The 223712-nt window shown below is 63.6% G+C and carries 224 protein-coding genes, 7 tRNA genes, 3 rRNA genes, 1 other RNA gene and 8 pseudogenes (2 of these 243 cut by a window edge); 120 read left to right on the forward strand and 123 right to left on the reverse strand.

Features of this window, described 5'->3' with window-relative positions:
- The 3 genes and pseudogenes from MUK72_RS00315 to MUK72_RS20380 all read left to right on the forward strand — a co-directional run.
- Positions 1-1926, forward strand: the 3' portion of a protein-coding gene (locus MUK72_RS00315; RefSeq protein WP_244702557.1) for an MBL fold metallo-hydrolase. It extends 15 nt beyond the left edge of the window; only the last 1926 of its 1941 coding nucleotides appear in the window; the start codon falls outside the window, past its left edge; it ends in the stop codon at positions 1924-1926.
- A gap of 426 nt (positions 1927-2352) precedes the next feature.
- Positions 2353-3081, forward strand: a complete 729-nt coding sequence (gene nucS, locus MUK72_RS00320) for an endonuclease NucS (protein WP_244702560.1) — start codon at positions 2353-2355, stop codon at positions 3079-3081.
- Between the two features lie 282 nt (positions 3082-3363).
- A pseudogene (locus tag MUK72_RS20380) lies at positions 3364-3474 on the forward strand (IS1096 element passenger TnpR family protein); the annotation flags it as partial.
- A gap of 125 nt (positions 3475-3599) precedes the next feature.
- Here the strand turns inward: MUK72_RS20380 and MUK72_RS00325 are convergent.
- Together MUK72_RS00325 and MUK72_RS20305 are read right to left on the reverse strand one after the other, a co-directional pair.
- Positions 3600-6590 carry a DEAD/DEAH box helicase gene (locus MUK72_RS00325; RefSeq protein WP_244705353.1) on the reverse strand — a complete coding sequence of 997 codons (2991 nt, stop codon included), beginning with the start codon at positions 6588-6590 and terminating at the stop codon, positions 3600-3602.
- Between the two features lie 148 nt (positions 6591-6738).
- Positions 6739-7131: a methylated-DNA--[protein]-cysteine S-methyltransferase gene (locus MUK72_RS20305; RefSeq protein WP_004054189.1), complete on the reverse strand. Its 393-nt coding sequence runs from the start codon at positions 7129-7131 to the stop codon at positions 6739-6741.
- Positions 7132-7751: 620 nt separating this feature from the next.
- On the opposite strand from MUK72_RS20305, the gene MUK72_RS00335 reads away from it, so the two are divergent.
- From MUK72_RS00335 to MUK72_RS00345, 3 genes are all read left to right on the forward strand, one after another.
- Entirely contained in the window at positions 7752-9212 is a 1461-nt protein-coding gene (locus MUK72_RS00335; protein ID WP_244702562.1) for a DEAD/DEAH box helicase family protein, read from the forward strand.
- A gap of 46 nt (positions 9213-9258) precedes the next feature.
- Positions 9259-10611 (forward strand): DUF790 family protein, encoded by a 1353-nt coding sequence (locus MUK72_RS00340; RefSeq protein WP_004054196.1) that lies wholly within the window; start codon positions 9259-9261, stop codon positions 10609-10611.
- Positions 10612-10682: 71 nt separating this feature from the next.
- Positions 10683-11555 (forward strand): DUF8172 family protein, encoded by an 873-nt coding sequence (locus MUK72_RS00345; RefSeq protein ID WP_244702565.1) that lies wholly within the window; start codon positions 10683-10685, stop codon positions 11553-11555.
- A gap of 1 nt (position 11556) precedes the next feature.
- Here MUK72_RS00345 and MUK72_RS00350 read toward each other — a convergent pair.
- From MUK72_RS00350 to MUK72_RS00370, 6 genes and pseudogenes are all read right to left on the reverse strand, one after another.
- A pseudogene (locus MUK72_RS00350) lies at positions 11557-11733 on the reverse strand (IS1595 family transposase); the annotation flags it as partial.
- A gap of 134 nt (positions 11734-11867) precedes the next feature.
- A complete protein-coding gene (locus tag MUK72_RS00355; RefSeq protein ID WP_244702575.1) occupies positions 11868-12416 on the reverse strand; it encodes a transposase in 549 nt (182 codons plus the stop codon).
- A complete protein-coding gene (locus MUK72_RS00360) occupies positions 12349-13026 on the reverse strand; it encodes a transposase (RefSeq protein ID WP_244702578.1) in 678 nt (225 codons plus the stop codon). Before MUK72_RS00360 ends, MUK72_RS00355 begins: the two co-directional genes overlap by 68 nt.
- Positions 13027-13177: 151 nt before the next feature.
- Positions 13178-14023: pseudogene (locus MUK72_RS00365) on the reverse strand (IS1595 family transposase); the annotation flags it as partial.
- A 268-nt stretch (positions 14024-14291) separates the two neighbouring features.
- Positions 14292-14474 (reverse strand): annotated as a pseudogene (locus MUK72_RS20385) (PIN domain-containing protein); the annotation flags it as partial.
- A gap of 16 nt (positions 14475-14490) precedes the next feature.
- The gene (locus MUK72_RS00370) at positions 14491-15075 is read right to left on the reverse strand and encodes a DUF7437 domain-containing protein (protein ID WP_004054205.1); all 585 of its coding nucleotides are present in this window, start codon (positions 15073-15075) and stop codon (positions 14491-14493) included.
- A gap of 243 nt (positions 15076-15318) precedes the next feature.
- Between MUK72_RS00370 and MUK72_RS00375 the strand changes: the two genes are divergently transcribed.
- The gene (locus MUK72_RS00375) at positions 15319-16722 is read left to right on the forward strand and encodes an ATP-binding protein (RefSeq protein WP_244702581.1); all 1404 of its coding nucleotides are present in this window, start codon (positions 15319-15321) and stop codon (positions 16720-16722) included.
- A gap of 400 nt (positions 16723-17122) precedes the next feature.
- Here MUK72_RS00375 and MUK72_RS00380 read toward each other — a convergent pair whose 3' ends face one another.
- The 4 genes from MUK72_RS00380 to MUK72_RS00390 form a co-directional block, all read right to left on the reverse strand.
- Positions 17123-17596: an HVO_A0114 family putative DNA-binding protein gene (locus tag MUK72_RS00380; RefSeq protein WP_244702584.1), complete on the reverse strand. Its 474-nt coding sequence runs from the start codon at positions 17594-17596 to the stop codon at positions 17123-17125.
- Positions 17574-17927 (reverse strand): toxin-antitoxin system TumE family protein, encoded by a 354-nt coding sequence (locus MUK72_RS20390; RefSeq protein ID WP_343750025.1) that lies wholly within the window; start codon positions 17925-17927, stop codon positions 17574-17576. Before MUK72_RS20390 ends, MUK72_RS00380 begins: the two co-directional genes overlap by 23 nt.
- Before the next feature lie 143 nt (positions 17928-18070).
- Positions 18071-19495 (reverse strand): IS4 family transposase, encoded by a 1425-nt coding sequence (locus MUK72_RS00385; protein ID WP_244701885.1) that lies wholly within the window; start codon positions 19493-19495, stop codon positions 18071-18073.
- A 90-nt stretch (positions 19496-19585) separates the two neighbouring features.
- A complete protein-coding gene (locus tag MUK72_RS00390; protein ID WP_244702586.1) occupies positions 19586-20851 on the reverse strand; it encodes an RNA-guided endonuclease InsQ/TnpB family protein in 1266 nt (421 codons plus the stop codon).
- Between the two features lie 371 nt (positions 20852-21222).
- Here MUK72_RS00390 and MUK72_RS00395 point away from each other — a divergent pair.
- Positions 21223-21525 (forward strand): annotated as a pseudogene (locus MUK72_RS00395) (nucleotidyltransferase domain-containing protein); the annotation flags it as partial.
- On the opposite strand, the gene MUK72_RS00400 reads toward MUK72_RS00395, so the two are convergent.
- Together MUK72_RS00400 and MUK72_RS00405 are read right to left on the reverse strand one after the other, a co-directional pair.
- A complete protein-coding gene (locus tag MUK72_RS00400; RefSeq protein WP_244702589.1) occupies positions 21523-22083 on the reverse strand; it encodes a hypothetical protein in 561 nt (186 codons plus the stop codon). The pseudogene MUK72_RS00395 and the gene MUK72_RS00400 overlap by 3 nt on opposite strands.
- Before the next feature lie 2 nt (positions 22084-22085).
- Positions 22086-22487 (reverse strand): hypothetical protein, encoded by a 402-nt coding sequence (locus tag MUK72_RS00405; protein ID WP_244702592.1) that lies wholly within the window; start codon positions 22485-22487, stop codon positions 22086-22088.
- Positions 22488-22638: 151 nt separating this feature from the next.
- On the opposite strand from MUK72_RS00405, the gene MUK72_RS00410 reads away from it, so the two are divergent.
- The 4 genes from MUK72_RS00410 (at position 22639) to MUK72_RS00425 (ending at position 25922) form a co-directional block, all read left to right on the forward strand.
- Positions 22639-23160: a DUF7342 family protein gene (locus MUK72_RS00410; protein ID WP_244702595.1), complete on the forward strand. Its 522-nt coding sequence runs from the start codon at positions 22639-22641 to the stop codon at positions 23158-23160.
- 147 nt (positions 23161-23307) lie between these two features.
- Positions 23308-23607 carry a hypothetical protein gene (locus tag MUK72_RS00415; RefSeq protein ID WP_244702597.1) on the forward strand — a complete coding sequence of 100 codons (300 nt, stop codon included), beginning with the start codon at positions 23308-23310 and terminating at the stop codon, positions 23605-23607.
- A gap of 129 nt (positions 23608-23736) precedes the next feature.
- A complete protein-coding gene (locus MUK72_RS00420; protein ID WP_244702600.1) occupies positions 23737-24852 on the forward strand; it encodes a CNNM domain-containing protein in 1116 nt (371 codons plus the stop codon).
- Positions 24849-25922 (forward strand): CNNM domain-containing protein, encoded by a 1074-nt coding sequence (locus MUK72_RS00425; RefSeq protein WP_244702603.1) that lies wholly within the window; start codon positions 24849-24851, stop codon positions 25920-25922. Before MUK72_RS00420 ends, MUK72_RS00425 begins: the two co-directional genes overlap by 4 nt.
- A gap of 46 nt (positions 25923-25968) precedes the next feature.
- On the opposite strand, the gene MUK72_RS00430 is transcribed toward MUK72_RS00425, so the two are convergent.
- Positions 25969-26133, reverse strand: coding sequence for a hypothetical protein (locus tag MUK72_RS00430; protein WP_239640546.1), 165 nt, complete (start codon positions 26131-26133; stop codon positions 25969-25971).
- A 212-nt stretch (positions 26134-26345) separates the two neighbouring features.
- On the opposite strand from MUK72_RS00430, the gene MUK72_RS20155 reads away from it, so the two are divergent.
- The gene (locus tag MUK72_RS20155) at positions 26346-26477 is read left to right on the forward strand and encodes a hypothetical protein (RefSeq protein ID WP_275039128.1); all 132 of its coding nucleotides are present in this window, start codon (positions 26346-26348) and stop codon (positions 26475-26477) included.
- 22 nt (positions 26478-26499) lie between these two features.
- Here the strand turns inward: MUK72_RS20155 and MUK72_RS00435 are convergent, their stop codons facing one another.
- The 6 genes from MUK72_RS00435 to MUK72_RS00460 form a co-directional block, all read right to left on the reverse strand.
- Positions 26500-27639 (reverse strand): integrin, encoded by a 1140-nt coding sequence (locus MUK72_RS00435; protein WP_244702605.1) that lies wholly within the window; start codon positions 27637-27639, stop codon positions 26500-26502.
- Positions 27640-27832: 193 nt separating this feature from the next.
- Entirely contained in the window at positions 27833-28738 is a 906-nt protein-coding gene (locus tag MUK72_RS00440; protein ID WP_004053517.1) for an amino acid ABC transporter permease, read from the reverse strand.
- Positions 28735-29493: an amino acid ABC transporter ATP-binding protein gene (locus MUK72_RS00445; protein WP_244702608.1), complete on the reverse strand. Its 759-nt coding sequence runs from the start codon at positions 29491-29493 to the stop codon at positions 28735-28737. The genes MUK72_RS00440 and MUK72_RS00445 overlap by 4 nt, the downstream gene beginning before the upstream one ends.
- A 45-nt stretch (positions 29494-29538) precedes the next feature.
- Positions 29539-30330 carry an amino acid ABC transporter permease gene (locus tag MUK72_RS00450; protein WP_244702611.1) on the reverse strand — a complete coding sequence of 264 codons (792 nt, stop codon included), beginning with the start codon at positions 30328-30330 and terminating at the stop codon, positions 29539-29541.
- A gap of 1 nt (position 30331) precedes the next feature.
- Complete coding sequence (locus MUK72_RS00455; RefSeq protein ID WP_244702621.1) at positions 30332-31225, reverse strand: transporter substrate-binding domain-containing protein; 894 nt, start codon at positions 31223-31225, stop codon at positions 30332-30334.
- 104 nt (positions 31226-31329) lie between these two features.
- The gene (locus tag MUK72_RS00460; RefSeq protein ID WP_244702623.1) at positions 31330-32436 is read right to left on the reverse strand and encodes a DUF1616 domain-containing protein; all 1107 of its coding nucleotides are present in this window, start codon (positions 32434-32436) and stop codon (positions 31330-31332) included.
- Between the two features lie 241 nt (positions 32437-32677).
- On the opposite strand from MUK72_RS00460, the gene MUK72_RS00465 reads away from it, so the two are divergent.
- Together MUK72_RS00465 and MUK72_RS00470 are read left to right on the forward strand one after the other, a co-directional pair.
- Complete coding sequence (locus MUK72_RS00465) at positions 32678-33172, forward strand: hypothetical protein (protein WP_244702626.1); 495 nt, start codon at positions 32678-32680, stop codon at positions 33170-33172.
- Positions 33173-34128: 956 nt separating this feature from the next.
- The gene (locus MUK72_RS00470; RefSeq protein ID WP_244702087.1) at positions 34129-34989 is read left to right on the forward strand and encodes an IS5 family transposase; all 861 of its coding nucleotides are present in this window, start codon (positions 34129-34131) and stop codon (positions 34987-34989) included.
- A 90-nt stretch (positions 34990-35079) separates the two neighbouring features.
- On the opposite strand, the gene MUK72_RS00475 is transcribed toward MUK72_RS00470, so the two are convergent.
- Entirely contained in the window at positions 35080-35934 is an 855-nt protein-coding gene (locus MUK72_RS00475) for a hypothetical protein (RefSeq protein WP_244702628.1), read from the reverse strand.
- Positions 35935-36133: 199 nt separating this feature from the next.
- On the opposite strand from MUK72_RS00475, the pseudogene MUK72_RS00480 reads away from it, so the two are divergent.
- A pseudogene (locus MUK72_RS00480) lies at positions 36134-37209 on the forward strand (hypothetical protein).
- Between the two features lie 87 nt (positions 37210-37296).
- Here the strand turns inward: MUK72_RS00480 and MUK72_RS00490 are convergent.
- Positions 37297-37413 (reverse strand): annotated as a pseudogene (locus MUK72_RS00490) (PadR family transcriptional regulator); the annotation flags it as partial.
- Between the two features lie 148 nt (positions 37414-37561).
- Between MUK72_RS00490 and MUK72_RS00495 the strand changes: the two are divergent.
- From MUK72_RS00495 to MUK72_RS00510, 4 genes are all read left to right on the forward strand, one after another.
- Positions 37562-38986, forward strand: a complete 1425-nt coding sequence (locus tag MUK72_RS00495; RefSeq protein WP_244702634.1) for a DUF58 domain-containing protein — start codon at positions 37562-37564, stop codon at positions 38984-38986.
- A 95-nt stretch (positions 38987-39081) separates the two neighbouring features.
- Positions 39082-39357 (forward strand): DUF8044 family membrane protein, encoded by a 276-nt coding sequence (locus MUK72_RS00500; RefSeq protein ID WP_244702636.1) that lies wholly within the window; start codon positions 39082-39084, stop codon positions 39355-39357.
- Entirely contained in the window at positions 39358-40419 is a 1062-nt protein-coding gene (locus MUK72_RS00505; protein ID WP_244702638.1) for a DUF4350 domain-containing protein, read from the forward strand.
- Positions 40420-40425: 6 nt separating this feature from the next.
- Positions 40426-41427, forward strand: a complete 1002-nt coding sequence (locus MUK72_RS00510; RefSeq protein WP_244702640.1) for an AAA family ATPase — start codon at positions 40426-40428, stop codon at positions 41425-41427.
- Here MUK72_RS00510 and MUK72_RS00515 read toward each other — a convergent pair.
- Together MUK72_RS00515 and MUK72_RS00520 are read right to left on the reverse strand one after the other, a co-directional pair.
- The gene (locus tag MUK72_RS00515) at positions 41424-42338 is read right to left on the reverse strand and encodes a DUF7982 domain-containing protein (protein WP_244702642.1); all 915 of its coding nucleotides are present in this window, start codon (positions 42336-42338) and stop codon (positions 41424-41426) included. The genes MUK72_RS00510 and MUK72_RS00515 overlap by 4 nt on opposite strands.
- Positions 42335-42820, reverse strand: coding sequence for a DUF8163 family membrane protein (locus MUK72_RS00520; protein ID WP_244702643.1), 486 nt, complete (start codon positions 42818-42820; stop codon positions 42335-42337). The genes MUK72_RS00515 and MUK72_RS00520 overlap by 4 nt, the downstream gene beginning before the upstream one ends.
- Positions 42821-43064: 244 nt before the next feature.
- On the opposite strand from MUK72_RS00520, the gene MUK72_RS00525 reads away from it, so the two are divergent.
- Complete coding sequence (locus MUK72_RS00525; RefSeq protein WP_004051043.1) at positions 43065-43253, forward strand: DUF7472 family protein; 189 nt, start codon at positions 43065-43067, stop codon at positions 43251-43253.
- On the opposite strand, the gene priL is transcribed toward MUK72_RS00525, so the two are convergent.
- Positions 43254-44333 carry a DNA primase regulatory subunit PriL gene (priL, locus tag MUK72_RS00530; protein WP_244702645.1) on the reverse strand — a complete coding sequence of 360 codons (1080 nt, stop codon included), beginning with the start codon at positions 44331-44333 and terminating at the stop codon, positions 43254-43256.
- 87 nt (positions 44334-44420) lie between these two features.
- On the opposite strand from priL, the gene MUK72_RS00535 reads away from it, so the two are divergent.
- Positions 44421-45101, forward strand: coding sequence for a protein sorting system archaetidylserine decarboxylase (locus MUK72_RS00535; protein WP_244705357.1), 681 nt, complete (start codon positions 44421-44423; stop codon positions 45099-45101).
- A gap of 198 nt (positions 45102-45299) precedes the next feature.
- Here the strand turns inward: MUK72_RS00535 and MUK72_RS00540 are convergent, their stop codons facing one another.
- Positions 45300-45491: a hypothetical protein gene (locus MUK72_RS00540; RefSeq protein WP_004051046.1), complete on the reverse strand. Its 192-nt coding sequence runs from the start codon at positions 45489-45491 to the stop codon at positions 45300-45302.
- A 121-nt stretch (positions 45492-45612) separates the two neighbouring features.
- On the opposite strand from MUK72_RS00540, the gene MUK72_RS00545 reads away from it, so the two are divergent.
- Together MUK72_RS00545 and MUK72_RS00550 are read left to right on the forward strand one after the other, a co-directional pair.
- Positions 45613-45686: transfer RNA gene (locus MUK72_RS00545), tRNA-Met, on the forward strand.
- Positions 45687-45878: 192 nt separating this feature from the next.
- Positions 45879-47183 (forward strand): O-acetylhomoserine aminocarboxypropyltransferase/cysteine synthase family protein, encoded by a 1305-nt coding sequence (locus MUK72_RS00550; protein WP_244702647.1) that lies wholly within the window; start codon positions 45879-45881, stop codon positions 47181-47183.
- Positions 47184-47206: 23 nt separating this feature from the next.
- Here MUK72_RS00550 and MUK72_RS00555 read toward each other — a convergent pair whose 3' ends face one another.
- The gene (locus tag MUK72_RS00555) at positions 47207-47557 is read right to left on the reverse strand and encodes a hypothetical protein (RefSeq protein WP_004051048.1); all 351 of its coding nucleotides are present in this window, start codon (positions 47555-47557) and stop codon (positions 47207-47209) included.
- A gap of 216 nt (positions 47558-47773) precedes the next feature.
- Here MUK72_RS00555 and MUK72_RS00560 point away from each other — a divergent pair, with 216 nt between their 5' ends.
- Positions 47774-50884, forward strand: a complete 3111-nt coding sequence (locus MUK72_RS00560) for a PAS domain S-box protein (RefSeq protein WP_244702649.1) — start codon at positions 47774-47776, stop codon at positions 50882-50884.
- Between the two features lie 44 nt (positions 50885-50928).
- Here the strand turns inward: MUK72_RS00560 and MUK72_RS00565 are convergent, their stop codons facing one another.
- The 4 genes from MUK72_RS00565 to MUK72_RS00580 form a co-directional block, all read right to left on the reverse strand.
- Positions 50929-51648, reverse strand: coding sequence for an ABC transporter ATP-binding protein (locus tag MUK72_RS00565; protein ID WP_244702652.1), 720 nt, complete (start codon positions 51646-51648; stop codon positions 50929-50931).
- 202 nt (positions 51649-51850) lie between these two features.
- Positions 51851-53002, reverse strand: coding sequence for a site-2 protease family protein (locus MUK72_RS00570; protein WP_244702654.1), 1152 nt, complete (start codon positions 53000-53002; stop codon positions 51851-51853).
- 112 nt (positions 53003-53114) lie between these two features.
- Positions 53115-53360 (reverse strand): DUF7123 family protein, encoded by a 246-nt coding sequence (locus MUK72_RS00575; RefSeq protein ID WP_004050904.1) that lies wholly within the window; start codon positions 53358-53360, stop codon positions 53115-53117.
- A 259-nt stretch (positions 53361-53619) separates the two neighbouring features.
- The gene (locus MUK72_RS00580; RefSeq protein WP_244702656.1) at positions 53620-54441 is read right to left on the reverse strand and encodes a molybdopterin synthase; all 822 of its coding nucleotides are present in this window, start codon (positions 54439-54441) and stop codon (positions 53620-53622) included.
- 82 nt (positions 54442-54523) lie between these two features.
- Here MUK72_RS00580 and pyrH point away from each other — a divergent pair, with 82 nt between their 5' ends.
- The 3 genes from pyrH (at position 54524) to MUK72_RS00595 (ending at position 58151) form a co-directional block, all read left to right on the forward strand.
- The gene (pyrH, locus tag MUK72_RS00585; protein ID WP_004050908.1) at positions 54524-55240 is read left to right on the forward strand and encodes a UMP kinase; all 717 of its coding nucleotides are present in this window, start codon (positions 54524-54526) and stop codon (positions 55238-55240) included.
- A gap of 360 nt (positions 55241-55600) precedes the next feature.
- A complete protein-coding gene (gene lysS / locus MUK72_RS00590) occupies positions 55601-57316 on the forward strand; it encodes a lysine--tRNA ligase (RefSeq protein WP_425311073.1) in 1716 nt (571 codons plus the stop codon).
- Positions 57317-57389: 73 nt separating this feature from the next.
- Complete coding sequence (locus MUK72_RS00595; RefSeq protein WP_244702658.1) at positions 57390-58151, forward strand: hypothetical protein; 762 nt, start codon at positions 57390-57392, stop codon at positions 58149-58151.
- Between the two features lie 2 nt (positions 58152-58153).
- Here the strand turns inward: MUK72_RS00595 and MUK72_RS00600 are convergent, their stop codons facing one another.
- Positions 58154-59200, reverse strand: a complete 1047-nt coding sequence (locus MUK72_RS00600) for a ComEC/Rec2 family competence protein (protein WP_244702660.1) — start codon at positions 59198-59200, stop codon at positions 58154-58156.
- 165 nt (positions 59201-59365) lie between these two features.
- Here MUK72_RS00600 and MUK72_RS00605 point away from each other — a divergent pair, with 165 nt between their 5' ends.
- Complete coding sequence (locus MUK72_RS00605) at positions 59366-61129, forward strand: site-2 protease family protein (RefSeq protein WP_244702662.1); 1764 nt, start codon at positions 59366-59368, stop codon at positions 61127-61129.
- 42 nt (positions 61130-61171) lie between these two features.
- Positions 61172-61609 (forward strand): universal stress protein, encoded by a 438-nt coding sequence (locus MUK72_RS00610; protein WP_244702664.1) that lies wholly within the window; start codon positions 61172-61174, stop codon positions 61607-61609.
- Between the two features lie 22 nt (positions 61610-61631).
- Here MUK72_RS00610 and MUK72_RS00615 read toward each other — a convergent pair whose 3' ends face one another.
- The 7 genes from MUK72_RS00615 to MUK72_RS00645 form a co-directional block, all read right to left on the reverse strand.
- Complete coding sequence (locus tag MUK72_RS00615; protein ID WP_244702666.1) at positions 61632-62144, reverse strand: HPP family protein; 513 nt, start codon at positions 62142-62144, stop codon at positions 61632-61634.
- 46 nt (positions 62145-62190) lie between these two features.
- Positions 62191-62634: a universal stress protein gene (locus tag MUK72_RS00620; protein WP_004050919.1), complete on the reverse strand. Its 444-nt coding sequence runs from the start codon at positions 62632-62634 to the stop codon at positions 62191-62193.
- Positions 62635-62682: 48 nt separating this feature from the next.
- Positions 62683-64608 (reverse strand): chloride channel protein, encoded by a 1926-nt coding sequence (locus tag MUK72_RS00625; RefSeq protein ID WP_244702668.1) that lies wholly within the window; start codon positions 64606-64608, stop codon positions 62683-62685.
- Between the two features lie 81 nt (positions 64609-64689).
- Entirely contained in the window at positions 64690-65985 is a 1296-nt protein-coding gene (locus MUK72_RS00630) for a TIGR00341 family protein (protein ID WP_244702671.1), read from the reverse strand.
- 77 nt (positions 65986-66062) lie between these two features.
- Positions 66063-66932: a formate/nitrite transporter family protein gene (locus MUK72_RS00635; RefSeq protein WP_244702673.1), complete on the reverse strand. Its 870-nt coding sequence runs from the start codon at positions 66930-66932 to the stop codon at positions 66063-66065.
- 21 nt (positions 66933-66953) lie between these two features.
- The gene (locus tag MUK72_RS00640; RefSeq protein WP_244702675.1) at positions 66954-68033 is read right to left on the reverse strand and encodes a DUF7972 family membrane protein; all 1080 of its coding nucleotides are present in this window, start codon (positions 68031-68033) and stop codon (positions 66954-66956) included.
- Between the two features lie 49 nt (positions 68034-68082).
- Complete coding sequence (locus tag MUK72_RS00645; protein WP_244702677.1) at positions 68083-68478, reverse strand: hypothetical protein; 396 nt, start codon at positions 68476-68478, stop codon at positions 68083-68085.
- Positions 68479-68753: 275 nt separating this feature from the next.
- Here MUK72_RS00645 and MUK72_RS00650 point away from each other — a divergent pair, with 275 nt between their 5' ends.
- The 3 genes from MUK72_RS00650 to MUK72_RS00660 all read left to right on the forward strand — a co-directional run bounded on the left by MUK72_RS00650 (position 68754) and on the right by MUK72_RS00660 (position 71673).
- Positions 68754-70223, forward strand: a complete 1470-nt coding sequence (locus MUK72_RS00650) for a heme-binding protein (RefSeq protein WP_244702679.1) — start codon at positions 68754-68756, stop codon at positions 70221-70223.
- Between the two features lie 68 nt (positions 70224-70291).
- Positions 70292-71239, forward strand: a complete 948-nt coding sequence (locus MUK72_RS00655; protein ID WP_244702681.1) for a prepilin peptidase — start codon at positions 70292-70294, stop codon at positions 71237-71239.
- Between the two features lie 38 nt (positions 71240-71277).
- Positions 71278-71673, forward strand: a complete 396-nt coding sequence (locus tag MUK72_RS00660) for a sterol desaturase (RefSeq protein WP_244702683.1) — start codon at positions 71278-71280, stop codon at positions 71671-71673.
- Positions 71674-71678: 5 nt separating this feature from the next.
- Here MUK72_RS00660 and MUK72_RS00665 read toward each other — a convergent pair whose 3' ends face one another.
- Positions 71679-72287 carry a DUF8052 family protein gene (locus tag MUK72_RS00665; protein ID WP_244702686.1) on the reverse strand — a complete coding sequence of 203 codons (609 nt, stop codon included), beginning with the start codon at positions 72285-72287 and terminating at the stop codon, positions 71679-71681.
- A gap of 84 nt (positions 72288-72371) precedes the next feature.
- Here MUK72_RS00665 and MUK72_RS00670 point away from each other — a divergent pair, with 84 nt between their 5' ends.
- Together MUK72_RS00670 and MUK72_RS00675 are read left to right on the forward strand one after the other, a co-directional pair.
- Positions 72372-72599 carry a DUF8007 family protein gene (locus tag MUK72_RS00670; protein ID WP_004050944.1) on the forward strand — a complete coding sequence of 76 codons (228 nt, stop codon included), beginning with the start codon at positions 72372-72374 and terminating at the stop codon, positions 72597-72599.
- Positions 72600-72610: 11 nt separating this feature from the next.
- Positions 72611-73297, forward strand: coding sequence for a DUF5828 family protein (locus tag MUK72_RS00675; RefSeq protein ID WP_244702688.1), 687 nt, complete (start codon positions 72611-72613; stop codon positions 73295-73297).
- On the opposite strand, the gene MUK72_RS00680 is transcribed toward MUK72_RS00675, so the two are convergent.
- Positions 73284-74663, reverse strand: coding sequence for a hemolysin family protein (locus MUK72_RS00680; RefSeq protein WP_244702691.1), 1380 nt, complete (start codon positions 74661-74663; stop codon positions 73284-73286). The two genes, MUK72_RS00675 and MUK72_RS00680, sit on opposite strands and share 14 nt — an antisense overlap.
- Positions 74664-74943: 280 nt before the next feature.
- On the opposite strand from MUK72_RS00680, the gene MUK72_RS00685 reads away from it, so the two are divergent.
- From MUK72_RS00685 to MUK72_RS00695, 3 genes are read left to right on the forward strand one after another with little or no spacing between them, the layout of a single operon-like run.
- Positions 74944-75228 (forward strand): glutathione S-transferase N-terminal domain-containing protein, encoded by a 285-nt coding sequence (locus MUK72_RS00685; RefSeq protein WP_244702694.1) that lies wholly within the window; start codon positions 74944-74946, stop codon positions 75226-75228.
- Positions 75228-75734 carry a redoxin domain-containing protein gene (locus MUK72_RS00690; RefSeq protein WP_244702696.1) on the forward strand — a complete coding sequence of 169 codons (507 nt, stop codon included), beginning with the start codon at positions 75228-75230 and terminating at the stop codon, positions 75732-75734. Before MUK72_RS00685 ends, MUK72_RS00690 begins: the two co-directional genes overlap by 1 nt.
- Positions 75731-76306, forward strand: a complete 576-nt coding sequence (locus MUK72_RS00695) for an L-threonylcarbamoyladenylate synthase (RefSeq protein ID WP_244702706.1) — start codon at positions 75731-75733, stop codon at positions 76304-76306. The genes MUK72_RS00690 and MUK72_RS00695 overlap by 4 nt, the downstream gene beginning before the upstream one ends.
- Here MUK72_RS00695 and MUK72_RS00700 read toward each other — a convergent pair.
- Entirely contained in the window at positions 76303-76965 is a 663-nt protein-coding gene (locus MUK72_RS00700; RefSeq protein WP_244702707.1) for a CRISPR-associated protein Cas4, read from the reverse strand. The genes MUK72_RS00695 and MUK72_RS00700 overlap by 4 nt on opposite strands.
- 179 nt (positions 76966-77144) lie before the next feature.
- On the opposite strand from MUK72_RS00700, the gene MUK72_RS00705 reads away from it, so the two are divergent.
- A complete protein-coding gene (locus MUK72_RS00705; RefSeq protein ID WP_244702709.1) occupies positions 77145-78044 on the forward strand; it encodes an acyltransferase in 900 nt (299 codons plus the stop codon).
- A 79-nt stretch (positions 78045-78123) separates the two neighbouring features.
- On the opposite strand, the gene MUK72_RS00710 is transcribed toward MUK72_RS00705, so the two are convergent.
- Together MUK72_RS00710 and MUK72_RS00715 are read right to left on the reverse strand one after the other, a co-directional pair.
- Positions 78124-78477: a DUF7344 domain-containing protein gene (locus MUK72_RS00710; RefSeq protein ID WP_004052010.1), complete on the reverse strand. Its 354-nt coding sequence runs from the start codon at positions 78475-78477 to the stop codon at positions 78124-78126.
- Between the two features lie 133 nt (positions 78478-78610).
- Positions 78611-79804: an AI-2E family transporter gene (locus MUK72_RS00715; RefSeq protein ID WP_244702711.1), complete on the reverse strand. Its 1194-nt coding sequence runs from the start codon at positions 79802-79804 to the stop codon at positions 78611-78613.
- A gap of 407 nt (positions 79805-80211) precedes the next feature.
- Between MUK72_RS00715 and MUK72_RS00720 the strand changes: the two genes are divergently transcribed.
- Positions 80212-80284: transfer RNA gene (locus tag MUK72_RS00720), tRNA-Gly, on the forward strand.
- A 3-nt stretch (positions 80285-80287) separates the two neighbouring features.
- On the opposite strand, the gene MUK72_RS00725 is transcribed toward MUK72_RS00720, so the two are convergent.
- Together MUK72_RS00725 and MUK72_RS00730 are read right to left on the reverse strand one after the other, a co-directional pair.
- Positions 80288-82054 carry an ABC1 kinase family protein gene (locus MUK72_RS00725; RefSeq protein ID WP_244702713.1) on the reverse strand — a complete coding sequence of 589 codons (1767 nt, stop codon included), beginning with the start codon at positions 82052-82054 and terminating at the stop codon, positions 80288-80290.
- Positions 82055-82064: 10 nt separating this feature from the next.
- Complete coding sequence (locus tag MUK72_RS00730; protein ID WP_004052007.1) at positions 82065-82448, reverse strand: Hsp20/alpha crystallin family protein; 384 nt, start codon at positions 82446-82448, stop codon at positions 82065-82067.
- A gap of 156 nt (positions 82449-82604) precedes the next feature.
- Between MUK72_RS00730 and MUK72_RS00735 the strand changes: the two genes are divergently transcribed.
- The 3 genes from MUK72_RS00735 to MUK72_RS00745 are packed head-to-tail and all read left to right on the forward strand — an operon-like array spanning position 82605 to position 86047.
- Positions 82605-82928, forward strand: a complete 324-nt coding sequence (locus MUK72_RS00735; protein ID WP_244702715.1) for a hypothetical protein — start codon at positions 82605-82607, stop codon at positions 82926-82928.
- Positions 82929-82967: 39 nt separating this feature from the next.
- Positions 82968-84176, forward strand: a complete 1209-nt coding sequence (locus MUK72_RS00740) for a molybdopterin molybdotransferase MoeA (RefSeq protein ID WP_244702717.1) — start codon at positions 82968-82970, stop codon at positions 84174-84176.
- Entirely contained in the window at positions 84173-86047 is a 1875-nt protein-coding gene (locus tag MUK72_RS00745) for a molybdopterin biosynthesis protein (protein ID WP_244702719.1), read from the forward strand. The genes MUK72_RS00740 and MUK72_RS00745 overlap by 4 nt, the downstream gene beginning before the upstream one ends.
- A 293-nt stretch (positions 86048-86340) precedes the next feature.
- On the opposite strand, the gene MUK72_RS00750 is transcribed toward MUK72_RS00745, so the two are convergent.
- Positions 86341-87273: a branched-chain amino acid transaminase gene (locus MUK72_RS00750; RefSeq protein WP_244702721.1), complete on the reverse strand. Its 933-nt coding sequence runs from the start codon at positions 87271-87273 to the stop codon at positions 86341-86343.
- A gap of 132 nt (positions 87274-87405) precedes the next feature.
- Here MUK72_RS00750 and arcD point away from each other — a divergent pair, with 132 nt between their 5' ends.
- Entirely contained in the window at positions 87406-88845 is a 1440-nt protein-coding gene (gene arcD / locus MUK72_RS00755) for an arginine/ornithine antiporter ArcD (protein WP_244702723.1), read from the forward strand.
- Here the strand turns inward: arcD and ribB are convergent.
- Both ribB and MUK72_RS00765 read right to left on the reverse strand, forming a co-directional pair.
- Positions 88842-89525, reverse strand: a complete 684-nt coding sequence (ribB, locus tag MUK72_RS00760) for a 3,4-dihydroxy-2-butanone-4-phosphate synthase (RefSeq protein ID WP_244702725.1) — start codon at positions 89523-89525, stop codon at positions 88842-88844. The genes arcD and ribB overlap by 4 nt on opposite strands.
- Positions 89522-90226, reverse strand: a complete 705-nt coding sequence (locus MUK72_RS00765) for a CTP-dependent riboflavin kinase (protein WP_244702727.1) — start codon at positions 90224-90226, stop codon at positions 89522-89524. Before MUK72_RS00765 ends, ribB begins: the two co-directional genes overlap by 4 nt.
- Positions 90227-90434: 208 nt before the next feature.
- On the opposite strand from MUK72_RS00765, the gene argS reads away from it, so the two are divergent.
- Positions 90435-92183 (forward strand): arginine--tRNA ligase, encoded by a 1749-nt coding sequence (gene argS / locus MUK72_RS00770; protein ID WP_244702729.1) that lies wholly within the window; start codon positions 90435-90437, stop codon positions 92181-92183.
- 29 nt (positions 92184-92212) lie between these two features.
- On the opposite strand, the gene MUK72_RS00775 is transcribed toward argS, so the two are convergent.
- The 3 genes from MUK72_RS00775 to MUK72_RS00785 form a co-directional block, all read right to left on the reverse strand.
- Positions 92213-92824 (reverse strand): DsbA family oxidoreductase, encoded by a 612-nt coding sequence (locus tag MUK72_RS00775; protein ID WP_244702731.1) that lies wholly within the window; start codon positions 92822-92824, stop codon positions 92213-92215.
- A 66-nt stretch (positions 92825-92890) separates the two neighbouring features.
- Positions 92891-93736, reverse strand: coding sequence for a MinD/ParA family ATP-binding protein (locus MUK72_RS00780; protein WP_244702750.1), 846 nt, complete (start codon positions 93734-93736; stop codon positions 92891-92893).
- A 192-nt stretch (positions 93737-93928) separates the two neighbouring features.
- Positions 93929-94192: a DUF8108 domain-containing protein gene (locus MUK72_RS00785; RefSeq protein ID WP_244702753.1), complete on the reverse strand. Its 264-nt coding sequence runs from the start codon at positions 94190-94192 to the stop codon at positions 93929-93931.
- A 585-nt stretch (positions 94193-94777) separates the two neighbouring features.
- Between MUK72_RS00785 and prf1 the strand changes: the two genes are divergently transcribed.
- Positions 94778-96040 (forward strand): peptide chain release factor aRF-1, encoded by a 1263-nt coding sequence (gene prf1, locus MUK72_RS00790; protein WP_244702755.1) that lies wholly within the window; start codon positions 94778-94780, stop codon positions 96038-96040.
- 160 nt (positions 96041-96200) lie between these two features.
- Positions 96201-97181, forward strand: a complete 981-nt coding sequence (locus MUK72_RS00795; protein WP_244702757.1) for a TackOD1 domain-containing metal-binding protein — start codon at positions 96201-96203, stop codon at positions 97179-97181.
- Here MUK72_RS00795 and MUK72_RS00800 read toward each other — a convergent pair.
- Complete coding sequence (locus tag MUK72_RS00800) at positions 97178-97558, reverse strand: DUF6276 family protein (protein ID WP_244702759.1); 381 nt, start codon at positions 97556-97558, stop codon at positions 97178-97180. The two genes, MUK72_RS00795 and MUK72_RS00800, sit on opposite strands and share 4 nt — an antisense overlap.
- A gap of 311 nt (positions 97559-97869) precedes the next feature.
- Complete coding sequence (locus MUK72_RS00805; protein WP_244702761.1) at positions 97870-99843, reverse strand: aconitate hydratase; 1974 nt, start codon at positions 99841-99843, stop codon at positions 97870-97872.
- Positions 99844-100232: 389 nt separating this feature from the next.
- On the opposite strand from MUK72_RS00805, the gene MUK72_RS00810 reads away from it, so the two are divergent.
- The gene (locus tag MUK72_RS00810; RefSeq protein WP_244702763.1) at positions 100233-100700 is read left to right on the forward strand and encodes a deoxyuridine 5'-triphosphate nucleotidohydrolase; all 468 of its coding nucleotides are present in this window, start codon (positions 100233-100235) and stop codon (positions 100698-100700) included.
- Position 100701: 1 nt separating this feature from the next.
- Here the strand turns inward: MUK72_RS00810 and MUK72_RS00815 are convergent, their stop codons facing one another.
- Positions 100702-101574 carry a PspA/IM30 family protein gene (locus MUK72_RS00815; protein ID WP_244702765.1) on the reverse strand — a complete coding sequence of 291 codons (873 nt, stop codon included), beginning with the start codon at positions 101572-101574 and terminating at the stop codon, positions 100702-100704.
- Between the two features lie 54 nt (positions 101575-101628).
- Between MUK72_RS00815 and MUK72_RS00820 the strand changes: the two genes are divergently transcribed.
- On the forward strand, positions 101629-102228 hold the full coding sequence (locus MUK72_RS00820; protein WP_244702767.1) for an alpha/beta hydrolase: 600 nt from the start codon (positions 101629-101631) through the stop codon (positions 102226-102228).
- A 60-nt stretch (positions 102229-102288) separates the two neighbouring features.
- On the opposite strand, the gene MUK72_RS00825 is transcribed toward MUK72_RS00820, so the two are convergent.
- Positions 102289-102792 carry a toxin-antitoxin system TumE family protein gene (locus MUK72_RS00825; protein ID WP_244702769.1) on the reverse strand — a complete coding sequence of 168 codons (504 nt, stop codon included), beginning with the start codon at positions 102790-102792 and terminating at the stop codon, positions 102289-102291.
- Positions 102789-103307 carry a winged helix-turn-helix domain-containing protein gene (locus tag MUK72_RS00830; protein ID WP_244702771.1) on the reverse strand — a complete coding sequence of 173 codons (519 nt, stop codon included), beginning with the start codon at positions 103305-103307 and terminating at the stop codon, positions 102789-102791. Before MUK72_RS00830 ends, MUK72_RS00825 begins: the two co-directional genes overlap by 4 nt.
- A 281-nt stretch (positions 103308-103588) precedes the next feature.
- On the opposite strand from MUK72_RS00830, the gene MUK72_RS00835 reads away from it, so the two are divergent.
- From MUK72_RS00835 to MUK72_RS00845, 4 genes are read left to right on the forward strand one after another with little or no spacing between them, the layout of a single operon-like run.
- A complete protein-coding gene (locus MUK72_RS00835) occupies positions 103589-105223 on the forward strand; it encodes a CTP synthase (RefSeq protein ID WP_244702773.1) in 1635 nt (544 codons plus the stop codon).
- Positions 105223-106140, forward strand: coding sequence for a glutamine-hydrolyzing GMP synthase (gene guaA / locus MUK72_RS00840; protein ID WP_244702775.1), 918 nt, complete (start codon positions 105223-105225; stop codon positions 106138-106140). Before MUK72_RS00835 ends, guaA begins: the two co-directional genes overlap by 1 nt.
- Before the next feature lie 12 nt (positions 106141-106152).
- Positions 106153-106611, forward strand: coding sequence for an NUDIX domain-containing protein (locus tag MUK72_RS20395; protein ID WP_425311074.1), 459 nt, complete (start codon positions 106153-106155; stop codon positions 106609-106611).
- 60 nt (positions 106612-106671) lie between these two features.
- Positions 106672-107010: a DUF7126 family protein gene (locus tag MUK72_RS00845; protein WP_244702777.1), complete on the forward strand. Its 339-nt coding sequence runs from the start codon at positions 106672-106674 to the stop codon at positions 107008-107010.
- Here MUK72_RS00845 and MUK72_RS00850 read toward each other — a convergent pair.
- The 3 genes from MUK72_RS00850 to MUK72_RS00860 all read right to left on the reverse strand — a co-directional run bounded on the left by MUK72_RS00850 (position 106991) and on the right by MUK72_RS00860 (position 108916).
- The gene (locus tag MUK72_RS00850) at positions 106991-107320 is read right to left on the reverse strand and encodes a hypothetical protein (RefSeq protein ID WP_244702779.1); all 330 of its coding nucleotides are present in this window, start codon (positions 107318-107320) and stop codon (positions 106991-106993) included. The two genes, MUK72_RS00845 and MUK72_RS00850, sit on opposite strands and share 20 nt — an antisense overlap.
- Positions 107321-107353: 33 nt before the next feature.
- Positions 107354-108022, reverse strand: coding sequence for an MBL fold metallo-hydrolase (locus MUK72_RS00855; protein WP_244702781.1), 669 nt, complete (start codon positions 108020-108022; stop codon positions 107354-107356).
- 75 nt (positions 108023-108097) lie between these two features.
- The gene (locus MUK72_RS00860; RefSeq protein ID WP_244702783.1) at positions 108098-108916 is read right to left on the reverse strand and encodes an aldo/keto reductase; all 819 of its coding nucleotides are present in this window, start codon (positions 108914-108916) and stop codon (positions 108098-108100) included.
- 176 nt (positions 108917-109092) lie between these two features.
- Here MUK72_RS00860 and MUK72_RS00865 point away from each other — a divergent pair.
- A pseudogene (locus MUK72_RS00865) lies at positions 109093-109794 on the forward strand (LAGLIDADG family homing endonuclease); the annotation flags it as partial.
- 212 nt (positions 109795-110006) lie between these two features.
- On the opposite strand, the gene MUK72_RS00870 reads toward MUK72_RS00865, so the two are convergent.
- Positions 110007-110837, reverse strand: a complete 831-nt coding sequence (locus MUK72_RS00870; RefSeq protein WP_244699519.1) for an IS5 family transposase — start codon at positions 110835-110837, stop codon at positions 110007-110009.
- Positions 110838-110935: 98 nt separating this feature from the next.
- Here MUK72_RS00870 and MUK72_RS00875 point away from each other — a divergent pair, with 98 nt between their 5' ends.
- Together MUK72_RS00875 and MUK72_RS00880 are read left to right on the forward strand one after the other, a co-directional pair.
- Positions 110936-111466 (forward strand): type I restriction enzyme HsdR N-terminal domain-containing protein, encoded by a 531-nt coding sequence (locus MUK72_RS00875; RefSeq protein WP_244702818.1) that lies wholly within the window; start codon positions 110936-110938, stop codon positions 111464-111466.
- Positions 111467-111618: 152 nt separating this feature from the next.
- The gene (locus MUK72_RS00880; RefSeq protein ID WP_244702820.1) at positions 111619-111933 is read left to right on the forward strand and encodes a cupin domain-containing protein; all 315 of its coding nucleotides are present in this window, start codon (positions 111619-111621) and stop codon (positions 111931-111933) included.
- On the opposite strand, the gene MUK72_RS00885 is transcribed toward MUK72_RS00880, so the two are convergent.
- The gene (locus tag MUK72_RS00885) at positions 111934-112557 is read right to left on the reverse strand and encodes a MogA/MoaB family molybdenum cofactor biosynthesis protein (protein WP_244702822.1); all 624 of its coding nucleotides are present in this window, start codon (positions 112555-112557) and stop codon (positions 111934-111936) included.
- A gap of 105 nt (positions 112558-112662) precedes the next feature.
- On the opposite strand from MUK72_RS00885, the gene MUK72_RS00890 reads away from it, so the two are divergent.
- Positions 112663-112962: a DUF7977 family protein gene (locus tag MUK72_RS00890; protein WP_244702824.1), complete on the forward strand. Its 300-nt coding sequence runs from the start codon at positions 112663-112665 to the stop codon at positions 112960-112962.
- A gap of 246 nt (positions 112963-113208) precedes the next feature.
- Here MUK72_RS00890 and MUK72_RS00895 read toward each other — a convergent pair whose 3' ends face one another.
- Positions 113209-114789: an acetolactate synthase large subunit gene (locus tag MUK72_RS00895; RefSeq protein ID WP_244702826.1), complete on the reverse strand. Its 1581-nt coding sequence runs from the start codon at positions 114787-114789 to the stop codon at positions 113209-113211.
- A gap of 94 nt (positions 114790-114883) precedes the next feature.
- On the opposite strand from MUK72_RS00895, the gene MUK72_RS00900 reads away from it, so the two are divergent.
- The 3 genes from MUK72_RS00900 to MUK72_RS00910 all read left to right on the forward strand — a co-directional run bounded on the left by MUK72_RS00900 (position 114884) and on the right by MUK72_RS00910 (position 117543).
- Positions 114884-116236 carry an MmgE/PrpD family protein gene (locus MUK72_RS00900; RefSeq protein WP_244702828.1) on the forward strand — a complete coding sequence of 451 codons (1353 nt, stop codon included), beginning with the start codon at positions 114884-114886 and terminating at the stop codon, positions 116234-116236.
- A gap of 45 nt (positions 116237-116281) precedes the next feature.
- On the forward strand, positions 116282-117118 hold the full coding sequence (locus tag MUK72_RS00905) for a phosphosulfolactate synthase (RefSeq protein WP_244702830.1): 837 nt from the start codon (positions 116282-116284) through the stop codon (positions 117116-117118).
- Positions 117119-117204: 86 nt separating this feature from the next.
- The gene (locus tag MUK72_RS00910; protein WP_244702839.1) at positions 117205-117543 is read left to right on the forward strand and encodes a DsrE family protein; all 339 of its coding nucleotides are present in this window, start codon (positions 117205-117207) and stop codon (positions 117541-117543) included.
- Here the strand turns inward: MUK72_RS00910 and MUK72_RS00915 are convergent.
- The 4 genes from MUK72_RS00915 to MUK72_RS00930 all read right to left on the reverse strand — a co-directional run bounded on the left by MUK72_RS00915 (position 117540) and on the right by MUK72_RS00930 (position 121902).
- The gene (locus MUK72_RS00915) at positions 117540-118463 is read right to left on the reverse strand and encodes a sulfite exporter TauE/SafE family protein (protein WP_244702842.1); all 924 of its coding nucleotides are present in this window, start codon (positions 118461-118463) and stop codon (positions 117540-117542) included. The genes MUK72_RS00910 and MUK72_RS00915 overlap by 4 nt on opposite strands.
- A 257-nt stretch (positions 118464-118720) precedes the next feature.
- Positions 118721-119191: RNase P RNA component (gene rnpB / locus MUK72_RS00920), an RNA gene on the reverse strand.
- 41 nt (positions 119192-119232) lie between these two features.
- The gene (locus MUK72_RS00925; RefSeq protein WP_244702844.1) at positions 119233-120375 is read right to left on the reverse strand and encodes a nicotinate phosphoribosyltransferase; all 1143 of its coding nucleotides are present in this window, start codon (positions 120373-120375) and stop codon (positions 119233-119235) included.
- A 36-nt stretch (positions 120376-120411) separates the two neighbouring features.
- Positions 120412-121902: an Hvo_1808 family surface protein gene (locus tag MUK72_RS00930; RefSeq protein ID WP_244702847.1), complete on the reverse strand. Its 1491-nt coding sequence runs from the start codon at positions 121900-121902 to the stop codon at positions 120412-120414.
- Positions 121903-121983: 81 nt separating this feature from the next.
- Here MUK72_RS00930 and MUK72_RS00935 point away from each other — a divergent pair, with 81 nt between their 5' ends.
- Entirely contained in the window at positions 121984-122556 is a 573-nt protein-coding gene (locus tag MUK72_RS00935; protein WP_244702850.1) for a cysteine hydrolase family protein, read from the forward strand.
- Here MUK72_RS00935 and MUK72_RS00940 read toward each other — a convergent pair whose 3' ends face one another.
- Together MUK72_RS00940 and MUK72_RS00945 are read right to left on the reverse strand one after the other, a co-directional pair.
- On the reverse strand, positions 122557-123021 hold the full coding sequence (locus MUK72_RS00940) for a PaaI family thioesterase (protein WP_004051969.1): 465 nt from the start codon (positions 123019-123021) through the stop codon (positions 122557-122559).
- 42 nt (positions 123022-123063) lie between these two features.
- Positions 123064-123933, reverse strand: a complete 870-nt coding sequence (locus MUK72_RS00945) for a DUF8155 domain-containing protein (protein WP_244702853.1) — start codon at positions 123931-123933, stop codon at positions 123064-123066.
- Positions 123934-124026: 93 nt separating this feature from the next.
- On the opposite strand from MUK72_RS00945, the gene MUK72_RS00950 reads away from it, so the two are divergent.
- Entirely contained in the window at positions 124027-124701 is a 675-nt protein-coding gene (locus MUK72_RS00950; protein ID WP_244702856.1) for a lipoyl protein ligase domain-containing protein, read from the forward strand.
- A 24-nt stretch (positions 124702-124725) separates the two neighbouring features.
- Positions 124726-126051 carry a dihydroorotase gene (locus MUK72_RS00955; protein ID WP_244702858.1) on the forward strand — a complete coding sequence of 442 codons (1326 nt, stop codon included), beginning with the start codon at positions 124726-124728 and terminating at the stop codon, positions 126049-126051.
- On the opposite strand, the gene MUK72_RS00960 is transcribed toward MUK72_RS00955, so the two are convergent.
- The 5 genes from MUK72_RS00960 to MUK72_RS00980 are packed head-to-tail and all read right to left on the reverse strand — an operon-like array spanning position 126043 to position 132767.
- On the reverse strand, positions 126043-126399 hold the full coding sequence (locus MUK72_RS00960; RefSeq protein WP_244702861.1) for a DUF7268 family protein: 357 nt from the start codon (positions 126397-126399) through the stop codon (positions 126043-126045). The genes MUK72_RS00955 and MUK72_RS00960 overlap by 9 nt on opposite strands.
- A gap of 4 nt (positions 126400-126403) precedes the next feature.
- A complete protein-coding gene (locus MUK72_RS00965) occupies positions 126404-127336 on the reverse strand; it encodes an ABC transporter permease (protein ID WP_004051964.1) in 933 nt (310 codons plus the stop codon).
- A complete protein-coding gene (locus tag MUK72_RS00970; RefSeq protein ID WP_004051963.1) occupies positions 127336-128445 on the reverse strand; it encodes an ABC transporter permease in 1110 nt (369 codons plus the stop codon). Before MUK72_RS00970 ends, MUK72_RS00965 begins: the two co-directional genes overlap by 1 nt.
- 21 nt (positions 128446-128466) lie before the next feature.
- Complete coding sequence (locus tag MUK72_RS00975) at positions 128467-130233, reverse strand: ABC transporter substrate-binding protein (RefSeq protein ID WP_244702864.1); 1767 nt, start codon at positions 130231-130233, stop codon at positions 128467-128469.
- A gap of 56 nt (positions 130234-130289) precedes the next feature.
- Positions 130290-132767, reverse strand: a complete 2478-nt coding sequence (locus MUK72_RS00980) for a dipeptide ABC transporter ATP-binding protein (protein WP_244702867.1) — start codon at positions 132765-132767, stop codon at positions 130290-130292.
- An 81-nt stretch (positions 132768-132848) separates the two neighbouring features.
- On the opposite strand from MUK72_RS00980, the gene MUK72_RS00985 reads away from it, so the two are divergent.
- Complete coding sequence (locus tag MUK72_RS00985; RefSeq protein WP_244702879.1) at positions 132849-133295, forward strand: DUF7529 family protein; 447 nt, start codon at positions 132849-132851, stop codon at positions 133293-133295.
- Positions 133296-133328: 33 nt separating this feature from the next.
- Here MUK72_RS00985 and MUK72_RS00990 read toward each other — a convergent pair whose 3' ends face one another.
- On the reverse strand, positions 133329-133976 hold the full coding sequence (locus tag MUK72_RS00990; RefSeq protein WP_244702882.1) for a DUF5806 family protein: 648 nt from the start codon (positions 133974-133976) through the stop codon (positions 133329-133331).
- 87 nt (positions 133977-134063) lie between these two features.
- Here MUK72_RS00990 and MUK72_RS00995 point away from each other — a divergent pair, with 87 nt between their 5' ends.
- The 3 genes from MUK72_RS00995 (at position 134064) to MUK72_RS20160 (ending at position 135134) form a co-directional block, all read left to right on the forward strand.
- Complete coding sequence (locus MUK72_RS00995) at positions 134064-134420, forward strand: universal stress protein (protein WP_244702885.1); 357 nt, start codon at positions 134064-134066, stop codon at positions 134418-134420.
- Positions 134417-134935: a GNAT family N-acetyltransferase gene (locus MUK72_RS01000; RefSeq protein WP_004051957.1), complete on the forward strand. Its 519-nt coding sequence runs from the start codon at positions 134417-134419 to the stop codon at positions 134933-134935. The genes MUK72_RS00995 and MUK72_RS01000 overlap by 4 nt, the downstream gene beginning before the upstream one ends.
- Positions 134936-134999: 64 nt before the next feature.
- On the forward strand, positions 135000-135134 hold the full coding sequence (locus tag MUK72_RS20160; protein ID WP_280518311.1) for a hypothetical protein: 135 nt from the start codon (positions 135000-135002) through the stop codon (positions 135132-135134).
- A gap of 3 nt (positions 135135-135137) precedes the next feature.
- Here the strand turns inward: MUK72_RS20160 and MUK72_RS01005 are convergent, their stop codons facing one another.
- Complete coding sequence (locus MUK72_RS01005; protein ID WP_244702888.1) at positions 135138-135581, reverse strand: universal stress protein; 444 nt, start codon at positions 135579-135581, stop codon at positions 135138-135140.
- Positions 135582-135662: 81 nt separating this feature from the next.
- Here MUK72_RS01005 and MUK72_RS01010 point away from each other — a divergent pair, with 81 nt between their 5' ends.
- From MUK72_RS01010 to MUK72_RS01030, 5 genes are all read left to right on the forward strand, one after another.
- Positions 135663-136094, forward strand: a complete 432-nt coding sequence (locus MUK72_RS01010; protein WP_244702891.1) for a universal stress protein — start codon at positions 135663-135665, stop codon at positions 136092-136094.
- Positions 136095-136132: 38 nt separating this feature from the next.
- Entirely contained in the window at positions 136133-137218 is a 1086-nt protein-coding gene (locus MUK72_RS01015) for a DHH family phosphoesterase (protein ID WP_244702893.1), read from the forward strand.
- A 26-nt stretch (positions 137219-137244) separates the two neighbouring features.
- Complete coding sequence (locus MUK72_RS01020; protein ID WP_244702896.1) at positions 137245-138900, forward strand: DUF2254 family protein; 1656 nt, start codon at positions 137245-137247, stop codon at positions 138898-138900.
- Between the two features lie 156 nt (positions 138901-139056).
- Positions 139057-139425 (forward strand): helix-turn-helix domain-containing protein, encoded by a 369-nt coding sequence (locus MUK72_RS01025; RefSeq protein WP_244702899.1) that lies wholly within the window; start codon positions 139057-139059, stop codon positions 139423-139425.
- The gene (locus MUK72_RS01030) at positions 139422-139787 is read left to right on the forward strand and encodes a hypothetical protein (protein ID WP_244702902.1); all 366 of its coding nucleotides are present in this window, start codon (positions 139422-139424) and stop codon (positions 139785-139787) included. Before MUK72_RS01025 ends, MUK72_RS01030 begins: the two co-directional genes overlap by 4 nt.
- A gap of 29 nt (positions 139788-139816) precedes the next feature.
- Here MUK72_RS01030 and MUK72_RS01035 read toward each other — a convergent pair whose 3' ends face one another.
- The 4 genes from MUK72_RS01035 to MUK72_RS01050 all read right to left on the reverse strand — a co-directional run bounded on the left by MUK72_RS01035 (position 139817) and on the right by MUK72_RS01050 (position 142097).
- Positions 139817-140674: an NAD+ synthase gene (locus MUK72_RS01035; RefSeq protein WP_244702904.1), complete on the reverse strand. Its 858-nt coding sequence runs from the start codon at positions 140672-140674 to the stop codon at positions 139817-139819.
- A 51-nt stretch (positions 140675-140725) separates the two neighbouring features.
- Entirely contained in the window at positions 140726-141178 is a 453-nt protein-coding gene (locus tag MUK72_RS01040; protein ID WP_244702907.1) for a DUF5807 family protein, read from the reverse strand.
- A gap of 86 nt (positions 141179-141264) precedes the next feature.
- Entirely contained in the window at positions 141265-141696 is a 432-nt protein-coding gene (locus MUK72_RS01045) for a DUF7112 family protein (protein WP_244702908.1), read from the reverse strand.
- Positions 141693-142097, reverse strand: coding sequence for a 30S ribosomal protein S6e (locus MUK72_RS01050; RefSeq protein WP_004051950.1), 405 nt, complete (start codon positions 142095-142097; stop codon positions 141693-141695). The genes MUK72_RS01045 and MUK72_RS01050 overlap by 4 nt, the downstream gene beginning before the upstream one ends.
- A gap of 122 nt (positions 142098-142219) precedes the next feature.
- Between MUK72_RS01050 and MUK72_RS01055 the strand changes: the two genes are divergently transcribed.
- Positions 142220-143197 carry a DUF7537 family lipoprotein gene (locus MUK72_RS01055; protein ID WP_244702919.1) on the forward strand — a complete coding sequence of 326 codons (978 nt, stop codon included), beginning with the start codon at positions 142220-142222 and terminating at the stop codon, positions 143195-143197.
- A gap of 76 nt (positions 143198-143273) precedes the next feature.
- A complete protein-coding gene (locus MUK72_RS01060; protein ID WP_244702921.1) occupies positions 143274-144518 on the forward strand; it encodes an MBL fold metallo-hydrolase in 1245 nt (414 codons plus the stop codon).
- On the opposite strand, the gene MUK72_RS01065 is transcribed toward MUK72_RS01060, so the two are convergent.
- The gene (locus MUK72_RS01065) at positions 144519-145487 is read right to left on the reverse strand and encodes an oxidoreductase (RefSeq protein ID WP_244702924.1); all 969 of its coding nucleotides are present in this window, start codon (positions 145485-145487) and stop codon (positions 144519-144521) included.
- Between the two features lie 87 nt (positions 145488-145574).
- Here MUK72_RS01065 and MUK72_RS01070 point away from each other — a divergent pair, with 87 nt between their 5' ends.
- Positions 145575-145967, forward strand: coding sequence for a hypothetical protein (locus tag MUK72_RS01070; RefSeq protein ID WP_244702927.1), 393 nt, complete (start codon positions 145575-145577; stop codon positions 145965-145967).
- Between the two features lie 23 nt (positions 145968-145990).
- Here MUK72_RS01070 and MUK72_RS01075 read toward each other — a convergent pair whose 3' ends face one another.
- The 3 genes from MUK72_RS01075 to MUK72_RS01085 all read right to left on the reverse strand — a co-directional run bounded on the left by MUK72_RS01075 (position 145991) and on the right by MUK72_RS01085 (position 148476).
- Positions 145991-146275, reverse strand: coding sequence for a DUF6360 family protein (locus MUK72_RS01075; protein ID WP_244702930.1), 285 nt, complete (start codon positions 146273-146275; stop codon positions 145991-145993).
- A 6-nt stretch (positions 146276-146281) separates the two neighbouring features.
- Complete coding sequence (locus MUK72_RS01080; protein ID WP_244702933.1) at positions 146282-148054, reverse strand: nitrite/sulfite reductase; 1773 nt, start codon at positions 148052-148054, stop codon at positions 146282-146284.
- Between the two features lie 83 nt (positions 148055-148137).
- Complete coding sequence (locus MUK72_RS01085; protein ID WP_244702936.1) at positions 148138-148476, reverse strand: DUF8134 family protein; 339 nt, start codon at positions 148474-148476, stop codon at positions 148138-148140.
- A 461-nt stretch (positions 148477-148937) separates the two neighbouring features.
- Between MUK72_RS01085 and MUK72_RS01090 the strand changes: the two genes are divergently transcribed.
- Together MUK72_RS01090 and MUK72_RS01095 are read left to right on the forward strand one after the other, a co-directional pair.
- Entirely contained in the window at positions 148938-149627 is a 690-nt protein-coding gene (locus tag MUK72_RS01090) for a DUF7119 family protein (protein ID WP_244702938.1), read from the forward strand.
- Positions 149628-149656: 29 nt separating this feature from the next.
- Positions 149657-149730, forward strand: a tRNA-Lys gene (locus tag MUK72_RS01095).
- A 158-nt stretch (positions 149731-149888) separates the two neighbouring features.
- On the opposite strand, the gene MUK72_RS01100 is transcribed toward MUK72_RS01095, so the two are convergent.
- The gene (locus MUK72_RS01100) at positions 149889-150887 is read right to left on the reverse strand and encodes a hypothetical protein (RefSeq protein WP_244702940.1); all 999 of its coding nucleotides are present in this window, start codon (positions 150885-150887) and stop codon (positions 149889-149891) included.
- Positions 150888-150991: 104 nt separating this feature from the next.
- On the opposite strand from MUK72_RS01100, the gene MUK72_RS01105 reads away from it, so the two are divergent.
- On the forward strand, positions 150992-151369 hold the full coding sequence (locus MUK72_RS01105; RefSeq protein ID WP_004051938.1) for a Rid family detoxifying hydrolase: 378 nt from the start codon (positions 150992-150994) through the stop codon (positions 151367-151369).
- Positions 151370-151572: 203 nt separating this feature from the next.
- Here MUK72_RS01105 and MUK72_RS01110 read toward each other — a convergent pair.
- The 6 genes from MUK72_RS01110 to MUK72_RS01135 all read right to left on the reverse strand — a co-directional run bounded on the left by MUK72_RS01110 (position 151573) and on the right by MUK72_RS01135 (position 157978).
- Positions 151573-151648 (reverse strand) — tRNA-Cys (locus tag MUK72_RS01110).
- Positions 151649-151872: 224 nt separating this feature from the next.
- A 5S ribosomal RNA gene (gene rrf, locus MUK72_RS01115) occupies positions 151873-151991 on the reverse strand.
- Between the two features lie 132 nt (positions 151992-152123).
- Positions 152124-155059: ribosomal RNA gene (locus MUK72_RS01120) — 23S ribosomal RNA — on the reverse strand.
- Positions 155060-155265: 206 nt separating this feature from the next.
- Positions 155266-155337 (reverse strand) — tRNA-Ala (locus MUK72_RS01125).
- A gap of 148 nt (positions 155338-155485) precedes the next feature.
- Positions 155486-156959: ribosomal RNA gene (locus MUK72_RS01130) — 16S ribosomal RNA — on the reverse strand.
- Together the 16S, 23S and 5S rRNA genes with 2 tRNA genes alongside form the textbook arrangement of a ribosomal RNA operon.
- Before the next feature lie 707 nt (positions 156960-157666).
- Positions 157667-157978 carry a non-histone chromosomal MC1 family protein gene (locus MUK72_RS01135; RefSeq protein WP_004051937.1) on the reverse strand — a complete coding sequence of 104 codons (312 nt, stop codon included), beginning with the start codon at positions 157976-157978 and terminating at the stop codon, positions 157667-157669.
- 184 nt (positions 157979-158162) lie between these two features.
- Here MUK72_RS01135 and MUK72_RS01140 point away from each other — a divergent pair, with 184 nt between their 5' ends.
- Both MUK72_RS01140 and MUK72_RS01145 read left to right on the forward strand, forming a co-directional pair.
- Positions 158163-158360 (forward strand): hypothetical protein, encoded by a 198-nt coding sequence (locus tag MUK72_RS01140; protein WP_004051936.1) that lies wholly within the window; start codon positions 158163-158165, stop codon positions 158358-158360.
- 25 nt (positions 158361-158385) lie between these two features.
- Positions 158386-159435 (forward strand): quinone-dependent dihydroorotate dehydrogenase, encoded by a 1050-nt coding sequence (locus MUK72_RS01145; protein ID WP_244702944.1) that lies wholly within the window; start codon positions 158386-158388, stop codon positions 159433-159435.
- Here the strand turns inward: MUK72_RS01145 and pheT are convergent, their stop codons facing one another.
- Positions 159436-161148, reverse strand: coding sequence for a phenylalanine--tRNA ligase subunit beta (gene pheT, locus MUK72_RS01150; RefSeq protein WP_244702947.1), 1713 nt, complete (start codon positions 161146-161148; stop codon positions 159436-159438).
- Positions 161148-162722: a phenylalanine--tRNA ligase subunit alpha gene (pheS, locus tag MUK72_RS01155; RefSeq protein ID WP_244702951.1), complete on the reverse strand. Its 1575-nt coding sequence runs from the start codon at positions 162720-162722 to the stop codon at positions 161148-161150. Before pheS ends, pheT begins: the two co-directional genes overlap by 1 nt.
- A 93-nt stretch (positions 162723-162815) precedes the next feature.
- Between pheS and MUK72_RS01160 the strand changes: the two genes are divergently transcribed.
- Positions 162816-163880, forward strand: a complete 1065-nt coding sequence (locus MUK72_RS01160) for a ferredoxin--NADP reductase (protein WP_244702954.1) — start codon at positions 162816-162818, stop codon at positions 163878-163880.
- Positions 163881-164045: 165 nt separating this feature from the next.
- Positions 164046-164447: an RDD family protein gene (locus MUK72_RS01165; protein ID WP_244702957.1), complete on the forward strand. Its 402-nt coding sequence runs from the start codon at positions 164046-164048 to the stop codon at positions 164445-164447.
- A 61-nt stretch (positions 164448-164508) separates the two neighbouring features.
- Here MUK72_RS01165 and MUK72_RS01170 read toward each other — a convergent pair whose 3' ends face one another.
- The 6 genes from MUK72_RS01170 to MUK72_RS01195 all read right to left on the reverse strand — a co-directional run bounded on the left by MUK72_RS01170 (position 164509) and on the right by MUK72_RS01195 (position 171727).
- Positions 164509-166275 carry a tryptophan--tRNA ligase gene (locus MUK72_RS01170; RefSeq protein WP_244702960.1) on the reverse strand — a complete coding sequence of 589 codons (1767 nt, stop codon included), beginning with the start codon at positions 166273-166275 and terminating at the stop codon, positions 164509-164511.
- Entirely contained in the window at positions 166272-167297 is a 1026-nt protein-coding gene (gene endA, locus MUK72_RS01175) for a tRNA-intron lyase (protein ID WP_244702963.1), read from the reverse strand. Before endA ends, MUK72_RS01170 begins: the two co-directional genes overlap by 4 nt.
- Before the next feature lie 71 nt (positions 167298-167368).
- On the reverse strand, positions 167369-168097 hold the full coding sequence (locus tag MUK72_RS01180; protein ID WP_244702975.1) for a PDDEXK family nuclease: 729 nt from the start codon (positions 168095-168097) through the stop codon (positions 167369-167371).
- A 58-nt stretch (positions 168098-168155) separates the two neighbouring features.
- Positions 168156-170480, reverse strand: a complete 2325-nt coding sequence (locus MUK72_RS01185) for a DEAD/DEAH box helicase (protein ID WP_244702977.1) — start codon at positions 170478-170480, stop codon at positions 168156-168158.
- Between the two features lie 197 nt (positions 170481-170677).
- Positions 170678-171127, reverse strand: coding sequence for a hypothetical protein (locus tag MUK72_RS01190; RefSeq protein ID WP_244702979.1), 450 nt, complete (start codon positions 171125-171127; stop codon positions 170678-170680).
- A 168-nt stretch (positions 171128-171295) separates the two neighbouring features.
- Positions 171296-171727, reverse strand: a complete 432-nt coding sequence (locus MUK72_RS01195; protein WP_004051926.1) for a CBS domain-containing protein — start codon at positions 171725-171727, stop codon at positions 171296-171298.
- A 104-nt stretch (positions 171728-171831) separates the two neighbouring features.
- Here MUK72_RS01195 and lipA point away from each other — a divergent pair, with 104 nt between their 5' ends.
- Complete coding sequence (gene lipA / locus MUK72_RS01200; protein WP_244702981.1) at positions 171832-172770, forward strand: lipoyl synthase; 939 nt, start codon at positions 171832-171834, stop codon at positions 172768-172770.
- 29 nt (positions 172771-172799) lie between these two features.
- Here the strand turns inward: lipA and MUK72_RS01205 are convergent, their stop codons facing one another.
- On the reverse strand, positions 172800-173192 hold the full coding sequence (locus tag MUK72_RS01205) for a VOC family protein (protein ID WP_244702983.1): 393 nt from the start codon (positions 173190-173192) through the stop codon (positions 172800-172802).
- Between the two features lie 261 nt (positions 173193-173453).
- Between MUK72_RS01205 and pdhA the strand changes: the two genes are divergently transcribed.
- From pdhA to MUK72_RS01245, 8 genes are all read left to right on the forward strand, one after another.
- The gene (gene pdhA / locus MUK72_RS01210) at positions 173454-174557 is read left to right on the forward strand and encodes a pyruvate dehydrogenase (acetyl-transferring) E1 component subunit alpha (RefSeq protein WP_244702985.1); all 1104 of its coding nucleotides are present in this window, start codon (positions 173454-173456) and stop codon (positions 174555-174557) included.
- A complete protein-coding gene (locus MUK72_RS01215; protein ID WP_244702987.1) occupies positions 174554-175564 on the forward strand; it encodes an alpha-ketoacid dehydrogenase subunit beta in 1011 nt (336 codons plus the stop codon). Before pdhA ends, MUK72_RS01215 begins: the two co-directional genes overlap by 4 nt.
- Positions 175565-177145 carry a dihydrolipoamide acetyltransferase family protein gene (locus MUK72_RS01220; RefSeq protein ID WP_244702988.1) on the forward strand — a complete coding sequence of 527 codons (1581 nt, stop codon included), beginning with the start codon at positions 175565-175567 and terminating at the stop codon, positions 177143-177145.
- Between the two features lie 48 nt (positions 177146-177193).
- Positions 177194-178618: a dihydrolipoyl dehydrogenase gene (gene lpdA, locus MUK72_RS01225; RefSeq protein WP_244702989.1), complete on the forward strand. Its 1425-nt coding sequence runs from the start codon at positions 177194-177196 to the stop codon at positions 178616-178618.
- A 100-nt stretch (positions 178619-178718) separates the two neighbouring features.
- On the forward strand, positions 178719-179066 hold the full coding sequence (locus tag MUK72_RS01230) for a DNA-binding protein (RefSeq protein ID WP_004051919.1): 348 nt from the start codon (positions 178719-178721) through the stop codon (positions 179064-179066).
- 91 nt (positions 179067-179157) lie between these two features.
- Complete coding sequence (hisS, locus tag MUK72_RS01235; protein WP_244702992.1) at positions 179158-180444, forward strand: histidine--tRNA ligase; 1287 nt, start codon at positions 179158-179160, stop codon at positions 180442-180444.
- Positions 180445-180471: 27 nt separating this feature from the next.
- The gene (locus MUK72_RS01240) at positions 180472-180873 is read left to right on the forward strand and encodes a Fic family protein (RefSeq protein ID WP_244703004.1); all 402 of its coding nucleotides are present in this window, start codon (positions 180472-180474) and stop codon (positions 180871-180873) included.
- 2 nt (positions 180874-180875) lie between these two features.
- A complete protein-coding gene (locus tag MUK72_RS01245) occupies positions 180876-181019 on the forward strand; it encodes a hypothetical protein (protein ID WP_244703006.1) in 144 nt (47 codons plus the stop codon).
- Between the two features lie 117 nt (positions 181020-181136).
- Here MUK72_RS01245 and MUK72_RS01250 read toward each other — a convergent pair whose 3' ends face one another.
- Positions 181137-182420, reverse strand: coding sequence for an MFS transporter (locus MUK72_RS01250; protein ID WP_244703008.1), 1284 nt, complete (start codon positions 182418-182420; stop codon positions 181137-181139).
- Between the two features lie 218 nt (positions 182421-182638).
- Between MUK72_RS01250 and truA the strand changes: the two genes are divergently transcribed.
- Positions 182639-183439, forward strand: coding sequence for a tRNA pseudouridine(38-40) synthase TruA (gene truA / locus MUK72_RS01255; protein ID WP_244703015.1), 801 nt, complete (start codon positions 182639-182641; stop codon positions 183437-183439).
- Between the two features lie 6 nt (positions 183440-183445).
- Here truA and MUK72_RS01260 read toward each other — a convergent pair whose 3' ends face one another.
- On the reverse strand, positions 183446-183865 hold the full coding sequence (locus MUK72_RS01260) for a zinc ribbon domain-containing protein (RefSeq protein ID WP_244703017.1): 420 nt from the start codon (positions 183863-183865) through the stop codon (positions 183446-183448).
- A gap of 99 nt (positions 183866-183964) precedes the next feature.
- Between MUK72_RS01260 and pepF the strand changes: the two genes are divergently transcribed.
- From pepF to MUK72_RS01280, 4 genes are all read left to right on the forward strand, one after another.
- A complete protein-coding gene (pepF, locus tag MUK72_RS01265; protein ID WP_244703020.1) occupies positions 183965-185755 on the forward strand; it encodes an oligoendopeptidase F in 1791 nt (596 codons plus the stop codon).
- A gap of 53 nt (positions 185756-185808) precedes the next feature.
- A complete protein-coding gene (gene pan2, locus MUK72_RS01270) occupies positions 185809-187026 on the forward strand; it encodes a proteasome-activating nucleotidase Pan2 (RefSeq protein WP_244703022.1) in 1218 nt (405 codons plus the stop codon).
- 47 nt (positions 187027-187073) lie between these two features.
- Positions 187074-187544 (forward strand): pyruvoyl-dependent arginine decarboxylase, encoded by a 471-nt coding sequence (locus MUK72_RS01275; protein ID WP_244703024.1) that lies wholly within the window; start codon positions 187074-187076, stop codon positions 187542-187544.
- Between the two features lie 100 nt (positions 187545-187644).
- On the forward strand, positions 187645-187989 hold the full coding sequence (locus MUK72_RS01280) for a DUF5811 family protein (RefSeq protein WP_004051910.1): 345 nt from the start codon (positions 187645-187647) through the stop codon (positions 187987-187989).
- A gap of 1 nt (position 187990) precedes the next feature.
- Here MUK72_RS01280 and MUK72_RS01285 read toward each other — a convergent pair whose 3' ends face one another.
- The gene (locus MUK72_RS01285; RefSeq protein WP_004051909.1) at positions 187991-188233 is read right to left on the reverse strand and encodes a DUF8015 family protein; all 243 of its coding nucleotides are present in this window, start codon (positions 188231-188233) and stop codon (positions 187991-187993) included.
- A gap of 223 nt (positions 188234-188456) precedes the next feature.
- Between MUK72_RS01285 and MUK72_RS01290 the strand changes: the two genes are divergently transcribed.
- A complete protein-coding gene (locus tag MUK72_RS01290) occupies positions 188457-189659 on the forward strand; it encodes a hypothetical protein (protein ID WP_244703026.1) in 1203 nt (400 codons plus the stop codon).
- Between the two features lie 5 nt (positions 189660-189664).
- The gene (locus tag MUK72_RS01295; protein WP_244703028.1) at positions 189665-190573 is read left to right on the forward strand and encodes a hypothetical protein; all 909 of its coding nucleotides are present in this window, start codon (positions 189665-189667) and stop codon (positions 190571-190573) included.
- 115 nt (positions 190574-190688) lie between these two features.
- Here MUK72_RS01295 and infB read toward each other — a convergent pair whose 3' ends face one another.
- On the reverse strand, positions 190689-192506 hold the full coding sequence (infB, locus tag MUK72_RS01300; RefSeq protein WP_244705254.1) for a translation initiation factor IF-2: 1818 nt from the start codon (positions 192504-192506) through the stop codon (positions 190689-190691).
- 252 nt (positions 192507-192758) lie between these two features.
- On the opposite strand from infB, the gene MUK72_RS01305 reads away from it, so the two are divergent.
- Positions 192759-193001, forward strand: coding sequence for a PRC-barrel domain-containing protein (locus MUK72_RS01305; protein WP_004051906.1), 243 nt, complete (start codon positions 192759-192761; stop codon positions 192999-193001).
- Positions 193001-193459, forward strand: coding sequence for an NOB1 family endonuclease (locus tag MUK72_RS01310; protein ID WP_004051905.1), 459 nt, complete (start codon positions 193001-193003; stop codon positions 193457-193459). The genes MUK72_RS01305 and MUK72_RS01310 overlap by 1 nt, the downstream gene beginning before the upstream one ends.
- Here MUK72_RS01310 and MUK72_RS01315 read toward each other — a convergent pair whose 3' ends face one another.
- Both MUK72_RS01315 and MUK72_RS01320 read right to left on the reverse strand, forming a co-directional pair.
- A complete protein-coding gene (locus MUK72_RS01315; RefSeq protein ID WP_244703030.1) occupies positions 193460-194251 on the reverse strand; it encodes a CPBP family intramembrane glutamic endopeptidase in 792 nt (263 codons plus the stop codon).
- Between the two features lie 52 nt (positions 194252-194303).
- Positions 194304-195587, reverse strand: coding sequence for a glucose-6-phosphate isomerase (locus MUK72_RS01320; protein WP_244703032.1), 1284 nt, complete (start codon positions 195585-195587; stop codon positions 194304-194306).
- Positions 195588-195661: 74 nt separating this feature from the next.
- On the opposite strand from MUK72_RS01320, the gene MUK72_RS01325 reads away from it, so the two are divergent.
- From MUK72_RS01325 to MUK72_RS01385, 13 genes are all read left to right on the forward strand, one after another.
- A complete protein-coding gene (locus tag MUK72_RS01325; RefSeq protein WP_244703034.1) occupies positions 195662-196213 on the forward strand; it encodes a DUF8056 family protein in 552 nt (183 codons plus the stop codon).
- A gap of 50 nt (positions 196214-196263) precedes the next feature.
- Complete coding sequence (locus MUK72_RS01330) at positions 196264-196731, forward strand: DUF5812 family protein (protein WP_004051901.1); 468 nt, start codon at positions 196264-196266, stop codon at positions 196729-196731.
- 98 nt (positions 196732-196829) lie between these two features.
- Entirely contained in the window at positions 196830-198260 is a 1431-nt protein-coding gene (locus MUK72_RS01335) for a PGF-CTERM sorting domain-containing protein (RefSeq protein ID WP_244703036.1), read from the forward strand.
- Between the two features lie 51 nt (positions 198261-198311).
- Positions 198312-199190 carry a protein translocase subunit SecF gene (secF, locus tag MUK72_RS01340; RefSeq protein WP_244703038.1) on the forward strand — a complete coding sequence of 293 codons (879 nt, stop codon included), beginning with the start codon at positions 198312-198314 and terminating at the stop codon, positions 199188-199190.
- On the forward strand, positions 199187-200806 hold the full coding sequence (locus MUK72_RS01345; protein ID WP_244703040.1) for a preprotein translocase subunit SecD: 1620 nt from the start codon (positions 199187-199189) through the stop codon (positions 200804-200806). The genes secF and MUK72_RS01345 overlap by 4 nt, the downstream gene beginning before the upstream one ends.
- A 78-nt stretch (positions 200807-200884) precedes the next feature.
- Positions 200885-201949 (forward strand): anthranilate phosphoribosyltransferase, encoded by a 1065-nt coding sequence (locus tag MUK72_RS01350; protein WP_244703042.1) that lies wholly within the window; start codon positions 200885-200887, stop codon positions 201947-201949.
- 38 nt (positions 201950-201987) lie between these two features.
- Positions 201988-202488, forward strand: a complete 501-nt coding sequence (locus MUK72_RS01355; RefSeq protein ID WP_244703044.1) for a peptidylprolyl isomerase — start codon at positions 201988-201990, stop codon at positions 202486-202488.
- A gap of 116 nt (positions 202489-202604) precedes the next feature.
- Positions 202605-202898, forward strand: coding sequence for an AbrB/MazE/SpoVT family DNA-binding domain-containing protein (locus MUK72_RS01360; RefSeq protein ID WP_244703046.1), 294 nt, complete (start codon positions 202605-202607; stop codon positions 202896-202898).
- Complete coding sequence (locus MUK72_RS01365) at positions 202891-203331, forward strand: PIN domain-containing protein (protein WP_244703048.1); 441 nt, start codon at positions 202891-202893, stop codon at positions 203329-203331. The genes MUK72_RS01360 and MUK72_RS01365 overlap by 8 nt, the downstream gene beginning before the upstream one ends.
- 69 nt (positions 203332-203400) lie before the next feature.
- Positions 203401-203736: a ferredoxin gene (locus tag MUK72_RS01370; protein WP_244703050.1), complete on the forward strand. Its 336-nt coding sequence runs from the start codon at positions 203401-203403 to the stop codon at positions 203734-203736.
- Between the two features lie 40 nt (positions 203737-203776).
- A tRNA-Leu gene (locus MUK72_RS01375) sits at positions 203777-203861 on the forward strand.
- 76 nt (positions 203862-203937) lie between these two features.
- A complete protein-coding gene (locus tag MUK72_RS01380; protein ID WP_244703058.1) occupies positions 203938-204318 on the forward strand; it encodes a DUF7522 family protein in 381 nt (126 codons plus the stop codon).
- 36 nt (positions 204319-204354) lie between these two features.
- Positions 204355-204834 carry a DUF5813 family protein gene (locus MUK72_RS01385; RefSeq protein WP_244703060.1) on the forward strand — a complete coding sequence of 160 codons (480 nt, stop codon included), beginning with the start codon at positions 204355-204357 and terminating at the stop codon, positions 204832-204834.
- Here the strand turns inward: MUK72_RS01385 and MUK72_RS01390 are convergent.
- Complete coding sequence (locus tag MUK72_RS01390) at positions 204831-205499, reverse strand: potassium channel family protein (protein WP_004051890.1); 669 nt, start codon at positions 205497-205499, stop codon at positions 204831-204833. The two genes, MUK72_RS01385 and MUK72_RS01390, sit on opposite strands and share 4 nt — an antisense overlap.
- 125 nt (positions 205500-205624) lie before the next feature.
- On the opposite strand from MUK72_RS01390, the gene MUK72_RS01395 reads away from it, so the two are divergent.
- The gene (locus MUK72_RS01395; protein WP_244703061.1) at positions 205625-205951 is read left to right on the forward strand and encodes a DUF7991 family protein; all 327 of its coding nucleotides are present in this window, start codon (positions 205625-205627) and stop codon (positions 205949-205951) included.
- Here the strand turns inward: MUK72_RS01395 and tmk are convergent.
- On the reverse strand, positions 205948-206526 hold the full coding sequence (gene tmk / locus MUK72_RS01400) for a dTMP kinase (RefSeq protein ID WP_244703063.1): 579 nt from the start codon (positions 206524-206526) through the stop codon (positions 205948-205950). The genes MUK72_RS01395 and tmk overlap by 4 nt on opposite strands.
- A gap of 80 nt (positions 206527-206606) precedes the next feature.
- Here tmk and MUK72_RS01405 point away from each other — a divergent pair, with 80 nt between their 5' ends.
- From MUK72_RS01405 to cofG, 3 genes are all read left to right on the forward strand, one after another.
- Positions 206607-207488, forward strand: a complete 882-nt coding sequence (locus MUK72_RS01405) for a complex I NDUFA9 subunit family protein (protein ID WP_244703065.1) — start codon at positions 206607-206609, stop codon at positions 207486-207488.
- Between the two features lie 61 nt (positions 207489-207549).
- On the forward strand, positions 207550-208167 hold the full coding sequence (gene cofC, locus MUK72_RS01410) for a 2-phospho-L-lactate guanylyltransferase (protein WP_244703067.1): 618 nt from the start codon (positions 207550-207552) through the stop codon (positions 208165-208167).
- 151 nt (positions 208168-208318) lie between these two features.
- Positions 208319-209395, forward strand: a complete 1077-nt coding sequence (gene cofG / locus MUK72_RS01415) for a 7,8-didemethyl-8-hydroxy-5-deazariboflavin synthase subunit CofG (RefSeq protein ID WP_244703077.1) — start codon at positions 208319-208321, stop codon at positions 209393-209395.
- Between the two features lie 23 nt (positions 209396-209418).
- Here cofG and MUK72_RS01420 read toward each other — a convergent pair whose 3' ends face one another.
- From MUK72_RS01420 to MUK72_RS01430, 3 genes are all read right to left on the reverse strand, one after another.
- Positions 209419-210048, reverse strand: coding sequence for an MFS transporter (locus tag MUK72_RS01420; RefSeq protein ID WP_244703079.1), 630 nt, complete (start codon positions 210046-210048; stop codon positions 209419-209421).
- 185 nt (positions 210049-210233) lie between these two features.
- On the reverse strand, positions 210234-211595 hold the full coding sequence (gene cofH, locus MUK72_RS01425) for a 7,8-didemethyl-8-hydroxy-5-deazariboflavin synthase subunit CofH (RefSeq protein ID WP_244703081.1): 1362 nt from the start codon (positions 211593-211595) through the stop codon (positions 210234-210236).
- 47 nt (positions 211596-211642) lie between these two features.
- On the reverse strand, positions 211643-211900 hold the full coding sequence (locus tag MUK72_RS01430) for a hypothetical protein (RefSeq protein WP_244703083.1): 258 nt from the start codon (positions 211898-211900) through the stop codon (positions 211643-211645).
- Positions 211901-212154: 254 nt separating this feature from the next.
- Between MUK72_RS01430 and MUK72_RS01435 the strand changes: the two genes are divergently transcribed.
- The 3 genes from MUK72_RS01435 (at position 212155) to purQ (ending at position 214253) form a co-directional block, all read left to right on the forward strand.
- The gene (locus tag MUK72_RS01435; protein ID WP_244703085.1) at positions 212155-213177 is read left to right on the forward strand and encodes a phosphoribosylaminoimidazolesuccinocarboxamide synthase; all 1023 of its coding nucleotides are present in this window, start codon (positions 212155-212157) and stop codon (positions 213175-213177) included.
- A 150-nt stretch (positions 213178-213327) separates the two neighbouring features.
- Positions 213328-213579, forward strand: a complete 252-nt coding sequence (gene purS / locus MUK72_RS01440; protein WP_244705256.1) for a phosphoribosylformylglycinamidine synthase subunit PurS — start codon at positions 213328-213330, stop codon at positions 213577-213579.
- The gene (gene purQ / locus MUK72_RS01445) at positions 213576-214253 is read left to right on the forward strand and encodes a phosphoribosylformylglycinamidine synthase I (RefSeq protein ID WP_244703087.1); all 678 of its coding nucleotides are present in this window, start codon (positions 213576-213578) and stop codon (positions 214251-214253) included. Before purS ends, purQ begins: the two co-directional genes overlap by 4 nt.
- A 221-nt stretch (positions 214254-214474) precedes the next feature.
- Here purQ and MUK72_RS01450 read toward each other — a convergent pair whose 3' ends face one another.
- The 11 genes from MUK72_RS01450 to MUK72_RS01500 all read right to left on the reverse strand — a co-directional run.
- Positions 214475-215545 (reverse strand): archaeosine biosynthesis radical SAM protein RaSEA, encoded by a 1071-nt coding sequence (locus tag MUK72_RS01450; RefSeq protein ID WP_244703089.1) that lies wholly within the window; start codon positions 215543-215545, stop codon positions 214475-214477.
- A 78-nt stretch (positions 215546-215623) separates the two neighbouring features.
- Positions 215624-217366 carry an archaeosine synthase subunit alpha gene (gene arcS, locus MUK72_RS01455; protein WP_244703099.1) on the reverse strand — a complete coding sequence of 581 codons (1743 nt, stop codon included), beginning with the start codon at positions 217364-217366 and terminating at the stop codon, positions 215624-215626.
- Entirely contained in the window at positions 217363-218862 is a 1500-nt protein-coding gene (gene tgtA / locus MUK72_RS01460) for a tRNA guanosine(15) transglycosylase TgtA (protein WP_244703101.1), read from the reverse strand. Before tgtA ends, arcS begins: the two co-directional genes overlap by 4 nt.
- A gap of 23 nt (positions 218863-218885) precedes the next feature.
- A complete protein-coding gene (locus tag MUK72_RS01465) occupies positions 218886-219449 on the reverse strand; it encodes an NUDIX hydrolase (RefSeq protein ID WP_244703103.1) in 564 nt (187 codons plus the stop codon).
- The gene (locus tag MUK72_RS01470; protein WP_244703106.1) at positions 219446-220339 is read right to left on the reverse strand and encodes an alpha/beta fold hydrolase; all 894 of its coding nucleotides are present in this window, start codon (positions 220337-220339) and stop codon (positions 219446-219448) included. The genes MUK72_RS01465 and MUK72_RS01470 overlap by 4 nt, the downstream gene beginning before the upstream one ends.
- Before the next feature lie 67 nt (positions 220340-220406).
- Positions 220407-221465: a saccharopine dehydrogenase family protein gene (locus MUK72_RS01475; RefSeq protein ID WP_244703108.1), complete on the reverse strand. Its 1059-nt coding sequence runs from the start codon at positions 221463-221465 to the stop codon at positions 220407-220409.
- A gap of 48 nt (positions 221466-221513) precedes the next feature.
- Positions 221514-222020 (reverse strand): PIN domain-containing protein, encoded by a 507-nt coding sequence (locus MUK72_RS01480; RefSeq protein WP_244703110.1) that lies wholly within the window; start codon positions 222018-222020, stop codon positions 221514-221516.
- Positions 222021-222323, reverse strand: a complete 303-nt coding sequence (locus tag MUK72_RS01485; protein ID WP_244703112.1) for a hypothetical protein — start codon at positions 222321-222323, stop codon at positions 222021-222023.
- A gap of 127 nt (positions 222324-222450) precedes the next feature.
- Entirely contained in the window at positions 222451-223275 is an 825-nt protein-coding gene (locus tag MUK72_RS01490; RefSeq protein ID WP_244703114.1) for a helix-turn-helix domain-containing protein, read from the reverse strand.
- Between the two features lie 138 nt (positions 223276-223413).
- Positions 223414-223486 (reverse strand) — tRNA-Pro (locus MUK72_RS01495).
- A 41-nt stretch (positions 223487-223527) separates the two neighbouring features.
- Positions 223528-223712 carry the final stretch of an EamA family transporter gene (locus MUK72_RS01500; protein WP_244703116.1) on the reverse strand. Its footprint extends 232 nt past the window's final position, so the window shows 185 of its 417 coding nt (coding positions 233-417); the start codon falls outside the window, past its right edge; the stop codon is at positions 223528-223530.

Raw genomic sequence — 223712 nt, forward strand, 5'->3', positions numbered from 1 at the left:
CCAACCGGCGAGACGGCGTCCGAATCCAACACAGACACTGACGATGAAGAGCCAGCCACGACACCCCCACATGAACTCGTTGACGGCGATACTCCACTCGTCGTCCATCCGCGGGGCGGAGCTCGTGAGGTCGGCCGGAGCTGCTATCAGGTCGAAACCGCCGACGGGACCTATCTCGTCGACTGCGGGCTGAATCAGGGTAGTGGCGGGCAGTTCCCCGATTTCCGTGGCCTTGGCACCGAAGCGATCGATGCAGTGTTTCTCACGCATGCTCATATCGATCATATCGGTGCGCTGCCGGTTCTCGAACACCGCAACCTCCTCAGCCGTGACGCGACCGTCATCTGTACGCAAGCCACCGCCGCCATCGCCCACCTCCTCCTCCATGATTCCCTGAAAATTCACCTCGAAGAAACCAAAAAGCCCGGACGCGAACGGCAATTCGAGCGGACCGACGTTGAGGAGGTTCTCGCACGATTTGATCCGATCACTGGCTACGACACCGGATCGGTCACCGATCACGTCGCTACCGACGATACGCTGACGTACCGATTCGGGGATGCAGGCCACCTCCTTGGGAGCGCGTGGCTCAGCCTCGAAGTCGGCGGGCGACGAGTCGTGTTTTCGGGCGATCTCGGCGGACGGTCGGCCCACCTCCACGACATCGAGACCCCACCGAGCGCGGACACGCTGATTCTCGAATCCACATACGGCGATCGGGATACTCATCCCTCGTTTCAGGATGCCCGTACGGACCTGTACAACGAGTCGATCAACGCGATCCGGCAAGGGATTCCGGTCCTTATTCCCACCTTTGCCGTCGGACGGGCACAGGAGATCCTCCAGATCTTCCGTGAGCGCTGGCGGTCGCTTGATGAAGATACCCGTGCGGACTTCCAGCTCATCTACGATGGGTTGGCGACACAGGCAACTGACCGCTATCACGCCTTCGCCGGCCCGGAGTATATCAACGAATCGGTGATGAACTACATGCAAAACGCCGCCGACTTCGAACCGTTCGTTCCCGACGTTGCCCAACGGCCCGCAAACAGCGACGATCGTGAGCGGCTCCTGAACATGGAGACACCGCCGATCATCGTCGCACCGTCGGGAATGCTCACCGGCGGCCTCTCGCCTGCATATCTCCACGACCTCCTCACTCACTACGACGAGATGCGGCTCATTTTCACCGGCTATCAGGCCGACGGAACGCTCGGACGGGAGATTCAGGGAGCGGACGAGACCGCCCACATTAGCATCGAGACACGACCAATCAGACCGCCAGCGAGAGATGACGATACAGAGCCAGACCAGCAACCCAGCGAGCGCGGCGGGTTCTCGGTCTTCGAGCACACACTGCCAACGAACTGGGTGCATTCGATCAGCGGGATGAGCGGCCATGCGGCACGGAACGATCTGCTCCAGTTCGCCCGACACGTCGACCCGACGCATGTCGCGTTCGTCCACGGCGAACCCTCAGTCCAGCGTGAAATGCTCTCACATTTCGAATCAAATCTCGATGCTGATGTGATCACGCGTGCTGCTCTCAGAACGTCGATGCCAGTCTATCCACCGGAGAGCGACCTTGTCGCGCATCAAATCGACTCCGAGGCGGCCTCCTCGACTGTCACCGTTCGAGAGAAAACGGAGCTCGACGAGTACGGTGACGATGGGTCCCCCACGCCGGTTCCATCCCAAGCCGCCGCTGTGGACGACTCCGGCCAAACGGTGACCGAGACCGAACCGACGAGCGACGACGCCGATTCGGATGCCATTGATCCGGCAACGCTCGACTATCTCACCGAACGACTGGCCGCGATCGATACCGAGTTGGCAGCGTTGAGAAATGATAAACAGCGGTCGGAAGCGGAACTACGAGCGCTCATCCGTGACGAGGTACGGGAAGTTCTGGAAACTGACGATTGAATTCGGTGGGGTAGGGGGGTGTCCGGCAAGTGGAGGTCTGTTCTGAGAAATGAGAGTTGAGAAAGGGGGAGAGGGGGGGGTGCGTCCGGCAAGTGAGATCCGTTCGATGAAGGGGGGTGCGTCCGACAAGTGGAATCCATTCCGTGGAGCAAAAGTTGAGAAGGGGTGCGTCCAACATGGGGGGTGCTGTCCAACATGGAGGGTGCTGTCCACCCCACGGGGGTGCGTCCGACAAGTGAGATGAGACGCCAGAGCAGAACGATTCATTCGATCGGATGGACTTACCGGACAGATCGAATCCGTCCTCACACAGTCCTTGTGAAGACTTCTGCGCCACCGCCGTGGCCATATGGTGAGATGACACAAGACCGTGACCGGCAGATACACCACCGAATCCACTACCTTGGTGTAGACGCAACAGCCGGTATGCCCGTCTCGTCGCTCATCGATCCGGCGCTCGAAGACGTTCGCGATCTTCTCGACACTGGGTTCGAGCACGGCGAAATGCTCACGCTCGTCGGTAAGTGTGCAATCGATTACGACGGACGCGCCTCGAGCCATCTCCCGCCCGGTGAACGATTGGTAATCTGCAAACCCGACGGCACACTGTTGGTCCACCGTGACGAGCAGCGCAAGCCCGTCAACTGGCAGCCGCCCGGTTCGACACACAGTGTTTGTCTCGACGACGACCGCCTCATCGTCGAGAGCGTCCGCAGTTCGCCGCACGAAGAGCTCGAAATCACGTTCCAAACGGTTGCACAGGCTTCACGTCTCGAGTTAGACGACATGTCGGAACTCGCACTCGAAGGCAGCGAAGAAGATCTCCGCCAGCGTATTCTCGCCGATCCCGACATCCTCGAAACCGGCTTCAACGCGATGGCAACCGAACGCGAAACGTCCGCTGGACCGATCGACATCTATGGCCAAGATGCTGATGGCACCCCTATCGCGGTCGAGCTCAAACGCCGCCGCGTCGGTCCCGATGCAGTCGGCCAACTCAACCGCTACGTGGAAGCGCTCGAACGAAATCGCCCGGACAAATCCGTTCGCGGCATCCTGGTCGCTCCTTCGGTGACCGAGCGCGCCAAAGAGCTGCTCGCCAGCGAAGGGTTGGAGTTCGTCTCGCTGACGCCGGAACAGGCAGACACGGCCTAGTCGAGGTGGCTTCCGCGAGCCGCTGCCGAATCCTCGATATCGCGGTCCCTGACAACGATGATCCAGGCGGAATCGAAACGTCGGCTCGACCCCGTGTCACACGACCGTTGCTCCCGTTCGATTCGGTACACAGCAGCGGAATCGTCGTTTCAAGTCTGATAATCGTCGCGACAGCGACGTCGTACCGATCAGGTACGAGTCCGAATAGCAGGCCTGACATTGTTGGACTTGGGACAGCGCATCGATGGTCTCAGGAGCATCCGTACAAGAATAGGGATAGCGATGACCGCCTACCGCTTCCGCGTCAAGTTCGACCCCGATCCGACATCGCTGTGGCGGGATGTTGTCGTTGGTGCGGACAGTACGATTGTCGAGTTCCAGTCGGTGATCAGTGGGTTTCATCTCTAGCGAAAGACTATGGATATTTGTGATAAGTCTTTTGTGCAATCATATCTCGGTAGTAAGGTTTCTCCACGCCTCCACGAGGAAGACAAACCATCACCGTGACAATTTGTTTATCATTCGTCAATGAATTCCTCCGCCGACGGTTGTATCTTGGAAGCGACCCACTCGGTAAGGTAGGGAACATTGTCAGTCAGATCGCCAGATGACGCCGCTGCAATCGCCTCGGGCGTATGATAGCCAGCCTGGAAGAGGTGGTGACCTCGAACTGGTCCGATGCCGGGGATATCGTAGATTGATGGACCGGCTACACCGTACAGCTCCAAGAGTGGTGGTTTCGCTGTTTCGGGCTCGATATCGTAGCCTTCCAACTTAGCAAGCGTTTCAGCGACTGTCTCGGTGTCGACATTGGTTTGTGAGTGAGTCGCGATTTGTTCGGCGACGACAGTTTTCTTGTCCGTCTCGGGTGTTTCCGGTGTCGTTGGACGCTGATCGATATCGTCTGTTCCGCCACTATTCTCGTTTGTTGCTATCGAATCGATGGCGGTATCGACTTTGACTTCGACTTCGGATCTGTTCTCGACGGGCTCCTGTTGTCTCGCATTATCGACTTCATCCATCTCGTGGTGGTTCGGTTCAATGGTCGCGTCACCGAGCAAGTAATCGAGCAGCGAGAGCGCGAGGCTCTTGTCGAGCGGATCATTCGCGTTGCCACAGTGCGGCGATTGGATACACGCCGGACATCCACTTTCACAGGGACAGTCGGCAAGGAGATCCCGCGTCTCTCGCAGGAGATCCTCGACGCGTTCGTAGCCCCCACGCGCAAGGCCGACACCACCGGGATACCCGTCGTAGATGAAGATCGTACTCTTGGCCGTCTGGGGGTGCAGCGGTGTCGAGAGCCCACCGATATCGCGCCGATCACACAGGAATTCGAGCGGGAATAGCGAGATCATCGCGTGCTCGACCGCGTGGATTGCGCCCTCGAATCCGTCGTCGACATCGCTCTCAGCTCTGAGGTTCTGCTTAATAGCCGGCGGAATGGTGAAATACAGCGCTCGCGTCCGGAGCTCGGTCGGCGGCAGTGGTTCAGGCAACGGGATAGGCTCACCATTGTCGTCATTGCCCTGGGTACACTGGAGATATTTTGTGACCTGCTCGCGGAATTCGATATCCGCAAACCCCACCGTGACGCCGGGATGGGTGGCGAGCGTCGTTTCATTGAGGACCTCGTTCACCGAGATTGCCTTGTCGGTGAGTGCTTGCGTGTAGTAGGACAGCTCTGTGGATTCGAGAAACGCGGTGTCACGCTCAAGATCGAGATCGACTACCTCGTATTTCTCTCCCTGATGGTGATAAATCGCGTTGGGGTGGACATCCCGGAGTGCGTCGTCATACGAGAGGCTGGCGAGATCTGTCTCATTGAGCCGATCACGGATCTGTATCTCGCGATCGTGGATAGCCCGAATGCTCATCTCGTGTTGGGGACTTCCGTCACCCGCGTAGGTCCACCGTACGCCCTTGTTCGTGTTCCGTCGTTCGAGAAGCCCCTCGCTTTCAAGTTGGGTAACGAATTCTGGGAACTTTTCACCGAAGTGCTGTTCGTCAGCGGGTGAGAGCCACGATTCTCGGGCAGCACTGAGCACGTGATCGGGCATGAGTTGATCGTTAGCGGGGTTGACCGCCGCTTCTTCAGGATCGCCCTCGAAGAACACGTCGGGGTGGCCCATCAGATACTGGTCGAGTTGGTCGCGACCGCCGACGAGCGTTACGAGACTCGCGTCACGCCCGCGGCCTGCCCGCCCAGCGCGCTGGTGGGTCTGCATTCGCGTGCCCGGATAGCCGTTGAGGATCACCACATCGAGACCACCCACGTCGACGCCGAGTTCGAGCGCGCTCGTCGACCAGACGCCCGGGATCGACCCATCGTGGAGGCCGTCTTCGATCTCCTCGCGACGATCCTGTTTGAGTGCGGCCTGATAGGCAGTGATCGCGTTGGCGGCCTGGTGTTCGCCGCGCTTGTGGAGTTCGGCTGCCGACCACTCGGCACATCGTTCGGCCCCTTGGCGCGTCCGTGTGAATACGAGCGTCTGATATCCTCGCGTCACGAGATCACAGAACAGCCGGACGGCTTCGGCGTGGTTCGATTTGCGCTCTCCACCGGATTCAGGCTCTACTGATGTCTCAGTCTCGCCTTCGCCGCCGTCATCGGCAGTTGGATCCGACTGTACGTCAGATGAGGTATCGATATCTGTCGAAGGAGGCGCTGGTGCTGGAAGCGCTTCGCCACCGTCCGACGTCATTGTCGGTGGCTGTGGCTCGGGTTCAAGCTCACTCGGTGCTGGGTGTTGCGTATCGGATTCTGCTTGGGAATTGTCTTTGACTGGTGGTGGATTCCAGAACAGCCAGTGAGTCGCGCCGGTGGTGCTGGTATCCTCGTCGATGACGGAAAACGAATCGGTGGATTGGCCGGTGACGTTTCCAGCGTGTTCGGCGGGATTGCCGATAGTGGCCGAACAGCAGATGAACTGTGGGTCGCTGTTGTAGCGCTCGCACATCCGCGTGAGCCGGCGCATGACCAGCGCGATCTGGCTGCCGAAAATGCCACGATACTCATGCACTTCGTCGATGACGATGGTGTCGAGCTGGCGAAAGAACCACTCCCAGAGGTGATCGTGCGGGAGAACACCATAATGCAGGAGGTCGGGCGTCATCAAGACGATATGCGGCTGGTCGCCCCGCACGGCGCGTTTTTCAGTCTGCGAGAGCTGGCCGGTGTATTGGCCCACGTCAACGGTGGCTCCAAGGCCGAGATCATCCGTAAGGTCGGTAAAGTTCGCTTCTTGGTCGTTGATGAGTGCACGCTGGGGCGCGATATACAGCGTCCGCCCGTCGTGATCAAGCGCGCGCTCGACTGCGGGGACAGTGTAGATGAGACTTTTCCCGCTGGCGGTTGGCGTGGCGATGACGGCATTCTCGCCGTCGCGGATCGCGTCGATCGCAGCCGTCTGATGCCGGTAAAACTGATCGATCCCTCGCCGCTCAAGCGCTCGTTCAAGCCGGGATTCGACACCTACATCGCCATAGCTCCCTGTCCGACCCTCCATCACCTGATGAATTTTGATCTGGTTGCGGTAGTATGGACGGTTGCGGAGCCAACCAACGATTTCGTCCACAGGCTGTGTACTCAGCCGTGAATGTTAACGATTTCGGGTATTTGTCCACAGAGATAGTGAACCGCCTCGGAAATGCACTTCAAACACCGTTCGATTCATGGTCAAGCAACCGTCGCTTGAGATCGACACCACCGGGAGCAGAATATCCGCCAAGTTCGCCACCACTTCGGAGCACTCGGTGGCAGGGAACGACCACCGTCACCAGATTTCGGCCACAAGCACCTCCGACTGCGACCGGTGCAGTATCGAGTGCTGCTGCGATTTCGCCATACGTTCTGGTTTCACCGTACGGAATCGTCAGTAATTGCTCCATTACGGCTCCGGTGAACGTCTCTGGTATCTCTATCGAGAGATCGAACGTTTGTCGTTCATCATGTTCGTATTCACGGAGCTGTCGACGGATCTCGGTGGGCGATTCCTCAACGTGTGATTCATCAATTTCGACTGTACCGCCCAAGATCTCGACGTGCATATGCTCTCCATCGGCCCTTGGAAATGTAGATTCTCCGGTTACACCGAACCCCTCTGCGAACCTGCAAAGCTGAGTTGTATACTCTAGTCACCGACCCCGGCCTACTCGCGCTGACGCGCTCGTTGAGGCCGGGGCTTGCGTGCGGACGTTGGAGGCTTTGTGGCGTCCTTCGCCCTTGTTTGCTGGTGCGGTCGGCCAGCAGCGGCAATTTAATTGGACGTGTCCTCGGACTCTATCCCCGAAACGGGGAACGGAGAGGCACGTGGCGTCACGTTCGTCGTCTATGGACCGTCCTTCACGGACCGGACGTGTCCGGTCCGCTGGGCATGGTGACTGATGCCCCTCACCGACGAGATAACCCGTCCTTGGCCGCCCGCAAGCGTGGCCGGGCACCCCTTTCGGGGCTGTCTGTTGCCCATCGATGAGTGTTCTACCATACGTTTTCGGTGGGTATTGCGGTTTCGGTCCGCACCACAACGCGCTTCCTCCCCGCCCTACTCGCGGCTCCGTTCCGACCGTTGTCGGAACTCCACCGCTCCTTGAGGACGGGGACTCCGCGCTACCAATGGTTGAAGAGTCTTAGTATCGCTTATTCGGCTCGCAACCATTGTGTCTCTCAGATGCGGATCGAGTTTGACGAGGGTACGCTCCTGCTGCAGGAAGTCAGTGGGGATGTTCCGTACGCGGAGTGGGATGATCGGGTTGAGGACTACCGCGTGCACGCGTATCGGTACCGCCCCCTGCTTGAATGGGCCGACGCATGGGACGGTGAGACCTCTAGCACCGCTGTAGAGGCGTCAAACCACCAAGGGACCATCCAGTCGGCGACTGCCACGGTCGAGGATATCGCCCGAGCCTATCCACAGCTTGCACTCGATCCCGCACTCCAGATCGAGCCACGCGAGTACCAGCAGGCAGCACTCGATGCATGGCGCAGTCATGACCGACGTGGCAGCGTTGTCCTTCCAACTGGGAGCGGCAAGACGTTTCTCGGTATTCAGGCCATCGCGGATGCTGGTGTCGGGACGCTCGTCGTCGCGCCGACGATCGATCTGATGAACCAGTGGCACGCCACCCTCACTAACGCCTTCGGTGATCAACTGCCACGTCAGAGTGGAGAAGGGCCCGAACAGACGATCGGCGTCCTCGGTGGTGGGACCCATGAGATCAGACCGATCACGGTGACGACCTATGACAGCGCATATCGGTATATCGACGAGTACGGCGACCGGTTTGGGCTCCTGATCGCGGACGAAATTCACCATCTACCGGCTCCAACCTATCGACAGATCCCCGAGATGACCATCGCGCCGTATCGTCTCGGGCTCACCGCCACCTACGAGCGCGCCGACGATGCGCACGAACTCCTCGAAGACACCGGTCTCATCGGGCCGGTCGTCTACGAAGAGGCGGTCGACGAACTCGCCGGCGAGTATCTCAGCGAGTACGAAACCATCCACATGCAGGTCGAACTGACTGACGACGAACGCTCCTGGTACGACGAGGAGTACGGCATCTATCGCGAATACGTCGACACACATGAGTTCGATCTCTGGAAGGCCGAGGGCTATCAGGAGTTCCTCGCGCACACTTCCTACGATTCTGACGGCCGTCGAGCGCTGATCGCCAAGCAGCGTGCCGAAGAACTCGCACGTACTGCGACGAAGAAACTCGACACGCTCGACACCCTGCTCAAACGCCATCACGACGATCGGACGATCATCTTCACTGCGAACAACGATTTCGCCTACGAGATTTCCCAGGAGTTCATCGTCCCGTGTATCACCCACCAGACCAAGACCGACGAGCGCACGGAGATCCTCGAACGGTTCCGCACCGGCGAATATTCGATGTTAGCGACGTCGCAGGTGCTCGACGAGGGGATCGATGTGCCGGCCGCAAACGTCGGGATCATCCTCTCTGGGAGCGCATCGAAACGCCAGTACGCCCAGCGGCTCGGTCGCATCCTGCGACCTACCGACGAGCGCCAGCCCGCGCGCCTCTATGAGATTATCGCAACGGATACGATGGAGAACTACGTCTCCCAGCGCCGCCGTGAAGGCGTTGAGGCAGGAGCGTGACGATGATCGTGATCACAATCGCGAGCACCACACTGAGACAGACGCCATGCTGACGGCCGACCTCGCGCGCTCACGAACCTCCGATGGTGAAGTGACACCGCTGTTCATCGATCCCGACGATGCGCGCTATCGAGAGACGGCGGGCGAGTTGATCGAACTGTTCGAGACGCACGTGGGCGAGCCGAAAGCCGACCTCGACACCGCGATCGACCAGCTGACGGTCGCAGATACCGACTACAAGATCATTCAGGGGCTGGCGAAACTGCTGCGTGATGAGTGCAACTTCGAGACGGTGGCGGCCGCCGAGCCGCACGAGATCCGCCAACGGCTGTTCGAGCGGGCGAATGACTCGTATCCGATCGTTCGCCAGCCGACGCTCGAAGCGGATACCCGCAAGCTCGATGTCTACACGGCAGTCGCTGATGAGCTGGGGATCTCGCTCGCGGAGTGTCATCAGGGGATGTACGCGGATCTCGATGCGAACAACCGTCTCGTGCGGTTCGGCGATCAGGTCGCCGAGTCGGTCGAACTGGACACTGATGGGACAACCAGCACGACCCAGTTGACTGGCCAAAGCGAGGAAGCGTACACAGGTACGCCGCTCACCGTCGAGTGGCTATTGAACCGGTACAACCTCGCACTTGCACAGGCAGTGCTTTACGACGCAAGCGAGTTGCAGATTCGAGTCTGGGATCAGTTCGCGACGGTGTTCAGCTACGTGAAACTGTTCGGGCTAATGCATCGAATCTATCCGATCGACGAACACGGCGAGCGGGTCTCGAGTACGGACCTCGCGGAGGGATACGAAGCAGTCTTGGACGGCCCGGCCTCGCTGTTTCGCCAGTCGCGCAAGTACGGCATTCGGATGGCGAATTTCCTGCCCGCATTGCCGCACTGCGAGCGCTGGGAGCTCATCGCGGAAGTTCTTGTTGACGAGTCAGCGAACGAAACGCGGGAGTTGACGCTTGATCAACAGACGGGACTCCGGACACACTACAGTGGTGGCAGCCGATTCGACAGCGATCTCGAACGCACGCTCGCCGACAAGTGGGAGCGATCGAACACGGAGTGGGAACTGGTTCGCGAAGACGACGTAATCGATCTGGGCGCAGAGGTGCTGCTGCCGGACTTCGCGCTGGAACATCCGGATGGCCGCCGGGCAATTTTGGAGATCATGGGCTTTTGGACGCCCGAGTACCTTGAGGAGAAACTCGACAAGATCCACCAGACCGATGTGGAGAATCTGGTGTTAGCAGTGTCCGAGGAGTTGGACTGCACGAGTGAGGATGTTGATCTCGCAGCGGACCGAGTGCTTTGGTTCAAGACCGGCATTCATGTCTACGATATGGTTGATCTCGCAGAAGAGTATGCAGTTCAGGCAGCCTCTGCTGGTCCCTGAGTAGCGATTGGCTCGTTGCAACCGGAGAATGCAGAGCCGATTTGTCCGTCCATCACGACGCACCAGTAGAGATGGGTCGCGTCGTCCACTACCACCATCCCGAGGCAGAGAACTTTTCGCTGAAATACAGCTCGGCCTCCTCAGCGGATTTGGTTTCTCGACGGAAAGAACTGGACGGCGCGACCAAACTTATCGGATATCCGTTTGACAGCCCAGTCTACGTGCTCTACGAGAGCGAGACAGAGACCGAAGCTGCCAGAGACATGGATTTCGATGAAGAGTGGCTTAGCGATCGAATTGTCGAACTCCCCCACGATGGACAAGTCGTTGCCTTTCGATTAGTGGAATTGCTCGAAGCCGCCGTCAACGTCCGGGAAGCGGATGAATTCCGACTTTACAAGGAATTCGAACCGCAGAAGATCGAGCAGGCGCTGGAGCACGTCTCCTGGGGAAGCCCACTCCCGGAGGTGGCAGGCGAGTTGATGTCGAACCTGATTCTCCGCCATTCCCTTCCGAACGCGAATCATCGAACGGGAATCGCCATGCTGCAGTTCTGTATCGAGAGCGTGGACCCAGACTTCGCAATGCCACGTACTCATCTCGACGATGAGACCTGGCAGGAGTGGGTCGATCCGTATATCGTCGACTCCAAGCGGCTCATCACAGTCCGTCGGAACAACGTTCGTTTCCAGCATCTCGAAGAACTCGATGTTGACCTCGTTGAGCGGAAAGACGGGATCCAGATCCGATTGGCCGAGTTCGATTTAGACATGCACTGGCGTGATGCCCATGCAACGTACGCTGAACGCCACGAAGAACACTGTACTGAGTTTGCTCGTGCAGTATTTGAGCGTGCAGCGAAAGAGGAATTCATCGACCACTCAGGCCCCTCAAAGCAAGGCTTCATCGAGTATCTGGAGACAGGACTCGTCGCTCTTGTGTAAATTAGCGGAATACGTTGACAGCGACGCAATCGACAAGGCTGTGGATGGGTGCTTGAACAAGATTCAGGGAGCGAAGAAGCCCGAAGGTGCGAGCGGCCTGCTCCAAGCCCTGCTTGGACAGGCCGCGGAATTTCGCCAGCCACGGTTGCACTAACGACCAGAGGCATTCGACCTGATTCGTGTCTCGGCTTGGCAAGATCGTTTGACTCAGCGAGCTGTAGCTAAAATACTCAGAGATACCGCATTTGTTTCTCTGTAGATGAACTTCCGAACTAATCTCCAATAGAAACCGCACCAATTCCTCAATGGAGTTTATACTTCGACAACCGCAACAAACGAATTCGCGAGAGAAGACCACGAGAACTCACGCACCAGTTCATGCAGTTGCTCCCGTCGCTCCGCTCGCGGGAGCGACGGAGCGACCTCTCCGGTGATTTCGAGTAGCGTCTCAACGAGATACGCTTGCTTGGCGTGATCGAGGCGGACGCTCAGTCCGCCTCGTTCTTCCCAAAACGCCACGTTCGCCCGTTCAGCGAACGTCACCAGCGTCCAGGCGAGAAACACCAGCTGGAGGTAGCGCTCGATCGCCTGTTTTCCCTCCAGCTGGTACTGCTTGAACCCGAACTTCGCGTTCGATTCCTCGTGAACCGTCTCGATGTTCCACCTGTGTTCGATGAGTTCGAGGATCTCGGCCGCTGACCGGCCGAGATCCGTACTCAGGTAGTGTCGGGTTGTGTCCTTGGTCTTGCTCGCGACGATCTTCACCGGACCCAGGCCTTCGATTTCGACGACCTCACTTGCGACGTCGTAGGTTTTCTCCTTCCCACGAACTGTGATCGTCGTCGATTCGTACTCCAGCATCGACGCGTTGGGTCCAGACGACGCCCTGTGGTGAGACGTGTTTGTCGGATTTCAGCCGACAGACGACATTATGGCCCTGATTTTGGATCGTAGCAACTCTCTCATCGCCGTAGTACGCGGAGTCGAAAACGACGGTGAGAGCCGCTCCAGCCGGCAGCTGGAGCGGCGTGACGATCTCCTCGACAGCGATCTCGGTCTTTTTCTTGAACGGCTCGTCGAAATCCGTCGCAAGGTCCTCTGGAACGTACATCCGCGCAAGGTAAGGAACATAGACTTCGCCGACCTGAAGGCAGGAAGTGACGAGCTTATTGCCCAGTTCTGTCTCGCCTTCGACTGGATTGTACAACCGGGCGACGCCACCATGGCGTCGCCCGGTTTTGCCGGCGAACGTATCGTCGATGTGGAGGAGCACGTCGTCACCGGCACCGACCTGGAGCTGGTCAAAGACGTACTCAGCGTGGACTTGGGCGAGATCGGTGGCCGACCAATCAGCTCCCTCGAAGAAGTAGTCGTAGGCTCTGCGGGATTTCGCGTTCCCGTCGGGACGCGAAATCCCTTGGGAGAGTCCACTAACAGTCCACTGCGTTTCGGCGAGAATCAGCGCGCTCACGAGGTGTTTGAGCGAATCAGCGTTGCGGCTGTCGGAGAAAGCTGGCTCAAACGCTGAGAGGGCTTGTTCGAACCACGGCGGGAGACGAGTAACGCCAAGCACAGGACGAAAACATCAGGATCGCACCCGGAACCGCCGTTCGATCTCATTACCGACTGCTCGCTGACCAGTCAGCGAGCGTAGGAAAGAATTGCCAAGCCGAGTTCGTGTGGATACCTTCCTCTGAAACGTACTCATCATCATGGACAACGGTTCGATGCTCGTGTTCCATTTGCTGATACGCGGGAAGCTCGTCGGTCCAGATCTCTCCCAGCGGCTGGGAGAGATCGCCTGCTTCCTCAATCACTGGCCCGAGGTTCTCGTCGTATTTCGACCCCTCTTCGGCTGAGATCACCTGGAGCACGTCGCGGCAGGCCGCGACGAGCGTCATCTCATCGCCCTGCTCTCCTGTCCATCGCACCCGTCCAGGTCCAGGGGACCCGCCGCGGGACAGTCCGTCCCGCGGTGGGTTCTGGCCTTTGAACCCCGAGCACACCCGCTGAGTTTCGTCCACCTGTGTCGGCCCAGCAATCGTGTGCTCGATGCGTTCCCAAACAGTCGGGAAACCGCGAGCGAACGCGGTTTCCACGTCGCTAATTGCCTCGAAGACGGTTTTGTAGGCGCGGTCAAGCAGCGGTGCGATTTGGTTGATGCTGAGGAGGGAATCAGCGTACAGGACGAAGGCGACGAGGAACTCGCCGGGGGCGAGTTCCGAGTCATAGAAGGGTGTGCCACGGGTGTAGGTGGTTTTCCAGTCACAGCGGCCACACCAGATACGGGCCGAACCATCGAGGGCGTGGAGGGCGTCGGCGTCACAGTTCGGGCAGGTACGGGTGGTCCAGATGGCTTTGAGTCGCCGCTCGACGATGGCGTCGAGCGGCTCCGGCCGAAACTCTATTGCTCCGAGGTCAACGAGTTGCTCAAGCATTCCGCCGAGAGCAGCGCGTTCATTGGTCATGTACGACTGCTGTCGGCGGGATGCCGTAATCTCCGTGACTCGGTTCCGCTACGCTACACAAGAGCGGGACTCGTTGAACGGGACTTCAGAGAACTGTTCTGATCAGTCGCGAAGCTCTGCGACCGACCGTCCGACCTCGCGGACGTGCTCACTTCGCTCAAGGTCGAGTTCCTCGGCAAGATAATCAACGGTCTCTTCGAGGCTCATATTGAAAAGGAGTCTTCCGAGCAGTATAAGCCTGCTGTTGAATCGTCTATCACATGGCGCTGTTTGGGAGAGAAGTCACTTCGTCGTAAACGCGGTGAGGGATGACGAATATTCTGTCGTGCTGTTGGGCAAAGCGAGCCAGTGCGGTGTACTTGTTGTTCTGTTGGCGTCCACATGCGATGAACAGACCCGTATCGGCAACCCACATCGAATTCTCGACGTTGGCTGTATCGAATTGCATCATCCGAGAGTGACTCCGGTTAGCCGTCCTCGCGGGGTGGGGTGTCGCGCGCATTCCAGAGTTGGTCGAAATACGGATCGTACGCTTCCATATCGAGAACAACCGCCTGGAGGGCATGCAAGACAGCAATTCCGAATGCGGGCTGGAGATTGAGTTCGCGAGCAGCAATGCGTTCGGTCATTTCACCGTCCGTATACGGAATGGCATAGGTGAGTGCCGCAGCGAGTTTGCCAACACCGTGTTTTTCGACGAGAAGACTGAGATCTTGATCACGGGGCAGCCGTCCGATGGCATCGATGAACGTTGGGGAAATGGTGTACTCGCCCTCGTCGAGAACCATCGTGAGCACGACGGGGTGGGCGGTGTAAGTGTGGGTTTTCTGTGTGTCATCGCGGGTAAGCACGCCCAGATCGACGAGCGACGCAGCGTCGGAGTAGGCCGTGGTTCGCGGGATGTCAGTCTCGGCGACGATGTCGTCGATAGTCAGGTCATCACCCCGGAGAACATGCGTATAAAGACGGGCAAGTCGCGGTTCATCGAGCAGATCCGCGACCGCGATGAACTCGTCGACGGCGCGTTCGGGATCGGTCTTGGCTGTCGACATACAGTTCATGATTTGTGTATTGAGTAATAACTGTTGGGGTGAGGGTGCTGAGAATGACAAAGTACAATTGAAATATCATAAAATAGTCAATCGTTGCCCCCCCCCCCCCCCACTAATCAGACGAAAGGACGAATTATACTGGACGGTTTTGGGGGAGGATATATACATAGCTATTAGCCACGGAAAAATACCCCCAACCACCGATCGGCTTAAGCCATTATCGCGATAATCATTATCCAACGAATGACTTTCTACGATCGAGATACGGAGCTCGAAGCACTCGGACGAGCCCACGACTCCCCCACGCACGAGCTGTACGTGGTGTATGGACGTCGACGAGTCGGAAAGACCGAACTACTCAAACGATTTTGTACTGACCGGTCCCATATCTATTTCCTTGCTTCCCAGGAGGCAGAACACCGACAGCGTGAGAAGTTCGTCGAGCAGATCGCCGGCTACGTCGGTGATCGTGTGCCACGGATCGAGAGCTGGGACGAGGCGTTTGACTATCTCGGAGAGAAACTCGCAGCGGAATCGCTCGTGGTCGTGATCGATGAGTTTCCGTATCTCGTCGCGGAAAACGACTCCCTGCCGTCGTATATACAGTCGTTCGTCGACGAGCAACTGCAAGACACCGACTCGATGCTCGTACTGTGTGGCTCAAGCGTGAGTACGATGGAATCGGAGGTGCTCGGACACGAAAGTCCACTGTACGGTCGCCGGACGGGCCAGATCGATCTCCAGCCGTTTTCCTTTCTGCAGGCACGGGAAGCGATCCCGTACGAATTCGAGGCAGCGATTCGATCGTACGCCGTCACCGGCGGGACGCCGATGTATCTCACGCTGTTCGATTACACGCAGTCGCTTCGTGAGAACATCCAGACACACGTCCTCTCGCCGACGGCCATGCTGTACAACGAACCGGAGTTCCTACTGCGTACTGAGCTTCGGAATCCAGCCCGATATATGAGTATTCTCGAAGCGGTCGCCACCGGGCGGACGACGCCAAACGAGATTTCGGGTGCGACGGACATCGATTCGGGACCGCTCTCGAAATATCTACAGACGCTCCGGCGGCTTCGCCTCATCGATCGAGAGGTCCCAGTGACCGCTTCACGGAAGCAATCGAAGCGATCGCGATATCACGTCGCGGACGAGTTCCTGCGGTTCTGGTTTCGATACGTCGAACCCAACCGCTCCAGCATCGAGCAAGCCCCGGAGATGGTGCTTGATGGAATGATCGAGCCTGACCTCCCGAATCACGTCGCGACGACGTTCGAGGATATTGCCCAAGAAGCCGTTTGGGCAGCAATCCGTCGCGGTAAGCTCGCTCCCTACGCGGAGCTTGGTCGATGGTGGTACGGGGAACACGAGATCGACCTCGTCGGCCTCGCTCCGGACGACGATCGAATCCTCCTCGCGGAGTGCAAGTGGACTACTGAACCGGTCGGGCACGCACTCGTGGATGCGCTCAGGGACGACGCCGAGCACGTTCAGTGGGGATCTAGCACGCGGGACGAACGCTTCGCCCTCGTCTCGAAAAGTGGGTTCGTCGACGGTCTCGAAGACGATCTCGATGAACACTGGTCGCTGTTCAGCGCAGCGGATCTCGAATCGTTGCTGGTCCCTGCGAACCGTAGCCGATAGGACGTTACCAGACTCACGACAGAGCTTACGCGCTCCTCTCCTCCCTACTCGCGGTGGTTCGGAAGAGCTTCGCTCTCTCGTCATCTCGGAAGACCGCAGGTCTTCCGATGACTCTTCGAAGTGCCTTCGGCACTTCGAGATCACGAAAGGCACGAAGCTCCTTTCGAACGACTCCGTTCCGACCTCCGTCGGAACTCCGCCGCTCCTTGAGGAAGGAGGCTCCGCGCTGTATGGTTGCTGAAATCATGCAACAAGGGAAAAGGGCCTGTGCTCGGATACAACCGGGCGACGATACGGACGTGTTCACTCAAAGGATCCCCGGGCGCTGACCACTCTCGACAGTGATGACGAACGCGCCACGACAGGCTGGTGGGCCGCGGTCACACCGCTCCGAACACGATCACCCTGACACGATCGCACGGTCGGTCCCGACATCTGTTCCAAGCATATCGATCTCGATTTTCACGCGCTCGTAGGGGATATACGGTGCGCGTGCCCGCCCTTCCTGCTCGAAGTAGACGATGTTGTAGTCGGCGAGCAGATGCACGTCGTCGTGCACATCGCTCGCCGCACGTCCGAGCCGGTCGGCGAGGTCACGGATACTCGTTGGTGGGGCGTCATTGATACTCCGCAGGACCTCCAAGCGCCGCTCGGTCAGCAGCTTGCGGAGGTCGGTCGGATTTTCGAAGTTGAGCAGGTGGGGCGTCTCCATGCCGTCCTCGAACTGGTCGGCAAGTTCGAGCTCACGTTCGAGTGCGACGTCCGAGGGATCTGCCGTGATCAACAGCAACTCGGGATAGTCGGCTGTTTCGGGGTGTGATGCGTGCTCGTGAGTCCGGTCGGAGTCGCGGTCAGTGCTGTCGTCGTTGGGCATGGATCTGGTCGACCTCCTGTCTGAATTTCCGAGTGTGAGATTTGTAGCCCTCATACCCGATCCCAGTGATGGTGCCGTCGGGTGCGTGGCGGTGGTGTCGTCCCACGTCTTTTTCGACGTAGTTGTCGTATCGGAGTAGGGTCGAACTGTTGGCAGTCATGTACTGAAAGCTATATCGCTCGCCTTCGGGGTAGTCAGCGCTTTGCGGAACTCGGTAAACGACCATCTCGTAACGGCTGCCGTCAGGTTTGACGCCTTCAGTCCGATGGCATCCTCCCCGCCGTGAAACGCTGTCTCTTACCCATAACTCAGCGTTCTCAAGATAAATCATCTAATTCTGGTTTGAAGATATGAAATTAGTCAATATACTCTCACGAGTAAGACAGACTCACGGTTTCGAACAGGAATCAGTCTGCAAAACGGGGAATTATCTGAGTTCACAGTGAGTTCAGCTGAATGAGCGGCCGCTGGCGCTCATTCAGCACCGAGTTCGTAGCCTTCAGCCCACATCCGGAGCTTCTGAAGCCCTTTCCACATCGTCTGCCATCCTGGTGGAGGATCAGAGCCACGGTCCAGATATCCGCCAAGCTTCGCTACACTTACAGCGTAGGCTTTGCCGTTTTGACCGCTCAGTTCTGGAAATTTCGTTTCCAGAACTGCGCGCTCGGCCTCGCTCAACAAGACTTCTGGAGCAACCGATGGTTCTCCACGAGCTAGTTCTCGTAACTCCAGTACCTTCCACGCGATCACTGAGTACACACTCAGTAACACCTCCATACGCTCCCACGTCTGAAGTTGACGTTCTTCGAACCCACAGCCAGTCTTCAACGCTTTATGCCAATCTTCGATTCGCCAGCGAGCACGGTAATACTCAATGATGGTTAGAGCATCGTCGAAGTCTTCGACCGATTCAGTGGTGAGTAACACCCACTGAATCGGGTCATCGCTCTCGCTGATCTCGTCGATTCTCACGACGTTCACCGTGACCGGATCTTTACCAGCAGAATCGTTCCGGGGTGGAAGAAGGTCACATGTTCCTGTTGCAATCGACAACTCTGCTTGCCGTGCCTGTCTTCCGCCACCTTGCTGGATCTCGATGGTCGTGCGACCTTCCTGAGGAAGGTCGCCACTCCAGTCGAAGAGTTTGTCTAACTCACCGTCGTCCGTGTGTATCCGTCGATTTTGATTGGCTCGGACAACAAAGCCAGTGTTGTCCATCGTTTTGTTGAGTTCAGTGTACAACGAGAATGCGTCTCCGCCTCGGTCGTGGACGAAAATCGGCCGCACGTCTTCGGGAAGCCACTCGGTGGCTTCCCTGTCACCACGAATCCATTTCTCCTGTTCATTCTCAAGGAGAATTGACTCATCTTTCCCATTCGTGTCGTACGTATTGCCTGATTGTTGGTCTTCGATCAGCACCTGCTGATCGATGATCCCAGTCATACGCTGTGTTTCCGGGAGAATTCCAACCGAGGTATGGACTTTGACGCCTTCAACATCGATGTCAGCAGAGCTAATGTCACCAAGGCCCTCTTTAGCTGGGTGGCGAGGAAAGGTGAGATAGGTGGTGTCGGAGACGACCAACAGCTCGTCTCCGTCACCCAACCGTGAGTGCTGTGTTTGCTTGTGAGCAGAGAGAACCTCGTTGGGTTCCACACTGTCATTATCGCAGAATCGGTATGTAGCCTTTGTGGAGGCCCAGTCTTCGCAGGCGGCTGGGATGGACTCGGCAGGTGAACTGCCGAGTTCATCACCGATCTGGACTAATCGATCCGTGAGACGCTTATCGCCGAGATCAGCCGCCCGAAACTCCGTACGAATCCAATCTGATACATCCATATCATACAGTTCGCCATTCTCATCCAGTTTCGGTCGCCACCCCCTCGAACGACGCTCCATCTTTCGGTCTCAGTTCGTCAGCTACCGCGATAGCATTTGTGGGTAAGAGACAGCCGTGAAACGGCGGGGTTTCCCTGCCGAGGTGGGATATTATGGTTCGCGGTTCTTCGTGACCTGTTCTCGGGGAGCGAAAACGCCCTCCCTGCGGTCGAACAGGCGAACCGCTGGCTGTGCCATCCAGCCGTTATCCCTATCCAGTGACGGATTCGGGAGTACCTTCTGCCTGATGTTTTCCGCGCCGTTCGTGTCGGCGTTCGCAACCAGCCCGCACTCCTCGCAGACGTACAGGCCACGCTCAACGCGCTGGCTGTCGTCGCACCGGCCACAGACTGAACACGACTTCGAGGTGTCCCGTTCGGAGACGAGTTCAACCTCGATTCCTTCGGCTTCGGCCTTGTAGTCGAGCATCGTCGTAAAACGGTCGAACGCCCATCCGTGCAAATCGAGGTTGCCGTGGTCGCCCCAATTCGTCGGATCTCCGGTCTCATCCTCGCGGATCCCGCCGAGGTCGCCCACGACGAGCGTCCCGACCCCTCGTTCGACACACTCCGAAACGATGTGTTTCGACAGCGCGTGGAAGAAATGCGTGCGGCGGTCGGTGCGCTTCGCGTCGAGACGGCGGGCCTCGCGGGAGAACGAATCGTCCGTCTCGGCGCGCTTCTTCCCGAAGTAGTATTCGTCCTCCTTGAGTGCGCCGCCGGGGTAGAGCAACGACTCGTCGCCGAACGACACGGCGGCAACGTTGCAGATTCCGAGGTCGATTCCGGCGGTTCCGTCGCCGGGAGGCTCAACCTCGATTTCGTGGCGGCAGACGATGTGCAAGCGCCACTCGCCGTGTTCGTACACGGCACGCACCTGCTGGACGTTCTCGATTTCAACGTCCGGGTCGACGTCGTAGGCACAGAGGATGAAATCGGACCAGTGGGCCTTCGTGTTCCGTCCCTTCGAGAGACGGATGTAGCCGTTCCGGGCGTCGTGCTTGAAGCCGTCTTCTTTGAACGTGACCGTCGAGCGCGGATGCTCGTCGCCGTTCTTGCGGTAGCCGGGCGGATTCGCTTTCGCGTTCCCGTTTCGTCGGTGTCCGTACCAGCCTTTGAACGCTTCATCCAACTCTTCGAGAGTTGCCTGACTGGACTGAGCGTTGAGGTCCGCGTAGCGTTCGTGGCTCTTGAGGTAGGATTTGAGAACCGAGTCGTCGGGAATCTGGCCGCAAGCATCCCAGACGCGCCCTGCCGTCCACCGGGCAACGTTCCAGAGCTTGCTGGCGGCGAACCCAAGCGTATCAAGACCGTCGCGCACCTGCCGCTGGTTCCGAATGGAAACGCGGTGGGTACGAACGACGGTCTTAATCGCCATGTATAGCCTATTGTGCTACGCCGACATAAACATACGGTATCCATAGTGGAAGTGAACGCGGAATATCCAGAACGGCTACTGTCGGGTGGACGGTGGTTGTGAACATCCACGGCGAAGCTTACGCGATTCACGCCCGCCCTTCGACCTTCGGTCTCAGGACGGGATTCTCTCGCTGAATTAAGATAGATCCGCGTCGCGGCCATTGCTTCGACCCATGTTCAGGTAGTTCCCTAACATCAATAAGCGTTAGGGTAGTAGCCTACTATCCGAATTCTTGCTTCGAAACAACAATTCCCAGTACACCGAATCGGGGTCACCTGAGGTGTGGAGTCGACAGCAGAACGCGATCGTCGACGACCAGCTCGACTCAGCTCGAAAAAGACGATCCAGTGCTCGCAGTCGAACAAGCGGCGTTTCACGATCCCATTCGAACGGTCGTCGATCGCATCCAAAGTACGATCGCACAAGCAGACGACATCGAACATCTCGTCGGTATCGTCGTCTTCGGGAGCGTCGCGCGCGGTGAGGCCGACCGACAGAGCGATATCGACCTATTTGTCGTTGTCAAAGGAGATCGGACGACGGCCCGTCGACAGGTAGCAGATATCGTGAGCGACCTTCGCGAGGAACGGTTTGATGGTGACCGATTCGACATCGAGCAGTACGTCGAATCAACCTCGCAGATACTTGTGGCGAAGCTGGTCAAGGTACTGTTCGTCCCACTGTTTCGAATCTGCGTAGTAGCTGAAGGCGGTGTCGACGTACTCGGACGGAAGAATCTCGTGGGACGCAAGCTCACAGAGCACGTGTGGCGTTGTGAACAGCGTATTGCGGTCATCGAGTGCCAGACTAACGAACAGATAGTTCGTCGAGTTGAACTCATCGGTGATGAACAACGACGCATCGAGTTCGTTTGCTAGCCAGATCCCATCTGATTCGCTCTGGTCAAGTCCGTAATCGAGTGGGTCGTCGATTCTGGCATCGACATCGGATGTCGTTAGATGGTGAGACGCGTTCAACACTAGATCAGCGGCCGCCGAGAGCAGATCACCACTTCCCGTCGCCGTACTCAGTTCACCAACGACGCTCGCAGGGACATGAACGTCATAGGAGACGAGCAATGCTTTGAGCGGGTCAGCACCGGTTGGAGCCGCTGGGCGTCCATCGACGACTGGTGTTGCAAGATTCAACAGGACATTCGTGTCGACGACACAGAGTGGTTTGTCGTCCACTGTTAGGCAGTTGATTCGGTATCGTCGTTGTCGACTGGTGTTTCAGAATCAGCCCGCCAGACGGGAACGTCGCCGTCGTAGAACTCGTCGTCGCTGGGGAGGGCCGCTTTCAGCTGGGGTTCGGGTGGATCCCGATCGATCGATGCTCGAAGAAGTTGCATGCGCATGGCTTCCTCCTGGCCGAGAACGGATTGTACGGTCTGAAAGTCGATTCGCTCATCATAGTAGGCGTCTCGGAGATGAGTACGGAACCCCTCATCATTGACGAGGTCGTCGAGTTCGTCTTGGAGGGCATCGATGAGGAGTTGAGTACGAGAGATGTCGAGCAACTCGGCGACAGTATCGGCCCGCTCGACGACCGAAGCGGGTGCATTGAAATCGACGCGGGTTTTCTCTTCGGCCATATTCATGTGTAGAGTCTACACATAGATAACTGTTCTCCCTCTGTTGTCGATAGGGGAGTAGTCTATCACTACGGGGAGTACGTGCGAGTTGAATTGGGTCGACTATTTCATCTCTGGATAGATTTATTGATGTCGAGTGCCGAGATGGGGTATGGCAGAAAACGACCCTGGTATCGAAGCGTGGAAAGAACACACGAGCGCGTTTGATCGGGTCCGGTCAGTCGCGGAGGCGGTCGCACAGCCCCAATCGGCAGCAGCCATCGCCGACGAGGCCCGCGTCGCAGAGAACACTGCTCGCAGCCATCTCGAACGACTCGTCGAGATGAACGTCCTCCTGAAAGCCGATCGAGAGGGCACAGCGCTGTACACACCCGATCCGCTCTACGTCCGGCTACGGACGCTTCGTGAGCTCCTCGACGAGTACGACCACGATGGCCTCATCGGGCTCAAAGAAGATCTCCAAGAGCGAATCGAGACGTGGCGGGCAGAATACGACGTCGACGCTCCGGAAACACTCCGCGAACGTGCCGGAGAGGCCGAACGGGTCGAACGGACCAGTGAAATTCGAACGACTGCAAGCGAATGGGAACTCACCAGATATCGCCTCACGATCGTCGAGGATGCCATCGAGAACTACGCGACATACAATCGTGACGACAGGGCCACAGCGTAGCCCATGCATGGTGACGATCACTCATATGATGCGGGGGCAGCCTCCCACAGGGCACTCCGTGGAATCCGACGGGAGCTCGAACGACATCCAGCGATTGCGACAGTACGAGGATTTCCACCGGATGTACACAATCACGTCGTCGCAGCGGTGATCGTCGAGCGACTTGGGAGGAACGGAGACGATGCGACATTGACGGTGCGCTGGTTCGCCGGCGAGACACCGGCAGCCCGTCCCGAGTTTTCGTTCCATTATCAGGATGAGACGGGGATCGATTTCGGGTGGCATCACGAACCCAATCCGCATGTCGAGGGATGGGGCCATTTTCAGGAGCGGCAGAATTCCAAAACAGAGTATACCTACGAACCGCAGACGTTCTCTTCGACGAATCCGACGCGGGTCGTCTGGGAGGTACTGTCGCTGCTTGCCGCCAAAATACAAGCCAAATGAAAACCACCTGCAGTCGGTCACGCGGCCCACATGTTGCTCACGCGAAATCAGCAGCAACCACTAAAGCACCGACGGACAGAAAACTGACCTTTTTTCCCGCTGAATCCCGTAGCGCCGCGGGTAGCACCGATGCAACCACCCGAAATACTCCTGCGACTAGCCGTCGGTGCAGTCCTCATACTGGTCAATGGCTTTTTCGTCGCCATCGAGTTCGCGCTAACGCGCGCTCGCCAGTATCCAAAATCGGAGTTCGTGGAACCCGGGGTCACCGGTCTCGAACGCGCCTGGGCGATGACCGAAGAGCTCGAGATCTATCTCACGGGCTGTCAGGTCGGGATCACCGCCGCCAGCATCTCGCTTGGGATCGTCGCCGAGCCAGCCCTCGCCGCGATCTTCGAGCCACTGTTCGGCGGAACCATTCTCGCCACGATCGGAGCGGGCACACTGCTTGCGTTCGTGATCGTCAACCTCGTCCACGTCGTCTACGGCGAGCAGACCCCGACCTATCTCGGGGTCGAACGCTCCAGACAGATCTGTCGGTACGGCGCGACACCGCTGTACTGGTTCACGCGCGTGATCCGACCGATCCTCGATCTCGGTGACGCGGTGGCAAAGTGGACGCTGCGGCTGTTCGGCGTCGAGATGACCGGTGCATGGCTCGACTCCGAAGCCGACGTGATCGAGGGGCGTGCGGATCTACATCGCCATCTCGGCTCGGTCCTCGATGCGGGCGATCTCCCGACCGAACGCTCCGCCGAAGTGATGAACGCACTCGCCGTCACCGAACTGCCGGTGCGCAACATCATGGTTCCCCGCGAGGAGATCGCTGCCCTCTCGACCGAGAACACGCCCGCCGAGAACCTCGCCATCATCGAGGCCAACCCGCATCTCCGCTTCCCGCTCGTTGGCGCGACCGATGGGGACGTGCGCGGTATCGTCTATCTCGCCGAACTCACGGCCGATTTCGCAGCCTTCGAAAGCGGGCGTCGCTCGATCGAGGCGATCGCCGCACCACCGATGACGCTGCCGGCCGACGAGGAGGTCAGCGACGCGATCGATCGCTTTCAGGACGAGGCCCAGGAGCTCGCACTCATCGAAGACGACGGGGCGATCGTCGGCTTGCTCACCGCGACCGACGCCTTCGAGGAGGTCATGGGCGAACTCGAAGATCCGATCGACATCGACGAGCGCTCACAGGGCCACAACAGCGCAGTCAACACCGACACGGCAGGTGAGTCGACGTGAATACGTCCGAGATCACCATCCGGCTGCTCGCGGGGCTCGTGTTGATCCTCGCGAACGGCTTTTTCGTCACCGTCGAGTTCGCACTGACGCGTGCCCAACAGTACACCGAAGCCGAGTTCGTCGGGCCCGGGCTCGAACGCGCCTGGGCGATGACCCAGAACCTCGAGATCTACCTCACGGGCTGTCAGATCGGTATCACCGCCTCCTCGATCGCGGTGGGGATCGTCGCCGAGCCGGCCCTCGCCGCGCTCTTCGAGCCACTGTTCGGTGGTACGGTGCTCGCGTCGGTCGGGGCGGGGGCGATCCTCGGCTTTCTCATCATCAACCTCCTGCATCTCACTCACGGCGAACAGGCACCGACCTATCTCGGCGTCGAACGTTCCAGGCAGGTCTGTCGGTACGGCGCGACGCCGCTGTACTGGTTCACGTGGCTCATCTGGCCGTTGCTCCGCATCGGCGATCTGTTCGCCAAAGGGACGCTCAAGCTGGTCGGCGTCGAGATGACCGGTGCGTGGCTCGACTCCGGCGACGAGGACGTCGACAGTCGGGCCGATCTGTACAAACGGCTCGAAACGGTGCTCGACGGCAGCGATATCGACGCCGAGCAACGCAGCGAAGTGATGGGCGCACTCGTCGCCGGCGACGTGCCGGTCCAGGGGATCATGGTGCCTCGTGAGGAGATCGCCACCCTCTCGACAGAGGATACGCCCGCCGAGAACCTCGCCACCATCGAGGCGACTGCGTACTCACGCTATCCGCTTGTCGGCGACACGCTCGACGAGTTCCGTGGGATGGTCTATCTCCCGGCCATCACGACACGGTTCAGTGAACTCAGGGACGGTGATCTCGCCATCGAAGAGCTCGCCGCGCCACCGATGACGCTGCCGGCCGACGAGGAAGTCAGCGACGCGATCGATCGGTTCCAAGACGAAAATCAGGAGCTCGCACTGGTCGAGGACGACGGGGAGATCGTCGGCTTGCTCACCGCGACCGACGCCTTCGAGGAAGTGATGGGCGAACTCGAAGATCCCACCGACGTGGCAGGTGCACAAGCCGCCGGGAGCGGGTGAACCGAACAGCGAGACGAGCGTCGCGATCCAACCGCTGACACTTGGGTCAGTCGTACATCGTCGACGGATCGTCCGGGAAGTCCAGCTGCTGGTTCTCCATCGATCGCATCTGCCAGTGTTGGACACGCGTCTGATACAGCTGCATCGCCATCTCGTCGACCGCGTCGCTTTCGTAGTCGCGGGCGATCTCCTGTGCGTCCTCGAGACTCATCTTCATCAGCTTCTTGTAAAAATCTCTCATGGGAATGTCGCTGCAGTAGTGGCTCTATCGATCGCACGTCCCCGACCGGTGAATACGTGTCGTTATCGCCGAGGAACGCGGTCGGATATCGATCCACGGCCACCACGTCGGGCTCCCGGCGGACGATTCCACTTTCACTCTCCATGGCACAGTTCTTTAGTGACAACGACGGAACGGCGTGTATGGACGAACTAGTCTTCCTCGCCGGTCTCGCAGCGGGCATCGCGATCGGCGTGCCTGCACTGGCGCGGCTGTGGCGAGTCGATCTCCGCGGTGCCTTCAAGCGGGTGTCGCGCTCGCAACGCTCGCGATAGCGAACGCGCCTCTACTGGTCGGTCACTCGTTCGATTGCTCGATCGTCTCCCCCGGTTCGACGGTCGCCCAGAGTTCGCCGTCCTGGTAGATCTTCAGCGTTGCCGAGCCGTCGTTGCTGACGCTCGAAAGGTCACCGTTTGTCGAATACGAATCGATGCCGCCATCGCCGACGAACCCGTACGCCCCCGACACGTAGCCCGTGTAATCGGGATTGTCAGCCGTGGTGCCGGGGTTGGCCTTGGTCTCGTAGTAGAACCGCTCCGTACCGGCAGCCCCCGCCGCGAGGGTGTACTCGGACTGCCCACCGCCGACCGCTTCGACTCTGATGAGATGCTCGCCCTCCGGCGGTGCGTCGGGGTCGATACGCTCGTCGCCCGTCCCCTCGCCCGGCTGGACGGTTTTGTACAGTTCACCATCGAGATACACCTTCAGCGTCACGTCGCCGTCGTTGACGAAGTCAAGTGATGGACTGCCCTCGACGGTCGGCCAGTACCGGTAGCTATCGACGCCACCATCGCCGACGAACCCTTCCGCGTAGTACGGATCGTCGAGAATCACGCGGTCTTCGTAGGCGACCGACGCTTCGGTGTCGGCTTCACTGCCCAGTTCGATACCGGGGCCACTGCCGGCGTACATCCGGTAGTAGGATTCGCCCGAACCGGCCGCGACGATCGTCACGTTACGCCAGTTCTCACCTGACGACTCCGACTCCGTCGGTGTCGGCGTCTCGGTTGGAGTCGCCGTGGGCGTCGGCGTTGGTGTCGCCGTTTCGGTCGGCGTTGGAGTTGCCGTTTCGGTCGGGGTCGGTGTCGCCGTTGGCGTTGCCGTCGGTGTTGGGGTAGCTGTTGCCGTCGGTGTCGGGGTAGCTGTTGGCGTCGGGGTTGAGGTTGCTGTCGGCGTCGGGGTTGAGGTGGCTGTCGGCGTCGGGGAGGCCGTCGCGGTCTCAGTCGCCGTTGCCGCTGCTGAGGCGGTCGGTGACGCCGTCCCGTTAGTGGTCGTCGCGGTCTCCGTAGCCGCCGTAGTCGCGTCCGCCGGTGTGACCGTGCCGTTCATCGTCGATACCGTGGTCGTGGATTCGCCCGGCCCTTGCGAGAGGAAACTACAGCCGGCGAACAGCATCGAGACGACCACCAGGCCGACGAGCAGGGAGCGGTAGTGCATGCGTAAATCGGGCTTCGATGTAGGGGGATGAATGCTTTGTCCCTCGATCGGTGTGATCGAGCAAGATTTGCGAACGGCTCGATCGATTCTCAAGGGAGCGAACGCGCACGGGATGGCATCGCCGACGCCGCGGCGAACGCCGTTCGACTCGACTCGATCGCTGCTCCGATACAGCGGATCGACGGTCGTCGCGCTACTGGCTCGTCGTGCTGCCGAGACCGGGGATCGCGACCCGCCGCTCGACGCCGGCCATCAGCTTCGACGCCGAGATCACGAGCCCGAGATACAGCACGGCGACCAGGGCGAAGATCCCGGTGTACGCGAAGTTGTCGGCGGCGATCGAGCGGGCGACGTTGAACAGTTCGGGGACGGTGATGAACGCCGCCAGCGAGGAGTATTTGATGAGATAGACCAGTTCGTTCGACCAGCCGGGGATGGCAAATCGCAGCGCCTGTGGCAAGACGACGTGGCGGATGCCCTGGCGCTGCGAGAGTCCGATCGCGCGGGCCGCGGTCAGCTGCTCGCGATCGACCGACAGCAGCGCCGACCGGATATACTCGGCCTGATAGGCGACGCTGTTGATCGTGAAACCGATGATCGCGACGTACACCACCGCCGAGGGGAGCACGCCTCCGTCGGGGAGACCGCGAAACAGCGTCGAGAGGTTCAACGCGTAGTAGAGCACGAACAGCTGGGCGAGCAGCGGCGTCCCTCGAATGAGCTCGGTGAACGCGAGCGAGACGGTGCTCGAATAGGTGCCGTAGACGCGCGCGACGCTGACCGGCACCGCGAGCACGAACCCGAGCGCGATGCTCACGACGGTCAACACCACGGTCAGCCACGCGGCGTCGGCGAGCTGCGGCAGATACTCCACCGCGAACGCGAGCGAATCGGAGATCGGGGCGACCGCTGCGGGATCGAGAAACGACTCGCCCGGCGGGACGCCGACGCCGGCCGGGAGGAGCCAGTTGTTCAGCCAGCGAGCGAGGAGCCAGCCCCAGAACAGCACGCCGCCGGCGATCGTGAGCCAGCGGCCGAGCGAGCCCGAGACGACCCTGCCGGTGTCGGCCGTCGTCCGCGTGGCTCCGGTCTCGCTCATGGCTCACCCGAGACCGTGCTGACGCGATCGAGGAACTCGGCGGTGCGTTCGTTTTCGGGGTTCTCGAACAGCTGTGCGGGCGGGCCGCGTTCGGCGATCGATCCCGCATCGAGAAAGAGGGCATCGGTCGCGGCCTCGCGGGCGAACCCCTTCTCGTGGGTGACGACGAGCATCGTCATCCCGCCGGCAGCGAGGTCAGCCATCACGGCCGTGACCTCGCCGACGAGTTCGGGATCGAGCGCGCTCGTTGGCTCGTCGAAGAGCAGGAGGTCGGGCTCCATCGCGAGCGCGCGGGCGATCCCGACGCGCTGTTTCTGTCCGCCAGAGAGCTCGCCCGGATAGGAGTCGAGCTGGTCGCCGAGTCCGACGCGTTCGAGCTGTTCGGTCGCCGCCTCGCGGGCATCGTCCTTCGAGAACCCGCGCACCTCCCGCAGTCCCAGCGTGACGTTTTTCAGCGCCGTGAGATGGGTGAAGAGGTTGATGTCCTGAAACACCATCCCGACGTCCCGCCGGAGCGCGTCGACGTCGATGCCGGGATCGGTCACTCGGTGATCGCCGAGCCTGATCTCACCGCTGTCGACGTCGGTGAGTCGGTTGACACACCGCAACAGCGTGGATTTCCCGCTGCCGCTCGGCCCCATCATCACCGTGACGTCGCCACGGTCCATCGTGAAGCTCACGTCGTTGAGGACTCGTTCGTCGCCGTAGCGTTTCGAGACCGATTCGACTGCCAACAGTGGTTCGTGGTCACTCATGGATGCTCTGATGAAGCGATCGCGACGATCGATCGGGCCGCACGGTCACGTCGACTCACCGGGGATCGCGTAGTAGTCGTTGAGATATTCGAGAGCGCGATTCGTTCCGAACGTCATGACGAAGTAGACGGCGCTGATGAGGAGGATGACCTCCGTCACCGCGGTCGTCCGCTGGACGAACAGATCCTGACTCCGGGTGAACAGTTCGGCGAGGCCGATCGCGATCGCGACGCTCGTGTCCTTCAGCACGATCGTGAACTCGTTTTGGAACCCGGGCACCGACCGCCGGAGCGCCTGGGGGACGATCACGTGGCGGATCGCACCGAGTTTCGAGAGTCCGACGGCGCGTGCGGCCTCCATCTGGCCCTCGTCGACGCTCTGGAGAGTGCCGCGAAACAGCTGTGACTGGTAGGCAGCGCTTCGCAGCCCGAGCCCGACGACCGCGGCGACGAACGCGCCGCCGACGGGCAGCAGCCGCTGGATCGGGAACCAGTCGGTGATCGGGACGACGAAATACGCGAAGATCAGGATCACCACGATCGGCGTGCCCCGAAACACCGTGCCGACGACCTCGACGGCGAGGGATGCATAGCGGCCGCCGTACACCTCGATCGCGCCCGCCGGAAACCCCGCCACCAGCCCGACCAGCAGGCTCGCGATCGTGAGGGCGATCGTCAACACCAGTCCGCCGGCGAGATAGCCCACGTTCTCACAGATGAACGCCACGTCCGGCGGGAGGCTCCCACAGGTGTCGCTACCGAGCTGTGCGATCGTCCATATCGAGAGTTCGAGACTGCCGACCGTGACAGCGCCGACGACACCGGTTCCGGGGAGCATCTCAGCTGGAGGACGTCGTGGATTCGTTGCTCGTGGCCCCAGCGCTCGCGTTGCCGCCAGTTCCGTTGCCGGCGCTCGCGTTGCCGCCAGTTCCGTTGCCGGCGAACCACTCGTCACGGATCTCCTCGTACTTGCCGCCGTTTCTGACCTGTTCGAGCCCGTCGTTCAGCGCCTTCGTGAGGTCGTCGGCGTCGGTCCGCACGCCGAAGCCGTATTTCTCGCCGGTTTCGTAGGTCGCCGCGATCGTCACCGCTCGCCGGTCGACGAACGTCCGGGCGACCGGGGTGTCGAGCACCACGGCGTCGAGGTTGCGGTTGACCAGATCCTCGACGGCGAGCACGTAGTTGCCGTAGGTGTTGAACTTCGATTGGGCGATCTTCCCCGGTTTGACGAGCTGTTTCTCGACGACGCTCGCGCCCGTCGTCCCCTCCTGCACGCCGACGGTCCGTCCCGCAAGCCCGGCGAAGTTCGACGGCGGCGAGCTGGCTCCCTGCCGAACGAGGACCGCCTGATCCGCGCTGTAGTAGGGGTTCGTGAAGTCGATCGACTCATCACGTTTCTCGTTGATCGTCATCGCGGCCGCGATCACGTCGATCTTGTCGTTTTTGAGGGCCGGGGTGAGCGAGCTGAACTCGAAGTCCTTCCAGCTTTCGAGCTCGTAGTCGGTGTTCGAGACCACCGCCGAGAGGAGATCGATATCGAAGCCGACGATCTCGCCGCCCTGTTTCGTCTCGAACGGTGGGAACCCGGGAGCCGTTCCCGGAATGATCGTCATGGAACCGGAGCCACCGCCACCGAGCCCGCCGACACAGCCAGCAGTACTGGCGACCGCAGTGACGGCACCGAGCCGCTTCAGATATGTTCGCCGTGAGGTCCGGCGACCGGTCTCGTGCATACCCCTCCTTACCAGAAAGCGCCTTGAGGGTTTCGTTGAATCGAGCTGTGGCTCGTTCGAGGTCCGATCGGATGGATGACGGACGTCTTTGAGGCGACGATACGCTACGAATCCGACCGCGACGAGACGTTCACCCACAGATGCGTCTCCCGGTAGGCGTTCCCGGTGGTTGGGGTTTCCGGCGGCGAGCCGCGATAGAGCAGATAGGTGAGCCGGAGGCGATCGCCGGTCAGCGTCGGCGTCACGTCGTGGGTCCAGTTGGCCGACCCGTTCGCGGGGATCGTCCGGCTGAACCGATCCAACTCCCGGCGCTCGCGAACGGTCGTCGAGTTGTTCTGCACGGAGACGCGCTGGAGCTGGGCGACGACCGAGTAGTCGACCTGCTCGTGTTCGTGGTTGCCGATCCCGACGGTGAGCGGCTGGCTCTGGCCGACGGTGAAGTTCTGTGGGTAGTCGTCGGCGACGAGCGCGCCGGATTCGTTCTCGGTGAGCAGGTAGAACTCGCTGAAGCTCTCGCCGGATTTGGGGACCAGCACGGCGTAGCCGACGCTGCTGATCGCGAGCAGCAGGCTCACGACCAACACGACGTTCAACACGGCATCGAGGCGTGTCTCGGGAGCGAACAGCTCCGCCCGCGCCGATCCTATCCAGGAACGGTACGGAACGCGGAATCGTTCGTTGGTGGGAAGTGCCTGGCGACGCAGCGCGGCAATCACAGTGGCAGCCAGCGTGAACCCGCCGATCGAGAGCACGATCGGGACGAGCCGGATGCCGAAGGGCGTGAAGTTCAACAGAAGCCCGATCAGCGGCGTGATCGCGATGCTGAGCCCAAAGGACAGCGCCACCCGCTCGATCCCGTCGATGCTGCCCGCACGGCGGGGATCGGCACGTTCGGTCAGCCCGGAACGGTCGTCGGCCTCCTGAACGGATTCGTCGAGGGTCGCCGCCGAGCGCTCGCTCTCCTCGCCGTCGGTCGCCGCTGTATCCTCGACACGGGGACCGCGTTCGGGGAACAGCGCGGCGATGAACGCGTAGCCGGGCGCGAACAGCGCGAACACCAGCCCGAGCACGACCCGGAGCGGCGTCTCGCTGACGACCGGCGCGAGCGTGGCGACCCCCGTCGCGAGCACGAGCAGAACGATCGCCGCGAGATCGGCGGGGAACCGACGGAGGGGGCGCGGCAGCAGCAACCGAAGCGTCCCGTCAGACATACGCCCGGATTTCACCAAGGCTACCTAAAGGACTTGCTTTCGTCGTCCGCTCGTCCGAACGGCGATCGCTGCGACGGCAAGCGACCGCGCGTAGTTCCTATCAGCTATCGTCAACAGGTCAAGGTGGGTTCTCGTATTTGGTCATCATCTCGGGCACCGCGCAGCAGGGCGACTGGGTGCATGGAGAGTGTAGAATTAAGAGCCTCGGTGGTTTGTAGTCCGCCAATGAGGCTGGTGGAACGTGTACGAACTATCTGACGTCCATCTTGACGACTACACCGACGAGAGCACCAATCAAAGGATCACCTGCACCGACCAAGAGATTCGCCACATCAACGCTGAGCATGAGGAGACATCAGTTGAGACGATCTCAATCGATGAAATCTCGGAAATCAGGAGGGACACTGATAAGTCTCAAACCGGATTCAAACGGATCGGCTACGCGTTCGCCGGATTTGGACTCGTGTTCGTGTTTATGTCCGTTCCATACCTGCTGGCAGGTGCATTCAACCCTATTGCTGGTGGAGCGTACCTCTCAGCCGTCCTCTGCTGGTTCGGGTTTTGGATGTTCTACCGAATGGAACGAGGGACTCTCGATGTCCTCGAAATCCGCGTCGATAACGAGTGGTATCGTTTCTTCACGAAGAAGGAGGGTACTGCTTTCGATGAGATCGTGTCTCGTCTCCCTCACAATGTCGTGACCAGATCAGCTGGTCCTGATCAGCCCTCTCCATAGACACTCTCCTTTCGACAAGACTGATTCACGTGTATCCTCCCAGCCCGGCTCGAAGGGACCATGAAGGGCTGCAGTGTAGCACAGTAGTCGTAGAGCAACCCAAGAGATTTGATTAAGAGGTGTATCGATCCAGCTGTGAACTACCAGCGTATCTATCTCCTTTCGCTATTGGGTGTTGGGCTTATTTTTGTAGTCGTATCGGCTTCAGCACTACGGGGAGGCTCGTCACTGCTGATGGTTTTGTTCGCAGTTGCTGGCATTGGAATGGTCCTTAGCTCAGCATACGATTTAACATTCGCAGATAATCCCGCTGGGCCGACTAGTCCCAACTGGCAATTTTTCAGTGCCGTCGGAGGGTTTATCCTCTCCCTTACTGGTCTAACTATCTCCCTACTGCTGTAATTTGGGACAGATCGACAATGTCAGCCCAGTCACAATCATTGTCCACCACAAGGAAACGGGACACGCAGGGGTGTCATAGAACGGTTGTCACACCATCGGAACCAAGAAAACTAACAGAGAACGGCACTCAGTTACCCTTCGGTCGCCTGGAGGAGCCCAAACGCGCACTCCAGACTGAATATGACGAGACCCACCGTAAGCGCCGAAATGATGGGGAAATTGGCATTCAATGACAACTCGACGATAAGAACCCCAATACCGGCTGACGTTCCTACGAAGGCCGCATACCGTCTACGAGAGAGGTCCCGCAGCCACTCATCAATACAGTTGTAGAGACGTTTCATACTATACCCATTTCAATCAGTCAATCCCTCTCGCAAAAATACATCTGGGCCCAGAGCTACCCATCATACGATTCGTTGGAAATTGATGTTGGAATGAAATCTGCAAGAATAGTTCTATGACACCATCGGACACGTCGGCCGTGTTTAATCGCTAGACAACGTCGGATCAGGTCGCCAGAGTGACGGAGTTGAAGCGGAAGACGGCGAAGTATGTCAACGCAAATCTTCCGCTTCACCGAACGTGTTGTCTTCGCCGTCAAAAGGGTTGCCGATGATTGGGACGAACCCGCCGCCCCGGAAGGTGGCGGCGGGTTCACCGATGCAGCGATGATATCCATCCACTGTCTCCGGATTTACCTCGATACGACCTACCGGATGACGATCGATGTGTTGACGGAAATGCCACGAATATCGCGGGAGATCGGCCTTGAACCGACCGATCTCCCGCATCCCTCGACGTTATGTCTCGCTTTCGATAGAATTGAGATGGCGGTCTGTCGGACACTTCTCCAGCAGTCTGCGCAGTTTCATAACACTGGGCCGATCGGAGCGATCGACGCTACGTTCTTCGAGCGCTCGCCTGCGAGCCGCTCGTACTGCAACAAGACAAAATACGAAGTACAGGACCTCAAAGCCACGAAACTCGTCGATACAGAAACAAACATCATCCTCGATTTGCACTGTACGACCACCAGAGAGGGAAGTGACGCCGACATCTGCAAGCAACTCGCCCGCCGGCAGGCGGACGAGTTGCAGATCCTCACTGCTGACAAAGGCTACGACTGCACGTGGCTGCGTGAGTACCTCCGTGAGGATCTTGACCTCCGACCGTTGATCAAGCACTGCATCAACAAGCCCTACGATCACGCCCACAACGCCCGAATTGACGACGATCTCTACCACCAGCGCTCCATGTCAGAAACCGTCTTCTCCTCGGTCAAGCGCTCGCTGGGCGTCGCCCTGCGAGCGCGGACATGGTATCGAGAATTTCGTGAGATCGCGTTGATGTGTGCGGTGTACAACATTAAGGAGGCCGCAAAACAGGAAATTCCACTTCCGTCATGCGATTAAACACGGCCGACACGTCCTATTGAGGAAAAGGATGTTATCGGGCGTGTCATCAGAGAAAAGCGTGCGTACACTCCGCTATTGACTCTCGTATCATCGATGGGCGTCGAATACGCTCTCAAGCGAGGCAACCACGGTATCCAAGTTCTCGATGTCGTCGCGATCGGATCGATATGCTGGTCGCCACCACGCGGTCGTTTGAAGAACAAGCGCATCGTCAGTCGCGGTATACCCTGTGAGTGCCGCCCACGGCTTGAATCGGTGCTGGAGTGGACGTCCGACAGCGAGTCCGGCGTCGGTTACTCGAAACGTTCGAGGATTCTCCACACCCGCAAAGAGTGACCAGAAGAAGATGAGCCAATAAAGCCAGCCCGCCCAATCGATGCCGAACGCGAATTCGGCAATGAGGCCGCTGATTCCAAGAATACCAGTAGCTACCATGCCAGCGATAGCGACGTACCGCCAGCGTTGAGGCAAACGTGCTTCCCATTGTGCAAGCTCGACTGTTTCACTCAGAACGGCCTTCGTGTATCGGCTCCGGCTCATTCCCAGCAAGATGATCCCGAGAAATGCACCTCCACCCGTGCCGATGACGGTAAGAGGGAACGCTACGTCCGGTAGTTCCCATCCGACAACGGATGCACCGAAGACACCGACAAACCATGCGAAGGGGACGATCGGGAGAAACCAAGCGAGGACCGTTCGACCGATGCTGACCGCAAGTCCGCAGGTGCGCGAGACGCCCCATCCAGCGATGGCTGCAATGCCCGCAATTGCCCCAAGCAAGCTGAGATAGAGAACGGCGACGCTCGATGTGATGCCTGAGAGACCCAGAACAACCATTGGTGCAACAACGACGGCAACGTAGAGACCAGCAGCCACCGCGTATGAACTGTCAGGGCAACCGACGCTCGATGGCCGGAGCGCAGTCTCGGTTCGTGTTGCCATATGTAGACATATGTTCCCAGAGGAACAAAAAGGCATCTCAGTTGCTACTGTCGAAAGACTAATACGTAATATACCCCGCAAGAGCGGGAGTTTCGGTCTTGTATCTCGACGGTGTACGGGACTTACAGTTGATATCATCTGTCCTTAGCTAAGCGAACAATCATGTGACAGCGGCGGCTTATCGAGATATAACCGAACCATGAAGGTGTACCCAAAGATCCCGCGCTACGACCATCCGGTTGTCTCGGCGGAGTTGTTCGACGCCAGCGACCTGACCCTCATCGAGAAGTTCGATGGAAGCGCGTTCCGATTCACGCTGTACGACCAGCGATACACGGAGCACTATCCCGAGCAAGTCGCTAATGCCGCAGATGGTGACGAGAATTTCGTCTTCGGGACTCGCAAGACTATCCGAGGCAATCACCGCGATTCGCTAGATGACATCGATGGTGCGTTGCACCGTGCCGTCCGTTGCCTCCGTGAGGGCGTCGATATCGCTGCCCTTCGCACAATTCATGACGAGTACGACGGCCCACTGATCGTGTACGCAGAGAATCTTGTCTACTCGACGCTCGATTACGGATACACCGACCGCGACCTGCCTGCGTTGGTTGGCTTCGATGTCCTCCCGTACGCGGCAATCGAGACGATGACGCCACCGGGCAACCCCTACGAGGAGACCTTCGAGGGCTTTCTCGGTATCGATACTGCCTGGGAGATATTCGAGCACATTCGAATCGATACTGCGCCGACCGCCTCGTCGTTCGTTCCGGCAACGGTTCTCGACCATCTCGATGATGGGTTCGCTCCGGAGGCATACACGTTTCCACCTTCGTCGCTGGCTGCGGATATACAGGTCGAAGGAGTTGTGGTGCGAAGCGATGCCTCGGCGCGTCGCGCGAAGCTGGTCCGCGAGGAGTTTCGGGAATTGAACCGCGAACAGTTCGGCCAACACCCGAAGATGCGGAATCGGGAGCCGAATACGTGGTGGCGACGTACTGTACGCCGGCACGGATCCGGAAACAGGTGCGGACGATGGTCGTCGAGGAGGGTCGTGAGTTCGGCCTGCATCTGAATGACGATCTCTACCTCCGCGTGGTTGAGGACATCTGGGCCGAAGACTGGCCGGAACTGATGGAACTCGACGTTTCGTTCACACCCGCCGACATCTATCCGTTGGTCGCCAAGCGCTGTATCACTGAACTCCGGAAGATGCAGACGAACGCCGACCTGAACGATACTGATCCGACCACGATCTGGCAACATCTCTCGTGATGGCTACAGATCTCGATACCGTTGCGTGGTTGAGGCAATAGAACCGAATGCAGGTGGTTTCCACAAGCAGGCCTGCGGCAGCTATCGTCAGTAAGGGTGCGGCGCGTTCTCGTACTTGATCGTCCTCTCGGGCTTGTCAGAGATTGTCTTATGAATACGCTGGAATTTCTCTTTGGCCTCCAGAAGGTTGTGTTCGTCGAAGAACTCGCATAACAGTCACAACATAGTTGGATAAAATTCCAGCCGTTCCACATCGCACGAAGTCACTCGGATTCCCGAACGCCTCCGACTCGTCGGAAGCTCACGATGGCGATGGGGTAGGTTCAACTACCTGGCCGATCGTCCTCGTGGCATGCAGGTCACGCGCCGCTACTGGGCGATCGCCGGGACGGGGCTGTTGCTCGCCGTCCTCGCGGTCGCGTTCGCTCGCCCGCCCCTGTTGGTCGGTGCGGCGAGCCTCGGCGCGTGGCTGCTCGGCCGCCAGTATCTGTTCGTCCGGGCGCTGTCGGAGACGGCCGACACGATGACCATCGAGCAGTTCCCCGCCCAGGAGCGAATGGTGGCGGGCACCGAGACGCCGGTCACGCTCGCGGCGTCGCTCGCCCGGCCCGCTCCCCTGAGAACTGAAATCGAGATCGGCCTGCCGGTCAGCGCGACGGGGACGGACGCCAGGGGACGCACGCTCGCCATCGCACCCGGCGACGAACGGGCTGACACGACGGTGACGGCTCACTGGGCGGTCGCCGGCTCCTACGACCTGCCCCAGCCGACGCTCACGCTCGAAGATGCCGACGGGCTGTTCGTCGAGCAGCTGTCGCGCGGGCCGACGCCGTCGATCGTCGTCGAGCCGGAAGGCCCGCGAAACGTCCACGTCGGCGAAGGTGGCGAACAGCTCATGGCGGCGTACGGGCGGCGCAAGAGCGGCCGTCAGGACACCGGACTCGATCCGGGCGAGCTCCGCGAGTATGTCCCGGGCGACACGGCCGACCGCATCGACTGGAACGCGACGGCACGGCTGAACGAGCCCCACGTCCGCGAGTACGAGGTCGAGACCAACCGAACGACGGCGTTTCTCGTCGATCACCGCGCGACGATGGGCGACGGACCGACCGGCGAGACGAAACTCGACTACGCGCGGGAGGTCGCGCTGACGTTCGTCGACAGCGTCGCCGGGTTCGACGAGCCGCTCGGCTACTACGCCGTCGGCGACGACGGCATCACCGATCGCCGCCCGCCGACGGCCGGCCGCTACGACGACGTCAAACGCCGACTCCGCGCGCTCGATCCGACCGCCGGGAGCGCCGACGACCGCGACGGGCCCACCACGCTGCGCCACACCGCCCGCGCGCTCACCGGTCGGAGCGACTTCGAGCAAACGCTCGCGCCGTATCTCGAATCGACGGCGACGTACGTCGAGCGCATCGCGGGCGACCCGCTGTTCGAGACCGCACGGACGAGCCGCTCCGAACTTTCCGGGACGATCTGGACGGTGATCTTCACCGACGACAGCAACCGTGCCGAGCTTCGCGAGACGGTCAAGCTCGCGCGGCGCGGTGACGGACACGTGCTCGTCTTCCTCACGCCGACGGCGCTATTCGAGCCGGGCGGGCTCGCCGATCTCGAGGACGCCTACGAGCGCTACCGACGGTTCGAGTCGTTCCGGCGCGATCTCGCCCGACTCAGGCGCGTCTCCGCGTTCGAAGTCGGCCCGCACGACCGACTGGATGCCGTGCTCGCGAGCGGGAGCCAGCGCAGCCGTCCGGCGAGCGCCCAGTAGGACTGTCGAAACGGGTGGCAGGCGGGCAAGCGAGATCGCCACAGCGACGCGGGGAGACCTGCGCGTTTTTAGTGGTGGGCACACATCGAGAGCGTATGGCGACCCGTCGACGGCAACGGTTCATCTACGCGCAGACGGCCTGGATGCTCGCGGCCGTCGTCGGGTTATCAGTTCTCGGAGCGCTCTCACTAGAACTATTTTTCGTCGTCTCGCTCATCGGCTTCCTGATCGTCGTCGAGCTCACCGCGCCGTTCTCGGTGACGCCCGAATGGCGCTCGCGGCTGCGCTGGATCGTCCTGGTTGGGTTGGCCGGCTTCGCCTACATCGTCGTCCGTCGGGTGCTCGCGATCCTGCCGGAGGGGGTGCTCTGAATGGGGCTGCGAGACCGTCTCGACGTCGGCTATCCACAGCTCGTGCTCGTGGCGCTGACGGTCGTCACGGTCGTCGGCCTCGTGCTCGCGGCGAGCACGTCGAGTGTGGCCTTCGGCTCGTACAACGATGCGTGGGACGGGGCCTCCGAGCTCCGCGAACAGGCACAGGCTGTGGGTGCCGACAGCGAGATCGTCCGAAATACGGACCGATACGCGAACAGTTCGCCCGAGGGAACGGTCGCGGTCGTCCTCTCGCCCGAGAGCGGGTACGGCCCGCGCGAGACCGATCGGCTCCGCTCGTTCGTCCGCAACGGCGGCACGCTGTTGGTGGCCGAGGATTTCGGTCAGCACACGAACCCCCTCCTGGAGGCGGTCGGCGCACAAGCGCGCGTGACCGGCCAGCTGCTGCGCGACGAGCAGTATAACCATCAGTCGACGGCGCTGCCGATCGCCCGTAACGTCTCGAACGCCACACTGATGACCGGCGTCGACGGGCTCACACTCAATCATGGCTCGCCCGTCAGCCCGAACGGCGCGACGGCGCTCGCGAGCACGTCGGACGTGGCGTACGTCGACGCCGACCGCGACGGCGAGCTCGGCGACGGTGAAGATATCGGGACGAAACCGGTCGCGACGAGCGAGGCGGTCGGCGACGGACGCGTGCTCGTCGTCGGCGATCCGAGCTTGTTCATCAACGCGATGGTCGAGCGCTCGGGCAATCAGGCGTTCGTCCGGTCGGTGTTCGGTGCTCACGAGCGGGTGCTGCTGGATTACTCGCATGCGGGCGGCCTGCCGCCGCTGTCGGTCGCGCTGTTGGTCGTCAGGGACGCCCCCCTGCTCCAGATCCTGCTCGGAGCGCTCGGGATCGGTGCCATCGCGCTGTTCATGCGCCGTCCCGGCATCGTCGGGCGGCTCACCGATCGCGTCGGCCGCGCCGAGGAGTCGTCGCTGACCGCACGACCCGAGGCGCTGGCGGCGTTCGTTCGCGAGCGCCACCCCGACTGGGACGACGAGCGGACCGAGCGCGTCATACAAGGGATTATGGCCCGTCGGGATGAGTAACGGACGATGACTGCCCCCGAAGAGCTCTACGAGACGCTGAGCGCGGAGATCGACGCGGTGCTCATCGGCAAGGAGGAGCTGGTCGAGGGGCTGACGATCGCGGCGCTGACTCGGGGGCACGTGCTGCTCGAAGGCGTTCCCGGAGTGGCGAAGACGACGCTCGCACGACTGTTCGCCCGCGCGAGCGGGCTCGAACACACCCGCGTGCAGATGACCCCCGACGTGCTGCCCGCGGACGTCACCGGCACGCACGTCTACCGCGAGCCGACCGGCGAGTTCGAGCTCCAGCGCGGGCCGGTGTTCGCGAACCTGGTGATCGCCGACGAGATCAACCGGGCGACGCCGAAAACCCAGAGCGCGCTGCTGGAGGCGATGCAGGAGCGACAGGTCACGATCGGCGGCGAGACGCTCTCGCTGCCGGAGCCGTTCATGCTCGTCGCGACCCAGAACCCAATCGAGATGGAAGGCACCTTCGAGCTGCCGGAGGCCCAGCGCGATCGCTTCCAGCTCAAGCTCACGGCCGACCTGCCCGACCGCGACGAAGGTCGGCGACTGCTCGATCGGTTCGACGACGATCCCGACCTCGATCCGGGATCGATCGAGCGGGTCGCCACCGCCGACGAGCTGCTCGACGCACGCGCGACCGTCACCGAGGTGTACGTCGACGATTCCGTGAAGGAGTACGTCCTCGACATCGTGGCGGCGACCCGCGAGAACCCGAACGTCGAGTACGGCGCGTCGCCGCGGGCCGCGCTCGCCTTCCTCGACGCGGCGAAAGCCCGTGCGGCCATCCACGGTCGCGACTACGTCATCCCTGACGACGTGAAGGCGCTGCTCGAACCGGTGCTCGTTCACCGCCTGGTGTTGAGCACCGACGCATCACTCGGCGACGTCTCGGCCGCGGACGTGCTGGCGGAGATCGAGAGCGGCGTCGAGCCGCCGGGTGGCGATCAGACCCCGGCGACGCAGACGGCGGTCCACGACGGTGGCTCGCCAGACGACCGTTAGGTGGGGTCGTCCCACGAACACGTCACGAGGAAGTCGGCACGGTCGCCGTCGGCCGCCGTCGTTTCGACGGCTACCGCTTGCTCCAACCCGGCTGCGAACCCGACGCCGAGAAACGAGGCCACAGGATGGTCGATCCGGTCGATCGCGCCGTAGGCGCTGCCGTCGATGGCGATCGTGACCTGCCCCGCTTCGTCGTAGTCGGGCGTTGCGCTTCGTGCCAGTTCGAACTGTTCGACGAGCCCGTCGGCGAGCTGTGCGGCGAGCGCGCCCGGTTCGTCGGCGAGCGAACCCGACAGCGTGCGCCGGAACTCGGCGAACAGCGGGCCACCGCTCGGATGGAGGGCAACGCCACGCTCGGCCTCGTCGTCGGCGACGACGAACACCGAATCGAGCGCCGACGGAGAAGGAAGATCGTACTCCGATTGCTGGGGGACGAACAGACGGATCGAGACGCCGTTCGGCGTGTCGGGTCCGGGGAGATAGAGCCGCTCATCCTGGAGCCCGAGCTCTGCCACGAGCGCCGCCTCGGTCGCCGCGAGCGAGCCGTAGATCCCCTCGCCGACCGACGCCGAGATGAACTGTTCTGGGGTGAGATAGCGGGTCAACGCGGCCGCGAACAGGCCGGTGCCGCCGAGCGCGAAGAGCACGGTTCGAGAGTCGGGCAGGGCCACGCCGCCGAGCGTCGCGAGCAGACCGACCGCGGCCAGCGCGAGCGCCGTCCGCCGGTACTGCGTCCGGCGCGCCCGGGCGTACTCCTCGCGGAGGCGCTGGTTTTCCTCGCGGAGCACGTCGACCTGCGCGGCGAGTTCGGCGCTCTCGGTCGATCCTTCCTCGTCCGGTTCGATCGATTCCGCGTCGGTCACCTCCTCGTCCGCGTCGGTGGCTCGATCCCGTGGTTCGCTCTCGCTCATGCGGTCTCCACCAACCCAAGCGTCACGCGTTCATAGCGGTGGATTCCGTAGGCGAGGAAGGCGGTAGCAACGACGAGCGCGCCCGCGGCGGGCCAGACCGCCTGGCTCGATCGGAGGGTGAGCCAGCCGATCGCCCCGACCGCGAGCCCGGCCAGCAGCGACGCGACGAGCAGCCGTCCCGGATCGTGATGATCGACGGCAGGGCTACAAAGCACACCGAGAAGGCCGATCTCGGCGATCACGAGTATCGCGAACGCACCGCCGGGCGGGACGAGCGCGACGAGGACGACCTGCCCGAGTGCGAAGGCCGCCGTCGTCGAGGCGAGCAAGAGGGCACCGCCGACGGCGACGATCATGAGGGCCGCCAGCGGGCCGACCGCCACGCCGACCGCGAGCGTCGCGACGAGCGCGCCGAGCACGGCAAGCGCTCTGGCGAGGCGGGAGGCGGGCGGGGCGGTCGGTTCGTCGGTGGGGACACTCATGATGAAATCGAGGATTGCATCGGGACTAGAAACCGCCGTTCATAGGAAGGAGTCGCCACAGGACGGTTTATCTTTTATCCTTCATCGCGCTGTCGAAACGGTCCATCCTCCGGTGTCGCTTCGTTTTCATCCGTTCGTATCGGAGATGCTCGCTCGAAGAGTCGTTGGAGGCGGTCGAAGGGAGTGATGCACACGGCCGTGCGGGCTTCGAAGCGCTTTTCTCGCGGCCGGCGAAGGAACTGGTATGGAACGGGAGACGTTCGTCGAAGCCGCGGTCTCCATCGCAGCCGTTGTGCTGTTTCTCGTCGCTATCGTGGCCGTGGGTCTCCTCTACCCGAATCTCTCCGGTGTGGGACCGCTCGCGCTCATCGGCTCGATCGTCTTCTTCGTCGTGGTGATGAGCGCGGCGGGCTACTGGCTCGCCGGCCAGTGATCAGGCGTCCGCTTCAGCTTCGTCGTCAGCATCGACTTCGTCGTCGCGCCAGTCAGAGAGTTCTTCGTCAGCGTCGTCGAGGGCCTGTTCGTAGTACGCCATCGGATGCGAGATCGTCTCGCAGCGATCGTCCATGTTGACGCAGTCGCCGTAGGACTGCATCGTCGCACACGACGGCGGCGAGTATTCCGTCGGGCTGGTCTCGCCGCGGATATGGTCGGTCTGGTATCTGGTGATGTCCTCGCCGAAGCCCGGGTTCACCATGTAGAGGTCGATGATCTCGTCGGTGCTCATCCCGATCGACGTGAGAAAGGAGGTGATGGCGAACCGGGAGTGATGAGGGAGATGCTCACCCTTCTGGACCGAATCGAGCAGCGCCTTCATGCAGGGCGGGAACCGGTCAGGTACGACGGTGTCGATCTCGCGCGTGAGATCGAGTTCGGCGAGGCGTTCCCGGATCTCCGCGACGGTCGATTCGAGCGCGTCGGCGATCCCGTCCGGAACGGAAAGCGGCAGCCCCTCGGCGACGCGCCGCTCGATCGCCTTCCGGAGGAGCTCGTCGAGATCGGTCGCCGAGATGGACACCGCCCCATCCGAGAGCGCACGGTTGACGAGTCGCCACTCCTCACCGCGCATGTCGGCCGCGAGCGGGAGGTAGGCCCCGACGGCGACCCGGTAGCCGTCACTGGTGGCGTGGACGTCCGTGGCGAGATCGAACTCCGCGAGGAGCTCCTCGCTCGTCAGCCGTTCAGTACGGGCGCTTTTCAGCTCGCGGCGGTTCTCGGCGTCGGCGAGGCGGTCGTGGGCCGTCGCGGCCTCGGCACGGGCGTATTTGCGCGTGAGGATGTGCTCGTCGACGAGCGAGACGAGCACGCGCGCGAGCGGGTAGGAGAGCAGTTCGACGCGCGTGGCTCGACTGGGTTCGCCGACGGTGCCGTCGTCGAGCGCGCGTTCGACCCGTTCGCTCGCGCGCTCGCGCACCCGCTCGTCGGCGGCGAGCGACTGGAGGTCGAACTCCGCGTTCCCGACGGCACGGCGCGCATCGTCGAGAAACGGGTAGCGAGCGTGACGGCGCTCCATTCGGCGTGCCTACTGGAGCCGGTCGAATAAACCCGATGGTCGGGGCATATCGGAAGACACACCTACGGGATGGGAATAGCGGTGAGCGTGCGACTCGCGCCCCATGCGTGGCGATACGCCACGCCCGCGTTCGCCCTCGCGCCGGTGGCGGCGCTGCTGTCGCCGGTCGCGGGTGCCGTGGCGGTCGTGGCGGGACTGCTCGCGCTCGTCTTCCATCGCGATCCCGAGCGCGAAACACCGGAGAGGGGGATCGTCGCGCCGGCCGACGGTCGCGTGTCGGTCGTGCGCCGCGAGGGCGAGCGCCTGCGCGTCGGGATCTACATGGGCGTCACGGACGTCCACGTCAATCGCGCGCCGCTGGCCGGCACCGTCGAGGCGGTGACGCACTCGCCGGGAGCGAACCGACCGGCCTTCTCGAAGGATTCAGATAGAAACGAGAAAGTCGAAATCGACTGCGGTGCGTTCTCGGTCATCCAGATTGCCGGCGCGTTCGCCCGGCGCATCCATCCGGCCGTCGAACCCGGCACACGGATCGAGCGCGGCGAGCGCATCGGCCACATCAGTTTCGGAAGCCGCGTGGACGTGCGCTTTCCACCCGAAATCGACCGTGCGGATCTCGCCGTCGAGCTGGGCGAAACCGTTCGTGCCGGCGAGACGGTGCTGGTCGGCGGTGCGGGGCGGACCTGGCGGATGAAGGGCGAACGAGCGGCGGGCGGCGCGAACGGAGTGACGCGCCGCCACGCGAACGGCGAACGCAGTGAGCCGTAAGCGAAGCGAGTGAGGGCTTCTGCGGTTCTGTGCGGGGCCGGGCACGGTGTGGTACGCTCGTCTCCGCGCGAGCGGACGTGAGATGTGATCGACGGGAAACCTCGACAGTGATCGGTGAACGTGGGCGGAAGCGAGCGTTCTGACTACTGGTGGAACGAGAGGAGGTAGTCACGCCAACGGAAGGTAGCGAGACGGGAATTATGCGACATCTTCGTCAGTGTTCGTCGGAACGAGCTCCGCTGCACCGCAGTCCGGACAGCGATCGTGGTGCACAGCGAACTGCGCGCCACACTCGCTACACCGGTAGTCCGCGTTCTCCGCCGCAGCGGTGTCCACGTCCTGCTTGAACTGCTCGACCCGCCGCCCGAGCTCCCGAAACATATCGCCCATATCATGTGTAAGGGGACAGAGCGTGATAACCGTTCGCCGATTGCGAGCGAGAGCCATCATTTTCGATCGGTGGGTGCATCGTGGTCGGAATCTTTACCCCGCCTCGAAGAGTGGATCAGGTAGCGGGATGGGATAGCCAGACATTCCGGCGGGTTCATATCCCGCAGATCGGTGGTTCAAATCCACCTCCCGCTATCTCGCTTTCTCACGGATTCCGAGCGGCGCTGCGCTTGTCGTCGGATTCAGTTCCGAGAGATCGCTATTGCTGTGCTCTTCGGTAGCTCTGCGCACTAGTCGTGTGGGGAGAGTCACGATATGCCGTCATCGCCATCGGCAACGTTGGCCTCCAAACACACCATCATGGCGGTTGTCTTGGTTGAGACGTGTATGAGCGATAATACAGACGACCGCTCCCTTGCGACGGACTCGGTCCATGCCGGTCAGGAACCCGACCCCGCAACTGGTTCCCGCGCACCACCGATCTACCAGACCAGCTCCTACGTCTTCGACGACGCCGAAGATGCCGCTGCACAGTTCTCGCTCGAAGAGCCGGGCTACATCTACTCCCGGTTGATGAATCCGACGCTCGAAACGCTGCAGGACCGCCTTGCGACGCTCGAAAACGGTGTCGGGGCCGCCGTTACCGCCTCCGGGATGGCCGCACTCGATCTCACCACCTTCCTGCTCGCGGCCGCGGGCGACAACATCGTCACCGCCTCGTCGCTGTACGGCGGTACGTACACCTACTTCACCCATTCGGTCGAACGGCGGGGGATAACCACCCGGTTCGTCGATCCACTCGATTACGAAGCATATGCCGACGCGATCGACGAGGATACCGCCTACGTCCATTTCGAGACGATCGGCAATCCCGCGCTCGATACGCCGGACATCCAGCGCGTGGCGGATATCGCCCACGATCACGGCGTCCCGCTGCTCGTGGACAACACGTTCGCGACGCCTGCGCTCTGTCGCCCGATCGAACACGGTGCCGATCTCGTGTGGAACTCGACGACGAAGTGGCTCCACGGCTCGGGGACGACCGTCGGCGGTGTCGTCGTCGACGGTGGGACGTTCCCGTGGGCCGAGCACGCCGAGAAATACCCCGAACTCGCGCAAGACAACCCTGCCTACCACGGCGTCAATTTCGTGGAGACGTTCGGTGAGGAGGCGTTCACCTACGCTGCGATCGCCCGTGGAATGCGCGATCTGGGCAATCAGCAGGCCCCGTTCGACGCGTGGCAGACGTTACAGGGGATCGAGACGCTGCCACTGCGGATGGAACGCCACAGCGAGAACGCACTGGCTGTCGCGGAGTGGCTACAGGATCACGACGACGTCTCGTGGGTCAACTACCCGGGACTTGCCGATCACCCGACGCATCAAACGGCGAGCGAGTATCTGGACGGTGGCTATGGCGGGATGATCACCTTCGGCGTGGCGGGTGGATACGAGGCTGCGCGAACGACCGTCGAATCGACGGAGCTCGCGAGTATGCTCGCCAACGTCGGCGACGCGAAGACGCTGATCCTCCATCCGGCCAGCACCACACACCAACAGCTCACTGATGCCGAACGGGACGCCTCCGGCGTCGCCGATGATCTCGTGCGTCTCTCGGTCGGTATCGAGGAGCCGGCCCGGATCATCGCGGATCTGGAGATGGCGATCGAGACCGCAACTACTGCAAACTGAGCGGCGGTGTCGACCGTCAGTCGCTACTGCTCCGGTGGCACGTCTTGATCATCGGGGTTGTTCGTGATGACATCCACTATCTGCTGACTTCTCGATGGGCCGGTGGCTTCTTCGGTCGGGCGTTGAGAGCTTCGAATGCCCTGCTCTACGGCATCGGCGATTATTTTGTATCCAAACCCGAGCAGACCGGCGTAGATCACCAACCCGCCGATGGCACCAACGATCGCGCCGATGATAGTGAGAAACAAACTGTCCGTGAGGAATAGCTCGACACCGATCTCGATGATGATGCCGCCGATCAGGAACAGTACGATGAAGTAGCCAAGCAAATAGGCACCATACCGGACGCCTTCGCGGAGGTTCACTGCAACCATGAGAGGTATTGTTAGCTAATTACACTTAATTGTGTGGGCAGTCCGTGCGGGACAGATCGCCATGTGTCTTTCTCGATCTTCGTCGCGATCAGCGAGGATGACGTGGAGCGAATGGCAGTTGCGAGATCGCTCTGATATCCAGTCGTTAAAAACACCGGCGCTAACGATGTAGTGTTGCGGAAAAGATTGATACATGTTGACATGGTTTCTGTAGCTATGAGCGATCAGGCGCACGGGCCCGTCGACTGGCGGGAGTTCGGGGCTGCGTCGATCGATGGGGTGGGTGTGCTCGACGGCGACGAGTACGTCTACACCAATCGTCCGTTCGCCGACGTGTACGGCTACGACGATCCCGACGAGCTCGTCGGAACGGCGTGGCAGGACCGCTCCGATCCCGACGAGTGCAAGCGCATCGCAAGCGAGGTGCTGCCGCAGGTCCACGAGGAGGGCCACTGGCGCGGCGAAACTGTCGGCCGACGACGTGACGGTGAAACGATCCCGCTGGAGCTGTCGCTACGAGCGACCGAGAACGAACTGGTCGTCTGGATCGTCCGTGACGCCGCGAAACCGGACCACCAAGAGCGCAGTCGCCGACGGAGCAACGACCGGGATCACCGGCTGTCCACAACCGATTCGGTGCCGATTTGGATCGTCACAACCGAACCGAAGATCGTCTACTGCAACCCGGCTGCTGCCACAGTCCTCGGCGTTGACGATCCCGATGCGGTACTCGGTCGGACGCCAGCAGCGTTCATCCACGAGGACGACCGTGCACAGGCCCACCGACGTTTCCAGCAGGTCATCGATGAGCGGGAAGCGACCGAACCGTTCGAAGGGCGACTGGTCGGTCTGGACGAGGACGAACGGACCGTGGAACTGAGGATGACCCCCGTGGCCTACGAGGGTGAACCGGCTGCACAGGTCGTCATCAACGACGTCAGCGCACACGAGCACACGAAGGGAATGCCCGAAGACGAGCAGCGATTCACGCGGACCGTCATCGACGCGCTGGAGGACGTGCTCTACGTCGTCGACGAGAACGACGACATGATACGGTGGAACGACCGGCTGAACGAGCGCCTCGGATACACCGACGAGGAGATCGCAGGGATGGATCTGTCCGATTTTCTCACCGAAGTGGATCGCAACAGCCCCCCGGAATCGGGAATCCAGATTGACGATCGTCCCAACCGGACGAGGGAGCTCGATTTGGAGACTGCCGAGGGTGAGGCGATCCCTCACGAGCTCCGGGAGGTGGCCGACATCGACGAGCCGTCCGGCGAGCGCTATCGGGTCGGCATCGCTCGGGATATCTCCGAGCGTCGGCGGCGACAGCACGAACGCGAGCGCTACGAGACCATCATTGAAACCGTCAAGGACGGGGTCTACATTCTCGACGACGATCTCCGGTTTTCGTTCGTCAACGACGCACTCTGCGAGACGTTCGGACGCTCACGCGAGGAGCTCCTCGGGACGTCCGCCATCGAGTTCTTCGTCCACGACGACGAGCGTGCCCTCGCCGACGAGATGCGCGAGCGCGTCGTGAACGGCGACACCGATATCGGTTCGATCGAGGGGGAAGTTGCGACGCCCGACGGGGAGATCGTCTATCTCGAAGCACGATACCGTCCCTATCCCGAACCCGACGGCGAATACCGGGGCAGCGTCGGCGTGATCCGTGATATCACCGAACGCAAGGAACGCGAACAGGAGCTCCGTGCCGCCCGGCAGTTCAACGAAGAGCTGGTCGAGAACGCCCCGTTCGGAATGTTCCGACTCGACGAGGAGCTCCGGATCGCGTACGAGAACCCGCGTGCGGAGGAGATCATCGGGCTCCCTGACGAGATGTCGTCGTCGGATGCGATCGGGGTGCCGTTCCACGAGCTCCCATCGGTCGTCGAGACCGGCCAGGCGGAGCGGTTCACGCGGCTGCAGGACGGCGAGACCGTCGAGTTCGAGTTCCCGTTCGAGTCGATCTACGACCAGGAGGCGTACTTCACCGGGCGAACCGTTCCGCTGTATCGGGACGACGAGTTCGACGGAGCGATCCTGATGGCCACCGATATCTCCGAGCGGCGACGACAGGAACGGGAGCTCGAACAGCAACGCGACGAACTCGAGACGCTCAACCGCATCAACGACCTCCTGCTAGAGATCACCCGGGAGCTGCTCGGGCGATCGACGCGCGAGCAGATCGAGCACACCGTCTGCGATCGACTGGCCGCCTCGGAGCTGTACCAGTTCGCGTGGATCGGCGAGCCCGAAGCCGATGGAGACCAGCTCGTTGCCCGGGCGAGCGCTGGCATCGACGATGGCTACGTCGAAGCGATCACCGTCACGGCTGACGGGACGGAAACGGGGCAGGGTCCCAGCGGTCGAGCGCTCCGGACGGGGGACGTGCAGGTCAGTCAGAACATCCGCACGGATCCCGCGTTCGAGCCGTGGCGCGAGGCCGCACTCGACCGCGATATCCAGTCGGCCGCCGCGATCCCGCTGCTTCACGGGGTGGCGACGTATGGGTGTCTAGCGGTGTACACCACGCGGCCATTGGGCTTCAGCCAGCGTGAACAGCGCGCGTTCGAACTGCTCGGCGAAGCCGTCGGGTTCGCGATCCATGCCATCGAAACCCGACGGCTGCTGTTCGCCGACGCGGTGCTCGAACTCGAGTTTCGGATCACCGACTCGGACCAGTTCCTGATTCGCCACTCCGAGCGCTTCGAGTGTGAGCTCTCGGTATCGGGGTACGTCGCCACCAAATCCGGCGGTTGGCTGCTCTATGTCGGCGTCCAGGGAGCGTCGCCCGAAGCGGTGTGCGAGGCGGCCACGGGGCTCGATGAGCTCGAACACGTCCGAGTCGTGCGTGACGGCGGCGATGAAGGGCTGTTGGAGTATCGGTTCGCCGAATCGACGTTGTTGGGAACTCTCACGGAGGCCGGCGTCAAACTCGGTTCCGCCGACGTGGACGCAGGGACCGGCCGACTTGTCGTCGAAGCACCGCAGGACGCGGCCGTCCGGAACCTGGTCGATCGCATCCGCGACGTCGCTCCGACCGCGACGTTGCTCGCTCAGCGTGAGCGGGATCGGTCGGCCGTGGAGTTCGACGTCCCCGGCGGGCCGATCGAGAAACTCACCGATCGCCAGCGCGAGGCACTCGAAACCGCCTACCATGCCGGCTACTTCGAGTGGCCACGCGAGAGCACCGCCACGGAGGTCGCCGAGAGCATGGGGATCGCCGCACCGACGCTCAACAGACACTTCCGGCGGGCACAACACAAGCTCCTGAGCACGCTCTTCGACTCCATGGAGGACACGGCACAGCGGCCCTGAGAACCGTCTCGTCGAGTCGAGTCGAAACACGCAGTAGAGTCGAACTACACCGTGTGATCCCGCCACCACGCCAGACTTGGGTTCGTGCGTATCGTATCACGGAGGGTAGCAGGGGTTACAACCATTAGCACTCGTCCATCCTTCATCAAACCGATTCGATCACAGAGCGCCTCGGCTTGGTCGAGACGGTGTGTGGTGAGAACCACCGTTGTGCCATGATTGAGCTCTTCACGGACGATATCGTGTGCCTCTTCGACACCGGTTGGTTCGAGCTCGCTGAACGGCTCATCGAGGACGAGCAGGTCGGGATCGCCGACGAGTGCCATCCCGAGCGCGAGACGCTGAGCCATTGCCGAGGAGTATTCACCGGCCGGTCGAGCAGCGTCTTCGGAGCCGATACCCACCCGATCGAGTATCGCATCCGGGGACTCGTCGGCGTCCTTCGAGGCGATGGCGAACTCGATATGTTCGATTCCGGACATTCCGGAGTGGTGAGTGTAGTCGTCCCCCAGAATGCCGATACGCTCGTGAAGTGTCTGTGCCTCGATCCGGGAATCATGACCGAGCACCGTCGCGGTACCGATGGATGGCTGCAGATGATCGAGCAGAATATCGACGACGGTCGACTTGCCGGCACCGTTCGGACCGAGTAGCCCGAATATCTCGTTTTCGGTGATCGTGAGATCGATGTCGCTGATGGCAATGGTCTCGCCGAACTGCTTGGTCAATCCCTCGGTTCGTATTACGGTATCGTTTGTCGCCATTGTAGCGTTGTTCGTATGCGTGCTGTCGTCGTTTCGTACGACCGGGCGGATCTCGTTGCCCCGGCCGTCGATGATCTACCGCTGCAGTATCACTCATAGCATCGTTCGACAAGTATCCCGACGCTAGTCCTGTAGTGTGCGGTACGTCGCGCCGTTCAACGAAGCGGTGATCCGGTTGCTACTGTTCGACAGAAAGGAGATTCTAAAGCGCAAGCTCGAACGGGACGGGCGTGAAACAGAGGATCCCCAGCCCGAAGGTGACGAACCCCAAGAGGACGCGTTTCGTATCGAGCGCGTCGTCGTAGATCGGCGTCGCGGGGCCGGCGTAGGCAAAGGCCATCGTGAACACGCCCCAGAACACCCAGAGGAAGACGGCGTTGAACGCGGCCTGTTGGACGTAGTAGAGGTAGGCCGCGAGCCCGAACAGCGCGGCGGGAACGAGCGCGCCGACGGTCGCTTGGCGCTCGCCGACCATCGCGCGGACGAGATGGCCGCCGTCGAGCTGGCCGACGGGGATCAGGTTGAGAAAGGTGACGAACATGCCGACCCAGCCGGCGAAGACGACCGGGTTGACCGACATGCCGGCGGGATAGTCGATCGGCTGGCCGGTGAGGTCGGCGAGCCATTGCACGAGCAGGGGGTAGTTGAACTCGATCGGGATGGCCGGTGTGGGGACCGGTGGAAGACCGAGGCCGACGAGCGTGACGATGCAGGCAACGACGAGCCCGGCCAACGGGCCGGCAACGCCGATATCGAAGAGGGTCTTGCGCGACGGCATCCGCCCGCGCATGCTGATGACCGCGCCCATCGTACCGATGACGTTGGGCAGCGGGATGAAGTAGGGCAGGCTCGCGTCGACGCCGTGATATCGGCTCAGGGCGTAGTGGCCGAGTTCGTGCACGCCGAGGATCGAGAGCACCGCGAGCGCGAACGGCCAGCCGGCGAGGACGGCCATTGGATCGAGGAAGGCGTCGCCGACGGTGTCGATGGTGCCGTACCAGCGCGCGCCGGCGACGAGCGTCGAGAGCACGGTGAGCAGCGCGAAGGCGACGTTCGTCCACGGGATCCCGTCGATGCCGGTCGAGTGCGGCGTGGCGACGAGGACGTGTCTCGTTCGATCGATTTCGATACCGGTGAACGGGTCTTTTTCCGAGTTGGATTCACTCGTCAATCTGACTTCGTAGCCCTGATCGCGAAACAGCGGCCAGAGACGTCGTTCGAGCCGGCGGCCGTCGACCAGCGGCTCGCCGTAATACCGGAGCTGGCCGCCGTCCACGTCCGTCTCGGTCACGCGAAAGAGTCCGGCGAACGCCTCGGCCGGCGGCCCGTTGGCCGGCGGGTCGCTGTCAGCCATCGACATGGATACGCGTCGAACGGGGATAAACGTACAGACCGTTTCGGACGAGAGCGCCAGCGGGGAGCGATTCGTCAGGGGCAGGGCGACGAGAGGCCAGCGAGCGCCGACGTCAGGCCGGCGCGACGCGCCAGGTCGTCGCGCTGGTGTACGACCACGGCTCGATCTCCAAATCGCCTGCCGAGTCGGCGAGTTTGTGCATCAGCGCACCGATCTCCTTCGGCGAGAGACCGACCTCGTCGGCGATGAACTTGCTCTTGAAGTAGAGCTCGCCGTCGGCCGCGTTGCGTTCGAGATATGCCTTCAGACGTTGCTCTTTGGTGGTCGCGTCGACACCGGCGGGCTGAGTCGTACTCATTGTGACCTCACTCGGTCATGCGATCCCCATGTATTATAGCCGACAGATGCTTCGGATGAATTCGGTGCACTTCACTCTCGATGGTGTCGTCGACGACGTTTCACGATGCTTCCAAAACCCTTTAGACGTTTTATCGGGCGTGCAGAGCCCATCGATCGACAAATAGGATCGCCTGTCGGCGGAGGAGAACGTTACGCACCGAATCGTAATTTCTACTTTTCTTGTATTGTAATTATCTCCCGATGCGGGGACGGATCGCTCACGCGCGGTCGTGGACCCAGAACTGCTCGTCGCTCGTGCGTTCCTTCTTGAATATCGGGACCTCGTCTTTGAGCCGGTCGATACCGTCCTCGACGGTCGCGAACGCCTCGCGGCGGTGGCCCGCGAGCACGACGACGAAGACGATGTCCTCGCCGGCCTCGATCCGCCCGACTCGATGGTGAGTGAGCACCTCGTGGACGCCGTCGCGTGCTTCGAGTTCGGTTTCGATGGCGTGCAGTCGCTCGTCGGCGACCTCGCGATAGGTCTCGAATTCGAGTGCCTCGGTCGGATCGTCGTCGGGAGCATTCTTCACGCGCACGCGCCCAGTGAAGGTGGCGATCGCACCCGCACGGTCGGCCTGCGGCGATTCCTTTAGTTCCTGGACGAGCGATTCAAGCGTCACGCGCGGTTCGCGGTCGTCGATCGCCGTACAGAGCGCATCGAGATCGATCTCGTCGGCGTCGGTGGCTGTCACGAACTCCGGGCCGGCGTGCTCGCGCTCGCCGAGAACGACGGCCGGCAGTCCGTGGCTCGAAAACCCCTCGACGAGTGCGTAGTCGTGATCGGGCACGAGATCGTCGAGGAGATCGGACAGCGAGCGCTCCTCGCCGGTGGCAAACCAGCTGTCGTCGCTCAGACCGTAGGTGACGCGCGCGCCGGCCGCACGGTGGCGGGCGGTGTCCTTGCCTTCGGTGTCGATGGTCGGTGCGTGATCGAGGTGTTTGATCGTGGCGACGCTGCCGTCCAGTCGGTCGGCCAGGCGTTCGATGAGCGTCGTCTTCCCGGTATCTGAGGGACCGACGACGGCGATGGCTTTCATACGAGTGGCAACGGCTGGCGCTCGTTTGTACCCTTCGCCGGTGTTGACAACGCTTAAGAGTGCGTCCGGGCAACCGCCGACAATGAAAATCATCGTTTCTCTCGGCGGGAGCGTGCTCGCGCCCAGAGACTCCGAACGCGTGGGCGCACACGCCACCGTCATCGAGGGACTCGCCGAGGAGGGCCATACCGTGGGGGCGGTCGTCGGCGGCGGCACAGTTGCACGAAAGTACATCCACACTGCCCGCGAGCTCGGTGCCAACGAGATCGAACTCGACCAGCTCGGCGTCGACACGACCCGTCTCAACGCACGGCTGCTCATCGCGGCGCTGTCCGAACGAGCGGCGACCCGCCCGGCGCGTGATTACGAGACCGCGGGAGCGGCGCTCCGTCGCGGCGAGATCGCCGTCATGGGCGGTGTCACGCCCGGACAGACGACCGACGCCGTGAGCGCGGCGCTCGCCGAATACGTCAACGCCGACCTCCTCGTGTATGCGACGAGCGTCCCCGGCGTCTTCGATGCCGACCCCGACGAAAACCCCGATGCACAGCGCTTCGATCGCCTCTCGGCCGGCGAGCTCGTCGACGTGATCGCCGACATCGAGATGACCGCCGGCTCCTCCGCACCGGTGGACCTGCTCGCGGCGAAGATCATCGAACGCTCGGGCGTTAGAACTGTGGTTCTCGACGGCACCGACCCCGATCGCATCGGGCACGTCGTCAACACCGGCGAGCACGACGGCACCGACATCGTGCCCGCCGAGAGCGACGAACCGACCTACTGGGCGATGAATGACTGAGAGTAAGCGGAAGTCCACGGCTTCAGCCGTAGGTCCGAGCGATAGACCGCATCGAGAACTGCCACAATCGCCAGAACCGCAAGAGTTAGCCCCTCCGGGGTCGTCCCTGAGTATAGACTCAAACGGGAAAATTGGAGTTGGGTTGGGGTCTCCATCAACAAAAAGCAACCTTGCCCGATTGGGCCTCGCTGCCATCGCAGGGCAGCGAACAAGGCCGATGGCACGGCCCGTGCGATGCGAGCGGGGGAACCCTGATGGGTTGGCGTCACCATTCGCTCATCGCCCCGAAGCAGAGCGCACGAACCCGGTACGGACATCGCGCAGCAGTGTCCGGAAGTTGCCTCTGTCGGGGTGGTCAGCGTGACCGACCCCGAGCGCGGGGAATCCCACGACTTCAGTCGTGTGGAGGATGTCAATGACGACCCGTATATTCTCGCCGGCTCGCAGTCACGTGATTTCTGGGCCGAATCCGTCGCCGACGCGATCGAAGAGCGCGACCCCGGCGACCCGATCGTCATCAAGGGCGGCATCTCGCCGTCGGGCGTGCCCCATCTCGGCAACATGAACGAGATCGCACGCGGCTACTTCGTCGCCGAGGCACTGCGCGAGCGCGGGCGGACGGTCCGACAGATCTTCACCGCCGACGACCGCGATCCGCTCCGGAAGGTGCCCCGAAAACTCGCCGATCTCGACGGCAACGTCGTCGGCCTCGGTGAGGTCGACGCCGGCGCGCTCGGCCGCAACCTCGGCAAGCCCTACACCGCGATCCCCGATCCCTTCGGCTGCTGTGACTCCTACGGCGCACATTTCTCGAACCTGATCGAGCGAAGTGCCGAATTGCTCGATGTCCCCGTCGAAACCGTCTCGAACACCGAGCGCTACGAAGCCGGTGCATTCGACGACGTGATTCGCCACCTGCTCGAACACCGCGAACAGGCACGGAACGTACTCGGACAGTATCAAGAGAAGGTCGACGACGACTACATCCCCTTCCGCCCGATCTGCGCCGAGTGTGGCCACGTCACCGAGACGGACGCCGTCCGGAGCGTGGATCTCGACGCCGGCACCGTCGACTACGTCTGTACCGACGTCGAGGCCGGCGAGCAAACGATCGAGGGCTGTGGCCACGAGGGCACCGCCACCTTCCGCGAGGGAAAGCTCCCGTGGCGCTTCGAGTGGCCCGCCCAGTGGCAGGTGCTCGACGTCGATTTCGAGCCGTTCGGCAAGGACCACGCCGAGGGCTCGTGGCCGAGCGGCGCGGACATCACCCGTACCGTCCTCGACGACAGCCCGCCGGTGCCGATGGCCTACGAGTGGTTCACGCTCGACGGCGAACCGTTCTCGTCGTCGGCCGGCCACGTCATCATGGTCCAAGACGTCTTGGAGTTCCTCGAACCCGAGGTGCTCCGCTACTTCTTCACGAAGGACCCGAGCCGGGCGCGGGATTTCTCCATCGAGCGCGCCGACCAGCTGGTCGACGAGTTCGATCGCTTCGAGCGGACGTACTTCGACGAGCACGCACGGGAGGACGAAACGATGGACGAAGCCGGGACGGCCTACCCGATGATCGTCGAATCGGCGAGCGATCGACCGATCCGCCTCCCCTACACCTTCGCCGCGGTGCTCGGCATGACCGACGACAGCGAGCTCCGCGAGAAGATGGCGCGTCGCCAGGAGCACATCCCCGAAGATGCCTCGGAGAGTGCGGTCGAGGCGGCCCTCGGACGCGTCGAATACGCCCGGACGTGGGCCGAACGCACAGACAACGCCTACAACTACCGCCTCGCGACCGATCTCCCCGACGTATCGTTCGGCGGCGATACGAGGCAAGCGCTCGACGAACTGGCTGACGTCGTCGAGGCGGGCCACGACGGCGAGGCGATCCAAAGCGAGATCTTCGAGACCGCCCGCGAGCACGACCTCGATCCCGGTGACCTCTTTACCGCCGGCTACCGGCTCTTTTTCGACACCGATCAGGGGCCGAAGCTCGGGCCGTTTCTCGCGGAGCTCGACCGTGAATTCGTCGTTGAGCGGTTACGGCGCAAAAATGGCAGAGATTCCAATCAGATGCCTTAGAGACTGAGCAGACAAGCAAAACCGTATGGTATACAACAGATATTAGGAATATGTCACACATACAAAAGCGACAATGGTAATCTCAAGAAGTTTTCGCGTTCTGAGCCTCTATGACATTCTTGCCAATCTACTACCGGGAACCCTAATCCCAACAGTAGTTATAATACTCTTTCCAGAGATTTCTGCAGGAGTTGATTTAACCAGCAGTATCTCGATCGGTGGTTTCGTTATAGTATCATATGTCTCTGGTTTGATACTACAGGCAGGAGGTAGCTGGAAAGATGATCCCACAACATTTGGAGAGACACTTAGTGCGATCCGCAGCTCTAACGAACAAGATTCGCCGATCACAATCACGCATGTGGAAAGATCATTTCTTCCCATGTGTCGGCGAAAATTTAAGCTGCCCGATAGCTTCGAAGATGATGGAAAGTTGATGAAGCTCGTTTTGAGTTATTTGGAGACAGCACCAACTAACCGAGCGCTCCGGTTTCAAGCGCTTCATTCACTTTATCGAAGTATTTGGATAGCAAGCTATCTCACACTTGGATTGGCCATGCTTAAGATTATGTTAACTTTGATCGGTTACGTACCACAGACAGCCTGTGTTGGGTCTATTTTGTCTACACAATCAGACTTGATTACCAAATATATGTCGTCACCCTTGTTCAGGGAATGTCTAGTCGATCGATTAGTGGCGGTTTTTGCTTGCATAGGTATCGGTATTTTCTCATCTCGAAAGAGCCACTTTGACAAAATTTTCGTTAAATATGTGTTCTTGGACATGTACAATAATCAAATTACTACAGCAAATAATAGTCAAAAAGCAGGATAGGATTATGCACCAGGCAAATCAAATATACCATCTGGTTCAGCCCGTGAAGGTATTACTGCCCCTCTATTTCCTATCGTAAACGAGATTGTTCCATATTGCCGGGTGGACCATATCTTCGTATCATCACTACAAGTGCGATAATAGTCTTGGTGAGCATCTGTCGTTGGTTTCGTGCCAACACTAACGATTACGTATTCTGGATCCATCGTAGAGACCGCTTCTTCGTGAAAACCAGATTTTCGTCCATGATGAGACGCTTTTAGGATACGAACATCCTCAAACATCTCATCGCCCCAATAATCAAGCAGTTCATCCCATGCTTCTTTTTCTACGTCACCTGGCAGTAGAATCGCTCCCGCCCGAGTGTTTGATTTCAAAACGTAGCTTCCGTCATTGTATTTTGGTTCGTCAACATCTGCGTATTCGTCATTCAGTTCGTTGATGAAAGGAGTAGATGGATGGAGGATCTCAATATTATCATTTTCCCAATATTGTTTTTGGCTGTTTCTATTCGGTTGGAGATACTGATGAGAGGTATTGCCGCTACGAATATCTGAGTATTGATCCCAGTCTACCTTATCATATTTTGGTGGCCAATATCCTCTATCGCTCAAGTCCTTGTTATGATTGATGTCCCAGAAGACGCTAATTGACTCCTTGGTACATAGACGATCCAATCCAGAGATATGGTCCATATCGGGATGGGTACATATGAACCTCCAAATATTCTGGTTCATCTCAGACACCTCGGATTGGAAATATTCAACCGGATTATCAAGATACTTTTCGGCGTACTCATCCTCACTAATCTGTCCCTTGGATGAAAAGCGATGTTGGCCGGATTGTTTTGCTTTCAGGTCAGACATGGATTCTTCCAAACCAGCGATTCCTTCAGCGTAATCTTCCGATTGCTTATCTTTCCAATCATTGATATCAACGAAACTTATTCTCCCCTTGCTTCTGTGCTCATCCCCCGGATGGCGTATTATCGAACAGTCTCCATGATCAACATTGAGAAAATGAATTTCAAGCCTATCGTTGGGGATCATGTATTTGCTATTTCCAATATCCCATGTGATATAAGCGTGGTCGTAGTATAGTGAAAGTGAAATCAGGGAGGATTCAGCTGGTTGGTGGCCATCTGGCCAATATAACGATTCTATACAGTACCAACAAACCAAACCCTCATGACTGCTCATCACGGAAAAGTGCCAATGGCGAGCACGTTGCTGTGGGTTCTCTCGGGAGTGCTTCTCTACAGCGTCGTGGCGACGGCGCTATCGGCGCGGGGATTTCTCCCCGACTGGGCCCGGGTTTCGGGACCAATCACGACACTGCATACGGAGCGTGGAAAGGCCGTCCTCGACTGGCTCGCACGCCCGAAACGGTTCTGGCGGGCGTGGGCGAACGTCGGCCTCGGCATCACGCTCGTCGTGATGGTCGGCTCGTTCGTCCTCGTCATCTTCAGCGCCGTCACGATCCTCAACCGGCCCTCCTCGACGATCATCACCGAGCCACAGGACGCGCTGGTCATCCCCGGGGTCAACCAGTTCCTCCCGCTCTCGGTCGCCCCGGAGATCGTTCTCGGACTGCTCGTCGGGCTGGTCGTCCACGAGGGCGGCCACGGTCTGCTCTGTCGGGTCGAAGACATCAGCATCTCCTCGATGGGGCTCGCGCTGATCACGCTGATCCCGATGGGCGCGTTCGTCGAACCCGACGAGGAGGAACAGCGCAACGCCGAGCGGGGTCCACAGACGCGGATGTTCGCCGCCGGCGTCACCAACAACTTCGCCATCACCGTCATCGCCTTCGCGCTCCTCTTTGGCCCGGTCGTCGGCTCGATCGGCGTCGTCCCGGGCGTCCACGTCGGCGGGGCGCTACCGGGCACGCCGGCCGCCGATGCAGGCATCGGCGAGGGAAGCGTCATCACGGGCGTCGCGGGCCAGAACGTGACGAACGCGAGCGATCTCGACCGTGCGCTCGTCGACGCGAACCGCACCGTCCCGGTCTCGCTATCGAACGGCACCACGACGACCGTCGAGCGCTCGCTGGTCGTCACCAGCGCCATCAAGGACGGACCGACGGGGCTCGGTACGGGTGCGACGATCACGGCGATCAACGGCTCGCCCACGCACACCGAGAGCGGATTCACCGCGGCGCTCGAAAACCGCTCCGTGGCGACGCTGCGGACCGAAAACGGCTCCACGACGACCGCGCCGATGGGTGCGTACGCGAGCCAGATCACGCCCGACGGCCCGCTGGCAAACGCGACCGGTGAGGGCGGCGAGCCGGTCGTCGTCACACGATTTGCCGGCGAACGCACCCCGAACACGTCCGCGCTGTCCGACATGCTCTCGCAAACGAACCCCGGTGAGACGGTGCGCGTCGAGGCGTTCGTCGGGGGCGAGCGCACGACCCAGCGCGTCACGCTCGGCGAGAACACACAGACCGGCAGCGGGCTGGTCGGCGTGACGGGGCTCCAGTCGGGGGCCACCGGGATCGCCGTCGACGACTTCGGCATCGACGCCTATCCGGCCGCCGGCTTTCTCGCGGCGCTCGGCGGCGAGGGTGGAGCCGGCGGGTCGGCGCTCACCAGCGTCATCGTCCTACTCACACTCCCGTTCGCGAGCGTCGCCGCACCCGGCGTGAGCTACAACTTCGCCGGCTTCGTCGGCGCGAACGTCGACTTCTACACCGCGACCGGCCCGCTCGGCTTCCTCGGCGGCGGCGTGTTCGTGCTGGCGAACGTACTGTTCTGGGTCGGCTGGATCAACCTCAACCTCGGCTTCTTCAACTGCGTCCCGACCTTCCCGCTCGACGGCGGACACATCCTCCGGACGAGCACCGAGGCGGTCGTCTCGCGGCTCCCCATCGGCAGTCGGCGATCGCTCACCGGCGCGGTGACGACCGCGGTGAGCCTGACGATGCTCGCGGCGCTCATGTTGATGATCTTCGGCCCGTCGCTGCTGTCGGGCTGATATCGCCGCCAACGTTTTCACCCCGGACTGACGAGCGCGATCATGTACGATCACGTACTGTTGCCGACCGACGGGAGCGAAGCGGCGATGGACGCCGAAAACGAGGCGTTCGAGATCACGACCACCAACGACGCGACGCTGCACGTGCTCTTCGTCGTCGACGAGACGGCCGGGCCGCTGAACGTCCGCGGTGGTGACGAGCGCTTCGAGGAGGCCGAAGCGGAGGGCGAGAAGACGGTAGCGGAGATCGGCGAACGGGCGACGCAGGCGGGCGTCGGGGACGTTACCGAGGTCGTTCGACAGGGCACGCCACACGAGGAGATCCTGGAGTACGCCGACGAGCACTGCGATCTCGTCGTCATGGGGACCCGCGGCCGCAGCGGGCTCGACCGACAGCTCCTCGGTAGCGTGACCGAGAAGGTCGTCCGGCGGTCGAATCCCTCGGTCCTGACGGTGCGCGTGGGCAGCGAGGGAACCTGAGCGTCGTGGATTCGATCGGCGCTTACTCGTCCTGCTGGTAAGGGAGATTCCAGATCGGCCCGCGTTTGCCGATGTGCTCGTGGAGACCGACCATGATCAACACCGCCAGCATGAACACGCCGACGCCCCGCGGGGAGGTGAGATAGCCGAGCGAAACGATGAGCGTCGTCGCGTACGCCGGCGGATGCTGGACGTCGGCGAGATACATGCCGAACGTCGAGAGGAGGGCGGCGACGAAACTCGACACCACCTGCCTGAACACTTCGAGCGAGAGCGCCGGGCTCGCCGCCGGATCGATGCCGCCGACGATCAGATGGAAGGCGACGAAACCGGCCACCGCGCCGATGAACTGGCCACCGATGATCCGGCGTGGATAGTTCATCTCGTCGTCGGGCAGCGTTCCGAGGAGGAACAGCGACGGCCCGAGGCTCGGGATCAGAAACGGCTGGCCGGTGACGAACGACAGGAGCCCAAGGACGAAGAGATGAAAACCGAGATAGGTGCCGACCCCGCCACCGAGCGGATACCGAGCCATGTCCGGCGTTGGATCTCATGACGGATAAGACGGCCGTTTACCGGTTCTATTCGTCGGTCACGTCTCGCGAAACGACGAGGACCGGCCGATCGCTCAGACGCACGACCCGTTCGGTGACGCTCCCGAAGACGAACCGGCTCACGCCCGACCGGCCGCGCGAACTCATCACGAGGAGATCGATCCCGTTGTCGTCGGCGTAGTCGAGGATCCCCTCGTGGGGAAGCCCCTCATTGACCGCGGTTTCGACGGTGAGTCCACGATCCTCGCCGCGCGTTGCGATGGTGTCGACCGCCTCCTCGCCCATCGTTCGCAGCTCCGAAACGGTGTCTTGGGCATCGACGCCCATCAGCCCGGCCCCGCCATAGGTGTCGTCGACGACGTACAGCGCGTGGACCGTCGCGTCGTACGTGGCGGCGAGATCGAACGCGTGCTCGATCGCCGTCTCGACCGCCTCGCTTCCGTCGGTCGGGACGAGGATCTCGTCGTACATGGCGCTTCCTACGGCACGGAGCCACGAAAAACAGGGGGTCGAAACGGGTTACAGTGGGCCACGACCGAAATCGAGCTTTCCCGTCTCGCGGACCTGCTCGTCTTCAAGCTGTCGCATCGCCGACGTCATCAGGTTTTGCGAGTCGACCAGCCCGAGGAGATCACCGCTGTCACGGTCGACGATCGGGAGCTGTTCGAGATCGTTCGAGGACATCCGGACGGCGGCCTCGAACAGCTGTTCGTCCGGGTGGCCGGCGACGAGATCGGTCGTGCCGGCCTCGGCGACGGTGATCTCCGCGCCGTCGTTGGCACTCGCCCGAAGCAGGTCGCCATAGGTGACGATCCCCACGAGACCCGCCTCGGGATCGACGATCGGGAGCCCCTCGTGAAGCGTCAGTTCGGTGGTCCGTTCGGGCGTCGTCCCCGACTCGCCCGGTTCGTCGAGAGCATCCGGCTGGTCACCGTCGGTCTCGGGGGTGAAACGGGCGACGGATGGCTCGTCGCTAGTGAGTTCGTTCACCAGCTCGGCAACGGTCACCTCGGGGCGGATCGTCACCGGTCGCTCGTCCATGATCTCGGCGACGGTGAAGCGCTTCAGCGGGTCGACCTCGTACTCCTGATAGATGTCGATCCCGCGCCGAGTGAGCTCCTCGGTCATCAGGGAGTTGCGGAGATAGATCGAGGCCACGCCGTCGGCGACGACGGCGACGAGAAACACCGGCAGAATGGCTGCGAACTGCTGGGTCACCTCCACGGTAAAGAGTACGAGCGCGAACGTCGCGCCGCCGGCGACGCCGAACAGGGTTCCCAGACCGGTGAGCGCGAACAGCCCGACCGGTAACGTCACGCCGGGGACGAGCGCGTTCACCACGATCGCGAACGCGCCGCCGATGCCGGCCCCGATGACGAACATCGGCGCGAGAAAGCCACCCGACGTGCGCGTCCCGAGCGTCACGGAGACGCCGATCGCCTTCCCGATCACGACCAACAGGAGCAGCCCGATGGGAAGCTCGTTCTGGAGGATCTCGCTCGTGACTTCGTAGCCGACGCCGAGCACGCGCGGGACGAACAGCCCCATCACCCCGAGGATGAGCCCGCCGATCGCCGGCAGGAGTACGTTTCCGACCGGGAATCGATGGAACAGGTCCTCGACCGCGAAATAGCCGCGCTTGAAGGCGACGGTCGCCAGTCCCAGGATGACGCCGAGCACCAGCAAAAACGGCAGGTTCGGGAGCAGCTGGTAGCTCAGGTCGCCGATCCGGAGGAGTGGCTCCGTGCCGAGGAGCTGGCGACGAACCGCAGTCGCGATGACGCTGGCGACGCTCAGCGGGACGAACGATCGCATCCGGAACTCGAACAGCAGCAGTTCGATGGCGATCAGCACGCCCGCGATCGGCGTGTTGAACGTCGCGGCCATCCCTGCCGCCGCGCCGCAGGCCAACAGCACCTTTCGCTCGGCCACCGTCGTGGGGATGTACTGCCCGATGACCGATCCCATCGTCCCACCGGTCTGGATGATGGGGCCCTCGACGCCGAACGGCGCGCCCGTCCCGATGGCGATGGCGGCCGAGATCGGCTTCAGCAGCATGACGCGGGGCTCGACCTCGCTGTCGTTGTCCCAGACCGCCTCCATCGCCTCGGGGATACCGTGACCGCGGATCCGTGGCGTCCCGTATTTCGCCAGCAGTCCGACGATCAGCCCACCGATCGCCGGGATCAGTACGATCCAGATCGGCAGTCCGTTGTTCGGCGGCGTGACGAACTCGAAGGCGATCCGTCGATAGAAGAAGAGGTTCGTCAGCAAGCCGATGAAGTGGTAGATGAGAAACGCGATGATGCCGGCCAGAAGCCCGATGATCGCGGCGAGCACGGCGATCGTCCCGAGTCGATAGTTGGAGTCGGGGTCGATCGGTGTGCGATCCTCGGTTCGCTCGTCGAACGAAACAGTTCCGGACGTCTCCGCGTTGTCTGCCATCGCTCGTCGCCTCGTCACCGACGACGACGCTTCACTCTTGGTATTCCATCACGAATTCCGGAACGAGCATTCGCACCGTCCCTACCCCGATCCAGCCCGCTGGTATTCGACGAACCGCACCTCGACGGAGACGTCTCTGTTCGTCTCGGCGGCGATATGCCGTCTGAGTCGTTCGGAGAGCCGGGGGTAGGGCTCGCCGGTGGTGCGTGCGGCGACGACGGTGACGGAGCCCTCCTCACCGAGCAGGCCCGCGGCACCGAACTCGGCCGAGGCGGACGCGAGTTCGAGGTTCGAGTAGTCGGGATCGTCGAGCACTTCGTCGACGTTCCGGTTGACCGCCTGATCGAACAGGAAATACTGGTAGGTGCCGAACAGCATTGCAACCACGAGGACGGCGAGGCCGATGGCCACCAGCACCGAAACGATCCGTCGTGGTGAGAACGAGAGCCACTCCCGAAGGCTGCTGACCTCGGATGGCCGGTAGCCGAAGCCGAGGAGGGCGACGAGCGCCGAGAGATTGATGAACACGACGTTGACCAGCAGCAACGCGAGCGCACCGAGCGCCAGCAGCGGCTCGGCCCAGACGACGCCGATCCCCACCGCAGCAGTGGCCGGCACGACCGCCGCGGCGACCGCGACGCCGGCGATCGTCACCGGGAGATCGGTCGAGAGCGCGAGCGCGCCCGCAGCCCCGGCGACGACCGCGATGGTGAGCGTCAGCAGCGTCGGCGTCGTGAACGATCCGACCTGTGTGATCCGACCGACGGCGAGCGTCGACGGCACGAGATGGCCCCATCGGAAGACGGCAGCCGCGACGGTGGCGCTGATGGTGGCGACGACGAGCCCGAGGAACTGTGATCGGAGGCTGTTGGCCGTCGACTGTCCGTCGTCGCTCACCAATCCGACGCTCGCCGACAGCGAGGAACCGGCGAACGGTGCGACCACCATCGCGCCGACGATGACGATGGCGGAGTTGAGCAGGAGTCCTGCAGTAGCGAGGATCGCACTCAGCGCGGCAAAAACGACGAACATCGTCGTCTCGGGCGTGAGCTCCTGTGCCTTCGTCCGGAGTTCGGCATGCGACAGCCCGATCTCGTCCTCGGGACCCTGCGTGTAGCGCCCTTCCAGCTCGTCGAAATGTGGCGTCGTGGCGGTCTCGACGTCGGTGACGATCGTGAACGCGTCGTCGGCGAGACCCGCCTCCGAGAGTCGGCCGAGCATCTCCTCGACCGCACCTGCAGGCGTCGGGAAGTAGACGATGGAGGCGTCGTTACCCGCCGCCTCGTCGGCGATGACGTAATCGGCGTCCGCGTCATCGAGCGTATCGAGCACGCTATCGCGTGACTCGTCCCTGACACGAACCTGTATGAGCCGCATCGAGCTATTCGATGGATCTCAAGCGCAGCCATATACGGATTCCGCAATCGTCGCGAGCCCTATTTGTCGCTATCCCGTCACGATTTGCCGAGGCTCTCGGGATCGACGTCGACGTCGCCGGGTTCGCCGGCCTTGATCGCCTGGCCGTAGTTGAGCAGCGCGACGAACACCGTCCCGCCGACGGCGTTGCCGACCGTGGTCCAGAGCAGGAAGTGAACGAACTGGGCGATCGAAATACCCTGCCCCCGGAACATCGCCGAGAGCAACTCCGTCGTGCCGAGAAGTGCGTGGTGGAACGGCCCGAACCCGATGACGCCGGTGATCATCCAGATCAGAACGACTTGACCGATGGTGTCGCGGCCAGCGGCAACGAGCCACGTCGCCAGCCCCATCAGCCAGCCTGCGATGACGCCACTCAGAAGGATCGCCCACCACGACAGCGGCAGCAACGCGTCGGCGAGCATCCCGGCCGCCGCGGGCGTGACGATCCCCAGCGGCGGCCCGGCAACGGCGATGAAGCCGGCGAACACCGCACAGCCGATGAGGTTGCCGACGAGAACCACACCCCACAGTTCGCCGAGTTCGGTGATCGAGGCGCGACGGTCGATGACGGGCAGCACGCCGAGGGTCGTGTGGGCGGTGAACAGCTCCGTCTGGCCGATGATGACGATGACGAACCCGACCGTCGAGACGTTCGCGAGGACGAACCGCGTCACGAACGACGACTCGAACCCGCCCGAGAACGTCAGCGCCATCCCCATCAGCAAGGCCCCGAAGCTCACGTTGAGCCCCGCCGCGATCGCCGAGACGAACAGGCCGCTCGCCGGACGACGGATCTGTTTGAGCGCGTTTTCGAGCTCGCGACCCAAGATCTGGCGGGCGGCGAGGGTCGGTTCGGGCGAGCTTTCCTCGTCGGTGGTGTCGTCCTCGGTCACGTCACCCGACACCCTCGTTCGGCCGTCGTCGGATCATTTGTCCCCCTCTTTGACCTCGGAGAGTTCGTCGTAGCGTGCCGATTCGAGCTGGTCGGTCTCCCGGAGCACAAACGGGCCGATCGCCAGCGTCCGTTTGATCACCGTGAGCACGCGCATGACGTAGGCGAGCACCACGGCGAACGGCGAGAGGGTGAACACGTACATCGCACTGGTGAACAGGAAGGCAGCGTCGATGCCGAACACGGTGGTGCCGAACAGTCGCGCGGCGTCGAAGGAGAGCATCATGTACGCGGCGATCGCCAGCGCCGGCATCGCGCCGTAGAGGACGCCCCGCGAGATGTTGATGATCTCCCACTGGACGTAGAGCGTCTTGAAGTGCTCGCGCGCCGGACCGAAAAATCGCAGCGCCTCGATGAGCTCGTCGAAGCTCTCGTCGGCCTCTTCGGAGAGCGAATCGGCGTATTTCGCCCGGAGGTTGCGCGCCGCGTGGATCTTCCAGGAGTAGTTGTAGTTGATCACGGGCAACAGGACGTCGAACGAGCCGAAATCGGTACCCTTCAGCTCGTCCGTCACGGATTGGCTGTGGTCAAGCAGCCCGTCGGCGTAGCTCGCGATCTCCTGGAGCTCGTCGTTGCCGTCGGTGACCGTCTCCCTGAGACGGCGTGCGCGCTGATCGGCCGATTCGATGAGGACCCGCAGGAACCGGGACGGTTCGGCCGGACTCGCCATGATTCCCGTCCGCTCCTCGACGTCGCTGCGGAACTCGGTCACGCTTCGCATCTGTTCGCGCTGTGTGCCGAGCGTGTCGATCTCCTCGGAGAGCACGAACTGCGAGATCGAGAGCACGAGGGTGATGCTCGTGATGAGCGCGATGATGACCGACGAGAACAGCGACGTCACGGCGCTCGTCGTGACGAGTTTGCGGACCGAACTCGGCCCGAACACGTGGAGGACGACGAGAGTCACGTACGCTAGCAGTAGGAAGACCACCGTGACGAACCAGCGGTTCGCCGTGATGAGAAACCAGATCTTCGCCCGGCTCTCGCCGACGCGTTCGCGCATCGTGTCGGCCGGTCGCGTGACGCTGTCGGCATCGGTCGTCGAATCACTCATCGGCGATTCCTCCACGCTCCAGGTGAAACCAACTGTGTCGAGCAGACGTTCATAGCAGTTCGTTTCCCCCGGTCGTCACGTTCAACTTCTCGATCGTAGTGCCGTTGACCGCATCGCTGGCGACGAGCATCGCGGTCTCGTTTGCGGGCAGTTCGAGTGAGACGCTCGTCTGGCCGGGATCGATCGGTGCCGTCGAAAAGCTCGTCCCGCTCGCCGAGACGACGGTGATCGTCGAGACGTTGCCCGCCGACGGCGAGGCGGTGAGGGTCGCTTTCGCTCGAACCCGCTGGCTCGACCACGATTCGCTCGGTGCGATCCGCTCGAAGACCGCCGAACCGTTCGTGTCGGCCGTGACGGTCGGATCGAGGGTGAGGCAGCCGCCGAACGCCAGGCTACAGACCACGATCGTCGCCACGAAACAGCGCTGCAGGGATCGCCCGTTCACGAGTCCCTCCGGGTCGGTACGATCGATTGGGTGGGGACGATCGCCGACGTGTCCGACTCACCCACTGGTATGTTCGATATGGGGCAGTTCATGGTTCAGAGATGCGGGAGGATCGACTCACGTGCGTATAGCGAGCACGGCATGTAATAGTGTCTGCTTTCGCATGCAGGGAGAGTCAACGACACGACCGCTTCTCGTGTCCGGCGTCGCCGTCGAAGCTACCGGGCTCGTGCCGAACGCGCAAGACCCTTGTTCAACTCGCCCAAATTCCGTGTATGAGCCGACGAGAGCCACCCCAAACCGAAGAGGGCTGGTACGTACTCCACGACTTCCGGACCGTCGACTGGGACGGCTGGCGGGCGGCCCCCGAACGCGAGCGCGAGCGCGCCATCGAGGAGGGCGTCGACTATCTCCGCGATCACGAGGCGCTCGCGGACGCCGACGCCGGCGGATCGGCCGTCTTCAGCGTTCTCGGCCACGAGGCCGATCTCATGGTCCTCCATCTCCGACCGTCGATCGCCGACCTCGACACCGCCGAACGGCGCTTCGAGCAGACGGCCTTCGCCGGGTTCACCGAGCAGACCGACTCCTATCTCTCCGTGACCGAAGTGTCGGGCTACATGTCACAGGAGTATTTCGAGGGCGAGGAGGTCGAGGACACGGGGATGGCCAACTACATCGAATCCCGGCTCGAACCCGACATTCCCGACAGCGAGTACGTCTCCTTCTATCCGATGGACAAGCGCCGCGGGCCCGAGAACAACTGGTACGACCTCCCCTTCGACGAGCGCGCCGACCTGATGAGCGGCCACGGCGACATCGGGCGCGACTACGCTGGCAAGGTCACGCAGATCATCACCGGCTCCGTCGGCCTCGACGACTACGAGTGGGGCGTGACGCTGTTCGCCGACGACCCCGCACAGATCAAGAAACTGCTCTACGAGATGCGCTTCGACCCGTCGAGCTCGCGCTTCGGCGAGTTCGGGCGGTTCCGGTTCGGTCGCCGGTTCCCGCCCGAAGACCTCGGCGCGGTGCTCGCCGGCGAACCGGTCCCGACCGGCGACGATCATCCCCATGCCGGTGCGGGCACGAGCCACGGCGAGGGGCGTCACCACGGCGATCACGGAGACGAAACGAGTGAGGGTGAAGACGAAAGCGAGACGGTCCGCGACGTGCTCGACGAGGAGGGAATCTACGCGGGCCAGCCCCACGGTGAGGACGTCCACGCGATGGTGCTCTACTCCGAGGCCGATCCCGACGAACTCGCCGACGACGTCTCCGGACTGCGTGGCAACTTCGAGCACTACGATACCCACGTGAAAACGGCCGTCTACGGTAACCCCGATGGCGGGGAGTCGGCGGTCGTCAGCATCTGGGACACCGCGAGCGCGGCCGAGACCGCCGGCGGCTTCCTCTCCGATCTCCCGGGCATCGTCGCGCGCGGTCGCGGCGACGGCGACGAGGGGTTCGGCACGATGGGGATGTTCTACACGACCAAACCCGACCAGCGGGAGGCGTTCGTCGAGCGCTTCGATACGGTCGGAGGGCTCCTCGCGGAGATGGACGGTCACGGCGAGACCGACCTGCTGGTCAACCGCGAGAACGAGAACGACATGTTCATCGCCAGCCGGTGGCGCTCGCGCGAGGACGCGATGGCCTTCTTCCGCAGCGACGAGTTCCGCGAGACGGTCTCCTTCGGCCGCGAAGTGCTCGCCGACCGGCCCCGACACGTGTTCCTCGCCTGATCGGACATCGCGGCCGTTCCGACCGAAACGGGCGAAGCGTTTTTGTCCCATCCCCGAGGCTCTGTGTCGTGAACGCGCTCCCGGATCTGCTGCGCCTGCTCTCGCTCCCGCTGTTCGGCTGGGCGGCCGTCCGCGACGTTCGGACGCGCCGCGTCCCCAATCGGACGTGGCTGCCGCTGCTCGTGCTCGGGGCGGCGCTGCTGGTGTGGGACGTTGCGAACGTTCTCCACGGTGCGGCGTCGGGCGATATCGGGATGGTCGTGCTCCGGCTCGTCATCAGTCTCGGCGTCGTCGCCCCGCTCGGCGTCCTCTTCTGGCGCGTCGGTGCGTTCGGCGGTGCCGACGCGAAGGCGCTCGCGACGCTCTGTCTGCTCTTTCCGTTCGTACCGATCTATCGACCGTTCGATTCGCTGGTGATGCCGCTCGCCGAAACCAGCGGCGTCTTCTCGCTGACGGTGCTGACGAACGCGGCACTCGTCGGGGGAGCGGTGCCGTTCGTCCTGTTCGCCCGCAATGCGCTCGCCGGACACGTGGGTCTAGTCGCGTTTCTCGGCCGCCCCGTCCGCTGGCGCGAGCTGCCGTCGACGCACGGACGACTCCTCGCGCGCGCGAACGGGCTCGAAGCGGGGCTTGATCTCGACGCACTGCGGATGTATCTCCGTTGGCGAGAGACGACGCTCGAAACGCTCCGGGCGAGCCCCGATCGCTCGCGCGACCCGGCGAGCCTCCCGGCGGAGCGACCCACGCCGGGCGACGGGGCCGTCGAACCGCTCACGGACGGCGGCGAGCGCGCCGACCCGTGGGGCGCGGCGGCGTTTCTCGATGCCGTCGAGGGCAGTGCGTACGGAACGACGCCGGCGCGCCTGCGCGCGGCACTCGACGCGCTCGTGCGCCGCGAGCGCCTCTGGGTGACGCCCGCCATCCCGTTTCTCGTCCCGCTGTTCGTCGGGCTCTGTCTCGCGCTCGTCTACGGCGACCTGCTGTACGCCGTGCTGGGCGTGTTCGGACTGTTCTGAGGGCAAACCCTATGCGTCAGCATATCGAAACGAGCGCCATGCAGCGGCGCTCGTGGGCCATCGGCGGCTGTATCGGTCTCGCGATCGGCTGTGCGACCTACGGCTGGCTCGTCGCCGACGCGGCGCTGGCGGCGACGCTCGCCGGGGTCTACGCCATCGCAACCGGACTCACGCTCGAACACCGCTCGGTCGTGCCGCTGGGGAGCGGACGGACGGCGGGCTACGACCCGTGGAGCGGCGCGTGGACGGTCGTCGTCTCGCTCGCGGCGCTGTGCGGCGTGGGGTTCTGGCTCCCGCTCGCGCCGGGATTGCGGCTCGCTCTCCAGTTGCTCGTTCTGGGCGTCGGGCTGGCCGCCCTCCAGTTCGGGATCGGGCTGGTTCGTTCGCTGCCCGCGGACGAACGACCCGAGAGCGAACGGGTAGGAGCGGACTGAGCCCGTCAGCCGAACAAACCGGCGAGCCGTGCAGCCAGGCCGTTCGAGTCGGGCTCGTCGGATTCCCAGAGTCGGAAGGCGGCAGCGACCTCGGCGTTCTCGCTGGCGACCAGTTCCTCGGTATCGGGCGCGACGACGAGCAGGTTGATCTCGTAGTGGCCGTGATAGCCGTATTTGAGCAGCGTCCGGTCGCTGAAGCCGGCAACGAACGCGCGTACCTCGTCGGGGATCCGCGGGGCGACGAGGGCGAAAGTGAACTCCGTGCTGAAGTGTTCCTCGTCGGCGTCGATCCCCGCGCCGAGATCGTGACCGAGCGCGACGAGCGCTTCGAGATCGGCCACGCTCACGCCGTCGTACCGACGGGCGTACAGCCGTTCGACGGATTCGTGGTGGCCGTACGAGAGCGCCGAGTGGAGGAACTGTTTGTGGCTTTCGAGCGTGAGCGCGCCGGAGAGCGCGAACGACTCGCCGTGAACCCGCCGGTCGGCGTCGAGATCGTAGTTGAACTGGAGGCGCTCGGCGACGCGGGTCAGATACTCGTCATCGAGGGCGGGCAGGTCGAGGTCCGCCTCGGCGCGGGCGGAGTCAGCATCGTCGCCACCGCGATGGCTCATAGCGGGGCGAGGGGCGAGGCGAACAAAAGCACACGGTCGCTGCCACGCGAACGCTTAAGCAGTCGCTCGACATAGGAGGCGAGCATGGGTGGAACGGACCGCGAGACGTGCGGTCGGTGTGCCATGACGTCCGTGACCGAGATCGCGGCGGAGGGAAAGAGCGACGCGGAGCGCGCGAACGACGACCCGTTCGCCGACGCGCGCATCGAGCTCTCTGAGGACGAACTCCGGCGTGTCTCGCCATCGGCGTGGTTCGCCGGGGCGAAGAACAGACTCGATGGGTTCGTACAGCGACTCACCTACGGACGATAACGAGGAACTCGATGGAAGAGAGTATCTCCGGATTCAAAGAGCACGGCGGATGGAACGAGATCGTCGAACACGGCGAACGGATCACGCGTGCGCTCGCCGAGTTCGATGCCGACGGCGAGGCGTTCGACGAGTGGGACGAATGGCGGCCGAAAAGCCACGAGCGCCTCGACGAGGACGTCAACGAGAAGACCGCCGAACAGGCATCGATCGAGGAAGGCGAGGGCGAACGCGCCGGCAAGCAGCCGAACGAGGACCTCAAAAGCGCCGGCGAGAAGCTCTCACAGTCCTACGAGAAACTCGACGACACCGACGAGGCGGTCGATTCCTGGAGTGAGTCGCTCGAATACGTCGCCCGCGCGGCCGACTCGGCGGGTCGGAAGGCGATCCGCACCGTCGAGGACACGGTGTACAGAAACGTGATGACGCAGGTCGCACCCTACTACTTCGATAACGATCTCATCAGTGCGAACCTTCAGCGAACCGGCAACGCCCGCGATGGCGACTACGACGGCTACGTTTTCGAGGTCAACGTCAACGATGACGATCTCAAAGAGCGAGTGAGCGAACGCCTCGCCGAGTACGACGACGAAATCGACCGCTGGCACGTCACGACGGAGAAACGGACCGAGGCGCTCGAAGCGGTCGAGGGCGGCGAGGTCGACGATCCCGGTCCGGACACCGACTTCACGACGAACTAGGCTCGTCGTCGACCGCGACGGTCTCGGGTTTGGTCTCCGGCAGCCGATGGACACGCGCGGTCGTGATACGCGTGTTTTCGACCGCCTCGACCGTGATCTCGACGCCGTCGTAATCGATGCTTTCACCCTCTTCGACGAGCCGGCCGGCCCGGTTGAAGATGAAGCCCGCGATCGTCTCGAACTCCTCACCTTCCGGCAGTTCGATGTCGAGCGCTTCGTTGACGTCCTCGATGTTGACCTCACCCTGGGCGAGTACCGTGTCCTCGTCGATCGTCTCGACGGGTTCGCGCTCGCCGCCTTCGAGGATCTCGCCGACGATCTCCTCGATCATGTCCTCGACCGAGACCAGCCCCTCGGTTGTGCCGAACTCGTCGACGACGATGGCGATGCGCATGCGATCGCTGCGCATCTCGGTGAGCAGTTCGTCGACGTTCTTCGATTCGGGGACGTGCAGCGTCGGCCGGATGAGGTCCTCGATGTCGAGATCGCCCGACTCGCCGTAGTTGAGATCGCGGACGAGATCGCGGATGTGCACGGTGCCAATCACGTTGTCGAGGCTGCCCTCACAGACCGGGACGCGCGCGTGACCGCTCTGGACGCAGGTCTCGATGGCTTCCTCGATGCTCGTGTCGGTAGTGACGGCGGTGACGTCGAGCCGTGGCGTCATCACCTCCTTGGCGATGGTGTTGTTGAACCGGAAGATACGCTGGAGCATCTCGCGTTCGTCCTCGGCGATGACGCCCTCGCGCTCGCCCGTCTCGATGATGTCCTGGATCTCGTCGCGGGTCACGTAGGAGGTCTCGATCGCCGACCCGCCGCCGGTGATGCGGTTGATCTGGCGAGTGAGATAGTCGAAGACAACGATGAGCGGGAGGAGTCCGTACTCGGCGAGTTTCAGCGGTCGGGCAATCGTCAGCGCCCACGATTCGGTGTTCTCGACGGCGTAGGACTTGGGCACGCTCTCGCCGAACAGCAGGACGAGCGCCGTGATGCCGAACGTCGAGATGGCGACGGCGACGCCCTGTGGGTAGTAGAGCGCGAGCAGCCCCGTCGTGATCGACGTCATGGCGATGTTGACGAGGTTGTTCCCGACCAGGATCGTCACGAGCAGTCGGTGCGGGTTCGATTTGAGCTCGGCCATCGTCGCCGCGCCGGGTGTCCCGTCCTCGACGAGCGCCTCGACACGGTGGGCGGCCAGCGAAAACATGGCGATCTCCGAGGAGGAGAAAAACGCCGAGAGGACGATGAGGACGACGACGACGGCGACGCCGATGGCGACGAACGTGCCCTCGTCGACCGAAATCCCGAGGACATCGACGGCGAGCGGCGTGGCGAGCGGGGCCAACACGAACGCGGGGAGATACATCGACGTAGCGCTCTTGCCCGCCGGCCGGATTAAACGTTCGCATGGTTTTGACATCCTCCCCGCCCTCAGTTGGGATAGTAGCGGATGTATCGAACAGCGGATGTGAAAGAGCGTGAGACAGCTAACGCGCCCCCCCCCCCTTCCCTACTCGCGTCTCCGTTCCGACCGATAATCGGGACTCCGGCGCTCGTTGAGGAAGAGGCATCCGCGCTGTATTTTGGGTGATCGAGCCTGGTGGGGGAGGCGAAGGTCTTAGGCCGATCTCGCCCCAACCGTCGCCGTGAGCACCACCCGATCGACAGCCACCGAAGCGAGCGAACCGCTCGTGCTCTACCGGCTCCAGGCCTGCCCGTTCTGTGAGCGCGTCGTCCGCCGGTTGCACGAACTCGACATCGATTACGAATCACGCTTCGTCGAGGCGCAACACTCCGAACGCGACGCCGTCAAACGCGCCTGTGGCAAGCGCACCGTGCCAGCCATCAGCGATCCGAACACCGGCGTGACGATGGCCGAGAGCGCCAATATCGTCGAGTATCTCGACGGCACCTACGGGGAGCGCGCCTGATGGTCGAGTTCGACGTGGTCGAGCTCGACGCCACCGATCATCCCGCGGCGGGCGAGCAGGCACCCGATTTCACCCGCCCGCTCGTCGACGGCGAGCTCTGGACGGACATGTCGCTCTCGACGCTACTGGAGGACGGCCCGCTCGTCCTGCTCTTCCATCCGATGGACGGGGCCTTCCCCGCAACCTACGCGTGGAACGAGATCCGCGAGCGCGGCTGGACCGACGAGATCGCCGTCGTCGGCCTGTCGATCTCGACACCGTACGCACACAAGCGGCTCATCCAGGAGCGTGAGGTCGACGCCCGACTCTTCTCGGACCCCGGAAACGGCGTCGCCGAGAAATACGACATCGTCAACGATCTCGACGGGATGGCCGGAGTGTCGGAGCCACGACCCGCAGCGTTCGTCGTCGACGCCGACGGAACGATCCAGTACGCGTGGGTCGCCGAGGAGTGGCCGTCCTTCCCCGACTACGACGCGATCGAGGCGGCCATCGACGAGCTATGACGGACGTTGCAGCCGCGGCCGAGACCGTCCGCGAGGGCGGACTCGTCGTCTATCCGACCGAGACGGTCTACGGACTCGCTGCCGACGCGCTCGACGCCGACGCCGTTGAACGAGTCTTCGCGGTCAAGGGCCGCTCGCACGAGAAGCCGATCTCGCTGGCCGTGCCAACCGTCGAGGCGGCGCTCGCACACACCGAGCCCACCGAGCGCGAGCAGCGGTTCATGGACGAGTTCCTGCCCGGTCCCGTCACCGTGCTCGTCGAGGCAGGGCCGGAAGTGCCGGACGTGCTGACCGCCGGGCGTTCCCGAGTCGGGGTGCGCGTGCCCGACCAGCCGGTGGCGCAGGAACTCCTCGAACAAAGCGGACCGGCAACCTCGACGAGCGCGAACGTGAGCGGGCAGCCGAGCGCGCGACGTGTCGCGGAGATCGGCGAATCGGTACGGACGGCCTGCGGGGCCGTGCTCGACGACGGCGAATGTCCGGGCACCGAGAGCAGCGTCGTCGACGTCGCCTCGGGCACGATCCACCGCCGCGGGGCACGGGTCGCGGATATCGAGGCGTGGCTCGACTAGCCGAGGCCGAGCAACGAGCGCAACGACCGCGTCTTCACGCCACATTCCTCGCGGTACTCGCAGGACTCACACTTCGAGCGGTCGTCGAGGCGCGGCGGCGGACCGTCGATCGATTCGAGCGTACGGATAGCCGTCCGGTAGGCCGCCTTCCGCCGAGTCGTCAGCGCCACTTCGCGAATCACGCCGTAGGTCGGATATTCGACAAATGCCCGCTCGACGGGCGTTTCGCGCTCGTAGGCGAGCGCCTTCGCGGCCGCGACGGCGTGGACGGTCTGGGGCTGCCAGACGCCGTTTTCAGGTGGGCTGCCGGCCGAAACGAGCGACGGGACGGGTGTATCGAGCTCTAAAATCTTGTGGGCGATGCCGCGACAGTCCTTTCCCGTGAGGAGCACATCGCGACCGGTAGGATCGCTGAGCTCGTCGAAGGCGTCGAAGCGAGCTTTCGCGCACGAAAGATTTGTCCTGAGCTGGGTCGGCGTGACCGCGATCGGTGCGTCGGCGAGGTCCGCCCCGTCGAGGAGCTCGTCGTATCTGAAGGCGAGTTCGCGGCGCTGTTCGACCTCCGGCGGTGGTCCGCGATCGTCGTCCTGCCGACGATAATAGCACTGCCGTGGGCAGTACGCGGCCGATCTGAGGTCGCTGAAAGCGTGTTTGCCCATGTGACGGCTGGCCGTGTCATCCGGTATAAATACTCGTACGCGTCTTGCGTCTTTGCCCCCCCCCCCCCCCTCTCCCGAACCTTCGACAGCACGGATGTCATGGCAACAAATACCATCAACCATGGCATATCGGTGCCGATGACGGAAGCCATATTGGCCCGGAATCACAATTCTCGGTGATGACGAAACGCCACGTGACGCTGCCGGCGGCCGCCGAAGCCGGCCTGGAGGAGTTCCTCACCGACGTCGACGAGCGGCTCTCGGGGCCCGAAGACACCTGTACGGTGGTCGCCGAGACGCTCGCCGGCCTCTACGGCGATGGCGACGCCTATCGACGATTCCAGGACGGCGAGGACGTTTCACCGGCCGAACGGGTACGATTGCAGGGCTACGACCCCTGCAACGCGACGCTCGAAAGCGAATACTACGCCGAGAAGGACGAGGAGCAGTTCGAGGAGTCGAAGCATCTCCAGTGGCTCTGGCGACAGTTCGACGCCACGCCGATGGCCGACAACGTGGAGTTCGCGCTGCGCTTTCGGGCGATGCTCGCCGACCACCTCTTCGCGGAGGCGGGGGAGAACCTCCGACTGTTCAAGGGTATCTCGATGACCTACGGCCACAACATCACGATGGGCGACAACACGGTGGTTCACGACGACGTCCATCTCGACGATCGGGGGGAGCTCGCCATCGGCGACCGGGTAAGTATTGCCGACGACGCCCACATCTACAGCCACGATCACGACCTCGTCGACCAGACCGATATCGATAATTTCCGAACGATCGTCGACGACGACGTCCGCCTCGGCTACGACTCGATGGTTCGGGCCGGCGTGCACGTCGGCGAGAACGCGATGCTCGGCGCGAAGGCCGTCCTCCAGCGCGACGTGCCGGCCCACCACGTCGCCGTCGGGACGCCCGCGACATCGATCCGCGTCAAACCCGGCTGGGAATCAGTCGCTGAACCGATCGAGGACGCGAACACCGACCGCCGCGAGCAGCGTCGTCTCGAAACCGAACTCCCGCCGGCGCTCGACGTCTTCGACGAGTTCGGCCGTGATCTGACGCCGCCGAACTGAGTAGGGTACACACGTTACGGGTGACGATAGCAGGGATAGCGACGGCAATCGGCAGACGAAAAACGCGTGGCGAGGCGCATCAGGGCACGTTCGACCACCGCGAGCGTTCCGGCGCGGCGGCCGAGTCCGACGCCGCGATCGCCATCCGGCTTTCGGGATCGTACTCGACGAGATCGCGGTCGACGAGTTCGGGGATGTGGACGTGATGGAGACGGATCGCGACACGCGTCCGCTCGTCGTCGCTCACCGATTCGAGTGCGGTCGTGCGCTCGCTCGCCACGACGTGAGTCGCGAGGGTGGCGAGCTCGACGGGGTAGAAAAAACGACCAAGACAGCCCATCAGATGTCGCTTTCTGGCGTCCCCAGTGCTCGGAACCGACGGATCGATCGCGTCGACGGCCGTCCGCTCGGCGGGCGAAGAGTTGTCGGACATTGGGACGGATCAACACACGAGCGTACCAGTGATAAAGAATTTGCATGATTGATCTGGGTAGCGTGTGCTTCCCTATCGACGTTCACGATCGTCGAATCGCCGAACGGATCGTGAGACGGTCGGTAACCGGCGTTCAGCCCGCATCGCTCGGACCATCGCCCGTCGTGGCCGTGTCGTCCGTTCCATCGGACGGCTCGTTCGTCCCGGCCGCATCGGCGGGCGCGGAACCGACGTCGGTGGCTGGACTCGTCTCCGGGCCGACCGAGCGCCCGTGAAGCAGCCCCGGCAGCACGACGTTGATGAACTGGACGACGAACACGACGACCAGCGGGCCGAAGAACAGGCCATACCAGCCGAACAGGACCGTCCCGAGGACGTAGGCGAACATCACGAGCCCGGTGTGGAGGCTCTGACCCGAGAGATACGGCCGGAGAAACATGACCGGCAGCATATCGAGGAGGACGAACGAGACGACGAAAAAGAGGGCCGGAAACCACAGAAGCGTGGGATCGGTCCGAAACGCCTGTGCAGCGAGATAGAGGCCGAGCGGGACGTAGACGAGTTTGCCGACGACGATGGGGACGAAGCTCGCGAGCCCGGTCGCCAGCGCGAGCGCCGTCGCCAGCGGGATCGAGAGCTGTGCCGGCGCGACGGCGTTCAGTCCGTTGTAGACGACGACGGCCACGACCGCGACGAGCAACACGGTGAGCACGTTGCCGAAATAGACCGAATGGAGATCGCGGTCGATCGCCGAGAGGAAGGCGTGCTGGGCCGTTTCCCGATCGCCGACCTCGGCACGAAACCACGCCGCGAGGTCGTGCTCGTCGCGCAGGAGATAGAAGGCGAACGCGAGCGAGAGGAAGGCGTGCAACAGGCCACCGGAGAGCGTCGAGAGCACGCCCAGCCCCTGGTTGAGCACCTGCTGGAGGACGCCGGACTGGCTCAACCGATTTCTGAGGACGGTGAGTGCGTCGACGGGCCCACCCTGGAGTTTCGAGACATCGAGATACGGCTGGAGGAACTTCGTGTACTCGCCGACGGGCGTCCCCTGGAGCGAGCTGAGCTGGCCGAGACCGATGACGACGAGATACGCGCCGAGCAACAGTGCCGGCAGCGCGACGACGACCATCGTCAGCGCGGCCGAGAGGCCGCTCGACAGATGGTCTTCGAGCCGGCGGTTCACCGGTCGGACGGCGTAGTAGACGAACAGGCCGAGCACGAACGTCCCGACGAACGAGTAGCCGACGAACAGCACCGTCGCCGCGACCACGAGGCCGAGCAGCCACCAGCCGAGCCGTGAGTGATCACCAAGCGAAACGCTATCCATATGCTCGAAAACACCGACCGGCGGAAAACGCTGCTGCCGGCACGGACGGAGCACGATCGGCGGCCACAACCACCACAAAGCTCATTACAGATGGTCCGAAAGCGATAGCTGGGACGACGGTGCTCCCGCTCGGAGGCAGGTTCGCATCGGCAAAAAGACCCCGTTGCGTGGCATCACCCTGTCTTCGGGGTTTTCCAGACTGGTCCGCTGCCAGCCTATCGGCTACGGGTTACGGTGGGTCAAAAACGTTCTGTTTCATATCAACGACAACGCGAACTGCGTTGCAACCGGTTGTGATCGACGGTTGGGGAAACGATCGGTGGCCGACGCTCGACGGTGACAGATCGATCGTCTCGGTGGATCGTGACCGTTATCGTTATGATGCCGGTCGCACAAGCGTGGAACGCGCGTCAGTGGTGTAGCCTGGTATCACCTCAGCTTCCCATGCTGATGACCCGCGTTCAAATCGCGGCTGACGCATTCCTAGTCGTTCTCGATGTCACCCTCGGGGTCGCCCGTCGGCGCACCGACTGATTCCGTGTCCTCACCCGCCTCGGCCATTGCCTCGATACCGCCGGTGCCCTCCGCCTCGGTCGGGCGCTGCTGGCTGAGCCCCTGCCGAGTGAACTCCGGGGTCGCCCGCGTTCCGGAGCGACCGCTGCGAAACGAGCGCACGAGAAAGAGCGCGACGCCGATCGAGAAGGCGGCGGCGACGACGGTCGCGCCCGTGGTCGCAAAGGAGTAGAGCATCGCCGTCGAGATGACGCCCGCGGTCAACAGCGCGCCGAAGATGAGACGGTTGGCGAGCGACTCGAACAGGCCGTCGGTGTCGTCGAGATCGGCATGCACCGAGAGCTCGCCCTGATTCAGTGAATCGAGCGTCTGCTCCAGTTTGGGTGGGGTTCGTACCGCCGCCTCCGCGAGGTCCTGGACCTCCTCGCCGCGGCTTTCGAGGAACTGCTTGATCCCCTCCTCGCGGTAGCCCTCCTCGACGAGGTAGTCGGTGGCGACCGAGATGAAGTCGAAGTTCGGTTCGAGCGTGACACAGACCCCCTCGACGACCGTCGCGACGCGGAGCACCAGCGCGAGATTGGCGGGCAGGCGCAGCGGGAACTCGTAGATCGTGTCCTCGACCTGGCCGACGACCTCCTGGATGCGGTACTGTTCGACCTCCTCGCCACGGACGTCCTGAATGGCGAGCTCCATCACGTTGCCCATCGTCTCGCGGTCGGCGTCGGGGCTCAGAGTGCCCATCTCGACGAGCGCGTCGAGGATGGCGTCGATGTCCTGATTGGCGATGCCGATGTAGAACTCGATGATCTTCTCCTGAATGTAGCCCTCGACGCGACCGCTCATCCCGAAGTCGTAGAAGACGAGCGTGCCGTCGGGCTTGACCGCGAGATTACCCGGATGAGGGTCGGCGTGGAAGACGCCGTCGTCGACGATCATCTGGAGATAGATGCGTTCGAGGCGCTCGGCCAATCCCGTGCGATCGATCCCCATCGAGTCGAGCTTGTCGGTATCGGTCACCTTCGTCCCGCTCACATACTCCATCGTGAGCACGCGCGGTGTCGAGTGGCTCTCGACGACGCTCGGGATGCGGATGTCGTCGTTGCCAGCGAAGTTCGCCTTGATCTCCTCCAACATCCGCGCCTCGCGCGCGTAGTCGATCTCTTGGTGGATCGTGGTGTCGAACTCGTCGGCGAGCGTTTCGAGCGAGAACGAGCGTGCCTCGCCGATGAAGCGGATGATGATCGGCAGGCTCCACTTGATGACTTTGAGGTCAGCTTCGACGAGCTCCTCGATGCCCGGCCGGCGGACCTTCACGGCGACCTGCTCGCCGTCAAGTTCGGCCCGATAGACCTGTCCGAGGCTCGCCCCGGAGATGGCGTCGGTGTCGAAACTGTCGAAGGCTTCCTCGGCGGGACCGAGCTCCTCACGAATGACCACCTCGGCCTCGCTCCAGTCGGCCGGCGGCACCTCGTCCTGGAGCTTCGAGAACTCGGCGACGTATTCGGGCGGGAGGACGTCCGGCCGCGTCGAGAGGATCTGCCCGAGTTTGATGAACGTCGGCCCCAAGGTCAACAGCGTATCGAGCAGCGTTCGCGCGCGCTCGCGACGCATGGCGCTCGTGACCTCGCGCTGCCCGCCGAAGAGGATGAAGCGCCGACGATCGCGGAGATAGGCGACGATCAGCGGGAAGAACTGGCGGACGACGACGAAGAATCGCCCGTACGCGCGGACGTTCACTACGGGACCCTCACGTCTCGGCGGCCGACCCCGGCCCCTCGCCGGTCGTTATCGGAATCGTCGTCTCGTCGGTGCTCTCGCGTTTCGGCAGGCGGAGCGTGAGCGTGCCGTGATCGAGCGAGCCGTCGGCCTCGCTCGCGACGACGGTCGGCGGCAGCGGGAGGTCGGTGTCGAGAAAGAGCGGGCGATCCTCGCGCAGGTAGCGAAAGTCCATCGGAAGGTTCTTCTCCCGACGCGCTTCGATGTGGAGGTGAGTTCCCTCCGTCCGGACGTCGAGCGTCTCGCTGCTCACGCCGGGCAGGTCGATGACGATGAGATACGCCGTCTCGGATTCGTACAGGTCGGCGAACACCGGGTCCGGGAGGTCACCCAGCGCGTTCGACAGCGCGGACATAGTGTGACGAAGCAGCGCCACGGCGAAAAACCCCCCGATAGCGGCCGTCGAAACGGTCGATCACGGCGGTGAACGGTCCGAAACGATCCGAAACAGTGGGAAACCGTCCACAACCATCGGGACCCTTCTTGTCTGACACGGCCATCCTGAACAGTAATGACGCAGGCCCCGCGCAACGGCATCGAGGCGAACGACGGACGGACCCCTCCTGCGGTCGTACTTCGGAACGAGGACGACGCCGCCCACGCGCTCGACGTACGTATCACCGGCGGTGACGGCGTGGTCAACACGGCCAGCCACACCGTCGCCGGCGACAGCCAGTACGCCATCGAGTCGGCCGGGATCGACAGCGGGACGCTGCGGGTCGAACTCCACGCCGACAACGGCGGGGCCGCGAGCCTCACCGTCGACACGCGGGAGTCGTCCGCTCCGGAGTTCGTCGTCCGCCAAGAGACGATCCTCGTTGCCGGCCTGCACTGACCCGCCAGACGTTTTTGTACTGCCGTCCGTAGAGCGTCCATGAGCGACGCCACCGCGGGGTTCAAGCGGTTGACGCGCCTCAATCGGGCGCGCGAGCGCCTCGAAGAGCGCCTCGTGCCGACCGACCGCACGACGACGCGCCGGCTCGAAGCGGCCGACGGGTGCGTTCTCGCGACGGCGATCGATGCCCGGCGGGACGTGCCCCACTACGAGCGCGCGGCGATGGACGGGTTCGCGGTGCGCGCACGCGACACCTTCGGTGCGAGCGAGCGTTCGCCCGCCGTTCTCGATCGCGCCGAGACGACGAACCCGAGAGCCGGAACGTGGGTCCACACCGGCAGCGAACTTCCTGCAGGAGCGGACGCGGTCGTGATGGTCGAACGGACAGAAGCGATCGGCGAGGAGATCGAGGTTCACGAACCGGTCGCCGAAGGGGCAAACGTCGCACCCGTCGGGGAGGACGTCGAAGCGGGAGCGCGTCTCTACGGGCCCGGTCATCGCCTTCGGCCGTCCGATCTCGGCCTGCTGAAATCGGTCGGCGTGCGGGAGATCGAGACGTACGACCCACCGACCGCCGGCGTGATCCCGACCGGCGAGGAGCTCGTTCAGCACGAGCCGGAAGCGGGCGAGACGATCGAGACCAACGGGCTCACCGTCTCGCGATACGTCGAGCGCTGGGGCGGCGAGGCGACCTACCGGGATGTCGTCACCGACGACCGGGCGGCGCTGCGGGCGGCCATCGAGCGCGACCTCACCAAGGACATCGTGGTGGCCACGGGCGGTTCGTCGGTCGGCGAGCGCGATCTCGTCCCATCCATCGTCGACGAACTCGGCGAGCTACTGGTCCACGGTATCGCGCTCGAACCCGGCCATCCGGTCGGGATCGGGATCGTCGAGGAGACACCGGTTCTTGCACTGCCAGGCTATCCGGTCGCGGCCATCGTCACCGCCGTACAGCTGCTCCGATCGGCGCTCAAGCGGATCGGTCGGCTCCCGCTCGATTCGCAGCCGACGACCGAGGCACGACTCGACGCGAAACTGCCGAGCGAGCCCGGAACACGGACGTTCGCACGCGTCGAGTTGGATGAGGAGAATGATGAGCCGGTGGCCGTGCCGGTGCGGACGGGCGGTGCGGGCGTGCTGTCGAGCGTCGCGCTCGCCGACGGCTGGGTCGTCGTCCCCGAGTCGAGCGAGGGGCTGCCGGCCGGCGAGACCGTCGCCGTCGAACACTGGGAGCGCCTGCCATGAGCGGACGGAAGGAGTTCCGCGATCTCGCATCCCCCGAAGAGGCCCACGAGACGATCGCCGGGCTCGACATCGGTGGCGGGAGCGAGACTGTGCCGCTCGCCGAGGCGAACGGACGGGTGCTCGCCGAGCGGGTCGATGCCGGCCTGGACGTGCCGGGGTTCGACCGCTCGGGGCTCGATGGCTACGCACTCCGCGCGCGGGACACCTTCGGCGCGAGCGAGGGCGATCCCGTCGCGCTCAGCGTCGTCGGAACCGTCGAAGCGGGCCAGCGCCCGGCCACCGATCCGGAAAGCGGAGAGGCCGTCGAGATCGCCACCGGGGCCGTGATGCCCGACGGGGCCGACGCGATGGTGCCCGTCGAGCGGACCAGCGAGGCTGACGGGACAGTTCGCGTGGACACCGCCGTGACGCCGGGCGAGAACGTGATGGCCGCGGGCGCTGACATCGCGGCCGGCGAGCGCGCGCTCGGCCCCGGAACGCGCCTTACCGCCCGCGAGATCGGACTGTTGTCGGCGCTCGGGATCGACGAGGTGCCCGTGCGCGCGAGCCCGCGGGTCGGCATCGTCTCGACGGGCGACGAACTCGTCCGACCGGGCGAGGAGCTCGACAGCGGGCGCGGGCAGATCTACGACGTGAACAGCTACACGACGGCCGCCGGGGTCAGGGAGGCCGGCGGCGAACCCGTTCTCTACCCGCACGCGGGCGACGACATGGACGCGATGGAGCGAGTGCTTCGAAAGGCCGCCGACGAGTGCGATCTCGTGCTGTCGTCGGGATCGACCTCCGCGAGCGCCGTCGACGTCGTCTATCGCGTCATCGACGAGCAGGGCGAGCTGCTCCTGCACGGGGTGGCGATCAAGCCGGGCAAGCCGATGCTCGTCGGCCGGCTGGACGAGGCGGCGTACGTCGGTTTGCCGGGCTATCCTGTCTCGGCGCTGTCGATCTTCCGGACGTTCGTCGCACCGGCCATCCGCCGGGCTGCGGGACTGCCCGAACCCGAGACGGCGACCGTCGAGGCGCAAATGAGTGGTCGGGAACGCTACGAGGGCGGTCGCCGCCGGCTCGTGCCGGTCGGATTGGTGACGAATGGTGATGGAAAACTGTTGGCCGCTCCCGTCGACAAGGGCAGCGGCGCGACCACGAGCCTCGTCGAGGCGGACGGGATCGTCGCGATGCCGGCCGATGTCAACTACCTCGACGAGGACGAGCGGGTGATGGTCGAGCTGTTCTCGCCGGACGTTCGCCCGCCGACGCTGTTCGGCGTCGGCGAGGACGATCCGCTTTTCTCGCGGCTGCTCGATCGGCTGGATCGACCGCGCTACCTGCGGCAAGGCAGTCGTGGCGGGCAGCGATATCTACGCGACGGCGTGACCGACATCGGCGTGAGTTCGATCGACACTGAGATCGGCACCGAGATCGGCGGCTGGACGCGCGAATGGGGGCTCGTCGTGCCTGACGGGAACCCGGAGGACGTGACGGGGCTCGGAGCGCTCGTGGACGAGGATCTACGCTTCGTCAACCGACCAACCGAATCGGGGCTCCGGACGAGTCTTGGGAACGCGCTCGCGGAGCTCGCCGACGAGCGTGGGGTGGAGCGCCACGAGCTCGTCGAAGCCATCGACGGGTTCGAGTTCACCGTCCAGGCCCACGAAAGCCCCGCGCGCCGGGTGCTCGCGGGCGATGCCGACGTCGGGCTCGGCCTGCGCGCGACGGCCACCAGCCTCAGCTGTGGGTTCGTCTCAGTCGGGAGCGAGCGGGTGCGTGTGCTCGCGAACCCCGAACGCACGGGCAAAGCCGGTGTCGAAGAGCTCGACCGTGAACTCGACGCGATCGACGATCTACTCGACGAACTGCCCGGCTACGGCCGCTGAAGCGCCGGGCGGCGGCCGGCGGTTGCGGTGCTGTGCGGTCCCTGGCGGATGAAGGGCGAGGCACGCGAGCGACCGTAGGGAGCGAGTAGCGAACGGAGTGAGCGCGTGCTGAGGGCTTTGGCGGTGCGGAGGGGTGCTGTGCGGGTAGTGAGACTTGTCCGCACGAGCGTAGCGAGTGCGGTTCACCGCGAGCGAACGAAGTGAGCGAGCGGGAGTTTTTAGTCCAGGTTTTTGCAAGCGGGGGTCAAGCGAGTGAAACGAGCGCGACCCCCCGCAGTAAAAAAGTGGTGGCTTCAGGCGTAGGTGAACCAGTCGTCGTACTCGTCGGTTCGGCGCTCGACGACCTCGAAGAACGTCGATTGGAGTTCCTCGGTGACGGGGCCGCGCTCGCCCGGGCCGATCGTGACGTCGTCGACCGAGCGGATGGGCGTGATCTCGGCGGCGCTGCCCGTGAAGAACAGTTCGTCGGCGGTGTAGAGCTCGCCACGGCTGATGGCCGCCTCGTCGTGGACCGTGTAGCCGAGATCGCGCGCGAGCGTGATGGCCGTCTGGCGAGTGATGCCGTCGAGGATGCTCTCGGCGAGACCGGGCGTGTAGATCTCGCCGTCGTTGACGAGGAAGATGTTCTCGCCGGGACCCTCGGCGACGTTGCCCTCCTTGTTGAGGACGATCGCCTCGACGTAGTCGTTGCGACGAGCCTCTTCGCCGGCGAGCATCGAGTTGACGTACAATCCTGTGGTCTTCGCGTTGGTCGGGACCTGGCTGGAGGCGTGTTTGCGCCACGACGAGACCATCACGTCGACGCCGTTTTCGAGCGCCTCCTCGCCGAGATAGGTGCCCCACGGCCAGCAGGCGATGGCGGTCTTGGTGGGACAGTCCTGCGGGCTCACGCCCAGGCTGTTGTAGCCGTAGTAGGCGAGCGGGCGGATGTAACACGACTGGAGATCCTGACGCTCGATGAGTTCGAGCGTCGCCTCGGTGAGCTCCTCGCGCGAGTGATCGATCTCCATGTCGTAGGGTTTCGCGGAGTTGTAGAACCGGTCGAGATGTTCGTCCCACCGGAAGATCGCCGGACCCTCGTCGGTGTCGTAGCAGCGGACGCCCTCGAAGATGCCCGAGCCGTAGTGCAGCCCGTGAGTGAGGACGTGGACCTGTGCCTCGTCCCAGTCGACGAACTCGCCGTCCATCCAGATCGTGTCGACGTCCATGTCATCGAAACCACTCATACCGGTCGAACGGCTGGCCACGTCTTAAATCCACGAGTGTCGGTTCGTGCAATAGTTGCCGGAAGACACATTGAATACGCCCTAGTAATTATTTCGTGGTTCTTAATTACCTTCGTGAATTAGTCGCTGTCGATGAGCGAGTTCGAACCGCTGTCCTACGAGGATCTCGCGCCGTCGCGGCGGCCGAGCCTCGCCGAGGCGCTCGTGCCGGTCGGTGCGGTCGTGGTCGCCCTCGGCGTCGGCTCGGGCTATCTCGGCCTCGCGCCGCACGGGCCGCTGCTGTGGGCGATCGTCTTCACCGGGCTGTTCGTCCACTACCGACTCGGCTACGATTGGGAGGGGATCTACGAGGCCGCCGCGAGCGGGCTACGGATGGGGCTTCAGGCGATCCTCATCCTGTTCGTCATCTACGGGCTGATCGCGACGTGGACGAGCGCGGGCACGATTCCGGGGCTGATGTACTACGGCCTCGGGCTGCTCTCGCCGGCGATCTTCCTCCCCGTGGCGGCGCTGCTCGCGGCGGTCGTCGCGGTCGCGGTCGGCTCCTCGTGGACGACGGTGGGGACGCTCGGCGTCGCTTTCCTGGGCATCGGCGAGGGGCTCGGCATCCCCGCGCCGATGACGGCTGGCGCGGTCGTCTCGGGTGCCTACGCGGGCGACAAACAGAGCCCCCTCTCGGACACGACGAACCTCGCGGCCGCCGTCACCGACAGTGATCTCTACGACCACATCAACGCGATGCGCGTGGGCACGCTCGTCGCGTTCGGCCTCTCGGTGCTCGCCTACGCAGCCCTCGGCGCGGTCGTCATCGACCCGACCGGCGCGAACGTCGCGGCCATCAGCGATCCGCTCGCGTCGTCGTACGCGCTCGGCCCGCTCGTTTTCCTTCCGCTGCTCGTGACGTTCGGCTTCGCACTCTACGGCATACCGGCGCTGCCGTCGCTCCTCGCGGGCGTCTTCTCGGGCGTGCTGACTACGATCGTCACGCAAGGCGTCTCGTTCACCCGTGCGTGGGACGTCTTTCTCAACGGTACTGCGCCGGAAACGGGGAGCGAGGTCGTCAACGAACTGCTCGCCGCGGGCGGCGTCACCGGCTCGGCGTGGACGATCGCGGTCGTCGTCGCCGCGCTCTCGCTGGGCGGGCTGCTCGAACGCACGGGAATTTTGGCGACGCTCGCCCACCATCTCACGGCGGCGATCGACTCGTCGGCCTCGCTCGTCGCCGGTACGGGCGTCGCCGCGATGGTGACCAACGCCGTCACCGCCCAGCAGTACATGAGCATCGTCGTTCCGGGACTCAGCCTGCGAAGCCTCTACGACGACTACGATCTGGAAACGACCGACCTCTCACGGGCGGTCGAGGCCGCCGGCACGCCCTCCGGCCCGCTCTTCCCGTGGCACGCCGGTGCGGTCTACATGGCCGGCGTGCTCGGCTTCGCTACCTCGTGGGCGTTCGTGCCCTACTACTTCTTCGGCTTTCTCTCGCCGGCGGTGCTGTTCGTGATGGCCTACACGGGTCGCGGCACCGGCCAGCGCACACCGACGGACGCGGCAACGGCCGCCGACGACTAACGGAAGGCGTCGAGGAGATCGCGCCCTTCGACGTACACCAGACCATGGCGCTCGGCGTAGGCCTGCGCGCCCGCCGGCGAGAGCGCTCCGCCAGCGTCGTCAAGCATCTCACAGACGACGACCGCCGGCGGTCGGTCGGCCGTGTCGGCCAGCGCGAGCGCGAGTTCGGTGTGGCCGCGACGATCGGCCACGCCATCGGCGGCCCCACGGAGCAGATGCACGTGTCCAGGAGCGCGGAACTCGTCGGCGAAATTGAACTCTTCGGGTGCGGCGGCCGCACGTCCGAGCGCGGTGATGGTTGTCGCCCGATCGTCGTCGGTGATACCGGTGTAGGTGTCGCGGTGGTTCACCGTCAGCGAGAACGACGACCGGTCGCCGTAGCTCAGTTTTCCCCCGTCGGCCGCGGGATGGTCGATCGCCTCACGGGCAAAGGGGAGGTCGAACGCACGGGCCACGGGATCGGAGAGCGCGACACAGACCAGCCCGCCGGCGTCGTTGCGCAGGCGCGCGAGCGCGTCGGGCGTGACCGCATCGGCGGGATAGATGAGATCGGTCTCGCCCTCGCGGTCGGCGGCGTCGTGAACGAGCACCGGTCCGCCCGCGGCCATCGCCTCGATCGCGCGCTCGACCGGCTCTGCATTCCCGTGATCGACCGCGTGGTCGCTCGTCCGCGAGGTCACGGTGCCACCTCGATGCGCACGGTGACGGGATCCTCGTCGGCGAGTCCGAGCTCCTCGCGGAGTTTCACCGGTGCGATGACTTCGAGCTTGTCCTCGTCGTGATGGGTCCGTTCGGGCGCGATGACGTGGGCGCGGTCGTACTCCGTCCCGTCGTACAAGACGGTCGCAGGATAGCAGAACGCCGGGCCGTAGGTGCGCTCGTCATCCTCCCAGCCGTCGATCTCGACCGGTTCGGCCGCATCGAGCGCCGTGCGCGTTCTGGTGCTCTCGGCGGCGAGCGAGACGTTGAGCGTGCCGGGGAACGGCTCGTAGCCCAGTCGGTCCTCGAACTGTGCCATGTAGCCCGACAGCGAGATGTAGTGGCGGCCCTCGCCCATCCCGCTCGTGACCGTCCCGTCGAGCGAGACGGTCGAGTGCTCCTCGAACAGGCGTCGGTAGTCGGCGTGCTCGGCCCGTAGCGCACGCTCGCCGGCCTCGGTCACGGCGACCCACTGGCCGTCGGCGACGGTCTCACGAGTGAGGAATCCGACGTCGTCGAGATGTTGGAGGCGTCTGGAGGCGGTCTGGGTCGAGGCGTCGAGGTCGGCCGCGAGGTTCGCACAGGATATCTTGACATCGCTGTCGAGCGCTCCGTCGAGCGCGAGCAGCTTGAGGGTGGCGAGTTCGTCGTTCCCGATCGCGCCCTCGGTTGCCATCGGCATGAGTAAACGAAACGGATCACCGCGCATAAGCGTACCGGACATGGTATGCGTACCAAAAACGTGATAGTGCGATGACGTGCGAACCGTAATCATCGAACGAACGGGTCGACGACCGAAAACCCCTCGGCTTTTGGAAGCGATCGATCGCACCGCACCCGTTCCGTTTGAACCCAACACGCATTTAGCGGGAGCCACGGAAGCGGGGGGTATGTTCCTCTCGTTTCGCGCCGACGTCGCGGCGGCGCTGTCGGACGCGCTCTCGGCGCTCGACGTCGAACCGACCGACCCCGGGATCGAGAATCCGCCCGAATCCGTCGATGCCGTGCTCGCCTCCAGCGTGGCCTTCCGGTTAGCTTCCGAGATCGGTGCACCGCCGCCACAGATCGCCGGCGAGCTCACCGCCGAGATCGACCCTACCGAGTACGACTACATCGAGTCGGTCTCGCAGTCCGGGCCGTACGTCAACTTCCATCCCTCGCAGACCTACTACGACGACACCCTGCAGGCGGCCGGCGACGAGGGGTTCGGCCGGCTCGACGAAAAGGACGAAACGGTCGTCGTCGAACACACGAGCGCGAACCCCACTGGTCCTGTTCACGTCGGCCGGGCGCGCAACCCCATCGTCGGCGATGCGATCGCGAACGTGCTCGACTTCGCCGGCTACGACGTCTCACGGCACTACTACGTCAACGACGCCGGCCGGCAGATGGCCGTGTTCACGTGGGCCTACGAGAGCTTCGACGAGAGCGACCTGCCCGAACCCGAACGCGAGCGCGGCGACTACGACCTCGTGCGCTACTACCGCAAGGGAAACGAGTATCTGGAAGACGCCAGCGAGGACGAGCGCGCGAACGCCGAGGACGAGATCAGTGCGATCCTGGAAGGGCTCGAAGCGGGCGACGAGGCGACCTACGAGCGGGTCGAAGCGGTCGTCGACGGCGTGCTCTCGGGAATGCGCGAGTCGCTCGCGCGCCTGCCCGTGGACTTCGACGAGTTCGTCAAGGAGACGCGGTTCATCCGCGACGGCTCGACGGAGGACCTCGTTTCGCGGCTCAAGGACACCGAATACGCCGTCTACGAGGAGGAAGCCTGGCAGCTCGAACTGCCGAGCTTCGAGAAGAACCTGGTCTTCCTCCGTTCGGACGGAACCAGTCTCTACACGACGCGCGATCTGGCCCACCACGAGTGGAAGTTCGACAACTTCGATCGCGCCGTCACCGTACTGGGCGAGGACCACAAACTCCAGGCCGAACAGCTCCGCGAGACGCTCTCGATTCTCGATAACGACACCGACAAACTGGACTCGGTCTACTACTCCTGGATCAACCTCCCGGAGGGCGGGATGAGCACCCGCGAGGGCACCGGCGTCGATCTCGACGATCTGCTCGACGAGTCGATCGAGCGCGCCCGCGAGGAGGTCGAATCCCGACTTGATTCGCGGATCCGCGACGACGAACTCGACGACGAGGACGTGGCGCGCATCGCTCGCCAGGTGGGGATCGGCGCGGTACGCTACGACATCGTGGCGAAACAGCCCGCAAAATCGATCACCTTCGAGTGGGAGCGCGCGCTCGATTTCGAGGCCCAGAGCGCGCCGTACGTCCAGTACGTCCATGCGCGGACCTGCGGGATTCTCAGCGAGGCCGAAGGAATCGACGACGTTCCCGCAACCGTCGATGCAAGCGAACTCACGACCGCGGAGGAACGCGAGCTCCTGGAAGTGATCGCCCGATTCCCGGCGGTCGTCAAGCGCGCAGCCGACGAGCTCGCTCCGCACGTCGTCGCCACCTACACACGCACGTTCGCCGAGGCGTTCAACGCCTTCTATCGGGAGTGTCCCGTGCTCTCGGCCGACGAAGAGGTCAGGGACGCACGCCTCGCGCTCGTGGCCGCCGCACGGCGAACGGTCGCGAACGCGCTCGGCCTGCTCGGCGTCGCCGCGCCCGAGTCGATGTAGCTCAGGGCTCCATCGAGAAGTCTGGAATATTATTCGTCGCGAACGAACGCGTCGAGTTCGTCAGCGGAAAGGAACCCCGTCTCGGTGCGGCCGTCAGCGACGAACGTCGGGACGTCCGTGACGCCGTTGTGACGCGCATCGGCGAAGCGTTCGGCGAGTCGCTCCCGATACTCGTCGTCGGCGAGGACGTCGCGAACGGCGTCGTCCACACCGACATTTGTCGCCACGTCGGCCAGCACGTCCTCGTCGCTGATGTCGCGGCCGTCCTCCCACAGCGCTGTGAACAGCGCCCCATTGAGAGCCATCCACCGGTCGGGGTGGTCGTTTTTGACGGATAGCGACACCAGCTGTGCGTCGCGCGAATCGACCTTCGGGACCGTGTCGGGAGTGAGCATCTCGTTTGCGTCGTGCTCCGCCTGCAACTGCTCGATGCGCTGTTCGACCTGCTCCGGATAGCTCATCTCGCCATCGATGTCGCCGTTCGCGTCGCGGCTGTCGCTCCGGAGATCGTAGGGTCGCCAATCGACGACCAGTGGTTCGTCCCGCGTTTGCCGATACTCGTCGAGGGAGCGATGGCTGAGATAACAGAACGGGCAGGCGTAGTCGGCGTACTCACGGATCGTCGTCGGGTGCTCGCTCATGGACGGAGTACGATCCCGACAGTATATGACTCCCCGGCCAAACCGGAGATCGTTGCCACACCGGCCTTAGTCGTTCTCGCTCCGATCGAACACGCCCGAGAGTCGCTCGACCACGGTCGTATCGTCCGTTTCGGGTTCCGTCGACCGACTCACGAGATCGCTATCGGCGAACTCTCCTGTACCGGGATCGCCGCGATCGGCGAGCGTCGCCGCGAGGCGCTCGTAGGCGTCGGCGGCATAGCTTTCGGGAGCCGTCTCGACGAGCGGTTCGTCGCCGGCGGCATCGGTCTCGGGGACGACCGCCAGCATCTCGACGCCGAGCTCGTCGGCGAGCGCCGAGACGTCGGTCTCCTCGCCAGCGTGGGTCACGACCGCGCCGACGATCGTTCCGCCGGCACGGGCGGCGAAGTCGATCGTCTTTCGCGCGTCGGCGACGGCCACGGGGTCGGGCGTCGTCACGACGACCACGCCGTCGGCGACGCCGAGCGGCACAGTATTGTCGTGGCTCAGCCCCGCACCGGTGTCACAGAGCACGAAATCGGCCGCGTCGGCGAGCGAGCGCAACACGCCACCCAATCCGTCGGGATCGGCAGCGGCGAACGCATCGAGCGAGCGCGATCCCGGAACGGCAACGAGATACGGTCCCTCGTCAGGTGGCGAGCGCGTCGGCGGTCCGTCTTCGGGCAGCCAGACGAGCGCCTCGTGGAGGGCGGCCTCGCTCGCGAGCACGTCGTGGAGCGTCGGCCCGGAGAGAACGTCGACCATCGCACCGAGATTCGCCATCGCGAGGTCGGCATCGACGACGATCGTGTCGTGGCCCGCCGCGCGCAGCGCCGCGCCGAGGTTGATCGCGGAGGTGGTCTTGCCGACGCCGCCCTTGCCGCCCGCCACCGCATAGACGTGGCCGCTCATGGCCGTGCTATCCACGAGCAGCCACATAAAACTGCCCGCGCAATCGGGGCTGTCAAAGGGTACTTATCAGCAAGGGCGGTAGTATACCTCAATGAGTACCTCGCAAACCGAACAGTCGGACCGGAAGAAATACGATTTTTCACGGTTCCAGTAATACAATGTATTACCCGCGTAGATGTTTCAGAACCGGAATTAAGCTGAGCTCTCTTCAACCTGTATCTTCACTTCGGCACCAGTAAAGTACTTATAAGCTGCATAGACAGCGTTTGCGATACCAACGGTCCACCAACCCAAAAAGACGAGCACGATGAGATGCATTCCTCCAGAACCCCAGTCTTTTTCTTTCATCATCGTACTGTTCTCTCCCTGTTCCTTGATGCGGTAACCTTGTGTCACAAAGTCATCAATGACTTTCTCCATTTCTCGCTGATCATCAACTCGCCTGATTCGAGCCATGAATCACGTGTCGACATCCTATGTATTAACAGTTTTGGGAAAGAGGCCGTTGTATGATGTTATGTAATATCACTAGACGTCAATGTTTTCGATGAATAGTACTAAGTAATAGGCAGCAATCCCGGCTAAAAGTATAACAGTCGCAGGAATTGGAATGATCGGAATGCCACTTTGTGATATGAATAGCATGAACAGGGCCAAGGGGAATAAAGCGGCTAACAATATTTTCCGTTGATCTTCAACTATGTCGATGATTTCTTCTGTATCTAGAGACGACATCTCAGTTCAATACTTGTGACGGAGCGGTTGCATATAACTCTATTCATCCGGGAGATAAACAGACATTCTCTACCAGACGGCAAATATTTGGTGTGGATTCAGACATTAGGCGCTCTGGTTTGAAAGATGGTGGTGAGAAAGATTAGTTCTCCTCTTTACGGGTACTGCTGACTTCGTGATTGGCTACCGTCAAATCATAGTACATCTTCTGTCCACCTCTGGAGTGTCCTCGGCGTGGTTGGCCACTCTTTGACGCGAGAGGCAGGAACCTTTACTGTCTTGGTCACTAATTTACGCGTAGTAACCATGTCAGACGCCTCCACAAAGAGTAATACGGAAGAACACTCGGACCGGAAGAAATACGAGTTCCGGCGGGTCATCGAGGACCTGAAGGAACACGAGGGGTCGGGCACTCAGCTGGTGAGTATCTATATCACGCCCGAAGAGCAGATATCGAGCGTCGTCGCCCACGTCAACGAGGAGTATTCCGAAGCCTCGAACATCAAATCGAAGCAGACCCGAACCAACGTCCAGGACGCGCTGAAATCGATCAAGGACCGGCTGCGTTACTACGACACCTTCCCGCCCGAGAACGGCATGGCGGTGTTCAGCGGCGCGATCGATACCGGCGGCGGTCGCACCGAGATGGTCACCAGAGTGCTCGAAGACCCGCCACAGCCGATCCAATCCTCGCTCTATCGCTGCTCGTCGGAGTTCGTCACCGAACCCCTCGAAGAGATGCTCGCCGATCAGGGGCTGTTCGGACTCGTGGTGCTCGATCGGCGAGAGGCGAACGTCGGCTGGCTCCGGGGCAAGCGCATCGAGCCCGTCAAATCCGCGAGTTCGCTGGTGCCCGGCAAGCAGCGAAAGGGTGGTCAGTCCGCCCAGCGGTTCGCCCGCCTCCGGCTGGAGGCCATCGACAACTTCTATCAGGAGGTCGCGGGGATGGCGGACGACCTGATGGTGCCTGAGCGCCACGAGATCGACGGCATTCTGGTCGGGGGTCCCTCACCGACCAAGGACGAGTTCCTCGACGGCGACTACCTCCATCACGAGCTGCAGGACAAGGTGATCGGGAAGTTCGACGTCGCCTACACGGACGAATCCGGACTGTCGGATCTCGTCGATTCCGCGAGCGACGCGCTCGCCGATCAGGAGGTGATGCAGGACAAGGCGGAGATGGAGGAGTTCTTCGCCGAACTCCACGGCGGCGATCTCGCCACCTACGGGTTCGGCCCCACTCGCGAGAACCTCGTCCTCGGCTCGGTCGATCGCCTGCTCATCTCCGAAGATCTCCGCGAGGACGTGGTGAGCTACGACTGTCCGGAGGGCCACACCGACCACGAACTGGTCGGTCAGCGGGCCGAGACGCCCGATCACACCTGCGAGCAGTGTGGGAGCGAGCCCGTCGAGGTCGAGCGCGAGGACGTCATCGACCATCTCATCTCGATCGCCGAACAGCGCGGCACCGAGACGCGGTTCATCTCCTCGGATTTCGAAAAGGGCGAGCAGCTGCTCGACGCCTTCGGTGGCATCGCCGGTATCCTGCGATACTCGACAGGTGTCTAACGATTTCTGACGGAAAGTGGGGTTGAACTCCGAAAACACCACTACGTCGATCGCATTTTGAATAGTAAGATATTGATCGTTCCTATTGGACAATATGAACGGCAGCGTCCAGCGTGGAAGGAACTATATACCGTCGGCGACGCAGTGATTGGTAGCGACAATGGTCTCGCCCGGTACACTCACGGCGCTCACGGCGCTCGCGGATGGCTCGCAGGCCGAGTACGAACCGACGATCGATACGGAGACGGGCGGGGTGAGCTATCCCGACGCCGAAATGCGCCTCGATGCGGGCGATCCGAACGCCTTCGAACTGCTCGAATCGCTCGCCAAACGCGGGGTTCTGGGCAAGACGTTCGAGGAGAAGGTGTATCTCTGCCCCGGCTGCGGGGCCGAAGGGATGGCCTACACCACCGCCTGTCCGAGCTGCGGCTCGGCCCACACCGTCGAGACCGAGCTGTTCGAGCACCTCTCGTGTGGTCACATTGCCGCCCGCGAGGCGTTCGAGGCCGGCCCCGACGAGTACGTCTGTCCCGACTGCGAGGCCCATCTCGACTCGCTCGACGAGATCGAGAGCGGTCATCGCCACGTCTGCCAGGACTGTGGCTCGTACGCCGAACAGCCCGAACACGGCCTGCGCTGTCGTGACTGCGGCGATATCTACACGCCGGGCGACGCGACCGAGCGCGTGCTCTGTCGGTACGCGCTGACCGACGAGGGGATCCGTTGGGTGGAGGCACAGCTCGCCGCTCGCGAGTCGATGGTCGAGACGCTCGAAGAGCGCGGGTTCGACGCACGCGCGAACACGACCGTGACCACCGATCGGGGCGATCAGCCCGTCCACGTCTACGGCGAGGACGAACTGCTCGACAGTCGCGTCGTGGCGGCGATCCACGAACGGCCCGGGCGGGAGGCCGCGTCCCAGCTGCGCGACGTCGCGGCCGCCGTCGACGCGCGGCCGTATCTCGTGACGACGCTCGGTTCCGTCGAGAAGGACGTCGTCTCGATCGCCGAAGGGGCCGACATGCGGATTCTCAGCGCCGACACCGAGGGGAGTCTCAGCAACGATTATCAGATCACCGAGGGGAAGCGCACGTCGCCGTCACTGGTACAGCGCATCGCCTCGGCGGTCAGACAGCCCTAGCCGCGCAACTGCGCCACCTGTCGGCGACGCGTCGCGAGATCGGTTTTCGGATCGAGCGTCGGATCGTTTGCCAGTCTATCGATGACGAGCAGCGGGTCCGTACCGGCCTGCTCGACCCGTTCGAGCAGCGTCTCGACGGTCTCGCGGTGGAGCACGAGCGAATCGAGCAGCCCGACCGCGAGCGCCATCGGCACCGCCGCCGCGCCGGTCGGGAACCCGTCGCTCACGGCCGTGAAATCGGGGTTCGGATCGCTCTTCTCGGCAGCGTGGAGCGCGAGACAGCGCGTACAGAGCGCGGCTGCGGATTCGTCGAGTGCATCGAGTTCGTCGGGAACCGCGAACGCGACCGTGGCGGCCCCGCAGTCGGGACAGTCCATGCTTGGCGCAGGCGATCCGTCGTGAAAAGCCTGCCCGGCGGTGGGTGCGGCCAGCGGTTGCGGCGGTTTGCGGTCGCGGCGCGGTCAGCAGTGCGACGGCGGTGCCTGGAGGATGAAGGGCGAAGGAGCGAAGCGACTGAGGGCTTCTGCGGTGCTGTGCAGTCGCTGTGCGGAAGGGATCAGCATCCGCGCGAGTGAAACGAGCGCGGTTCACCGCGAACGAGCCGCAGGCGAGTGAGCGGTTGTTTTTAGTCCAGGTTTTTACAAGCGGGGGTCGCCGCAGGCGACCCTCCGCAGTAAAAAAGTGGGTTTTAGTCGTCAGCCGGGGCCGCAGCGCCGGAGCCGCTCTGCTGTGCTTTGGTGTGGGGCAGCTTGCCACCGTCGGCGAGGATCTCGCGTTCGCGTTCGGAGGCGTCGAGCAGACCGGTGGTTTCCCAGTCGTCGTTCACGCGGACCGTGAACTCCTCCTGGCCGGAGCGGACGGCCTCTTCGACGTCGTCGACGATCTCGATGTCGTCGCCCTCTGCGATGTTCTCCTGTGCGTCGGCGTCGATCTCCAGGGGCAGGAGGCCGAAGTTGAAGAGGTTCGCCTTGTGGATGCGGGCGAAGCTCTGTGCGAGGACGCCCTCGACGCCGAGATACATCGGGCAGAGAGCGGCGTGCTCGCGCGAGGAGCCCTGACCGTAGTTCTCGCCGGCGACGAGGAAGCCGCCGTCGGCGTCGAGCGCGCGCTGTGCGAACTCGTCGTCGACGCGCGAGAGGGTGAACTCGCTCAGTTTGGGGATGTTCGACCGGTACATCAGGATGTCCTGCGTGGCAGGGATGATGTGGTCGGTCGTGATGTTGTCGCCCATCTTGAGTAGCGCCGAGCCCTCGAGGTGAGCGTCGAGCGGGTCCTTCAGGGGCACGTCGCTGATGTTCGGCCCTTTCACGAGCCCGTCGTCGACGGACTCGTCGGGGGCGATGAGGTCAGCCGTCGAGCCGTCGTAGGTGTCGGCCATCTCGAAGCCGGGATCCTCGAGGTCGCCGAGCTCCTCGGCGAGGTCGCGCGGGTCGACGATCTCGCCGGCGAGCGCCGACGCCGTGGCGACCTCCGGCGAGCAGAGGTAGACCGAGTCGTCCTCGATGCCCGAGCGGCCCTCGAAGTTGCGGTTGAACGTCCGGAGACTCACCGAGTCGGAGGCGGGCACGTGGCCGATGCCGATGCAGGCACCACAGGTCGCCTCGGAGAAGTTGACGCCGGCAGCCATCATCTCGGCACTCCACCCCTCGCGGGCGAGCAGTTCGGAGGCCTGTTTCGAGCCGGGCGCGACGATCATCTCGGTGCGCTTGTCGATCTCGCGGCCTTCGAGCATCTTCGCGCCGGGCAGGATGTCCTCGTAGGCACCGTTGGTACACGAGCCGATGATGACCTGATCGACGTCCTCGCCGGCGACCTCGTCGACTGGCACGACGTTGTCGGGCATCGACGGCGTGGCGATGAGCGGCTCGATCTCGCTCAGATCGACCTCGATCTGGTCGTCGTATTCGGCGTCGTCGTCCGGGCCGATCTCGATGTGTTCGTCCTCGCGGCCGAGTCGCGAGAGGAACTCGTGAGTTCGGTCGTCGGTCGGGAAGATCGAGGTCGTGGCACCCAGTTCGGTGCCCATGTTGGTGATCGTGGTCCGCTCGGGCACCGAGAGGTTCGCGACACCGGGGCCGGTGTATTCGAGCACCTTGCCGACGCCGCCCTTCACGGAGAGCTCGCCGAGCAGGTGGAGGATAACGTCCTTGGCGGTCGCCCACTCGGGGAGTTCACCCTCCAGGTGGACGTTGACGACCTCGGGCATCTCGATGTAGTAGGGGCCGCCGCCCATCGCGACGGCGACGTCCAGTCCACCGGAGCCGATGGCGAGCTCGCCCATCCCGCCCGGGGTCGGGGTGTGCGAGTCGCTGCCGAGCATCGTCTTGCCGGGGGCGGCGAACCGCTCCTTGTGGACCTGGTGGCAGATGCCGTTGCCGGGGCGCGAGAAGTGTGCGCCGAAGGTGCCGGCGGCCGAGCGGAGGAAGCGGTGGTCGTCGCTGTTCTTGAAGTCGAACTGGTAGGTCTGGTGGTCGCAGTACTGGGCGGCGAGTTCGGTCTGGACCTCGTCGAGGCCGAGCGCCTCGAACTGGAGCCAGACGAGCGTGCCAGTGGTGTCCTGCGTGAGCACCTGGTCGATGTCGATACCGATCTCCTCACCGGTTTCGAGCTCCCCCTCGACCAGATGATCGTCGAGGATCTTCTCCGTCAGCGTTGTTCCCATAGCGTCGGACACTCGGCCACCCATCGGTATAAACCCCGCGCGTTTGGCACGAAAGACCACCATACTTGGTGCAAATGTTGCCATTGCGGGTGGGCGAGAACGGCGAATCGGAGATTCGTCCAGAGTGGAGGGACGGTGGCGCGCGGGAGTGCGCGAAGCGCACGACTCGTGCGAGGGATGAGTGAGCGACCGTCGGGAGCGAGCGAATCGGTTGGGGAGGTATGTGGGCGGTGGCGGTGCGGTAGCGGGTTCTCATTTGTATCGGGATTCGCGGCGGTGGTGGAGTCGGCTCCTGAGACTCAATCCACGTATCACGTCCGTTCGTCCATTTCGAGAGATCGACACGAACTGCTTCGATATGCCTTTACTCGCGACCGAAAAGCGCAGGTATGTACGAGAGCGGGGCGTTCGTCGCCGCACAGCTCGCGCCCGTCACGGACGAACAGATCCAGCCCAACGGCGTCGATCTCACCCTCGATGCCGTGTTCGAACAACAGAACGCCGGGCGTATCGGCGTCGAGGGCAAGACGGTCGGCGAACGCCGGGAGCTCGACACGGACGACACGAACAGCTACTCGCTCGCACCGGGTGGCTACGTCGCTCGCTACGCCGAGACGATCCGGGTGCCCGACGACCACGTGGGGTTCATCTATCCGCGCTCGTCGCTGATGCGCAACTCGTGTATGCTCCATACGGCCGTCTGGGACGCGGGCTACGAGGGTCGTGGCGAAGGACTCCTCGAAGTCCACCACGAGATCGAGATCGAGCGCGGCGCACGGATCGCGCAGTTCGTGCTCGCCGACGCCGATCACGATGGAACCTACGACGGCGATTACCAGGGAGAAAACATCGCGTAGCTCAGCTGTCGGACTCGTTCTGTAGCTCTTCGAGTTCGGCCTCGACCGCCGGGTCCGTCCCGTTCTCGCCGGTGTCGGCCCCGCCGTCGGCGGCGCTCGCCTCGCTCGTCTCGGCGTCGGCGCTCTCGTCGGTTGTCTCGCTCGCGGTATCGCTCGCCGACTCGTCGCTGGCCGACCCCTCGCCCATCTCGGCCTGGAGGGTTTCGAGCTCGGCGTCGACCTCGCTATCGGTGCTGAGCGAGTCGAGTTCGCGGTCGATGCTGTCCTTGTCCGAGAGCGCGTCCTCGAAGGCCCCCGACTGTTCGAGTTCGTCCATCGCCTCGGCGCGCGCCTCCATGTCCTCGGTACGCTCGTTGGCGCGTTCGATCGAGCGGCCGACGTCCTCCATCTCGTCGCCCGCACCCGTCATCGCCTCCGAGACGCGGGTGCTCGCTTCGGCGGCCTCGTAGCGTGCCTTCATCGTCTCCTTCTGGGTGCGGAACTCCTCGATCCGGCTCTGCAGGGTGTTTTTCTTCTCGACGAGCTGGTCCTGCGTGTCCTGGAGATCGGCGATCTGGCCCTCCAGATCCTCCATCTGTGTCATCTTCTGCTTTTTCTTCTCCAGAGCCTGACGGGCGAGGTCATCACGGTCCTGTCGGACCGCCTCACGGGCCTGTTCGTTGTGTTTCTCGACGTTCTCTTCGAGTCGGCGCTTCTGGATTTCGAGGCGCTTCTTCTGGGTCGTGAGATCGGCGATGCCGCTTTTGACGTCCTGGAGCTGGTCACGGAGCTGCTCGTAGGAGTAGTCGAGCTGTTCGCTCGGGTCCTCGGCATTCCCGAGGATGGCGTTCAACCGCGACCGGATGACGTACGACGCGCGCGAGAGGATTCCCATGACGGCTCCTAGTGGGCCGCTATCTTAAAACACCTACCACCGCAACGGCGAGCGATGGACGTCGTACTACCCGGTGGCCGGGACGTCCGTGGCACGCTCGACGAACCGGACGAGCCACGCGAGCCGGAGACGATCGTCGTCGCCTGCCCGCCACATCCCCAGCAGGGCGGCACGCGTTCGGATCGGCGACTCACAGCCGTGAGCGACGCACTCGGCGAGCGGGGAATCGCCTGCGTTCGCTTCGACTACGGCGCGTGGGACGAAGGTCGGGCCGAACAGGAAGACGTGAAAAACGCCATCCGCTGGGCGCACGGGCGGTTCGCCCGGGTGGGACTGTTCGGGTTCAGTTTCGGCGCGACGATGGCGCTGTGTGCGGCCGCCGACAGCGAGGTGTGGGCGGTGTGTGCGCTCGCACCCGACAGCGGCGAGGCGATGGCCGCGGATGCAGACGCGGTGGCCGCACTCGACGAAATCGGGAGCCCTGCGAGAGTTCTCGCCGCCGAACGCGATTCGACTGCCGATTGGGAACCAGTCGTCGAGCGCGCCCGCGAGAACGGGATCGGGGTGATCGAACTACCAGCCGATCACTTCTTCGTCGGCCAGTCAGAGACGGTGGCCGAGCGGGTCGCGACGTTCTTCGACGGACAGTGGTGACGCACGGAATACTCGATGACTCGTCGGCAGTCTCGCGGCGACCAGACCCGTCCGCAGTGGTCACGTCGGGTTCGACGAGCTGTTGAGTCGCTCGTACTCGCCGCTCTCGTAGGCCGCACGCCACATCACGATGACTGCACGAGTCACGAGCGACACTTCCTCGACGCGGATGCAGGAGGGTTCGGCGGCAGCGGTCGGGGCCTTCAGTGGTGAGCCGAGTGAATCGAGGCGATCCTCGCCGGACTCCGAAGAGTCCGGCGGAGGGTGAAAGTGTGCTTCGGGGGAGTGGGTGTTGGGATGGCGATCGAACCGCCAGTTCACGCCGTCGCTGTCGACGTAATGGAACGAGTAGTTGTCGAGTTCGCTCCACTGGATATCGAACCTTGCGGTGTCGGCATCGTCGAAACCATCGGCGAGTTCGATGGAGAGTTCGGTGGGGTCGATCGGGTCGTCGTAGCCGGTGTCGGTCACCAGCGGTTCCAGCTCCACCCAGAGATTGCGGATCCGTCTGAGCGCCGGAAGGGAGATCGCGCCGAACTCGCCAGTCCGGTCCGACTCAGTCATGCGGTGAGCTGCTCGCTGGCCTCGTCGTAGGCGAGCGCCGCCTGGGCGACGGCGAGGTTCCGGCGGGTGGTCTTCCACGACGTGACGTCCGCCCAACCCTCGGTATCCGCGCCCGAGAGCTGGCGAGCGAGTTCCTCCGGAGAGATCGTGTCGTGGGCGTCCTCGTACTCGTGGATCGTCGTCTTCATCCGTTCGATCCCGTCGAGCAGCTCCTCGCGATCGGCCCGCTCGCGGAGATCGTGGATCCGACTCAGCAGCACCTGATCCTCGTCGCGCTTGTAGCGAGTCGTCCGGCCGTTCTGGTCAGTCGCTGCGAAGCCCGTGTTCACGAGCGCTTTGCAGTGACGCCGCGCAGTGGGTTCGCTCACGAGCGCGCGCTCGGCGATGGTCGCTGCCGACGCGCCCTCGCGGGTGGTCTCGACGACCTCGTACACCCGCTCGAACGGCGTCGTCTCGTCGGTCCACTGCTCGCGGACGTGCTCGTTGACGTCGTCCCACCCCTCTTGCTCGGTCATCGTGTACTCTACGACGCCGAGACACAAATGATTTTCTGAGAAAAACAGAGTTTCTCAAGTCGATCAGGCATTCTGTCAGAACAATGAATAACGAAATCCAGTTTCGTCCTGTATATTTTTTATACCCTCTTTGTGGCGGATGTTTTATATCTAACGGAATGATGAATCATAGCAATAGACAAAGAAGGCCGGACTAGGAGAAGACGAATGGAAACGATGAGATGATCGGTACGCGTTGGTAGCTCCGAAACGTCTTTCCCTACCGGTTGCTCACCGTTGCTATGCCGACCGATTCGGGTCCCGCCTCGGGACCGAAGTTCGTTTTCGTCACAGGTGGTGTAATGAGCGGCCTCGGAAAGGGGATCACGGCCGCGAGTACGGGTCGATTGCTCGAAAACGCCGGATTCGACGTGACGGCAGTAAAGATCGACCCCTATCTCAACGTCGATGCCGGGACGATGAACCCCTACCAGCACGGCGAGGTCTACGTGCTCAAGGACGGCGGCGAGGTCGACCTCGATCTCGGCAACTACGAACGGTTCCTCGACGCGGACATGACGTTCGATCAGAATATCACGACCGGCAAGCTCTACAAGAACGTCATCGAGAAGGAGCGCGCCGGCGACTATCTCGGGAAGACGGTCCAGATCATCCCGCACATCACCGACGACATCAAGCGCCGGATTCGGGACGCCGCGGCGGGCCACGACGTCTGTCTCATCGAGGTCGGCGGCACGGTCGGCGACATCGAGGGCGGCCCGTACTACGAGGCCATCCGGCAGTTCGCCCACGAAGAACGCGATGAGGACGTTCTGCTCACCCACGTCACCCTCGTTCCGTACTCGAAAAACGGCGAGCAGAAGACCAAACCCACCCAGCACAGCGTGAAGGAACTCCGTTCGATCGGACTCCAGCCGGACGTCCTCGTCGGGCGCTGTGAGGACGAACTCGACGCCGACACGAAGGAGAAGATCGCGCTGTTCTGCGACGTGCCGACCGACGCGGTGTTCTCGAATCCCGACGTCGAGGACATCTACCACGTGCCGCTGGTGGTCGAGGAGGAGGGGCTCGACGAGTACGTGATGGACAGGTTAGGGCTCGCCGACGACGCCCGGCCGAAAGCCGAACGCGCGAGCCAGTGGCGCGACATCGTGACCCGCGAGCAGTCCGGGACCGTCACCGTCGCACTCGTCGGCAAATACGCGCTTGAAGACGCCTACCTCTCGATCCACGAGGCGCTCAAACACGCGGGGCTCGAACACAGTACCGACGTCGAGGTGCTCTGGGTCGACGCCGAGGAGATGGCGAACACTCACGAACAGCGCCTTCGCGAGGCCGACGGCATCGTCGTGCCGGGCGGGTTCGGCACGCGCGGCACGACCGAGAAGATCGCCGCCGCGCGCTACGCCCGCGAGAACGACGTCCCCTTCCTCGGGCTCTGTCTCGGCTTTCAGATGGCCGTCATCGAGTACGCCAGAAACGTCTGCGGGCTCGACGACGCACATTCGACGGAGATGGAGGCCGAGACGCCCCACCCGGTCATCGGCCTGTTGCCCGAACAGTACGACGTCGAGGATCTCGGCGGGACGATGCGCCTCGGCGCGCACGAAACCGACATCCAGGACGGAACGCTCGCAGCCGATCTCTACGGCAAGCACTGTACCGAACGCCACCGCCACCGCTACGAGGTCAACCCCGAATACATCGAGGAGCTGGAGTCGGCCGGCCTCCGGTTCTCGGGCCGGGCGAACAACCGGATGGAGATCCTCGAACTGCCGGACCATCCGTTCTTCTTCGGCACGCAGTTCCATCCCGAGTTCCGCTCGCGACCCCAGCGAGCGAGCCCACCCTTCGTGGGCTTTCTCGACGCCGCGATCGACGAACGCGAGCGGCCGGTCAGCGAGGTGGAAGCCTGATGGTCGAAGTAGAGCAGTTCATCGACGAGGCGATCGCCGAGATCGACGAGCAGGTCGGCGATGCGGACGCCATCATCGCCCTCTCGGGTGGCGTCGACTCCTCGGTGGCGGCCGCGCTCGCCTACGAGGCGCTCGGCGATCAGCTGACCCCGGTCTACGTCGACACCGGACTGATGCGCAAGGGCGAGACCGAACAGGTCGAGGAGACCTTCTCCTACATGGAGGGGCTCCGGATCGTCGACGCCCACGAGCGGTTCCTCGACGAGCTCTCGGGAGTGACGGACCCCGAGGAGAAACGCGCGATCGTCGGCGAGCGGTTCATCCGCGAGTTCGAGCGCGAGGCGCGCGAGGCCGACGCGGAGTATCTCGTCCAGGGGACGATCTACCCCGATCGCATCGAGAGCGAGGGTGGAATCAAATCCCATCACAACGTCGGCGGACTGCCCGAGGTCGTCGACTTCTCGGGCATCGTCGAGCCCGTGCGCGAACTCTACAAGGACGAGGTCCGCGAGGTCGCCCGCGCGCTCGACCTCGACGCGCTGGTCGCCGAGCGGATGCCGTTCCCCGGTCCGGGGCTCGCGGTCAGAGTGCTCGGCGAAGTCACCGAGGAGAAGCTGCAGGTGGCACGCGAGGCGACGCACATCGTCGAGGAGGAGTTGGAGGAGTACGATCCGTGGCAGGCGCTCGCGGCGGTCATCGGCAAGGCCACGGGCGTGAAAGGTGACAACCGCGTCCACGGCTGGGTCGTTTCGGTCCGCGCGGTGGAGTCGCGCGACGGGATGACCGCCCGCGCCCAGGAACTTGACTGGGCGACGCTCCAGCGCCTCCAGAGCCGGATCACCGGCTCCCTGGAGAACGTCTCCCGGGTCGTCTACGACGTCACGCACAAACCGCCCGCGACGATCGAGTACGAGTAGCGTACCGTCCACATGACGATACGCACCGCTCGATTCTGTCCGGACTGTGGAACCCCACTCGACCCGCAACAGTTCGAAGGTCGACAGAGACGGTACTGTCCGGACTGTGGACAGCTGATCTTCCAGCAGCCGATACCTGCAGCCGGAATCGCAGTCGTCGACGAGGGAAGTGTCCTTCTCATTCGGCGAACGGGACCGCCCCATGCGGGTTCGTGGGCGATTCCTGGAGGCGTCATGGAGCACGACGAAAGAGCCGAAGAGACGGCGGTCCGGGAACTCGAAGAGGAGACGAATATCGTGGCATCGTCGTCCGATCTCGTGCTTTTCGATACGTGGCAACAGGAACTCCAGATGAAAACGTGTACTCCGTTACGGTCGGCTATGCCGTTTCACTGGCCGAGACGACCAGCGAGCCGAAAGCAGGATCGGACGCGGAAGCGGTACAGTTCTGGCAACTCGAAGGAGACATGAACGGGACGTTGCGACCTGGAGAGGTACGAAGAATGAAACGAGCAATCGAGGCGGTGTGAGATGAGTGAGATCAAGGCTGTTTTCGTCGGCCCCGACCCCGAAGGACTCGGCGATGCACTCAAATCGGAGGGGTTCGACGTGACACGCATCGACGGTATCGCCAACGGGTCAGCGCTCGAAGAGGCCGGTATCGACGCGGCCGAGCTGTACGTGCTCACCGATGTCGGCCAGGCGACCTCGATCCCGGTCGCCGTCGACCGCGCCGGCGAGCTCCACGTCGTCGTCTACACGCGCGAGTCGTTACCCGAGTTCGCCAAGGGTCAGGCCGACCTGCTGCTCGACCCCGCGCTGTTCGATCCCGAAACGGTCGCCGAGGAGCTCACCGGAACGACGCGATGACGTCCGCGGCGCTCTCGTTCCCGTCGACACAGCGCTCGTTGTAGGTCTCCATGAACTCGCGGGCGATGTCGATCGCGCTGTCGCGACCATCGATCCCCTCGCGAACCGGTTCGGTCATCTCGCGGTCCTCGTCGACGACGTTGAGCCGCCAGACGTCCTGGTCCGTGTCGGCGGTGTTCGTCGCCGGCTGGATGTGAACCTCGATTCCGTCACGCTCGTAGCGGATCGGCTGCTGTGGGTTGTACTGGCCGGCCTGTGCGTCGGTGTCGGGTTGCTCCCAGCCATCAGGGAGTTCGTCACCGTTGGTCATGCGAGACCTTAGCATCTGGATCGGTAAAATTCCTCAGTTGGCGGCGAGGTCGGCGAGGCGCTCGTCGCCACCTCGGCAGAAGGGCACGCCGTGGCCCATGCCGAGCGCATCGAATGCCGGCGCGCGCTCGACGAGCGATCGGATGCTCGTGGCGACTGCGATGGTATCGTAGCTCACGAGCCACGAAGAGGGCGCGAGCGCACCGCGATCCTCGAAGACGAGATCGCCGAGAAAGCCCGCTGAGCGCTCCTCGCTCACGAACGCGGTGTGGCCAGGCGTGTGTCCCGGCGTGTGATAGGCCGTGAACGAGCCCACCTGCTCGCCGTCGGCGATCGGTTCGATCGAACAGTCCGGCGTGCGCACGAACGGTCCCGAAACGCGCTGGAGCAACCCCTTGTGGTTCGAGAACGGTGGTTTCCGCTCGCCGGTGAGGACGGCAGCGTCGGCCGCGCCGGCACGGATCGTCGCATCGAGATCCGGAAGCCGCGCGAGCGCGCCGGCGTGGTCGAAATCGTAGTGCGTGAGCAGGACGCGCTCGACGTCCCCGACCGTGTGGCCGGCGTCCGCGATGCCGGCTTCGATGGCGTGGGCGTCGAACGGCGTGCCGGCATCGACGAGCGTGAGTACGTCGTCTTCGACGAGATAGGCGTTCACGCCGGTCAGTTCGAACCAGTGGATGCCCTCGGCGAGCTCGGTTGCCATGTGGGGACGAGGAGCGCGACGGAGGAAAGCATCAGGGGTGATCGGAAGAAAAGAGGGAGGGAGAGGGGAGGAAACTCAGAACGGCAGTCGTGCGCGGAGGAAACTCGACGCGGTGCGCGAGATGGATGGTCGCCGGATGGCGCGCAGCTCCTCGTCGGTGAGTTCGAAGTCGAACACCTGGAGGTTGGCTTCGAGATGCGCGGGACTCGTCGATTTCGGGATCGTCGAGACGTTGTCCTGTTGGACCAGCCAGCGGAGCGCGACCTGTGCGGGGGTCTTGTCGTAGCGCGTGCCGATCTCCGCGAGGAGGTCGTCGTTCACCGCGCCGCCGTGAGCCAGCGGGCTGTAAGCCGTCAGCATGAGATCGTTGATCTGGCAGTAATCGACCAGCGTCGACTGATCCCAGAAGGGGTGGTACTGCACCTGGTCGGTGAGGATCGACGCGTCAGCGTGCTCGCGGGCGGCGTGGAGGCGCGAGAGGCCGAAGTTCGAAACGCCGATATGGTCGACGAGTCCGTCATCGACGAGGTCGTCCATCGCGCCGATCGTCTCTTCGAGCGGTGTGCCGGTGTTCGGCTGGTGAATGAGCAGCAGGTCCACGTAGTCGGTTTCGAGCTTCCGGAGGCTCGCGCGCGTCGACTCTACGACGGAATCGTGATCGCGGTTCGACGAGCCGAGCTTCGTCGTCAGGAACAGTTCGTCACGATCGACGCCGGATTCGGCGATGGCCGCGCCGACCTGGCGCTCGTTGCCGTAGGCCTGGGCGGTGTCGACGTGGCGATAGCCCAGTTCGAGCGCCGTCGCCACGGCACGCCGGCAGGTCGGCCCCTCCATTCGCCACGTGCCGATCCCGAGCGCCGGGATTTCCGTGTCCTGAACGGTAACGTACTCCATACTGGGGTGGGGGACGGAAAGCGTAAAACACTCCCGCCTTGTGTCATTAGGTATCTTTAGCACCTTTTGATTGTCTATTTGTCATTTATCGACGGGCGAATTTATGATTCAAAAATTTGACCTCTTGTTTTGAAATGCTAGCAATCTATTTAGTGTAGAACCTCACCAACATGACTATGACCCGTGCAGAAAACGCTGGACTGATCGACGATTTCGGAGAGTTCTATCGCGACTACTACTCTGACGAGATCGATGAGCTCGCTCGGCAGTATCCCAACGAACAGCGATCACTCTTCATCGACTGGGACGATCTCTACCAGTTCGACCCGGATCTCGCTGATGACTACCGCTCGCAGCCGGCACAGCTACAGGAGTACGCCGAAGAGGCACTCCGGCTGTACGACCTGCCAGTTGACGTGGGACTCGGGCGCGCACACGTCCGAATTAGGGGCCTCCACGAGACCACCGAAATCCGGAAGATTCGCGCGCGTCACCGCGGTCAGCTTCTCTCGATTCAGGGGATAGTACAGAACGCGACCGAGGTTAGCCCGAAGATCACCGAAGCCGCCTTTGAGTGCCAGCGCTGCGGGACGCTGACTCGGATTCCACAGACAGACGGCGGTTTTCAGGAACCCCACAAGTGTCAAGGCTGCGAGCGCCAGGGCCCCTTCAACATCAATTTCGAGCAATCGGAGTTCGTCGACACCCAGACGATTCAGCTCTTCGACGATCCAGAGAGTCATTCCAATGGAAGGTTCCCGCAAGAAATTGAAGTCCATCTTGAGGACGACATCACAGGCGAGACCGTGGCTGGCGACAGGATTCGAGCAAATGGTGTCCTCTACCTCGACCAAGAGAAGGACGGCAATCGAGGCAGCGTGCTCTGTTGATCGACAGACAGCGAAGGGGTGGGGTAGCTGAATACAACTCTTAGCGGCTCTAACCAATGATTCGACGTGACACACGATGCAAAAACATAGATTTGCGGTTGGGTTAGAATTAACAGATTTGATAAAGATCGGCGGATGGATCGGCGTATCGCTGGTGATGCCTCTCAGACCATCTGACAGAGAAAGAGCGGGCGGCGGCGTTAGCCGACCGCCCGCGAGAGGTTATGGATTATGCACTTCCGAGTCAGCTCTCGAAATTGCCCGTGCCACGTCCTTGTGTGGAGATTTTCGCCATCATCTGCCTTCAGCATCGAAAAGACGGTTTCGCTCATTGACCGCTGATTGTAGAGGTCATCGTCGATCCGGGCGTTGTGAGCCTTCTGCAACGGGGATTGCTCACAGTGCTTGATGACCGGACGCGTGGCTTCTTTCCGACACTTCTCTCGAAGCTCTTTCCACGAGTACATCTTATCCGCGAGGAGTTCCCGCAGGTCTCCGGCGTTCCGCCGGAAGACCTGCAACCCGATATGCCCGTCGTAGGCCTTCTTCGTCGTGAAATGAACGTCCCTGATCACCAACGACTCCGTGTCAACCAGAACCGTGGTTTTCATCGCCTGAAACGAGTAATCCGCCCGCTTGCGGTAATGATGGCTTGCCTGACCACGCTGGAAGCCGCTGGCATCGATTGCTCCAGTTCCCGAGAAGCCAGCCTGCTCCGCCGTTCTGCGGAGCAGGCTGCGGAGCGTCCGCATCGAGATCTCCTTCTCCCAATTGCAGAACGACGTGTGATCCGGCGACTTCTCCAACCCGAACACGTCGAGAATCCCGGGCATCTCGTTGAGATAATCTTCGAGATGACGGAGCGGCTTTCCGATGTCTTCGCGCAGAAGCAGTAACGCGATTTTGTTCCACTCAGCGTGCTCGCCGTCGCCGTCGCCGTCTTCGTCGGCGACGGCAGGCGCGTCTGGATCCTCCACGTGTTCTTTGGCAAGTTTTCGATACTTCTTCGCGCGTTGTCGTAACCGCTCCATACCGCAAGAGGGCGTCCAATTCCCCTGAACTCAACGATAGAATCGCCAGACGGAACCGGCGATCAACAGAGCAAGGCAGCGCGGTCTTCGGGCACTATATGGGCGGAATTTCGGTTGAACCTCTCGAACGCAAACGGTCAGCTGAAAGTCAGAATCAGGCGGCGTCAATCGTAGATCTCGACACCTACATAGACCTCGCCGCTACCGCTATCAGCACTCTTCCCGGTGATGCTCGTGAGGAGGAAACAAAAGCCAAGTTGATCACACCGTTCGTTGAGGCGCTCGGGTGGAACAAATACGATGGAACAGAAGTCCGCCTCGAATACACGGACTCGATGACATCGCTCCGTCCAGACTATGCGCTTTTCGGGCCGGAGTCAGAGACCCCCGACGTGATCGTTGAGGCCAAACAACTCAGTACAGATCTCGACAAAGGGGAACAGCAATTGTGCAACTACTTGCGTGTTTTCGCCGCAAAGTGGGGCATCCTGACTAACGGTAAAGAGTTCTACGTGTACCGCCACGGCAGCGACAACGACCTTCCAGAGAAGCTCGTAGAGATGCAGGTGAAAGACCTTTCGCAGGCGAATATCGTGGATTCGCTACGACGAAGCGCCTTCTACGACTAATCGATACTCGACCCCATACGAGGCGATAGGATGGTCCATTCCATAGTACCTCCACGAACTCCGCGGCATCAATATGATTCACTGTTAGTCGTCCACTACTCCATTGGCTCACTGTCCGAAACAGCTACGGCGTTCGCCCCTGTCGTCGAGATATGCTCGACCAATATCCCGATCTCGACCCCGAGGCGGGCGAGGTGCTGACCGAGGAACTCCACGCGAGCGACGACGTGCTCGTGAAGGCGTTCGCGCTCGGTCCCGACGCGGAGATCGAACCGCACGAACACGAGGGGGCGACCAACGTCTTCCACGTCCTGAAGGGCAGCGTCGTCGTGACTCGTGACGACGAGGAAGCAACCGTCACCGCACCGGGCATCGTCGCGAACGAGCGCGGCGCGGTCCACGGCGCGCGCAACGAGGACGAAGAGCTGGCGGTGCTCACCGCGAGTCTCTGTCCGCTGCCGTCGTAGCTACTCGTCCACGTCGTCTTCGTCCGTTTCGTCCGCCGCATCGGCATCGCCGTCGGCCTCGTCGTTCGTCGTGCGTCCGGCGAGCCCGGCGAGGTGGGCCGCCTCCTCGGTGATGATCCCCGCGCCGAGACGGGCGGCGTTCTCGCTACCGGGCAGGCAGAAGACGGGGACGCCGTCGACGACGCCGCCGGTGGCACGAGTGGCGACGACGCGCGTGCCGATCTCGTCGCGCGAGCGCGCGCGGAACAGTTCGCCGAAGCCCGGGAGTTCCTTCGAGAACAACGGCTGGACCGCCTCGATCGTCACGTCGTCGGGCGTCACGCCCGTACCGCCGGTGGTGACGATACAGTCGACGTCCTCGCGGCCGGCAAGCGCGTCGACCGTCCCCTGGACCGTGTCGTACTCGTCGGGGACAAGCTCGCGCGTCGGCACCTTGTCGTCCTCCTCGACGGCCGCAGCGATGGCATCACCAGCCGGATCGTCGTCGAGCGTCCGCGAGGTCGAGATCGTGACGACGGCGATGCCGACCGGCCCGAACTCGTGTTCGTGGGCGTGGACCGCCTCGTCCCCGTGATCGTGATGGTCATGCCCATCCGAACCGTCCTCGTCGTGTGAATCAGCCATGTGGGAGGGCGGAGTGCCCGGGACAAAACTCCCCATGCTTTTGGTCGTGCCGACCCTCGAATCGGGCATGTACCACGGCACGCCGGGCCGACGGGGCGGGCCGCGATGAGCGACGACGGCTACGTCCACGACCCGGAGGCGTTCGACGACGACCGTCCGCGCAGCGAGTACGACGAGGCCCGCGCCCGCGCCGCCGACCAGGAGTTCGACTGGCGCGGCTGGGTGCTCGTCGGCATCATCGTCGTCGCCTTCCTGGTCGTCCCCGGGCTGATTCTCGCACTCCCGCACGCCGGCGGGCTGCTCGCCGCGGTCGGGCTGACGTGGCGCGACACCTTCCTCGTGCTCCCGCTCGCGCCCGCGGTCGCGCTCGGCATCGCCGCGATCTGGGCCACCGCACGCGCCTAACCGATCACACGAAACATCGAAGAACGACGTCGCTGTACGGTCGGCGCGCGGGAGCGCCCGGAGGGTGCGACTCGCGCGAGGGATGAGTGAGCGACCGGAGGGAGCGAGCGAATCGGCTGGGGAGGCGTGTGGCTTGCGGTCCTCATTTGTGTCAGGATAGAGGTGGTTGGAGAGCCAGCAACGACTATCGAGACATCCGCCGGGAGCAACAGCGAAAATCGACGCACTGGCGCGACGACCGGTTCGTCATTCCACCGGGACTTCGACGAGCGACATCTCGTCGCCCGGAACGACGGTTTCGAGCGTCTCGCCCAGCTCGTCCCAGCTCTCCGGACGGTACGCGTCGATGCCGAAGCTCTCCGCGAAGGTGACGAAATCGGGGTTCGTGAGAGCGGTCCCGGTATGCTCGCCGCGGTGATCCTCCTGCTTTGCCGAGATGAGACCGTAATCGTCGTCGGTGAACAGCAAGATTGTGAACCCACAGCCCAGTCGAGTGGCGGTCTCGATCTCGGCGGCGTTCATCAGGAAGCCACCGTCGCCGGTGGCGGCCACCACATTGGAATCGACGGCGAGGTCGGCGGCCACCGCGCCCGGGACGGCGATCCCCATTGTCGCCAAGCCATTGGAGATGATGCAGGTGTTCGGCTCGTCGGTCGGGAAGTTCTGGGCGATCGCCATCTTGTGGTTGCCCGTGTCCGAGACGAGGACGTCCTCGTCAGCCATCGCATCCCGAAGGAGGGGGAGCGTGCGGCGAATCGAGAAGTGTTCGTCGGGGTCGGGGCGGCGCGTCACGTCCGCGACGATCGACTCGCGGAGGTCGGCGTACCAGTCGGTATCGGTCTCGATCGTCGTGTCGGTTCGCTGGATCGCGCGCAGCCCCGCCGAAACGTCCGCGACGACCTCGACCTGTGGGTTGTAGTGGGCGTAGACCTCCGCCGGCTCGAAATCGAGATGGATGATGCGCTTTTCCTGGTGTGGGTTCCAGTTCTCGGGATCGTGCTCGGCGATGTCGTAGCCGACGGCAAGGACGACATCCGCTCGATCGATGGCGCTCGCGGCCTGACCGTCCGCACCGGAATCGAGCGTCAACAGTGAATGATCGTCGGCGTCCGAGACTGCGCCCTTGCCCATGTAGGTCGCCACGACGGGGATATCGGTCTCGGCGACGAACGAGCGCAGGCGTTCCGACGATCGAGTGCGGATGCCGCCGTTGCCCGCCAGCACGATCGGGCGGTCGGCGTCGGCGAGCAGCGCCGCGGCGCGCTCGATCGCCTTCCCGTCGGGGCTCGGTCGGCGCACCCGATTGCGCGACGGGAGCGGTCGGTGGTCGGTGTCGGTGGCTGCGACGTCCTCGGGGAATTCGAGATGGGTCGCACCGGGTTTCTCGTGTTCGGCGAGTTTGAACGCCTTGCGCACCGATTCGTTGACGATCTCCGGATCGGAGATCCGCGTGTTCCACTTCGTGATCGGCGCGAACAGGTTGACGACGTCGAGGTTCTGGTGGCTCTCCTTGTGGAGGCGTTCGAGTCCGCCCTGACCGGTGATGGCGACGACCGGGCTCTTGTCGAGGTGGGCGTCGGCGACACCGGTCAGGAGGTTCGTCGCACCTGGTCCCAGAGTGCTGAGACAGACGCCGGCATCGCCCGTGAGCCGGCCGTGGACGTCGGCCATGAAGGCCGCGCCCTGTTCGTGGCGGACGGGAACGAACTCGATCGTCGAATCGCGCAGCGAGAAGAGGATCTCCTCCAGCTCCTCGCCCGGCAGGCCGAAGACGTACTCGACGCCCTCGACTTCGAGACTCTCGACGAGCAGGTCGGCAGCGTTCATGCCGGCGGGACGCACCCGCCGCACATCATTCCACCGGCGCTCGCGTGGTCGGTGGCCGGGGAAAGCTTTTGCGCCCATCGGTGATAGAACAAGCATGACGACCACCGAGGAGCTGGCCGACTTCGTTGGCGACGTCGCCTACGACGAGTTCTCCGACGACGTACGCGAAGAGCTCAAAAAGCGCGTGCTCGACTCCGTGGGAATCGCGGTCGGCGCGCTCGGGGCCGACGCGACCGAGAGCGTCCGCGAGACGGTCGAAGAGACCGCCGGCGGCGATGCGGCCCGCCTCTGGGGGACTGACGGGCGCGCCAGCCCGACCGGTGCGGCGACGTACAACACCAGCCTCACGCGCTATCTCGACTTCATGGACTCGTTTCTCGCACCGGGCGAGACGCCACACCCGAGCGACAACATCGGGAGCCTGATCGCCTGCGGCGAACACGCCGACGCCTCTGGTACTCAGCTCATCGAGGCCGTGGGGACGAGCTACGAGATACAGGGCGAGCTCGCCTGGAACGCACCCGTGCGCGATCGTGGCTACGATCACGTGACCCACACCGTGATCTCGGCGGCCGCCGGCACAGGAAAAATCCTCGGACTCGATCACGAGCAGCTCCGCAACGCGGTCGGCATCGCCGGCACCGCGCACAACGCGCTGCGCGTCACCCGGACAGGCGGAATCAACGAGTGGAAGGGGATCGCAAGTGCGAACGCCGCCCGGAACGCCGTCTATTCGGCGCTGCTCGCGCGAAACGGGATGGAAGGGCCCGTCAACCTCTTCGAGGGCCAGAAAGGCTGGAAACAGATCATCTCGGGCGACTTTTCGGTCGATCTCGACTCGTCCTGCGAGCGCGTGTTCGATACGATGACCAAACGCTACGTCGCCGAGACCTACGCCCAGTCGGCGGTCGAGGGCGTCATCGAACTCGCCGAGGAGGCCGACATCGACCCCGAACAGGTGAACTCGATCCATCTCGACACCTTCCACGGCGCGAAGCTCATCATCGGCGGCGGCGAGGGGAGCAGATACGAGGTCGAAACGAAGGCCCAGGCCGACCACTCCCTCCCATACATGCTCGCGGCCGCGCTCATCGACCGCGAGATGACCAACGACGCCTACGACGAGGAGCGCATCCAGCAAGACGACGTGCAGGAACTGCTCAGGACGGTGGAGGTCGAGGAGGACGAAGAACTCACCGAACGGTTCGAGAACGGCGAGATGCCCGCGGTCATCGACATCGCGCTTGCCGACGACTCGACGCGCCACATCGAGAAGGACGCGTTCAACGGCCATCCGACGAATTCGATGACGTGGGAGCAAGTCGAGGAGAAGTTCACCACGATGACCGAGGAGCGATACGACGAGGATCACAGACGGGAGATCATCGACACCGTCGAGAATCTGGAGGAACACGACGTGGCCGACCTCACCGCGTTGCTCGACTGAACAGTCACGAACAGCTAAGTGACCGGCCTGTGAACACGAACGGGTATGGCAGACAGACCGTTCGACAGGGCCTTCGACTTCCTGCACGTCAACGAGCGACCGGAGAAACCCCGCGAGAAGGGGATCACCGAGATGCGCGGGCCGTACTACGATCCGATGGGCCCCCGCGAGCTACGGGACATCCTCGAAACGATGGGCTGGTACGTCGATATCTACAAGTTCTCGGGCGGGTCGTTCTCGCTGATGCCCGAAGAGGCGGTACGCGAACTCATCGACATCTGCCACGAGTTCGACGTCAAGGTGTCGACTGGCGGGTTCATCGAGAACGTCCTGATCCGTGACAACGACAAAGTGGATCGGTACGTCGAGGAGTGCGCCGAGATGGGCTTCGACATCGTGGAGATCTCCTCGGGATTCCTCGCGATCGACGCCGACGACATGGTGGCGATGACGGAGATGGTGTCGGAGGTCGACGGCGTCGAGCCGAAACCCGAGATCAACGTCCAGTTCGGCGCGGGCGGTGCCTCCGATCCCGAAGATCTGGAGGAGGGCCAGCAGGACCCCGAGATGGCCATCCGCGAGGGTGAGCGCCATCTCGACGCCGGTGCGGAGCTCCTGATGGTCGAGGCCGAGGGGATCACCGAAGAGGTCGTCGAGTGGCGGACGGACGTCGCCTATCGGATCGCAAACCAACTCGGGGCCGAAAACTGCGTCTTCGAGGCCCCCGGGCCGGAGATGTTCGAGTGGTACATCAAGAACTTCGGCCCGAACGTGAACCTGTTCGTCGACAACTCACAGATCGTCGAGCTCGAATGCATGCGCTCGGGGCTCTGGGGCAAGACCACCAGCTGGGGCCGTACCACGACCTACAGCGAGGACTGAGGCCACGCGGTCTTTCGCCGCAGGGCCACGGTGCATGGCATGCCGGAACCCGACGGTTTTGGGATACTGGCGCTCGTTTCTCCGGCGTGAACGTCGTTTTCCACCACACTGACGACGACTCGGAGCTCCACGCGCGCGTCACGGGCAACATCGGGAACCTACTCGACGACGAGACCATCGCAACCGACGACGTGGCGCTCGTTTCGAACGGTGGCGGCATCGCACTTCTCATCGAGGACTCGCCGGAGCGCGAAGCGGTCGAGGACCTCCAAGAGCGAGGTGTCGTGTTCAAACAATGTAGCAATACGCTCACGGACATCGACACCACGGAGAACGATCTCATCGACGGTGTCGAACTCGTTTCGTCAGGTGTGGGCGAGATTGCCCGACTCGAAGCGGCGGGCTACGTCTACATCACGCCTTAGAGGAACAGCGCCGGGATCGTGTTCCGGAAGATGTTGAGCGAGATGATGAACAGTAGCCCGATGACGAACCACGTGAATTTCTGCTCGTCGATCTCGATGCGTCGGAGGTAGGTTCCCAGGAGGAGCCCGACGATGGCGACGACGGCGATGACCGAGCCGAGCCAGAGGCGATAGGGAGTCATCAGATCGGTGAAAAAGGTCATGAGGACGATGCGGGTGGCGAAGATCGTGCCGAGCGCCATCGATAGCCCGCCGATGTATTTCTCGGCATCGCGCTCGAAGGTGTGGAAGTACGCCGGCAGCACGGGCCCGAGGTTTGCGGCGGCGAGCAAGAACCCCTCGACGAGCCCGATCGCACCCAGCGCGATGGGATGATGGGCCTCCTCGATGACGACGAAGTTCTCGACGATCTGGAAGACGACGTAGCCGAGAATGATGAGGCCGATGAGAAACGGCACGAGCGGGCCGGTGCTGAACTCGGTGAGAAAGATCACGCCGATGACGGTGCCGATGATGGCGAGGATCATCAGCGGCCACTGCTTGCGGACGAACTCGATGCCGGTTCCGGTGTCACCCATCTGAAAGACGTTGATGATCAGCGGCGGGACGGCGAGGACGACCACCGCGAGCGTCGGGTCGATGACACTCACGAGGACGGGCGTGACGATGAGCGAGAACCCGAACCCGAGCATCCCCATGACCGTTCCGCCGAGGATTGCAACGCCGATGAGCAGGGCGAACAGACCCCCCGAGACGTTCGATTGAATTCCCTGCGTGACGTTCTCCACCCCCGGGAAGAGCACGATCGCCGCGGCGATGGCGACGAAGGTCGCACCCGTCATCAGCACTTCGCGATAGTGAAAGTGGGTGAGATTGTCGATGAACTGTGCGACGTCGATGCTGGATTCACGTGTGCCCATTCGATGAATACTCCTCGAAGATGGCCGGTAACGTGCCGACCGCGCTTGAAGAGAGACAGGAGTGGTATACCTATGGGGGCGCGGTCCGCGGAGAGAACTGCACGTATGCGGGTCGGGTCGTTTCCGACCGATCCGTTGCCAACGCGGCTTGTCGGGACGCTATGGTCGATACGGCCTGCTCATGGCTGTCATGGAATTCGGCAATATTTGTGAGTTTCGTGGAAGAATGCGACACCGATCGGTCGTGTCGAGAACATGGCTGAGAGGAGTAAGCCCCCTTCTGTTCGTCCCGGCATTCGGCTGAGCGTCCACGTCCCTGCCGGGCTACCGTGCGGCCGACCCGCGTGGCGTGGACTTGCACCGGTGAGGATTCGCCGTTCCATCCGTTCTCCACCCTCATCCCTCGGCGGGTTAGCTCCCCGTTGCTTTGTCCGGCCAGTGGCCGTTTTGCGTCGGGTTCGCACGCTCGCGGCTGGCTCGCGGGCGGTGCCCGCTCGCTTCGGGGCGCACGATGCACCCCGTGCCGCTCGCGCCGAGACGGTGGCGATGCCACCGCCCGCGCCTCATCGGTCGGGTGGAGGGGTCTCGTTGCTGTTCCAGCGCCGACGGTCTCCCGTCCCGGGGTTTCCCCGGTCACCTGCCCGGCGGTGGGGGGACTTTCCTCGCGTGCGTACCCGCTGGCACGTGCGTGCCTGTCGGTACGCCGCGGTGGCCGGGCTCTCTCTGCCGGTTCGGAGTAGGCCCGCAGTCGTCAAAAGCGGTTCGCTCGTCACGCGAAGTCGACCGCCGCGGCGTCCGCACTGGCACGGTCGATCGCTGCGTCGAGATCGAACTCCCGGACGAGTTCGCCGTCGCGGAGCAGCGGTTCGAGCAGCGGTTCGCCCGCGCTTTCGGTGCCGGCGAGTGCGACGTGATGGCCACCGTCGTCCGTGCGATAGACCTGCTTCTTTCCGGAGAGTTTGCCGCGTTTGGCGGCGGGCTCGCCGTCGATTGCGACGATATCGAGCGCGAAATCTACCGGGTCCGCGTTCGAGACGTAGCCGCCGACGCCGAAGCCCGCGGCGACGTCGCGGAGATCACGAAGTGCGTCGGGGTCGAGACCACCGCTGACGAACACCTCGACATCCTCGCGCCCGCGTGCGTCGAGCTCCCAGCGCACCTCGCGGATGATGTGCCGGATGTCGCCCCGCCGGGAGCCCGTCGTGTCGATGCGCACGCTGTCGAGATTCTCGCCGAGCGCGTCCGCCGCACGGAGGACTTCGTCGGCCTCGTCCGAGTAGGTGTCACAGAGCGTGATCCGTGGCACGGAATCGGCGACGGCCTCGTCGAAGGCCGTCCACGCTGCCTCCTGATTGCCTTTGCCGAAGGCGATGACGAGCGCGTGGGGCATCGTCCCGCTCGCCTCGCGACCGAGCAGCTCGCCCGCGGCCACGTGCGAGAAGCCGTCGAACCCGCCGAGCAGCGCGCTCCGCTCGACGACGGCCGCGATCGACGGATGGACGTGGCGCGCGCCGAAGCTCAGTAGCGACGCATCGGGAGCCGTCCGACGAGCGCGCAGCGCGTTCGTCGCCATCCCCGAGGCCTGCGAGAGAAATCCGAGGAGGGCAGTCTCAAGCCGGGCGAAATCGAGATACGAACCCTCGATCGACATGACCGGGCCGCCGTCGAACAGTTGGCCCTCGCGGAGTGCATCGACGGCGACGTCGCAGCCATCGAGCAAGCGGGCGGCGTCAGCGATCCCCGCGAACACCTCGAACTCGCCCGTCGGGAACTGATCGGCGGTGACCTCGGCGACGACGTGCGGGTTCTTCCCGGCGTGATCGAGCGTTTCGACGGTGCGCTCGAAGTAGGCGTCGGTCGCGCGACCCTCGCGGATGGTCTCGGGGGTGACGATGTCGAACGGCTCCGGCATGGGGAGAGTGCTCGGGCGATCGACAAAAACCATTCGTCACCCGCGCGCGTGGACCGCGTCGAGCGCCGATGGCTGCGGGGCATTGACGATGGTCACGGTGTCGCCCTGCCGGGAGATCCGGAAGGCGTCGGTGAAGGGGCTTGACCGCTCGATCTCCCAGACGCCCTGCCGACCGAGAACGCGCTCGCCACCCCAGTGACTCAGCAGTTGGCGGTAGCCACGGACGAACTCGCGGGCCTCTTCCGGCGAGTCCCAGGCGAGTTTCCAGACGTAGCCCGTCGACCCGTCGTTCTCGTAGACGGCCATCCGATCGCCGTCCCAGCCATCGGTGGGGGCGAGCCCATACTCGAAGGGATCGGTCCGGTTGACGCTCCGACCCTCGGAGTTGATGAACTCGTCCGGCCGAACGACCGACGAGCGGTTGTAGTCGTCGTAGATGGTGTAGCCGAACATCGCCGACAGCCCCGACTGGCCGAGCGTGGCGTAGTCCGGGCGGCCGTTCGGGCGGACCCGCTCCCAGCCGCCCGCGGTGCGATCACGAACGGTGAGGTTCGTCGGCGTGTCGGTACCGTACTTTTCGGGATGGATGATCTGCTCGGAGCTTGCGGGGATCTCATCGTAGAGATCGTTCACGCCCTGCCAGCCCGCGCGGTCGTAGACCGCATCGACGAACGCCGGCCCGTCGGCGTACGGGAAGTATTCGAGCGCGTAGACCCCGAGATGGAGGTCGCCACCACCACCGCTCCCGCCCGCACCGCCGACGTCGAGACAGCGCCACTGACTGCCACAGCGCTTCTCGTACCGTCGCTGGACGTAGTTCGCCTCGCCCTCGACGAGTCCGTTGCGGGCGTTGTAGCCGTCACGGGTCGGCGGTGCGCCCTGTGAGAGGTTGAACTGCTGGTCCTGGAGCGCGTGGACGAGTTCGTGGGCGAGCGTCGAGCGCCCGAGTTTCGGGGTCTCGCTATCGGAGACCACCACGATCGAGTCGTTGCGGGGGCTGTAGTAGCCGAGCACGTTCTGGTTACTGTTCGACTGCTGGACGGCGAGCGAATCGTTCTCCTCGCCGATGAGAAACAGCGCCTCGAACTTCGCGTTGTCGAAGATCCGGAAGGCCGGCGAGCGCGCCCCACCGCCGGTCGCGTTCGGTGGCCCCTGGAACTCCTCGCGCGAGATGACCTCGACCGGCACGGTACTCTCGAACTCCAGCTCCCGAACGCGCTCGATACGGGCCATCGTCCGGTTGACGAGTGCCGACTGTTCGCTCTCGTTGAGACCATCCGTCCCCGTGACGGGGATCGACTCGTTGTACCAGTAGCCACCTTCCCAGCCGAGTACGTCGTCGGCGGGGTCGGCGAGGTTCCGGGCCGGAGCATCAGCGGTCGCGGTAGCGGTTCCGGCATCGCCGGCCCCGCCCGTCCCGGTACCGTTCGGCCCACCGGTCGTTCCCTCACCGCCGATCGAGAAGGGGACGCTGCAGCCGGCGAGAACGACGAGAACCACACAGAGGACGGCGGCGCGGGGTCGCATTGTCCGAGACGGGGGCGCTATAGCCAAAAAAGCCCCGGCTGGCGAGCAAAGACACTTGTCGAATCCGGCGATAGGACGGGTATGCAGTTCGATCCAGACCGAACCGCGGTCGTCGTGGTGGACATGCAAAACGGGTTCTGCCATCCCGACGGCAGCCTCTACGCCCCGGCGAGCGAGCAGGTTATCGAACCGATCGCGGAGCTGGTCGAGGGAGCCAGAGAAGCGGGTGCAGCCGTGCTCTACACTCGCGACGTCCACCCGGACGAACAGTTCGCGGACAACCACTACTACGACGAGTTCGAGCGTTGGGGCGAGCACGTCGTCGAGGGGACGTGGGAGACCGAGATCGCCGACGGGCTCGACATCCGGGAAGACGACCACGTTGTCGAGAAACACACCTACGACGCCTTCCACGACACAGAGCTGGAGGGCTGGCTCGACGCCCGCGGCATCGACGACCTCCTGTTCTGTGGCACGCTCGCGAACGTTTGCGTGCTCCACACGGCCGGCAGCGCCGGTCTACGCGATTTCAGGCCGGTGCTCGTCGAGGATGCGATCGGCTACATCGAGGAGGACCATCACGAGTACGCGCTCGATCACGCCGACTGGCTGTTCGGCGAGGTCACCGACCGCGAGGAGATCGAGTTCGTCTGATCAGGGGCGGAACAATCGGTAGGCTCCCTGTCCGGTGGCGACGGGTTTGGTCTCGCCGTCGGGCGTCTCGCTCTCGACCGTCACCGCGGAGACGCCGACGCTCGTGCCCGCCCGGATCACCTCGGCGGTCGCCGTCAGATCGCCGGCGGCCGGCCGCAGGTAGTTGACGTTGAGGTTGATCGTCGAGACGCCGCCGTTGATCGGGTCGTCGAGCGCGGGCCGGAGCGCGATGCCGCCGGTGGTGTCGATGAGCGTCGCGGCGATGCCGCCGTGGATGCGGGCGGGCATCTCGTTGCTCTCGCCCGGCCCGGAGTTCGTCAGTTTCGTGTCGAACGGGATCGTCATCACGAGTTCGCCGTACTCGATCGACTCGACGCGCGCGCCGAGCCACGACAGATAGCCGTGGGCGTCGACGTAGCGCTGGAGGAGATCGGTCGTCTGGTCGGGAACGTCGGCATCGCTCATGGCGGTTCGTGACTGGCGATCGGTTTGTACCCGTCGGTAGCGTCAACCGAGTCGTACGGGGTCGTCGCTCGGCCGGAGTTCGATCTCGACCGACTCGCCGACGGCGAACTCTCGCTCGGGACAGACGAGTTTCGCACCGAAGGTGTCGCGAGCGCAGAACAACGACAATCCGGTTATCGGCGCGCCGTTCGCGATGATTTCGAGGCCGTTCCAGGACACATCGCGGTCGGTCGTGTGGCCGACTTCCCGACCGAACAGCGAGACCGGTCCATCGCGGCCCCCGTGCGCACCGCCGCCCGCGTAGTGGACGAGCCCGCCGTCGAGAACCCCGCCCCCGTCGCTCGCGATGCCGACGAACCGCTCGCCCGGTTCGGGGTGGGTGGGTGCATCCAGGACGGCGTAGGTCGCACCGCTCTCGACGACTTCCCCGACCCAGTCCCAGTCGAGTCCATCCATGTCGACGCCGACGGCGAGCGGTTCGGACCCGCTCGCGCGGGAGAGGTTCGCGTCGGGATCGCGGAATTCGAGATGGACGTGGTTGTCGACCCACGGCGCGAAGAAGCCAGCACGGACGAGTCGACCCATCCCGTCGCCGATTTCGAGCACGTCGCCCACCGCGACCGACGGCTCGACGTGGAGGATGCGCGCGACGTACTCGCCCGTATCGACGAGCACAAGGTGGTCGTTCTCGGCGGCATAGGGTTTCGACGGTGCGCGCACGGTCCGGGTGTCGAGCACCTCGCCGGCGACGGGTGAGGGAGCGATCGAGCGATCGCCGTCGGTCGCCGGGCCGAGTCCCGCGTTGGGATAGAGATCGACGGCGCAGCCCCGCTCGTGGGCGACGTAGGGTGAGTTGTACAGCGAGAAGCGCCGAAAGAGCGAGAGCGCGTCCGCCGAGAGGGTGACGGCCATCGCCGACCGAAGGGCGCGTGAGCGTTTATACAGACCGTTGTATCGTCTGGATGCTCACAACAACCCCTTAGCCTTCGCTCTCGTACTCACTCCATGCGCGTCTTCGACGGCCGGGCCGCCGACATCGACGCCGACAGGGAGCGAACCCGGACGATGTTCGCGTTCACGAAGGAGACCGGCGAGCCGGCCGTGCGCGCGTGGTGTCCCCACCGACAGGTGGCGTTCGGACGGCGCGACGCCCGCGCTGACGGCTACGAGGAGGCAAGGCGGGCCGCCGCTGACAGGGGGTTTCCGGCCGTCGAACGGGCGGTCGGTGGCCGAGCGGTCGTCTACACGGGTTCGACGGTCGCGTTCGCGCGCGCCGAACCCACCGACAGGCGGGCGATACAGCGACGGTACGACCGGGCAAGCAGCGATCTACAACGCGCCTTCGACCGTCTCGGTGTCGAGGCGCGCCCCGGCGAACCGCCTGACTCGTTCTGTCCCGGCTCGCACTCGCTCCAGGCGAACGGCAAGATCGCGGGGCTTGCTCAACGCGTCACGGACGAAGGAGCGCTCGTCGCCGGCATCGTCCTCACTCGTGACGCCGACGCGATCGCCGACGTGCTCGCTCCCGTCTATCGCGCGCTCGACGTACCGTTCGACCCCGCGAGCGTGGGCAGCGTCGAACGGGCCGGCGGCGAGAGCGAGCTCGCGACCGTCGCCGACGAGATCGAGCAGGCGCTCGTCGAGGGCTATCGAGAGGACGCGGGCGATCGACAGGATTAGGCCCGCAGGCACGCCAGCGAAGGCATGTTGATCCAGGACGCGACGCTCGCCGACGGTCGGCGGCGCGACGTTCGTGTAGAAGGCGAACGCATCGCGGCCGTCGAACGCCGGCTGTCGCCACGCGACGACGAACGAATCGTGGCTGCCGACGGCAAACTCCTCCTGCCGGGGATGATCGACGCACACGTCCACTTCCGCGAACCGGGCTTTCCCGACAAGGAGACGTGGGCGAGCGGCAGTCGGGCGGCGGCCGCCGGCGGCGTCACCACCGTCGTCGATCAGCCGAACACGGAACCGCCGACGATCGACGGGGAGCGGGTCGCCGAAAAGGCGGCGCTGGCCGCCGATTCGCTCGTCGATTTCGGTATCAATGGCGGCGTCACGCCCGACTGGAATTCCGACGAACTGCTCGCCGAACCGCTGTTCGCGCTCGGCGAGGTCTTCCTGGCCGACTCGACGGGCGAGATGGGCATCGACGCCGACCTGTTCACGGACGCGGTCGCGGCGGCCACCGAACACGGCATCGCCGTGACCGTTCACGCCGAGGACGCCGACGAGTTCGACGAAAGCGTGCGACCTTCCAGCGAGGATGCCGGGGACGGGCAGCGCCAAGGAGCGAACGAACGCACGGACGCCGACGCCTGGAGCGCCTTCCGAACGCCCGAAGCCGAACACGCCGCCGTCGAACGCGCCTGCCGGGTCGGCGAGGAACTGGGTGCACAGCTCCACGTCGCCCATACGAGCACCCCCGATGGTATCGACCGTGCGAAGAGAGCAGGGATGACCTGCGAGGTGACGCCTCACCACCTCCTGCTTTCGCGCGACGATCTCCCCGAACTGGGTACGTTCGGACGGATGAACCCGCCGCTGCGCAGCGAGCAGCGGAGAGAAGGGGTCTTCGAGCGCGTCGCCGACGGGACGGTGGACATCGTCGCGACCGATCACGCGCCCCACACCCGCGCCGAAAAGGATGCCGCGATCTGGGACGCACCGAGCGGCGTGCCGGGCGTCGAGACCGCCCTCCCGCTCCTCCTGGCCGAGGCTCGCGAGGGACGACTGAGCTACGAACGGGTGCGCGATCTCACGGCGGCGACCCCCGCAGCCGTGTTCGATCTCCCGCGAAAGGGGCGGATCGAGGCGGGCAACGACGCCGATCTCGCCCTGTTCGATCCCGATGCGACGCGCGAGATCAGGGGCGAACAGCTCCACTCGAAGGCCGGCTGGACGCCGTTCGAGGGCTGGGACGGGATCTTCCCGGAGTGGACGATGGTGCGTGGCAAGACGGTCTATCGGAACGACAAGGACGAGGCGTTCGGCGACGCACGCGGCGAAAACGTCCGCTCAGGGTAGTAGCGGCGTCACGATCACGACGCCAGCCATCACGCCCGCACCGAACCCCGAAAGGCGGGTCATCGCCCGCCGGGAATCGCGTTCGGTCCAGTCGGAGTTCGTGTCGAGGCGACGCTGGAGCCCCTCGATACTGCGGCCGGCGAGCGCCGAGCCCGACCAGCCGAGAATTCCGAACCCAAAGGCGAGCGTCCCGATCGCGAACGTCTGCGTGCTGGCGGTCGTCGGATCGTCGAGAACGGCGATCACGACGGCAGCGATCCCACCTAAGACGATTCCGACCGCGCCCGCGGTGGCGACGAGACGAAGTCGGCGACGGAGCCACGCGAGCAGCGGATCGTAGCGAGCCATCGACTCACTCGACGGTCTCGCGCATCCGCGGGTCGAGCGCGTCGCGCATCCCGTCGCCGAGCAGGTTGAAGCCGAGCACCGTGACCGCGAGGAACAGTCCCGGGAAGAAGGAGAGCCACCAGTCGCCGGTCAGCAGCCCGTTGCTGACGCCGTTTTTCAGCATCAGCCCCCACGACGGCGTGCCGGCCTGCGCGCCGAAGCCGAGGAAGGACAGTGCTGCGAGATCGATGATGGCGAGCCCGAAGTTCAGCGTGCTCTGGACGGTGATCGGCGCGAGACAGTTCGGCAGCACGTGGCGAACGAGCACGCGCGGATCGCGCGCGCCGAGCGCCACTGTGGCGTCGATATACTCGTCTTCCAGAACCTTGAGTGCGGCACCGCGAACGACGCGCGCGAAGCGGGGCGTGTAGACGAGCGTGAGCGCGATGACGACCTTCGACAGCCCCGCGCCGAAGATGGCGACCAGCGCGAGCGCCAGCAGTAGCGACGGAAAGGCGAGGAAGACATCCATCGTCCGCATCACGACGTTGTCGACGACGTCGCCGTAGTACGCGGCGATGATACCGAGCGAGATACCAAGCACCGTGGAGGCACCGACGACCAGCACGCCGAACTTGAGCGCCAGCCACGCGCCGTACAGCACGCGCTTGAAGATGTCGCGCGCGGCGGCATCGGTACCGAAGAGGAACTGATCGAGCGCCGCGGAGCCGAGCCAGCCGGGCGGGGCCTTGTTCGGATGTGCCGCGAGCTGCGACTGTGAGATGGCCCCGAGATCGAGAAACAGTCGGGCGTAGACGCCGAGGAGCACCATCCCGAGGATGATGCTCAACCCGATGATCGCGAGCCGGTTCGAGAGCAGTTCCGAGAGGAACGGCGAGGCGCGCAGTCGCTCGACGATGCCCCGACGGTCGGCCGTGGTGGAGGTTTCGGTCGCCATTATTGTTGGATCCGTGGGTCGAGATAGCTGTAGGTGACGTCGACGCCGAGGTTCACGAGCGTAAAGAGCAGCGCGAACACCAGTACCGTACCCTGGACGAGCGGGTAGTCGGTCGCACCGATCGCCGCGACGAGCAGCTGGCCGATGCCGCCGATGCCGAAGACCGTCTCGGTGAGCACCGCCCCGCCGAGCAACGTGCCGAACTGGATGCCGATCACGGTGATCACGGGGATGAGCGCGTTCCGGAGCCCGTGTTTCAGTATGGTGATCCGCTCGCCTTGGCCCTTCGCGCGCGCAGTACGGATGTAGTCCTGGCGGATCACTTCGAGCATCGACGAGCGCATCATCCGCGACAGCAGCGCCATCGAGTAGATGCCGAGCGTCAACACCGGCAGGAGCAGATGTTGCACCGCCGAGATGAACGAGGCGTAGTATTCGGTCAGCGACGCGAACGCGCCGAGCCCCTCGCCGTAGAGGATCGACTGGACGAACGCGCCCGTATCGAGGATGAACGTATCGATCGACACCATCCCCGTCAGCGGGAGCTGCGTGCCGAACAGCACCCAGTGGTCTTCGAGGAAGAAGGTGCTACCGATGCGCCCGCTCGTCGGCAGCCAGCCGAGGAAGGTCGCGAAGACGAGCAGAACCAATGGGCCGCTCCAGAAGATCGGGACCGAGATACCCGTCAGCGCGCCGATGCGGGTGACGTGATCGGTCAGCGAGTCCTGTTTGACCGCCGAGAGCACGCCGAGGGGGATCCCCAGCAGGATGGCGGTGATCTGGCCGTAGATCGCGAGCTCGATCGTCACCGGCAGACGGTCGGCGAGCACGTCCCAGACGGGGCTGCCCTTGGCGATCTGGTAGGACTGTCCGAAGTCGAGCTGGGCGGTGTCGGCGAGGAATCGGCCGTACTGGACCCAGATCGGGTCGTTCAGCCCGAGCTCGCGCCGTAGCTGGACGACCTGCTGGGTCGGCGCGCGCTGGCCGAGGATCACCCGCGCCGGGTCGCCCGGCGCGAGATGGAGGATGGCGAAGACGACCGTCGCCACGCCGAACAGCACCGGCACCAACAGGAGGAGACGTTTCGCGATGAACCGCTTCGAGACCATATAGATCGTTCCTGAGGGTAGCTACTGTTTGAGCTTTACCGATTCGAGATACGGGTTGTTGATCGAGGTGACGGTGAACGTCGACTGATCGACGGCCTGATTGACGCCGCGCAGCGTCTTGGCGTAGTCGACGAACACCCAGGGGGCCTCCTCGTGGGCGACCTTGCTGGCCTCCTGATAGATCGATTTGCGCTCGGACTCGCCGTAGGTCTTCTGTCCCTTCTCGGTGAGATCCATGAACTTCCGGTTGGCCCACCCCGAGGCGTTGTTCGTGTTGTAGCCCTCGGTGTCGAAGCTCACCCAGTCCTGGCCTTCGGGGATCTCCGATTTGTCGACGCCGGGATGGAGCAGCACGTAATCGAAGTTGTCCGGGTCGGCGTTGTCGGTGTACCAGCCCAAAAAGCAGGCGTCGTGTTTGCCCGCGTACGTGTATTCGAGATAGGACGAGAAGGTGGAGAACTGGTTGATCTTCACCGAGATCCCGATATCCGAGAGGTCGGATTTGACCTGCTGGGCGGTCTGCACAGGTGAGGGGTTGTAGCCCCGCGGGTTCGAAAACGTCGCCAGCTCGAAGGAGAGCTCCGATTCGCCGGCCTCCTCCAGCAGTTTCTTCGCCTTCTCCTTGTCGTTCGAATACGGATCGATCGAGTCGTTGTAACCGGTGACGTTCGGCGGGAGCGGCTGATCGGCCTGAGAGGCGAACCCCTCGTAGATGTCGTCGACGATGGCCTTCGTGTTAATCGCGTGGCTCACCGCCTGGCGCACCTTCTTCTTCCGGAACGGCTCGTAGCGCTCCATGTTCATCGCCATATAGCCGATGTTGATCCCGTCCTTCTGGAGCAGCGAGGCGCTATCCGAATTCTGGAGCTGTTTCGAGGCCTGCGCGCCGATGCCGTCGATGATCTGGGCGTCGCCGTTGATCACGGCCTGTGCACGCGTGGAGTTCTGGCCGATGGTCGTGAAGATAACGCGGTCGAGATACGGCCCGTCCTTCCAGTAGTCGTCGTTCTTGCCGAGCAGCACGCGCTGGTTGCCGTCGTCGAGCTCTTCGAAGGTGAACGGGCCGGTGCCGACGGGGTTCTTGCCGAGCTGGTTCTGTTTCTTGCCGAGCTCCTCGATCTGTTTCTTCGAGAGCACTGCCGAGGGGAACATCCCGAGGTTGCGCAGGATCGGCGCGTACTTCTGTTTGAGCTCGATTTCGAGGTCGTAATCGCCGTTCACGGTGACCGACTTGATCCAGTCGCTGTACGTGACCGACGCGTAGCCGGAGGGCTCGCCCGAGACCGCGTCCTTGCCGAGGTAGTACTGGTAGCTGTCGTCGACGAACCGGCGGTAGGTCGCCTTGAAGTCGTCCGCGGTGAACTCCTCGCCGTTGTGGAACTTCACACCCTGACGGAGTTTGAGCGTCACCGTCGTGCCGTTCAGCTCGTAGTCCTTCGCCAGGCCGGCGGTGAGTTTCCCGCCGCTGCCGGGGACGAACGCGATGAGGTGGCTGTACACCTGGTCGGTGATCTTCGCCACCTCGCCGCTGGTCGACTGGTGGGGATCGTAGTTGGAGGGGTAGTCACCACGAGCGTAGGTGAGCGTGCCGCCGCTCTGGCCGCCACCGCCGCCGTTGCCGCCCCCGCCAGAGCCGTTCCCACCGCTACCGTTCCCACCGGAGCCATTGCCGCCCGATCCGTTGCCGCCCGAGCCGCCGCTGTCGAGACAGCCGGCCATCGCCGCGGCCGCCGCACCGCCGGCCGCCGTGAGGAACGACCGCCTACTCGTGTCGCTATCGAATGGCATGGTGGCTACTGACGAGAGTGGATTAATAAGAGTACCGGAAAAAATTGCGTCAGACGTCAGTGCTGGCGGTCGGTTGGCTGCTCGTAAAGATGACACGCCGCGGGGTGGGCTTCGTCCTGGAGGACCGGCTGATCGCGTTCACAGACGCTCTCGAAGCGCTCGCGAAGCCGGTCGGCCGCCCCGTCCCAATCGTCGGCGACGATTCGCTCGAAGGAGTCCTCGATGACCGATCGCGATCGCTCGTCGAGTTCGTCGTCGTGCTCGAAGAACTGCTCCCAGAACGCCCGCGTCGGTACGTCCGTCCCACCGTCCGCCGCGACCGTCTCCGCCCGCTCGACACCGGTGTCGGCACGCACATCCGCCACCGAGATCGATTCGCTCTCGACGCGCTGGCGGTAGTCCATCACCTCGCGGTAGGCCTCCTGGGAAACGTCGAGTTCGTCGGGCGGGATGACCGACGGACAGCGCGTGTGGAACCGACAGCCGGAGGGCGGATCGATCGGGCTCGGCACGTCGCCTTCGAGCACCACCCGATCGGTGTCACTCGTCGGATCGGGCTCGGGGATCGCCGACAGCAGCGCCTGCGTGTAGGGATGTTTCGGCTCGGCGAACAGCTCCTGGGTGCCCGCGACTTCGACGATCTCGCCGAGATACATCACGGCCACGCGATCACAGATGTGGCGCACCACCGAGAGATCGTGTGCGATGAACAGGAAGGTCAGCCCGAACTCCTCCTGGAGATCTTCCAGAAGATTCAGGATCTGGGCCTGCACCGAGACGTCGAGCGCGCTTACGGGCTCGTCACAGACGATGAAATCGGGATCCACGGCCAAGGCACGGGCGATGCCGACGCGCTGGCGCTGGCCGCCGGAGAGCTCGTGGGGGTAGCGATCGAGCTGGGAGACGTCGAGGCCGACAGCCTCCATCAGCTCCTCGACGCGCTCGCGGCGCGTCTGTCCGGTCGAACCCGCCCCGGAATCGGGCAGGTCGTGGATCTTGAGCGGTTCGGCGATCGTCGCACCGACGTTCATCCGTGGATCGAGACTCGACAGCGGGTCCTGGAAGATCATCTGCATCTCGCGACGCTTGGCGCGCAGCCCGTCCGTGTCGAGCTCGCTCAAGTCCTCGCCAGCGAAGACGACCCGTCCGTCGGTGGGGTCGAGCAGCCGGAGGATCGACCGCCCGGTCGTCGATTTCCCACAGCCGGATTCGCCGACCAGACCGAGCGTTTCGCCCTCGTAGACCTCGAAATCGACGCCGTCGACCGCCCGCACCGGCTGGCCGCCGCTGCCGAGCCACGAGTCGAGCAGGTCGTCGGCCTGCGAGAAGTGTTTTTCGAGCCCATCGACCGAAACCAGCGGGTCGGTGGCGCTCTCCCGCGTCGGCGTGGCGTCGCTCGTCGCCCGTACCCCTTCGTCGGTGCCGTATTCGTCGGTATCGAACGACTCCAGAATGCATTTCGAGCGGTGATCCGTCTCGTCGGGGCCGTGTTGAAGATACGGGATTTCGCCCTCGCGGCATTCTGGCTGGGCCCACGGACACCGCGGCGCGAACGAACAGCCCGTCGGGAGATCGACGAGATCGGGGACGTTCCCCTCGATAGGGGTCAAACGGTCGGCGTCCTCCCGAGGGATCGATTCGAGCAGCGTGTAGGTGTACGGATGCGAGGGGTTGTGGAAGATCTCCTCGACGGGACCCTCCTCGACGATGTCACCGGCGTACATCACGGCCACGCGATCGCAGGTCTCGGCCACGACGCCGAGATCGTGCGTGATGAAGAGGACGGACATGCCGAACTCGTCCTGGAGGTCGTTGATGAGATCGAGGATCTGAGCCTGAATCGTCACGTCGAGCGCCGTCGTCGGTTCGTCGGCGATCAGGAGCTGGGGCCGACAGGCGAGCGCGATGGCGATCAGGACGCGCTGGCGCATCCCGCCGGAGAACTCGTGGGGATACTCGTCGACGCGGGCGGAGGGCTCGGGGATGCCGACCTCGTCGAGCATCTCGATCGTGTCGGCGAGCACCGCCTCGTCCATCTCGGAGCCGGTTTTCGGGAGGATCTCGCGGACGGCATTGCGCCACGAATCGGGTTTCTGGCCACCGTACTGATGGAGACGGAGGCTCTCGGCGACCTGCTCGCCGACGGGGACGGCGGGGTTGAGCGAGGTCATCGGGTCCTGGAAGATCATGCTCATCTCGCCGCCACGGACCGTCCGCATCGCGTCCTCCGGCGCGTGCGTGAGATCGACGGTGCCCGCCTCGGGATCGGCGACCCCGCCCCCGTAGTCGTCGGCGAACGATCGCGCGAGCTCCGCGTCGTGAAATTCGACCGTGCCGTCGGCGACGGTACCGGGATCGTCGACCAGTCCCATCGCCGACAGCGCCGTCACCGACTTGCCCGAGCCGCTCTCGCCGACCAGTCCCACGGTTTCGCCGGCCTCTACCGTCAGATCGAGCCCATCGACGGCTTTGACCGTGCCACGCTCGGTGGCGAACTGCGTCCGCAGCCCGGATATCGAGAGAAGGTCACTCACGCCGTGGCGTTTGCAACCGTGCTATATAGATTTGCCGCAACCGAAAGCAAGGCTTTTGCTCGCGTCTCCCACACGACGCCTGTGTCCGAGAACGAGCCGAACGAGCACGTGGCGGGCCACTGGGAGGCGGTCGTCGACGACATGGAGGCCACCGCCGCGGGCTACCGCGACGCGGGCGTGTCGGTGCTCGAACTCCATCCCGGCGACGTGACGGTCCTCGACGAGGGCAACGGACTCGACGTGCTCGTCCCCAGCGACGAGTTCGAAGAGCTGGAGACGCTCGCCAGCGAGGCGACCTTCGACTCCTACGAGGTCTATCGCGCCGAGGAGTCGGGAACCGTCTTCGCGCTGATCGTCCTTGAGGATGCCGCCGGCGAGCGCGCGATCTGCTGTCCGATCCACTACGATCGCGACGAGATCGAGCAACTGAAACGACGACTCGACGACGGCGTACTCTACACCCACATCCGCCCGCTGGCCGACGATCGCGTCGTGGCGTTCAGCTACGAAGAGCCCGATCTGTTCTGAGGAGACCGTCTCGCTCGGCCGACTGTTGAACCCTTACTCGCTCGTCGTCGGTTCGTCGTCCCCGTTGGCTTCCTCACTCGCCATGTGGTCGTCCGCAGCGTCGCTCGCGGCGAACTCCTCGCCGCAGTGCGGGCAGGTGAGGTCGTCGTGGCGCAGCGCCGCACTCTGGGCGCGCACCTCGCGCATCGTACTGGAGATGCGTTCCTCGCTGTCGAGCTCCTCGCCGACCGCGAGATCGACGCCCTCGACTTCGAGCAGGAACTTCGCCACCTCGGTCGCCTCGTACATCACGTCGTCGAGCTCCTCGGCGGTGAAGAAGTCACACATCGCGCCGTAGAGGAAGGTCGCTCCCGCCTTGCGGACCTTCTCCTCGAAGGCCGCGCGCGCCTGATTGACGGCCTGTGGCGTGTAGGTATCGGTCATGAATGGAACGAGCTCGGGGAGGTTCTCACCGATCTTCGTCATCTCGACGCCGGTCTCGGTACGGAAATCCGCACAGAGGCGGGCGATCGCCCACTCGCGGGCGGTGATGTAGGTGCGCTCGCGCAGGAAGTCGTTGGCGCGCTCGTAGCGCGCGCCGTCCATCTTCGTGAACCGCTCGTACCGGCGCACGTCCTCGGGAACGTCGGCCTCGTCGCCGCTATCGGTGGTCGGCGTCGGCGATGGCGAATCCTCGGTCATCGGCGTCGATTGCGAACGGCCGGGAAAAAACGTGTCGTGTCCCACGGTCGGCACAACGGTTTTGCCCCGACCACCCCATCGGCGGGCATGAACGTCGTAGTGAGCATCGACGGAAGCGACGACGCCTTCGCCGTCTTCGAACGCGCGGTCGACCGGGCGCACGAGACGGGCGACGACCTCACGGTGGCGCTCGTCGAGAGCGCGCTTGACGACGCGACGACGGTCGCCCACCGCGTTCGCGAGACGCTCTCCGAGGCGAGCTTAGAGGCTGCCATCGAGCACGTCGCCGACGACGGCGAACTGGTCGAACTGGCCAACGGCGAGCGCTTCGACAGGCTCGTCGTCAGCGGCGGCGAGCGCACGCCGACCGGCAAGCTCTCGTTCAGCCGGACGACCGAGTTCGTCCTCATGAACGCCAACGTCTCGGTGACGCTCGCACGATGACGCGCGTCTATCCCGACGACCGCGCCGGGGAGTTCGAGCGGCCACCGATCGAGTTCACCGACGCCCACGACCGCGACATCGAGATCACGGTCTACGCCGACGACGACCGCGCGGCGCTGACCGAGATGTACGTCTCCTTCGACCCCGCGGACCGCGCACAGGGCATCCCGCCGACCGAGCGCGGCGCGATCGAGGGCTGGCTCGACACCATCCTCGACGGCAGCTACAACGTCGTCGCCAGCCACGGCGAGGAGTGCGTCGGCCACGCGACGCTCGTCCCGGACGACGAGGACGCCCACGAGCTCGCCATCTTCGTTCTCGACACCCACCAGCAGGCCGGCATCGGCTCGCGGCTACTCACGGGGCTGCTCGGCCACGCCAGGGCCGAGGGTGCCGAACACGTCTGGCTCACCGTCGAGCGCTGGAACACGCCCGCGGTCGCGCTCTACCGGAAGGTCGGCTTCGAGACCTGCAACACCGAGAGCTTCGAGATGGAGATGTCGCTACGGCTCTGACCGATCGAAATCGGCATGCAATGGCACCCCACAGCGTTAGGATGATCGAGACCCGACGGGAGATATGTCACCGTATCAGCGATGTCCGTACTGCGAGACGGTCATCGAGATCAACTCCGACGACAAGGAGCGCTTGAAGCGCCACATCCGGGTCGAGCATCCCGACGACGAGCAAGTAGAGCAGTATCGCCCGGCTTGAGAGCTACACCGAGAGCACGGGCTGGGTCGCGTACTGGAGGACGTACTCGGCAGCGCGCCCGAGCGGTTCGTCGGGATCGCCCGAGACCGGCTGGCGCGGGATGACGATGAAGTCGACCTCGACGTCCTCGGCGGCGTCGAGCACGACGCTGCCCGGATGGCGGGTCTTCGTCATCGCCGAGAAGCCGTAGGCCGACGAGTGCGAGAGCGGAACATCCTCGGGTGCGAGTTCGTGCGCGTCGGCGATGAACGCCTCGTTGGCGGCGGCGAGCTCCGAATCGTCGACGTCGCCGAAGGAAGCCTCGCTGGCGGTTTCTTCGTTGACAACGTACAGCGCGTGGACGCCGGCATCGTACCGTTCGGCGATCTCGACGGCGTATTCGATCGCGCGCATGGACGTGTCGCTGCCATCGACCGGCGTGAGAACGGTCTCGACCGCGAGCGTCATGGTCGACAGTCGCGGCCGGAAGTCAAAAACCCACCGAGAACAGCGCGCGGCCTTTATCACCCAGCGGTCGGTAGCGGACGTATGTTCGAGACCGTGGTCATCGCCACCGACGGCTCGGAGAGCGCCGGGCGGGCAGTCACGGCTGCGCTCGACCTCGCCGATCGCTTCGATGCGGCCGTCCACGCACTGTACGTCGTCGAGGAAGACGACGTCGCCGCCGCGCCGGAGGACGTCCGCGACCGCCTTCGGTCGTCGCTCGAAGAGAGCGGCGAGGCGGCCGTCGAGAGCGTACAGGCGGTCGACGAGAGCGTGACGACCGCCGTTCGCGAGGGCCAGCCGACCAAGGAGATCCAGCGCTACGCCGACGATCACGACGCCGATCTCGTGGCGACGGGCACGCGCGGGCGACACGGTGAGTACCGGTTCGTCCTCGGCAGCGTCGCCGAAGCGCTCGTCAGAAACCTCTCTGTCCCGGTGCTCACCGTCCGCCAGCTCAACGAAGAAGCGGCGTGAAGCGGGGAGTACTTCGGCCGCGGTAGCGTTGGAGGCGCATGAACGACCGACTCATCGACGACGATCACCTCCCGCTGGCCCGGAAGTCGCTGCTGCCGGGTACGGGCTTTTTCTATCCCGATTCGTTCGACGAGGAGCGGGCCGACCGCGAGACGCGCGAGACCGTCACCGGCGCGGAGCGAGTCGTGATCGCCGATCCCGATGCCGACGGGCTGGCCTGCGTCGCCCTGATTCGAGAGGCGTTCGGCCCGACGGCGCTCGTCCCGGCCGGTCCGCACGACCTCAGTAACGCCATCGACCGGGTGGCCGATCATCTCGACGCCGGCGCGCGCGTGTTCGTCTGCGATCTCGTCCCCGACGACTTCCACTACATCGCCGGCCAGTTCGAGCGCCTCACCGAGCGTGCCAGCGCGGTGAGCTGGTTCGATCACCACCAGTGGGACGAGGAGGACGCCGAAAAGGTACGCAGCCACGGTGCGCGCCTCGTCGTCGGCGATTCCGACGAGGAGTGCTCGGCGGACGTCACGCTCGCGGCGCTCGATCACGAGTTCGGCCCGCGATGGGCGGAGCTCGCGGCCGTGACGCGCGATCACGACCTCTGGCTGCGCGAGGACGCCCGCAGCGACGATCTCGCGGATTTCGCCTACTGGACCGACCCCGAGGAGTACGTCGGAATCGTCAGCGAACACGGCGCGGATCTCCCCGCCGAGATCGAGGAGTATCTCGCCGAGCAGCGCGTCGAGAAGGAGGCGCTCATCGAGCGGGCGGTCGAACGGGCGACGATCGAGGAGATCGGTCCCTGGACCGTCGGCGTCACCTACGGCCGCTGCTCGCAGAACGAGGTCGCCGAGGCACTCCGAGAGGCGGGTGCCGACGCCGCCGTCGTCGTCAAACCCTCCGGCAGCGCCTCGATCCGTGGCTCCGACGGGTTCGAGCGCTGTCACGAGGTCGCCGGACAGGTCAACGGCGGCGGCCACCCGAAAGCCGCCGGCTGCAAGCCCGATATCTACGACGACATGCTCGACTACGCCAATCACTGGACGACGCGCGGTGCAGTGACCAAGCAGGTGATCCTGGAGGCGTTCGGACGACTATCAGATGAAATGACTGAGACAGAGCAGTAGGTCGAAAATCAGTAGGGAAGGAAATTATGGACAACAGATCACTACCACGATGGGCAGCAATCATTGGGTTGCCGTTGTTCATCATATCAACTATTCTAGTCGCCAGTTTCGGCCAGAGTATCAGTACAAATGGAACAGATATCCTCACGATACTGGCTTCGACTCAGGCAGCAATATTCGCGATCGTCTTTTCGGTAGTCATATTGAGTATTCAACTCTCCGTTTCTGGATATTCTCCGCGGCTTGTGAATCTGTTTCGCAAAAATATCGCTTATAGATTCACAGCGGGACTATTTGCAGTATCAATTGGAGTTGATGTCTTCGGTCTCTATCTATTTGCCGAGCAAGATAGTTTTGTGTACGAGACGTACCTCTGTGGCGCAGGAGCTCTCGCAGCAAGTGCTATGGTAAATCTGTATTTATTTGTCGATCGAATTCTATATCAATCAACGCCAGAAGGAATTTTGAATCGCATCAACGACCGACTTTCGCCAGAGTGGACGGCTCAACAAGCACGCCGATCTGACGAGGATTCCATTGAAAGAGATCCATATCAACTACTGATATCGGTCATTGACTCTGCTATCGAAGATCGGGATGGTCCAACAGTAAGTCAAGGACTAGATGTGGTTTCAGAAAGAATCCGTAGCTTGCTAACAAATACTTGTTCAGATGCTATGGGTTCTGAATCAGCAGTAAATGCCTCTATCGAGGATCTCTGCACAGACCGATTGCCAGCACTTCTGGAGCATACAACCAAAAACAATCAAGAAGAACAGTCAAAAGAGGTAATTGAATGCCTTGATACAATTGGTAAGAGTGGAATCGACAGAGAGCATGAACTGGTTACTGGGTATTCTTCCCAAGGATTGTCTAGACCTATAGAAAGTCTTGGATATAGCGAGCTCGAAGATCGAGTCAGAATAGATATAATTGGTACTAATCGAGAGCTACTTGTAGAAGCCGCTGAGGCGGAATATTGGGAAGCGGCAGATACGGGAATTCGTCTCTTGGGCTGGCGTGTAGCACAATCAATCACAAATCGGTCGGCTCAGTATGCTCGTGATACGGGATACACATCAGTACAAACTCTTAGTATTCCCAAAATCCACAGTCGTGCAGTTCGTGAATGTTCATCTCGAACCAGCGACGAAAATATCGATTGGCAACGAGGAGAAGACGGTGATTTCAACGATTTGTTCCCATACGAGAACACGCTCCGAGGATGTTATTTTGCCATGTGCGAAATCACATCAGCAGCGATTCGAAACGAGATCAAGACAGGAGCAAGCGTAGTCGATTGGTCACATGTCGCTGCAGGGTGGAGAAGTTGCTTGGATGATCTGAGGGATAGTAACCTCGAATCGCTATTCCAACTATGGTTAGGAACGGTACTGTATATCGAATATCTCCAATCTGAAACGGATAGAGAGGTCCTCTCCGGCTTCAACCGAGTGTCTATTCAGATGGGTTTTAGATCCAATATTGGTGAAACAGCCGTTTCCATCCAGAACGGAGTTGTTAGGCCTAGAACACAAATAGACTACATTCCTGGAAGGTTCAACCCCACAGAGATGCCCCTCACCGGGTTTTCGTCGCAGCCAGTTTCAGATCCCGACACGACATTTTCCGATTGGCTTGTGCTTCAAGGTGGTATGAGTGGGGATGGTGAGTTTGTGTGAATATTATAGGTGAGTGTACATTCCATCGATCTAAATTCACCTTCACAGATAGAGCAGGGACTATTTTTCTGTAGCACAGGTCGTCATCGCGCTACAATGGCCTAGTCGGCTCTGGCACGCCGTAACAGCTATCACAGCAGCACACCAAGCACAGCCATGCCGATCGGTATCGACCGGTTCGAGGACGGCGAGGAGCTCCGCCGGACGACGGGCGAACGTATCGTCCGATTTCTCCTCGCGCACGACGAGCAGGCGTTCACACGTGCCGAAATTGCCGAGGCACTCGATGTTGCCCCGAACACCGTCGGAACGAACCTCTCGCGCCTGAAGAAGCGAGATCTGGTCCGCCATCGGGAGCCGTACTGGGCCATCACCGACGACCGCGAGCGAGTGGCGAGCGCGTTCCGAGCGCACGCCGAGGACGCCCATCTCGACGCGCTGCTCGGCGAGGAGGAGTGGAGCGACTGGGCGGACCACGCCGCAAGCGAGGCGGAGTTCGAAGCGGCACGCAGCGACGACGGATGACCGACCGTCCGTTCCAGCGCGGTGCAGTCGTCTGGGGTCTCGACCCGTTCAAGAGCACGGAAGCCGCGGAGCCGGAACGACCGTTTCTCGTTTTGAGCAACGAAACGCATCCGTTCGCCGACCGCCAATTCGCTGGGATCGCGCTCTCGACCACCCGCCGGGACGACGCGCTGGCGCTCGATCCGGACGACTGGGCCGCCGGCGGACTGCCGCGGCGGTCGTACGCCTACCCGTGGCTGCTCGTCACCCGGGATCACGCCGACATCGCGTCGGTCTATGGCCGACTACGCCCGGCTATCGTGGATACTATTCTCGATCATCTCGTCGGCTATCTCTCGGCGAGCGATGCTGATGACGGGTAGAAACGATCGGTGAACGAACCGTTCGGCGATCAGTTGGCGTCGGTCGGCATCGGCGGCGCGGTCCGCTTGTGCTCGTTGTCGCGGTGCAGTTCCTGAATGTGTTCGACGACCTCCGGCGTGGTGTCGGCGATCTCGGCGGCCGCAGCGGTCGCCACGTTGCCGTCGACGGTGAGCGCGACGATCGCGTCGATGGTGTCGTACTCGACGCCGATCTCCTCCTCGTCGGTCTCGTAGTCGACCATCCCGCCGGTCGGCGTCTTCTGGACAAGCTCCTCGTCGGCCCCGAGATCGGCGGCGAGCTGGCGGACCTGCTGTTTGTAGCAGTTGCCGATCGGGTTGCAGTCGACGCCGCCGTCGCCGTATTTCGTGACGTAGCCAAGCGAGAGTTCGACGCGGTTGCCGGTCCCGAGCACGAGTTTGTTCTCCTTGTTCGCGACGAGGTAGTTGACCGTCATCCGGACGCGTGCGCTCGTGTTGCCGACGAAACGGTTCGCCCAGTCGTCCTCGTCGCTCGCGCTCTCACCCGCATCGATGGCGAGCAGTTCGTCCATGATCGGGTCGATGTCGACGACGTCGTAGCGGATGCCGAGATCGACCGCGACGCGCTCGGCGTCGCTCATGTTCGCGTCGCTGTTGACGTCCCGGGGGAGGACGAGCCCGTGGACGGCCTCCCGGCCGAGCGCCTCGACGGCGAGATGGGCGACGGCCGTGCTGTCGACACCGCCCGAGAGCCCGAGGACGACGCCGTCGGCGTCGTGGCGATCGACCTGTGCTTGGATGAACGACGTGATGCGCTCGCGCTCGGCAGTGAGTTCGTCGCTCGAAAACCGCAGGTCGAGCGGCGTTATCTCCGCATCGAGCTGGGGCTGTCGCTGTGATAATTCCATGGCCGTACACGGCCGTCATCGTATATAAACTGCGTGATGCGCTGCGACCGATCAGGCCGCGCCCGCGACCCAGCGCTCGGAGTAGACGCCCCCGCACTCACAGACCGCATAGGCGTGAATCACGTCGCCCTCGGCGTAGATGCCGCCGACGTCCTCGTTGCGCTCCTCGGCGAAGGCGAAGACGAATCGCGGGGCGTGCTCGTCGGTTCCGTCGGCGTCGGCATCGTCGCCGTCGGCCTCGGGGCAGTCCCCCTCGAAGGAGTCGAGATCGACCGTTCCTTCGGCGTCCATCGCCGCGCTCGCGAGCGTCATCGGATCGACGCCGGTCGCCCCCTCGAAGGCACTCCGGCCGCGCTCGGCGTCCAGAATCAGTGCGACGCCGTTGCCGACCGCCTCACCGTGCTGGGAGAGGGTTCCGAGGTCGGAGACGGCCGATTCGGCGAAGAACAGGAGCACGTCCTCGGGGCGCTCGCCGTCGAGGAACTGGCGTCGGTCGGGGTTCATGGAACCGTTACAGCGAGGGCGAACAAAAGGTCGCGGGACTCGTTTCGTCGGTTTCGAGAGCACCGATCGCGGACGACCGTTCGACGTCAGCCGTCGGCGTCGTCGAGATCGCGCGCGATGGCCGCCAGCCCCTCGTCGGGTGATTCGACGGCCTCGTAGACGACGCGCTCGCCGGGTTCGCGAACGCCGTAGAGAAATCCCGGCTCGACGACATCGACCAGCACGCTCCGTCCGTAGTCGATGTCCACAGCTCTGCGCCACGCTTCGAGGCGATCCTCGCCGTCGCGCTCGCGTGCGAGCCGGACGTTGCCGTACGCGCCGTTGATCTCGACGCCGTCCCCGCGGGCGCTCTCGATACGGGTGTGAGAAACGTCACCGTCGAGAACGAGACGGGTAGTCGTGAGTGGAAAACGGTCGTCCGCCGGCAGTTCGAGCCGGGAGCGGGTGCGTCCGCGGCGGGCGAGCGTCGCGCGCACCGTCTCGATCGACGGATGGTCGCTCGGCAGCCGGTCGGTCACTCGTCGTCTTCGTCCGCGTCGTCCGCGTCGAGCAGTTCGTCGATCGATCGGTCGCCGCGGGCCGTGATCGTGGCGTTGATCTGCTGGGTCTCGTCGCCGACTTCGCGCCCGCGGACGGTGACGCGCTTTCGCTCGCCGTCACGGGTCGGTTTGAACCCCGTTCCGCCCGAGAGCAGGACGGCGTTGAGCGCCGGACCGGCGATATCCTCGCGCATCGGTCGGCCGGCCGTATCCGAGCCACCGGTGAGTTCGAGCGTGTAGCCGTCGAGACCGACCGCGTCGCCGTCGACTTCCTCGCCGATCGAGCGTCCGATGAAGCGGTTTGCGTCCTGTCCCTCGACCGCGTTCTGGTAGGCCGCCCCGTCCTCGGGGTCGGCGACGACGACCGTGAAATCAGCCATGTGCGGGGAAGTCGGTCGGCGTTCAAAAGCGTATTGAAAGCTTCATGGCGGGAACGTCACGGACGGCGAACACGATCCACGACCAGCAGATTAATATTTACCCGGGCTGCAGACGATAACCAATGACACGACGGACGATTCTCACGGGGGTCGTCATCGCGCTCGTGCTACTGGCGGGCTGTAGCTCGTTCGCGAACGACCCGGCCGAATCTACTGCCACCAACGGAACGACGGCTGCCACGGGAACGCCGGCACCGACGGCGGAGACGACCGCCGCCGCAACGACGGTATCGACGGCGACAGCAACCGTGACGGCAACGGAAACGGCGACCGCAACGGCAACGCCGACATCGACAGCGACACCGACCGAGACCGCCACGCCAACACCGACCGAGACCGCCACGCCGACGGACACAACAACGGCGACGGAGACCGACGAGTCGGCGGCGTCGGCCGCCGGACCCGAGACGCCGCTGGACGCTGGCAGTATCGCCAGCGGACACGTCGAGGGGCTCAGAGCCGCCGGCAGCTTCTCGATCACCGATAGCGAGACGATAGAGGGTGCTGGCGAGGGTGGCGGAACCAACGACCGCAGCGGCCGGGCCGATCTCGAAGCGAACACGGCCCGACTGACGTCGCAGCCGACCGACGAGGCGACCCGCCACAGCTACGCCGAGGGTGCGACGGCCTACGAGAAAACGGAGTACGAGAGCATGGAGCCCCAGTACGAGGTCTCCGAACTCGGCCGGCCGCTCGCCGAGAGCCTGCTCACCGCCACAGAGATCCAGGAGACCGTCCGGGCGGTCGACTACGAGCGCTCGGGCAGCGTCACGCGCGACGGCCGCGAACTCGCCGTCTACGTCGCCAACGGCACCGACAGCCTCAGCACGGACGTCCTGTTCCGCGGCGAGGACGTCTCCGAGTTCAGCTCGACGCTCGTCGTCGATCCCGAGACGGGCATCGTCCACACGCTGAAAACCGAGCGCACGACCGACAAACTGAGCGCCGGCGAGCCGAACACGATCGTCGAAACCCTCGAATTCTCGGATGTCGGCTCGACCAGCGTCGAGCAGCCCGGCTGGGTCGACGATCTGAAGTAACGAAACAGCCAGAGAAGAGCGGACAGGGCGCGGACGGACCGACGGGCCGAAAGCCCGCAGCCGCGAAGGGCGGCCAATGAACGTCGAATTCCTCGGCGGCGCGCGCGAGGTCGGCCGGAGCGCGGTGCTGATCGACGACGAGCTGTTGCTCGATTACGGCATGAAAAGCGGGACGCCGCCGGGATACCCGGTCGGCTCTGTCGATCCGGAGGCGGTCGTCGTCTCGCACGGCCATCTCGATCACGTCGGGGCCGTGCCCGCGCTGCTGTCGGGCGACGATCGGCCGACGGTCCACTGGACGCCGCCGACGCGCGAGCTCGCGATGACGCTCGCCCGCGACACGCTCAAACTCCACGGCGGAACCTACGGCTGTCCGTTCACCGAAACCGAGCTACGACGGCTCACCCAGGTCTCGGAGACCCACGCATACGGCGAGTCGTTCACGGCCGCTGGCCACGAGATCACGCTCTACGACGCCGGCCACATCCCCGGCAGCGCGCACGTCCTCGTCGACGATGGCGAAACGCGGCTCTGTTACACCGGCGACTTTCATACTGGTCATCCCGACCGCGGCCAGCGTCTCGTCACCCCCTCGACCGCCCGACCTGACGCCGACGTCGTGATCTGCGAGAGCACCTACTCCGACACCGAACACGACCCCCGCGAGCACGTCGAGGAGCGATTCGCCGAGAGCGTCAGGAGAACGCTCTGGAACGGCGGGACAGTCGTCGTGCCGGCCTTCGCCATCGGTCGCACGCAGGAGCTACTCCTGGTCTGTGCGGCCCACGATGTCGACTGCTACGTCGACGGAATGGGAAAGGAGGTGACGGAGATGTGTCGACGCCATCCCTCGTTCGTCCGCGACGGCGACGCGCTCGATAGGGCGGCGGGCCACACCCGGTTCGTCACCGGTCGCGATGGCCAGCGAGAACGCATTGCCGCCGAGAACACCGCGATCGTCACCACCAGCGGGATGCTCTCGGGCGGGCCGGCGATGTCGTATATCCCCGAGATCCGTGCGGACCCGACGAACCTGATCGCCATGACCGGCCATCAGGTCGCCGGCACCCCTGGTCGCGAGCTGCTCGATACCGGGCGCGCGGAGATCGACGGGCGCGTCATGGCCGTAAGCGCACGGGTCGAGGCGTACGACTTCTCGGCACATGCCGACCGCCGCGGTCTGCTCGCGTATCTCGATTCGTACCGCGACGCGACGGTGCTCTGCGTCCACGGCGACCGCTGTCCGGCCTTCGCCGACGAGCTACAGGAACGGGGTTTCGACGCGAGTGCACCCGAGCGCGGCGAGCGGGTCGAGCTCTGATCAGTTCGAACTGAGATCGTACTGCACGCCGGTCAGGTTTTCGGAGACGTCCCAGAGCCGTCCGGCGGTCGTCTCGTCGTACGAACGCTCGCTGGAGCGCTGTGTTTCGGGCTGGCCACGTAGGTTCCCGACCCCACCCGGGCCGACGTACTCGCCGCCGTCGATGTCGTCGGCGGTCGCGGCGTAGAGCAAGGGGAGCGCGCCCGTCGCGGCGTCCTGGCCGATCACGGCGTTGGCGGCCTTCATTCCCAGCAGCCGGAGCGTGGAGCCCGCCTGCTCCGGCCCGCGCTTCTGGAGGTTCGTGTCGGCGTAGCCGGGATGACAGGCGACGCTCGAAACGCTCTCGACGCCCGTGGCACGGAGGCGGCGCTGGAGCTCGTAGGCGAACAGTACGTTCGCGAGCTTGCTCTGCCCGTAGGCGTCCCACTTGTCGTAGGACTCCTCGTGCTGGCGATCGGCGCTGCGCGCCACGCTGTCGAAATCGATCTCGCCGTTCTCGTGCAGCGCGCTCGACTGGGTGACGACGCGCGTCTCGCCGTCGGTGTCGCGGAGTTCGTCGAGCAGCAGGCCCGTGAGCGCGAAGTGGCCCAGATGGTTGACGCCGAACTGCGTCTCGAAACCGTCCGTCGTTTCGCCATACGGGACCGCCATCACGCCGGCGTTGTTGCAGAGGACGTGGAGTTCGTCGTGCGTGTCGGCGAAGCTCGTCGCGAACGCACGGATCGACGCGAGATCGGCGAGGTCGAGTTCGATCACCGTCAGTCGGGTGTCGGGAGCCTCGTCCCTGATGCGTTCACCCGCGTCGACACCGCGCTCGACGTTCCGACAGGCCAACACGACGTCCGCACCGTGAGTCGCGAACGCTTTCGCGGCCTGGAAGCCCAGCCCGCTGTTCGCGCCGGTGACCACGACGGTTCGATCGCTCAGATCGCCCATCCGCTCGGTCGTCCAGTCGCCGTTGGCGGTCATGGCCGTCGTGGGAGTGGCCGGCGGAAAGCGGTTGGCGTTGCGGCGACCGCACCAAACGTTTTGGTCGCTCTCGGCAATGGGGAGGGTATGGACGACCAGCAGGGTCCGGACGAGGACGAACGGGCGGCGCTCCACGACCTCCAGCTCGGCATCGAACACCTCCACCGGGGCTACGGCCACCTGCTCGCCTTCCACCACGCGATCGGCCGCGGCATGAACCGCTTCGACGACGCCCGCGAGCAGCTCCGCGCGAGCGGACACGACGAGCACGCCGACGCGCTCCGCGACGACCTCCTCCCGGCGGGCGTTGTCGACGAACAGTGGACCTACGAGCTGGTCGAGGCGTTCGTCGACGAGTTCCTCGATCCCGTCGACGAGTTCGAGGCGGACGTCCGCGAAGAACTGGCCGACGGTCGACGCCACGTCACCGAGGATCGCCAGCGGCGGGCGTGGCGCGAGCGCAGTGAAAAAGACTGGTAACGAAAGATAAGAGCGGGATCGGTTCAGTCGTCGTTCGCGTCCTCGACCGTCTCGGCGCGCTCTTCGAGGGCGGCGGCGACCGTCCGGGCCTGCTCGGGTGTGAGTTCGATCTCGTCGGCGTGGGCCGGTACGGCATCGAGATCGGTGTTGTCGAGTTCGAGCTGGAGTTTCACCGCATCGGGGTTTTTGCGGTCGGCCGTGACGTTCAACACAGCCAGCGCGTCCTCCTCGAAGCCGTGGCCCTCCGCCCGCCCGTCGAGCAGGTCGAGCGTCGTGTAGGCGTTGACCTTCAGGATGCGATCGCTCATCGGCGATCAGTCGTCGGCGGTGATCGGCGTGCCGTCAGCACGGGCCGGCGTCGGCCGATCGTCCATCTCGTCCTCGTCGGCGTAGGGATACCACGTCATCTTCGTGTTGTGCATGTACGGGTCCGCGTAGTCGGTCTCTTCGGGCTCGGCGAGTGCTTCCAGTTCCTCCTCGTCGCGCGCGGCGATGAACTCCCGGAAGCTCTCTTCGCCGGATTCGTCCTCGTAGGCCGCGAGCACGTTCCGGATGTAGCCCGGCACCTCGTCGGCCGCGACGCGCATCGCGATCCAGTCGGCGAAGTGGGGATCCTCGCCCAGCCCGCCGCCGAGCCCGATGTCGAACGCCTCGACCGGCTCGCCGTCCTTTCTCGTCTTCATTCCGCGAAGGCTGATATCGGCGATCTGTGGTTGGGCACAGGAGGCGGTACAGCCCGAGAGATGGATATGGAAGTCCTGGATTCCGGCCGGCAGCTCGACGTTCTCCTTCAGCCAGCGGGCGTACCGGACCTGTCGATTCTTCGTCTCGACGATCGACAGCGAGCAGAACTCCGTCCCGGTACACGCGATCGAGCCGCGCATGAACGGATGCGGGTCGGGCGAGTAGTCCTCCAGGAGCGGTTCGTCGAGGAACGCGTCGAGGCTCGCCTCGGGAACGTCGGTGACGATGACGTTCTGGCGCTGGGTGAGTCGCACCTCGCCGGTGCCGTATTCGTCGGCGAGGGCAGCGAGCTCGCGGACGTCGTCGACCCCCATCCGCCCGACCATGACGTTCAGGCCGACGTAGTAGTTGCCGTCGGGCTGTTCGTGGACGCCGATATGGTCGCCGTGTTCGTCCTGTCGGCCCGCGTTGTAGGTGTACTGTTCGCGGAGGTCCTCGCCCGCCGAGGGGAGTTCGTACTCGACGTACTCCTCCTGAAGGGTGTTCCGGATCTTCTCGGTGCCCCACTCGTCGACGAGGAACTTGATGCGGGCGTTGAACCGATCGTCGCGGTCGCCGTGGTCCCGAAAGAGCGCGGACATCCCCGCCGAGACCTTCGGGGCGTCCTCGGGCGTACAGAACACGTCGATATCGCGCGCGAAGCGCGGTTCCTTCCGCGAGAGACCGCCGCCGACGCGGACGTTGAACCCCATCGTCTCCTCACCGTCGATCTCCTTTCGGGCGGGCTCGAACGCGAGATCGTTGATATCGCCCTGGCCACAGCCCTCGTCACAGCCCGTCACCGAGACCTTCCACTTCCGGGGGAGGTTCTCGTAGGCGTCGTTGCCCTTGAACTCCTCGTGGAGCTGCTCGGCCACCGGCCACGCGTCGACGTGCTCGTGTTTGTCCTTGCCGGCGACCGGACAGCCGACGATGTTGCGCCACGAGTCGCCACAGGCCTGCATGGTCGACAGTCCATTGGCTTCGAGTTTGTCGAAGATCTCGGGCACGTCCTCGATCCGGATCCAGTGGAGCTGGATCGACTGGCGCGTGGTCCAGTCGCAGTACGCGCCACCGAACTCGGGATTGTCGGCCGGGCCACGGGCGTACTCATCGGCGATATCGGCGACCACCTCCAACTGGCCCGGTTCGAGCACGCCATTGGGCGTCCCGATCCGCATCATGAAGTAGCTCTCCTGGCCGTTGCGCTGGTGGTACAGCCCCCACCATTTGAACCGCTCGAACCAGGCGTCGTGCTCGTCGTCGGGGATCGACTCCCAGCCCTCCTCGGCGAACTCGAAGAGATGCTCGCGGATCTCCTCGCCGTAGACCTCGTCCTTCCAGCCTTCGACGTTGGTCGACATACCGTCGCAACGACCCCGACTCCTAAACCCTCCTCCGTGGTGTCAAACCTCCCCGCGTCTCGGTAAACGAGGAAAGAATTGCTTCATTCGGGCGACACCGGACGGGCGAGTCGGCTGCGTCGACACGGGATATGGACGCTCTCGGGCACGACGGAACGGAACTCGCCGTCGAGCACGCGACCGACGGCGAGCCAGTCAGTGACGCCGCTCGCACCACAGGCGATGCACTGACCGGCGATGCGCGCCTCGATAGCCCGCGTGTCGACGCCGACCTCGACGAACCCCTCGGCGAGGAAATCGGCCATCTCACAGCCACAGAACTCCTGTCTGGCGAGTCGCCAGAGGTTACTCACGCTCACCTCGCGGCTGTCGTTGACGCTGATCCACGCGCCGGCGTCGAGCTGATGGACGTCGATCGACACGGCCGCCCTTCCACCCCCAGTACACTATGTCTGTCGCCCGCTCGCCGCCGAGATTATGGTGACGCACGATTTCGAGAAAAACGCATGAAAGCGACGGTATTCGTCGGTGAGGTACGTCGAAGACACAGGCAGCAGTTGCCGGGAGATGAGAGCCGGGGTAGCGCTTACGGGTGAGCGCGTGCTTATGCTGGTACCGCCCCTGTCGAACAACGATGTCAGACACCGACGGCGCGCGTCAGCACGTTTCGGCAGACGTCGCGCCAGAGCTGTACGACTCGGAGGACGAACGATGAGCGAAGCCGAGGAGAGAGAGGAGGAACCGGCGACCGATCACCTCGACGACGTCGCGGACGGCTGTGGCTGCACCGAGATCTGGGAACACCTCTCCGAGCAGCGCGACGACTGAGCGTGGCACGATCGCGCGGCGAGGTGCTTTTGTCCGTTGGCGTTTCACATGGGATATGACCCCCGACGACGCAGCCGACGGGCCAACCGACCGCGAGTCACCCGTCGGCCAGCCGGTCGTCCGGGGTGACCCGACCTTTGCCGGCGAACACGCCCAGCAGGCGGTCCAGTTCGATCCCGACGATCCCGACAGCCTCAGTCGTGCCGCCGACATCGTCGAACGCTTCGCCGACGATTCGATCGGGGCGGCCGACAGCGTCTACATGCTTCGCGGGGCGGCCGCCTGTGCCGCACTCGTCCGCGGCGAGGGCTCCTACAAGGCGGCCGCCGAGCGAGCCGACGAGGGCGTCACGGTCTCGTTCATTCGGAAATGGGCACGCGTCCACGACCTGCCGCGACCGATCCGCCAGTACGTCGCCACCGGCGACATCGCTCCGACGGCGGCCAAGCATATCGCACGCGTCACCGACCGATCCCGATATCTCCTCGCGTGGGCCGTGCTCGACGGCGATCTCACCGTCCGCGAGGTGCGCTCGATCGCGAGCGCGATCAACGCCGGCACCGATCCCGAGGCGGTACTCGACGCCCACGACGTCACCCTCGGCGAGATGACGCTGCGCCTCCCGCGCGAGATCTACACCGATCTCAGACGCCAGGCCGCACGGAAAGGCGTTGATCCCGCGGTGCTGGTCGCGGAGGCGCTCAACGAGCAGCCGACCGACCCCACAACCGCCGAACGGTACTGATTTACGGCCGCCGCCCTCAGTCGAACCGAGGGCTGGTAGCTCAGTTAGGCAGAGCGTCTGGCTTTTAACCAGACGGTCGGGGGTTCGAATCCCTCCCAGCCCGCTGTTCTGCCGAACGATAGTGAGAACCGAACAGCGAACGTGACGGTTCGAGCGACAAAGCGGACTGAGCATGGCGAGTACAGAGACTGTGAAGCGAAGCGATTCCGTCGCACGAAATATCGATCGATACCGAAACGAAACCTGCGGCGGAGCGCCGGGTTAGCCTCTGACCGGCATATACGCCAGCGCGACGATGAGAACGGCGGCGAACAGGCTGATGATGACGGTCCCCCAGAGACCGAGGATACGGTTGTTGAACTCGTCAAGTTTCGTCTGTTCGGCCTGATAGCCCGAGACGTTCTGCGAGAGCGTGACCGAGCTGTTGGTCGGGAACTGCGCGACGTACGTCGTTCCGCCGATCGTCGCGTTCTCGCCGTCCTTCAGCTCCGCCGAGCGCGTCAGATTTCCTTCCCACGCGAGCGTCGCGCCGCTGGTGTTGACGCTTGCGACGCTCGACGAGTTGTTTTCGTACGGGAACGAGTCGCCGACCGAGACGTTCCGAACCTCCGGTGTCGGGAGATACTCGTCGAGGGGCTGGGTCGTCCCGTTACGGTAGCGGACGTACTGCGTGCCGTTCTCGCCGGTCAGCGCCACGTCGGCGACCGACGGGTCCTGCCGCAGGCGCTGGCTCGTCATGAACTCCTGGCGGAGGGTGAACGACGAGACGTTGGTCGCGTTGCCGGAGGCGTTGCCACCGGACGTGTTCCCGCCCGAAGCGTTGCCGGCCGTAGCGTTCGAGATGACGACGCGGAACCGCGTCGCGGAGTCGTTGCTGGCCGTCTCGCCGGTCGCAAGACTGGTTCCCGAGCCACCCGGAGTACCCGTCGCACTTGGCGAGGGGCTCCCGGTACCGGTCCCGGCACCACTGTCCGAACCGTTCGGTGCGGGACGATACTCGCCGTTCGCGAAGAGCAGTGACGAGTTGTTCGCGATCGACGTGGTGAACCGCGCCGATTCGTTGACCCGCGAGACGTTGCCTTCGCCGTCGTTGACGTTGACCGTCCACTCCGTGCCGCCGGCCGAGAGGGTATCGCCCTGCGAGTAGTTCTGTCCCGCGACCGATACCGACGGCTCCTGCGCCACCGTCGTCAGCGAAAACGCTCCAACGGCGACGAGGACGAAGAAGACGACGTAGATCGCCGCAGCCCGTCGTTGCATGTTCGCCAGAAACATTGCCGGTGGTATAATCGTTGCTTTTCGCCGGAGGACCGCGCGGGACGGCAACCAAAGCCATTAACTCACATCGGGTGGACAGCTGACACGTGAAACGAATCATCTCGACCGACGACGCACCGGCGGCCGTCGGCGCGTACAGCCAAGGAGCGACGACCGACGAGCTCGTCTTCACCGCGGGACAGCTCCCCTTCACCGCCGACGGGGACTCCCTCGCCGACGAATCGATCGCGACCCAGACCGAACAGAGCCTCGCGAACATCGAGGCCGTCCTCGCCGAGGAAGGACTCGACATGGACGACGTGGTCAAAACCACCATCTTCCTCGCCGACATCGACGACTTCGACGAGATGAACGAGGCCTACGGCGACGTCTTCGACGACGAGCCGCCCGCCAGAAGCGCCTTCGCCGTTGGCGATCTCCCGAAGGGCATCGGCGTCGAGATCGAAGCCATCGCCTCGCAGTAGCTCCACTCGCCGAGAGCCGCTGCTATCGATCCGATTTTTTGGAGACTATTCGTACTGCTAACCCCAACAGCGTAGGCTGATGACGAGAAGGAAATCGGTCATGCGACGAACCAATGGGCACGACATGTAGACGTCGAAATAGTAAAATCCTCGTCAGTAGGTCTTTCGAGCTGCAAACAGATGGGACGTGAGAAATCGTGTGAAGCCAAGGGCCGGATTTGAACCGGCGATGGGCGGCTCTGCAGGCCGCTGCGTTAGGCCGGACTCTGCCACCTTGGCGCAGTCGGGACTACTGGACTGACTGGCATAACGGTAGCGGTTTGCTACCGAGCGTTGCCACTTCGCGAGTGATGATGAGTGAGCTACCGAAAGGGGTAGCTCGAAGTATGAATGGGAGGCGGCGAACCACTAGTTATGAGCCGTTGTAACGGAGCGGTCTCGGGTTCCACCGGGACGGACCCTGCGTGTACTACCGATTGCGCTCCTGGGCTCACACTTGGCCCCTCTTGCGAGGCAGTTTTCCCAGAGGTTCGCACACTCCAGTACTCGCTGGAACGCTGGCGGGCTTATCTGCCGTGTTCGGGATGGGTACGGGAGTCGCCCCGCCGCTGTGGCCGCCTTAATGCCGATCCGCGGAATCGAACCGCGTAACGCCGACGATCGGTGGGCCGATGCGTTCGGGTATCTAATGTATGACGTGCGATCCAGTTAGCGCCTGGACCCGTCCAGCAGGACGGATTCCAATGCGATATGACTGATGTGGCTCGGTCTGTTAGTGCTCGCGGGCTGAACGCCTCGTTGCCTCGGCGCGTACACCCCGAGTCTATCGAACTCGTCTTCTACGAGTGACCTCGGCGGTACCTCTTTTCCGGGTGGGTTTCGAGCTTAGATGCGTTCAGCTCTTACCCCGTGTCGCGTGGCTGCCCGGCACGTGCCCTCTCGGACAACCGGTACACCAGTGGCGACCAATCGTAGTTCCTCTCGTACTATACGATCGTTCCCGTCAGGTACCATGACACCCCCAATAGATAGCAGCCGACCTGTCTCACGACGGTCTAAACCCAGCTCACGACCTCCTTTAATAGGCGAACAACCTCACCCTTGCCCGCTGCTGCACGGGCAGGATGGAGGGAACCGACATCGAGGTAGCAAGCCACCCGGTCGATATGTGCTCTTGCGGGTGACGACTCTGTTATCCCTAAGGTAGCTTTTCTGTCGTAAATGGCCCGCATCAAGCAGGCTCATCCGTTCGCTAGACCGCGCTTTCGCGTCAGCGTTCTCGTGTTGGAGAGAACACTGTCAGACCACCTTTTGCTCTTGCGCTCTATTCCGGGTCTCCGACCCGGATGAGGTGATCTTCGGGCGGGCTCGATATCTTTTCAAGCCCGTACCGCCCCAGTCAAACTGCCCAGCTACCGGTGTCCTCCTCCCGGAGTAAGGGTCACAGTCACTAGTGGGTAGTATTTCAGTGATGTCTCGGCGGCCCGCTAGCGCGGGTGCCTGCGTGACGACTCCTACCTATCCTGCACACTAGCGACCGTGTCCCAGCGACAGCTTGCAGTAAAGCTCTATAGGGTCTTCGCTTCCCCTTGGGGGTCTCCAGACTCCGCACTGGAACGTACAGTTCACCGGGCCCAACGTTGGGACAGTGACGCTCTCATTCATCCATTCATGCGAGCCGCTACTGAAGCGGCAAGGTACTACGCTACCTTAAGAGGGTCATAGTTACCCCCGCCGTTGACGGGTCCTTCGTCCCGTTGTACCGGGTGTTCAGATACCCGCACTGGGCAGGATTCAGTGACCGTACGAGTCCTTGCGGATTTGCGGTCACCTGTGTTGTTATTAGACAGTTGGAGCGTCCGAGTCGCTGCGACCTGCCTCATTCCGAGGCAGGCATCCCTTATTGCGAACGTACGGGACTAACTTGCCGAATTCCCTAACGTCGGTTGTCCCCGACAGGCCTTGGCTTTCGCCGCCACGGACACCTGTGTCGGATCTGGGTACGGACCGCGTGCGCCTTTTCACGGGCCCCAGGTTGGACCGAATTTCTCTATCTCACCGTTCGCCCGCTTCGTGCCGTTACGGCTTCCACGAGTTTTGGTGATTCGACCGGGCGAGTGCCCGGCTCGGTCGACCCCGAGGCGTCGGCATGATTGCACGCGGGCACTGGAATATTAACCAGTTTCCCGATTCGTCCTACTCGAACTGCGGTAGGACTGAGGACCGGCTAACCCTCGGTTGACGAACATTGCCGAGGAACCCTTGTCCGTGAGGCCGTCGGGATTCTAACCCGACTACCGCTGCTACTGTGGCCAGGATTATCGTCACCGTTCGGTCCATACGAACTCTCGCCCGTACTTCCACCCAAACGGAGCGCCGACCTACTGGATCGCACTATACAGTGCGCCGCTAGGTCTCGGTGGTGGACTTGAGCCCCGATCATTTTCGGCGCTCCAAACCTCGGCCGGTAAGCTGTTACGCTTTTCTTAGCGGGTAGCTGCTTCTAAGCTCACCTCCCGGCTGTCTATGGCTCGGAACCACCTTCGATCGCACTTAGTCCACACTTGGGGACCTCAACCAAGCTCTGGGTTGTCTCCCTCATGGTGCACAGGCTTACCCCGCACACCGCTCTCCCCGCGTCGACGGCGTTCGTAGGTTCGGAGTTCGACAGGAGGGCCGACTCCTCTCGGAGTCGGTCCCTCCAATCGGTCGCTCTACCCCACGAACTACCTCGGCGGAGGTCATGCTTCGACATGTTTCGGTCGGAACCAGCTGTTGCCGGACTCGATGGGCCTTTCACCCCTACACACTGGTCACGGGAGGGTATTGTAGGACACCATCCCTAACAGGCCTCCACGCAGCTTTCGCCACGCTTCACCTTGCCATCGTGTAGATCGTCCGGATTCGGGTCGTGTCCGCTCGACTCCCCGCGCTTGAACACGGCGGCCCTGGTACGTAGAACGCACTGCGGCCATGTCGGTTTCCCTATGCCTTCCCCGATGCTCGGGTTAGACTCGTCAAGCAGACACACTCCCTGGCTCGTTTTTCAAAACGCACGACGGAACATCGGCTCGTCTCGGTTGCTACTGCGGGGTCGCCCCCGGGTCGTTCACTAAGACGCCTTTTATGCCCCGTCGCTCGATCGCCAACTGAGTTCAAGCCCTATTGCACCTCCCTTTGTGGGGTGCTTTTCAGCGTTCGCTCACGCTACTTGTTCACTATCGGTCTCGAGATGTGTTTAGTCTTGGCCGTCGATGCCGGCCATATTCACGAGGGATATCCAACCCCCGATACTCTGGAGCTGACGCACACCGTACTGGTCTGTGTTACGGGGTTTTCACCCTGTCTCACGCTCCGTTCCAGGAGACTTCACACAGACGATCCGGTGCTGAGAGTCAGTCCGAACACCACATTGCTCGTGGGGCAAAGCCCCGTAAGCTTCGGTTTGGACTGCGTCGCGTTCACTCGCCGTTAGTAACGACATCCCATTCGGTTTCTCTTCCTGCCGGTACTGAGATGTTTCAGTTCCCGGCGTTCCCCATTGCGCGAAGCAATTGCGGTGGGGATTCCCATTCGGAAATCTCAGGTTCTTCGCCTCCGTGCGGCTCCCCTGAGCTTATCGCAGCTTGGCACGTCCTTCATCGGCACTCGAGCCGAGCTATTCACCAGTTGGCATAGTAGCCACGGTCTTCTAATCAGAATCCATGAACCCGCTGAACGGGTCCAGTGGACGCCTGGATCGCACGTACACACAGTCTCATGGACGCGCCCGAGTGTCACGAGGCACGCCTCAACCCTTCCCACCCACGCTTGCACGAGGTGGTGCATCGGTTCGGTCGGACTCGAACATATCCCCGAGCCCCACTTAAGGGACTCGGTTCGTCCGAGTCGACGGATGGACCCACTGGGATTCGAACCCAGGGCATCCTCCTTGCAAAGGAGGCACTCTCCCACTGAGCTATGGGCCCGCCTTCCGTTTTTCCGCAGGCCGACTGCCACGGAAGGCTCGTGTTTGCTGTCAGCCCTGATAGTTCGTAGGTGCCCGGTCGGCACCGCGAGTCACGAACGCGAACACAGTTGCAAATGGGTCGGGCCGTCGGCCCGATCCCGGTCTGTAGGAGGTGATCCAGCCGCAGATTCCCCTACGGCTACCTTGTTACGACTTAATCCCCCTTGCGAAGCCCAGATTCGACCGGCGTTGCGCCGGCCTCATCCGGACCTCACTCGGGTGATTTGACGGGCGGTGTGTGCAAGGAGCAGGGACGTATTCACCGCACTCTTCTGAAATGCGATTACTACCGAATCCAGCTTCATGCGGGTGGGTTTCAACCCGCAATCCGAACTACGACCGAGGTTAGGAGATTAGCGTCCCCTCTCGGGGTAGCGTCCCACTGTCTCGGCCATTGTAGCCCGCGTGTCGCCCGGCACATTCGGGGCATACTGACCTACCGTTGCCCGTTCCTTCCTCCGTCTTAGCGACGGCAGTCTCCCTAATGTACCCAGCCAGCACAAGGCTGCTGCTGGCAATTAGGGACGCGGGTCTCGCTCGTTGCCTGACTTAACAGGACGCCTCACGGTACGAGCTGACGGCGGCCATGCACCTCCTCTCAGTGGCTCAAGTAAGCCCATCAGACTGACTGTCACTGCACACTGTCGGTGCCGGTGAGATGTCCGGCGTTGAGTCCAATTAAACCGCAGGCTCCTCCGGTTGTAGTGCTCCCCCGCCAATTCCTTTAAGTTTCATCCTTGCGGACGTACTTCCCAGGCGGCTCGCTTCTCGGCTTCCCTACGGCACAGCGCTGGCTCGTAGCCAACGCCACACCTAGCGAGCATCGTTTACAGCTTGGACTACCCGGGTATCTAATCCGGTTCGAGACCCAAGCTTTCGTCCCTCACCGTCGGGTCCGTTCTCCAGAGACGCTTTCGCTACCGGTGGTCCGTCCAGGATTACAGGATTTCACTCCTACCCCGGACGTACCTCTCTGGTCTCCCGGCCCCAAGCCGACTGGTTTCCGCCGGACGTCCACCCGTTGAGCGGGTGGATTTCCCGACGGACCTGTTCGGCCGGCTACGGACGCTTTAGGCCCAATAATAGTGGCTATCACTCGAGCTGCCGGTATTACCGCGGCGGCTGGCACCGGTCTTGCCCAGCTCTTATTCTGAGACCTTCTTACGGTCACGAAAAGCGAGGACTGTATGCCCTCGCACTCGGGGTCCCCTTATCGCACTGGCGTGCAGTGTAAAGGTTTCGCGCCTGCTGCGCCCCGTAGGGCCCGGTATCTTGTCTCAGATACCGTCTCCGGGTTCTTGCTCTCACAACCCGTACCGATTATCGGCACGGTGGGCCGTTACCCCACCGTCTACCTAATCGGCCGCAGTCACGTCCTCCGGCGGCGGACCGTTTCCGACTTTCTGTATTCCAACATGAAAGCAGTATCTGGGATTGACCTCAGTTTCCCGAGGATATCCCGGTCCAGAGGGTAGTTTGACCACGTGTTACGGAGCTATTTGCTACGGGTCTAAACCCGTACAACTAGCATGGCTGAATCGGACCCCGATAGCAATAGCCTCCGGCAGGATCAACCGGAATGTCCCGAGCACGAAGGCTCGGGGGGTTAGGCGGGAACACAAGGTTGTGTTCACCTATCGGGTTCGCGTTCGTGACACCGCGGACCGAACCGGGTGTCACCGAACTATCAGGGCTAACGTCAGATCCCGTCTTGACGGCGGACCGCAGGGGCGGAATCCTCATCTCCTTCGGATCTCTTCGTACACCGTTCGAAGGGATAAACCCTTCGAAGCGGCGACCCGGTGAGCGAGCCGACCTCGCCCACCACGATCCGGCGAGAGCCGAGTTGAACGGCCCCCGAGTGTCGCTTTCTTTCTGCATTCCATCCGAGTGCCCTGTACCACTTAAGGGCGTCGGATCGTCGTTCGGTCGATCGATCGTTTCCAACCGACCTTCGCATTCCATTCGAATCCCGGGTAACGGATAAACCCGTCGGAAGAGACGCCGTGTGTCGCCCGTTCACGCCGAACTCGTGTGTTGCTATACCGGGCGGGGTTCGATGCCGGGGTTGGTAAATATTGCTGCTACCAAAAGGGGAGATTCCCGAAATAGTCGCGAAAAGCGGCGAACTATCATCATTGTGACTGTGTGGTCCTCGAAGAGCTGTTGCGCGGCTGGAGGTCGACCGTTCATCCCGCGCGTGTGCGTCGGGTCGGGTCGGATGTCTGGCCGCGCATGTGGGCATCGGCGCGTCGAACAAAAAGTCGGCCCGGTTCGTCGCTCGTGGACTACAGCTCTTCGAGATGTTCGATGCCCTGTTTCGAGACGTTCGCCTCCGTGATCCGGTCGGGCATCCAGTTGGGTTTGTCGTCGGGTGCGTCCTCGCGCCACGCCCAGCCCTCGTAGATGTGGACCTTCTGCGTGCCCTTCTCGCGGAGCCGGAGATCCGCCCGACCGGCATCGTCCTCCGAATCAGCGGGTTCGAGCCGGCGAGCAGCCTTCAACGCCGCCTGCCGTGGCGTCCGTCCCGAGAAGACGCTCGTTTCCCCATCACTCTCGCGCAGTGCGAAGTTCCGCTTACCGTCCGTATCACGTGCCATGGTTTTGATCGCTCCATGCGAACCCAACGCAGGCCACATTATAAATATATCCCCCGCTACGGGGCGTCGACACGGATCGGAGCCGCCATCGAAACGCCGATCACCGACAACAGGAATGATCCGGTCGCCGCTCGGACCGTAACGTTAAGTGTATGCTACGTCGAACCCCGGTCAAGACTCCGCGATGGTACGGAAAAAGAAACTGAGTCCCAGCGGGGCAAAGGACGACGACGGCGAATACCACAACGTCCACGTCAACCTTCACGAGGACGAGCTGGCCGTCGCCGGGATGGCCATCGGCGACGAGGTGTTCGTCCGGGTGCGCGAGGACAAGATCATCATCCAGAAAGCCGACCAGGACGAGGTCGAGCACGACTTCTGAGTCGCCCAAACGACTCGATTTTCCAATGCGCGCGTACGATGCCCTGAAGCCACTGTTGTTCCGCCTCCCGCCCGAAACCACCCACAGAGCCGCTCACACACTCCTAGACGGTGTCCAGCACACACCGATCGAACGCGCTCTCGACGCCCGCTACACCGTCGACGATCCCCGACTGCGGACGGAGGTGTTCGGCTGCGAGTTCCCGAACCCGATCGGCGTCGCCGCCGGCTTCGACAAGAACGCCGAGGTCCCGCGCGGGCTCTCGAAACTCGGCTTCGGCCATGTCGAAGTCGGTGGCGTCACCGCCGAGCCACAGTCGGGCAACCCGCAGCCGCGACTCTTTCGCCTCCCAGGGGACGAGGCACTGGTCAACCGGATGGGGTTCAACAACCACGGTGCCGACCGCATCGGCGACCGGCTCACGCGTGCGCGCGTTGATGTCCCCGTCGGCGTCAACATCGGAAAGTCGAAGGCGACGCCGCTCGACGAGGCGGCCGCCGACTACCGCTACTCCTACGAACGCTGCGCGGCGGGCGACTACTTCGTCGTGAACGTCTCCAGCCCGAATACGCCAGGCTTGCGCGATCTCCAGAACCGCGAGCATCTGGAACGAATCCTCGGCACGCTCCAAGACGCCGGCGCGAACCCGCTGCTCGTGAAGCTCTCGCCGGATCTCACCGATGACGCGACCGCGGAAGCGATCGCGGTCGCCGAAGAACGCTCCCTCGACGGCGTCATCGCCACGAACACGACCACCGAGCGGACGTCGTCACTCCGTGGGGAGCACCGAACCGAAGAAGGCGGGCTCTCGGGAGCACCGCTCGAATCGCGCGCGACGAGAACCGTTCGGTTCGTGGCCGAGCGCACCGACATGCCAGTAATCGGTGTCGGTGGCGTCTCAAGCGCTATGGACGCTTACCGAAAGATCCGGGCCGGCGCATCCCTCGTCCAGCTCTACACCGGACTCGTCTATCGGGGACCGGCCATCGCGCGCGAGATCAACCGTGGCCTGCTCGCACTCATAGAACGCGACGGGTTCGAATCGGTCGCCGACGCGGTCGGCGCGGATCGCTGATTATCGCAGCGCGTCGGCACGAAGCTCGAAGCCGACGACGGGAACCTCCAGCCCGTGCTCGACGAGTATCTCCGGATGGAGTTCGCCGACGACACCCACGTGCTCGCCGTCGAGCACGACGCTCGCGACACGGCCCTCGATGAACGAGGGATGGTCGGTCGCAAGTGTTGCCAGTTCGACGTCGAACGCGCGCGCGAGCGACGCCAGTCGTCCCTTCGCGTCCTCGTAGGAGGCATCGGTCCGGGCGAGCACGCCGGCGACGCGGCGCTCCTCGGCGACGTTCGTGTTCTCGTCGGAGTCGACGTGGGCGGCGAGACCGACCTCGGCGAGCTCCTGCGGGTAGCGCCGATGGGTGTTGTTCTCCAGAACCATCAGCAGCGAGGGGAGCGCCCACGTGCGGACGATCTCGTAGTCGCGGCTGTACGGTTCGGCGATGGTCGCGGGCTCGGCGGCCCCGAGCGCGTCGTCGTCCGGCGAGAGCCCCATCCGGTCGAAGTTCCCCGATTCGCCGATGAGATGGAAGTTCAGCAGGTCCTCGAATCCCAGACCGACGAGCGTCTCGCGGATCGCCCGCTCATGGCGCGAGCGTTCGTGACGGCCACCGACGGTGCTGACGTCCGGGTACTCCGGCTCCAGACGGTTGAACCCGTACGCGCGCCCGATGTCGTCGATCACGTCGACGGGATGGAGCACGTCGGTCCGGTAGGGCGGGATCGAAACGCGATAGCTGAGTGCGTCAGCCTCGCCGTCGCTCTCGGCGTCGAGCCCCGCGCGTTCGAGCAGATCGATCACCTCCCGCTCGTCGACGTCGATGCCGAGCGCGCGCTCGATGCGCCGATGGGTGACGGTCTTTTCGTCAGTCTCGAAATCAGGGCGGTCGAGCGTGCGATCGGGATATTCGACGCTCACGCGCTCGATCGTCGCCCCACGCGCGTCGAGCGCGTAGCAGATGATGGTGCACATCCGGTCGATCGTCCACTGGTCGGTGCCCGTGAGTTCGACGAACAGCTCTCGACTACCCGTGTTGACCTCGGTGCGCCGGCCGTTGATCACCGGCGGGAACGAGAACAGCCCGAGATCGTCGTAGATGGCGGGGTAACGCTCGTAGCCATCGAGCAGGGGGGCGTACGTCTCGCCAGTCGGATGATCGGTGAGCACCTCGGCGGGCGTGAGTTCGTCGTTGCTATCGAGCGGGACGAAACTCTCCCCGTCCGGATCGATGCCGCGATAGCTGATCGAGTTCTCGCCGCCCTCCACCCGTGATCGACCCTTCAGCATCGTCAGATCGTGAATGCCGATCGCGCCCTTCGCGCGCCCGCGACCCATCGTCGCGTGGAGCTTCTCCTGGAGCTGGATCAGCGAGTCGAGCCCCGCCGCGTCGAGATCGAGACCGCGGATCACGGCCCCGGTGACGTACGGGCGCTCGTCGGGCACGCTCTCGTCGACCTCGATCGTCCAGTCGGCGTCGTTGGTCGACGGGACGTAGACACCGCTATCGTCGCCGTACTGATAGCGCAGCGAGCGCGCGACGCCCTCGACCGAGAGGCGATCCAGTCGATCGGCCTCGAACTCCAGTTGAAACAGTCCGTCCTCGGTCTCGCCCTCGAATTCGAGGCCGAGCTCGAAGAGATCGTCGAGCAGTTCGTCGTCGCCCTTCTCCCCGTGACCGGTGAACCGCCTGAGCTCGTCGGGATCGACGTCGACGACGGGCATCAGTAGACCACCTCCGCGTTCCGCAGGAAGTCGAGATCGACGAGCGTCCCGTGGACATCACGGATATCCTCGAAGCCGTGCGTCAGCATCAGCAGCCGTTCGAGCGCGAGCCCCCAGGCCATCACGTCGCAGTCGACGCCGAGCGGATCGAGCATCTCCGGGCGGAACAGTCCAGAGTTGCCGATCTCGACGAGCTCGCCCGTGGTGGGATGTTCGCCGAACAGCTCGAAGCTCGGCTCCGTGTAGGGGTTGTACGTCGGCTTGAACTCCAGATCGGTGATGCCGAACTGGGCGTAGAACTCGGTGAACGTGCCCATCAGGTCACGGACGGAGAGGTCTTCGGCCATCACCAGCCCTTCGATCTGGAAGAATTCGAGGAGGTGAGTCGCGTCGAGGGTGTCGTTCCGATACACCTTCTCGACGCTGAACAGCCGCTGTGGCGGTTCCAGGTCTCCAGTTGCGACGCCGGCGAGATGGCGCGCCGACAGCGAGGTCGTGTGCCCGCGCAGCGAGAGCCGTCGGGCGACGTCGGTCGACCACGGCGAGTGATAGCCGTCGCCGTCCGGGCCGACCCCCTCGCGGTGGGCGTGTTCGACGCCCGCGACCAGTTCGTCGGGGAGATCGTCGATCGCGTCGGGGTCGGCAAGCGTGAACTGGTCCCAGTGGGTTCGTGCGGGGTGATCCTGGGGCATGAACAGGCAGTCGTTGATCCAGAACTCGGCGTCGGCGTGGGGACCGTCCATCTCCTCGAACCCCATCCCGACGAGCACGTCCGTCACGCGCTCGGCGGTCCGTCGAAGCGGATGGAGACGGCCGGCCTGTGCACGCTCGGCGTCGGCTTCGACGTTGTACGCGGCGAAATCGGCGTCGCGCCACTCGCCGGTGGTGAGCATCTCGGGGGTGAGCGCCCCGACGGTATCCGCCGTTTCGATCCCCTCCATCAGCGCGGTGACGCCGTCGTCGGTAAGCAGGACGGAACGAGTGGTAGATACTTCTCGCTCAATCAGACCACGATGTTCTAATTGCTTATATACTTCTTCTGAACTACGCATATATCCATCACCAGGTTCAGTACCTTCTTCAGCCGAGTCTATCGTTGTCCTCGGGAGAGTACCCTCCGCCCATTCATCAAGGTCCTGTAGAATGTGATGTTCAGCATCGTTTTTAACATCCATATCGGGATTGGCTGATATTTCGCCACCTGAGATCGAACCATACCCCTTCCGGGCATAGTTCGAGAGTGCGATTTCGACCTGCGGTCCCTCTATTCCAGCGGCGTTGATAGCCTGATTTATTTGGACAGGTTCCATATCAGCGCCTTCTCTAATCGCGGCACTATACAGATCGTTCTCTGGAAGGTTACTGCTGGCATATTGTTCCCCTTCAGCAGTCAGGGAGGGAACATCACGAATACGATCCGCAACTTCGACCAACCCTTCCTCTTCAAGCGCGAATGCCGCGCCCGCGGCCGTGTCCGAATTGAGACTAGTCTCCTTTGCAAGCTCTTCTATCGTTTTCTGATTGCTCGCGCTCGCGGCTTCGAGCACCGCAAGTTGTGCGTCCGGGAGTCTCATGATAAGTGTATGCCGCGTCGCTCAACTAACGGTTCCGACTCGGGCCGAGCCCGCCGAAGAGCTAACCGCGTCGAGCGAGAGGCTTCGGGAAAGATGTCGCCGAAACGCATCGCCGAGGCGGAGGCCGACGAGGCCGAGATCGAGAACCAGCGGGCCACCATCACCGAACGTGCGGCGATGGACCGCCAGCGCGGCGACGAGATCGGGAACGTGCTCGACACCGATCGCGAGACGCTCGTCGAACGTGCGGAAGTCGACGATCGGCCTGGCGACGTGGTCGACGATCGAGAGTCGTGGGACGAAGCCATCGAGCAACTCGCCGCGACAGGTGAGGAATCGATGGCCGACGCGATGGCGACGAAGGTCGACACTCTCCGCGGGCGGGCCGAGCGGGAACATCCGTCGCTGTTGCGCCTGCGCTTTCGCCCCGAGGAATCCTTCGAGTTCGTGCCGGGCCAGTACGCGCGCATCAGCTACGAAGCGGAGGAGCCGCGCGTCTACTCGATCGCGAGTTCGCCCAACCGCGACGAACTCGAACTCTGCATCCGGCGCGTGCCCGACGGCGAACTCACGCCCGACCTCTGCGACAGAACCGCCGAAGGCGACGAGCTGTTCCTTCGCGGACCCTACGGTGACGAATTCATGCTCCAGGACCCCTCCGAACGCGATCTCGTCTTCATCGCCACCGGCACGGGTGCGGCCCCGTTCAAGAGCATGATCGAGTACACCTTCGAGGAAGACCGCGACGAGTTCGAGGGTCACGAACGCGACGTCTGGCTGTTCCTGGGGGCGTCCTGGAAGGACGACCTCCCCTATCGCGAGGAGTTCCTCACGCTCGCGGACGAAAACCCGAACTTCTACCCTGTGTTCACCTGCAGCCGCGAGGAGTATCTCGGCGACTGGGACGGCGAGACCGAATACGTCCAGCACACCTTACTCAAATATCTCGCCCCGGACTGCGTCGATATCGACGGCCTCCCGCCGGAGGTCGCCGAGTTCGTCGGCGGCGAGACGAAAACCGGCGTCGAAGCGCGGATCGACCCGAAAAACGCCGAGGTGTACGTCTGTGGGATCGGCGCGATGTGCGAGAGCGTTCGCGAGGTCGTCGAGCCGCTCGGTGTGCCCGATCTCTACTACGAGGAGGAAAGCTACGGGTAGGCGAGGACTTCACCGACGCAACGAACCGCGGTGTTGTCCACGGACAACATCGGAATATATCAATGCATAGGCGTGAGATTTTTACATACTTGGAGCGAGCCTATCGAAGTGATGAAAAACGAGGACACGCCTGAAAGATGTGGAATCGTCATTCGGGGTGTGGCGATGGCGATCGATTCGATCGTTTGGTTCGCGTTGTTTTTCGTCTCTACTTTTCTCGTGGCCGCAGTCATCGGTGATATCCAAACCAGCGGGACAACGACGAACGCGGACTTGGAGGGTGTTTCCGCGCTCGTTTCGCTCGTGCTCTGGATGGGGCTTTCCATCGGGTATCACGCGTTGTTGGAGTGGCGGTTCGGTAGGACCATCGGCAAGGCTGCTGTCAAAATCCGGGCCACGAACTCCGATGGGTCATCCCTCTCGCTGCAGTCATCACTAGTACGAAACGTGCTACGGCTCGTGGATTTCCTCCCGTTTTTCTACATCGTCGGGATCGTCTCGCTCGCCCTCTCGGATCACTCCAAACGGCTGGGCGACCGGTTTGCCGACACGATCGTTGTCCGGTAGTGGCCGACGTGGTCCCGTGCGAAACCAAGCAAGAAGACGGTGAAGCCGTCCCGGCAGCGCTCTATGGATCGAGATCGATGTCGAGATCGTCGAGGAGTTCCTTCGCTTCCTCGCGTTTCTCCTGATGGTCGGCGAGGAACTCGCGCATCAGTTCCGCAGCCTGCTCCTTGCAGCCCCCACAGAGGCGCTCGCCGTTGGTGCACTCCTCGTAGACGCGGATCGCGAACTCGTCGTCGTCGGCCGCGAGCAGGTAGTTGTAGAGCTCGTAGACCGGACATTCGTCCGCCCGACCGCCGAGTTCTCGCTGTTTTTCGGCCGTCTCGCGCCCACCCGTGGTCGCTGATTTCACTTTCTCGTAGCCTTCCTCAGGGTCGTCGAGCAGGCTGATGTGGCTCGCTGGCACCGAGGAGCTCATCTTGCCTCCCGTGAGCCCGGTCATGAACCGGTGATAGATCGAGGAGGGGGCGACGAACCCGTAGCCACCGTGATCGAGTTCGACCTCGCGCGCGAGCGATTCGGCGTCCTCCCGCGAGAGCTCGAAACTGTCGATGTGACCCTCGTAGACGCGTTTTTCGCCCTCGACCGCCTCGATGAGCGCCTCGAATGCTTCCTCTGTGCCCTCTCGATTAAAGAGTCGGCGGCGAGGCCGAAGTGGCTCTTTGCCAGAATTCTGTAGCTTTCCAATTAGCTCATCGTACGTTTCGGTTGAAATACGTTCGTATGGAAACCCCTCAACGGCGAAAACATCATCGAACACGTTCTCGATACTTGGGTTTGGCAGTTGGATGTTTCCTGTCTCATCGTGAAACGCCTCTTTCACGAAGAGACCATCCGCTCCTTCCTCGGATAGCTCCGCATTTGCCCCGTGGGGAGCTTCGCCTTCGAAGTTCGGATGAACCTCACGGTATTCGGATAACAGCTCTGCTGCAAGGTCGCATCGAATGATTTCGGCGTCCAGTTCCTGCGAGTGAGCAGATTCAGCGAGGTTTTCATATACCCACTCCAGCAACAACTGTTCTTCCTGAGATCCTGTCTCGAAGCTCGCGTACGCTTCGCTGACCTTGAAATAGCGCATGCTGGCCGCGAGATCGCGCGAGAGCCTGACGTGAGGGTCCTGGTCCGGCCCCACCGGGATCACCGTGGGTTTCGGTTCGTCGATCTGTGGGTAGAGGATGTCCGCCATCTGGGTGACGACGCTCTGCATGTGCGAGACGTTGGTCTCGCCATCGAAGCCGTAGAGCGCCTGCATTTCGGAGAAGTTGACGTGCGCGCCGAGTTCGAAGGCGAGATCCTGGAGCGGGCGGTTGTCCGATTGGCGGTAGATCTCTCCTTCCTCGGGATCGAACCCGAGCGCGATGAGGCTCAGTAGGTACTCCCGCGAGTGGCGAGCGATCTCGTCCCAGGAGAGCCCGCGGGCGCTGTGGGCCTCCATGTCGGCGATCAGCGCGTAGGCGTCGCCACCCTGCTGTTGATGCCAGACGATCTCGTCGATGACGAGTTTGTGGCCGATATGCGGATCGCCGGTCGGCATCCAGCCCGAGAGCACGGCGAACTCCTCGTCGTTCGCCATCGCGCGCGCGACACGATCGTACCCCCGATGGCCGAAGATGACGCCGCGGCGCATCAGGTAGTGGGGGCTCGGCACAGCAGAGAGCACGTCGTCGAACTCCTCGATGCCGAACTCCTCGAAGAGTTTGCGGTAGTCGGCAACAGTTGACGATCCCCACGGGTCGAGCGTCGTCTCGTCGGCTCCAGTCGCTGTGCCACCATCCGTTCGGGGTAGCTGGTCCGGCGCTCGTCGGTCGTCCGCAGGCTGTGGGTCGGTCATGGTGTGATTCGCTCGACGGCGAGCCAGTCGATGTCACCGTTCGTGTCGGTCAGCGCAAAAGCCATTCGCTTGTGGACCCCGCCGGCGAGCCGCACGTCGAGCGAGAGTTCCCGTGGACCGAAGGCGTACTCCGTGGGAAGCACGCGCACCAGGAACTCCGAATGACCGAGGTTCTCGACCGACTCGACGTCCGCGTACGTCCGGAAGTCCGCACCGAACTTGAACCCGGTTTTGGGGACGAGTCCCTCGGAGCGGAGCGTCGCGTAGACCGCCAGCCGACGGTCGAACCGCTCGCCCTCGACCGCTCGCCCGCGCTCGACGACCGTTTCGGCCCCGCCATCGAGGTCGAGCACTCCCTCGCGCACAAGGTAGGCAGTCTCGACCAGCGAGAGCTGGAGCGGACCGCCCTCGGCCCCGCGACCGGCGAGTCGCTGGCCGTAGAACGCCCGTTCGTAGAGATCGTCGGGTGGGTTCCAGAGCACGGTTCGATCCTCCAGCAGGTCGGCGGCGACTTCGCTCGGGGGATCGTAGTCGGTGTGTCCCACCATTTCGGGGCGTGAGGTGTCGAGATAGGTGATCTCGCTCTCCTCGTCGACGACGGCGAGCACGACGTCGCCGAGATCGCTCGCGGGCACCGCCGCGCGCTCGCCGACGACGCGCACGCGGTAGGCGATCGCGTCGTCCCACGGCCCGTTGCCCTGCGGGTAGACCACGAGGTCCGCGCCCGCCCGTGCGTCGTCGGCGTCCACCCAGCCCTCGCGCGCGGGCGAGAGGTAGAAGCCGCGCTCGCGGAAGTCCTTGTAGACCAGAAAGCGGACCACACAGTCGGTCGCGGCGAGAAATTTCCCGAGATCCATTCCGTCGACCGCGTCGAGATCGTCGCGAAAGAGCAGGTGGGCGGCCTCAACCGGCGCGAGCACGACGCCCGCCCCGTCGGGTCGACCGTAGCCACTGGAGTCGTAGAACCGCTGGCGCGCGTCGCCGCCGACCCGGACGACGCCGCCGTCGAGCGTGCCTTCCATAGCGACAGCGGGTCGCGCGACGACAAGTCGCCTGCGGTCGGCCGTGGTGACCCAATGGAAATCGAAGCGAATCAGCCAGCGCGCTCGCAGGTCGCGTCGAGGCAGCGTCGTCCACCACTCGTATCGAACGCCAGCAGCCCACACTCACAATCACCATCGACGGTTCCGGACGGGATCGAGAACGCGGTCTCACAGTCGGGATAGTTCTCGCAGCCGGCGAGGAGTTGACCGTTGCGGATGACGCGGAGATCGCCGTCGCAGTCCGGACAGTCCCACTCGTGATCGAACGCTTCGTTCACTCGGTCGTCGAGTGACTCGCACTCGCGGTCAATGCAGAGCGTGAACGCCCGCCCGCGCTCGGCGACCATCGTCGGCAGCCCGCAGTCGCGACAGGCCCGATCGAGCACGTCCGCGCCCGCCGGCAGCCCGTAGCGCGCCTCACAGTCGAGACACGTCACCGCGCCCTTCGCGCGGACGAGCGCACCCTCGCAGTCGGGGCAGTCGCCCACGGGAGCGCCGGCGGCGGAGGCAGGATAGCGCGCGAGTCCGTGCTCCTCGTTGGCGACGACGTGGAGGGACGACTCGCCATCGGTGGCGGTCAGCGAGAACGTCCCGCCGCTCGTCCCCTCGTAGCTGAGCGTCTCGGGACGGGTGAGCCACGCCGCTGGCTGGTAGCCGTCACGATCGTGGATCAGCACGGTGTCGTCGGGTTTGATCACCACGACGACGTCGCCGCGCTGTTCGCGCTCGCCGTCCTCGGTGATGGTGCAGTCGCCGGCGAAGACCCGGATGGCATCCATGGGGCGGCTGGCCGCGGCTTCGTAGTTGAACCTATGGCCCGCCGCTGAAAGAGGAGTCTCAGTCGACCCAGACGGTTCTCGTCTCGGTAATCGGTGCCAGCGGCAGATCCGGGAAGACGATTTCGACGGTAAACTTGAGCGTGTCCGGCTCACCGCCGAAGACCGGGGCCGGCACGGTCTCCGATCCCAGAAACGAACTCGTCGCCGTCATCTCGGTGTCGTTGACCGAGACGCGGATCCCGGCGCGCGCGCCGTCACCGTCGTTCTCGATCGTCACCTCGCACAGTTCGTTCTCGCCGCGCGCGATCCGTTCGGGGAACGAACCCCAATCGATCGATAGTACGGGAAGGTCGTGTGCACTCTCGACGACCCGCTCGGCGACGCCCTCCGTGAGACCGACGGCGACGAGCTCCTCGACACCCGATTCGACGACGGCGGCGGGCGTTTCGATCCCCTCGCCGGCGAGTTTGCTCGCTCTGCCCGGGCCGACGCCGTCGATGGCGGTGAGCGCGACCGACTCCTCGCCCACCCCGTTCTCGACGCGCGCGGCCGCGCGACGCGCGCGATTGGCCTCCCACTCCGAGCCGAAGCGATCGAGGAAGGCCCGGAGCGCGGCGAGCAGGCGCACGGCGTTCTGGCGGATGACCCACGCGTCGCTCTGGAGTTCGCTCGGCGTCGCCGCGCGCGTGCTCGACGCGAGGATAGCCAGCACCTTTCGTCTCCCTGGATCGAGATCGCCGTGGCCGTCGAGCACGCTCTCGATGGCGTCGCGCTCGGCGCGGCGGGCGTTCACGCTGTCGAACTCCGCACTTCGAGCGACCGCATCGAGGAGGGTGCTCGTCGTCGGGTCGGTGCCGGCGAGCCCGTGAAAGCGGTGGGCGGTCGGCAGTCTGAGGTAGTACGCCGACGCGAGCGTGCCGAGCGGGGTGGCCGAGACGGTGTCGTCCTCGATGGCGACGAACCCCCGATCGTCGAGCGTCGAGAGCGCTTCACGGACACGTTCCCTGAGCGCCGCGACCGCACCCTCGTTGGCACTGCGGGCACGGACGAACGCGAACGTCGTTTCGAGCCACTCCATCACGTCGGGCACGTCGTCGATGGTTCCCATCGCGATCTCGGCGTTGAGATGTGTGTCGAGATCGGCCGTGAGATGGGAATCGATCTCCGTTCCGTCACGGAGCAGTTTTCGGTATTTCCCGGCGTCGTTGCCGTCACAGACCACGTAGGCGTAGCCCGCGTCGTCGTAGCCCGGCCGACCCGCGCGCCCGAGCATCTGGAGCACGTCGAGCGGGCTCATATCGACCTCGCCCTCCAGGGGGTCGTGGTATTTCGTGTCACGAATCACGACACACCGTGCAGGAAGGTTGACGCCCCACGCGAGCGTCGAAGTCGAGAAGAGGAGCTGTATCTTCCCCTCACGGAACCACTGCTCGACGTGGTCCTTGTCGGATTTTGACAGTCCGGCGTGATGGAAGGCGACGCCGTCGAGCGCCGATTTCCGGAGCGTCTGGTTTTCGAGCACCTGCGTTTCGGTATGAAAATCGTAATCGCCGCGCGCACCCATCGGGACGTCCCGCGAGGCGAGTTCGTCGCGGGCCTTTTCGGCCGCACGCACCGTGTCCTGGCGGGAGGCGACGAAGACCAATGCTTGGCCGTCGTCGCGGATGTGTTCCTCGGCCAGATCGAGCGCGCGATACAGTCGACGGTATTTGTCGGCGAAGGCGTTCTCGCCGTGCGTATAGGTCCGGACGCCGGATTCGAGATCGACGGGTCGATACTCCTGGCCGAAATCGAAGGTCGTCTCGGGAACGGCATCGAGCCAGTCGGCGATCTCATCGACGTTTGGCATCGTCGCCGAGAGCGCGACAATGCGGGGGGCTGCGAGCCGCCGAAGTCGGGAGATGGTGACTTCGAGCACGCTCCCCCGATTTTCCGAATCGAGCAGATGGACCTCGTCGATGACACAGCAGCCCACGTCGGTGATGAACTCGTACCGGGGCGAGTCGTGTTTTCGCGTGGCCGAGTCCACCTTCTCGGGCGTCATCACCAGAATGTCGGCGCGCTCGGCACGGCGTGGGTTCAGGTCACGCTCGCCGGTGACGACGTAGACCGAGTAGCCCAGATCTTCGAACCGTTCCCACTCGCTTTCCTTCTCGTTGGTGAGCGCGCGCAGCGGTGCGATGAACAGCGACGTGCCGTCCGCGGCGAGACACTTGCAGATGGCGAGTTCGGCGAGCGCGGTCTTCCCGCTCGCGGTGGGGGCGCTGGCGACGACGTTCTCGTCGCGGTCCATGATCGCCGGCAGCGCCTCGCGCTGCATCCGGTTGAACTCCTCGAAGGCGAAGGCGTCGGCGAACTCGGGGACCGCCTCGGCGACGTTCATGAGGGCTGGTCCCGGTAACGATCCCCACGAGCACGTCGCGAGCGGAGCGAGACGACGGCGTTCACGAGCGTCGCCCCCATCGGGTCGGACGGGAGCGTCGCGGGCGAAATGAGGCGACGGGAGTCACGTGCGTTGGTCTGTGACTGGAGCGGCCAAAGGCGTTTCCTTACGCCCGCATGGCGCGCAGCGGCGGCTCGCTAGCCGTCCGCATCCGCGTCAGCATCGGCTCCGTTCGCATCGGCGTCAGCGTCGACCCCGTCCGCATCCATATCGCCGTCGTCTCCGTCGGTATCGGTATCGTATCCATCCGAATCGCTGTCGGTGTCGATGCCGTCGGAATCGCTGTCCCTGTCGATATCGTCAGTATCGCTATCGATGTCGCTGGTTCCGGTCGCAGCCGGTCGGCCCGAGCGATCGTCCGGGGACTGACCGTGCTCGGAGAGATCGTCACCGGTGAGATAGAGATAGATCGGCGGGAGGAGATAGGCGACGATGGCGACCGCGACGAACCATCGCTCGAAGTACGCGAGCAGTCCGAGTCCGGTGAGCGCCGCCGTCGCCGCCGCGTGGATCCCCGTCCGCTGCTGCGTGTACCGCCGGTAGTACTCCCAACCCCGACGGAGTCGATCCGTACTCACCGTGCTCATGGGACCACTACCGTCGCTGGCGTAATCAGGATGTTCCCGGCATAGTGGGCGGCAACGCGCTCGCCGACAGGAGTGTGCTGCCAGTGATCTCGTGATGGGAGGATAGCCAAAAGAGCGCGGGGGTGCCGACGTGCAAGAACACGCCGGCCCCGGCGTCACGACGAGGTCTCACTCGTATTCGCCCTTGTCCACGTCGGGCTCGGGTTGGACGGACATGCCGACGCGCTGTTGGGGGAGGAAATGTGCGAGGTCGGTCGTGGTGACGATGCCGACAGGCTCACCGTCCTCGGTCACGGGAAGCTTCTTGACCGTGTTTTGGCCCATGCGCTCGCCCGCATCGCCCACGCTGTCGGTCGGACGGATGGTGACGACCGGATCGGACATCAGTTCGGCGACCGCCGTTGCGGTCGGATCGAGCCCCTCGGCGACGCTGCCGACGACGTCCGTCTCGGTGACGATCCCCTCGATGCGTTCTTCGCCGACGATCAGCGAGCCGATCCCCTGGTCGGTGAGCGCGCGAGCAGCCACCGCGATCGTCGTCTCGCCGGTGACCGTCCGGACCGGCGTCGTCATGACGTCGTTCACGGGTGTGTCTTTCATTGTCGTGTGTAGCGGTATCGTTCCCACAACTTAATCGTACTGGTCGTGTCGACTCCGCACCCGACGAACCGCACGCTTTTGCCGGGCGACCCTCGACACGTGGTATGAGTCGGGCGCGCAAACCGGCGTGGCTGAAGAGCCGCCCGCCGTCGGGCGAGCAGTTCACCGAGATCAAGGCGACACTCCGCGAGCGCGACCTCCACACCGTCTGCGAGGAGGCCAACTGCCCGAACATGGGCGAGTGCTGGTCCGGGCGGGACGGACCGGGCACCGCGACGTTCATGCTGATGGGCGAGCGTTGCTCACGCGGCTGCAACTTCTGTGACGTCGAGACCGGCGGGATGAGCCCGCTCGATCCCGACGAACCCGCGAACGTCGCCGACGCGGTCGCCGAGATCGGTCTGGAATACGTCGTCCTGACGAGCGTGGACCGCGACGATCTCGACGACTACGGGGCCGCCCACTTCGCCCGCACGATCACGGCAATCAAGGAGCGCGATCCCTCGATCCTCGTGGAAGTGCTGATCCCCGACTTCCAGGGCGAACCCGAACTCGTCCGGGAGATCATCGACGCCGGTCCCGACGTGATCGCTCACAACATCGAGACGGTGGAACGACTCCAGTGGCCCGTCCGCGATCGGCGGGCAAACTACGCACAGTCGCTCTCGGTGCTCGAACAGGTCGAACGCGAGTCCGAGATCCACACCAAGACCTCGATCATGCTCGGCGTCGGCGAGTACGACCACGAGGTCTATCGCACGCTCTCCGATCTCAGGGAAGCCGACGTCGACATCGTGACGCTCGGCCAGTATCTCCAGCCCTCGCGCTCGCATCTCGACGTCTCCTCCTACGTGCATCCCGACAAGTTCGAGACCTGGCAAACGGTCGCCGAGGAGGAGTTGGACTTTCTCTACTGTGTGAGCGGGCCGATGGTCCGCTCGTCGTACAAGGCCGGTGAGCTGTTCGTCGAGGCCGTGTTGCGGGAGGGACAGTCGATCGAGGGGGCGCGGCGGTCGGCGCGGGCGGCCTCGCAGTCGGTCTGATCGGGGTTCGAGCGAGCCCGAATCGTCGCTCAGACGCGTTCTTTCAGTTCGATCCGATAGCCGAACGGATCGACGACGTAGATCGACGGGGCCTCGCCGGTCGCCCCGCGCGGCGCGGCGAGTTCGTCGTCGATCTCGACGCCTTCCTCGTCGAGGCGCTCCCTGATCGTCTCGACCGATTCCTCGACGACGACGCAGAAATGGTTGAAATTCGTCGCCGTCGGTGGCTCGAACTCGTCGGTCGGCCAGAGATGGACGACCGCGGTCGCCGACAGTCGCGCGTCGAGAAACGATTTCTCACCGGTTTCGTAGAGCGTGTCCTCGATACCGAAGCCGAGCCGATCGCCGTAGAACGCCCGCGCGGCGTCGGCCCCGTCGGCCGGGATGCGGAGGTTCACGTGATCGAGATGTCGTGCCTTCACACGCGGGATTCGTCGCCGAGTCGCAAAAACCGTCGGGCGGTCGGGTGGTCGTCGCCCGTTCGTGACGGCTATTCGTGATTCAGATTTTCACGAACGAACCCCGATTATTGACAAAATCGTCGTTTTTCGTGTGCGAACGGGACACACGAACGGTTTTTCAGGGATGGGGTGGCAAGAACAGCGGTCACAAAAACCCTTTTACAAAAAGGATATAACTGCGGCAATCAATGGTGCAGGTATGTCAGCGAGGTGGCTCCGCCCGTGAGCACGTTACAGCACGAGGTCGGCGAGCGCATCGAAGTTCTCGACAAGAACGGGGAGGTACGCGACGGCGCGACGGTGCCCGACATCGACGACGAGCTGCTGGTCGCGATGTACCGCGAGATGCGGCTGGTGCGCCACTTCGACCAGCGCGCCGTCTCGCTCCAGCGCCAGGGGCGCATCGGCACCTATCCACCGCTGTCAGGTCAGGAGGCCGCCCAGGTCGGTAGCGCCCACGCGCTGGCCGAGGAAGACTGGCTGTTCCCGAGCTACCGCGAGCACGGCGCGTCGCTCATCAAGGGGTTCTCGCTGGAGCGGACCCTGCTCTACTGGATGGGTCACGAGGTGGGCTACGAGGAAGAGGACGCCAACATCTTCACGCCCGCGGTGCCGATCGCCTCCCAGCTTCCCCACGCCGTCGGCGCGGCGTGGGCCTCGAAACTCCAGGACGAGACCAAGGCGTTTCTCTGCTACTTCGGCGACGGCGCGACCAGCGAGGGCGATTTCCACGAGGCGATGAACTTCGCGGGCGTGTTCGATACCCCCACCATCTTCTTCTGTAACAACAACCAGTGGGCGATCTCGGTTCCGAGAGAACGACAGACCGCGAGCGCGACGCTCGCACAGAAGGCCAACGCCTACGGGTTCGAGGGCGTGCAGGTCGACGGGATGGACCCGCTCGCGGTCTATCAGGCCACCCAGCAGGCCGTCGAGAAGGCAAAGGATCCCGACGAGGACGAGCTTCGGCCGACGATGATCGAGGCCGTCCAGTACCGCTTCGGCGCGCACACGACCGCCGACGATCCCTCGGTCTATCGTGAAGACGACGAGGTCGAGGAGTGGAAACAGAAGGACCCGATCCCACGGCTGGAGGCGTTCCTGGAGGATCAGGGACTGCTCGACGACGAGCGTATCGACGCGATCGAGGAGGAGATCGAGGAGAACGTCGCCGACGCCATCGAGGCGGCCGAGTCCCACGAGCGCCCGGAGCCCGAGGAGATGTTCGCGGACGTCTACGCCGAGATGCCGAAACGGCTCGACCAGCAGCTACAGTACCTGAAGCGCCTGCGCGACGACCACGGCGACGAGGAGATCCTCGAATGAGCACGACAGAACAGCAGGAAACGGGCGAAACGCAGAGTTTGACGCTCGTCCAGGCGGTCCGGGATGGGCTCTACGGCGAGATGAGTCGGGACGACGACGTGCTCGTCATGGGCGAGGACGTCGGCGAGAACGGCGGCGTCTTCCGGGCGACGCAGGGCCTCCACGACGAGTTCGGTGATAACCGCGTCATCGACACGCCGCTGGCCGAGTCGGGCATCATCGGCACGGCGGTCGGGATGGCCGCCTACGGGATGAAACCCGTCCCCGAGATCCAGTTCCAGGGGTTCATCTACCCGGGCTTCGACCAGATCGTCAGCCACGCGGCGCGGCTCAGAAACCGCTCGCGCGGCCGGTTCAACTGTCCGATGGTGATCCGTGCGCCCTACGGCGGCGGCATTCGCGCACCGGAGCACCACTCCGAGTCGAAGGAGGCGTTCTTCGTCCACGAGGCCGGCCTCAAGGTCGTGATCCCGAGCACGCCCCGCGACACCAAGGGGCTGCTCGCCGCCTCGATCCGCGATCCCGACCCCGTTCTGTTCCTCGAACCGAAACTCATCTACCGCGCCTTCAGGGAGGACGTGCCCGACGAGTCCTACACCGTGCCGCTCGGCGAGGCCGCCGTCCGCCGGGAAGGGAGCGACGTCTCGGTGTTCACCTGGGGCGCGATGACCCGCCCGACGATGGAGGCCGCCGAGTCGCTCGCCGAGGAGGGCATCGACTGCGAGGTCGTCGATCTCCGTACGCTCTCGCCGCTCGACGACGAGGCGATCGTCGAGTCGTTCAAGAAGACGGGGCGAGCGGCGGTCGTCCACGAGGCACCCAAGACCGGCGGGCTGGCCGGCGAGATCACCGCGACGATCCAGGAGGAGGCGCTCGTGTATCAGGAAGCACCGATCACGCGCGTCACGGGCTTCGACACGCCGTTCCCGCTCTACGCGCTCGAAGACTACTACCTCCCCGAGGCAGCCCGCATCGAGGACGGGATCCGGGAGGCCGCGGAGTTCTGAATGGTCCGCGAGTTCGAACTCCCCGACGTGGGCGAGGGCGTCGCCGAGGGCGAGATCGTCGATTGGCTGGTCGAGGAGGGCGATGCAGTCGAGGAGGACCAGCCCGTCGCCGAGGTCGAGACGGACAAGGCGGTCGTCGACGTTCCGTCGCCGGTCAACGGCAGCGTCCAGGAGATCCACGCCGAGGCGGGCGAGATGGTCCCCGTCGGTACCGTGATCATCACGTTCGCCGAAGAAGGTGACGACGACAGCGGTGAGGCGACGACCACCGAGGAATCGACGGAAACGGACGCCGCCACGGAGGCGAGCGCAGCGACGGGCGACGTGGAGACGACGGCCGAAGGGACGGCGGACGAGGAGACTCCGACCGCGAGCGGGCGCGTCTTCGCCGCCCCGAGCGCACGGCGGCTGGCGCGCGAGCTCGGCGTCGATATCGGAAGCATCGACGGCTCCGGTCCCGGTGGCCGGGTGAGCGAGCACGACGTGCGCGCGGCCGCGGAGGACGCGAAAGAAGTGGATGAGGAGGGAAGCGATTCGCCCGAACCGGCCACCACGCGCGTCGAGGGCTCCAGCGGGACGGATGCTGGAGAGGGGGACACCACCGGAGGCGGCGCGGCGCAGGCATCCTCGACGGGACAGCCGTCGGCGAGCGGGTCCGCGGCGGGCGGAGCGACGGCGGGCGAGTCGGCCGACCGCGAGCGCACGCTCGCCGCGCCCGCGACACGAAAACTCGCCGAAGATTCGGGGATCGATATCGACGCCGTACCCACCGACGAGGAGCGCGACGGCGAGGCGTTCGTCACGCCGGCCGCCGTCGAATCCTACGCCGAGGCCCAGCAGGCCGCACAGGACGCCGACAGGGAAGCACTTGCGGGGTCGAGGGGCGAAGAGCGGATCCCCTACCGTGGGGTTCGGCGGACGATCGGCCAGCAGATGGCGGAATCGAAATACACCGCGCCCCACGTCACCCACCACGACGAGGTCGACGTCACTGCCCTGGTCGAAGCACGGACCGACCTCAAGGAACTCGCCGACGAGCAGGGGATCAGCCTCTCGTACATGCCGTTCGTCATGAAGGCCTGCGTGGCCGCGCTGCGCGAGTTCCCGATGGTCAACGCCATGCTCGACGAGGAGGCCGAGGAGATCGTCCAGAAGAAATACTACAACATCGGCGTGGCGACCGCGACCGATGCCGGACTGATGGTGCCCGTCGTCGAGGACGCCGGCCGGAAGAACATGCTCCAGCTGGCCTCGGAGATGAACGAACTCGTCGAGAAGGCTCGCGAGCGCACGATCAGCCGCGAGGAGATGCAGGGCGGCACCTTCACGATCACCAACGTCGGGGCCATCGGCGGCGAGTACGCGACGCCGATCCTCAACCACCCCGAGGTGGCGATCCTCGCGCTCGGCGCGATCAAGGAGAAACCCCGAGTCGTGGACGGCGAGATCGTCCCCCGCAAGGTGATGACGCTCTCGCTGTCGATCGACCATCGCGTCGTCGACGGGGCGATCGCGGCGCAGTTCACCAACCGCGTCGAGGAGTTCCTGGAGAACCCCCAGCGGTTGCTGCTCGAAGCGTAGTCAGCCCGGACCCTACTGATTTTTCACGTCCGCGCGCCTCCAGTCGGTATGGTCGTCGGAGACGTCACGACGGGGACGGACGTACTGATTATCGGCGCGGGCCCCGGTGGCTACGTCGCCGCCATCCGCGCTGGACAGCTCGATCTGGACGTGACGCTCGTCGAGAAAGAGGCGTATGGGGGAACCTGTCTGAACCACGGCTGCATCCCCTCGAAGGCGCTCATCTCGGCGACCGACGTCGCCCACGATGCGAGCACGGCCGAGGAGATGGGCATTCACGCCGATCCCGCGGTCGATCTCGCGGGGATGGTGAGCTGGAAGGACGACGTCGTCGATCAGCTCACCAGCGGCGTCGAGAAGCTCTGCAAGGCAAACGGCGTGAACCTCGTCGAGGGGCGTGCGGAGTTCGCCGGCGAGAACACCGTCAGGGTCGCCCACGCGGGCGAGGGGCAGGGCTCCGAGACCATCGAATTCGAGCACGCGATCGTCGCCACCGGCTCGCGCCCGATGGCGATCCCGAACTTCGAGTTCGACGGCGAGCGGATCATCTCCTCGCGCGAGGCGCTCGCGCTCGATGCGGTGCCCGAGAGCCTCGTGGTCGTTGGCGCGGGCTACATCGGGATGGAACTCTCGACCGTGTTCGCCAAGCTCGGCACGGATGTGACGGTGGTCGAGATGCTCGATTCCGCGCTGCCGGCCTACGAGGACGACGTCGCGCGCGTCGTCAAGAGCCGTGCCGAGGAGCTCGGCATCGACTTCCACTTCGGCGAGGGCGCGAGCGAGTGGGTGGAATCGGGCGACGGCATCACGATCAAGACCGAAGACGAGGACGGCGAGATCTCGGAATTTGGGGCCGAAAAGGCGCTCGTCGCGGTCGGGCGCGAACCCGTCACGGACACGCTGAACCTCGACGCGATCGGGCTCGCGACCGACGAGGGTGGCTTCCTCGAAACCGACGACCGCGCACGGACCGACGTCGAGAACGTCTTCGCCGTCGGCGACGTCGCCGGCGAGCCGATGCTCGCACACAAGGGGATGAAGGAGGGCGAGGTCGCCGTCGAGGTCATCGCGGGCGAGCCGTCGGCGCTCGACTATCAGAGCGTTCCGGCCGCGGTGTTCACCGATCCCGAGATCGGAACGGTCGGGATGACCGAAGAGGAGGCCGAAGAGGCCGGCTTCTCGACAGTGGTGGGCGAGATGCCGATGCGCGCGAGCGGGCGCGCACTCACGCTCGGCGAGAGTGATGGGTTCGTCCGCGTCGTCGCCGACGACGATGCCGGATTCATCCTCGGTGCACAGATCGTCGCGCCGGAGGCCTCGGAGCTGATCGCCGAGCTCGGGCTGGCCGTCGAGATGGGCGCGACCCTGGAGGACGTCGCCGCGACGATCCACACCCATCCCACGCTCGGCGAGGCCGTGATGGAGGCCGTCGAGAACGCGCGCGATAGGGCGATCCACACGCTCAACCGCTGAAGGAGTTCACGAATTCACGTGAATTCGTGAATCTTTGAGAGTGCCGACGAGCACCGCAGCGTCCGCCGGGCTTTTGTTCGACTAGTCGTAACGTGGCGGTATGAGCGGCTCCGAGGAAGACATCGAAGAACTTCGCAAGCAGAAACTCGAACAGCTCAAAGAACAGCAGCAGGGCGGCGGGCAGAACGAGGAGGCCAGACAGGCCCAGCAGGAACAGGCAGAGGCACAGAAATCGGCCGTACTCCGCCAGAACCTCACCGACGGCGCGCGACAGCGGCTCAACTCGGTGAAGATGAGCAAGCCCGAGTTCGGCGAACAGGTCGAACAGCAGGTGTTCGCGCTCGCGCGCAGCGGCCGACTCGGCGACAAGATCGACGAGGACCAGATGAGGGAGTTGCTCCAGGAGCTCAAGCCCGACGAGAAGAGCTTCGACATCAAACGACGATAGCGCCGGTCGGCCGACGACCGCACGTTGCGCCCCGTTCCGTTTCGTGGTACATTCCGTAAGGGTGAACACGCCGATACCGCCAACGGACAGTATGTACGACCGCATCAAGGGCTTTCGCGACTTCTACCCCGGCGAGATGAGCGCTCGCCGGGCGGTCATCGACGACGTCGAGGAAGTCGCCCAACGCTACGGCTTCCGCGAGATCGGCACGCCGGCGCTCGAACGCACGCAGATGTACGCCGACAAGAGCGGCGAGGAGATCGTCGAGGAGTTGTTCAACTTCACCGACCACGGCGGCCGCGAGGTGGCGATGACGCCCGAGCTCACCCCGACGGTCGCGCGGATGGTCGTCGAAAAGCAGCAGGCGCTCTCGAAGCCGATCAAGTGGGTCTCGTCGCGGCCGTTCTGGCGCTACGAGGCGGTCCAGCAGGGTCGTTTCCGCGAGTTCTACCAGACCAACGTCGATATCTTCGGCTCGGCGGAGCCGATCGCCGACGCCGAAATCCTCGCGTACGCCGCCGACGCGCTCACCGAACTCGGGCTCACGAGCGACGACTTCGAGTTCCGGGTGAGCCACCGCGACATCCTGGGTGGGTTGTTGGAGTCGTTCGACGCCGACGTCGACACCGAGGCGGCGATCCGCGCGGTCGACAAACGCGACAAGCTCGCTGTCGGCGAGTATCGCGCGCTGCTCGGCGACGCGGGCCTCTCGGAAGCCGACGCCGAGGAATTCGACGAACTGCTCGAAACCGAGGAGGAGAACCTCGACGAGCTCGTGGCCGCTGCCGACACCGAGCGCGTCGAAAACGCGGTCGAGAACCTCCAGAACGTGCTCGACGCGACCGCGGATCTCGGCGCGCGCGACTACTGCACGCTCTCGCTCGACACCGCACGGGGTCTCGACTACTACACCGGCGTCGTCTTCGAGTGTTTCGACACCACCGGCACGGTGGGCCGGGCGGTGTTCGGCGGCGGGCGCTACGACGACCTCATCGAGGGGTTCGGCGGCCAGCCGACGCCCGCGGTCGGCGTCGCACTCGGGATGGCGACTCTCTCCCTGCTCTGTGAACGCGCCGGCGTCTGGCCCGCGGAGACCACGACGACCGACTACTACGTGCTCCAAGTGGGTGACACGCGCGAGACCGCCGCCGGGATCACCCGCGACCTGCGCGAGCGTGGCCACGTCGTCGAGACCGATATCGCCGGCCGGAGCTTCGGCGCACAGCTGGAGTACGCCGACTCGATCGGTGCCGAGACGACCGTGATCGTCGGCGAACAGGACCTCGCCGACGGGAACGTGACCGTCAAGGAGATGGCATCGGGCGATCAGCGCCAGGTGCCCGTCGACGAGTTCCCCGAATCCGGCGAAAGAAAGTAGGGAACGGGGTCGTTCGGTCGGGCAACGATGACGGACGATCTGCCGACACCGGGTGAAATCATCACCATACACGAACGGATCGATCAGCGATACGGTCTGAAATACGAAGGTATCCGTATCGCAGCACCCAGAGGGATGCTCAGACGCGAGGTCATCGAACCGGCTGCCGAGTACGACGATCCGTACCACCGGGCGGCGACATTGTTGTTCGGTATACAGAGTGCCCACGTCTTCGAGGACGCCAACAAACGGACGGCGTGGACCGCGACGATGGAATATCTGGAACGAACGGAGACCAGACCTGACTTTCAGCAGGACAAGGAGACGATCGAGCGCATCATTCGCCGTGCGGGTCTGTTCGAGATGGACGAACTCGCCGCGTGGTTCGAAACGGGCGAAATCGACGAATCACGCCTGCCGGAACACTAATCATGAAACGAAACGATACCACCGGCATGGCCGAATCGGAACACGAACCGGACGAGGACGGATTTCGCGAGCGAGTCGATCGAATCATCGAACGCGAGCGGCCGATTCTCGATCGACTCGCGGACGAACAGACCGACACCACATAGCGTCACACCCGTTCGACGGTATTTCGCTACGTTGGGGGAGAGCATCCGATCGTCGAATGCGCCATCTGTTTGCGTTTTTCGACGAGGATTTCGAGACGGCTGCCCGAGAGATCGACGTTAGTCCTGGGCCGTCGGTGCGGAGCCGACGGCATCGGGGTCAACGGCGACGGTCTCCTGGACCTGCGTGTAGACGAGCACGAGGCCGAGAGCGGCGAGCACTGCGCCGAAGACGAACGGGGCGGCGTAGCCAAAGCGCACCAAAAAGCCGGATGCGAGCGGTCCGATCGCGGTGCCGAGGCCGAACGACATCGTCAGCACCGACAGCTGCGTACCGGAGGAGCCCTTGCTCGCGAGATCGCCCGCGAGCGCGAGCGCCGGCGCGAACACGAGCGCGCCCGCGATCCCCTGTACGGCGCGGGCGACGATCATCTGCCACGGCGCGACGACGAACCCCTGCGCGAGTGTCGCGGGCACGAGCAGGACGAGCCCAATGAGGATGAACGGTTTACGGCCGTAGCGGTCGCTCGCGCTACCGATCGGTGCCTGGAAGAGCACCTGCATCAGGACGAACGCCGAGAACTCGATGCCGAACAGCTGTGCGCCCTGTCCGAGGCGGGCGTTGACCTGCGGTTCGATCGCCGAGAGCAGGGCGATGCCGACGGCCATGAACAGCGAGGCGACCCCGAGGGCGAACACCGGGTCGATCAGCCCGTCGGCATCGTGGTCGAACACCGCGATCGAGGTGTCCTCGTCGTCGGTCGAGCGCTCGATGTCGGGATCATCGACGAGCAGCGTGACGAGCACGAAGCTCACCACCGCCGAGACGGTCGCGATGTAGAAGGCCGCCTCGAAGCCCGTTATCGGGAGCCCGAGAAGGGAGTACGGACCACCGTTGATGACCGAGCCAGCGACGACGGGACCGGCCCCGAAGCCGAGCAGCCGGAAGGTGTTGAACGTGCCCATGTTCCCGCCACGGGTGTCGTCGTCGGCGAGTTCGTTGACCAGCGCGATCGTCGCGACGATCGTCAGCGACGCGCCGAGCCCCTGTGCCATCCGGATGACGAACAGCATCCAGTAGCTCGACGCCAGCGAGTAGGTGAAGTTCGCGACCGCGAGCAGTCCCAGCCCGGCGAGGACGAACACCTTTCGCTTGCCGAGTTTGTCCGACAGACGCCCAGCGAACGGCTGGAGCGCGCTGTTGAAGAAGCCAAACGCCGAGAGGATCAGCCCCGTGAGCAGCGAAACGCCGAGCCCGCCCGTCCCGCCCTCGATCGTGCCGCTGGCGATGTAGATCGGGAGGACGACGATGAGAAAGGAGTTGCCCACCGAGTCGGCCATCCGGGCGATCGCCAGCGCGAGCACCTCACGGTTGATACCGAGATACTTGTTGATCGTGCTCACAGTCGACCCGCGCGTTCGGACTGTGCCGCTCCGACGGACGACCGTCTCCGTTCGATGTGATGGATCGATTCGAAAACCATTCTCTGACTGCTTGGTTAGTCTCGCGCGCGTATGAACCCTTTGGCCAGCGATGAGTCGACGGGACGGCATTCCTCTGTCGATCCATCGATCAGCCGGATTCGACGGAGCGAAGGGTCGGCAGGGAGAAACAGGGCGTGATGCGTGCGTTCCGGCTCGCCTACGACGGCCGCCCGTTCTACGGCTTCCAGCGCCAGCCCACGGTGCCGACCGTCGAGGGGACGCTGTTCGATGCCCTCCGCGAGCTCGGCGTCCTCGACCCGGATGAACGAAAACCGTCGGGCTACGCCGCCGCGGGACGGACCGACAGGGGCGTCTCGGCGGTCGCCCAGACGATCGGCCTCGCGGCACCGGAGTGGCTCACGCCGCGGGCGCTCAACGGCGTGCTTCCGGGATCGATCCGCGCGTGGGCACACGCGAATACCGACTCGTTCCACGCGACCCACGACGCCGTTGCGCGCGAATACACCTACCAGCTCCACGCGCCGGCGGCCGACGACGAGCGGGCGCGCACAGTTATGAGACGACTCGCGGGCGAACACGATTTCTACAATCTCACGCCCGACGATCACAACACCGTCCGCACACTCGCCGGCGAGGTCGAGCGCGACGGAGATTTTCTGATCGTGACGCTCCGTGCGGGCGGTTTCTCACGCCAACTCGTCCGCCGTATCGTCACGCTCGTTCGGAACGTCGCGACCGGCGACGCGTCGCTCTCAATGGTCGATCGCGCGCTCTCGGACGAAGAACTCTCCGGGCCGGATGGCATCGCGGCCGCGCCGGCCGCGCCGCTCGTGCTCACCGGCGTCGACTATCCAGAACTTGATTTTCGAGTAGACAACGAAGCCGCCGCGAGCGCGCGAGAACTGTTCGAGAACGTCCGTACTGAGGCAGCGACGCGAGCACGCGTCGCCGGCGAGATCGAGCAACGGATCGAGTGAGGAGAGCTACTGGACGTCGTGGCGTGCGGGTTCGTCGGCTTCCGCCTCATCGAGGGTCGTCCCGCACCACTGGCAGAAGTCGAGATCGTCCTCGACGGGCCGGCCGCAGTCGGGACAGACCGCCATCTCCGTGCCGGCGCTCCGGACGCGGAGGAGGTAGTTGTTGACGACCGCGAGCCGGTAGGCATCGAGTACGCTGAGCAGCGAGACGGCGAGCAGCGGCGCGGCGTCGAGCCACGCGAACGACTGGCCGGAGACGAGCGCGTCGAGCGTCGCGTCGGGAACGAACACGCTCGAGAGCATCGTCACTCCGAGCCAGCCGAGCGCTCGGAGCCACCGCCGGAGGTAGAGGTGGCCGAACGCGGGCGCGATGGCCGAGAGCAACGCCGCGAGCCACGGCCGTTTCCGCGAACGGGTTTCTCCCATATATTGACTGAACAGTTATTCACGCTTGAGTCTTTCGTTCGTGGCGTTGCCGTCGCCGGTTCGGGAAGGTTTACCCCGTTCGGCCGCCGTGTTCTCGGCATGAGTTCGGTTCCCGAACGCAACGAGATCGACACCGAATACACCTGGGACCTGTCGAACCTCTACGCCACCGACGAGGACTGGGAGGCCGCCTACGAGAACGTCGAGGAGGGGATTTCGGCGCTCGAAGCCTACGAAGGACGGGCGACCGAGGACGGCGAAACCCTGCTGGCGACGCTCGAAACACGCGAGGAGCTGTTCAGGAACCTCTCGAACGTCGTCTCCTACGCACGGATGCGCCGCGACGAGGACACCACCGACCAGCAGTACCAGGCGCTCACCGCGCGGGCACAGTCGCTGGCGAGCGACGCGTCGAGCGCGGCGAGTTTCATCAACCCCGCGCTCCAGGACTGCACGCGCGAGGAGCTGGACGCGATGATCGAGGAGGAGCCGGGGCTCGAAACGTACGATCACTACTTCGACGACGTGTTGCGGATGAAGCCGCACACCCGCTCGGCGGAGATCGAGGCGCTGCTCGCGGATCTCGGCGAGGTGACGGGCGCGGCCAACGAGGTCTACGAAATGCTCACGAACGCGGACATGGAGTTCCCCACCGTCGAGGATCCCGACGGTGAGGCCGTCGAGATCTCGCTGAGCAACTTCACGAAGCTCCAGAAACGGCCCGACCGCGCCTTCCGGCAGGACGTCTACGAGCAGTTCTACGACGAGTGGGAGGACGTCAGAAACGCGGTCGGGGCCGCCCACCGCAACAGCGTCAAGGCCGACGTGAAACTCGCCGACGCCAGGGAGTACGACAGCGCACGAAAGGCCGGCCTCGACGGCGCGAACATCCCGGTGGAAGTCTACGACACGCTCGTCGACACCGTGCGGGACAATCTCGACGTTCTCAACCGCCACGCCGACCTCAAGCGCGAGCGCCTCGGCGTCGACGAACTGCGGATGTGGGACCTCTACATGCCGATGGTCGACTCCGAGAGCCCCGAAGTGCCCTACGAGGACGCCAAAGAGCACGTCACGGCCGCAGTCGCGCCACTCGGCGAGGAGTATCAGGAGCAGCTCGCGGCGGGCCTCGACTCCCGCTGGGTCGACGTCTACGAAAACCAGGGCAAGCAGTCGGGGGCGTACTCCGGCGGGACCTACGACTCGCAGCCCTACATCCTGATGAACTACCAGGACGACATCGCCTCGATGTACACGCTCGCCCACGAACTCGGCCACTCGCTGCACTCCGAACTGGCGAGCGAGGCCCAGCCCTACATCTACGGGGACTACGAGATCTTCGTCGCCGAGATCGCCTCGACGGTGAACGAGGCGCTGCTGACCCACCACCTGCTCGACACCGTCGAAGACGAATCCTTCCGCCGGCACGTGCTCAACGAGTATCTCGAACGGTTCCGCGCGACGCTCGTCCGCCAGACGATGTTCGCCGAGTTCGAGCAGCAAACCCACGAGCTCACCGCGGCGGGCGAGGCGCTCACGCCCGACCGCCTCGACGACATCTACGGCACGCTCAAGGGTGACTACTATCAGAATGCGGCGATCGACGACCGCATCGCCCGCGAGTGGATGCGAATTCCGCACTTCTACCGGCCGTTCTACGTCTACCAGTACGCGACGGGCATCTCGGCGGCGGTCGCACTCGCCGAGCGCATCCGTGAGGGTGACGAGGACGCCGCAGCATCCTACCGGGAGTTCCTCTCGGCCGGCTCGCACGGCTATCCGATCGAGCTGCTCCGCGAGACGGGCGTCGACATGACCGACGCGGATCCGATCGAAGCGGCGTTTGCGGCCTACGACGACGCGCTTTCGGAGTTCGAAGAGTTGGCATAAACACCCCGAACCCAAAACCACTTTTAACGAAGAGCCCCTATCGTGGGGTAAGAATGTCCCACAGTCCCTCCCTCCCGGACCGACCGCGCCTCGACATTGATCCGGAGTTGAGCGATGCCGAACGGCTCGACGCACTCGCCAAACACTTCGAGAGCGTCTCAAGCGTCCACGACGAGCTCGCCGACCGCCTCGACGAGGCTGAGGCCGAGCGTGAGGAGCTCTCCGAGGAAACCGAACAGCTCCAGCGCGAGAACGAGGCGCTCAAGACCTCCTCGCTGTACGTCGCCACCGTCGAGGAGTTCACCGACGAGGGAGCGATCGTCAGACAGCACGGCAACAACCAGGAGGTGCTGACGGAGGTCGCGCCCGGGATCGCCGACGATATCGAAAACGGCGATCGCGTCGCCGTCGACGATTCGTTCAGCATCCAGCGCCCGCTCGACAGCGAGACCGACGTGCGCGCGCAGGCGATGCAGATCGAGAACCGCCCGGCGGTCGGCTACGCCGATATTGGCGGGATCGATGACCAGATCCGAGAGGTCAGGGAAGCCGTCGAGATGCCGCTGGTCGATCCCGAGCGGTTCGACACCGTGGGCATCGAACCGCCGACCGGCGTCCTCCTCCACGGTCCGCCCGGCACGGGCAAGACGATGCTCGCCAAGGCCGTCGCCAACGAGACCGACGCAACCTTCATCAAGATGGCCGGTTCCGAGCTCGTTCGCAAGTTCATCGGCGAGGGCGCACGGCTCGTCCGCGATCTCTTCGAGCTGGCGAGCGAGCACGAACCAGCCGTGATCTTCATCGACGAGATCGACGCCGTCGCCTCCAAGCGCACCGACTCGAAGACCTCCGGCGACGCCGAGGTCCAGCGCACGATGATGCAGCTCCTCTCGGAGATGGACGGCTTCGAGGAGCGCGGCGACATCTCGATCATCGCCGCGACGAACCGCTTCGACATGCTTGACCGGGCAATTCTCCGTCCGGGACGGTTCGACCGTCTCATCGAGGTGCCGAAACCCGGGCCCGAGGGTCGCGAGAAGATCTTCGCCATCCACACGCGCGGGATGAACCTCGACGACGACGTCGAGTTCGACGAACTCGCCGAAATGGCCGACGAGTTCAGCGGCGCGGAGATCGAGAGCCTCACGACCGAGGCCGGCATGTTCGCCGTCCGCGACGACCGCAGCGAGGTGCGGATGAGCGACTTCGAGGACGCTCTGGCAAAGATCACCGAGGACGACACCGCCGCCGATCCGGTCGCCTTCCTCTGAGCGACGCGGATCGCAACGCTCACCGTTCGGTCGCTCCACCTTCCTGTATGCAGATCAGAATCGTCACCGGAACCGGCACCGGGCCGACGCCGATCGCGGCCTACGACGCCGCACTCGCCGCCGCCGGCGTCCACAACTACAACATCACCACCGTCTCGTCGGTGATCCCCGACGACAGCACGCTCGAAATCGTCGACAGCGCCCCGGATCTCGGACCGGTCGGCGAGCGCCTCACCGTCGTCGAGGCACGCGCCACGAGCGGGGTCGGCGAGAGCGGCGCGGCGGCCGGCCTCGGCTGGACGACGACCGAGAGCGATCGGGGACTGTTCTACGAGGCGACCGGCACCGATCCGGAGCGCGTCCGCGAGGGCGTGGCCGCAGGGCTTGACTCCGGACGCGCGCTCCGCGAGTGGACGTTCACCGACGAGCGCATCGTGACCGAACACGTCGAGGGGAACGACGGATCGTTCGCGACGGCGCTCGTGCTCGGGATCTACGGCGACAGCGAACCGATATAGCTCGGCCATCCGGCGATGTGGCAGCAGGTGTCGCGAACGGGAGTCTTTTCAGTACGTCGGCCCAACCGTCGCCGTCCTTCTCATGAACGATCGCACACCAATGGGACCGAACGTCAACACCGCGGACGTTGAGCTCTCGGTCGAGCAACGCCGGGCGCTCCAGGCCGGTCTCGACACCGTGGCCGCCCGCACCCGCGAGTATCTCCCCGACGAGTACGTCGTCGGCGCGCAGATCATCGCCGGGACGGACGGCCCGCAGGGGACGATCGCGGTCCAGCCACCGGTCGGCGCAGCCGTCAGCGCCGGCTTCACGCCCGATTTCGAGGAACTGAGCGACGGCATCGCCGAAGAGGACAGAACCGAAGTCGCGAGACAGCTCGCTGCCAGCGCCGCCCTCCAGGTGAAACAGGCGGTATCGGACGGCATCACACCGGTCGGTCGCTAACTTAGACGCAGCCGTTCGGCGGATCGTAAAACAGCGCGTAGCCGAGCATCCCGATCGCCGGCAGCGTGCCGATTGCGAGCGCGACGGGTAGCGACAGCGCCGAGACCACGCCGGTCGCCCAGCCAGCGAGCAGGAGCGCCGGCAGCGCGATGAGCAGGAGATCGGCCGGCGCGACCGTCGGCCGGCGCTCGCGAACGGTTTCGACGACCGAATCCTCCGAATCGGACTGGCCTGAACGGTTCATCGTACGCCGGCCAACGACCGCCGGGTAATTAAATATTATTACCGCGAGCGTGACCCGATTCATACTGTCGGTCGGAAATATAGTGGGCTGACTTGGTCCTCAGGCTGGATATCGTCACTTGCAGCTGATAGCATAGTTTCTTGTGTTAGCGTAATCTTATCCCCCTCATGAGTCTCCAATGAACCAAAGAAAGGCAACGATACGCCCGGATGTATTGGAGGGAATGGAGACTTCTGAAATCATAGACCATATCCTTCAGCATGTAGTTAAATCGAATGAAGAACTGCAGGAAGAGAAGTCCGAAATGCGGAAGAAGTCAACGGATTTGAAGATGTTTGTTTTGAAAAAAGAGGAATTTGGAATCGGATCCATTGAGACCACTTTGGAAAAGTTGGCAACTGAGGAGAGTACACACAAAAATACAGTTGAATTCATAAACAATCATGGATTTTCTGAGTCAATGCTTAACCCTAATGCATCATTACTAGAAATCCGAACTCCATCATATGAACGCACTGATAAGGCGACCTTCATAAGCAGTGGAGATTATGTGAGGGTCCTCTCTGTTGAGCGTCGACAGTGGACAAAGAAAACGATTGAGAGAGTTATAGATTATCTCCCAGGTCTCAGTCGATTATATCTCACTGCAAATGATATTTCGAGTATCGTAACCGGCCTAAATGAGATAACAAAAACGGACGTTTCCGGGTTTACTTCAAAGTATAACTCCTATAGAGACGATCGACGGATAAGTATCCAGTTTCATGGAGGTGGAACAGATGACATTGAACACGTGGAGGAAGAATTTGATGCAAAACCAACACGTGTTGAGTTTAAACAGAAAAATAGTCCAACAGATGCGGTGACAGGAGCCGTAACTCGTAACGCTCGTATCAATATACCCGGAATACGAGCCGGATCCGAGGAATTAGGTGCTGAAACAGTAAATTCAGTTGCTTCAAAATTCGAAGAAATAGATAAGAAACATTTCGACGTTCCCAATGCACCTGCCGCAAGGATGACTGATTCAGGGATGGTAATTGAGGGGTTCACTACATTAAACCTCTACGAGTCGGATACCAATCAGCGAGAGGTAATTACTGATGGTGGAGAATCAGAATCGGGAGGCGGGCAGTCAAACCATGCAGATGTCGAAAAAGCATTTGTTGAAGCACTAACGGAGGATATATTTGAGTCTAAGAGAAGGTATGATTTCACAGAGTGGAGGGAACACGAGGAATATCTACTCCTTGATAAAGAGCGCAATGAAATGTTTCAGGTCGGTATCAGTGACAGAGATTTAATTGTTAACGCCCGCCCTGGGACAACATCGGTAACACTCAAGGACTTTTGTAGAGTTATCCTTGAAGACTTCAAGACTACATACGATATTTCGAGTAGAACCGTTGACTTTTCAACCACATAATTCCAATGACTGAACAAGATCATTGGGAACGGCAAAGGCGTGAGATCGACTCATATAACCTATTTTACTCTTCATTCTCAGGAGTTAAACAGAATCGTAGTTTGATTGATCTAGGGTTCAAGGCTCCAAATAGATTCCCGAAAGTTCCGATTAGAGGTGTAGCAGAGGCTGCAGAACCAGATTTTATGTCGTTCAATGGCTCTACAGTCCTGTTGGCAGAGATTAAATCAGGAAGTAATTTACCAGACAGCTATATCCGGCAGATGGAACGGTGCGAGAAAATCACTATTGAGGATGCAGAAGAATATTTTGTAGATTCCAATTACTTCGATGATCGCGGATTTGCTCGTGGAGATATATCCAATGTCGAGGTTTGTATTGTGTTTGACAAAGATCGTTACGAGAATCGTGTTGATGCATATAACAGTGCAAAATTGGATGAAATGCAGTCATACTGTACGGTACTGTCACAATCTAGAGGGGGAGTACTACAGATAGAACGTGGTGGATTCGATAACGCAGAGCTAGAATCGTTGCTGAAGGGCGGTATCTCACTCCCATCATCACCCCCAACGACCGTGTTTCTTGGAGAAGAAGTTGAAAAAGAATCGTTGGCTGTTTCTATATGCTATGACAAAGTTATGCCAGACTTGAAACACGGATCCGTAGAGCTTTCCGTATCAGAGATCCGGGATTTTTACCCAAAAAGGTCTGTTAGTGTACAGGATATTATTGATGTGCTAACATTTTTGAACGGCATTAGCGCGTGTACCCAAATATCGGAGAGAAAATATAGATTCCGAGAGGACCACCAGAAGAACATATTTGGTGTAAAGAGTAGTGTTTCTAAGCAACAAGTAGACGAATACCTGCATGAAAACAATAAGAATCAGTCATCTATCGGTGATTTCTAATATCTAAAATCCGATATTTCAAATCGAATCAGCATAAACTCCAGCACCAAATCTGAGGGATGAGCCGTGGATTAGTCTCAATATATTATGCTATACGACATATAGACAATTTAATTCACTTCCCCCAGAAGGGGTCGCGCTGGCGCTGTTTGTCGAGATAGATGTGCAGCGCTTCGAGCTCGTCGGCCGGGATATCGTCGGTGAGCTCCTGTTCGAGCACCTTGGCATGCTTTTCGGGGATCTCCGACCAGAGTTCGTCGCCCTCCTCGATCTGGCGGCCGACCGTCGGCCCGTCGATCGCGACGCTGACGCGCTCGCCCGCGCGGGCCTGCTCGACGTCCTCACCCTGTTCCTGGATCCCCTTGACCTGCCCGCGGCGCTTGGGTTCGTTCCCCTCGAAATCGACGATGGTCGCGTTGCGCTTCAGCGTGCCCGTCATCACCTCGACGCCGACGACGGCGGGGTCGTTCTGCCGGAAGGTGTGATCGGGCAGCAGGCGAAAGCGGGCGGGCCGGGAGATGTTCTCCAGGATGGTATCCTGCTGGCTGCGCTCGCGCTCGGCGATGAACTCCTCGTACTCCTCGACGAGTCGGTAGATGACGTCGCTCTCGAAGATCCGGATGTCGCCCTCGTCGGCCTGTTGCTCGGCGTTGTCGAGCACGTCGACCGAAAAGGCGAGCACCGTCTCGTGGCGCTCCTCGTCGGCGGTGCTCGCGACCGTGACGTCGCGCGGCGCGACATCGCCGACCTCGGCGCGGACGATCGGGATCTCGGCCTCTTCGAGCGTGTTCGCGACCGCTTCCAAACTTCCCAGCGTGTCGGCCTTGACGACGACGCCCTCCTCCTCGGTGGTGACGCCGATGGCCGCCAGTTCCTCCTGGACTTCTTGGACGACCTCCTCGCGCGAGCGGTCGCGCACGACGCGAACGGGCGCGCCGGCCATCGCGTCGTCGAGATCGGGCGCGGCGATCTTGAGACCGGCCGCCGCGCTCACCGCATCGACCTGCTCGAACCGCTTTTCGGTGCGGATCTCGGCGAGCGGGCGGGGTTGGAGCAGCGCGCGCACGTCGGTCACGATCGGCTCGCCCGTCGATCCCACGACGACCGTGTCGTCGGCGCGCACAGTTCCATCGTAGAGCACCACGTCGATCGCCGTACCGAACCCCTTCTGGTCTTTGACCTCCAGGACCGTGCCCGCACCCGGCCCCTCGACGTCGATGGCCATCGCGTCCTTGAGATAGCGCTGTGAGAGCCCCATCAGCACGGTCAGCACGTCGGGCACTCCCTCGCCGGTCTCGGCGCTCGTCGGCACGACGCCGACGTTGTTGGCGAAGTTCTGGACGCGCCAGTACATGTCCGCCGAGAAATCGTGGTCGGCAAGTTCGCCGATGAGTTCGTAGAGGCGCTCGTCGAGCGTCTCGCGCGCGCGATCGGACTGGGCGTCGTAGCTCTCCTGGATGGGCACGTCGCCCTGGGGATTCCAGCCCGGCACGGTGTCGATCTTGTTCGCCGCCACGACGAACGGCGTCTCGGTGCGCTGGAGGATGTCGATCGCCTCGATCGTCTGTGGCTGGAAGCCGTCGTTGACGTCCACCACGAGCACGGCGATATCGGCGAGCGCACCCCCACGAGAGCGCAGCGTCGAGAAGGAGTGGTGACCGGGCGTGTCGATAAAGAGGAGGCCAGGGAGGTCGAAATCGGTCGGATCGACGAGACTGCCCGCGAGCTCCGAGACCGTTTCGAGCGGGACGGCGGTCGCGCCGATGTGTTGGGTTATCGCCCCCGCCTCGCCCTCCGTGACCGTCGAGCCACGGATCCGGTCCAATAAGGTCGTCTTGCCGTGGTCGACGTGACCGAGAACGGCGACGATGGGGGTCCGAAGCGTTGCTACTGCGTCGCCGTCCGTCTCCGCGTCAGTATGTGTCTCCGACATGGCGTTCACCCGAGAAAGTCGTTGTTCGTTCGAGTCGGTCACGGCAGTTAAGCGCGTCGTCACACCCGCGCGGGCGAGAAACGAGAACTGCACCTTCTGCATGCGAAGTGGCTCTCGCACTGCGGCACGATCGGTGGCGTTCGTGGGGACCGACACACGCCAGCACGAAAACGATATCGTCGGGCGCTCCGCGCGCGGGAATGCTCTCGGGCCTCCGTGGTGTTTATAATGGGCGGCCACGGTAGGGCGGGTATGCCGGACGTACTCGCACGGAAGCTCATCGACAAGGCCGTCATCGGCTCCGACGGTACCGAACTGGGCACGCTCTCGACGCTGACGATGGACCCCGACACGGGGCGACTGGGCGATCTGCTCATCACGCCGCGGAGCGAAACCACCGAACAGATCGACCTCGAACGCGACGAGGACGGGAGATACGCCGTCGACATCGGCCGCGTGCAGGCGGTCAAAGACCACATCGTCGTCGACCGCTAATGGAGATCCTCGACGCCTCGGCGTTTATCAACGAGTACGACGCCGGCGACGACATCGCGACCGTGCCCGCCGTCGGTGCCGAACTCGACGGCGAGAGTTCCTATCGCTACGACGCGCTCGAAGGGGCTGGTATGTACATCCACGTGCCCGAAGAGGCCGTCATCGGGCGCATCGAACGCGCCGCGAGCGAGAGCGGCGACAAGGAGGAACTCTCGGAGACGGACATCGAGCTGCTGGCGGCCGCCTTCGAACTCGATGCGAAACTGGTGACCGACGACTACGCCATGCAGAACGTCGCCGAGCGACTCGACATCTACGTCGAGTTCATCGCTCGCGACGGGATCACCGAACAGCGCGACTGGGACTTCCAGTGTCAGGGCTGTGGCCGCGTGTTCGACGAGAACAAGGATCGCTGTCCGATCTGCGGCAGCGACCTCACCCGGAAGAACCCCTCGTAGTTACGGGGAGAGAAAGCCCAAACCGCTCGTCTCGACGAGATAGAGCTGGGCGAACAGGAGAGCGTTGTAGCCGCCATGGACGATGATCGGCACGAGGAGGTTGTCGGTATATTCGTAGAGCGTGCCGAGCACGAGTCCGAGGACGAACGTCGAGACGACGTAGCCCCAGACCCCGGCCGCGCCGCTCGCCGCGACCAGCGCCGTGACGTGAGCCAGCCCGAAGAGAGCGCTCGATCCGACGACCGCGCCGGCGGGCGAAAACACCCGTCGGAGCACGCCCTGGACGCCGCCGCGGAACAGCGTCTCCTCGCCCGGCCCGGTCGCGACGAACGAAAGGACGACCAGCGACAGCGCGAGCAGCGGCTGTGCCCTCGCAGCGCTCTCGATGCGGTTCGTTCCCGGCGCGAACCCGAACTGATCGAGGACGAGGCTGACCCCCTGTGCCGCAAGTAGGAGAACGACGAACCCGACGACGACCCAACCGATATCCCGAAGGGTTCGACGTGGGCGCGACAGCGACGGCCACCGGATATCGAGCAGTCGAGGGCTGTCACTATAACGCATGTAGCCGAGGATGAACGAAACGAACGCCGCTCCCTGGAGGAGCGTCGTGAGAGTGTAACTGACGGCACCCTCGATCGGAAGATCGAGAGCCAGCAGACCCAGCGTTAGCGGAACGGCGAGAAGCTGTGCGAAGAGAAAACCGCCGGCGGCGAGCCCGAGCGCGACCGAGACGGCGAGCAGGTAATCGCGCCAGTCGTTCCCGCCGGCAGCGGCGTGTTCGGATGCCATCGCGTGCGAGCACTCGTCGCCGATTCGACATACGTCCTCCGCTTTTCGAGCGTTAGTCGACGACGAGGCGGGTCTTCTCGGCGACGGATTCGCTTTCGTCGTTTCCCTCGCCGATCAGCCCGCGGGCCGCGCGCTTGCCCCACTCGACGGCGGGCTGGGTGAACGTCTCGATGCCGTAGAGTTCGCCGGCGAGCACGCAGGCGGCCTCCATCGTGTAGAGCAGTTCGCCGATCCCGGCCTCGTCAACTCGGTCGAGTTCGATCCGCACCGAGGGACGGCCGGCCTCGGCGAGGCTCGCCTCGGTGGCGTCGAACTCCGCATCCAGGAGCTCGCCGAGTCCCGTGTCGGACAGATAGGCGAGGTCGTCGTGGTCGGTCTCCGGGACCCGGAGATCGGGGCGCTCGCGCGGGCGAACGAGTGTGACGAGCGTGTTTCGGGGACCCGCCCGGTAGCGCTGGAGCTGCGAGTGCTGGTCGGTCGCGCCGAGCGCCCTAGTGGGGAGCTGGCCGAGACCGTCCTTGCCGAGACTCTCGGACCACAACTGTGCGAACCACTCGGCGAACGATTCGAGCGATTCGGCGTAGGGCATCATCGCGTTGATCGCCGCCCCGCGCATGTCGAGCGCGTACGCCACGGCTCCATAGGCGTAGGCTGGCGTCTCGAACAGGGATGGCGAGCAGTCCGCCGCACGCTTCCCGCCGTCGAGGATCGCCCCGATGTCGTGGCCACGGATGGCCGCCGGAGCGAGACCCACGGACGAAAGCGCCGAAAACCGGCCCGGGACGCCGTCGGGAACCGCGAGCGCGGGCAGGTCGTGACGATCGGCCAGCTCGCGCAGCGGGCCGGAGTCGCCCGTGACCGTCACCACTCGCTCGGTCCAATCGACGCCCGCTTCGGTGAACGCCTCGCGCACCACGAGGAAGTTCGCCAGCGTCTCGGCGGTGGTGCCCGATCGCGAGACAACCGTCACGGCCGTCTCGGACAGCGGGAGCAGAGAGAGCACTTCCGAGACGTGGTCGGGATCGACGTTGTCGAGCGTCAGGATCCGCGAGTCGCCGAGCGCCTCGGCGATGGTCGCCGCGCCGAGCGCGCTCCCGCCGATGCCGACGACGAGGACGTACGCTGCATCATTCACCGGTGCGACCGTCTCCGTGATCTCGTCGGGATCGGTCGTTTCGGGCAGGTTCAGCGCGGCGTAGCCGAACTCGTCGTCGCGTCGTCCGCGCTCGATGCGCTCGTGGGCGCGCGCCACCCGCTCGTCGAGGCGATCGAGTGCCTCGCGGGAGACGCCCGGCGAGGCCTCGCTGGCGAGCGCGTTGCCGATGTCGATTTTCATACCGGCCGTGACAGGGCCGTCCCCAAATCGTTGCCGACCGCGGCGTTTAATCGCCCGCCGCCCGGATCCGACGCATGGCCGAGGCGAACGTCGAGGAACCGGGTGGGGCGAGCGAACCGGACGAGGAGGCCTACTCGGGGCTGTTCGGCGCGATCCCGTACGCGTTCGGATCGAGCCGGTCGTGGCTGTTCAAGTCCTACGTCGTCATCGGTGGGCTCGTGGCGCTGCTCGTGGCAATCTTGATGACGCTCTCGCTCGTCACGCTCGTCTCGCGGACGGCGACCGCCGGTGGCGGATCGCTGACGCTCTCGCGGGCGTTTTTCGTGCTCGTCGGGCTGTTCATCGTCGGCCCGCTGCTCGCACCGATTCTGTTCGTCGCGCGCCGCCATCGCCGCGTCGGCGACAAGAAGCGCTACGACACGAGCCTCGCAGTCGCAGGCTACCTGTTCTTCGTCGCGCTCTACATCGGACTGGTGATCACGATCCCGGCCGGCGAACGAGAGGCTGTCGGTGGTTCGCTCGCGGGCGTCGTCGAGTTCCTCTACGCGCTGCCACAGCTCTGGGGACTGGTCCCGCCGGTCTGTGCGGCCGTCGGTATCTATCTGGTCCATCGGCTCATGCGGTGAACGCCGCCCCGAACTGAAAGGGTCAATCGGATCGCGCCCGAACGGCAGATATGACGACCGAGAGCACGTTTCTCGTCACGCACGCCGACGACGAGTCGGCGGTGTTGCACGATACGGCCGACGGACAGATCCACACGCTCGCGGAAAACCCCGGTCTCGATGCGGACGACGCAATCGAGGGAACGATCGCGCCCGCGGGGCCGATGGAACTCGCGTGGGAACTCGTCGAGATGGATGCACGGCGCTCGCTTGCGACCGAACACAGCGAGGAGCCACCGACGAGTCAGGAGCACGAACTTGCGGATGCACAGGAAGAGGGAGAGCTGACGACCCGCGAGCGCGCCGGCATCGGCGAAATTCACGTGCTCACGGTGCCCGCGGAGCGTGTCCAAGAGGCCGTCGACGACGTTCTCGACGACGAGGCGACGCTCGTGCGCGCGGCCCGATTCGGCGTGAATCGGGTCGAAGTCCGTTCCGATGCCGAGGCGGGTGTCGTAGCGGTTCGATATCTCCCCTGAGCAGGAGAGGAAGGGGGGGGAGGGAGTGGAGAGAGAAGAGGGGAGGAGGGATTCCAGCAACAGAAAGCTTATTCCACGGTGTGGGATATCGAAAGGTAATGAGCCGACGAGGGACGCTGGCGTGGCTGCTCGTCGCAGTGGTCTGTCTGTCCGCGCTGGGTGCGTTCTCGGCGACGGTCGCGGGCCAGAGCGCCACGGTGAACGAGACCGGACCGAACGACGAGCGGGCGGACGCGATGGAGCTCCCCGAGCGGACGTTCGTCGAAGCCGATACGAAGGACACCGACGACGACTGGTACAAATTCGAGGCGAACGCCGGCGAGGCGATCAGGGTGACCGGTGGCTTCGGAGCCGAATACCCGACCGTCACGCTGCACGGACCGAACGGCGAGCTCGGCACCGGGACGTCGGGCGGCACCGAGGACGCCGCCATCATCGGTGCCGTCGCCCCCGAGGACGGGACGTACTACCTCGAAGTCACCCACGACACCGGGTACGAGGCGCGCTACTCGGTTGCGGTCGCGACCGCCGCACAGGACGAGTTCGAGCGCGGCGAGCAGGGAGCAACGGTCGTCGAACCGGGAAAGACGTACAACGCGACGCTGTTCGAGCAGCGCGAGGACGTCTTCGCGGTCGAGGCGAGCGCGGGCGAGACGATCACCACGACCGCGCGGATAACCGATCCCGGGGCCGAGTACGGCCAGAACGTCGCCGTCTCCCTCTTCGATGGCGACGGCAACCGCCTCGATCCCACGAGCGGGCGCAATCACACGAACACCTTTGCCACCGAAACGACCTCGGAACAGCAGTTCACCGTTCCGGAATCCGGAACGTACTACGTCCACGTCGCGTCGGCACGCTCCGTCGTCGGTGTCACCGGCTTCACCGGCTACGAGCTGACCGTCGACACGAGCGGCGGGTCGAGCGACGGACCGTCCGAGGCCGACGCACTGACCATCGTCGGCGGCAGCCCGGAGGACAAGGTAAGCTACCGGATCGGCTACGAAGGAAACATCGAACGCAGCGGCGAGAGCCACGGTGCGCCGATCGCGGACAGACACGTCACCGTCGATCCGGACGTCGACGAGATCGGTGATGCACGCGTTGACGGACGGCTCGGCGGCGGTGGCGACGCCTATCTCGTGACGGGCGAGATCACAGGTCTCGAAATCGACGGCGACGCGGAGATCTATCTCGATGGCGAGCAGGTCGATCCGGAACGGTTCGGTGGCGTCGCCGACGAACGAACACCGACGCAGACCGCGACGCCCACACCAACCGCGACGGCGACGCCGACAGCAACCCCGATGACAACGCCAGCCGCCGAGACGGCAACGCCATCGGCGAACGTGACGACGACAACGGGTACAACCGACGAGCAGACGACGAACGCGACCAGCAAAGGGGAGATACTCGGCGGGGCCGAGACCGACACGGAAACGACGAGTTCGGGCGGTCCCGGCTTCGGCCTCGCCATCGCGGTCGTCGGGCTGCTCGTGGCCGGGCTGGTCGCGACGCGGCGCGAGTGATCGGACGGAAACATACAAACGTTTATTCGCGGGCCTTCCGGACCGCAGGACATGGCTGCGCTCGACGTACCGGCAGTCGATTACACCGACTATACCGACCGCCAGCTCGCCGCGATCCCGCTGGTGGTACTCGTCCTCGCGCTCGCGGTTCTCGGCGGCTGGTTTCTCATGACCGGCGCACCGGTCACACCCGGCATCGAGTTCACCGGTGGCACCGAACTCCAGGTCACGACGGGAGCGGGTCAGGCCCAGATTCAGGACACCTTTGCCGCTCTCCCCACCGTCGACGGTCAGCCAACCGTCACGCCGACCGCGGGCGGCAACACCTTCATCGTCACCACCCAATCGACCGACACCGACGCGCTCACGTCGGCCGCGGAGTCCGCGGGCTACACCGTCGAATCCGTACAGGAGACCTCCGCGAGCTTCGGCTCCGACGTCCAGCAGCTCGGGGTGCTGGGGCTGGCGGCGGCGTTCGTCGGCATGGCGCTGCTCGTGTTCGTGCTCTTTCGGAGCTTCGTCCCCTCGATCGCCGTGATCCTCTCGGCGTTTTCCGATATCGTCGTGCCGCTCGCGCTGATGAACCTCTTCGGGATCGAGCTCTCGCTGGGCACGGTCGCGGCGCTGTTGATGCTGATCGGCTACAGCGTCGACTCCGACATCCTTCTCAACAACCACGTGCTCAAGCGCCGCGGCGATTTCTACGAGAGCACCTATCGCGCGCGACGCACGGGCGTGACGATGACGCTCACCTCGATGTCGGCGATGGCGGTGATGGCGATCGTCGCCTCGAAGTTCGTCTTCAACATCCCCCTCCTGTCGCAGGTCGGGCTCGTGCTCGTGATGGGGCTCGCCGTCGATCTGATGAACACCTATCTGCTCAACGTGAGCCTGCTTCGCTGGTACAAGTTCGAGGGGATCGCGCGATGATCCGTGAGAACTGGCGCATCGGCCTGCTCGTGATCTTCGTCCTCGCGGCCGCCGTCGCGCTGTTCGCGCCCGGCCTCGGCGGTGGCGTGGCGGCGAACGCGACCAACGGGAACGTCACGACCGGCCCGACGAATCTCCAGTACGGGCTCGATCTCTCCGGCGGGTCGCAGATCCGTGCGCCGCTGTCGGGACTCACCGCCGAGGGCGTCGACGTCGGTCCCCGGGGAGGGAACAACCTCACCGGACAGGTCGCGAGCGAACTGAACGTCTCGACGACCGATGTCCGGGTGCGCACCGGCAACGGCAGCGCCACCGTGGAGGTCTACTCGGGGAACGTCTCCCAGCGCGCGTTCGCGAGCGCGCTCCAGTCGGCCGGCTACGACGTCCAGCAAGGCGACGTCAGCGACGGCCTGACCAAACAGACCTACGACACGGCCGTCGAAGTACTGAGCAACAAGATCAGCGAATCCGGCCTTTCCGGCGGCTCCGTTCAGACGGTGTCCTCGGGCGGCGAACGGTACGTCAGCATCGAAGTACCGAACCAGAACCGTTCGGAACTCAGGGAGCTCGTCGCCGATCAGGGCCAGGTGAAGACGGTCGCGTACTTCACGGTTGAAGGCAATCGGACGCCGAGCTACTGCGAGGGTCCCGTCGGAACGAACGCCAGCGGCAACGGTAGTGCGAACGGGACCGGCCCGACCACCTGTAACGTGACCGCGCTGCCGAGCCAGCAGTCGTTCCAGGACGTGCGACCCGTTCGGCAGGACCAGCAGACCGGTGAGCCGGTCGTCCCGGTGACGCTCACCGAGGAGGCAGCCAAGCCGTTCACCGAGAAGATGCAGCGATTCGGCTTCGACGACCCGGCGAACCGCACCTGTGGCTACGGTCGCGGCGGTGGCGGCCACTGCCTGCTGACGGTGCGTGACGGAGAAGTCGTCTACTCGGCGGGCGTCGACCCCGATCTCGCACGGGGCTTCGCCAGCGGCGAGTTCGTCGACGACCCGGTCTATCAGACGTCGGCACAGAACGCCTCGCAGGCCCAGGGGCTCCAGGTCGATCTCCAGGCGGGTGCGCTGCCCGCGCCGCTCAATCTCCAGGAGGGGACGAGCCAGTACATCCTGCCGAGCGTCGCCCAGCGGTTCAAAGGGCTCTCGCTCGTCACGGGATTGGTGGCGGTGCTCGCGGTCAGCGTGGCGATCTTCGTCAGATATCGCGAGCCGCGGGTGGCGGTGCCGATGCTGCTGACGGGGCTCTCGGAGGTGTTCATCCTGCTCGGCTTCGCGGCCACGATCGGGCTCCCGCTCGATCTCTCGCATATCGCCGGCTTCATCGCCGTCATCGGGACCGGGGTCGACGATCTGGTGATCATCGCCGACGAGATCCTCCAGAGCGACGTGAGCACGGGCCGAGTGTTCAAGAGTCGGTTCCGGCGGGCGTTCTGGGTCATCGGTGCGGCCGCCGCGACGACCGTGATCGCGATGAGCCCGCTCGCACTGCTCAGCCTCGGCGATCTCCGCGGGTTCGCCATCATCACCATCGTCGGCGTGCTGATCGGCGTACTGATCACGCGTCCGGCCTACGGCAACGTGCTCCGGCGGCTGCTCACCGACAACTGAGACGGGCACAGGATCGAATCGATCATCGACGAACCGGCGAGCGGGAGCCTTTTGCACCGACCGCTCCAATCCGGGCACATGGCCCAATCATCCGAACACCACGGCGAGTGGCCGCTCAAACGGCTGCTGACCGAAGTCGTCGGCTCGGGACACAAATCCGCCGACGACATGACACGCGCGCAGGCGACCGAGGCCTTCGGGCGCATCCTGGACGACAAACCCGATCACACGACGCTAGGGGCGTTCTGGCTCGCCAACCGCTGGAAGCGCAACACGCCCGATGAGCTGGCGGCATATATCGACACCATGGCCGATCGGTCGGTGGAGGTCGCCACGCCCGACTGCGATCCCGTCGACTGCGGGGCGAACTACGACGGGAAGGGGCGCTCGGCGATATTGGGTGTGGGTGCCGGCATCGTCGCCGCAGCAGCGGGCACCCCGGTCGTAACCCACTCCGGCGATCGCGTCCCCACACAGAAGCAGGACGCCTACAAACACGTCCTCGACGAGTTGGGCATCGAAACCGACCTCAAACCCGCCGAGAGCGCAGACATGGTCGACGAGACGGGCTTTGGCTTCTACTACCAGCCGAACTTCAACCCCGGCGTCGCGGATCTCGTAGAGCGTCGCGACATGATGGGCGTGCGAACGTTCGTCAACACGATCGAGACGCTCGCCAACCCCGCCGGTGCCGATGTCCATCTCGGAAGTTTCTACCATCTGCCCTACGCGAAGCGGATCATCGACACGTTCGCAGCGAGCGAGCGCTACGACATCCCCCGCGTGGTGATGTTCCAGGGGATGGAGGGGTACGACGACATCCGGCCCGGCTCGACGACGGTCGCCGTGGGTGAAGGCGGCGAACTCGACGATTTCGAGATCAAGACCGACGAGTACGGCATGGACTTCGCCGAGGAAGACCTCGAAGTCGACGACGTGGCGACGGACTCGGCGGCGATCACCGAGGCCGTGCTCGCGGGCGACCGCGAGGACCGCTTCGCCGACGCCATCGCGCTCAACGGCGCGTTCCGCATCTACGCCCGCGAGGACTGCGAGTCGCTCGACGAGGGGCTCACGATGGCGCGCGGAGCCATCGCCGACGGCAGCGCCGAAGCGGTGCTCGACGAGCTTCGGGAGTTCTGAGCCGGCAGGGTTTTCCATCGCGCCGTCGACGTGCGGATATGACAGACGCGACGATGCACACCAATCGCGGCGACATCGAGATCGAGCTGTACGACGAGCGTGCGCCGAACACGGTCGAGAACTTCGTCGGGCTGGCGACCGGCGAGAAGGAGTGGGAGGACGGCGGCGAGACGGTCGAAAAGCCGCTCTACGACGACGTGGCCTTCCACCGCATCATCGAGGGATTCATGATCCAGGGCGGCGACCCCGACGAGAGCGGTCGCGGCGGCCCGGGCTACACCTTCGACGACGAGTTCCACGACGATCTGCGCCACGACTCCGCAGGAACGCTCTCGATGGCCAACTCGGGTCCCAATACGAACGGCTCGCAGTTCTTCATCACGCTCGACGCCCAGCCCCATCTCGACGACCGTCACGCGGTGTTCGGCGACGTGACCGACGGGATGGACGTCGTCGAGGAGATCGGCACCGTGTCGACCGACGCCAACGACCAGCCCCAGGAAGAGGTCGTCCTCGAATCGGTCGAAGTTCACGAGTAGAACCGACAGACCGCTAATTGTTTGGCTATTCATTCGAAGCGTTCCCGTTGAACTGCCCGCCGATACGCCGGGGTTCGACCAAACGCTTAGGTATTACTATTGCATGAGTAGTACGTATGAGCAGTAATACACACGATGTCGTCCGGGTCTCGGCGAAGGGACAGGCGACGATCCCGAAGGAACTCCGGGAGAAATTCGGCATCGAGACGCCGGGACGGGTGCGCTTTCGCGAAAGCGACAGTGGTGAAATCGTGGTCGAACCCGTTCCGCGCCCGTCGGAACTCCGGGGCCGACTCGCCGGCGACGAGTACGAACGTGGCGAGGTGCTGGCGAAACTCCGCGAGTTCCGCGACACCGAACGCACGGAGGAACGTCCACGCAGGGCGGCGACCGCCGACGGCGATGAGTGAGACCTACGTGTTCGATGCCGAGCCACTGATAGCGTACTGCTACGACGAACCCGGCGCTGACCGCGTCGAATCGCTGCTGACAGCGATCTACGACGGCGATGCCACCGGCCTGTTGAGCGAGGTCACCGCGACGGAAATCACCTACAAGATCGCGTGGCTCGAAGCCGATGACCGGCCGACTGATGCCGATCTCGACATCGGGCAAACACAACTCAAAGACATCGTTGACGGCGGCTGCCGACTCGAATCGACGACCGACACAGGGGAAACGGCGGCACGAGTGAAAGCGGGCGGTGGCATCTCACTCGGAGATGCGTTCGCAGTGGCGCTCGCCGATGCAACCGACGCGACGCTCGTCGTGGGTGCGGACGACGATTTCGACGAGCTCCCGATCTCGATTCGAATCGAGCGAATCCGGGAGAGATCGGCCTGACCCGAGCGAGCAACCGTGACCGGCGGTCGAACGACAAGCGAAAGGGCCGTGAGGTTCGAGATGAAATGTATGTCGGACGACCCCGTCGACCCAAGCACCATCGGCGAGCGCGACGCTCCGCCCGTTGCCGAAAAGCCCTACAAGATCGTCTTCGAGGCGAACAAGTGCATCGCGGCGGGCAAATGCGCAGAGGTCTCCGACAACTGGTCGATGAACATCACGAGCGGGATCGCCCAGCCGGCATCGTATTTCATCACCGAAGAGGAGCTCGACGACAACATCCGGGCGGCCGAGGTCTGCCCGGCGAAGAAGGATCGCGGCGTGATCCACGTCGTCGACCGCCGGACGAACGAGGAGATCGCCCCCGATCCGGCAGGCGACGGCACGCTCTCGGTCGACTGGTGAATCGAAACGGGTTTTCGCGCGCGGGCGAACGCTGAACTACGCGAGGGTGGCCGAGTCTGGCCAAAGGCGGCGGGCTTAAGACCCGCTCTCTCAGGAGTTCATGCGTTCAAATCGCATCCCTCGCACTCTCTTCTCGACTTCTCCAAACCGTCGACCGCACCGGCGATGGGTTTATCATGGTTCCGAATGACCAGTCGCGTGATGGACTCGGATCTGCTCGCCGGCGACGTCGCCGATCAGCTCGTGACGGCCGCCCGGACCGCGACCGGCGACCGGCTCCGCTCGGTGACCTACTTCACCCGCGCTGATTACGACCAGCTCTACCTCCGCGGCGACCTCGAACGCGACGCCGACGTGATGAGCTTCATCGGCCACGAGTGGCACGATTTCAAGAACACTCGCAACGCCTATCGAAGTTCGGAACTCGGCGGCTACCGCCACACCATCAGGGTGTTCGAGAACGGCTACCTCCTGCGCATCACGACCGACCGTGACGGCGTGTTCGTCACCACCGACGGCCTGACGATGAGCGATTTCGAGGCCGTCGCGAGCGCCGTCCTCTCGATACTCGACGACCGCTGACGACGCGCTTTTGCCTACGAGCGCCCGAACGCAGCCATGACCGACGATGCGTTCGCAACCCACGACGCCTACGACGCCGACGGCGACGAGTACGTGCTCACGACGACCGTGTTCAACGGCCGCGTCGGCGTCGACGACGAGTTCCGAGTCTCGGTGACGATGCCGACGCTCGACGCCGCCGCCGAGGAATCAGTCGAGGACGTCCTGGAGGACGGCTGGTTCGAAACGCTCTCGCTCCGACTGGAGGACGCCGGGAGCGCGACGCGCGCGGACATCGACGTTCCCGAACCGACCGTCGAGCGCCGGAACGGGGAGGTCCACGTCGAGTGGCTGCTCGCACAGGACGACGGAGCACGAGCGGCCGAAGCGGCGAAGGCGCTCGTCGAGTACGCAGAAGGGACGTACGTCGAGGGTGTCGTTCCCGGCTACTCGTATCGCTCGCCCGTCGCCGATCTCATCGCACACGCTCGGACGGAGGGCGACGGCGAGGGCGAGCGTGGCCCGATGCCGCTTTAGACTGCGCCGACGACGAGGTGGCGCACGTCGCCGAGAACGTCGAAATCGGCGAGCGCGACCACCCGATCGCCGCGTTCGAGCGAGTCGTCGGCGTGGGGGAGGTCGACCGCCTCGCCCTCCTTGCCGAAGGCGAGGAGCTCGGCCCCGCCGGGGAGTTCGAGCTCGCTCAGACTGTAGCCGCGCATCGGCGAGGATTCGGTGACGGTGAACTCGACGAGCTGGAGGTGCTGGGCGATGTCGGCGATGGCGCGGGTCGAGCCGCCGACGAGGGCGTTCTTCGCGCCGATCGCGCCGAGCCGTTCGGGGTAGACCACCTCGTCGACCTCGCTGGCGTACTTCCGGTAGATCTCCTGGTAGTAGTCGTCGTCGGCGCGCATCACGGTACGACAGTCGTACGCGTCGGCGATCATGCAGGCGACGAAGTTGGTCGTCAGATCGCCCGTGAGCGCGCCGATCGCGTCCGCGTCGGCGATGCCCGCCTCCACGAGGTCCTCCTCGCGACTCCCGTCGCCGTCGAGCACGTCGACGATCTCCAGGCGCTCGCCCCAGAGGCGCTCCAGTCGTTCGGAGTCGTTGTCGACGACGGTCGCCTCGTGACCCTCCTCGGCGAGCACCCGCGCGGTCCTGAGCCCGACCCGCCCGGCCCCGATGATGACGAATCGCATACCCCCACTACATCATGGTCGATAATAACAGTACTCACGGTTTGCCGGGTCGATCCACTCGATACACCGATCGTCGTCCCGCGTGCTTTCGACACCCCAAAGGTCGTCCGGGCGGTAGTGTGGGTATGGTCTCGGTCGCCGACATCGTCGGCTTGCTCGTCGTCGTCGGCGTCAACACTGCCGTCGCCGCGCTCGCCACACGATTTCTGCGCGTGCAGCTCACCACCCGCTGGGGTGCCGTCGTCTACGTCGTCGTCCTCGTTCCCGCCGTCCAACTACTCGTCACGCTCGGGCTGACCGGTCCGCTCGGACTCGGCCCCGATCTCGGCAGTTCGCTCACCGTCGTCAGCGTCGCGGTCGCGCTGCCGTTCGCGCTCGGGGTCGCCTTCGATTACTTCTGGATGCCCACGCCCGCCGAAGTCGAACTGCCCGAGCGCCTCGAACGATCCTAATCGAGCAGTCGATCGAGCGCCGTCTCGGCTGCATCGAGGACGTCCTCGGGCGGCTGGCTCGCATCGATCCTGACGAATCGCTCGGGTTCGTACTCGATGAGCGTCTCGTAGTTCGATCGGACGGCCGCGAGATAGCCCGCCTGCTCGAACTTGTTCGTCGCGCCGCTGCGCGCCGCACCGGTCTCCGGGTCGATATCGAGATAGATCGTCGCATCCGGTTGGCGCGTCCAGGGCTGGTGCACCCCGCGGATATACTCCATCGGCCGCTTCACCTCCCCTTCGAGCGCCGCGCCCTGATAGGCGTAACGCGAGTCGGAATACCGGTCCGAGACGACCAGTTCGCCGTCGGCGAGCGCGGGGCGCACAGTATTGGAAAGGTGGGCGGCGTGGTCGGCGGTGTACAGAAAGAGTTCGGCGAGCGAGTCGGCGTCGGGATCGTCGATCGAGCGCGCGACCGTCTCGCCGTACCAGGAGTCGGTCGGCTCGCGCGTGAACACGCCGTCGTAGGACTCCCGAAGCGCCTCCCAGACGGTCGTCTTGCCGCTGCCGTCGATCCCCTCGATCGTGACGAGCATGGTTGTCGTTCGCCCGCCGACGGGTAAGTCTCGTCTTCCGGTGACGGTAGTTTTAGGTCAACTCGCCGAGTCATTCGGGTATGGACGTACTCGTGACCGGCGGCGATGGCTTCGTCGGACGCTCCCTCTGTGACGAGCTGGCGGAACGCGGCCACGACGTGACGGCGCTCTCGCGCGATCCCGACCCGACGGTGTTCAAGGAGAACGTTTCGACTGTCGTCGGCGACGTGACGGCCTACGACTCCATGGTCGAGCAGTTCGAGGACCAGGACGCCGTGGTGAACCTCGTCGCGCTCTCGCCGCTCTTCCAGCCGCCGAGCGGGACGAGCCACCGCGAGGTTCACCTCCGAGGCACCGAGAACGCCGTACGGGCCGCCGAGGAGCACAGTGTGGAACGGTTCGTCCAGATGAGCGCGCTCGGCGCGGATCCCGACGGCGACACGGCGTACATTCGCACGAAGGGCCGTGCCGAGGGAGTCGTCAAAGATTCGGATCTCGACTGGACGATTTTCCGCCCGTCCGTCGTCTTCGGCGATGGCGGCGAGTTCGTCTCGTTCACGAAGAAAGTCACGCCGCCGTATCTCGCACCCCTCCCCCGTGGCGGGCGCACGCGCTTTCAACCGATCTGGATCGGCGATCTCGCCCCGATGCTCGCCGACGGGCTCGACGACGAACACGTCAGCGAGACGTACGAACTCGGCGGTCCTGCCGTCCTGACGCTCGCCGACGTGGCCAAACTCGCCTATCGCGCCGAGGGCAAGCCCGTCTCCGTGCTGCCCGTGCCGATGGGGCTGACGAAACTCGGCATGAGCGCGATCGGCCCCGTGCCGATGATCCCGTTCGGCCCGGACCAGGCGCGCTCGCTCGAAATGGACAACGTCGTCGACGAGAACGACATCGGGGCGTTCGGGCGCGGTGAATCGGAGCTGACGACGCTCGCGGCGTATCTCGGTGTCGAATAGGGGCTCGGCAAACAACGGCCCACGACCACCGGGACTTTGACTACCGACCCGTAGTTTCCGTATGCGCGTCGTCGTCCCGTTCGCTGCCGAGCAGCCGAAAACTCGCCTCGGTGACTTTTTTACCCTCGCCGAGCGCCGCGAGTTCTCCGGCGCGATGCTCGCCGACGTTCTCGCCGCCATTCGTGAGAGCGGTCACGAGCCCGAACTGCTCGCGACCGCACCGGTCGAGGGTGACGTGCCGACGATCGTCGACGAACGCCCGCTGACAGCGGCCGTGAACGCGGTTCTCGAAGCCGACTCCCCCGTTGCGATCGTGATGGCCGACCTCCCGCTCGCGACGCCCGCTGCGCTCGTTGAGCTGTTCGACGCTCCCGAGGACGTGGTGCTCGCACCCGGCCGCGGCGGCGGGACGAACGCGCTCGTCGCTCGTCATCCCGACTTCCGCGTCGACTACCACGGCACCTCCTATCTCGACCACCGCGAGGCTGCCCGTCGTGTCGGCGCGAGCGTCGGTATCGTTGACTCGTTCCGGCTCGGCACCGACATCGACGAGCGAGCCGATCTCGCCGAAGTGCTCGTCCACGGAGAGGGTGCGGCGCGCGCGTGGCTCGACCGCGCGGACGTACGACTCGTTCGTTCTGACGGGCGTGTCGGCGTCGAGCGGACCGGAAACGGCTGAATCGGGTCGGAGTTGGGACAACCGTTTTGTTGGACGATCGCCAATTTTCGACCGCGCGAGCCGGTTCGCGCGCAACTGGTCGGTGTCGTCCCGTCCCCTCCCGACACCGGCTTCCGGACAGTCTTTTGCCCACCCGCCACGAGGGGCGTCCATGTCCGGTATCGACGCCGCCCTCGACGTCACCCGGGGCGAGCGCGACCGTCTCCGTTCCGTGGGTCCCGACGACGTCGAGCCAGCGTCGGCGCTGACCTTCGCGCGCAACGTGTTCGTCCCGCTGACGACGGCCTGCCGATACACCTGTACCTACTGTACCTACTTCGACCCGCCCGGCGAAGCCTCGCTGCTGAGCCGTGAGGACGTCCGCGACGTGCTCGAAACCGGCGCGGACGCCGGCTGTACGGAAGCCCTGTTTACCTTCGGCGATACACCTGACGCGCGCTACACGGCCATCCACGACCAGCTCGACGAGTGGGGCTACGACTCGATCCACGACTATCTCCACGCGATGTGCGAACTCGCTCTGGAGGTGGGGCTGCTCCCTCACAGCAACCCCGGCGATCTCACTCGCGAGCAAATGGGCGATCTCGCCGGCGTGAACGCCTCGATGGGCGTCATGCTCGAAACCACCGCCGACGTCGACGCCCATTCGGGATCGCGGAAGAAGACGCCCGAGCAGCGCCTCGCAACGATCCGCGCGGCCGGCGAGGCCGGGATTCCGTTCACGACGGGGATCCTGGTTGGCATCGGCGAGGACTGGGACGATCGCGCCGAATCGCTGCTGGCCATCCGCGCGCTCCACGAGGAGCACAGTCATGTTCAGGAGGTCATCGTCCAGCCGGTGGCCGAAAACGAGCGCTGGAGTGGTCCCACTCCAACTGTGGAGACACTGCGCCGCGCGGTGGCGATGGCCCGCTACGCGCTACCCGATGAGATCTCGGTGCAGGTCCCCCCGAACCTCGCGCCCGTCCGCGAGGTCATCGACTGTGGCGTCGACGATCTCGGTGGCGTCTCGCCGATCACCGACGATCACATCAATCCCGACTACGCGTGGCCCGGCCTGCGCGAACTGGAATCGATCGCCGACGACGCGGGCGTCCCGCTGAACGAGCGTCTGCCGACCCACACACGCTACGTCAACGATGGCTGGCTCGCACCGCGAATCGAGCGCGCTATCGACCGCGAGGACGAGGCCAGCGAGCGATATCGGACGGTGCTCGGTTGGTCCTAACTGGCCCTCACCGCACCAACGACTCAGGCGGATTCGCGTTCGCGCTCACGCCCGCCCTCACCGACGGGCTTTGCAGCCGGTCGAGAGTGAGCATCCTCATCCTCAGCGTTCCCGTCGTCGAGTTCGATGGTGAGCGGGCGAGCGAGTCGGGCGAGTGGAGTGACGATTCCCGAACGAACGCGTGCGAGCGCGCCGGGCTCTGGTGGCGAGGAAACCCGGAGTTCGCTCCCGGTGCGCGAGAGCAATCCGCGCTCGGCGAGCACGTCGAGCGCGTGGTCGATGGCCGCCTCGTCGACATCGAGTTCGGTCCCGAGTTCGCGCCGCGTCAGCGCTCGCTCGCGGAGTTCGGTGTCGACCTGTCTGACGACGTACTCCCGATAGACATCGTACCCGTCGCGATCGTCGTGGTCATCGGTGTCCTTCCAGCCCTCGTGGCGGAGTGTCTGGCCGGCATCGAGCGCCAACCAGCCGCCGATCAGCACGAACGCGACGGCCGCGCCCGAGTCGCTGGTACTGCCGCCGAACACGAACAGCGAGAGAGCGCCGAGAAGCGTCACGAGCGCCAGACCGAGCGTTCGGACTTCCGAACGGAGGTCCCATACCTCGGTGAAGACTTGGGAAAGACCGAGAATCGTACTGGTCGCAATGGCCATGCCGAGTTGCACTGCAGATTGATCGTAAAACCAGAACAGGAACACGGTAAGGGCGAACCAGACAAGGATGGACCGGGGTCGCAGCCGATTACTGACCGCAGCACGAGCGGAGTCGGCCATTGTGTGAAGGTCTCCCGCTCACGCAATCAAGGTTTCGGGCCAATGACTGTTCGGTGGCAGTCGAATCAATCGTCCGCCGGCGCGTGGCTCGCTCCGTCGAACAGCGGCGTCCCGTCGGCCTGTGGCCCGAGTCGTGGTCCGTCGGGAGCATCGATGTCGATCTCCCGCACCTGTCGGTAGTCCGTCGAGCGTTCGGCGGGCGTCCGCCCGATCGCCGAAATCATCTCGACGTATTCGTCGAAGCTCCGGTATTCGCCGAACTCGCCGCCCGCGCGTTTGGTGATCTCCTCCGAGAGGATGGTCCCCATGAAGTCGTTCGCGCCACACGAGAGCATCTTGAGCCCCTGCTGGTCGCCGTATTTCACCCAGCTCGATTGGATGTTATCGACGTTGTCGAGGAACAGCCGCGAGACGGCGATCATCAGCTCGTCCTCGTCGTCGCTCGCGCCCGATTCGACGATGCCGCGCTCGGCGAGCGGCGTGTTCGGATGGATAAAGGAGAGGGGGACGAACTCGGTGATCGCACCCGTCTCGTCCTGGAGTTCGCGCACGCGCTGGAGGTGTTTGACCCGATGGGCCGCGTTCTCGACGTGGCCGTACATGATCGTCGCGGTCATGTCGAGACCCACCGTCGCGGCCGCCTCCATCGCCCGCAGCCAGCCGTCGGTGTCGATCTTGCCCGGACAGATGACGTCGCGCACCTCGTCGACGAGGATCTCGGCCGCGGTTCCGGGGACCGAATCCAGGCCCGCTTCCTGGAGTCGGCCGTACACCTCCTCGTAGCTCCAGTCGGTGCCGCGGCGGGCGTGGTAGGCCTCCTCGGGCGTCATCGAGTGGAGATGCACCCCACAGGTACTCATCGCGTTCATCTGTTCCAGATAGGTGCCGGGATCGGTGTCGTAGGCCGTCGGCGGGCGGTAGTTCACCGTCTTCGCGGCGTCGTCGTGGCTCGCCAGGATCTCGTGGTGCTCGTCGTCGAGCGCGAAGGCGGGATGGAGCCCCGAGACCGACGTGACCTCGTAGATGCCGCGTTCGGCGGCTCGCTCGACGATCTCTCGGGAGTCGGCCGGCGTCTTCGTGAACCCGCCGTGGCCCCCGTCGGCATCCGATCGGAACTGCTGGGAGCTGTCTTTGAAGTTGCAGAACAGACAACCAGTGTTGCAGGCGGTCGTGACGTTGTTGTTGAGGTTCGCGACGAACGTGACCTGCTCGCCGACCGCTTCCGCGCGACGGCGGTCGGCGGCTTCGAGTACGCGCTCCTTTCGCTCGGGATCGATTCCCTCGTCGTCGGTGCCGGTCGTGATGAGTTCGATGCCGTCGGCGACCACGAGCCGTTCGCCGTCCCGTGCCTTTCGGAGGGCGTTCTCGAACGACTGGTCGGTCGCGGGAACACACTCGAAGTCGAACTCCCCGCGCGAGCGCTGCATGGTGTGACGGGCGCGGCGAACCCGTTAAAACCCCACGGTAGATGTGCTCAAACCGACTGGCCCGATGGCGCGTGATCGGTGAACTCGCCGTCGAGATCGGCGAAACAGTCCGGACAGACCATCCGAATCGTCTCGGTCTCCTCGCCCGGGCCGCTCTCGTCGATCAGGACGGCCCGGCAGTTGGGATACTCGCTCGGGCTGAGATCGGTGCCACAGAGCGCGCAGTCCGTCCCGGCGGGCGTCGGATCGGGCGTTTCGCCGGGCGGATCGGGATCGGTGCCGTTCGGCCGCGGTTCCTCGCTCATGGCTCTCCCCCGTCGAACCGCGCGTTCAGTTCGTTCCAGCAGCCACGGCAGAGCCGGTAGGACGCCTGCTCGTCGGTTCCGTCCGAACGGTTTTCGAGCCGGATACGCCACTGTGACTCGCCGCGTGCATCACATCTGTCGCAGATGGTTTCGGTCATGTTCTGTGCGGTCGGGCGTATGTTTGGTGACGGAGCGACCTATATGTTTGCTCGTGGGATGACAACCGCTTAGTTCGCCGCCGGCGAGGTCGCCCCATGACCAGCGTCAAGGAGTTCCGCGTCGAGCAGCCCGCGACGCCCGACGAACTCGGCCGCGGACGGTTCGTCTTCACCGACGCCTACTCGATCTTCGACTGGGGACGCATGCCCGACACGATCCCCGAGAAGGGCCGGAGCCTCTGTACGATGGGGGCACACAACTTCTCGTTGCTCGAAGCCGAAGGCATCCCGACGCACTACCGCGGCATCGTCGTCGACGGCTCGGTGGTCGATCTCGCCGACACCGACGAACCGCCGCGCGAGATGGCGATCGATCTCGCACAGGTGCCCGACCTCCCCATCCAGAACGGCGGCTACGACTACGGGACATTCCACGCCGACGCGGGTGACAACTACCTGATCCCGCTCGAAATCGTCTTCCGGAACACGGTGCCAATGGGATCGAGTTTGCGCTCACGCCGTGATCCCCAAGACGTCGGCCTCGACGCCGCGGAGTGGCCCGACGGGTCGGTGAGACTGCCGGAGCCGGTCGTCGAGTTCTCGACGAAGTTCGAGGAGCAGGACCGCTATCTCACCAGCGACGAGGCCGACGCGATCGCCGGTCGGGCGACGCTCGACGAACTCGCGGCGCTCGCGCGTGAGGTGAACCGTGTCGTGACCGAACGAGCTCAAGAGGTGGGGCTGACCCACGAGGACGGCAAGATCGAATGTCTCTACCACGACGGCGAGGTACGCGTCGCGGACGTCGTCGGCACCTTCGACGAGAACCGGTTTTCGTATCGTGGCCACGAGATCTCGAAGGAGGTGCTCAGACAGTATCACAAGCGTACCCAGCCCGAGTGGGTGGCAGCCGTCTCCGCGGCCAAACAGGAGATCGAAGGGACCGACAGGACCGACTGGCGCGCACTCTGCGGGCCCGATCCAGAGCCGCTCGGCGCGGATGTCGTCGCGACCGCGAGCGACCTCTACACCGCCGGTGCGAACGCCTACGTCGGGCGGGAGCTGTTCGACGCGTCCGAACTGAGTGCCGCGGTCGAGGCTGCGAGCGAACTGGCGTAGTTCCTCCTCTCCAACCCTCCGTGTAGAGGACGTTGGGTGACGGACGGCCGACGTAGCGAGACAGCGAAATCCGTTCTCGAAATTACAGTCAGGATGAGTGCGACCAACGCCATCCGAAGCGCTTTCGCCTACCGGGACCCGCCACCCGATATGACCGCCTACACCGCCGTCGTCACCGTGCGACTGAAGCGGGGCGTGCTCGATCCCGAGGCCGAGACCACCCGGCAGGCGCTCTCCCGGCTCGGCTTCGAACTCGACGAACTCCGTGCGGCCGACCGCTTCGAGATCGACCTCGACGCCGAGAGCGAAGCGGCCGCCGCCGAGCGTGCCGAATCAATGGCCGAACGGCTGCTCGCCAACCCGACCATCCACGACTATTCGGTCGACATCGAGAACAGATGACGGTAGCAGTGATCCAGTTCGGCGGCTCGAACTGCGACCGCGACGCCGTGCGCGCACTCGACGCGGTGGGTGTCGACGCCGAACGCGTCTGGCACGAGGACGGCCTCCCCGACGACCCCTCGGGCATCGTCCTTCCTGGCGGGTTCTCCTACGGCGACTACCTCCGGGCCGGTGCGATGGCCGGACGCGCACCCATCGTCGAGGCGGTCCGCGACGCCGCGCGCGAGGGCGTGCCGGTGCTCGGAGTCTGCAACGGCGCGCAGGTCGGCTGTGAGGCGGGGCTGACGCCCGGCGCGTTCACCACGAACGCGAGCGCGCGCTTCCAGTGCGAGTACGTCCATCTCCGCGTGGAGAACGCCGAAACGCCGTGGACGCGCGCTTTCGAGGCTGGCGAGGTCATCTCGCTCCCGATCGCCCACGGTGAGGGGCGCTTCGAGATCGATGACGAAGAACTCGGAACACTCGACGACGAGGATCGAATCCTCTTTCGCTACTGTGACGAGGACGGGAACGTGACGCCGGAAGCAAACCCGAACGGCTCGACGGGCGCGGTGGCAGGTCTCTGTAGTGAGGACGAACACGTCGCCGTGTTGATGCCTCATCCCGAACGGGCCACGCTGCCTGAGCTCGGCGGCACCGATGGGCAGGGCGTTCTGCGCGCGTTCGCCGAGTGAGGCCGGGCGACCGAATGTTTTTGATCACGAGTGCGATACCAACCCACATGGGTGAACGCGCATGCTATCGTGCGGTCTGTCCGAACTGTGATCTCCAGCTCTCGATCGCCGACGAGACCTGTCCCGAGTGTGGGGCCGATATCGACGTGGACGACTGATCACGAACTAACGAGTCTGCCGCCATCGGTCGACCCGTGGACGAGAACTCGTTTGAAGAGTCGCTATCGCGCCAGCGGCAGCCCGTAGCTCTTCTCGCGCTCCATCACCGCTTCCCAGGTCCGCTCGCACTCGCAGGACACCTGCTCGAATACGGATGGATCCTGTCTGAGGTCGAAGTCCTTGATCGCTGTCTGCACGTGATCGTCGCACTCCCCGCAGTTGTGTGGGCCCCTGTCCGAACCGTGGCCAACCGGATCGGAGATCACGAGCGCGTCGGCGTCCGCGGTCTCGCGCAGGACTTCGGCCACGGACCAGAGCCAGGGCGGGCGGTAGCCGCCGTCGTGATACAGCTCCTCGACCATCGTGTGGCGCTGGACGTTACAGGGGTTCATCGAGACCGTGTGGGCGTACTCCGCACAGCGTTCGACCGAGGCAATCATGTCCGCAACGGCCTCGCGCTCGCTGAGGAACGGCGGTTTCATCAGGAGATAGGCCTTGATGCCAGCGCCCGCGTCGCGGGCCTGCTCGCTCGCCGCGACGAAATCGGCGAAGTCGAAATACTTGTTCACGCAGTCGTGGCGTACCCTGTCTGTGGCGGTCTCCAGTCCGACTGCCACGTCGACCGCGAGTCCCTGCTCGGTGAAGTCGGCGAGCCGATCGTGTTCGACGAAATCCGGCAGCGATTCGACGACGATGCGCTCGCGATCGCCGAAGGCCTCGGCGATCGCTCGGCGGGTCTCGGCGGGCACCTCGCGCTCGTCGAGGAAGCTTCCCGACGTGTAGATCTTGATCAGCGGGCACGGCTCTTCGCTGTTCTCACGCTCGTGTTCCAAGCAGACGTCGAGCTGGTCCATGAGTGCGTCGTGGGCGACCGTGCCGTCCTCGACGGATTCGGCGACGTAGCCACACATCGTGCAGCCGCCGGCGCGCGCCCAGCGACAGCCACCCGTGTTGAGGATGATCGTCAGACTGTCTCGCACGCCGTCGGGCGTGTTGTCCTCGTCGACCCAGACGCGGGTGGGTTCGTGCGGGTCGTAGGTCTGGTCGTTGCGCGCGCGGATCTCGCGCATCGCGGCGTTGTGGGCGTCCATGCCCTTCCCCGCCTCGTAGACCTCGGGGCTCGGCTGGCTCATTGGACGGTCTACCCCGTGGAGCGGCAAAACCCCACCGTCCCACCGATGGCTCGTTCCCAACGCTCCCGTTCTCGTTGCCTATCGCTCCTCGACGTGACGGACGTCGACGGCCATCCCGCGAGAGGCCTCGGCCATCGCGCACCCGTGCATCGTCGCGCGCCCGATCGCGAACGCCTTCGGCCCCCTGACGACGACCTCGTCGCCGACCCGGATCTCCTCGCTCGCGTCGACGATCCCCGGCGCGAGCACGCTGCCGTGAGGAACGAACTCGTCGATCTCGACGATCTTGGTCGGTGCGTCGCTCGCGACCCAGCGGTGTGCGCCCGCGAGCGTGAGCGCGAGCGTCCCGTACTGAGGCACCATCGTGGCGAGATGCTCGTCACCGTGGACTCTGAGCTTCGGATAGCGTCCCTCCGTCGAGATCTCCTCGAACAGGTCGTCGCCGGCGGCGGGGCCGAACTGGTAGTCGGCGATGGCCCGAACGGTGTTGTGCTCGCGCTCGCGTTTGGAGTACTTGAGTTCGCCCGAGAGCGCGTCGGCGAGGTTCGACAGCGATTCGCTCGTCGTGGGATGGGCTTCGACCGTGTACTCGAACTCGGTGTCGAGGCTCTCCTCGACGCGCTCGGTGATCTGTCGGTAGTCGTCGGGAACGTGGGCGATCACGCGCGGGTAGTCGTTGCGTTCGAGGTAGGCTTCCAGGACGCTGGCGACGAACTCGATCTCGCCGGCGCTCCACTCGCCCGTCACGACGGAGTCGTAGTGCTGGGCCGGGTAGGTGCATTCAAGCTCCTGAGGTACGACGCCGATGGGCGAGGTCATCGAGACGGTGTGTGCCCGGAAGCCGATCGCGTCGTGGAACTGGCCGTGACTTTGCGATTCGCTGTAGGGTTTCGTCGCCGAGCAGGGCACGAGCACGAGCGGGTTGGAAAACCGATTCTCGTACCGCTCGGTCATGCGCTCGGCGAAGCGCTGGATCTCGACTCGTCGAAGGCTCTCCTCGCTCGCAGCGAGCAGTTCGTTGCGACGGAACATCGGTGCGTGCGCTTCCAGATACGAATACTGCTGGTCGAACCGTCGGAGAGCGGCGGTGAGCCACGCCTCGTGACGGGCCTGACCCTCCAGATAGTCCCGAAGCCGTCCCCGACGGATGCGCGCGCGGACGGTCGCGAGTCGGGCGCGGAGCACGTTCTCGTTGTGGGCCGCACAGTCCTCGCGGTCGAACTCATCCACGCTCTGCTGGCAGGCTGGACAGGCACAGGGCAGCTCGTCGAGATCGACAAGGAACTGCTCGCCGTCGCTCGTGAGATACTTTCCCTGTGTTCCCTTCACGACCGCGCGATCGGCATCGAACAGGTCGACGCCCGCGTACGCGAGCAGGGCGACGTTGGCCGGCGTCGCCACACCCGGCAGATAGAGCGCCGCGTCGTCGGGGATCGCGCGCTTCACGTCGACGATCCCCTCGACGAACGCGCGGGCGTGGCCGACGAGCCCCTGTGCGTCCGAGAGGACGTAGGCGTCGCTGCCGTGTTCGGTCGCTGTTTCCGACGAGAGCACCGCGGCGCTCGGTCCGTCGATTTCGGGTGAGTCGACCGTGAACGCCGACTGGACTTCGTCAGGGGTGCCGGCCGGTAGCGCTCGGTGTGGAAGGACGGTGAGCGAATCCGGGTCGCCAGCGGGCGTCTCGCGGGCTTCGGGCCAGAGACTGCCCGCATCGGCGATCCTATCGCCGACGAGCGCGGGCGTCGTGAGCGACTCCGTCAGCCGGAGTTCGCCGATGCGCGCCGGCCCGTCGCGCGCGTGGATCTCGAAGAACTCGGTCATGGCTCATCCTCGCCACGCTCCTCGTATTCGTCCATCGATTCGAGCGGCGCGCGCCGAACTCGCTCGGGGACCGTTTCGAGCGCGCGCTCGGGCCAATCTCGGTGGGCAAGCGTGAACTCGGCGTCGAGGTTCGCCTCCACGAGTTTCGCTACCCCGCTCGCGGCCGCCTCGTAGGCTGCATCGTCGAGCCGCTCGGGCACCTCCGCGGTGAGCGGGTAGGTCTCCGAGAGCGCGCGTGGAAACGGCCCGAACGGCGGGACGACGCGCCAGGACTCGTCGTATGCGGCGTTGGTATCGCCCTCGGTCAGCAGGATCTCGCCACCGACCGAGAGCCGTGCGAGGCGCTCGTGATGACGGCGGACCTCCGGTCGACGGGCGCTCTCGCTGGAGAGATGGAAGAAGGCGTCCTTCGAGGCCGGATCCTCCCGTTCCAGTTGGTCTGCGTGATCGAGCAGCGCGCGATAGCCGTCGAGCATCGCCGGATGGCCGCGGGCACGCGCCTCGACGAGTTCGAGCAGGTTCCCCCGGCGGATGGCCTGTTTGATGCGCCGGAGCTCGCCGAAACTCACGTAGAGGTTGTGCTCGGCCAGGCGCGTCTCGCGCTCGTCGTCGGGCATCGCACGGAGTTCGTCGGGCGTGTGCGCGACACAGACCGGACACTCACAGGAGAGATATTCGAGCTCCGGGAGGCGTTCGGTGCCCCGAACGGTCAGGTAGCGGTCGTCGCGTGCGTAGAGCGCGTAGGCCGCCGAATCGAACAGGTCGCAGCCGAGCGCGACCGCGAGCGCGAACATCATCGGATGGCCCGCCCCAAAGAGGTGGACGGGTGAGCTCGGCCCCAGTCCCCGCTTCGCGGCCGCGATCACGTCGACCATCGTCCCGTACTCGTAAGCGTTCATCAGCGGCACGGCCGCGCCGATCGGATGGATATCGAGCCCGGTCGCGCGGGCGTCGCGGGCGGCGCGCTCGCGCAGGTCGGTGTGGACACCACCCTGTACCGGGGCATTGACGAGCATCTCGCCGGTGTCGACGTCTTGGATCGATTCGAGTCGATCCTGTGTGGTCGCGAGCTCGTCGGCGGCGCGCTCGCGGCCCGCCTCGGGCGGTGTCGGGATGTCGATCGGCGTGCCGATGTCGGAGCCGATGCGATACTGGAAATCCAGGATCTCCGCGCTAGTGACCTCGATATCGCCGTATTCGGCCAGCTGGAACGATCCCGAGTCGGTCATGATCGCGCCGGAGAAGTCGAGAAATTCGTGGAGGCCCGTCGAGAGAGCCTCCTCGCGGTAGTCACTCTGAGAAATGATATAGCCGTTGGTGATACATATCTCCGCACCGAACTCGTCTTCGAGCCGTGCGGGCGAGATCGTCTGGAGGTTTGGGTTGACGACGGGCATGAGTGCGGGCGTCTCGACGATCGTGTCGGATCGCGGCACTCGAAGCTCGCCGATGCGGCCGGCGGCGTCGGCGCTGCGGAGCTCGAAAACGTCGTTCATGACGGGGTTCGGCCGTCGCGTGTCTAAGGCACTCCGCTTTCCGCGCCGAAGCGGGCGTGATAGAGCAAGCAGAGCGCGCTGCGCCCGTCGCGGAGGTCGTCGTCCGCGAGCGCGCCGAGCAGATCGTCGTACTCTGCCGTATCGACCCGAATCGTTTCGTTGTCGTCCAGTTCCTGTGAGCCCGTGGGTCGACAGCCGTGCGCGACGAAGTGGTGATGGACCGAATCCGCGAGCCCGTTGAGCGGCTCGACGGTCGTGAGGTGGGCCATTTCCTCGGCGACGTAGCCCGTCTCCTCCTCGAATTCGCGTCGCGCCGTCCGTTCGATGCTCTCGCCGGGCTCGACGGTGCCGGCCGGCAGCCCACGGTTCACGCGCTCGACCGCCTGACGCCACTCCTCGATGATCACTACTTCGCCCGCCGACGTGAACCCCAACACGACGACGGCGGCGGGTTCGGTTATCGAATCGAACGTCGTCTCGGTGCCGTCGGGCAGACGAACCCGCTCGTTGACGACGTCGAACCCCGGACAGGAGTAGGCCGTATTCGATTCTAACGTCTCCCACGCGAGCGGATCGAGGTCGCTCATTTGAGAAACTCCTCTAAGAGATCGGTCACGCGCTCCGGAGCATCGTTTTGCACCCAGTGACTCGCCTCGGGAAGCCGTTCGATGCGGACGTCGGGCACCCAGCGATCGAGGTCATCGAGCAGTTCGGTGCCGAGCGCGCTGTCCTGCTCGCCCCAGATCACGAGGGTTTCGGCCTCGATCGTCGGGTGTCGTCCGCTCGAATCAGCCAGTCCAAACCAGCGGCGCAACTGGGAGCGACCGAACGCCCGATAGTAGTCGATCGCCGCCGTGAGCGCGCCGGGGCGGGAAATCGCGTGCTCGTATCGCTCGATGTCCGATTCATCGAATGCGGCCAGATTGGTCAGATCGGTTCGCAACAGCGCACCGAGCCAGCCGTCAGTTCGTTCCAGAATCGCTTCGGGAACCCGGGGAAGCTGGAAGAACAGCGCGTACCAGGAACGAGCGAGCTGTGCCGGTGAGCGCAGTTCGCGTTCGAGTGCTTCGGGATGCGGTGCGTTCAGCACCGCGAGACGGTCGAGACGATCGGGTCGCCGATGGCCGAACGCCCACGCGATGACCCCGCCCCAGTCGTGCCCGATGACGTTCGCGCGCTCGACCCCGAAGTGATCGACGAGTTCGACGACGTCGTCGACGAGTCGTTCCAGTCGGTATGAACCGACGTCGGACGGTTTCTCCGAGCGGTTGTACCCCCGAAGATCCGGCGCGACGACGTGAAAACCCGCCGCAGCCAGCGAGTCGATCTGGTTGCGCCACGCATACCAGAACTCGGGAAACCCGTGCAACAGCACCACAAGCGGATCGTCCGGATCGCCGGCTTCGACGTAGTGGAGCACGATACTGTCGAGTTTCGCCCATTCGTGCGCCCACGACTCGTTTTCGGGATCGTTCACACTGCAGCCCTCGCAAAGATAAACTTCATGCGACGATATCGAATTCGAGATTCAGCTCGATGGCCGCTCATCGTCCACCCACGTCCTCACGCTCGACGCCGTCGAATTCGAGGACGAACTCCGGACCGAACGCCGACGCTGGCGTCTGGAACCCGGGTTCGACGTCGTCATCGCAAACACGTCTGGCGATCTCGGTCGCGGTCCGTGCGGTGAACTCGTAGGTGTCGGGCGTCCGGAGGCGGGCAGCGATGCGTTCGCCGTCGCCCTCGACCTCGCCCCAGATCCGTGTCGTGCTCCGGGCACGCTCGTCGGCAGTCGGGCCGCTGACGGTCGCATCGACAATCGCCGTGAGTGCACGCTGGACCGGTGCAGTACCGAGCAGCGGCGTCAGCGGTCCCGTTTTCCGCATCACCGACGCAGCGTAGTTCGGGACCGTCGCGTAGGTCTCGACGTTCGGGATCCCGGTCGTGTAGTACGCCGTCGAGACGTCACCCCACGGGATCGTCACGGCCGTGCTCGCACCGCCGTCGAGGTCGATATCGCGGACCTTCCAGGCCGGTGGCACGCGCTCGATCCTGCCGTCGATGCGCGCCGCACCGCCCTGCGAGAGCCCCTCGATGACCGACTTCAGTGTGCCTGGTGAGACGGTCCCCAATCCATCGATGGCGAGACTGAGACGATCGGCACCGGGATGTTTCATGTGGAGATACGCCGCAAGGCAGTCGGTCGGCACCACGTCGAACCCGACGCCCGGCAGCAGCGTCACGTCGGCCTTCTCGGCGTCACGATCGCGCTCGGCGGTGGCCTCGAAGGCGGCGATCTCACCGGTGATGTCGAGGTAGTCGGTGCCGGTTTCGATACACGCAGCCACGAGAGGGTCGGCCGTCGCCGAGAACGGTCCGGCACAGTTCAATACGGCGTCGAATTCACTGATGTGCGATTCGACGACCGTCGGGTGATCGAGGCTGAACACGCGATGATCGAGCCCGCGATCGGTCGCCTGGCGTTCGACCGGTTCGGCCCGCCGGCCGGCAAGCGTCGGCTCCAACCCCTCCTCGTCGGCGGTTTCGGTGATTAGTGCGCCCGTATAGCCGTACGAGCCGTAGATGAGCAGGTCGTCTCCCATGCAGCAGCGTTGCACGGGAACGGAGAAAACTCACAGGGGTCGCGGAAATTACCGGAACGTCGCTCGCGCACGCTGGACGTAACTGTTGTCCGCCCAGCTCCGAACGTCGCTGATCTCGTCCAGTGCCGCCGTCGCGGCTGCTTCGGTCAATAGCTCGTTGTGGACGAACACCGCCAAAAGCTTCGGCGTCGTCACCAATCGAGTATCGATCAGCGATGCGTGGACGAGGCCAAGCTGGTTGAACTCGTCACAGAGGAACAGCTCCGCATCGTGATCGTTCGCGAGCGTCACGGCGGCGTTCTCACCGTCATCGAGCGGGAAATCGGTGTCGAGATCGATCCGACGAACGTCGATTCGCTCCAGTCGATCGAGGACGGCTCCCGCCGCACGCCCGTGTTCGTCGGCATACGATGCGATGTTTCGGAGTTCGTCCCGGACCTCGGTCGCGGTGAGGACGGTGTACCGCGAGAGCAGACGGTCGAGCGGCGACGGATCACGGGCGGCCACGACGCCGAGGCTGACCAGCGCCGACGTATCGGCAACGACGCTCGTCATCTACAGCTCGGCCAGGTCGTCAGTGAGCGATGCGTCGAGCTGGCGCTTCAGAACCCGGAAGTTCGCCGCCTCTTCGGGGCCGACGAGCGCTTTCAATTCCGCGAATTCGAGCTCGTCGTCGTAGTACGCGCCCGCGATCTCCTGTGTGAGCAGATCGTCGTGAGCAGCGTCCCGGAGATATTCGCGCAGCGCGTCGGTCAGCACGTCCGTGCGATCGGTGCCAAGGACCGTCGCCAGCGCGTCCGCGCGCTCGATGAGCTTCTCGGAAGCGCGGAACTGGACGCGTCGTTTGTCGGTGCTCATCTATGTGTATGGTGTGAGCCAACAACCAAAATAGCTCTGCATCTATAAGCAAGCTTGTCTAAAAAATTTGTATTTATAGTATTTAGAATGATAGGAATGATACAAAGGTATCGTCTCAATCTCAGAATTAACTCGACAGCCAGATTTTCTCTTCCATGGACTCTCGCTCAATGAAATGACCCTCACCAGTCCATTCGACAATGCCAATTCGATCTAGTCGAGTTAGTATCGCTGCTAGGTAGCGATAAGGAAGCCCAGAGCGATCTTTTAGTTCTGAGATAGTCAGGTCCTCGTTATCTTCAAGAATTGCTAATACGGCTTCTTGATTCCGACGACTTAGAGTAGCCTCAAAACCACTCATCTCAACTGCACCATTAACATCTTCAATGGCACCCGATACGTCTTCGATGGCTTTCCTTGTTTCGTGGAGTTCGTCTTTTTCGAGCTGCTCACCAGCCCTGCTTTTTATACTTTCGAGGACGTTGATCGTTTCTGTTTCCGGATCTATCTCATTACCGAGTGAGTCTGTACATTCAACGTCGAACCAAAGAATTCCCTCTGATCCCTCTAATTCGTTCTCTATCTGACCTTCTGTTGTGATATTTCTTCGATTTTCATCGAAGGGAAGAGCAAAATGATGACGCTGTCCTGGTGTGATGAGTGGTATAGTCCATTCCTTCTCGTAATCTAGGTGATTGAATCCCCATTGAACAGTCACATCATGCGCAGCCCCTTTGCCTGTATTCTCAAACGCAAATCGATTGTGTATTGCGTGCCAATTCTCAATAGTTGGCTTGACTACTGGCTTAAAGTCAGCTTCACGTGATTTTTGCATCTCTTGGGTGTGGTGCTTTGTCTCTCTATAATATAAATATGTAACCAACACTAGCACACCAGAGAAAATAACTGAAGCTATACTAGTGAATAGTTGTGCCTGTATGGGTAGATACATGGTTCAAAAATTCAAGCCAATCGCAAAAACCCTGTCGTACCTCATGAGACGCATATAGTGAAGTGGAGTGGGTTCTACCTTCCTAAAATATTGTAACTAATCCTGACAAACTCATATGGTCAAACAGCAAGGGTAGTATGGGCCGGCGCGAATTCGAATCGCGGTTACGGCCACCCGAAGGCCGAAGGATACCAAGCTACCCCACCGGCCCGCAGTCGGACTCACGGTCACGAGCGTGTTAACCTTTCCGTTCTACCCGGTCGCGGTGAGATAGACCGCGACGACCGCGAGTGCGATGCCCGCGCCCTTCTGGAGCGTCAGCGAATCGTCGAGAAAGAGCACGCTCAGGGCCGTACTGCCGACGAGGAACATGCCATAGACGGGCGTGACGATGCTCACCGGGCCGGCCGCGAGCGCGCGGTAGTACGCGAGAATGC

Origin of the sequence: Halococcus dombrowskii (assembly GCF_022870485.1) — an archaeon.
Classification (GTDB): domain Archaea; phylum Halobacteriota; class Halobacteria; order Halobacteriales; family Halococcaceae; genus Halococcus; species Halococcus morrhuae.

Bases quoted from the DNA above. Each gene is read 5' to 3' on its own strand.
- nucS (WP_244702560.1), top strand. From the start codon at position 2,353: ATGCCCGTCTCGTCGCTCATCGATCCGGCGCTCGAAGACGTTCGCGAT.
- MUK72_RS00325 (WP_244705353.1), bottom strand. From the start codon at position 6,590: ATGGAGGGTCGGACAGGGAGCTATGGCGATGTAGGTGTCGAATCCCGG.
- MUK72_RS20305 (WP_004054189.1), bottom strand. From the start codon at position 7,131: ATGCACGTCGAGATCTTGGGCGGTACAGTCGAAATTGATGAATCACAC.
- MUK72_RS00335 (WP_244702562.1), top strand. From the start codon at position 7,752: ATGCGGATCGAGTTTGACGAGGGTACGCTCCTGCTGCAGGAAGTCAGT.
- MUK72_RS00340 (WP_004054196.1), top strand. From the start codon at position 9,259: ATGCTGACGGCCGACCTCGCGCGCTCACGAACCTCCGATGGTGAAGTG.
- MUK72_RS00345 (WP_244702565.1), top strand. From the start codon at position 10,683: ATGGGTCGCGTCGTCCACTACCACCATCCCGAGGCAGAGAACTTTTCG.
- MUK72_RS00355 (WP_244702575.1), bottom strand. From the start codon at position 12,416: ATGCTGGAGTACGAATCGACGACGATCACAGTTCGTGGGAAGGAGAAA.
- MUK72_RS00370 (WP_004054205.1), bottom strand. From the start codon at position 15,075: ATGTCGACAGCCAAGACCGATCCCGAACGCGCCGTCGACGAGTTCATC.
- MUK72_RS00375 (WP_244702581.1), top strand. From the start codon at position 15,319: ATGACTTTCTACGATCGAGATACGGAGCTCGAAGCACTCGGACGAGCC.
- MUK72_RS00380 (WP_244702584.1), bottom strand. From the start codon at position 17,596: ATGCCCAACGACGACAGCACTGACCGCGACTCCGACCGGACTCACGAG.
- MUK72_RS20390 (WP_343750025.1), bottom strand. From the start codon at position 17,927: ATGATTTATCTTGAGAACGCTGAGTTATGGGTAAGAGACAGCGTTTCA.
- MUK72_RS00385 (WP_244701885.1), bottom strand. From the start codon at position 19,495: ATGGAGCGTCGTTCGAGGGGGTGGCGACCGAAACTGGATGAGAATGGC.
- MUK72_RS00390 (WP_244702586.1), bottom strand. From the start codon at position 20,851: ATGGCGATTAAGACCGTCGTTCGTACCCACCGCGTTTCCATTCGGAAC.
- MUK72_RS00405 (WP_244702592.1), bottom strand. From the start codon at position 22,487: ATGGCCGAAGAGAAAACCCGCGTCGATTTCAATGCACCCGCTTCGGTC.
- MUK72_RS00410 (WP_244702595.1), top strand. From the start codon at position 22,639: ATGGCAGAAAACGACCCTGGTATCGAAGCGTGGAAAGAACACACGAGC.
- MUK72_RS00420 (WP_244702600.1), top strand. From the start codon at position 23,737: ATGCAACCACCCGAAATACTCCTGCGACTAGCCGTCGGTGCAGTCCTC.
- MUK72_RS00430 (WP_239640546.1), bottom strand. From the start codon at position 26,133: ATGAGTCTCGAGGACGCACAGGAGATCGCCCGCGACTACGAAAGCGAC.
- MUK72_RS20155 (WP_275039128.1), top strand. From the start codon at position 26,346: ATGGACGAACTAGTCTTCCTCGCCGGTCTCGCAGCGGGCATCGCGATC.
- MUK72_RS00435 (WP_244702605.1), bottom strand. From the start codon at position 27,639: ATGCACTACCGCTCCCTGCTCGTCGGCCTGGTGGTCGTCTCGATGCTG.
- MUK72_RS00440 (WP_004053517.1), bottom strand. From the start codon at position 28,738: ATGAGCGAGACCGGAGCCACGCGGACGACGGCCGACACCGGCAGGGTC.
- MUK72_RS00445 (WP_244702608.1), bottom strand. From the start codon at position 29,493: ATGAGTGACCACGAACCACTGTTGGCAGTCGAATCGGTCTCGAAACGC.
- MUK72_RS00450 (WP_244702611.1), bottom strand. From the start codon at position 30,330: ATGCTCCCCGGAACCGGTGTCGTCGGCGCTGTCACGGTCGGCAGTCTC.
- MUK72_RS00455 (WP_244702621.1), bottom strand. From the start codon at position 31,225: ATGCACGAGACCGGTCGCCGGACCTCACGGCGAACATATCTGAAGCGG.
- MUK72_RS00460 (WP_244702623.1), bottom strand. From the start codon at position 32,436: ATGTCTGACGGGACGCTTCGGTTGCTGCTGCCGCGCCCCCTCCGTCGG.
- MUK72_RS00470 (WP_244702087.1), top strand. From the start codon at position 34,129: ATGTCAACGCAAATCTTCCGCTTCACCGAACGTGTTGTCTTCGCCGTC.
- MUK72_RS00475 (WP_244702628.1), bottom strand. From the start codon at position 35,934: ATGGCAACACGAACCGAGACTGCGCTCCGGCCATCGAGCGTCGGTTGC.
- MUK72_RS00495 (WP_244702634.1), top strand. From the start codon at position 37,562: ATGCAGGTCACGCGCCGCTACTGGGCGATCGCCGGGACGGGGCTGTTG.
- MUK72_RS00500 (WP_244702636.1), top strand. From the start codon at position 39,082: ATGGCGACCCGTCGACGGCAACGGTTCATCTACGCGCAGACGGCCTGG.
- MUK72_RS00505 (WP_244702638.1), top strand. From the start codon at position 39,358: ATGGGGCTGCGAGACCGTCTCGACGTCGGCTATCCACAGCTCGTGCTC.
- MUK72_RS00510 (WP_244702640.1), top strand. From the start codon at position 40,426: ATGACTGCCCCCGAAGAGCTCTACGAGACGCTGAGCGCGGAGATCGAC.
- MUK72_RS00515 (WP_244702642.1), bottom strand. From the start codon at position 42,338: ATGAGCGAGAGCGAACCACGGGATCGAGCCACCGACGCGGACGAGGAG.
- MUK72_RS00520 (WP_244702643.1), bottom strand. From the start codon at position 42,820: ATGAGTGTCCCCACCGACGAACCGACCGCCCCGCCCGCCTCCCGCCTC.
- MUK72_RS00525 (WP_004051043.1), top strand. From the start codon at position 43,065: ATGGAACGGGAGACGTTCGTCGAAGCCGCGGTCTCCATCGCAGCCGTT.
- priL (WP_244702645.1), bottom strand. From the start codon at position 44,333: ATGGAGCGCCGTCACGCTCGCTACCCGTTTCTCGACGATGCGCGCCGT.
- MUK72_RS00540 (WP_004051046.1), bottom strand. From the start codon at position 45,491: ATGGGCGATATGTTTCGGGAGCTCGGGCGGCGGGTCGAGCAGTTCAAG.
- MUK72_RS00550 (WP_244702647.1), top strand. From the start codon at position 45,879: ATGAGCGATAATACAGACGACCGCTCCCTTGCGACGGACTCGGTCCAT.
- MUK72_RS00555 (WP_004051048.1), bottom strand. From the start codon at position 47,557: ATGGTTGCAGTGAACCTCCGCGAAGGCGTCCGGTATGGTGCCTATTTG.
- MUK72_RS00560 (WP_244702649.1), top strand. From the start codon at position 47,774: ATGAGCGATCAGGCGCACGGGCCCGTCGACTGGCGGGAGTTCGGGGCT.
- MUK72_RS00565 (WP_244702652.1), bottom strand. From the start codon at position 51,648: ATGGCGACAAACGATACCGTAATACGAACCGAGGGATTGACCAAGCAG.
- MUK72_RS00570 (WP_244702654.1), bottom strand. From the start codon at position 53,002: ATGGCTGACAGCGACCCGCCGGCCAACGGGCCGCCGGCCGAGGCGTTC.
- MUK72_RS00575 (WP_004050904.1), bottom strand. From the start codon at position 53,360: ATGAGTACGACTCAGCCCGCCGGTGTCGACGCGACCACCAAAGAGCAA.
- MUK72_RS00580 (WP_244702656.1), bottom strand. From the start codon at position 54,441: ATGAAAGCCATCGCCGTCGTCGGTCCCTCAGATACCGGGAAGACGACG.
- pyrH (WP_004050908.1), top strand. From the start codon at position 54,524: ATGAAAATCATCGTTTCTCTCGGCGGGAGCGTGCTCGCGCCCAGAGAC.
- MUK72_RS00595 (WP_244702658.1), top strand. From the start codon at position 57,390: ATGGTAATCTCAAGAAGTTTTCGCGTTCTGAGCCTCTATGACATTCTT.
- MUK72_RS00600 (WP_244702660.1), bottom strand. From the start codon at position 59,200: ATGATCCCCAACGATAGGCTTGAAATTCATTTTCTCAATGTTGATCAT.
- MUK72_RS00605 (WP_244702662.1), top strand. From the start codon at position 59,366: ATGGCGAGCACGTTGCTGTGGGTTCTCTCGGGAGTGCTTCTCTACAGC.
- MUK72_RS00610 (WP_244702664.1), top strand. From the start codon at position 61,172: ATGTACGATCACGTACTGTTGCCGACCGACGGGAGCGAAGCGGCGATG.
- MUK72_RS00615 (WP_244702666.1), bottom strand. From the start codon at position 62,144: ATGGCTCGGTATCCGCTCGGTGGCGGGGTCGGCACCTATCTCGGTTTT.
- MUK72_RS00620 (WP_004050919.1), bottom strand. From the start codon at position 62,634: ATGTACGACGAGATCCTCGTCCCGACCGACGGAAGCGAGGCGGTCGAG.
- MUK72_RS00625 (WP_244702668.1), bottom strand. From the start codon at position 64,608: ATGGCAGACAACGCGGAGACGTCCGGAACTGTTTCGTTCGACGAGCGA.
- MUK72_RS00630 (WP_244702671.1), bottom strand. From the start codon at position 65,985: ATGCGGCTCATACAGGTTCGTGTCAGGGACGAGTCACGCGATAGCGTG.
- MUK72_RS00640 (WP_244702675.1), bottom strand. From the start codon at position 68,033: ATGAGTGATTCGACGACCGATGCCGACAGCGTCACGCGACCGGCCGAC.
- MUK72_RS00650 (WP_244702679.1), top strand. From the start codon at position 68,754: ATGAGCCGACGAGAGCCACCCCAAACCGAAGAGGGCTGGTACGTACTC.
- MUK72_RS00660 (WP_244702683.1), top strand. From the start codon at position 71,278: ATGCAGCGGCGCTCGTGGGCCATCGGCGGCTGTATCGGTCTCGCGATC.
- MUK72_RS00665 (WP_244702686.1), bottom strand. From the start codon at position 72,287: ATGAGCCATCGCGGTGGCGACGATGCTGACTCCGCCCGCGCCGAGGCG.
- MUK72_RS00670 (WP_004050944.1), top strand. From the start codon at position 72,372: ATGGGTGGAACGGACCGCGAGACGTGCGGTCGGTGTGCCATGACGTCC.
- MUK72_RS00675 (WP_244702688.1), top strand. From the start codon at position 72,611: ATGGAAGAGAGTATCTCCGGATTCAAAGAGCACGGCGGATGGAACGAG.
- MUK72_RS00680 (WP_244702691.1), bottom strand. From the start codon at position 74,663: ATGTATCTCCCCGCGTTCGTGTTGGCCCCGCTCGCCACGCCGCTCGCC.
- MUK72_RS00690 (WP_244702696.1), top strand. From the start codon at position 75,228: ATGGTCGAGTTCGACGTGGTCGAGCTCGACGCCACCGATCATCCCGCG.
- MUK72_RS00695 (WP_244702706.1), top strand. From the start codon at position 75,731: ATGACGGACGTTGCAGCCGCGGCCGAGACCGTCCGCGAGGGCGGACTC.
- MUK72_RS00700 (WP_244702707.1), bottom strand. From the start codon at position 76,965: ATGGGCAAACACGCTTTCAGCGACCTCAGATCGGCCGCGTACTGCCCA.
- MUK72_RS00705 (WP_244702709.1), top strand. From the start codon at position 77,145: ATGACGAAACGCCACGTGACGCTGCCGGCGGCCGCCGAAGCCGGCCTG.
- MUK72_RS00710 (WP_004052010.1), bottom strand. From the start codon at position 78,477: ATGTCCGACAACTCTTCGCCCGCCGAGCGGACGGCCGTCGACGCGATC.
- MUK72_RS00715 (WP_244702711.1), bottom strand. From the start codon at position 79,804: ATGGATAGCGTTTCGCTTGGTGATCACTCACGGCTCGGCTGGTGGCTG.
- MUK72_RS00730 (WP_004052007.1), bottom strand. From the start codon at position 82,448: ATGTCCGCGCTGTCGAACGCGCTGGGTGACCTCCCGGACCCGGTGTTC.
- MUK72_RS00735 (WP_244702715.1), top strand. From the start codon at position 82,605: ATGACGCAGGCCCCGCGCAACGGCATCGAGGCGAACGACGGACGGACC.
- MUK72_RS00740 (WP_244702717.1), top strand. From the start codon at position 82,968: ATGAGCGACGCCACCGCGGGGTTCAAGCGGTTGACGCGCCTCAATCGG.
- MUK72_RS00745 (WP_244702719.1), top strand. From the start codon at position 84,173: ATGAGCGGACGGAAGGAGTTCCGCGATCTCGCATCCCCCGAAGAGGCC.
- MUK72_RS00750 (WP_244702721.1), bottom strand. From the start codon at position 87,273: ATGAGTGGTTTCGATGACATGGACGTCGACACGATCTGGATGGACGGC.
- arcD (WP_244702723.1), top strand. From the start codon at position 87,406: ATGAGCGAGTTCGAACCGCTGTCCTACGAGGATCTCGCGCCGTCGCGG.
- MUK72_RS00765 (WP_244702727.1), bottom strand. From the start codon at position 90,226: ATGCCGATGGCAACCGAGGGCGCGATCGGGAACGACGAACTCGCCACC.
- argS (WP_244702729.1), top strand. From the start codon at position 90,435: ATGTTCCTCTCGTTTCGCGCCGACGTCGCGGCGGCGCTGTCGGACGCG.
- MUK72_RS00775 (WP_244702731.1), bottom strand. From the start codon at position 92,824: ATGAGCGAGCACCCGACGACGATCCGTGAGTACGCCGACTACGCCTGC.
- MUK72_RS00780 (WP_244702750.1), bottom strand. From the start codon at position 93,736: ATGAGCGGCCACGTCTATGCGGTGGCGGGCGGCAAGGGCGGCGTCGGC.
- MUK72_RS00785 (WP_244702753.1), bottom strand. From the start codon at position 94,192: ATGGCTCGAATCAGGCGAGTTGATGATCAGCGAGAAATGGAGAAAGTC.
- prf1 (WP_244702755.1), top strand. From the start codon at position 94,778: ATGTCAGACGCCTCCACAAAGAGTAATACGGAAGAACACTCGGACCGG.
- MUK72_RS00795 (WP_244702757.1), top strand. From the start codon at position 96,201: ATGGTCTCGCCCGGTACACTCACGGCGCTCACGGCGCTCGCGGATGGC.
- MUK72_RS00800 (WP_244702759.1), bottom strand. From the start codon at position 97,558: ATGGACTGTCCCGACTGCGGGGCCGCCACGGTCGCGTTCGCGGTTCCC.
- MUK72_RS00805 (WP_244702761.1), bottom strand. From the start codon at position 99,843: ATGGGAACAACGCTGACGGAGAAGATCCTCGACGATCATCTGGTCGAG.
- MUK72_RS00810 (WP_244702763.1), top strand. From the start codon at position 100,233: ATGTACGAGAGCGGGGCGTTCGTCGCCGCACAGCTCGCGCCCGTCACG.
- MUK72_RS00815 (WP_244702765.1), bottom strand. From the start codon at position 101,574: ATGGGAATCCTCTCGCGCGCGTCGTACGTCATCCGGTCGCGGTTGAAC.
- MUK72_RS00820 (WP_244702767.1), top strand. From the start codon at position 101,629: ATGGACGTCGTACTACCCGGTGGCCGGGACGTCCGTGGCACGCTCGAC.
- MUK72_RS00825 (WP_244702769.1), bottom strand. From the start codon at position 102,792: ATGACTGAGTCGGACCGGACTGGCGAGTTCGGCGCGATCTCCCTTCCG.
- MUK72_RS00830 (WP_244702771.1), bottom strand. From the start codon at position 103,307: ATGACCGAGCAAGAGGGGTGGGACGACGTCAACGAGCACGTCCGCGAG.
- MUK72_RS00835 (WP_244702773.1), top strand. From the start codon at position 103,589: ATGCCGACCGATTCGGGTCCCGCCTCGGGACCGAAGTTCGTTTTCGTC.
- guaA (WP_244702775.1), top strand. From the start codon at position 105,223: ATGGTCGAAGTAGAGCAGTTCATCGACGAGGCGATCGCCGAGATCGAC.
- MUK72_RS20395 (WP_425311074.1), top strand. From the start codon at position 106,153: ATGACGATACGCACCGCTCGATTCTGTCCGGACTGTGGAACCCCACTC.
- MUK72_RS00845 (WP_244702777.1), top strand. From the start codon at position 106,672: ATGAGTGAGATCAAGGCTGTTTTCGTCGGCCCCGACCCCGAAGGACTC.
- MUK72_RS00850 (WP_244702779.1), bottom strand. From the start codon at position 107,320: ATGACCAACGGTGACGAACTCCCTGATGGCTGGGAGCAACCCGACACC.
- MUK72_RS00855 (WP_244702781.1), bottom strand. From the start codon at position 108,022: ATGGCAACCGAGCTCGCCGAGGGCATCCACTGGTTCGAACTGACCGGC.
- MUK72_RS00860 (WP_244702783.1), bottom strand. From the start codon at position 108,916: ATGGAGTACGTTACCGTTCAGGACACGGAAATCCCGGCGCTCGGGATC.
- MUK72_RS00870 (WP_244699519.1), bottom strand. From the start codon at position 110,837: ATGGAGCGGTTACGACAACGCGCGAAGAAGTATCGAAAACTTGCCAAA.
- MUK72_RS00875 (WP_244702818.1), top strand. From the start codon at position 110,936: ATGGGCGGAATTTCGGTTGAACCTCTCGAACGCAAACGGTCAGCTGAA.
- MUK72_RS00880 (WP_244702820.1), top strand. From the start codon at position 111,619: ATGCTCGACCAATATCCCGATCTCGACCCCGAGGCGGGCGAGGTGCTG.
- MUK72_RS00885 (WP_244702822.1), bottom strand. From the start codon at position 112,557: ATGGCTGATTCACACGACGAGGACGGTTCGGATGGGCATGACCATCAC.
- MUK72_RS00890 (WP_244702824.1), top strand. From the start codon at position 112,663: ATGAGCGACGACGGCTACGTCCACGACCCGGAGGCGTTCGACGACGAC.
- MUK72_RS00895 (WP_244702826.1), bottom strand. From the start codon at position 114,789: ATGAACGCTGCCGACCTGCTCGTCGAGAGTCTCGAAGTCGAGGGCGTC.
- MUK72_RS00900 (WP_244702828.1), top strand. From the start codon at position 114,884: ATGACGACCACCGAGGAGCTGGCCGACTTCGTTGGCGACGTCGCCTAC.
- MUK72_RS00905 (WP_244702830.1), top strand. From the start codon at position 116,282: ATGGCAGACAGACCGTTCGACAGGGCCTTCGACTTCCTGCACGTCAAC.
- MUK72_RS00915 (WP_244702842.1), bottom strand. From the start codon at position 118,463: ATGGGCACACGTGAATCCAGCATCGACGTCGCACAGTTCATCGACAAT.
- MUK72_RS00925 (WP_244702844.1), bottom strand. From the start codon at position 120,375: ATGCCGGAGCCGTTCGACATCGTCACCCCCGAGACCATCCGCGAGGGT.
- MUK72_RS00930 (WP_244702847.1), bottom strand. From the start codon at position 121,902: ATGCGACCCCGCGCCGCCGTCCTCTGTGTGGTTCTCGTCGTTCTCGCC.
- MUK72_RS00935 (WP_244702850.1), top strand. From the start codon at position 121,984: ATGCAGTTCGATCCAGACCGAACCGCGGTCGTCGTGGTGGACATGCAA.
- MUK72_RS00940 (WP_004051969.1), bottom strand. From the start codon at position 123,021: ATGAGCGATGCCGACGTTCCCGACCAGACGACCGATCTCCTCCAGCGC.
- MUK72_RS00945 (WP_244702853.1), bottom strand. From the start codon at position 123,933: ATGGCCGTCACCCTCTCGGCGGACGCGCTCTCGCTCTTTCGGCGCTTC.
- MUK72_RS00950 (WP_244702856.1), top strand. From the start codon at position 124,027: ATGCGCGTCTTCGACGGCCGGGCCGCCGACATCGACGCCGACAGGGAG.
- MUK72_RS00955 (WP_244702858.1), top strand. From the start codon at position 124,726: ATGTTGATCCAGGACGCGACGCTCGCCGACGGTCGGCGGCGCGACGTT.
- MUK72_RS00960 (WP_244702861.1), bottom strand. From the start codon at position 126,399: ATGGCTCGCTACGATCCGCTGCTCGCGTGGCTCCGTCGCCGACTTCGT.
- MUK72_RS00965 (WP_004051964.1), bottom strand. From the start codon at position 127,336: ATGGCGACCGAAACCTCCACCACGGCCGACCGTCGGGGCATCGTCGAG.
- MUK72_RS00970 (WP_004051963.1), bottom strand. From the start codon at position 128,445: ATGGTCTCGAAGCGGTTCATCGCGAAACGTCTCCTCCTGTTGGTGCCG.
- MUK72_RS00975 (WP_244702864.1), bottom strand. From the start codon at position 130,233: ATGCCATTCGATAGCGACACGAGTAGGCGGTCGTTCCTCACGGCGGCC.
- MUK72_RS00990 (WP_244702882.1), bottom strand. From the start codon at position 133,976: ATGACCGAGGATTCGCCATCGCCGACGCCGACCACCGATAGCGGCGAC.
- MUK72_RS00995 (WP_244702885.1), top strand. From the start codon at position 134,064: ATGAACGTCGTAGTGAGCATCGACGGAAGCGACGACGCCTTCGCCGTC.
- MUK72_RS01000 (WP_004051957.1), top strand. From the start codon at position 134,417: ATGACGCGCGTCTATCCCGACGACCGCGCCGGGGAGTTCGAGCGGCCA.
- MUK72_RS20160 (WP_280518311.1), top strand. From the start codon at position 135,000: ATGTCACCGTATCAGCGATGTCCGTACTGCGAGACGGTCATCGAGATC.
- MUK72_RS01005 (WP_244702888.1), bottom strand. From the start codon at position 135,581: ATGACGCTCGCGGTCGAGACCGTTCTCACGCCGGTCGATGGCAGCGAC.
- MUK72_RS01010 (WP_244702891.1), top strand. From the start codon at position 135,663: ATGTTCGAGACCGTGGTCATCGCCACCGACGGCTCGGAGAGCGCCGGG.
- MUK72_RS01015 (WP_244702893.1), top strand. From the start codon at position 136,133: ATGAACGACCGACTCATCGACGACGATCACCTCCCGCTGGCCCGGAAG.
- MUK72_RS01020 (WP_244702896.1), top strand. From the start codon at position 137,245: ATGGACAACAGATCACTACCACGATGGGCAGCAATCATTGGGTTGCCG.
- MUK72_RS01025 (WP_244702899.1), top strand. From the start codon at position 139,057: ATGCCGATCGGTATCGACCGGTTCGAGGACGGCGAGGAGCTCCGCCGG.
- MUK72_RS01030 (WP_244702902.1), top strand. From the start codon at position 139,422: ATGACCGACCGTCCGTTCCAGCGCGGTGCAGTCGTCTGGGGTCTCGAC.
- MUK72_RS01035 (WP_244702904.1), bottom strand. From the start codon at position 140,674: ATGGAATTATCACAGCGACAGCCCCAGCTCGATGCGGAGATAACGCCG.
- MUK72_RS01040 (WP_244702907.1), bottom strand. From the start codon at position 141,178: ATGAACCCCGACCGACGCCAGTTCCTCGACGGCGAGCGCCCCGAGGAC.
- MUK72_RS01050 (WP_004051950.1), bottom strand. From the start codon at position 142,097: ATGGCTGATTTCACGGTCGTCGTCGCCGACCCCGAGGACGGGGCGGCC.
- MUK72_RS01055 (WP_244702919.1), top strand. From the start codon at position 142,220: ATGACACGACGGACGATTCTCACGGGGGTCGTCATCGCGCTCGTGCTA.
- MUK72_RS01060 (WP_244702921.1), top strand. From the start codon at position 143,274: ATGAACGTCGAATTCCTCGGCGGCGCGCGCGAGGTCGGCCGGAGCGCG.
- MUK72_RS01065 (WP_244702924.1), bottom strand. From the start codon at position 145,487: ATGACCGCCAACGGCGACTGGACGACCGAGCGGATGGGCGATCTGAGC.
- MUK72_RS01070 (WP_244702927.1), top strand. From the start codon at position 145,575: ATGGACGACCAGCAGGGTCCGGACGAGGACGAACGGGCGGCGCTCCAC.
- MUK72_RS01075 (WP_244702930.1), bottom strand. From the start codon at position 146,275: ATGAGCGATCGCATCCTGAAGGTCAACGCCTACACGACGCTCGACCTG.
- MUK72_RS01080 (WP_244702933.1), bottom strand. From the start codon at position 148,054: ATGTCGACCAACGTCGAAGGCTGGAAGGACGAGGTCTACGGCGAGGAG.
- MUK72_RS01090 (WP_244702938.1), top strand. From the start codon at position 148,938: ATGACCCCCGACGACGCAGCCGACGGGCCAACCGACCGCGAGTCACCC.
- MUK72_RS01100 (WP_244702940.1), bottom strand. From the start codon at position 150,887: ATGCAACGACGGGCTGCGGCGATCTACGTCGTCTTCTTCGTCCTCGTC.
- MUK72_RS01135 (WP_004051937.1), bottom strand. From the start codon at position 157,978: ATGGCACGTGATACGGACGGTAAGCGGAACTTCGCACTGCGCGAGAGT.
- MUK72_RS01140 (WP_004051936.1), top strand. From the start codon at position 158,163: ATGGTACGGAAAAAGAAACTGAGTCCCAGCGGGGCAAAGGACGACGAC.
- MUK72_RS01145 (WP_244702944.1), top strand. From the start codon at position 158,386: ATGCGCGCGTACGATGCCCTGAAGCCACTGTTGTTCCGCCTCCCGCCC.
- pheT (WP_244702947.1), bottom strand. From the start codon at position 161,148: ATGCCCGTCGTCGACGTCGATCCCGACGAGCTCAGGCGGTTCACCGGT.
- pheS (WP_244702951.1), bottom strand. From the start codon at position 162,722: ATGAGACTCCCGGACGCACAACTTGCGGTGCTCGAAGCCGCGAGCGCG.
- MUK72_RS01160 (WP_244702954.1), top strand. From the start codon at position 162,816: ATGTCGCCGAAACGCATCGCCGAGGCGGAGGCCGACGAGGCCGAGATC.
- MUK72_RS01165 (WP_244702957.1), top strand. From the start codon at position 164,046: ATGGCGATCGATTCGATCGTTTGGTTCGCGTTGTTTTTCGTCTCTACT.
- MUK72_RS01170 (WP_244702960.1), bottom strand. From the start codon at position 166,275: ATGACCGACCCACAGCCTGCGGACGACCGACGAGCGCCGGACCAGCTA.
- endA (WP_244702963.1), bottom strand. From the start codon at position 167,297: ATGGAAGGCACGCTCGACGGCGGCGTCGTCCGGGTCGGCGGCGACGCG.
- MUK72_RS01180 (WP_244702975.1), bottom strand. From the start codon at position 168,097: ATGGATGCCATCCGGGTCTTCGCCGGCGACTGCACCATCACCGAGGAC.
- MUK72_RS01185 (WP_244702977.1), bottom strand. From the start codon at position 170,480: ATGAACGTCGCCGAGGCGGTCCCCGAGTTCGCCGACGCCTTCGCCTTC.
- MUK72_RS01190 (WP_244702979.1), bottom strand. From the start codon at position 171,127: ATGAGCACGGTGAGTACGGATCGACTCCGTCGGGGTTGGGAGTACTAC.
- MUK72_RS01195 (WP_004051926.1), bottom strand. From the start codon at position 171,727: ATGAAAGACACACCCGTGAACGACGTCATGACGACGCCGGTCCGGACG.
- lipA (WP_244702981.1), top strand. From the start codon at position 171,832: ATGAGTCGGGCGCGCAAACCGGCGTGGCTGAAGAGCCGCCCGCCGTCG.
- MUK72_RS01215 (WP_244702987.1), top strand. From the start codon at position 174,554: ATGAGCACGACAGAACAGCAGGAAACGGGCGAAACGCAGAGTTTGACG.
- MUK72_RS01220 (WP_244702988.1), top strand. From the start codon at position 175,565: ATGGTCCGCGAGTTCGAACTCCCCGACGTGGGCGAGGGCGTCGCCGAG.
- lpdA (WP_244702989.1), top strand. From the start codon at position 177,194: ATGGTCGTCGGAGACGTCACGACGGGGACGGACGTACTGATTATCGGC.
- MUK72_RS01230 (WP_004051919.1), top strand. From the start codon at position 178,719: ATGAGCGGCTCCGAGGAAGACATCGAAGAACTTCGCAAGCAGAAACTC.
- hisS (WP_244702992.1), top strand. From the start codon at position 179,158: ATGTACGACCGCATCAAGGGCTTTCGCGACTTCTACCCCGGCGAGATG.
- MUK72_RS01240 (WP_244703004.1), top strand. From the start codon at position 180,472: ATGACGGACGATCTGCCGACACCGGGTGAAATCATCACCATACACGAA.
- MUK72_RS01245 (WP_244703006.1), top strand. From the start codon at position 180,876: ATGAAACGAAACGATACCACCGGCATGGCCGAATCGGAACACGAACCG.
- truA (WP_244703015.1), top strand. From the start codon at position 182,639: ATGCGTGCGTTCCGGCTCGCCTACGACGGCCGCCCGTTCTACGGCTTC.
- MUK72_RS01260 (WP_244703017.1), bottom strand. From the start codon at position 183,865: ATGGGAGAAACCCGTTCGCGGAAACGGCCGTGGCTCGCGGCGTTGCTC.
- pepF (WP_244703020.1), top strand. From the start codon at position 183,965: ATGAGTTCGGTTCCCGAACGCAACGAGATCGACACCGAATACACCTGG.
- pan2 (WP_244703022.1), top strand. From the start codon at position 185,809: ATGTCCCACAGTCCCTCCCTCCCGGACCGACCGCGCCTCGACATTGAT.
- MUK72_RS01275 (WP_244703024.1), top strand. From the start codon at position 187,074: ATGCAGATCAGAATCGTCACCGGAACCGGCACCGGGCCGACGCCGATC.
- MUK72_RS01280 (WP_004051910.1), top strand. From the start codon at position 187,645: ATGGGACCGAACGTCAACACCGCGGACGTTGAGCTCTCGGTCGAGCAA.
- MUK72_RS01285 (WP_004051909.1), bottom strand. From the start codon at position 188,233: ATGAACCGTTCAGGCCAGTCCGATTCGGAGGATTCGGTCGTCGAAACC.
- MUK72_RS01290 (WP_244703026.1), top strand. From the start codon at position 188,457: ATGGAGACTTCTGAAATCATAGACCATATCCTTCAGCATGTAGTTAAA.
- MUK72_RS01295 (WP_244703028.1), top strand. From the start codon at position 189,665: ATGACTGAACAAGATCATTGGGAACGGCAAAGGCGTGAGATCGACTCA.
- infB (WP_244705254.1), bottom strand. From the start codon at position 192,506: ATGTCGGAGACACATACTGACGCGGAGACGGACGGCGACGCAGTAGCA.
- MUK72_RS01305 (WP_004051906.1), top strand. From the start codon at position 192,759: ATGCCGGACGTACTCGCACGGAAGCTCATCGACAAGGCCGTCATCGGC.
- MUK72_RS01310 (WP_004051905.1), top strand. From the start codon at position 193,001: ATGGAGATCCTCGACGCCTCGGCGTTTATCAACGAGTACGACGCCGGC.
- MUK72_RS01315 (WP_244703030.1), bottom strand. From the start codon at position 194,251: ATGGCATCCGAACACGCCGCTGCCGGCGGGAACGACTGGCGCGATTAC.
- MUK72_RS01320 (WP_244703032.1), bottom strand. From the start codon at position 195,587: ATGAAAATCGACATCGGCAACGCGCTCGCCAGCGAGGCCTCGCCGGGC.
- MUK72_RS01325 (WP_244703034.1), top strand. From the start codon at position 195,662: ATGGCCGAGGCGAACGTCGAGGAACCGGGTGGGGCGAGCGAACCGGAC.
- MUK72_RS01330 (WP_004051901.1), top strand. From the start codon at position 196,264: ATGACGACCGAGAGCACGTTTCTCGTCACGCACGCCGACGACGAGTCG.
- MUK72_RS01335 (WP_244703036.1), top strand. From the start codon at position 196,830: ATGAGCCGACGAGGGACGCTGGCGTGGCTGCTCGTCGCAGTGGTCTGT.
- secF (WP_244703038.1), top strand. From the start codon at position 198,312: ATGGCTGCGCTCGACGTACCGGCAGTCGATTACACCGACTATACCGAC.
- MUK72_RS01345 (WP_244703040.1), top strand. From the start codon at position 199,187: ATGATCCGTGAGAACTGGCGCATCGGCCTGCTCGTGATCTTCGTCCTC.
- MUK72_RS01350 (WP_244703042.1), top strand. From the start codon at position 200,885: ATGGCCCAATCATCCGAACACCACGGCGAGTGGCCGCTCAAACGGCTG.
- MUK72_RS01355 (WP_244703044.1), top strand. From the start codon at position 201,988: ATGACAGACGCGACGATGCACACCAATCGCGGCGACATCGAGATCGAG.
- MUK72_RS01360 (WP_244703046.1), top strand. From the start codon at position 202,605: ATGAGCAGTAATACACACGATGTCGTCCGGGTCTCGGCGAAGGGACAG.
- MUK72_RS01365 (WP_244703048.1), top strand. From the start codon at position 202,891: ATGAGTGAGACCTACGTGTTCGATGCCGAGCCACTGATAGCGTACTGC.
- MUK72_RS01370 (WP_244703050.1), top strand. From the start codon at position 203,401: ATGTCGGACGACCCCGTCGACCCAAGCACCATCGGCGAGCGCGACGCT.
- MUK72_RS01380 (WP_244703058.1), top strand. From the start codon at position 203,938: ATGGACTCGGATCTGCTCGCCGGCGACGTCGCCGATCAGCTCGTGACG.
- MUK72_RS01385 (WP_244703060.1), top strand. From the start codon at position 204,355: ATGACCGACGATGCGTTCGCAACCCACGACGCCTACGACGCCGACGGC.
- MUK72_RS01390 (WP_004051890.1), bottom strand. From the start codon at position 205,499: ATGCGATTCGTCATCATCGGGGCCGGGCGGGTCGGGCTCAGGACCGCG.
- MUK72_RS01395 (WP_244703061.1), top strand. From the start codon at position 205,625: ATGGTCTCGGTCGCCGACATCGTCGGCTTGCTCGTCGTCGTCGGCGTC.
- tmk (WP_244703063.1), bottom strand. From the start codon at position 206,526: ATGCTCGTCACGATCGAGGGGATCGACGGCAGCGGCAAGACGACCGTC.
- MUK72_RS01405 (WP_244703065.1), top strand. From the start codon at position 206,607: ATGGACGTACTCGTGACCGGCGGCGATGGCTTCGTCGGACGCTCCCTC.
- cofC (WP_244703067.1), top strand. From the start codon at position 207,550: ATGCGCGTCGTCGTCCCGTTCGCTGCCGAGCAGCCGAAAACTCGCCTC.
- cofG (WP_244703077.1), top strand. From the start codon at position 208,319: ATGTCCGGTATCGACGCCGCCCTCGACGTCACCCGGGGCGAGCGCGAC.
- MUK72_RS01420 (WP_244703079.1), bottom strand. From the start codon at position 210,048: ATGGCCATTGCGACCAGTACGATTCTCGGTCTTTCCCAAGTCTTCACC.
- cofH (WP_244703081.1), bottom strand. From the start codon at position 211,595: ATGCAGCGCTCGCGCGGGGAGTTCGACTTCGAGTGTGTTCCCGCGACC.
- MUK72_RS01430 (WP_244703083.1), bottom strand. From the start codon at position 211,900: ATGAGCGAGGAACCGCGGCCGAACGGCACCGATCCCGATCCGCCCGGC.
- MUK72_RS01435 (WP_244703085.1), top strand. From the start codon at position 212,155: ATGACCAGCGTCAAGGAGTTCCGCGTCGAGCAGCCCGCGACGCCCGAC.
- purS (WP_244705256.1), top strand. From the start codon at position 213,328: ATGACCGCCTACACCGCCGTCGTCACCGTGCGACTGAAGCGGGGCGTG.
- purQ (WP_244703087.1), top strand. From the start codon at position 213,576: ATGACGGTAGCAGTGATCCAGTTCGGCGGCTCGAACTGCGACCGCGAC.
- MUK72_RS01450 (WP_244703089.1), bottom strand. From the start codon at position 215,545: ATGAGCCAGCCGAGCCCCGAGGTCTACGAGGCGGGGAAGGGCATGGAC.
- arcS (WP_244703099.1), bottom strand. From the start codon at position 217,366: ATGACCGAGTTCTTCGAGATCCACGCGCGCGACGGGCCGGCGCGCATC.
- tgtA (WP_244703101.1), bottom strand. From the start codon at position 218,862: ATGAACGACGTTTTCGAGCTCCGCAGCGCCGACGCCGCCGGCCGCATC.
- MUK72_RS01465 (WP_244703103.1), bottom strand. From the start codon at position 219,449: ATGAGCGACCTCGATCCGCTCGCGTGGGAGACGTTAGAATCGAATACG.
- MUK72_RS01475 (WP_244703108.1), bottom strand. From the start codon at position 221,465: ATGGGAGACGACCTGCTCATCTACGGCTCGTACGGCTATACGGGCGCA.
- MUK72_RS01480 (WP_244703110.1), bottom strand. From the start codon at position 222,020: ATGACGAGCGTCGTTGCCGATACGTCGGCGCTGGTCAGCCTCGGCGTC.
- MUK72_RS01485 (WP_244703112.1), bottom strand. From the start codon at position 222,323: ATGAGCACCGACAAACGACGCGTCCAGTTCCGCGCTTCCGAGAAGCTC.
- MUK72_RS01490 (WP_244703114.1), bottom strand. From the start codon at position 223,275: ATGTATCTACCCATACAGGCACAACTATTCACTAGTATAGCTTCAGTT.